Here is a 230,686-nt window from a genome sequence, read left to right as displayed (position 1 = left end):
GGGCGGGTCGCCGATCTCCTCGGCGAACCGGGCGGCGACCTCCGCGAAGCCCGACACCGCCTCGTCCAGCGCGTCGTCTGGCAGTGGGGCGCCGGGGAGTGGGGCGCCGGGGAGTGGGGCGTCGTTCACGGACATCCCAACCCGTTGGTCTTGCGCTGCTCGTATTCCTCGTACTCGGCCAAGCGGTCCTCGCCCATGGGGTTCTGCCGGTTGCCGCGGTAGTTGTTGCCGTCCCGGCCGATGACCGTACCGTACTGCTCCGCCAGTCGCTGTTCCATGAGACTGGACTCGCCGTACGTCCGCGTGCCCGGCGCGACCGAGATCGTGTCGCCGTTGTTGGGGTCGTACCGGTTGTGGTTGGCCGCGTGCCTGGCCTCGACGTCGGCCTGGGTCGCACCCGGTCCGAACTGGCCGGAGTAGTAGACGGTGCCGTTGGAGTCGCTCAGCGTGTAGTTCGACCAGCCGTCCCGGTCCAGGCGCAGGTAGCGGTCGCGGGTGATGAGGCCGACCGGGTCCAGCATGGCCAGCGGGTTGTCCACGTACCCGTGGTGGTTCGGCGCGGCGTCGAGGCCGAGCGGGTCGGGCGTAGTGTAGCTGCCCGTCGCCGGGTCGTAGTAGCGGTGGTAGTTGTAGTTCAGCCCGGTCTCGCGGTCGTGGTACTGACCCGGGAACCGCAGCAGGCACTCGGCGCCGTCCGTGCCGACCGCCTGCCGGTCCTCGCCCCACAGGCTGGTCCGCTGCCGCCACTCGACGCGGCCGTCGGTGGTGACGAGCTCGGTCGGCGTGCCGACCAGGTCGGTGACGATCGCGTGGAACCGGCGGTCGACCACGTCCTGCGGCGCGGACGCGGCCGAGGTGCGGCGCTCCTGGCTGACCGGGGTCCACGTGCCGGGCCGGTGGTCCCACGTGGTGGTGGCGACGAACGGCGTGCCGGCCACGACGTGTTCCTGTTCCGCCAGCACCTGGGCGTCCCAGTGGAACCGGACCTCCTCGACGGCCACGCCGGCGGCGTCGAGCCTGCGCTTGCCGATCCGCCTGCCCAGCGGGTCGTACCGGTAGGTCCACCGCTGCCCGGCCGGGGTGACGGCCTCCACGAGCCGGTTGCGCGGGTCGTACCGGTAGGTCCACTCCTGCCGCGCGCCGGACAACGTGTGCCGCACCGCGCGGACCACGCGGCCCTGCGCGTCGTGGTCGTAGTGCGTCCGGCCCGCGCGGCGCACCAGCGTGCCGGAGGTGGACCGCGGCCCGGCCGACGGCGAGTCGGCGGCACGGCTGTCCGCGGCGAACGCGAGGTTCCCGGACGCGTCGTAGGCGTAGTTCTCGGTCCACGTCGACGCGCGCACGGCGGTGACCCGGCCGCGCGGGTCGAGGTCGAACCGGCGGTGCCCGTCGAAGCTGTCCTGCACCGAGTCGGGCACGCCGTCGGGGCGGTAGGTCCAGCCGCGCCCGTACCGCGACCGGGCCTCGCGGCGGCCGTCCGGGCCTTCGAGGCCGATCAGGTGGCGGGAGGCCAGCCGGCCGGAGCTGTCCCACGAGCTGGCCACCGCGATGTCCGGGCTCAGCCACCGGTACACCTCGCGGCGGGCGGCGTCGTGCGCGAACGCGATCCGGGTGCCGCCGGTGGTCAGCGAGGTGGGCAGGCCGACGGCGTCGTACTCCCAGACCGAGCGGTGGCCGGTCGGGGTGGTGCGGGACGTGCGGCGGCCCAGCGCGTCGTAGGTCGAGGCGAGGGTGCGGCCGTTCACCGTCTCGGTCAGCGGTCGGCCGACGGGGTCGCGGGTGAAGACGACCTCGGCGTCCGCGTTCGTCGCGGTGAGCACCCGGCCGGCCGCGTCGTAGCCGAACGCCGTCACCGCGCCGTCGTCGGTGCGCTGCTCGACCGGGCGGCCGAGCGCGTCACGGGTGATCGCGATCGCCTCGCCCTCGCCGTTGGTCAGCCGGACGAGCCGCTTCGCCGCGTCGTGCTCGTAGGACGTGGCGCGGCCGTCGAAGTCCAGCTCCCGCAACAGGTTGCCGGCCGGGTCGTAGGTGTACTGCCAGGTGAGGGAGTGCGCGTTGGTGACCCCGGTCAGCCGCAGCTCGGTGTCGTGGGCGAAGGCGTGCCGGGTGCCGTCGGGGTCGACGCGCACGGACACCAGGTGGAACGGCCCGACCTCGTACCGGGTGGTCGAGCCGTCCCGGTCGGTCATGGCGATCACGTCGCCGTTGCCGTCGGTGGTCCAGGTCTGGCTCGTGCCGTCCGGGTAGGTGTACCGGGACGGGGTGTCGGCGCCGCCCCACTCGATCGTGGTGACCGCGCCGAGCGGGTCGGTGACCCGGGTCAACCGGCCACGCGCGTCCAGCCGGTAGGTCTCGGAGGCGCCGGACGGATCGGTCACCGCCACCGGCAGGCCGGCCGCGTCGGTGACGATGGTGGTGGTGCCGCCGAGCGCGTCCGTGATCGTGCGGGGTTCGCCCCGCTCGCCGTAGGTGTGCGTGGTGACCGCGCCGGACGGGTCGGTCTGCGTGAGCGTGTTGCCGCGCTCGTCGTAGGTGTACCGCCAGCGCGCGCCGTCCGGTCCGACGACCTCCACCGGCAGCCGCAGTTCGTTGTACTCGGCGGTGACGGCGGTGCCGTCCGGGCGGTCGACGCGCACCGTGTCGCCGTCCCAGCCCAACGTGTACCGGGTGGTGTGGCCGAGCGCGTCGGTGCGGGACAGCAGGCGGTGGAACCGGTCGTACTCGGTCAGTTCCGCGTTGCCGAGCGGGTCGACGACCGCGGTGACGTGGTTGTGCTCGTCGTAGTGGAAGACGGTGGCCTGGCCGAGGCTGTCGGTGACGGTGGTCTTGCGGCCGACCAGGTCGTAGTCGAAGGTCGCGGACAGGAAACCGCCGTCGCCCTCGCCCCGGACCACCCGACCGTCCGGGCCGTAGGTGTAGCGGTAGCGGTAGTTCTCGCGGTCGACCCACGCGGTGACGCGGTCGGCCTCGTCGTACTCGTAGCGGTAGGGCAGGTGGGTGGTGTCGACGATCTCGACCATCCGCCCGCGTTCGTCGTAGCGGTACTGCACGAGCGCGCTGTTGTCCGCGCCGAGCCGGAGGGCGGTGACGCGGGGACCGGCGTCGCCGTGGACGGTGTCCACCGTGACGCGGTAGCCGCCGGAGTGCACGACCTGAGTCGGGAGGCCGTCGCCGTCCCGCTCGTAGCCGACCCGGTTGCCGTTGCGGTCGGTGAGCGCGGTGATCGGGCGGACGCGCGGGTCGGCCGGGTTCGGGCCGAAGTGCCGCACCCAGCCGGTCTTGGGGTCCTCGACCCGGTAGGTGTCGGCCTCGCGGTCCCACGTCAACGCCCAGCGCGCGCCGTCGTTCGGCATGCCGCGCAGGCCGGGGCGCTCGGGGCGTTCGTACCGCAGGAGCTGCGCGTCGTCGCCGAAGTAGCGGACGTGGCGGTCGTCGAGCTCCAGGCGTTGGTCCAGTGTGGACGACCAGCCGGGGCCGTGCAGCCGGCCGCCCTGGTAGCCCGAGGCGTACGCGCGCTGCAGGAGCAGGGGCAGCAGGGCGGGCAGGTCGACGTCGACCGCGTTGGTGATCATCTGGCCGGACACGGTGTCGACCGGGTCGCCGCCCTTGCCGTCGCAGCCGCCGTTGCCGTCCGAGCGCTGGCCGCTGCCGCCGTCGTTGCCGTCGGTGGGCTTGCCGCTGTCGGGTTTGGCCGGGCCGCGGCTGGTCGGTGCGTCGCCGTTGGGCGTCGTGCCGTCCGGTGCGGGGCCATCCGGCTTCGTGGTCGGCGCGTCGGGTGTGCTCGACGGGCTGGTGGTGCCGGACGGGCTCGTGGTGCCCGACGGGGTGGTCGTGCCGGACGGGCTGGTGGTGCCGGACGGAACGGTCGTGCCGGGGCCGTCGGGCGTCCTCGGTGTCGGGCCGGGGCCGTCGGCCTTGCGGCCCAGCTTGCCCAGCGCGGCCATGATCTCGTCCAGCTTGCCCATCACGGACCGGATCCGCGGTGCGACGTTGCCGATCGTCTTGATCAGGTTGCGGATCAGGTCGCCGATCTTCTTGACCACCCGCGAGATCGCGGTGATCGCCTGGCCGACGATGACCGGCGTGGCCAGGCCGAGCGTCGCCACCGCCTCCAGCGCCCACGCGATCAGCCGGCCGATCAGCTCCGCCACGATGTCCCGGACCATCTCGCGGACCGCCGCCACGACCTCGCCCATGATCATCACACCGGCGGAGATGCCGCCCGCCAACGAACCGGCGCCCGCCACCGCGTCGGCCACCCGGGCCGAGTGCGCCCGGTAGGCGTCGGCCGCCGACCCGCTCCAGCCCGCCGTGCCGCTGCGCGACTCGTTGACGAAGTCCTGGGCGATCGCGGCGACCTCGCGCGCCACGTTGCCCCAGGTCTCGCTGAACGACTGGATGACCGGCGGGTTGCCCGCGAGCCAGTCCAGGGCTTCCTTGAGCGGTTGGACGTGCTCGATCAGCCACGAGACGCCGTAGGAGGCGAGCGTGCCGATGGGGTCGACGACCATGCTCAGCACTTCGAGGCCGACGCCCGCGGCGCCGAGCCCACCCGCCACCCAGTCACCGCTCGCGACGCCCTGGGCCAGGCCGTCGGCGGCCTCCAGGATGCCGATGCCGGTGATGGCGTTCGTGGTGTCCCGCGGCGCGGCGACCAGGTCCCCGGTCACCGGCGGTCGACCCCGTCGAACGCGGCCGCCTCGGAGGTCTCCTGGGCGCCGTAGTCACCGGCCGTCGCACGCACCTCGCCGGCCACCTCGGTGATCGTCTCCACCGCTTTGGCCAAGGCGTCGACGCCCTTCTGCTCGAACGGCTGGAGCAGCATCGCGAACGGGCGGCAGATCACGCCGTAGGCCTCGTCGGACATGGTCACCTGCCGGGCCGCGTCCACCGCCGCCTGCAACCGGCGCGCCAGCGCGTCGACCTTCCCGGCGTGCACCTCCAGCTCGCCGACCAGGACCCCGTACCCGCCGGCCATCATCGACCGTCCGTCAGGAACGACTCGCCGCTGAAGTCGCCGTCATCCGGTGGCCGCGGTGGACGGCGCGGCACGTCCTCCTCGGACGGCGGGAAGTTGGCCCGCGCCTGCGCCACCAGGTGCCGGGTGGTCGAGTCGTCGCCGACGGTCTCGGCCATGATCGCCGCCAGTTGCTCCGGGTAGCGCGACTGCGCCTTGGTCATGGCCTCCATCACCGCCGCGGCGATCGCGTCGGGGGCCAGCTTGCGGACGCCGTCGGTCATCGTCACCGCCGTGGGGATGCCGTTGGCGCCCACGGTGACGCCGACCGCGCCGCCCGCCGCCGTCCCGGTGATCGACACCCGCTGCACCTCTTGCGCCATCGCCTGGTAGCGGGCGGCCTTCTGCTCGGCGTCGCGCTCCCACTGGTCGACGGCGCGCTCGGTGGCCGCCAACGGGTCCGTCATGAACCTCTCCCTCCGACCAGGGGATCCGGACCACGATGCTGCTCGCAGTCGGCCGCCGGAAACACCGCCTTCGCCAACCCTCACTCGGTTGGCTCAGCGGAATTCCGCCGTCGACGGGAATAGCGCACGGGGGTTGTTCGCCCGCTGTTCGCCTCACCGCGACCATCGGCGGGTTGACGGGCCCCTGGCTCGGCCGGGAACCTCGGTGCCGGCCGATGATCTCCGCGACACCGGTCGACTCCGCCGCCTCCTGCCACTCGACACCGGATGGAGGGCAAGGTCGTCGTGACCGCCCGGATGACGGACCCGACCCGCACCACCTCCCGCACGAGGCGGACCACCGCGAGGCTGCTGCGCGCGCTGCCGGTCGCCGTGCTGCTGGCCGTGCTCCTGCCCGCGGCGGCGTGGGCGGAGCCACCGCAGGCGCTGCCCGCGAGCTTCGCGCCCGCAGAAGGCAAGTGGCAGCCCGCGTTCGACTACGACACCGACGGCTGCTACCCGACCCCGGCGATCTCCCCGACCGGCGCGGTGGCCACCGGCCTGAAGAACTCCGGCGCGCTCAACGGCCAGTGCCGCGACCGGTCCGACCTGGACAACACCAACTCCTACTCGCGCTCCAAGTGCAGCAACAACTGGTGCGCCTACCTCTACGACCTGTACTTCGAGAAGGACCAGGCCGTGCCCGGCATCGACTGCTGCGGTCACCGGCACGACATCGAGCACGTGATCGTGTGGGTGAGCGACGACCAGGCGCGGTACGTCTCCACCTCCGCGCACGGCAAGTACTCCACCTACCCGCGTGACCAGGTCGCCTGGGAGGGCACGCACCCCAAGATCGTCTACCACAAGGACGGGCTGGGCACGCACTGCTTCCGCCTCGCCGGCGCGACCGAGCAGCCGGAGAACCACTACGGCACCTGGCAGTACCCGGACCTGGTCGGCTGGGACCACTTCCCGGCCGGCATCCGGGACGTCCTGGTGAACGCGAACTTCGGCAGCGCGAGCCTGGCGATCAAGGACGGCGCGTTCGAGCACAACCTCGCCCAGGCCAAGCCGAGCGGCATCGTGTTCTGAACCGCCGCTGCGCCGCGGACGGCGGGGCCGGGTCGCCGGTCGTGGGCCTGCGGCCGTTCGGGTGGGCGTGGCGGGTGCGCCTGTCGGACCGGCTAACGGTGGCGCGTCCTCGGCGGACTGACGGTGTGCCGCACCGCCCGCCGACCGAGGAGGCCCCACCATGAGACCGTCACGACTGATCCGCTGCGCCGCGGCGGCCGCGCTGGTGTGCGCCGCGCTGACCGCCGCACCCGCGCACGCCGCGACCGTGGAGCAGGTCTGCGTCGGCACGGAGGTCACCACCTTCGACCCGCCGCTCACCCTCACCGCGCGGCCGACCACCATCACCGTCAGCGGCGTCTACCCCACCTGCACCCACGCGGACGCGGTGACCGCCACCTACGCCGAGACGTTCGGCCTCACCGCGTCGTGCCTGGTGCTGTTCGACTCCGGGTCGGCGCTGCGCACGTTCACGTGGGGTGGCGCGGTGACGCCCAGCGAGTTCCGGTACAACGTCACGTCGAGCGCCGTGGCGGGCCAGGTCGTGGTCGTCAACACCGGTGTGATCACCGCCGGCGGGTTCGCGCCGGCCGGTGCGGAGCAGGTGATCACCCTGGTGACGCCGAACCTCGTCCAGTGCCTGGCCGGCGGGGTGGCGAGCGTGACGGGTCCGACCACGCTCACCGTCCACCGGTCCTGAGCGCCGCGGCCGCGCCCGACCAGTCCGTCGTCCCGACCAGCCCGTCCTCCCGACCAACCCGTCCTCCCGACCAACCCCTCGTCCCGACCAGCCCGTCGTCCCGGTCAGTCCGGGGTGACGCCGTCGCCGAGCAGCCAGGGCGCGCCGGAGCCCGCCATGCTGCCGTAGAACGGATCGCCCTCGCCGATCTCACCCCGGCCGATCGTCCTCCCGGTGAACGACGACGCGTAGACGGCGGCCACGAACTCCATCGTCACCCTGGTGTCCGCGGTGGAGACCGGTGGTGTCCGACCGGCGTCGAGGGCGTCGAGCACGGCGGTGACCTGGGCGGTGTGGCCGCTCGGCGTGTCCGGCGGGTCGCCCGCCCACGCCGACACCACGTCGGGGGCGCCCGGCGCGGCGGTCAACGACCAGTCGGCGTCGGAGTAGCCGTAGAGGTGCTCCAGGTCGACGGTCGCCCGTTCGAAGTCGAAGCGGAGTTGGCTGGTCTGGCGCGGCGAGACGACGGAGTTGACCACGGTCGCCACCGCGCCGGAGTCGAACCGCACGAGCGCGGCGGACACGTCCTCGGTGTCGGTCGGGCGGGCTTGGCGGGCGGCGACCGCGGTGACGCTGCTCCACTGGCCGAGGATCGACAGCAGCAGGTCGAACTGGTGGATGCCGTGCCCCATCGTCGGCCCGCCGCCCTCCAGCTCCCACTTGCCCCGCCACGGCACCGCGAAGTAGTCGTCGTCGCGGAACCACAGGGTGTTCGCCGACGCCAGCAGCGGCCTGCCCAGCACGCCCTCGGCCACCAGGCGCCGCAACCGGACCGCCCCGGAGCCGAACCGGTGCTGGAACACGGTGGCCACCGGCACGCCCGCCGCGGCCTCGGCGGCCCGCAGGCGGTCGAACTCGGCCAGCGACAGCACCGGCGGCTTCTCGACCACGGGTGACGCGCCCGCCGCCAGGCACTCCAGTGCCAGGGGCAGGTGCGAGCCGGGCGGCGTGCACAGGTGGACCAGGTCGGGCCGCCGGGCGTCGAGCAGGTCGGCCAGGCTCGGGTAGGTGGGCACGTCCCACGTCGCGGCGAAGGCCGACGCCCGGTCGGGGTCGAGGTCGACGGCGCCGACGAGCCGCGCTCGGCCGTGCTGCCGGGTGACCGCCTCGGCGTGGGCGGTGGCGATCGCCCCGGTGCCGACGATCGCGCAGGTGTAGGTGCGACTGGTCACGAAAGGTGCTCCTCCATCAGACTGCGGACCCCGGCAGCCGCACGACCGCGGCGTGCGGCACTGCGTTGCCCACGTCGTGGGGGCGCAGGCGTCCGCACATGCCGAACGCCCGTTCCGAGGCGGGCTCGGGCGATCGGAACACGGTCGCCCGTTCCAGGTGCCAGGCCGCGCCGACGGCCAGGTCGCTCGTCACCGAGAGACCGGCCTCGGCCTGGCTCAGCGGGCCGTCGCGCACGATCGAGGCCCACGTCGCGGCCCGACCGCGGACCAGCGCGGCCGCCGCGGCGTGGAACTCCCGCAGTGGGGTCCGGTCACCGGCGCGGATCGCGTCCCGGATGCGGGTGAAACCCTCCACCGCGAGGTCACGGCGCGCGCGGGCGTCGGCCGCGCGCTCCGCCTCCGTCGCCCGGTGCGGCAGGGTCGCCGCGGCGCGGTAGCGGTCGGGGTCCGCGACGACGTCGGGCGGGAACGTCATGACCGCGTCACCGGCCTCGGGCAGCCCGGCGTTGTCCATCAGCACGACCACCTGGAGACCGCCGTGGTTCACCGCGCGGTGGATCGTGCCGGGCGTGAACCAGACGACCGAACCCGGGCCGAGCGGGATCTCCTGGCAGCCGTCGAGGGTCACCGCGTGCAGTTCGCCCTTCCCACCCACCACCACGTAGCACTCGGTGGAGGCCAGGTGCAGGTGCGGGCTGCCGCCGACGACACCGTCGGGCGCGGCGTCGTCGTAGACGTCGAGGAACGACAGCGAGGTCCCGCCGGGGAACGTGCTCACACTCGCTCCGCACGGCGCAGGACGTCGCGCACGGAGTCGGCCAGCGCCTTCGCGTCTCCCGCGCCGCCGTCGGCCACACCGGTGCCGTAGCGGAACCGCACGGTGTCACCGTCGGGGACGACGAGTTCCTCGCTGAAGAACGGCGCCGGGTTGAGGCAGGCGAACTGCTCGGACCGGGCGAACCAGCGCGGCGGGTGGTTCGGGTTGCCCTCGTGGTCGACCAGGAGGACCAGGGACTCCGCGTCGTCGCCGTCGTGGCGGCCCGCGAAGGCCATCCACTCGCCGCGCCTGCCGCGCAGCTCGTCGCCACCCGTCCCGTCGGGCGTGACGACCTCCCCGCCGGTGAACGAGCGCGGGCCGCGCCAGAACAACCCGCCGTACCCGGCGTTCTCCCGGCCGCGGGTGGTCGGCGAGCCGAACGCGATGGCCTCGCCGGAGGTGTTGGTCATCGCGGTGTCGAAGGTCAACGCCCAGGCCGCGTCCGACAGCAGGACGGCGCCGATCGTGCGACGCTCGGTGATCACCGTCCGCCCGGACTGGGTGATCCAGTCCAGCTCGTGGCTGAACCAGGCGGTCTGCCCGTCGGAGCCGGTGTCGACCACACGCCGGTGCGCCTGGGTGCCGTTGTTGTCCAACTGCACGTAGGACCGCCCGTGGACGTAGGTCGGGCCGCCCCAGAAGTTCTCGTCACCGACGTTGGGCAGCGACCAGGCGATGCCCTTGTGCCAAACGTGGTCGTGCGGCCGGAACAGGCTCACCAGCCGCCCGGTCCGGGTGCGCACCGGGTGCAGGAACGGCTTGGGCGACTCCAGCCTCGGCGTGTCGGGCACGTAGGTGTAGCGGACGAGGTCGACCTCCCCGTCACCGATGGTCAGCGAGGCCCCGACTTCGTGCCGGACCACGAGTGCGCTCAAGGTCAGTCTCCCGGATCGCCGCTGGAAAGCGCTTTCCGTCCAGTATCGGACCCCGACACCGGCTCGTCAACGCGAATCGCCGTGCCGGTGGGGGACTCTGGACCCACCCTGCGACCGAACCGGCCGTCCCGCCCCCGGAGGACCGAGGTGACCGATGAGCCACGACCCCATCCGCAACACCGTGCACGGCGAGGTCGGGACCGCGGTGCAAGTGGGACATGTCGGAGGTGACGTGCATGTCCACCCGTCGCCCGCGTCCGCCGCCGTCGGGGTCCACCAGCTGCCGCCGGACGTCGCCGGCTTCACGGGGCGGGTCGACGACCTCGCGCGGCTCGACTCGTTGCTCGACGTCGACGGCGGATCGACCGCAGTGGTGATCACCGCGATCGCCGGTGCGCCCGGCGTCGGCAAGACCGCGCTGGCCGTGCACTGGGCCCACCGGGTCAGCGACCGCTTCCCGGAGGGGCAGCTGTACGTCAACCTGCGGGGCTACGACCCCGGCCGCCCGATGGCGCCCGAGCAGGTGCTCGACGGGTTCGTCCGGGCGTTGGGACTCCCGGCCGAGCGCGTGCCCCGCGAGGTCGAGGCGTTGTCCGGTTCGTACCGTTCGCTGGTCGCCGGGCGGCGGGTGCTGGTCGTCCTGGACAACGCCGGCAGCTCCAGGCAGGTGCTCCCTCTGCTGCCGGGATCACCCTCCTGCACCGTGGTGATCACCAGTCGGGGCAGGTTGTCCGGCCTGATCGCCCGCACCGGCGGGCGGCGCGTCACGATCGACGTCCTCTCCCCGGCGGAGGCGGTCGAGCTCCTGCGCGACCGACTGGGCGACAAAGCCGTCGAGGCGAGGCCGCAGGCGTTGGCGGAGCTGGCCGAGCTGTGCGGCCGGTTACCGCTGGCGTTGCGCATCGCGGCCGAACGCGTTGCCTCGCAGCCGAGCCTGGGCGTCGCCGACCTGAACGAGGAGCTCGCCGCCGAGCGCGAGCGGTTGGACGTCCTCGACGCGGACGACGACGAAGCGACCGCCGTGCGTTCGGTGTTCTCGTGGTCCTACCGGGCACTCACCCCGGACGCCGCGAGGCTGTTCCGGCTGCTCGGGCTCCACCCCGGACCTGAGTTCGACGTCTCGGCGTCGGCAGCGCTGGCCTACCTCCCCGTCCGCGACGCGCGACGCCTGCTCGACGGGCTGGCGGGCTTGCACCTGCTCGGCCGCGGCGCACGGGGCCGGTACCGGTTCCACGACCTGCTCCGCGTCTACGCGGCCGAGTTGGTCGTCGCCGAGGACCGGCCCGACGTGCGACGAGAAGCTCTGCGACGGGTGCTGGCCTGGTACCTCCACGCCGCGGTGGAGGCGAGCCGAATCGTCTACCCCAACCGGCAGCGCGTGCTGATCGGCGCTTCGGGCCCGGCCGAACCGCTGCCGGACTTCGACGGCCGCGCGGCCGCGTTGAGGTGGTACGAGACGGAGCAGGACAACCTCCTGGCGGCCATGCGCGATGCCGTCGGATCCGGTGAGCGCGCCCTCGCGTGGCAGTTGCCCGCGATGCTCACGGACATGCTGTGGAAGCTGCCCTGGGCCGACGCCATCGAGATCCTGCACGCCGCGCTCGCGGCGGCGGAGTCGCTTCAGGACGTACGGGGACAGCTGTACGTGCTGGACAACTTCGCCGACTTCTCGCTGGACCTCGAACGGTTCGACGAAGCCGCCGCGCACTTCACCCGGATGATGCGGCTGGCAGGCGAGATCGGCGACGACTACTTCCTCGGATCAGCGTTGAACGGACTCGGGAACGCACACCTCGGGCTCGGCGATCTCGACCCTGCGCTGAACCGCTTCCGAGAGGCGCTCAGCACCTTCCGCGGCATCCACAACCGCGGCATCGAGGCGACCGTCCTCGCTAACGTCGCCGAGGTGTTGCGGCGCCAAGGGGACTGGGCGGACGCCGTCGCCCACTGCCGGCTGAGCCTGGCCATCGCCGGTGAGCTGGACGACGTGTGGCGGGTGGCACGGGCGGAGCGAACCCTGGGGCTGATCTACGCCGGATCCGGCGACATGGAGCTCGCTCTCGAACACCTGCGACGCGCGCTGTCGATGCACCGCGAGTTCGACAACAGGTTCGACGTGGCCCGCACCTCGACCGACATCGGCGACGTCCTGCACCGCGTGGGTGAGCACGGGAAAGCGCGGAGCGCGTGGCAGGACGCGGTCACGATCTTCGAAGAACTCGGCGCGCCAGGTGCCGACGCGGTGCGGCGACGCCTCGACGGCTCTGCTGACACCGGTCGGAGCACGTGACCTGCCTGCACCGCGCTCCGACCGGAGTCGACGGAAAACGGTGTGATCGACCACCGGCGCCGGATTACGGTGACGACCACCGCCGACACCGTGAGGAACTCCGTGACATCACCCGTCGCCCGCGCGACCGCGGCGGTCGCCGTGCTGGTGGCGCTGGGCGCGTGCGCCCCGGCGCCGTCGACACCCGCGGTCGGGGCCACCTCGGCCTCCGCGACACCGCGCCCGACCCTGGCCGATCCCGTCGCGGCGGCCGAGGCGTTGGCGCGGGAGCTGCACCCGCCGGGCGCGTCGGCGCTGCCCAGCGGTCGCACCGACTACCGGCGGCCCGGTGACGTCGGCGCGGACCTGGAGCTGCTGGTGTCCCGCAGGCCGGACGTCGTGCGCCCGCTGGTGCTGCCCCACCGCACGCCGCTCGGCGCCCCGGTCACCGGTGTCGAGCTGGGTCGCGCGGACGACTTCGCCCCGGTGTTCGTGCTGCTGGGAGGCCACCACGCGGGTGAGTGGCCGAGCGTGGACGTCGTGGTGGAGTTCGCGGCCGAGCTGGCCCAGCTCCACGGGCGCGACCAGCGCGTGACCGACCTGCTCGACCGGGTGCGGGTGGTCGTGGTGCCGGTGGTCAACCCCGACGGGTACGCGGTGTCGCGCGACCTGGAGGTCGAGGGCAAGCGCCGGAGCTGCCGGGTCGACGACGCCCGCGAGGAGGTCACCCGGGCCGAGTGCGCGGACGCCGCGAACGCCGACTTCGGCGTGGACCTCAACCGCAACTACGGCGTCAACTGGGGCGGTTCGGGCTCCAGCGGCGTGCGCACCCAGGAGGACTACCGGGGCACCGGGCCGTTCTCCGAACCCGAGACGCGCAACGTCCGCGACCTCGTGTCGACGCACCAGGTGACCGGCCTGGTCTCGGTGCACACCTACGCCGCCCTGACGGTGCGCCCGCCGTACCAGCGCGCCACCTCCGCGACCGCCGACGAGCCGCTCTACGCCCGCGTCGGCGAGGTGATGGCGGCCGCCAACGGCTACCCGAGCGTGCCGGGCGGCGACCTGTACGAGGCCGCCGGCACCGCGGTCGAGTGGGCCTACCACACCACCGGCGGCCTCGGCTTCGACGTCGAGCTCGGCGGCGACAGCTCGCACGACCCGTTCCCGACCGCGGTCGTGGGGCCGTACGCCGGTTTCCGCGAGTCGGTGCTGGTCGCCGTGGAGGCCGCGGCCGATCCCGCCAACCACGCCGTGCTCACCGGCACCGCGCCCGAGGGGGCGGTCCTCACCGCGCGCAAGTCCTTCGACCAGACCACCGGACGTGACGGCACCGCGTTCACCAGCGACCTGACCTCGACCGCCACCGCGCACGGCGCCTTCACCTGGCACGTGAACCCCTCCGTGCGCCCGGCCTTCGACGGCGGCACGCACGACGAGGCGTGGACCGTCACCTGTGCCCGCCCGCACGGCGAGGTGCTCCAGGAAACGCGGGTGACGGCGGGCCGGGGCACCACGACCGGGGTGGACCTGGGCGAGTGCGCCGCCGACTGGTGAACCCGTCGCCGCCCGATCGTCGGACGAGCACTGTCGTTACGATCACGACCCCGCACAAGGAGGTCACCGTGTCGTCACCGGTCCGGGACGCGCTCGTCGCCCTGGCCGCCCTGCTGGCCCCCGGCGCACCGGACGTGGCCGACCGGGTGGCCGACGCGCACGACGACCCCGTCGGCTACCTCGAAGCCAACGCCGCCCGGCTCGACGAGCGCGGCATCGACGAACCCCTCCCCGACCTCGCGTGGATCGCCCTGGTCGACGCCCTCACCGACCACCACCTGCTCGCCGAGGTCGACTGGAAGGAAGCCGCGGACGAGATCGTCACCGAACTGCGCGGCCTGAGCTCCAGCCCTGCCGACCCCGCCGCGTGGTCGTGGTTCGAGGACGTCCCCGACGACCTGCCCGCCCACGACTTCCTCGACCGCGCGGGTGCCGGACTGCGGGCCACCGGCACCACCCTCGCCGTCCTCGACATCGACTCCGACTGCTACCCGCTCATCCTGCTCCCGAACGGCGACGCCGACGCCCTGCGGGTCCACGCCACCGCCGCGGGCTTCACCGCGAGCATCCTCGGCGCCACCCGCTAACCCCTCGCCGCGTCCCGCACCCGGCAGCAGAGTTCCTGCGTGCGCAACGCATCGGCGTAGTCGCACACCAGCAGGCCCGGGTCCTGGTCCCGCACGGCGGCCAGGAACCGCTCGTCGGCGATGACCAGCGGGTCGCGGCCGATCGGGACCTCGTGGCTGCCGTCGGCGTCCTCGCGGCGCAGGACCCGGTTCGTCAACGTCACCTTCCGCCCCTCGCAGTGGAACTCGATGCCCGCGTCCACCGTGGCGTGCAGGACGCACGTCGCGGTGAACACCCCCAACGCCCCCGAGTCGAACGCGAGCGTGGCGGCGCTGACCGCGGCGACGTCCAGGTCGGGGTAGCCGGCGAGCGGCACGTCGCGGGCGACGGCGTGGACGACCTCCGCCTCACCGAGCAGGAAGCGGGCCAGGTCGTACAGGTGGGTGGCCTGTTCGACCACCTGTCCCCCGCTCCGCGCCCCGACCCGCCACCACGGCACGGGCGGGACGAGGCCGTGCCAGGCGGCGCGCACGAGGTGCGGCGGGGTCTCGGCGAGCATCCGGCGCAGCTCGGGGATGACCTCCATGCCGCGCCAGTAGTACCCGGCGCAGGCCATCGGGCCGCCGTCGCGCAGCGCGGCACCGATCCCGCGCGGCACGTCCAGGTTCGTGCCGATCGGCTTCTCCACGTAGAACGGGACGCCGCGCTCGATCAGCGCGTGCTCGATCCCGCCGTGCGCGGCGGGCGGCACGCAGATCCACGCCGCGTCCACGTCCTCGCGCGCCAACAGGCCGGCGGTGTCCCGGTACGCCCGGCCGCCCCACCGCGCGGCGGCCTCCTCCACACCCGACCGACCGACGTGACCGACGATCTCCACGCCCAGCCCGGTCAACGCCGCCGCGTGCCGCCCGGCGATGTAACCGGCACCGATCAACGCCACCTTCATCACGCCTCCTCCACCGCCCGCCAGAGCTCGACCCGACTCCGCCAGTCCTCCGCGTGCCGGGGCGCGGGCGGCGGGCCGAACGCCGACGACAGACCCACCGCCATCAGGGCCGCACCGGTCACCACGAGGCCATCGCCCGAACGCCGGTAACGCCGCTCGCCGGCCAACCCCCGCAACCTGATCCGACGCGGCCCCTCACCCACCGCACCCCGCACCTGGTACACGAACACGACCACCTCGCGGCGGTCACGGGACACGTACTGCACCGCGCACGGCTCCCCACCCGACGGCGGCACGAGCCAGTGCTGGTCGCCGTCCTGGATCGTGGGCCGCAACCGCTTGTACTCGGCGATCAGCCCGGCCGCACGGGTCCGCTCCTCCTCGCCCCACCCCAGGATGTCGCCGGAGATGCCCAGCACCCCCTGCATGGCGACGTGGAAGCGGAACTCCAGCGGGCTCACCCGTCCGGTGGTCGGCTCCGGCGCGTCCGCGACCCAGCCGACCATCGCCCTCGGCGCGTAGGCGCGGCTGAACCCGTGCTGGATGCGCAACCGGTCCGACGGGTCGGTGTTGTCGCTGACCTGCGCCACGTCGGCCACGCCCAGCACACCGAGGTCGGCCCTGCCGCCACCTCCCGCGCAGGTCTCGACCATCAGGTCGGGGAACTCGGCGCGCAGCCGCCCGATCACGTCGTACACGCCCCAGACGTGGCGCACCCACACCTCGCGTCGCCGTTCGACCGGCGCCTGGGGCCAGCCGACCTCCGTGTACGGGCGGTTGTGGTCCCACTTGACGAAGTCGATCCGGTGGTCGGTCAGCAGCGTGCGCAGCCGCGCGAGCACGCCCTCCCGCACGTCCTCCCGGGCGAAGTTGAGCACGAGCTGGTTGCGCGACAACGTGGTCTCCCGGTCCGGCAGGTGCAGCACCCAGTCCGGGTTGGCGCGGTGGAGGTCGCTGTCCGGGTTGACCATCTCGGGTTCCAGCCAGATCCCGAACCCCATCCCCAGCCGGTGCACCTCGTCGACCAGCTCACCCAGCCCGTTCGGGAACTTCACCGGGTCCGCCACCCAGTCACCGAGCCCGGCGTGGTCGTCGGTCCGGGCGACGAACCAGCCGTCGTCCACGACGAACAGCTCGACGCCGAGTTCGGCCGCACGGGTGGCGAGCCGGACCTGGTGGCCCACCTCCACGTCGAACGAGGTCGCCAGCCAGGTGTTGTAGTGCACGGGCGGCGGCGTGTCGCGGTGCCGGGCGGGCAGCACGTGGTCGCGCTGGTACCGGTGCAGCAGCCGGGCCGTGCCGTCGAGGCCGTCGTCGGTGTACCCGCACACGAGCGACGGGGTGCGGAAGGTCTCGCCGGGTTCCAGGTGCCAGGCCGAGTCGAACGGGTTGATGCCCGCGACCACGTGCAGCGCGTCGTTGCGCTCGGTCTCGAACACGATCGACCAGTTGCCGCTCCACGCAAGCGCGCCGAACCACACCGGACCGCCCTCGCCCGCCCGCGTGAGCGCGAACCAGGGGTTGGCCTCGTGGCTGGTGAACCCGCGTCGGCTGTCGACCACGACCTTTCCGGGCGCCGGCTCGCGCTTCGTCAGCCGGTACTCGTCGCCCCACCGCCCGTGCAGCGTCCACGACTCGTAGCGCGCCGGGGGCAGGCCGAGCACCGCGCTCGCGATCCGCTCCACCCGCAACGGCTCCGCGCCCCGGTTCGCCACCCGGACGTCCCGCACGACGACGCCGTGCTCGCCGAACACCGCGAACCGGTGCTCGACCACGAGGCCCGACCCCTCGTCCTCGAACACGAGCCGCAGCACGTCGCCGTCGACGTGCTCGTCGCGCCACGACAGCCGGGACACCGACGAACCGTCCCGCCGGACCACCACCAGCCCCGGCTCCTTGAACGCGCGGTCGCCGTACGTCGAGTACGCCAGCGGGACGCCGTCGAGGAAGTGCGCCTGCGACGACCGGTTCCACGGCGTGTGCGGCAGGTACGAGTCACCGTCGAGGCCGTCGCCGAGGCCGCCGCCGTCACCGCCCCAGTGGTCGAGCACCAACGCCCCGCCGTCGGCCACGGACAGCAGCATCGAGTTCCACGCGGTGCGCAGCAACCACGCCGGTCGTCCGGCGCAGGTGGTGCGCGTGATGGCAGGGGTGTGGTCGGGCACCGCTCTCCTCCGGGGGTTTCGCTTGGTCTTGCCGCACGTGCACTGGTCGTCGTCCGGGCACTGGTCGCCGCACGTGCGGTGGTCGCCGTCCAACGCGGGTCGCCGTCCGGACGCGGGTCCCGCGTCCGGCTGTGTCCCGGAGTCCGGCCGCGGAGCCGGCCTCAGAGCTCGGGGACCACGGGTCGGGAGTCGGGCGCGAGCCGGGCGTCGACCGCCTCGGCCGAGAAGACCTGGTCGATCACCATGTGCCGGGCCCCGTGGACACCCGCCCGGTCGCCGAGACGGCTCTCCACCACGGCCAGGCTGCTGGTCAACGCCGACACGGTCCGCTCGTACAACCGCTCCCGCACCCCCACCAGCAGGTGCTCGCGGGTGAGCGCGAGATCGCCGCCGATCACCACCACGGTCGGGTTGAGCAACGCCACCGCCGTCGCCAGCACCTCGCCCAGCACCCGCCCGGCGTCCCGGACCAGCGTGATCGCGTCCGCGTTGCCCTCGGCGACCAACCGGACCACGTCGCGGCTGGTCCGCGCCTCGATACCGCGCTCGGTGAGCTGACGGGCCAGCGCCGCCCCGCTGGCGTGCGCGGCCAGGCAGCCGGTCGCCCCGCAGCGGCACCGCGCGCCGTCGACCGGCCGGGCGATGCGGATGTGGCCGATGTCCCCGCCCTGACCGGTCGCGCCCCGCTCCGGCCAGCCGCCGAGGATCACCCCGGCCCCGATACCGGTGCCGACCTTCACGAACAGCAGGTTGTCCACGCCCGGGTACCGCTCGCGCACCTCGCCGAGCCCGAGGAGGTTGGCGTCGTTGTCCACGAACGCCGGGCAGCCCAGGGCGTCGGACAGCGTCTTGGCCACCGCGATCCCGTGCCAGTCCGGCATGATCGGCGGTTGCACGGGCCGTCCGGTCCGGAAGTCGACGGGCGCGGGCAGCCCCACACCGGCCCCGGCCAGCCGTGCCCGGTCCCGGCCGGCGCTCTTGAGCAGCTCGCGGAACCGCCGGATCACGATCTTCAGCACCACGTCGGGGTCCTGCCCGATCAGCAGGTCCTCGGTGCGTTCGCCCAGCATCCGCCCGCCCGCGTCGGTCAACGCGAACCGCGCGTGCGTGGCACCGAGGTCCGCGGCCAGCACCAGCTTGTCGCTCTCCTCGAACGACAGGACCTCGGCCGGTCGGCCCGCCGTGCCGCGCCGCTGCTCGACCGCGCGGATGTAGCCGGCGGAGATGAGCTGGCTGAGCCGCAGCGCGACCGTGGAGCGGGACAGGCCGGTGAGTTCCTGGAGGTCCCGCCGCGTCTTCACCCGCCCGGACCGCACGAGCGCCAGGATCTCGCCCGGCGACGCCGTGAAGCCGCTGCGCGCCACCAGGGTTTCCTTCCTCGCCAGAGGCGTCGGACCGGCCGCCACCACCGCGCTCAACCCTTCTCCGCACCGCTGGTCAGCCCCTGTGAGAGTAGCCCTTCGGTCAGGAAGAACAGCAGCACCACGGGCAGCGTGATGACGACCGACCCGGCCATGAGCACGGTCGTGGGGACCTCGATGCTGCCCGACAGCTGCGCCAGGCCCAGCGAGACGGTCCAGCTGTCGCGCCGTTCGACCAGGAACAGCAGGGCGAACAGGAACTCGTTCCAGGCGATCATGAACACGAAGATGCCGGTCGCGACGACCGACGGCATCGCCAGCGGCAGGCTGATCCGCCGGATGACGCCGACCCGGCTCAGCCCGTCGACCAGACCCGCCTCCTCGACGCTCACCGGGATCGTCTCGAAGTAGTTCTTGAGCATGTAGATCGCCACGGGCACGGTCTGCGCGATGTACACCAGCACCAGGCCGACCAGCGAGCCGCGCAGCTGCATCCGGGTGAGCAGCACGAACAGCGGGATCGCCAGCACGATGCCGGGGAACAGGTACACCGCCAGGAACAGCGAGCTGACGTGCCGCCTGCCGAAGAACTCGAGCCTGCCGACGGCGTACGCGCCCGGGACGGCGATCACCAACGCCACCAGCACCGACGCGGTCGCCACGACGGCGCTGTTGCCCAGCAGCTCCAGGAACCCCTGACCGCCCTCCGCGACCGGCCGCAGCACGTCGACGTACGTGTCCAGGGTCAGCCGGCCCAGGTCCACGAACAACGAGTCCGGCCGCCGCAACAGGTCCTCGATGGGCCGCAGCGACAGCATCAGCATGTAGTAGAACGGCAGCAGCGTGGCGATCAGGAAGCACACGACCACCACCGGCCGCAGCACGGCGAACACGGCCCGCTCGACCCGGTCCCGGCTCATGTCCGCGTCCCCTCCCTCCGCCGCAGCAACCACAGGTAGGCGCCGACCAGCACGACCAGCACCACGGCGAGCAGCACGGACTGGGCGGCCGCGGCGCCCACGTTCCGCTGCACGGTCAGCAGCTCGTACACCCGCACGCTGACCACCTCCGTGCCCGCCGCTCCGCCGGTCAGCAGGAAGATGTCGTCGAACTCGTTGAACGTCCAGATGGTCCGCAGCACCACGAGCACCGCGATCACCGGCATCAGCTGCGGCAGCACGATGTGCCGGAACCGCTGCGTCGGCGTCGCGCCGTCCACCGTCGCCGCCTCCTCCAGGTCGCCCGGCAACGCCGACAACCGCGCCAGCAGGAACAGGAAGGCGAACGGGAAGTACCGCCAGCCCTCGAACGCGATCACGGTCAGCAGCGCCGTGGGCACCGGGACGTCCAGCCCGAACAGCGTGATCTCGCCGCGTCCCTGGGACAGGAACGCGACCGGGTCGTCCCACCCGAACAGCCGCCTGCCCCAGCTGTTGACGATGCCGAACTCCGGGTTGAGCAGCACGCGCCAGACGAACGTGACCGCGACGACCGGCGCGACGTACGGGATGAGCATCGCGGCGCGCACGAACGCCCGGCCGGGGAACGGTCGCCGCACGGCCAGCGCGGCGACCAGTCCCAGCGCGATGGCGAGGAACGTCGACCCCGCGGTGTAGACGACGGTCGTGCGCAGGCTGTTCCACAGCACGTCGGACGCGAACACGCGGGCGAAGTTGTCCGCCGTCAGCTTCTCGAACAGGCCGGTGCGGCCCACGTCGATCAGCCGCACGCGCTGGAACGCGATGAGCACCGACCACGCCAGCGGCACGAGCACGACCGCGAGCACGATCACCAGCGTCGGGGTGAGCAGCAGCAACCCGGTGCGGGCGTCGTGCTGCCTCAGCGTTCGCGCCACCGCGGGCCCCGCTACTCGCCGAGTTCCCGCGCGATGGTGGCGGCCTGCTCGCTCGCCCCGCGCGCCGCCGCGGCCGCGTCGCCGCCGCCGTTCACGGCCTCGGCCAGCGCCTTGGGCACGACGAGCTGCCCGGCGACCGCGCCCGCCAGCTCACCCTTGCCCTGCCGGAAGCCCCACCGGCTGAAGCTGCGCGGGCTCTCCTGCACGACCCGCAGCGTCTCCGCGTCGAAGAACCGCGACAGCGGCGCCTTGGTGTCCACGCCGACGTCCAGCGCGCGCCACGCCTCCGCGTACTGCTGCGGGTTGTCCTTCGTCCCCGCGCGGACCGGCACCTTGCCCTCCGGCGCGATGGCCAGCCAGTCCCGGTACCCGTCGGTCATCAGGTGCTCGACCAGCTTCTTCGCGTCGTCCGTCGCGGCGTCCTTGAGCACGGCGAACGACGCCGTCTCGCCGAACGTGGTCGGCTCACCGCCGTCGGGCCCGCTCAACGCGGCCACCACGCCGGTGTTCTCGGCCAGGAACGCCGGGTCGGCCTGGCACTGCGGGCACGTCGGCTGCGCGTCGTCGCGCAGGCCCGCCAGCTCGTCCAGCAGGTACGACGACCAGATCACCATCGCCGACCGACCCGCGAAGTACGTGGCCCGCGTGGTGTCGACGTCCTGGTTGCCCGCGGCCGAGTGCCGGGTGACGAGGTCGGTGTAGAACTGGAACGCGCCGACGCACGCCGGGCTGTCCAGCGCCACCTCGCCGTCGTCGCCCACCAGCTCGCAGCCGTTGGCCAGGGCGAGGTGCTCGATCGTCTGGTGCGTGAACACGTCGGCGGGCGTGGTGCCGGCGGCGATGCCGACGACGTCGCCCTGGTCGAGCCGCTCGGCGGCCTGCCGGATCGCGTCGTAGGTGGTCGGCGGCCGCAACCCGGCCTGCGCGAACAAGTCCTTGCGGTAGAACAGGAGTTGCGCCCACCCGTCGCTGGGCACGACGAGCTGCGTGTCGCCCTCGCGGGTCAGCTCCAGCGACTGCGCCGCGAACGTGTCCGCGCCGAGGCGCTCCACGACCTGCTTGGCCGCGTCGGTGTCCAGCAGGTCGTCGGTGCGCAGCTGGCTCATGATCGGCAGCGAGATCGACCCGATCACGTCGGGCAGCTCACCGGACGCGGCGGCGGAGGTGAGCACGGTCGTGAGCTGGTTCTCGGCCACCGCGACCACCGTGGTCTCGATGCCGGTCTTCTCGGTGAACGCGGCCAGCAGGCGTTCCTGGGCGCGCACGCGGTCGGCGGTGTCCTCGATGGTCCAGAAGACGAGCGGGCCGTCCGCGCCACCACCGGAATCACCGCTGCCGCAGGCCGACAGCGCCAGGGCGACAGGCACCGCGGCGGCGAGCAAGCGCAGTCCTCGTCCGGTCATGGTTGCTCCCTTCCGGTGGTCCGCGACCTCTCACGGGCCAGGGCCGGGTGTTCGGTGGCGTCACTGAACACCCGGGTTTGTCCCGTGACAACCACCAATCCGGACGTGACTTCGGGCCCGTATCGGGCCGTGGGCAAGCCGTTCACCGACCGGGCGGCGTCCGGATCGGGATACCGCATTGCTGTTCTGACTGATCACGGGATTAATGTCGGCATGCCGCCGTGGGAGACCGCCCGCCGGGAGGAGCCGCTGCCGGGAGCCTCGATCGAGCCGAGGTGGGAGCTCGCGCCGTCGGAGGCGTTCGAGGCCAGGGCCGGCGTGCTGCGGCAGGCCGCCGGGTGACGGGGTCGGGCACCGGGACGACACCCGGGCCGCGGGCGCCGGACATCGCCGACTTGCGGCGCAAGGCCGCCGCGACGCTGCTGCGGAACTGGCGCGGGTCGGCCACCGTGCCGACGACGACGCTCTACCCGCACCAGTGGAGCTGGGACTCGGCGTTCATCGCCATCGGCCAGGCCCACCTCAGCCCGCGGCGGGCGTTCGCGGAGCTGACCGCGCTGCACGGCGCGCAGTGGGGCGACGGGCGGGTGCCGCAGATCGTCTTCAACCCGACCGTGCCCGAGGACGCCTACTTCCCCGGTCCGGCGTTCTGGCGGCCGCTGCCCCGGCACGGCCCGCCACCGGGGGTGTCGACCACCGGCCTGGTCCAGCCGCCGGTGCACGCCGCCGCCGTGCTCACCATCGCCGAACGCCACCCTGGCGACGCCACCGACGCGGCCGTCCGCCGCCTGTACCCGAAGCTGGCGCGCTGCCACGACTACCTGTTCGAACGGCGACGCGTCGCCTCCGGGCTGATCGGCATCGTGCACCCGTGGGAGTCGGGCCTGGACAACAGCCCGTCGTGGGACGAACCGCTCGACGCCGTCGACCCCGGACTGGCCGACCACATCACGGGCCTGCGGCGCGACCTGCGCCACGCCGAAGCCGGGCACCGGCCCACCGACTCCGACTACGCGCGGTACATGGGCATCGTCGCCGCCTACCGCGACCGCGGTTACGCCGACGACGACCTGCCCGGCCTGCCGTTCTGCGTCGCGGACCCGTTGTTCTGCGCCGTGCTGGCCTGGTCGGAGGACGCGCTGGCCTCGCTCGCCCGGCGCGTCGGCGCGGACCCGGGACGGCACGCCGAACGGGCGCAGGAGCTGGCGCACCAGGTCCACACCCGCCTGTTCGACCCCCGGCTCGGCTGCTACGTGGCGCTGGACGTGCGCACCGGCCGCACCCTGGCCAAGCGCACGGTGTCCGGCCTGGTCCCGCTGCTGCTGCCCGGTGGCCACCGGTCGGCGGTGCTGGCCACCCTCACCGGGCCGTCGTTCGCCGCGCCGGGTGTGCGCGGCGTGCCGAGCTACGACCTGACCGCGCCCGACGCCGACCTGCGCCGGTACTGGCGCGGGCCGACGTGGGTGAACACCACCTGGCTGCTGTGGCGGGCGTTGCTGGCGCAGGGCGAGGCGGCGCACGCCGAGCGGCTCGCCACCGACGTGGTGCGCCTGGTCGCCGACGCCGGATTCCGGGAGTACTTCCACCCGGTGACCGGCGAGGGCCTCGGTTCCGACCACTTCAGCTGGACGGCGGCGCTCCTGCTGGACGTCCTCGCGCGTGAACCGGGGGGACGGCGATGGGAACGGTAGTGCGGCTGGACGGGCCGGGGCGCGTCTCGATCGCCGAGGAACCCGACCCGCCGCTGCCCGCGACCGGCGTCCGGCTGCGCACGCTGTTCTCCGGCATCTCGGCGGGCACCGAGCTGACCCAGTACCGCGGCACCAACGCCCACGTCGTCAAGAGGTGGGACGCCGATACCCGGCTGTTCGTGCCGGGTCGGCCCGCGCTCGCGTACCCGGCGGTGGTCGGGTACGAGGAGGTCGGCGAGGTGGTCGAGGTCGGCGGCGAGGTCACCGCGGTCCGGCCCGGCCAGGTCGTCTGGGGCACGTGGGGGCACCGCGCGACGACCGTGGTCGACCAGGAGTACGCGGCGGCACGGGTGCTCGCCCCCGCGGCGGACCCGGTGCTGGGCATCTTCAGCCACATCGGCGCGGTCGCGCTCAACGTGGTGCTGGACGCGGACGTCCACGTCGGCGAGACCGTCGTGGTGTTCGGCCTGGGCGTGGTCGGGCAGATCGCCGCCCAGCTCGCGCGGCGCAACGGCGCCCGGGTCGTCGTCGTGGACGCCATCGGGGACCGCCTGGAGCTGGCGCGGCGGCTCGGCGCGGACATCGCGCTGGACGCCCGCGAGGGCGGGGTTGCCGAGCGGGTCCGCGCGTTGACCGGGGGCCGTGGCGCCGACGTCGCCCTGGAGGTCAGCGGCAACCCCGAGGCGCTGCACGAGGCCGTCCGCACGGTCGCCTACAACGCGCGTGTCGTCACGGGCGGCTTCTACCAGGGGGAGGCACGAGGCCTGTTCCTCGGTGACGAGTTCCACCACAACCGGGTCGACCTGGTCTGCTCGCAGATCTCCGGCGTCGCGCCACGCCACGCCCACCGCTGGGACCGCGAGCGGCTGAACTCCACCGTCATGGACCTCGCCGTCGCCGAACACCTGCTGCTGCGCCCGCTGGTGTCGCACGTCGTGCCGTTCACGGACGCCGCCCGGGCCTACGACCTGCTCGACACCCACCCCCACCAGGTGGTGCAGGTGGTGCTCGCGTTCGCCGCACCGGACGGGTACGACCACCGGCACGGTGACGCGTAGGGGTTCGACGGCCCGAGGGGTGGCGGCGGTGGGACATCGGCGGTTTCGCCCGTCCCGCGCGTCTTCGCCGGCGGCGGGCGGGCTCGGTGCGCCAGGTTCCGGGGTGCGCCGCCGATCCCCACCAACGCCACCGATGGAGAGACCCATGCGATTGCGCAGTGCGATTCTCAGCGTCCTCGCCCTGGCGGGCGTGCTGACCGCGACGACCTCCGGCACGGTCGGCGCGGCGGCCGAGCCGGTGGCGCCACCCTCGGCCACGGGCGGATCGGGCCCCTACCCGGCCGGCTACGAGACGACCTTCCGGCTGACCGACCACACGATCTACCGGCCCGACACCCTGCCGCCGGGCGTCAAGCTGCCCATCGTCGCCTGGGGCAACGGCGCGTGCCGCGCGGACGGCACGTGGTTCCGCGACGTCCTCACCGAGTGGGCCTCGCACGGCTTCCTGGTCATCGCGAACGGCCGTCCGGGCGGGTCCGGCCCGACCGACTCGGACATGCTCCTGGACTCCATCGACTGGGCGATCGCGGAGAACTCCCGGCGCACCGGCAAGTACTACGGCAGGATCGACACCACCAAGATCGCGGTGATGGGCCAGTCGTGCGGCGGCATCGAGACCTACGAGGTGGCCGCCGACTCCCGGCTGACCACCACCGTGCTGTGGAACAGCGGCATGCTCGACGACTCGCGGAACCACCTGCTGCAACGCCTGCGCGTGCCGATCGCGTACTTCATCGGCGGACCGTCGGACATCGCCTTCGAGAACGCGGTGGACGACTGGCGGCGGCTGCCCGCCGGGCTGCCCGCATTCATGGGCAACCTGGACGTCGGCCACTTCGGCACGTTCGACCAGCCGAACGGCGGTGAGTTCGGCCGGGTCGGCGGGGCACTGGCTGAAGTGGCAGCTCAAGGGCGACCCGGCGAGCAAGGCCCAGTTCGTGGGCGGCGACTGCGGCCTGTGCGGCACGGACTGGGACGTGATGCGGAAGAACCTGGGCTGACGACGAGCGCGGGCCGGTGCCCACCGCGGCGGTCGCGGCGGGCACCGGTCAGGCCGGGACCCGCCGAGCAGGTGTTGCCGGTGCCGGCGCGCCTGCTTGGGCATGTTCCAGCCGAGGACGCCGACGGGCTCGCCGCCGAGCCGGTGGAGCGCGACGAAGCGGCGCGCGGTGACGTCACCGTCCACGACGGACACCTCGGCGCCGGCCGGCAGCACGCCGAAGACCTGGAGCCTGGCGTCGAACTGGTCGGTCCAGAAGTACGGCACGGGGACGTAGGACCGTTCCGCGCCGAGGACGTTGTCGGCCACGACGCCGGCCTGCTCGGTGGCGTTGGTCCGGTTCTCCAGGCGCAGCGACGCACCGAGCCGTTCGTGGTGCCACCGGGCCACGTCGCCGACGGCGTAGATCCCCTCGGCGGCACGGCACCTCGCGTCGCACACCACCCCGTCGTCGATCCGCAACCCGCTGCCCAGCAGCCAGTCGGTGTTGGGGACCGCGCCCAGCGCGACCACGACCACGTCGGCCGGGAGCACGTCCCCGGTGTCCAGCCGCACACCCGTGACCCGTCCGCCCTGCCCGGTCAGGCCGAGCACGGCGGCGCCGAGGCGGAGGCGGACGCCGTGCCCGGTGTGGAGGTCGGCGAGCAGGCCGGACGCGAGCGGACCCAGTTGTGCGGCCAGCGGCGCGGGCTGCGGTCCGGCGAGGGTGACGTCCAGCCCGAGGCCGCGAGCCGTGGCCGCGACCTCCGCGCCGAGCACGCCGTCACCCACCACCACGAGCCGTGCGGCGGTGAGCAGTTCCGCCCGCAACGCCACGGCGTCGCCCACGGTGCGCAGCACGTGCACACCGCCGAGACCGGCCTGGTCGGGCAACGTCCTGGCGCGCACCCCGGTGGCGATCACGACGGCGTCGGCCCGCAGCACGTTCCCGGCGGCGGTGCGGACGCCGCGCCCCGGCACGTCCAGCGACACCGCCGGATCACCCGGCACGAACGTCGCGCCCAACGCGTCGAGCGCGTCCTGGCCGCGCAGTCGGGCGCGTTCGGGTTCCCAGGTGCCGGCCAGGACCTGCTTGGACAGCGGCGGCCGGTCGTAGGGCGGGTGCACCTCGTCGCCCAGCAGGGTGAGCCCGCCGGTGAAACCCTTGCGGCGCAACGCCTCAACCGTGGCGAGACCGGCCGCCGAAGCTCCGACGACGAGCACGTCGGAGGGTGTGGTCACGTCCGCTCCCCCAGCGTGACCGCCAGCGTGATCGCCGCCGCGGGGCACACGTCGGCGGCCTCGCGGACCGCGGCGTGCAGGTGCCCGGCGGGTTCGGGGTCCAGCAGCACGACCACGCCGTCCTCGTCCCGCTGGTCGAACACGTCGGGCGCGGCCAGCACGCACGAGCCCGCACCGCAGCACTTGTCCTCGTCCACGGAGACCTTCATCCGTCGCACTCCTTCGCTCCCTCGGGCCGGACTTCCGTCACCACCGGACGGGCAGTTCCCGCAGCCCGCCCACGACCAGGCCGTCGACGCGCTCCAACTCGGCCGCGGGCACGGCCAGTTCCAGCGTCGGCAGGCGGCGCAGCAGCACGTCGAGCACGGCTTGCAGCTCGGTGCGGGCCAGGGACTGCCCCAGGCACGAGTGCGCGCCCGCGCCGAACGCCAGGTGCGCGTTGGGGGTGCGCGCCAGGTCCATCCCGGCGGCGTCGGCGAAGGCGTCCTCGTCGCGGTTGGCCGCGGCCAGGTTGCACACCACGGTCGTGCCGCGCGGGACCACGGCGCCGCCGACCTCGACGTCCTCGGTGATGTAGCGGGGGATGCCGAACCCGGGGTTGGCGTCCGCGCGCAACGCCTCCTCCACCGCCGTGCGCACGAGGGAGGGGTCGGCGACCAGCGCGTCCCAGCGCGTCCGGTCGGCCAGGAGCATCCCGACCATCTTGCCGATCATGTTCGCGGTCGTCTCGTGCCCGGCCACCAGCAGGCCCTGAGAGGTGGCCAGCAGCGCCTCGTCCGGCATGACGTGCCCGGCGCCCGCCGCGGCCGCGATCAGCTCGCTGATCAGGTCGTCACCGGGCTCCGCCCTGGTCGCGGCGATGTGGGCGCTCATGTAGCCGGCGAACTCGGCCTGCGCGGCGTCGATCTCGGCCTGCGTGTAGCGGGTGAGGCTGAGCAGCGTGTTCGACCAGTACGCGAACCTGTCCCGGTCGCTCTCCGGCACGCCGAGCATGTCGCAGATGACCCACACCGGCAGCGGGAACCCCAGCGCCGCCTTGAGGTCGGCGGGCGCGCCGCTCGCCACCATCCCGTCGACCAACCGCTCGGCCATCGCCTCGATGCCCGGCCGCAGCGCGGTCATCCGCTTGGCGGTGAACCACTTGCCGACCATGCGCCGCCACTGCTGGTGGTGCTCCTCGGGCAGGGCGTTGCCCAGACCGCTGTTGAACACGCCACCGGACTCGTTCGCCGCGATCCGGGCCGCGTCCGGCGCGTCGAGGTTGCGGGTGAACCTCGGGTCCGACAGCACCTGCTTGACGTCGTCGTAGCGGGTCAGCAGCGAGGCGCGGTCGCCGCTGGGCAGGCGCACGTGGGCCACCGGACACCCCTGCCGCAGCTCCGCCCACTGCGCGGGCGGCTCCAGCGCGGCCGGGCTCGGGATCGGGTAGAGCAGCTCGTGGTCGGTGTCGCCGAGTGCCACCGCAACCGCCTCCTCAGGATTCAGTCAATCAACTGACTTAAGACTGCCGGCGATCGGGGTGCGACGCAACGTGATGGGTCGATCGCGCTCCGGGAGGGCTGACTAGCGCCCGATCGTGTACGGGGCCGTCCACAGGCCGGTGATCGCGTCGACCAGGTTGGTCGCGACCTCGTCCCACGTCGACCTCGGCGCGGTGGTGCCCTCGGCCGAGACGCGCTCGCGCTCGGCGCAGACGTGCACGATGAGGTGGCGCACCATGTCGGCGCGGTCCTCGCGCACGTCGGCGGGCAGGTCGGGCAGGAGCTCGACGAGGGTGTCCACCACGTGCCGCAACGAGGGCGCCGCCAGGGCCTCCTCGGCCATGATCGCCCGGAACGCGGGGTCGGTCATGACCTGCGCGCTGAACCGGGCGAACCAGGTCGGGTCGCCCAACGAGGCCAGGTGCCCGGTCGACGGGCGCACCAGGCAGGCCACCCAGTCCCGCACGTCCCGCGACCCGGCGACGGCGGCCACCGCCTCCTGCCTCAGCGACTCGATGTGGGCGGTGTGCCCGCGCACGATCGCCCGGACGAGGTCGGCCTTGGTGCCGAAGTGGTAGCCGACGGCGGTGTTGTTCCCCTGCCCGGCGGCGGCGCTGATCTGCCGGTTGGACACCGCGTACAGACCCCGTTCGGCGAACAACCGCTCGGCCGTGGTGAGGATCTGCTGACGCGTCGCCCCGACCTGCTCCGCCCTCGGCGTCCTGCCGACCTCCGCCACCACGGCCGACACCGTACCGGGACCGTCCTCGCCCGACCGGATCAGCGCGGCCCGGGCGTCGGCGGGTTCGGCGTGGACACGATCCCGCGTCCACGCCGAACCCGACCACCGGCGCTACTCCGCGTACGGCTGGTCCTCGCCCCGGGCGCTGTAGCCGATGCTCCACACGTAGCCGTCCGGGTCGGCGAACGTGCCGCCGTACCCGCCCCACGGCAGGGCGCCCGCGGGCTTGAGGACCGTGCCGCCCGCCTTCCCCGCCTCCGCGAGGACCTCGTCGACCCGCGCCTCGCCGCGGACCACGTAGGTGAGGACCAGCCCGCTGAAACCGCTGCCCTCCGGGTCCGTGCCGACCTGCTCGGCCAGGCCGGCACGCCCGTAGAAGCCCACGAGCGAGCCTCCGTCCGACTCGAAGAAGACCGAGACGCCGTAGTCGTCCTTGATCTTCCAGCCGAGCCCTTCCGCGTAGAACCGCTTGGACCGGTCCATGTCCCCGACGCCGAGGAGGATCGAGCTGACGTGCGCTTTCATGCCGTGTCTCCTGATGGTGTCCGCTGTTGTCCGCCACCGGGAAGCGGTGGGCCGGACACCCGGGCCCGGCTCGGATGTCACATCGGCGCCGCCTCGCCGGTCAATCGGTATGACAGGTCGGGACCGAGGAGTGTGACGAATGGCCGAGCAGGACTGGCTGAGCGAGCGGTTCGCCGAGCACCAGGGCCGCTTGCGGGCGGTCGCCCACCGGATGCTCGGCTCACCGGGCGAAGCGGAGGACGCGGTGCAGGAGGCGTGGCTGCGGGTCAGCCGCGCCGACACCGGCCAAGTGGAGAACCCGGGCGGGTGGCTCACCACGGTCGTCGCCCGGGTCTGCCTGAACGTGCTGGAGGCACGCCGGGCCCGGCGTGAGGAGTCGGTCGGTGCGCTGCCGCCCGAACCCGCCGCGCCGCACCGGGGCGTCCGCCCGACCGACCGGGCCGACCCCGAGCAGGAGGCGCTGCTGGCCGATTCGGTCGGTGTCGCGCTGACGGTCGTGCTGGACGCGCTGGCACCCGCCGAGCGGCTCGCGTTCGTCCTTCACGACGTCTTCGCCGTGCCGTTCGGCGAGATCGGCCCGATCATCGACCGCTCCCCCGCCGCCGCCCGGCAACTCGCCAGCCGGGCCCGGCGCCGGGTGCAGGGCACGGCCGAGACGTCCGAGGCCGCGCGATCGGGGAAGCGGGAGATCGTCGCCGCCTTCCTCGCCGCCTCCCGCAGCGGCGACTTCGCCGCCCTGCTCGACCTGCTCGACCCGGACGCCGTGGCGGTCGGCGACCTCCGCGGCGCCGAGGCGGTGGCGGCGTTCTTCGCCGGACGCGCACAGGCCGCCCGCATCGCGCTGGTCGACGGCGTCCCGGCGGCCGTCTGGTCCCACCTCGGCCGGCCGAGGGCCGTCCTGACGTTCACCATCGGCGACCGGAGGATCACCCGCATCGCCGTCGAGACCGACCCGGACCGGATCCGCGACCTCGACATCGTCCTCCTCGCCCCCGGCCGCGGGGAGGCGCGGTGACCGGCGGGGACCTGAGGCTGTCGTCCTGCGCCCTCGCCGTTCGCGACCTCGACGAGGCGCTCGGCTTCTACCTCGACGTGCTCGGCTTCGTGGTGCGCGACGGCGGCGGGGCCGAGGCGACCCGCCAGGTGGGCGTCGGCCCGCCCGCGCAGCCGGACGTGCGGATCGTCCTGCTCGAATCACCCGCCGCGGACCCGTGCGCCTCTCCGGGCGGTCCGAGCGGGACGATCGGGGATCCGGTCGGCCGTCTCGTGTTCGTGACCGACGACTGCGACGCCACCTTCGAGCACGTCGAGGCGGCGGGCGCCGAGGTGATGCAGGAACCGATCAGCCGGCCCGGCGGTGTCCGCGACTGCGCCTTCCTCGACCCCTCGGGCAACCTGCTGCGGTTCACCCAGCCGTGACCAGCGGTCCCGCCGGCTAGGCTGCGGAGGTGCCGCAGGACCACCCGTTCGTGCGCGACGTCCCCCTGGTGTCGCCCGGCGACCGGCACGAGTCGTGACGTCGACTGTCGAGGAGGACGCGATGGCCCCGGTTTCAGTGGTGACGGGCGCCGGCTCGGGCGTGGGCCGCGTGGTCGCCCGCGCGCTGCTCGACGCCGGTCACCGGGTCGCGCTCGCCGGACGACGCGCGGACCGGCTGGCCGAGACGGCCGACGGCGCGCCCGCGGAAGCGGTCCTGGTCGTGCCGACCGACATCACGGTGGAGGCGTCCGTCGACGCGCTCTTCGACGCGGTGCGCGAGCGGTGGGGGCGGGTCGACGTGCTGTTCAACAACGCCGGGACGAACGTCGCCGCCACGCCGTTGGCGGACTTCACCGTCGAGCAGTGGTCCAAGGTGGTCGACACGAACCTGACCGGCTCGTTCCTGTGCGCCCGCGCCGCGTTCCGGGTGATGCGCGACCAGGACCCGCAGGGCGGTCGGATCATCAACAACGGCTCGATCTCCGCGCACACCCCGCGACCGGACGCCGTCGCCTACAACGCGAGCAAGCACGCCATCACCGGGCTGACCAAGTCGATCTCGCTGGAGGGCCGCCGGCACCGCATCGCCTGCGGCCAGATCGACATCGGCAACGCCGCGACGCCGATGACCGAGCGGATGGCGCACGGCGTCGCGCAGGCCGACGGCTCGACCGCCGCCGAGCCCACCATGGACGTCGCGCACGTCGCCGACGCGGTCCGCTACATGGCGGGCCTGCCCCTGGACGCCAACGTGCAGTTCATGACGGTCATGGCGACGACGATGCCGTTCATCGGGCGGGGCTGACCGGTCAGCCCCGCACCGCGGCGGCCAGTTCCGCGATCGTCCCCGGCCCGACCTGGCAGCAGCCGCCGACGAGCCGCGCGCCGCCCTCGACCCACCCGGCCACGCGCGCGGGCTCGAAGGCGGGGGAACCGGTCCAGCTCCGGGTCGTGGCGTCCCAGATCTCGCCGCTGTTCGGGTAGACCACGACGGGCTTGCCGGTGACCCGCCGCGCGATGGCCACCGCCTCGGCCACGTCGGCCGGGTCGCAGCAGTTGACGCCCACGGCGATCACCTCCGCCACCCCGCGCACGGCCTCGAACGCCTCGGTCAACGGCTGACCGGCGCACGTCCGCGTGCCGCGGGCGCTGTAGGACAGCCACAGCGGGACGCCCGACCCGGCGACCACCCGGAGCACCGCTTCCGCCTCCTCGACGTCCGGGATCGTCTCGACCGCCAGCACGTCGGCACCGGCTTCGGCGAGCACCTCGATCCGGGGTCGGTGGAACGACTCCAGCGCGCCCGGCGCGAGGCCGTACCGGCCGCGGTACTCCGAGCCGTCGGCGAGCATCGCGCCGTACGGGCCGACCGACGCCGCCACCCACCGCCGCCCGTCCACTTCGGACGCGGCGCGGCGGGCGAGGGTCACGCTGTCGCGCCACAGGTCGGCCGTCCTCGCGGCGTCGAGCCCGCGGCGGGCGAAGCCCTCGACCGTCGCCTGGTAGCTGGCCGTGATCGCGACCTCGGCGCCGGCGCGGTAGTAGGCCAGGTGGGCGGCCGTGATCGCGTCCGGGTCGGCCGCCAGCAGGCGGGCCGACCACAGGGAGTCCGACAGGTCGTGCCCGGCGGCCGTGAGCGCGGTCGACAGCCCGCCGTCCAGCACCACCACCCGCCGGGCCAGCGCGTCGGCCAGGGATTCCACCGAGGACTGAGCTGCCACGCCCCGACCGTACCCCCATGGGGGATGCCGCCGGTGATCACCGACGGCGCGTTCCCCCGGGGTACGCCCGCGGTCCCGGCACCGGTGCGCCGCACGCCACCGCGACCCGGCTCCGGAACGCCGACCGGGCCGTCCACCACGACCCGGAGCACCCTCCGGCGATCGTCCTGCCGGTGGCGCCGGGGTCAGGCGGTCGTGGCGCGGGCGGCGGCGACGAACTCCCTCATGAGCCCGTGGTCCTTGACGCCGCGGGTCGCCTCGATGCCGCTCGACACGTCCACGCCCCACGGCCTCGCGCGGGCCACGGCCTCGGCGACGTCGTGCACGCCGAGGCCGCCCGCCAGCAGCCACCGGCCCTCCGGCCGGGCGCCGTCGAGCGCGGCCAGGTCCCACCGGTGCCCGGAACCGGCCCGCGGCGAGTCGAGCAGCAACATCTGCTCGCCGTAGGCGCCGACCCGCACGTCGGTGTCCGGCTCCAGGGAGACCGCCCGGACCAGGGGCACCCCCAGCGCGGCCACCTCGTCGAACGCGGACCGCGGGTAGTCGCCGTGCAGCTGGACGGCCCCGATGCCCGACTCCTCCGCGAGCCGACGCACGTCGGTCGCCGCCACGCCGCTGAACACGCCGATCGCGAGCACGTGCGGCGGCACCTCCCGCACCAGCCGGCGCGCGGTGTCGGGGTCGACCTGCCGGACGCTCGCGCTGAGGACGAAGCCGACCGCGTCGGCTCCCGCGTCCACGGCGGCGGCCACGTCGGCCTCGGTGCGCAGCCCGCACAACTTCACGTACATGCCACCAGACAGTAGCGGTGAACTTTTTCCGCCCGGAACGCGTGATGGACTGTGGGTGTCGCGGTTCACCGCGCGGGGGAGGTGGCACGGGCGTGCAACGGGCCGTTCGGGAACTGGTCGGGCGGGAGCCCGAGGTCGCGGTGGTCGCCGGGGTGCTCGACCGGGCCCGGGAGGCGACCGCGTGCCTGGTCGTGTCCGGCGAGGCGGGCATCGGCAAGACCGCGCTGTGGGAGCACGCGGTGCGGGAAGCGGAGCACCGCGGGCACACCGTGTTGTGCTCCCGGCCCGCGGAACCGGAGGCGCGGCTGTCCTACGGCGGCCTGATCGACCTGCTCGACCGCGTGGACGACGCGGTGCTCGACCGATTACCGGATCCGCAACGCACGGCGCTCGAAGTCGCGTTGCTGCGCCGGCACGCGGACGACGGACCCGGTGATCCGCGAGCGGTGCACGTGGCGGTGCTCAACGTCGTGCGGGCGATGGCCGCGACCGCGCCGGTGCTGCTGGCCGTGGACGACGTGCAGTGGCTGGACGAGTCCAGCGCCGCCGTCCTGGAGTACGTGGTGCGCCGCCTGGTCGAGGAGCACGTCGCGGTCGTGCTGGCGGTCCGCTCCCCCGACGGCGACGTCCCGCTCGGCCTGGCGGACCGCGGGGACCTGACGCACCTGCGGCTGACCGGGTTGAGCATCGGCGCGCTGCACCGGCTGGTCCGCTCGCGCCTCGGCACGCCGTTGCCGCGGCCGACGTTGATCCGCCTGCGGCAGGCCAGCGGCGGCAACCCGTTCTACGCCTTGGAGATCGCCCGCGCGCTGCCCGACCCCGGCGCGGTGGGCGCGGTCGGCCTCCCGCTGCCCACGACGCGCGCGGTCGGGGAACTGCTCGCCGACCGGCTCGCCGCGCTGCCGGACCACAGCCGCGACGCGTTGCTGTGCGCGGCGGCGCTCTCGCAGCCGACCGTGGACCTGGTGTGCCGGGCGCTGGACGACCCCGACCGGGCCGAGGCCGCACTGGCCGACGCCGAGGACCACGGCGTGATCGAGATCGTGTCCGGCGCGATCCGGTTCACCCACCCGTTGCTGAGCTCGACGTTGTTCTCCTCCGCGTCCGGGGCCAGGCGCAGGCGGGTGCACCGCCGGTTGGCGGAGGTCGTCGACGACCTGGAGACCCGTGCGCTGCACCTGGCGTTGAGCACCGACGGGCCGGACGCCGAGGTCGCCGACGCGCTGGGCGCGGCGGCGCGCAACGCGCAGGCGCGCAACGTCCCGAACACCGCCGCCCGGCTGTGGGAGCTGGCCGGTGCGCACGCGCCCGACCCCCGGCACCGGGCGGTCTGGCTGGCCTCGGCCGTGGTGTGCCGGTACCTGGCCGGTGACGCGGCGGGCGCGCGCAAGCTGGTGGAGGCGTTCGACGTCGAGGACGTCCCGGCGGGCCCGGAGCGGGCGGTGGTGCTGCTCGACCTCGCGTTCGTGGCGTTCTTCGAGGACGGTCCGGTCGAGGCGACGGCGTTGACCGACCGGGCGTTGACGCAGGTCGGCGACGACCCGGTGCTGCGCGCCACCGCCTACCTGCGCCGGTCGTTGTTCTGCCAGCACGACACCCGGCTGCGGTGCCGCAACACCGAGCAGGCGCTGGAGGCGATCGAGGGCCACGAGGACGACGCGCCCACCGACCTGGTGGCGTGCATCCTGATCTCCAGCGCGTACTACCGGCTGCTGGCGGGCGTGGGCCTGTTCATGGACGACATCCAGCGGGGCGCGGCCATGGTGTCGTCGACCAACCAGACCCGCGAGGCGCGGATGGCCCGCAGCACGTTGCGGGTGCTGGCGAAGTACCTCGACCCGGTGCGGGGGCGGGAGCGGATCGAGGCGGCCCACCGCGAGGAGGTCGAGCGCGAGGACGAGGCGGTGATCGTGCACGAGCTGGTCCACCTCGCGGAGCTGGACGTCTGGCTCGGCGACTGGGCACGGGCCGGGCAGCGGGCGGCCGAGGCCGTCGAGGGGGCCGAGCAGACCGGGCAGCGGCCGTGGTTCGCCTACGCCCTCTACACCCGGGCGCTGGTGGACGCGCACCGGGGCCGGTGGGAGCAGGCGCGCGACGCGGCGATCCGCGGCCTGGACGTGGCCACCGAGCTGGACGACCCGTGGGTCGCGGCGCACCAGCTGGCCGTGCTCGGGTTCACCGAGCTGTCCCGGCACGAGCCCGCCGCGGCACGCGAGCACCTGGCCGCGGCGGTGGCGTTGTGCGCGGAGGTGGGCATGGCCGACTTCCCGGTCAGCTCGCTGTACGGGGACCTGGTCGAGGCGGTGGTGGAACTGGGCGAGCTGGCCGAGGCGACGCGGCTGCTGGCCGAGCTGGAGCAGCGGCGCGACCGCGCGCCCCGGCCGTGGATCACGGTGGTCGCGGCCCGGTCGCGCGCGCTCGTGCGGATGGCGTGGGGTGACGCGGAGGGCGCGGAGGAGGCGTTGGCGGCCGCGGCGGAGGCGCTGGACCTGCTGCCCATGCCGTTCGAGCAGGCCCGCACGGACCTGGTGCGCGGCCGGGTGCTGCGTCGGCGTCGGATGAAGCTCGCGGCCCGCGAGGCGTTGCTGGCGGCGCGGCGCGGGTTCGACCGGCTGGGCGCGGTGTCGTGGGTCGACGAGGTCGACGCGGAGCTGGCCCGGCTCGGCCTGCGGCGCGGCGACGAGCACGAGCTGACCGCCACGGAGCTGCGCATCGCGCGGTTGGTGGCCGCCGGGCTGAGCAACCGGGAGGTGGCGGGTGCGGCGTACGTGACCGCGAAGACGGTCGAGGCGCACCTGACCCGGATCTACCGCAAGACCGGTGTGCGCACCCGCCGGGAGCTGGCCGCGCTGGACATCCTGCGCCCGCCCGACGAGTAGCAACTGTGGGGTCGCTCCCCGATTCGCCGGTGGGGGTGCGGGGGCCAGGGTTGGCCCATGACCGTCACCGGAGTGGAGCGGCAGCCGACCAGGCTCTTCCTGGCCGAGTGCTACCTGTACGCGGCGAACCCGCGGGAGGTCGCCGCCGCGATGACGGCGGTGCGTGCCGCCGCCGACCTGTGCGCAGTGCCCGTGACCATCAGGTGCTGTCTCGCCGTACCGGGCGACGACAGCTACTTCTGCGTCTTCGCCGCGGACGGTGTCGAGGCGCTGGAGCGGGTGTTCGACCGGGCGGGGGTGTCGTTCGAGCGCATCGTCGAAGCCGCCACGGTCCCCTTGGACCGGGCCACCGGGACGCCCGGGTTGGAGTCGGCACGTCCCTCATGACGGTGCTCCCGGCGGTGGTGGGCACTGGGGGCCCGCGGTCCACCGCCGGTCATGCCGGCGGAAGGTGGGACTGCCCGCCTTTACTTCCGCCGGCTGGGGCCGGTGTCACACCTGGGGGGTGGCACCGGCCCTGCATCACCGGGTCTACGTCGGTCGAGGGGTCGGGATCACCGGGCCGGACCACCGGCCTCTGGACCATCGGATCTAACCGCCCGGCTGAACCACCGGCTGGATCGCCGGGCTGGACCGCCGGACTGCATCGCCCGGCTGGATCGCGGTCCGAGTTCGGGCCTCCGTGCCGCCCGCTCCGCTCGCCGGCGTGCTGTGCCAACGCCACGTGTGACCTCCGCCGCCCGGCTCGCCGACGGGCCGCGCCGCCGGCGATACTGGGCCCGTGACCGCGCGAGAGCCCCGCCTGGAGATCGAGTACTGCACGCAGTGCCGGTGGTTGCTGCGCGCGGGCTGGACCGCGCAGGAGTTGCTGACCACGTTCACCACCGAGCTGGGCGAGGTCGCGCTGGTACCCGGCACGGGCGGCGTGTTCGACGTCCGGCTCGGCGGCGAGACCCTGTGGTCGCGCAAGGACCAGGGCGGTTTCCCCGAGCTGGCCGCGCTCAAGCAGCTCGTGCGCGACCGGATCGCCCCCGACCGCGACCTCGGCCACTCCGACCGCCACCGGAACTCGCCACCGGAGTAGGCCGTCGTCAGGGGCGCGGGAAGTACGCCGCGACCTCGGCCAGGCCCGGCAGCGGCGCACCGGGAACGGGGCCCCGCCGTGGTGCGCGGGACCCCGTCCACCACGTCGGACCGGTCAGCTGGTCGGGAAGTTGTCCGAGGTGCTGATCCGGCTCTTGAGCAGCGAACCCGACTCGGTCAGCACGCCGCTGCTGGAGTAGTCGCCGCCGTTGCACGTGCCCGGACGGAGCGCGGCGCTGCTCTCGTTCGCGTCCGAGTACGTCCAGTTCGCGTAGCCGATCTTGAGCTGGTCCAGCAGGTCCAGCCAGGCGACCGTGCTGGCCCGGTCGAACGTCCCGCCGCCGGTGGCCAGGACCGTGCCGAACTCCGTCACGAACAGGGGCAGCCGCGAGGCGGCCCGACTGACCGCGGCGCGGTAGTTGTCCTTGTGCGAGGCGGCGTAGAAGTGGAACGCGTACATGATGTTGGTCGCGTTCACCGGGTTGTTGATGACCTCGGTTTCGCTGGAGCCCTCGGACACGCCCAGCGACGACCACGCCCGGGTGCCGACGATGACCACGGCGTCCGGGTCGGCGGCGCGGATCACCGGGATGACCTGCTCGGCGTAGTTCTTGATCGACGCCCAGCTCACGCCGTTCGGCTCGTTCGCGATCTCGTAGATCACGTTCTTCTTGGCCGCGTTGCGCTGCGCCACGGCGGCGAAGAACGTCTTCGCCCGCTCCAGGTTGAAGTTCGGGTCACCCGGCGTGAGGATGTGGAAGTCGATCATCGCGTACATCCCGCGCGCCTCGGCCATGTCGACCAGGCTGTTGACGCGGCTGGTGAACCCGCTCGGGTTGGTCTCGTAACCCTGCTCCTGCACGTACATCGCGATGCGGAACAGGTCGGACTTCCAGTCGTTCGCCAGCGCGTTCAACGAGTTGTTGTTGTAGCACTTGTCGAACCACTGGATGCCGTGCGTGCTCATGCCACGCAGCTGGATCGGGCGGTTGTACTGGTTGCACAGGTTCACGCCGCAGACCCGCAGCTGCCCGTTGATCTCGACCGGCGTGCGGCCGACCGGCGGGTTGGTGGTCGTCGTGGTGGTCGTGCTCGTGGTCGACGTCGACGTCGACGTGGTCGATCCCGTGCAGGCCACGCCGTTGAGCGTGAACGACGTGGGCGTCGGGTTGCTGCCCGAGTACGCGCCGACGAACCCGAGGTCCGTCGAGGCGCCCGTGCCCAGCGTCCGGTTCCAGTCCACGTTGGTGGCGGTGGCGGTGGAGCCCGACTGGGTCCACGTGGCGTTCCAGCCCTGGGTGACCCGCTGCGAGCTGTTCGGGAAGGTGACGCCGAGCGACCACCCGGTGACGACGTCACCCAGGTTGGTGACCTTGACGCTGGCCTGGAACCCACCGTTCCACTGACTGGTGACGGCGTAGTCGACCTTGCAACCCTGGGCGGCGGCCACGGCGTTCGGCAGCAACGTCGTCGCCGCGGAACCGAAGGCCACCGCGCAAGCCGCAAGCACTGCGGTGGAGCGCTTCACTGAGCCCCTCCTCGTCTCGTTCGATGTGTCTGGGAGCGCTCCCAGACCCGCCGGGAACGTACACCGGAACATGAGCGGACGTATAGAGCCCGTCTCGCAGAGTGGCACGCTGCGGTAACCGGCTGTAGTCCCCGAGGGGCCGTCGAACGCCCCGTCGAACAGCCAGCGGACGACCCGCGGGCCGCCCTCGACGGGTCAGCCTCGCCCCTCCCCCGCCCGCGCGCACCGACGGCACGCGCGAGCCGATGCGGCGACCACACCGTGCGCCGCGATCGCGAGCACGCCGGCCAGCGCCGTGGACAGCCAGTCGGTCGACAGGGCGGAGACGACCACGAGCGCGACCGCGGCGAGCGCCATGCCCACGGCGGCGGCGGACGCCGTCCACGCGACGGCCGACGGCAGCCGGTGCGGGGTGGGCAGCCGGCGGGTCAGCGGACCGGTGGCCGTCAACGCCGTCGCGGCGAGCAGGCCGGCGGCGGTCGCCACCGCCGCCAGGTGGCCGGCGAGCGCGCCCAGGCGCCAGTCCGGGCCACCGGCGGCGGTGTGCACCAGGAGTTGGCACACCACCAGGACGGGCACGGCGACGGCGGCCACGCGGGCGGTGCTCCGGGTCTGGGCGATGGTCAGCTCGCGCTGGAACGACGGCGCGATCTCGTCCGCCGCGCCGAAGTCCCGCACCGCGACGCGGGCCGCCCGGTCGTGGGGCACGCCCGCACGCGTCTGCGCCTCCACCGCGTCCGCGAGGCCGTCGCGGACCTCGCGCATCATGGCGGCCTTCGCCCGTGCCGGGCCGTGCAGGGACGTGGTCAGCGTCGCCAGGTAGTCCTCGACCGGGTCGACGTGCCGCGCGGTGCTCACCTGACCGGCCTCGCGGACGCGGTCAGGTCGAGGACGGCACCGATCGCGGCGGTGAACTCCTGCCAGGTCGAGCGCGCGGCGGACAGGCTGCGCCGTCCCGCGTCGGTGAGCTCGTAGCAGCGCCGCGGCCGGTCGGACACGGGTTGCCAGCGGCTGCGCAGCAGACCCAGCCGCTCCAGCCGGTTCAGCGCCGGGTAGACGGTGCCGGTGCGCAGTTCCAACGCGCCACCGCTGCGCCGCTGCACCGCCGTGATCACCGCGTAGCCGTGCAGCGGCCCCGGTTCGAGCACCGCCAGCAACATCGCGTCCAGGTGGCCACGCACCGCGTCCGCCTTCATGGGTTGGCAGCCTACACACCAGGTAGGTAGGTGTGGTACCTATTGGCAGCCGACATATGTTGTCTGCCTACGCACCAAGGAGCCCTGGTGACCAAGCTGCTGCTCTCGGTCCACGTCATCGCCGCGATCCTCGCCGTCGGGCCGATCGCCGTGGCCGCCTCGCTGTTCCCCCGCTTCGCGCGCGAGTCGCCGACCGGGACGGCGGTGTTCCTGCACCGGACGTGCCGCACCTACACCGTCGTCGGCGTCGCCGTGCCGGTCTTCGGCGTCGCCACCGGCGCGAGCCTGGGCGTGCTCGGTGACGCGTGGCTGCTGGTGTCGGTGGTGTTGACGGCGGTCGCCGCGGCCCTGCTGGCGCTGGCGATCCTGCCCGCTCAGCGGCGGGTGCTCGACGGCGCGACCGGTGCGGCGAAGCGGCTCGCCATGACGACCGGCGTGTTCAACCTGTTGTGGGCGACCGTGGTGGTGCTGATGATCGTGCGCCCCGGCTCGACGACGGGGGCGTGACGTGCGCGCGTTGCGGGTCGCGGCCGGGGTCGAACTGGTGTCCCTGGCGGTCCTGCTGGTCAACCTGGTGACCGTGCACGCGAAGCCGGTGACGTCGCTGACCGGTCCGGTGCACGGCACCGCCTACCTCGTCGTGGTCGCGCTCACCGCGCTGATCCCGGGCGTGTCCACCGGCGTCCGGTGGCGCTCGGTCGTGCCGGGTGTCGGCGGGCTGCTCGTGCTGCGCCGGATCCGCCGGGCCGGCTGAGCCGGCTGAGCCGGCTGAGCCGACAGCACGGTGCGGGGACCGCGCGGTCCCCGCACCGGGCTGTTCGTCGCTACTCGATCAGCTGGCGGCGCAGGTCGGCGTGATGCCCGACGCCGAACCCGTGCCCTGGAAGCCGAACTCGGTCGACATCCCGGCCGCGACGCGGCCGTTGTAGCTGACGTTGCGCCACTGGACGGCGCCGGTGTTGCCGCTGCGGTCGGCGCTCCACGAGTTGGTGACCGACACGCCGGACGGCAGGTTGGTCGTGACCGTCCACCCGTTGATCGCCGACGAACCGGCGGTGACCTTCACCGTGGCGACGAAGCCACCGGTCCAGGAGTTGAGCGACACCGTGGCGGTGCAGCCACCCGGACCGTTGGTCGTGGTCGTCGTGGTCGTCGTGGAGGTGCTGGTCGACGTGGACGTGGACGTCGTGGTCGTCGTGGACGTGGTGGAGCCGCCCGCGTTGAGGGCGTTCAGGGTCGAGGTGTAGGCGGCCTTCTTGTTGCCCGAGCCGTCGAACAGCAGCGGGGTGCCCGAGGCGCGCCACGAGTCGGTGTCCCGGATGCCCCACACGGTGATGCCGGTGCAGCGGGCGACCGCCAGGCAGGCCTTGACGACGCGCTCGTAGTTCGCCGCCTGCGCGGAGCCCGAGCCCTCGATGTCGAGCTCGGTGATCTGCACGTCCACGCCCAGGGCCGCGAAGCTCGACAGCGTGGTCTGGTAGTTGCCGGGCACCGGGCTCTGGCTGTTGAAGTGGGACTGCAGGCCGACGCAGTCGATCGGCACGCCGCGCTGCTTGAAGTCCTGCACCAACCGGTAGACGGCCTGGGTCTTGGCGTGCGTCCAGTCGTCGGTGTTGTAGTCGTTGTAGCAGAGCTTCGCGTTCGGGTCGGCGGCGCGGGCGGCGCGGAACGCCGCCTCGATCCAGTCGTTGCCCGTGCGCTGGAGGTTCGAGTCACGACGCGCGCCGGAGCTGCCGTCCTGGAACGCCTCGTTCACCACGTCCCACGCGTAGATCTTGCCCCGGTAGTACGTGGCCACCTGCGTCACGTGGTTGATCATCGCGTTGCGCAGCGCGGTGCCCGACATGTTCTGCATCCAGCCCGGCTGCTGCGAGTGCCACGCCAGGGCGTGACCGCGCACCCGCATGCCCTGGGCGCGGGCGTGGTTGACGATCCGGTCGCCGCTGGCGTAGCTGAACTGCCCCTGGCTCGGCTCCGTCGCGTCCATCTTCATTTCGTTCTCGGCCGTGACCATGTTGAACTCGCGGTTCAGGATCCCGACGTACGTGGAGTCGCCCAGCTTGTTGGCGGCGACGGCCGTGCCGAAGTAGCGACCCGACTCGGCCGCCGAGGCGCCGAGCGTGGTCCCGGCGTTGGCCGACGTCGCCAGGAGCACCGCGGCACCCGTGGTGGCGGTCACCAACGTCGACACGAGAGCCGCTCGCAACACTGACCTCGATGTCAGCTTCATGTTTCGCACCTTCTGAGAGCACCTGCGGGTTCGGCAGGTGGTTGGTGGTTGGTTGGTCGGGCGATCCGAACCGCCGGGGCGGGGTGGTCCGGACCCGAACACTGGCCGAGGAGGGCCCGGTGCCACGGGATTCCTCCCCGCCAACGACGGTTGTCAGCCGGTGGGTCGATCTCGGAGAGTGCGCAGCGCAGGGGGAAACCGTCGGGGGCGGCACCCGACCGCGTCCGGCCTGAAACTTTTAGAAGTATTAACCGAAACAGATAGGCGTGGCAAGCACCGAAACTGTCGGGCCCTGAGAACACCGAGCGGCCCACACGTCGTTCGGGAGCCGTGAGATCGGCCCTGAATCGATCGTTCACCAGCGGGCTCGGTATGCCATAAGACCTGTTGAAATGCCTTTCGCACGTCTCTGAACCGATACCAGTAACCTACTCCCGGCGCGAAGAGGGACACCGCACAAGCTTCGAAACTCTTCGAAAGAAGATTCGCAAGTTTCTACGATCCTGTGCTCCGGTTACCGGCAGGCCGATCCGCCATTCGCACCCCTGGGAGTGCATTCAGAACTCGATCGGCCAGCCCGTGTAGGCCTCGGCGAGGTGCGTGGCGGCGGCCGTGCTGGACGTGACCAGTTCCAGCTCGCCGAGCTGCCGCTTGACGTCGAACGGCGTGCCGGCCGGGTCGGTGTGCAGCATCGAGGTCATCCACCACGAGAAGTGCTGCGCCCGCCACACCCGGCGCGACGCGGTCGGGCCGTAGGCGTCCAGCGGCTCGGTGGACCCGGTGGCGAAGTGGACCTCCAGCGCACGGGCCAGCACGGCGACGTCCGCCACGGCGAGGTTGAGCCCCTTCGCGCCGGTGGGCGGCACGACGTGCGCGGCGTCCCCGGCCAGGAAGAGCCGGCCGTGGCGCATCGGCTCGCACACGTAGCTGCGCATCGGGATCACGCCGCGGTCGAAGATGCGGCCCTCGGCCAGGCTGAAGCCGTCGCCCGCGACCCGGGCGTTCAGCTCGGCCCAGATCCGGTCGTCGCTCCAGTCCTCGGCGCGTTCGTCGGGGTCGCACTGGAAGTACATCCGCTGCACCTGCGGCGTCCGCGTGCTGATGAGCGCGAACCCGCGTTCCGAGTGGGCGTAGATCAACTCCTTCGAGGACGGTGGCGCCTCGGCCAGGATGCCGAACCACCCGAACGGGTAAGCCCGGAAGTAGTCGGTGCGGTCGGCGTCGGGGATCGAGCGCCTGCTGACGCCCGAGGAGCCGTCGCAGCCGGCGATCACGTCGCACCGCAGCTCGACGGGGGTGCCGTCGGCATCGGTGAACGAGATGACCGGGTCGTCGGAGGTGAGGCCGTGCAGCGCCACGTCGGTCGCGCCGAACCGGATGTCGGCGCCGTCGGCCAGGCGTGCGGCGATCAGGTCCTTGAGCACTTCGTGCTGCGGGTAGAGCCAGACCGCGCGGCCGGCGAGCCCGGTGAAGTCGATCCGGTGGCCGCGGCCGCCGAACCGCAGTTCGACGCCCTCGTGCCGCGCGCCCTCGCTCAGCGCCCGGGCGCCGACGCCCATGGCGGTCAGCAACTCCACGGTGTTCTGCTCCAGGACACCGGCGCGGATGGTCTGCTCGATCTCCTCGCGGCCGCGCGTCTCGACGACCACCGACTCGATGCCGCGTTCGGCCAGCAGGTGGGACAGCACCAGTCCGGCCGGACCGGCGCCGAGGATCCCGACTCTCGTTCGCATGGGTCAACCCAAGGGTGGCTCGCGCCCGTTCGCCAGGATCGACTTCCACTGGGTGAAAGTGGCGGCGACTTCCGGCCGGCGGTGCGGTTACGTTCGGTGCCCGGCGTGGCGTGACCTGCGCCCGCCGGCGTTCGAGGTTCGATGTTCGGCGTTCGATGTTCGGCGTTCGGCGTTCGGCGTTCGACGTCTAGGAGAACCGGCATGGCGGTCAACGGCGACACACCCAGGCGGTCGATGGCCGGACGGGCGCTGGCGCTGCTCGGCGTGTTCGACGCCGCCAACCCGCGGCTGAGGCTGACCGAACTGGCCCGGCGCGCGGACCTGCCGCTGGCCACCGTCCACCGGTTGACCGCCGAGCTGGTGTCGTGGGGCGCGCTGGAACGCGACGCCACTGGGCACTACACCATCGGCCTGCGGTTGTGGGAGGCCGCGACGCTGGCACCGGTGGCGGGTCGGCTGCGCGAGATCGCCCTGCCGTTCATGCAGGACCTGTACGAGGCGACCCGCGAGAACATCCACCTCGCCGTGCACGACGGCTTCGACGCGCTGTACGTGGAGAAGCTGTCCGGGCACCGGTCGGTGCCCGTCGTCTCGCGGATCGGCGCACGGCTGCCGTTGCACCCGACGGGGGTCGGCAAGGCCTTGCTCGCGCGTGCCGACGCGGAGTTCGTGCGCGGGTACGTGGAGCGGCCCCTGCGTCGCTTCACCCGGTACACGATCACCGAGCGCGCGCGGCTGCTGCGCGAACTGCGTGCGACGGCCGATCGCGGGTACGCGTTGACCAACGAGGAGATGACGCTCGGCTCGTGCTCGGTGGCCGTCGCCATCCCGGCCGAAGGTCACCGCCCCGCGGGCGCGCTGGGCATCGTGGTGCGCTCGGTGCGCCCGGACCTGCACCGGCTGGTCCCGGACCTGCGCGCCGCCGCCGAGGCGATCGCACGACGGCTGGACGACGAGGCGGAACGCACCGTCCGCGCACCTGAGCGTTGAACTCGGGGGTCCTGAACGTAGGACACGCGCGACGCGAACGTAGGACACGCGCGTTCTGAGCGTAGGACACGCGCGTTCTGAAGGTAGGACACGCGGGGGTTGGGGGTCAGGGGGTGGTGAGTTGTTGGAGTTCGCGCTTGTTGGTTTCCTGCAACGCCAGCACGCACACGACGGTCAGCAGGCAGAACGCGGCGATCACGAAGGAGATGAGGGTCAGCCCCTGGCCACCGCTCGCCCGTTGGATCGCGGCGAACAGCACCGGGGCGATGCCCGCGCCCAGCCCGGCCACCTGGTAGCCCAGCGACGCGCCCGTGTAGCGGTTCTCCGTGCGGAACAGCTCGCTGTAGAGAGCCGCGAGCGGCCCGTACATCATCGGGTGGATCACGCCCTGGCCGACTACCAGCGCGACGGTCAGCAGCACCGTGTCCCGGCTGTCCACCATGGGGAACAGGACGAACGAGTACGCCGCCATCGCGATCGCGCCCGCCACCACCACCGGTCGCCTGCCGAACCGGTCCGACGCCGCCGACCACCCGAGGATGCCCACCACGGCGCAGGCGGAGGACAGCGTGAGCGCGTTGAGCACCGTCTGGCGGGCATGACCGGCCGCCACGCCGTGCGCCAGCACGAACGTGGTCAACGTGGACTGCGCGACGAACGCGGCCAGCCCGACACCGATGCCCAGCAGCAGCACGCGCGGGTGGTCGCGCAACACCTCCAGCACCGGCACCCGGCGCTTGTCGCCGACCTCGCGCACCGCGCGGAACGCCGGCGTCTCCTCCACCCGGTGCCGCACGAACAGCCCCACGCCGAGCAGCACGATGCTGATCAGGAACGGGATCCGCCACCCCCAGTCGAGGAACGCCCGTTCGCCCACCAGCGCGGCGGTCCCGGTGAGCGCCAGCGTCGACAGCACCATCCCGCACGGCGCGCCCGCGTTGGTGAACCCGGCCCACAGGCCGCGCCTGCGCGTGGCGTGCTCGGCGGACATCAGCACCGCGCCGCCCCACTCGCCGCCGACCGCGATGCCCTGCACCACGCGCAGGATGACCAGGCCGACCGGCGCGAGCCCGCCCACCTGGGCGTAGGTCGGCAGCAACCCGATGAGGAAGCTGGCCACGCCCATCAACGTCATGGTCAGCACCAGCACCCGCTTGCGCCCCAGCAGGTCGCCGAAGTGCCCGAACAGGACACCGCCCAGGGGCCGGGCCAGGTAGCCGGTGGCGAACGTGCCGAAGCTCGCGATGGTGGCCACCACCGGGTCGAGCGAGGAGAAGAAGACCTTGTTGAACACCACGGCGGACGCGGTGGCGTAGAGCAGGAAGTCGTAGTACTCGATCACGCTGCCGAGGAAGCTCGACGCGACGGCGCGGCGGAGTTGCACGTTCGGTGCGTTCGACGTGGTCGACATGGTGGCCCCCGGTTCACGTGTAGTGCCGGTACACGGCCGGCTCGGCCCGACCGCCGCCGGTGACCTCGGCGACCTCGCCTCGCAAGCTCGTGACGGGGAACATACGGCAGTTTCGTGACGGCCGTCCAGAGTCTGCCCAATATCGTTTCCCGGGCAGCACTGAACCGCCGGGCAGCACTGAACCGCCGTGCCGCGGCGAGGAGGCGCGCGGGAGGTCGGTCAGGCCGGCGGCGCGGAGGTGCTGTCCCGCGGGACCAACCGGGTGGGGACGAGCGTCGTGCCCGGCTCGACGGGTTCGTTGCGCACCTGGCGCAGGACGCGTTCCACGCAGCGCCGGCCGACCTCGGTGAAGTCCTGGTGCACGGTGGTCAGGGGCGGGACGAACGAGCCGGAGTCCGGGATGTCGTCGAAGCCCACCACGCTGACGTCCGCCGGGACCACCTTGCCCTTGTCGTGGAACGCCCGCAGCAACCCCAACGCCATCTGGTCGTTCGCGGCGAACACCGCCGTGCAGTCGGGCTCGTCGGCCAGCAGCAGGCCCGCGCGGTAGCCGGACTCGGCGGACCAGTCGCCGCGCGAGAGCGGGGGCACCGACCGCCCGGCCCGTTCGAGCTCGGTCCGCCACGCCGTCGCGCGCCGTTCGGCCGCGAACGACTCCTCCGGCCCGGCCACGTGCCACACCGTGCGGTGACCGAGGCCGAGCAGGTGGCGCACGGCCTGGCGGGCGCCGTCGACCTGGTCGGTGTCCACCACGCTGTAGCGGTCGTCGGCGTCGGAGTCCACGACCACGACCGGCACACCCGACGGGAGGCTGACGGTCGCCGCGTCGAGCAGGTGGATCTCCATGATCACGATCACCGCGTCGACCGCGAGCTCGCCGAGCCGGGTGAACGCGCCGAGCACGCCGTCCCTGGTGGGCACGGCGACCGGGATCAACGTGATCGCGTAACCCTCTTCGGCGGCGTGGTCGACGATCGCCTCCAGCGTCCGGCTGTTGCCGACGGTCGAGAGCGTGAACAGGATGACGCCGATGGTGCGGAACTGGCCGTACTTCAACGCGCGCGCCGCGCTGTTGGGCCGGTAACCCAACTCCTGCATGGCCGCGAGCACCTGCTCCCGGGTGGACCCGACGACTCCGGGATGGCCGTTGGACACCCGCGAAACGGTCTGCGCCGACACACCGGCACGGCGGGCGACGTCCGCCATGGACACTCGTCGGGCCGGCCGCGCGGGCGGATCCGGTGGCACCCCGGCGGCCGACCTGGTCAGGCTCACGCCAGCAACTCCCTCCCGCGCCGAGCCTTGACGCCACGGCACCGCGCTGTCACTATAGCGCCGAAATGTTTGCGTAAACATGCATTCGCAGGAAATCCGCCCCCGCGCTCCACCCGAGACGCACACCGGCACAGCCTTCGATGTTTGCGCAAACATCGTCACCACGAGCCGTCCGCGACGACGCGGCGGGAAGTGAGGAGCACCGTGGCACCACCTCAACCCGCCACGCTCGTGCCCGACATCGGGACGGCGCCGGCGGGGTCGACCTCACCGGGCTCGACGCGGTCCAGGCCGCCGCGACGGCGTCGCTCGTGGGTCGGCTGGCGGTTCGTCGGCCCGTTCCTGGTGGTGTTCGCGCTGGTGTTCCTCGCGCCGATCGCGTACTCGATCTACCTGAGCCTGTTCCGCAACCGCCTGGTCGGCGGCAACTCGTTCGTCGGGCTGGACAACTACGGGCAGGTGCTGGCGGACCCGCAGTTCTGGGCCGCGGTCGGCCGGGTGTCGCTGTTCCTCGTCGTCCAGGTCCCGCTCATGCTCTCCCTGGCGCTGCTGGTCGCGCTGGCCGTCGACAGTGGACGGCTCTACGGGCGCAACTTCTTCCGGCTCGCGGTGTTCCTGCCGTACGCGGTGCCCGCGGTGGTCGCCACCCTGATGTGGGGCTTCATGTACGGCACGCGGTTCGGCCTGGTCGGCAACATCAACGAGGCGTTCGGCATCGCCCTGCCGGACCCGTTGTCGCCGGAGTGGGTCCTCGCGTCCATCGGCAACATCGTGACGTGGGAGTTCGTCGGCTACAACATGCTGATCCTCTACGCGGCGCTGCAGGTCGTGCCCCGGTCGCTGTACGAGTCGGCCGAGATCGACGGCGCGAGCCAGCTGCGGGTGGTCCTGTCGATCAAGCTGCCCGCGTTGCGGGGCGCCCTGGTGATCGCCACGATCTTCTCGATCATCGGCAGCTTCCAGCTGTTCAACGAGCCGGCCATCCTCCAGAAGCTCGTGCCGAACTCGATCACCACCGACTTCACGCCCAACCTGTACGCCTACTCGCTGTCGTTCTCCGGTCAGCAGTACAACAACTCGGCGACCGTGGCGATCGTCATGGGTGTGATCACGATGGTCGTGGCCTACCTCGTGCAGCTGCGCGGCATGCGGAAGGACGGCTCACGATGACCGCACCCACCCGTACCCGGCCTGCCGGCCACCGGGTCGCGCCGCTGCGCCGGGCCCGGCCGCACACCGCGGGCAGGCCGCGGCGCAGCGTGCCGCTCACCGCCCTGACCGGGCTCGTCGCCCTGTACTCCGTGGTACCGCTGGCGTGGCTGTTCATCAACGCCACCAAGACCCAGTCGGACCTGCTGTCGTCGTTCGGCCTGTGGTTCGGCGACGACTTCGCGTTGTGGGACAACATCACCCGCACGCTCTCGTACGACGACGGCATCTTCGTCCGCTGGCTGTCCAACACCGTCCTGTACGTCGTCGTGGGCGCGGGTGGCGCCACGCTGCTGGCCGCGATCGGCGGTTACGGGCTGGCCAAGTTCGACTTCCCCGGCAAGCGTGCGGTGTTCGCGGTGGTCATCGGCGCGGTGGCGGTGCCGGGGACGGCGCTGGCCGTGCCCACGTTCCTCATGTTCAGCCAGATGGGGCTGACCAACACGCCGTGGGCCGTGATCCTGCCCAGCCTGATCTCCCCGTTCGGCCTCTACCTGATGTGGACGTTCGCCGCCGACGCGATCCCGGACGAGCTGCTGGAAGCGGCGCGCCTGGACGGCGCGGGCGAGTTCCGCATCTTCTTCCGGGTCTGCCTGCCGCTGCTCGCGCCCGGCCTGGTCACCGTGCTGCTGTTCACGTCCGTCGCGACGTGGAACAACTACTTCCTGCCGTTGATCATGCTGAAGAACCCGGACTGGTACCCGCTGACCGTGGGCCTGAACGCGTGGAGCGCCCAGGCCATCACGGCGGGCGGCGACGTCGTGTTCGACCTCGTGATCACCGGCTCGCTGCTGACCATCGTCCCGCTCATCGCGGCCTTCCTGCTGCTCCAGAGGTACTGGCAGTCGGGCCTGGCCGCGGGCGGGGTGAAGGGATGACCCGTCCCGCCACACCGCTCACCCGTCCCGCCACCGGAAAAGGTCCCACCGTGATCAGACAACGCCGTCGTTCCGTGTTCACCGCCCTCGCGGGCGCCCTCGCGCTCGTCCTGGCCGCCTGCGGTTCGGGCGGCGACGACACCGGGTCCTCCGACCGGGTCTCGCCGCAGGACGTGCAGGCCGCGCTGGACGCCGGCGGCACGATCAAGGTGTGGGCCTGGGAACCGACGCTCAAGGAGGTCGTCACCGGCTTCCAGCAGAAGTACCCCAAGGTGAAGGTCGAGCTGGTCAACGCGGGCACCGGCGACAAGCAGTACACCGCGCTGCAGAACGCGATCGCGGCGGGCTCGGGCGTGCCCGACGTCGCCCAGGTCGAGTACTACGCGCTGCCCCAGTTCGCGCTGGCCAAGTCGATGGTCGACCTGAAGTCGTTCGACGCGGGCTCCTTCGAGGGCAAGTTCACCCCCGGCCCGTGGGGGTCGGTGCAGGCGGGCGGGGGCATCTACGGCCTGCCGATGGACTCCGGCCCGATGGCCTTGTTCTACAACAAGGAAGTCTTCGACAAGCACGGCATCCAGGTCCCGACCACGTGGGACGAGTACCTGGCCGCGGCCCGCAAGCTGCACGCGGCGGACCCGAAGGCCTACATCACCAGCGACACCGGTGACGCCGGCTTCACCACCAGCATGATCTGGCAGGCCGGCGGCAAGCCCTACGAGGTCGACGGCACCAACGTCACGGTCGACTTCACCGACGACGGCACCAAGCGGTTCACCTCCCTGTGGCAGCAGCTGGTCAGCGAGAAGCTGGTCGCGCCGGTGAACGGGTGGAGCGACCAGTGGTACCAGGGCCTCGGTGACGGCACCATCGCCACGCTGGTCATCGGCGCGTGGATGCCCGCCAACCTCCAGTCCGGCGTCGCGGCGGGCGCGGGCAAGTGGCGCGTCGCCCCGATGCCGCAGTGGCAGGCGGGTGGCAAGGCCGTCTCGGAGAACGGCGGCAGCGGGCTGTCGATCCCGGCCGCCGGTGCGAACAAGGCCCTGGCCTACGCGTTCGTCAAGTACGCCACCACCGAGGAGGGCGTCAAGACCCGCGTCGACGGCGGCGCGTTCCCGGCGACCACGGCCGAGCTCACCTCACCCGGCTTCCTCGACGCCGAGTTCCCCTACTTCGGCGGCCAGAAGGCCAACGAAGTGCTCTCCCAGGCCGCGCAGAACGTCGTCACCGGCTGGTCGTACCTGCCCTTCCAGGTCTACGCCAACAGCGTCTTCAACGACACCGTCGGCAAGGCCTACGTGTCGGGCACGACGCTGGACGACGGGCTGAAGGCCTGGCAGGAGTCGACGGTCAAGTACGGCAAGGAACAGGGCTTCACCGTCGGGTCCTGAACCGACCCGGTCCCGACCCGGCGCGGTCTTGAACCGGCGCGGTCTTGAACCGGCGCGGTCCTGAACCGGCGCAGGCCCGACCCGACGCAGCCCGACCCGGCCGGCGCAGTCCCCACCCGGCCGGGTCGTGGCGCGCCGGTCCCCACCACTACGACGAAAAGGACGCACATGGGCGTGCTGGGCATCGCCGATGACGGATTCACCCTCGACGGCGCCCCGTTCCGGCTGATCTCCGGCGCGTTGCACTACTTCCGCGTGCACCCGCGGCTGTGGGCGGACCGGATGCGCAAGGCGAAGTGGATGGGCCTGAACACCATCGACACCTACATCCCGTGGAACCTGCACGAGCCGCAGCGGGGCGTGGTCGGTGCCGAGGCGGGGCTCGACCTGCCCGCGTTCATCGACCTGGCGCAGGAGCACGACCTGCACGTGCTCCTGCGCCCGGGGCCGTACATCTGCGCGGAGTGGGACGGTGGCGGCCTGCCGCCGTGGCTGCTCACCGAGCCCGACATCCGCTACCGCAGCACCGATCCCCGGTTCCTGGACGCGGTCGAGTCCTACTTCGCGGCGCTCTGGCCGATGCTGGTGGACAAGCTCGCCACGCGGGGCGGTCCGGTGCTGGCGGTGCAGGTGGAGAACGAGTACGGCGCGTTCGGCGACGACACCGACTACCTGCGCCGGCTGGCGGAGCTGTTGCGGCGCAACGGTGTCGACGTGCCGCTGTTCACCTGCGACCAGCCCGCCGACCTGGCCCGCGGCGCGCTGCCCGGTGTGCTGCGCACGGTCACGTTCGGCAGCCGGGTCGCGGAGTCGCTGGCCGCGTTGCGCGCGCAGCAGCCCACCGGGCCGCTGATGTGCTCGGAGTTCTGGAACGGCTGGTTCGACGACTGGGGCGGGCACCACGTCACCCGGTCCGCGGCGGACGCCGCCGCCACGCTGGACGAGATGCTCACCGCCGGGGCGTCGGTCAACCTCTACATGTTCCACGGCGGCACCAACTTCGGCTTCACCAGCGGCGCCAACGACAAGGGCGTCTACCGGCCGATCACCACCTCCTACGACTACGACAGCCCGCTGAGCGAGGCGGGCGACCCGACGCCCAAGTACTTCGCGTTCCGGGACGTGATCGCCAAGCACGCGCCGGTGCCGTCGGGGCCGCCACCGCAGGCCGGCCCGAAGCTGGCCGTGCCGGAGGTGGCGCTGACCGACAGCGCGCGGCTGCTGGACAGCGCCGGAGCGCTCGGTGCGGCCAAGCAGGACGCGCTGCCGTCGAGCATGGAGCAGCTGGGCCAGGCGTCCGGTTTCGTGCTGTACGAGACCTCGATCGGGCGGGCGGGCCCCGCCCTGCTGGACGTCACCGCGTTCGGCGACCGGGTGCAGGTGTTCGTGGCCGGCCAACCGGTGGGCGTGCTGGAGCGGGAGCGGCACGAGCACGTGCTGGCGCTGACCGTGCCGCACGCCGGTGCGACGCTCGCGCTGCTCGTGGAGAACCAGGGCCGCGTCGACTACGGCCAGGCCATCCACGACCGCAAGGGCGTCACCGGCCCCGTGCTGCTGGACGGGGCCGTGGTCGAGGACTGGACCAGTCGGGCCCTGCCGCTGGACGACCTCACCGGCCTGCGGTTCGCCCCGACCACCGCGCCGCCGGTCGGCCCGACGTTCCACCGGGGCGTGGCGCACGTCGACACCCCGGCCGACACGTTCCTGTCGCTGGCCGGCTGGACCAAGGGCAACGCGTGGGTCAACGGCTTCCACCTCGGCCGCTACTGGTCGCGCGGCCCGCAGCAGACGCTCTACGTGCCCGCTCCCGTGCTGCGGCCGGGCGCGAACGAGATCACCGTGCTCGAACTGCACGCCACGCGCCGTGCCGCGGTCGCCCTGGTGGCGCAACCCGATCTCGGTCCGACCGATCGCTGAACCCCTGACCGATCGCCGAACCCCTGCCGAGACCGATCGCTGAACCCCTGCCAAGGAGGAGATCGACCATGAGCACTTCCCCTGCCGGCCGACGCGCGTTGTCGCGCTGGGTCGCCGTGATCGCCTGTGCCGCGGGCGTGGCCGGTCTGCTGACCGCCGTCGCGCCCGCCGCCGGTGCGACCACCAAGCAGTTCAAGGGCGTCAACTGGGCGGACCCGCGCGACAACTACGCCGCCGACGAGGTCGTGCCGTCCGGCCTGTCCAAGACCGACGGCTACGCCACGACCTACGCCAAGGCGAGCGCGGTGATCGGCGAGTTCGCGGCCGAGCTCGGCGCGAACACGGTCCGGCTGCCGATCAACCCGGCCACGGTGAACGGCGCGTTCTGGCACTCCTACACCGGCGCGATTGACGCGGCCACGGCCAAGGGGTTCAAGGTGATCCTGGCCTACTGGGAGTCGCCGGTGCCGGCCAAGGACGGCCGGATCGACGACGCCGACGCGTTCCACCGGATGTGGAGCCGCGTCACCTCGCGGTACGCCCGCCACGGTTCGGTGTACTTCGAGCCGATGAACGAGCCGTTCGGCTACAGCAGCCAGGAGTGGCGCGACGTGGCCGCCGACTGGCTGGCGACCTTCCCCCGGGTGCGGCGCGACCGGGTGTTCATCGGCGGGGTGAAGTACAGCGAGGACGTCAAGCCGGTGTGCGCGGACCGCCGCCTCGACGGCACGTACCTGGCGCTGCACCAGTACGGGTTCTGGCACCAGGACTGGACCCGGCCCGAGCAGTGGGCCGCGGACCTGAGGGACCGCATCGGCACCTGCGCGTCCCGGACCGTCCTGGACGAGTTCGGCGCGTCCATGACCACCGGCCTGGACTACAACGGCCCGGTCGACGGGTCCAACGAGATCGCGTACATCCAGGCGGTGACCGACACCCTGCGCGAGCTGGGCATGGGCTCGGTCTACTGGCCGGGGTTGCGCACCGGTGACACCTACTCGCTCACCACCCTCCACGGCACCGGCGCGGACCTGTCCCTGACCGTGACCAACCGCAGCGGCCTGGACCGCCTGCGGTGGGGCTGGGGTCGGGGCCGCTGATCGCCCGACGGCCCCGCGCGGGCGGGTTCCCGGTCGTGGTGGACCGGGAACCCGCCCGTCACGACGTCAGAGCGCCCGCTCCAGGTGCTCGGACATCAGCCGGACGAAGCGGGCCGGGTCGGGCAGGTCGCCGCCCTCGGCCAGCAGCGCCATGCCGTGCAGCAGCTCGGCGGACCCGGCCAGGGAGCCGTGGTCCTCGCGATCGGCGAAGGCCTTGTGCAGGCCGGCGACCAGCGCGTGGTCGGGGTTGAGTTCGAGGATCCGCTTGACCGGCGGCAACTCCTGGCCCATCGCCCGGTACATCTTCTCCAGGGTCGGGGTCAGGTCGTGGGCGTCGCCGACCACGCAGGCGGGCGAGGAGGTGAGGCGGGAGGACAGGCGCACCTCCTTGACCTGGTCGGCCAGGGTGGTCGTCATCCACTCCAGGAAGTCGGCGAACTCCTTGCGCCGCTCCTGCGCCTGCGCCTTCTCCTCGTCGGTCTCCAGGTCGACCTGGCCCTTGGCGACCGACTGGAACGTCCTGCCCTCGAAGCCGGGCACGGCGTCGACCCACATCTCGTCGATCGGGTCGGTGAGGATCAGCACCTCGAAGCCCTTGGCCCGCAGCGCTTCCAGGTGCGGCGAGTTCTCCACGGTGGCCCGCGAGTCGCCGGTCATGTAGTAGATGTGCTGCTGGTCTTCCTTCATCCGCTCGACGTACCGGGCGAGCGTGGTCGGCTCCTCGGCGTCGGCCGTGGAGGCGAACGAGGCGATGCCGAGGATGGCGTCGCGGTTCTCGGGGTCGCTGAGCAGGCCTTCCTTGACCGCGCCGCCGAACTCGCGCCAGAACGTCGCGTACGACTCGGGCTTGCCGGCCATCATGCCCTTGACGGTCGAGAGCACCTTCTTCACCAGCCGCCGCCGCACCAGCTGGATCTGGCGGTCGTGCTGGAGCAGCTCGCGGGACACGTTGAGCGACAGGTCCTGGGCGTCCACCACGCCCTTGACGAACCGGAGGTACTCCGGCATCAGCTCTTCGCAGTCGTCCATGATGAAGACGCGCTTGACGTAGAGCTGCACGCCGCGCTTGCGCTCGCGCATGAACAGGTCCAGCGGCGCCTGGGACGGGATGAACAGCAGCGCCTGGTACTCGAACACGCCCTCGCCGTGCATCCGGATGGTTTCGAGCGGCTTGTTCCAGTCGTGGCTGACGTGCCGGTAGAACTCGGCGTACTCGTCCTCGGTGACGTCGGAGGCGGACCGCGCCCACAGGGCCTTGCGCGAGTTGATCGTGGTCGGCTCGGCGCCGTCCTCCGTCGCCATCCTGATCGGCCAGGTGATGAAGTCGGCGTAGCGCTTGACGATCTCGGTGATCTTGGCGGTCGACGTGAAGTCCGCGAGGTGGTCCTCGGGGTCGGCCGGCTTGAGGTGGAGGGTGACCGCCGTGCCCTGCGGCGCGTCGGCGACGTCCTCGATCGTGTAGGTGCCCTCGCCGGTGGACTCCCACCGGACGCCCTCGGCGCGCGGGTGCCTGGTCACGAGGGTGACCTTGTCGGCGACCATGAACGAGGAGTAGAAGCCGATGCCGAACTGCCCGATCAGGTCCTGCGAGGCGGCGTCCTGCGACTCCTTCAGCTTCTGCAGGAACTCGGCGGTGCCGGACTTCGCGATGGTGCCGATGAGCCCGATCACGTCGTCGCGGGTCATGCCGATGCCGTTGTCGCGGACCGTGAGCGTGCGCGCCTCCCGGTCGACCTCCAGGGCGATGTGGAGGTCCGACGTGTCCGCGACCAGGTCCTTGTCGCGGAACGTCTCCAGCCTGAGCTTGTCCAACGCGTCCGAGGCGTTGGACACGAGCTCGCGCAGGAACGTGTCCTTGTTCGAGTAGACCGAGTGGATCATCAGCCGCAGGAGCTGACGCGCCTCCGACTGGAACTCGAGCGTTTCCACGTTCGTCCTTTCTCTCCGACCTCCGTACGACCCCTCATCGTATCCAGTCGTCGGACCCGGCGCGGTCCACCTCCGGCCGGCGGGGTCAGGCGACCTCGGCGCCGTACACGTGGTCGATCGCGATCGTCAGGAGCACCCGCCGGTCGGACACCATGACCGCCCGGTAGTCGTCCCAGTCGGGGTGCTCGCCCGCGGCGGCGCGGTAGTACTCCACCAGCGCGTCTACCTCCGGTCCGTGCGGGTCGGTGCCCGGCCCGGTCATGGTCACCGTGCCCTCGACCGTGGCCCACGCCGTGCCGCCCTCCCCGGTGACCTCCAGCGCGACCCGCGGGTCGCGGCGCAGGTTGGCGACCTTGGCGGTCCGGGCGGTCGTCGACACCCGGACGACGCCGGCGTCCGGGTCGTAGGACGGCAGGACGGGGGAGAGCTGCGGGCGGCCGTCGGCCTTGATCGTCGCCAGCACGGCGAGCTCGCTGCGCGCGAGCAGCGCGAGCGGGTCGAACCCTGTGTCGGTCATGCCGGCAGGAAACCACGATCACCGACCGGGTATTCCTCCCCACCGTCACACTTTCGGGCCGACTAGGATCGACCGGGAACGAGCCGGCCACAGTCGATCACCACGAGGTGCGCGTGCAGGAACCCCGGACGATCGCGGACCTGCCGTTCGCCTCCTACCTCGAAGCGCACGACGGGGCCGAGCTGGAGCCCGGCGGTGACTACAACGTCGTGCACATCGCCGACCGCGAGTTCACCGAGCCGGCGGCGGGCAACGCGCGGTTCAGCGAATCGGCCCTCTCCACGATCAGGTTCACCGACGGGGCGATGCGCCGGTCGCGGTTCAACGACGTGTGGCTGCACGGCGTCCAGGTCATCGGCACCGACCTGGCCGAGACCGGGTGGCTCGACGCGGAGGTCGTGAACAGCGCGTTCGCCGGGGTGGCGATGTTCGAGGCCGCGTTGAGCCGGGTGACGTTCTTCGGCTGCAAGCTGATCTCGGTCAACCTGCGTGGCGCCGCGCTGCGCGACGTCGCGTTCGTGAACTGCGTGCTGCGCGACGTCGACTTCACCGAAGCCGAGCTCACCGGTGTCACGTTCCCGGGCTCGACGTTGGAGGACATCCGGTTCGAGCAGGTCAAGCTGAAGAAGGTCGACTTCCGCGACGCCGCCGAGCTGGGCATCCGCAACGGGTGCGACTCGCTGCGGGGCGCCACGATCACCTTCACCCAGGCGCTGGACCTGGCCCCGGTGTTCGCCCACACGCTCGGCATCACCGTCAAGGACAGCTGAGTCCAGGTCGGCCGAGTCGGGACGGCCGAGTCGAGGACGGCTCAGTCGAGGACGGCCGCGTCAGGCGTCGCGCTTCCGCGCCGCCCGCATGCTGAAGTGCAGGTAGGGCGAACCGTCCGGCAGCCGGTAGAACACCACCGGCGCCCACGGCTCGTGTTCGTTGCGCCGCGCGGCGAACAGGCCTTCCTCCACCGGCACGAGGTCCACCTCGGTCACCGCGTTGATCCCGGCGAGCTCACCGGTGGTCACGCCGCGCAGGCGCAGCACGCCGTCCCGCTCGGTCACCGTCACGTCGTAGCCCTCGCGCGGGTAGGAGCCGACGTACTGGCCGACCGGGACCACGGGTGGCTCGGCGGGCGGCTCGAACAGCGGCGGCGCGACGCCGGCGTGCTCGGTCAGCAGTTCGGCGAACAGCCGCTGGTAGACCTCGGCGGGCACACCGCCGTTGGTGAGCAGCACGACCGCCACCCCGGCCTCGGGCACGGCGCGCAGGTACGCCTTCTGCCCGACCGTCGCGCCGTCGTGGCCGATGACCCGACCGCCGGGCCAGTCGTAGGCGATCCAGCCGAGACCCCACCGCATGCCGGTCGCCTCGCCGGCCGGCGGCTCCACCACCGGTCGGTGCATCGCGGCCACCTGGTCGGCGGCCAGCACCACCGTGCCGTCCGGCGTGCGGCCGCCGTCGAGGTGCAGGCGGGCGAAGCGGAGCACGTCGGCGGCGGTCGCGTTGATCGTCCCTGCCGGTCCGGCCGAACGGGGCAACCCCCACACGGGTGCGGGCACGGGCACCTCGCCCGGTTCGCCCAGGTGCCCCATGGCCGAGCGGAACCTCAGCACGTCCTCGGGCAGGGTCATCGTGCTGCGCGCGCCGAGCGGGTCGAGCAAACGTTCGCGCAGGGCGACGTCCCAGACCTGGCCGGTCAGCACCTCGATGATCCGGCCCAGCACGGTGAACCCGCTGTTGCCGTAGGACATCGTGGCGCCCGGCGGGTGGTTCTGGCCGAGCCGGGCGCACGCCGCCACGTAGGCGGCCAGGCAGTCGTCGCCGCGCCCGGTGTCGTGGAAGAAGTCGCCGTCGATGCCGCTGGTGTGGGTCAGCAGCTGTCGGCTGGTGACGGTCCTGGTCGCCACCGGGTCGGCCACGGCGAACCCGGGCAGCACGGAGGCCACCGGCGCGTCCAGGTCGAGCTTGCCCTCGGCGACGAGCTGCATGATCAGGGTGGCGGTGTAGAGCTTGGTGATCGAGCCGATCTGGAACACCGAGTCCGCCGTGACGGGGACGCCGGTGCCGCAGTGCAGCACGCCCGTCGCGCACTCGTGGATCTCGCCGTCGACCAGGACGGCCAGTGACGCGCCGGGCACCCGGTGCGCGACGCACAGCTCCCCCAGACGCCTCTGCCAGTGGTTGATGTCCATCGTCCGCTCCCCCCGGATAGCGCGGAAATCGCGAAAACACCTCGCAATCAGACCACCGTACCGATTTTCGGGTCCTACGGGAGCGGTTCGTCCTCGGACCACTCGAAGTCAGGAGTCCGGTAGTCGCCGCAGCGGGCCAAGAGGCGGTCGAAGTCCTGGTCCACCAGCAACATGTCCCGGTACGGCGGTTTGAGGAACCCCTCCTCGACCATGTGGTCGATCATCTCGACCAGGTGCGTGAAGTAGCCGTCGACGTCCAGCAGGCCGACCGGTTTGGTGTGCAGGCCCAGTTGCGCCCACGTCCACACCTCGAACAGCTCCTCCAACGTGCCCGCGCCGCCGGGCAGGGTCACGAACGCGTCGGACAGCTCCGCCATCAACGCCTTGCGCTCGTGCATCGACTCCACGACGTGCAGCCGGGTGAGCCCCACGTGGGCGACCTCCCAGTCGACCAGGTCGCGCGGTATCACGCCGATCACCGATCCGCCCGCCGCCAGCGCGCCCTCGGCGAGCGCGCCCATCGTGCCGACGCGGCCGCCGCCGTACACCACCTCGATGCCCTGCTCGGCCAGCGTGCGACCGACCTCCCGGGCCACCTCGACGTGCCGCACCCGCCCGCTGGAGGACCCGCAGAACACGCACACCCGCATCCCGCCACGGTAGTGGCCGGGGCGGTCAGCGGCCCAGGCCGGCGCCCCCGTTGACGCCGATGACCTGACCGGTGACGTGGCCCGCCTCCGGCGAGGTCAGGAACGCGACCGCGGCGGCCACGTCGGCGGGCGTGCCGGCGCGGCCGTTGGCGGGGTTGCCGACCAGCTTCTCGCGCCGCTCCGGCGACAGCGTGCCGCCGAAGAACTCGGTCTCCTCGGTGACGCCCGGCGAGACGACGTTGACCGTGATGCCGCGACCGCCCAGCGCGAACGCCAGGTCCGCGGTCCACGCCTCGACCGCCGCTTTCGCCGCGCCGTAGCTGCCCGACCCGCGCCGGGCCGCGATGGAGCCGATCGTGACCACCCTGGCGTCGTCGGCCAGCCGCGGTTGCAGCGCCGTCGTCACCAGCACGGCGCTGAGCACGTTCGACTCGAAGTTCGCCAGCCACAGCTCGCGCACGTCCGCCAGCCCCTCGGGCGCGGGACGGCGGCGGGCCGCGTTGCCGCCCGCGTTGTTCACCAGCACGTCGACCCGCTCGGGCAGCTCGTCCGCCGCGGCCGTCACCTGAGCGGGATCGGCGGCGTCGAACACGACCGCCCGCGCCCCGATCTCCGCCGCGGCGGCGGTCAGCACGTCCTCCCGCCGGCCGGTGACCACGACGTCCAGACCCCGCTTGACCAACTCGGCCGCCACCGCCTTGCCGATACCGGTCCCACCGCCGGTCACGACCGCTGTTCTCGTCATGCCTGTTTCTTATCAGCTCCGATTCGACCGGGTCGATCCGCTCCTCGGCCCAACAATTCCCGGAATTGTTCACACTCGTGAAGTGACATCACACGTCCACTGCGTAAAATTCAGCCGAAAGTGCAGTTGACCAGCCATTTCGGCCCAGGCGGTCCCATGGGCGCCGACCAGGTGCGCGACGCGGCATCGACCGCGTGGGCGGCCGTGGAAATGCGCACGAAGCGGCCGCCCGTGTCGGCACCACGCCCTGGTTGTCAGGCTCCGGTTCCTCATCGGCGGTGCTCCGTCCCACATTTCGCGGCCGACGGCGCCACCCGGATCGGCGAAGGCTATGCGCACCGCGCGGTGTTACGAGCACAAGACCACCCCCACGGGCTTCGAGGACACCACCGTGTCGATCACCGGCGCACCGGGGGCGCAGGCCGCGGCTCGCGGCGACGGCAGGGCGACGCGATCAGCGATCGCGGACTTCCCGGATTTCGACGACCGGACCGTCGAACGCATTCGACGGATTCGTCGAACGGCGCCCGGCGTCCCGTCGAACCAATTCGACCGCGGACCCGGGTTCCGCATTGTCCGGCGGCGTCGCGGAGTCGATTACCGTCGAAACTCTTGTGTCACCCATCCGTTACCGTCAACATCATGGCGAGGCAGCGCCGGAACACGCCGCCGCGCCCGGACCCGCGGTCGTGGCGCGCGGGTGCGCCGAGCGGCGACCGGCGCGGTTGGATTCCCACTGCGGCCGGTCCCACCGCTTGCGCGCCTTCGGTTCCCACCCCTCCCGCTGCCGCATGCGATTACGAGGAGCGTCATGGCCGATATGCGCGGCAAGCTGAGAAGAATCCGTTGGCGGGTTGGCCTGCTGGCGACCGGAATGGTGTCGTTGCTCGCCGGCATGGGTGTGGTCGCGGTGACCGACGCCCAGGCGGCCGCGGGTTGCCGGGTCGCGTATTCGGTGCCCAGCCAGTGGCAGGGCGGTTTCACCGGCAACGTCGCCATCACCAACCTGGGCGACCCGATCAGCGGGTGGCGCCTCACGTGGGCGTTCCCGGCCGGTCAGACCGTCAGCCAGGCGTGGAACGCCACCGTGACGTCGTCGGGCGGCCAGGTCACCGCGACCAACGTGAGCTACAACGCGGGCCTGCCCACCAACGGCACGGTGTCGTTCGGCTTCAACGGCTCGTGGACGGGCTCCAACCCGGCTCCGACGTCCTTCGCGCTCAACGGCGTCACCTGCACCGGTGACACGACGACCACGACGTCCACGTCCACGACGACGACCACCAGCACCACGACGTCCACGACCACCACCACGACGACGACGAACCCGCCGGGCGACGCCATGGCGAGGGTCGCGGACATGCAGCCGGGCTGGAACCTCGGCAACTCGCTGGACGCCACCGGCAGCGACGAGACGTCGTGGGGCAACCCGCGCATCACCGAGGCGCTGCTGGACAACGTCCGGGCGCAGGGCTTCAAGAGCATCCGCATCCCGGTCACGTGGAGCGCGCACCAGGGTGGGGCGCCGGGCTACACCATCGAGGCGGCGTACCTGGCGCGGGTGAAGGAGGTGGTGGACTGGGCGTTGGCGGACGGCTTCTACGTCATGATCAACATCCACCACGACTCGTGGCAGTGGATCAACGCCATGCCGACCGACCGGGCCAACGTGCTGGCCCGCTACAACGCGGCGTGGACGCAGATCGCCACCGCGTTCCGCGACTCGTCGGCCAAGCTGATGCTGGAGAGCGTCAACGAGCCGCAGTTCGCCAACAGCTCCGGTGACGCGCAGAACGCGCAGCTGCTGCACGAGCTCAACACCTCGTTCCACCGGATCGTGCGCGGCTCGGGCGGCAACAACGCCACCCGCCTGCTCGTCCTGCCCACCCTGCACACCTCGTCCGAGCAGGCCCGGGTGGACGAGCTGGTGGCCACGTTCAACGCGCTCAACGACCCGAACCTCATCGCCACGTTCCACTTCTACGGCTACTGGCCGTTCAGCGTGAACGTCGCGGGCGGCACGAAGTTCGACGCCGCCGTGCAGAAGGACCTGACCGACTCGTTCGACCGCGTGGCCAACGCGTTCGTGGCGCGCGGCATCCCGGTCATCCTGGGTGAGTACGGGCTGCTGGGCTTCGACCGGCACACCGGCACCATCCAGCAGGGCGAGAAGCTGAAGTTCTTCGAGTTCCTCGGCCACTACGCGCGCACCAAGAAGATCACCACGATGCTCTGGGACAACGGCCAGCACTTCGGCCGCACCTCGTTCCAGTGGAGCGACCCGGAGCTGATCGCGCAGATCAAGTCGAGCTGGACGACCCGGTCCGGCACGGCCTCGGCGGACCAGGTGTTCAGCGCCAAGGCGTCGGCGGTCACCGACAAGGTGTTGACGCTCAACCTGAACGGCACGTCGTTCGTCGGGCTGCGCCACGGCACCACCGACCTGGTGCGCGGCACGGACTACACCGTCAGCGGCGACCAGCTGACCATCAAGGCGTCCTTGATCACCCGGTTGAGCGGGTCGCGGGCGTACGGCACGAACGCGACGCTGTCGGCCCGGTTCTCGGCGGGCGTGCCGTGGCGGATCAACCTGGTCACCCACGACACGCCGGTGCTGCAGAACGCGACCGGGACGACGAGCGCGTTCGCCGTCCCGACCCAGTTCCGCGGCGACCAGCTGGCCACCATGGAGGCCAAGTACGCGGACGGCAGCAACGCCGGGCCGCACAACTGGACCTCGTTCAAGGAGTTCGACGTCACCTTCGCGCCGAACTACACCGCCAACACGACCACGCTGAAGCCCGAGTTCTTCGCCGAGGTCACCGACGGCTCGCGGGTCACGCTGACGTTCCACTACTGGAGCGGCGCCAAGCTGACCTACTACGTCACCAAGTCCGGCACGTCGGTCACCGGCACCACCGCCTGACCGCACCCGGTACGAACCGCAGGCCCGGAGCACCCCGCTCCGGGCCTGCCGTTCGCGCGGCTCGGGTGCGTAGTCGTACGCATGCGCGGCCGCCGGGCGGTCGGGGAGACTGGCCCGGTGACCGACGTGGAGCAGCGCAAGCGGCCGGGAGTGGCGTTCGCGGGCTTCCTGGTGCCGTTCACGCTGCTGTCGGTGGTGGCGCTGGCCTTCCGATCGGAGTACTTCGCCGACATCGGCTGGCGCGGCGGCGAGTACGCGTACGCGTTCATCGGTGTCGCGGTCGGCGCGGTCGTGCTGGGCCTGGTGCTCAAGCTCCTGCGGCCACCGTGGGGTTCCGTCGGCACCGGCATGGTGCTCGGCGGCACGCTCGGCGTCGTGACCGTCGTCGCGCTCCTCGTCCTCGTCCTCGCCGCCTGGTCGCGGTACGGCCCGACCTAGCCCCGCGCCCCTCCCGACCCGGTCGTCAGAAGTCGAACCGGTCACCGGGCCGTGGCCGCGTAGCGGTGTCCGGCGCGGGCGGTGAAGGTGATGGAGTCGCCGTCCGCGCGGGCGGGCACCTGCTTCCCGGTCCGCAGGTCGACCAGCCGGAAGCCGTCGCGGAACAGGGTGCTGCGGGCCGTGACCGGGCCGTCCCGGCCGGTCGCCAGGGTGATCTCCCGGGCCGCGCCGTCGGACCACCGCACGTCGACCGTGACGTCACCACGCGCCCGCAGGCCCGCGTACGATCCGTCGCGCCACTCGCCGGGCAGCGCGGGGAGCACGTCGACCACGCCGTCCTGGCTCTGCAGCAGCATTTCCGCCACCCCGGCGGTCGCGCCGAAGTTGCCGTCGATCTGGAACGGCGGGTGGGTGTCCCAGAGGTTCGGCAACGTGCTGCCGATCAGCTGCTCCGCCAGCATCCTGTGCGCGTGGTCGCCGTCCAGCAGCCGCGCCCAGAAGTTGATCTTCCACGCCTTGCTCCAGCCGGTGCCGCCGTCGCCGCGCGCGGTCAACGAGGTCTCGGCGGCGGCCGCGAGGTCCGGGGTCCTGCGCGGGCTGATCCCGTTGCCGGGGAACAGGGCGAACAGGTGCGAGACGTGCCGGTGGGTGTTCGCCGGGTCGTCCCAGTCCTGCTTCCACTCCTGCAACTGGCCCCACGACCCGATCCTCGTGCCGGGGTCGAGCCGGTCGAGCGCCTTGCGCACCTCGCCGCCGAACGCGGTGTCGCCCACGACGTCGGCGGCGGACACGACGTTGGCGAACAGCTGCCTGACGATCTGCTGCGACATGGCGGCACCGGCGGAGAAGTCGCCGTGCTCGGGCGAGTAGCTCGGCGTGACGACGAGCCTGCCGTCGCGCGGGTCCACCCGCAGCCCGTCGAGCCAGAACCGGGCGAGTTCCTTGAGCACCGGGTACGCCCGCTCGCGCAGGAACCGGCGGTCACCGGTGAACAGGTAGTGCTCGTAGTGGTGCTGCGCGAGCCACGCGCCCGCTTCGGGGAACCAGAAAGCGGTCGCCCAGTCGTGCACACCGGTGAAGCCGAACGGGTTGGTCTCGTTGTTGACGACCCACCCGCGGCTGCCGTGCATCTCCCGTGCGGTGACGGCGCCCGGCTCGCGCAGTCCGTCCACGAAGTCGAACAGGGGCCCGGTGGTCTCGGCGAGGTTCGTCGTCTCGGCGGGCCAGTAGTTCATCTGCAGGTTGATGTTCACGTGGTAGTCCGCGCTCCACGGCGGCGACACCGAGTTGTTCCACACCCCTTGCAGGTTCGCGGGCAGCGACCCGGACCGCGAGGAGGAGATCAGCAGGTAGCGGCCGTACTGGAAGTACAGGGCCTCCAACGCGCGCCGGGTGGTCGCGGGCGCGGTGGCGTAACCGCGCAGGAGTTCGTCGGTCGGCACGTCCACCCGCTGCTGCCCGATGTCCAGCCGCACCCGGTCGAACAGCGCGCGGTAGTCGCGCTCGTGGGCGGCGAGCAGCCGGTGCCAGCCCTTCGCCGACGCCGCGTCGACGAGCGCCCGGACGCGGTCGTGGGGGTCCGGTCCGCGGTAGGTCGGGTAGTCGTCGGCGTAGTCGGTGCCGGCCGCGAACACCAGCACCGCGCTGTCGGCGGCCGCCACGGTGACTGTGCCGTCGGCGTTGTCGGTGCGCGTGCCGCCCCGGTTGAGCACCTGGAGCTGCGATTCGAACCGCATGCCGTTGTCGTGCAACGCGCCGGTGAAGGTGGACCGGCCGCCATCGGCCGCGGTGTGCGCGGAACGGTTGTCCGGCGCGGTGATCGAGGTGGTGAAGCCGATCCGGCCGGGCCGGTCGGCGGACAGCCGGGCGACCAGCACGCCGTCGGCGGCGGTGGCGAAGTACTCCCGCGTGTACCGCACGCCGTCCGCCGCGTAGGTCACCGAGGCGACCGCGCGGGACAGGTCGAGGGCACGCCGGTAGTCGGTGACCTCGGCGGGCGGGTCGGTGAGCGTCAGGACGAGTTCGCCGAACGGCTGGTAGGCGCCGAAACCGCGGCGCGGTTGGCCCAAGGCCGCCGCGACGGTGTCCGGCGCGACCCGGTGCTCGCGCTCGACCAACTCCTGGACGGTGCGGACGGCGTCCGGTCGCGGGCTGGTCCAGTTGCCGAAGTCGTAGCCCTGCGCCGAGCCGTGGCCACCGGTCCACAGCGTCTTCTCGTTGAGCTGGACGCGTTCGCGCGCCACGGTGCCGAACACGCCGCCGCCGAGGGCGCCGTTGCCGATGGGCAGCGACTCGCGCTCCCAGTCGGCGGCGGGCTCGTCGTACCAGAGCGTCAGCGTTCCCCGATCCACCGCGGCCACCGCTCGATCCTCCTCGGGCACGGCGACGCCGAGGGTGAGACCCGCGACGACGACCGCTGCCACACTGCTGCGCACACGTCTCATGTCTCCGTGACGGTAACAATACATCCGAAGTGTCGGAAGCCCTCCCCCGCTCGCACGCCCGAATGACGCACGAATCGCGGCGATACATCGGAGGGGTGAACCGTTCGGTGGATCGTCGATTGGCCCACGAGCGCGCGGGAAGCCACAGGGGAACGCCGAGCCGGGCCGTGGAGGGTGGGATCGAGCTGCGCGTGGACGGGCGGCGCCGACGGCTGCGCGTGGACACCAGGACGACCACGACGTTCGCGCCGGCACGGGACGGCGCGCGGTGATCCCGTTCGACTACCGGCGTCCGCCGGACGTGGGCAGCGCGGTGGCCGCCGCGACCGGGTCGGCCGGTGTGGCGTTCCTCGCGGGCGGCACGAACCTGATGGACCACATGCGGCGCGGTGTCGCCGCGCCCGAGGTGCTGGTCGACATCGGGCGGTTGCCGCTGGACTCGGTGGACGAGCTGCCCGACGGGGGCCTGCGGGTCGGCGCGACCGTGCGCAACGTCGACCTCGCGGCGCACCCGGTGGTCCGGCGGGACTACCCGGTGCTGGCCCGCGCGCTGTTGTCCGACGCGTCCGGGCAGATCCGCAACCTCGCCACGACCGCAGGGAACCTGCTGCAACGCACCCGGTGCGTGTACTTCCAGGACGTCACGGCGCCGTGCAACAAGCGTGAGCCGGGCACGGGGTGTTCGGCGATCGGCGGCTCCACGCGGCACCACGCGATCCTGGGCGCGTCGGCGCACTGCGTGGCCACGCACCCGTCGGACATGGCGGTGGCGATGGCGGCGCTCGACGCGCAGGTGGCGGTGCTGGGCACGTCCGGGCCGCGGGTGGTCCCGCTGGTGGAGCTGCACCGGTTGCCCGGCGACGAGCCGCACCGCGACGCCGTGCCGGCCCCGTCGGACCTGATCACGTCGGTGGACCTGCCGCCGTTGCCGCCGGGCGCCCGTTCGCTGTACCGGAAGGTGCGCGACCGGGCGTCGTTCGCGTTCGCGCTGGTGTCCGTGGCCGCCGTGCTGCGGGTGGAGGGCGGTGTGGTGCGCGACGTGCGGATCGTGCTGGGCGGTGTGGCGCACAAGCCGTGGCGGGCGCGGCGGGCGGAGGACCTGGTGCTCGGCTCGCCCGCCGACGAGGAGGTGTTCCGCCGGGCGGTCGACGCGGAGCTCGCGGGCGCGGCGCCGTTGGCGGGCAACGGTTTCAAGGTGGTCCTGGCCCGCAACGCGGTGGTGTCCGCGCTGCGCGAGCTGAGCCGGGAGCAGCGATGACGGACCTGCCGCGGCCACGCGTGCTCGCCGGTCGCCGCCCCATGGGCACCAAGGGCGTCGGTGAGATCGGCATCGTGGGCACCGCCGCCGGTGACGCCATCGTCGACGCGGCGCACCGCGTCACCGGCGTCCGCGACCCGCCGGTGACGCTCGACCACTTCCTGCGCTGACGTGGTTCCGGTCTAGGGCAGCAGCACGTCCAGGAACGGGTTGCTGAACACCCGGTGCGGGTCGAAGGCGTTGAGGGTGGCCAGGGCGGCGTCCCAGCTCGGGTCCGGGCCCTGCCGGTAGCTGTCGGGCACGGTGGAGGTGAGCACCGTGTGGTCGGCCCAGGCCGCCTGGTCCGTGTACGCCCAGCCCTTGGACCACTCGGCCCGGGTCGTCGCGTACGCGCCAGCGTACCGGGTGAAGAAGAACTGCTCCAGCTCGCGGTAGAACGCCGCCGCGCCGGGCGCGGTCGGGAAGGTCAGCACGTCGAACCACACCGCGACGTCCCACTCGGGGTGGTCGGCGCGGGGCCGCGCGGCGGACAGCGCGGGCGTCTGCGCGCCGGGCACGCCGACGTGCGACGGGTCGTCCAGGCCGCCGGCGCGGATCTCCACCTGGCCGGTCACCGGGAACAGCCCGCGGTTCTTGTAGGACAGCAGGAGCTCCTGGTAGAACGCGGCGAAGTCGCTGACCACGCGCTGGACCTCCGCGCGGCTGGTCAGCACCGCGTACCCGTTCGCGGTCTCGCGCAGGGTGGTCGGCTTGACGTAGAGCAGGAGGTTCTTCGACGCGCCCCACAGGTCGGTGGTGAGCGTGGCGGTCAGCCCGGTGGCCGCGGTCGTGTACTGCAGCTGCCCGAACGTCGGGGTGAGCGCCCACGCGCCGGTGATCAGCAGGTCGGCGAGGTCGGAGACGGGCTTGGGCACGTTGTCGGAGAACACGTAGTTGTACGGCGCGACGACGTGGCGGGAGGTCGGCGGCTTGGTCGGCGCGACGCTCCACGTCTTGAGCCACGGGCGGTCGGTGAAGACGAACCAGATCGCCTCGACCCGTCCGGCCTGGTCCAGGAAGCTCGCGAACGTGCGGGTCGCGCCGCTGCCCGGCGGTGCGAACAACTCGCTCGTCGGGATGTCGACCCGGCTCACGCAGCGCAGGTTCTGGTTCGCGCCGACGCGGAGGGTGACCTCGGTCAGGAACGCGCGTCCCACGTGGGTCAGCAGCGCGGCGCACTCGGGCTCGTCGCGCTGGAAGGTGCGCAACCGGTACTCGCCGCCGTCCCACACCACGGCGGTCAGCGAGATGATCAGGTTGCTCAGGGTGCCGTAGGTGTGGCCCGGCACGCGGGTCTCGCCGACCGCGGGGACCGACGTGCCGTGGCCGTTGATCGCCAGCACACCGCCCACGGTGAGGTCGCCCGGCGCGGGCGTGTTGGTCACGCCGAGGCCCGCGTCCTCCAGCAACGCCAGCAGGTCGTCCATCGACGCGCCGGTCTGCGCCCGCACCGCGCCCGGCAGCACGGTCACGGCCTTGAGGTAGCGGGTGGTGTCGACCAGCACGACGCGGTCCGCGCCGGTGGTGTCGGCGGTGACGGTGAGCGGCGACCACCCGTGCCGGAAACCCCTCGGCCGCAACGTGAACCCCTGGCCGTGCGCCCAGTTGGCGAGGAGCACCACGTCGGCGGGGGTGCGCGGGGCGCACGTCCACAGGTCGTCGGTCCGGATCTCCCCCGCCCAGTTCCGGTAGGCCTGGCGGTACAGGTCGACGCCCGGCGGGAACGCGGGTGGCGGGTCGGCCGCGACCTCGCCCGCCGACAGCGCGCCGACCGGCAACCAGGCCAGGGCCGAGGCTCCGAGGAAACTGCGCCGGGACAGGGAATCGCCGAGCTGGCTCATGATCCCGACCCTAAGTCCACCCGGGGTGGCTTGCGCGGCGCCGACCAGAGGTTGCGCCGAACAGCGCAGCGCGGTCGTCTCGGTTGGCGCGCCCCGCGGCCAGCTGGGCAACAATCCGGTCGCCGGGCCCGGGCCGGTGGCGCTACCTTCCGCCGATGGCGGAGATCCACGGCACGTGCGACGAGCGGTTCGGTGCGGTGCGCGACACCTTGGCGGCGTCACTGGACAGCGAGGACGTCGGCGCGTCGGTCGCGGTGTACCTGGACGGCGAGCCGGTGGTCGACCTCTGGGGTGGTCACGCCGACGCGGCGCGCACCACGCCGTGGGAACGGGACACCATCGTCAACGTCTGGTCCACCACCAAGACCATGGCGGCGCTGTGCGCGTTGATCCTCGCCGACCGGGGTGTGCTCGACCTGGACGCGCCGGTCGCCGAGTACTGGCCGGAGTTCGCCGCCGCGGGCAAGGGCGGCGTGCTGGTGCGGCACGTGCTGGGCCACACCGCGGGCCTGCCCACCTGGCAGGAGCCGATCACCGTGCCCGACCTGTTCGACTGGGAGGACGCGACGGCGCGGCTGGCGGCGCAGCCCGCCCGGTGGGAGCCGGGCGCGGTCGGGTGCTACCACCCGTTGACGCAGGGGTTCCTGGTGGGCGAGGTGGTCCGCCGGGTGACCGGGCGCGGCCTGGGCGCGTTCTTCGCCGAGGAGGTCGCCGGGCCGCTGGGCGCCGACTTCCACATCGGCCTGCCCGTCGAGCACGACCACCGGGTCGCGCGGGTGATCCCGCCGCCGCGATCCGCGGGCGACGCGGCTCCCGGGTTGGACGGGGAGGACCCGAACCCCGCCATCGTGGCGGAGGACGCGAACGCGCCGGCGTGGCGGCGCGCGGAGATCCCGTCCGCCGGAGGGCACGGCAACGCGCGTTCGGTGGCGTTGGTGCAGTCCGCGTTGGCGTGCGGCGGAGCGGTCGGCGGCGTGCGGCTGCTGTCGGAGGCCGGGTGCCGACGCGTGCTGGAGGAGCAGTTCCGGGGCGTGGACCACTACCTGGGCGTGCCGCTGCGCTACGGCATGGGTTTCCGGGTGGAGGGGCGGACGTGTTCGTGGGGCGGGTGGGGCGGTTCGGTCGTGGTGGTCGACCTGGACACCCGCATGACGGTCGCGTACGTGATGAACCAGATGCTGGAGCAGGGCACGATGGGCGACAACCGCGGCCTCGGGATCGTGCTGGCCGCCTACGACGGGCTCGCCACCGCGGCCTGAGCGCGGCCGGTCCCGAGCACGACCGGCAGGGTGCGGTGGCCGTTGGAGATGAACGACGGCAGGGGTTGCAGCTCGTCGGCGGGCACGGCGAGGGCGAGGTCGGGGAAGCGGTCGAACAGGGTCCGCAGCGCCACTTCGGCCTCGATGCGGGCCAGCGGCGCGCCGAGGCAGTAGTGGACGCCGTGTCCGAAGGACAGGTGCGTCTTGTCCACGCGGGCGATGTCGTAGCGGTCGGCACCGGTCCCGTGGTGGGCCGGGTCGCGCCCGGCGGCGGCGTAGGCGGCGAGGATCGCCTCGCCCCGGCGGATCGTGACGCCGTCCACCGCGATGTCCTCGACGGCGTAGCGCAGCGGCAGGTTCGCCACCGGGGCCTGCCACCTCAGCGTCTCCTCGATCACCTCGCCCCAGCCGCGTTCGCCGGACCGGACCAGGCGGCGTTGGTCGGGGTGGGTGAGCAGCGCGGTGACGGCGTGGTCGAGGAGGTTGACCGTGGTCTCGTGGCCCGCCGAGATCACCAGGAGGAGGGTGTCGAGCAGTTCGGCCTCGGTGAGCCGGGTGCCGTCCTCGTCGCTCGCCGCGATCAGGCCGCTGGTCAGGTCGTCACCGGGGTCGGCCCGCTTGGCGGCGACCAGGCCGCCCAGGATCTCGTAGAGCAGGCGCTGGTTGGTCACCGCCTCCTCCGGGGTCGTCGTGGTGTCGAAGAGGCTGTCCACGGTCCCGCGCAGGCCCGGTCGGGCGTCGTCGGGGATGCCCAGCAGTCCGCAGATCACCTCGATCGGCAGCGGGTAGGCGAACCCGGCGCGCAGGTCGACCTCGTCCGGTCCGGCGGCGAGCCGGTCGACCAGCTCCGCCGCGATCCGCTCCACCTGCGGGCGCAGCGCCTCGGTCCGGCGGGCGGTGAACGCCTTGGAGATCAACGAGCGCAGCCTGCGGTGGTCGGCGCCGTATGCGGTGAACATGTTCCGCGCGGCGACCCACAGGTACAGCGGCCAGTCCTCCCGGACCTCCCCGTCGATCAGGGCGGGCCAGTGGCGGCGCGCGTCCTTGGAGACGCGCGGGTCGGCGAGCAGCCGGCGGAGCAGGTCGAGGTCGCCGACCGACCAGGCCGTGACGCCGCCCGGCAGTCGCACCCGCGCCACCGGCCCCACCGCGCGCAGGGCCGCGGCTTCGGCGTGGATGTCGCGACCGGTCGGGTCGAGCGTGTGCGAGCCCGGAGTCATGCACCCATCGTTACCGCACGATCACCGTCCGCACAAGGCTGCCGAGGTCCCGCCGATCGGCCTGCCGACCCCCCGGTTCCCCGGCTACGACGTGCCGTGCCGGACGCGTGAGCGGGACGGGCGTTCGCGGGTCGAAGGGCCGAAGTCGGGTGCCACGACGGAACCGCGCAGGTGGTCCCGGCGCAGCACCGCCAGGCCCGCCATCAGGGCCGCCAGCAGCGCGAACACCGACGCGACGGTCAGCGCCCCGAGTGGGCCGGCCGCGCCGACGACCACGCCCGCGACCAGGATGCCGACCACGCCCGTACACGCGGTCAGCGCGCCGACCGTGGCGAACACGCGTCCCCGGACCGCCTCCGGCGTCCTGGCCTCGACCAAGCCGTTCAGCGTCACGTTCTGCACCGCACCGCAGGCACCGGCGACCAGCCACGCGACCGCGTTGACCAGCAGGTGCGGCAGCTGCGCCGGTGCGGCGAGCGCCAACGCCAGGACCACGTTGCCGGTGGCGAAGGCCGCGACCAGCGCGCGCGCCGTGGTGAAGCGCCTGCCCAGGTCCGCGCCGAGCAGCAGGCCCGCCGTCCAGCACGCGAGCATCGCGCTGTAGGTGAACTCGTTGCCGCCGATCGGGCCGAAGACCAGGAACACCTCGTTGGCCAGCGCGATCGCCACGGCGACGCCGACCACGGCCTGCGCGACGACGCGTCCCAGCAGCAACCGGTCGCTGCGCAGCAGCACCCAGCCGCTCCACTGACCGTCCGACGCGGTGGCCACGTCGTCCCGCCCGGGGTCGCGGTCCACCCGCAGCCACAGCACCACGAGCGCGAGGTGCGCGCACACCGACACCGCGTCGAGCATGACGGCCCACTCGACGCCCGGCCCGACCGCGATCACGCCGCCCAGCACGATGCCCGCCACGGACCCGGTGTTCTGCGCCGACGACCACGACGCGTGCCCACCGGCCGCGCCCTCCTCGCCGGTGGCGAACGGGATCAGCGCGGACGCGCAGGCCCGCACCACACCGCCGCACACGCCGAGCAGCGCGACCACCCCGTACAGCACGGGCAGCCGGGCGTGCCCGAACAGCAGTCCGACCAGCAGCAGCACCTGCGCGAACACCGCCACGGTGAGCAGCAGGCGGTTGGGGAACCGGTCGACCGCCCACCCGCCGAGCGGCGCGCCGACCACCGCGCCGAACGCGACCGCGACGAACAGCCCGGCCACGGCGAACGCCCCGCCGGCGGCCAGTTCGGTGGTGAACCCGATCAGCGTGAGCTGCGCGCCGAGGCAGGCCACCCCGGACCCGCCCACCAGCACCGCCAGGTCCCGGTTCCCCCGCAGACCGCCGAGCACTGCGACCATTCCGCTCCCCCGCCGCGTCGCCGGTACGGACCGAGGCGTTCGCCTCGGGGTGCCGATCATGCCCGAAGATCACGTCGGATGGCGGGACCGGTGAGGGGTGCGGGCGGGTCACTCGCCCGACGCGTGCGGTCGGACGACCGGCGAGGGGCACGCGATGAGCGTCGTCTCCCGCACCGACGCCTCCCGCACCGACGCCTCCTCGAACGCTCGCCGCCTCCACCGCAGGCGAGCCGTCCACGACCAGGCCACTCGGCACGGGTACCGCCGGCCGACCTCGGCGACGCTCCACATCATTCGACGCCCCACACCCTCCAACGCCCCACCCTCCGACGCCCCACCCTCCGACGCCCCACCCTCCGACGCCCCACCCTCCGACGCCCCACACCCTCCGACGAGGGGCAGCCGGCCGCACGTCGACAGCCTTGCGGGGCACCGCACCACCGCGTTCGGAGGAGTCCTCGCGGCGTCGTGCCGGGCGGATACGATCCTGCGCGTGGACCCCGCCGACGACCTGCTCGCCTGGGCGCCCCCGCCGGGTGCGGGCGGTGCGGCGCAGGCCGTCGCGCTGCCCGGCTACAGCGACTTCCGGCTCGTCGCGCACGGCGGCGAGGGCACCGTGTACCGGGCCACCCAGGACGGGCTGGGGCGTGACGTCGCGGTGAAGGTGCTGGACGTGACCGACCCGGAGACGGTCAGCCGGTTCCGCCGCGAGCTGGAGATCACCGTCCGGCTCGGCCGCCAGCACCCGCACGTCGTGACCGTGCTGGACACCGGTGTGATCGCCGGTCGGCCGTGCATCGTGATGGAGTACTACGACCTCGGGTCGCTGCACGACCGGTTGCAGCAGCGCGGACCGCTGCCCGTGCACGAGGTGGTCGCGGCCGGGATCGCGGTGGCCGACGCGCTGTCCTTCGCGCACGGTCAGGGGATCCTGCACCGGGACGTGAAGCCGCAGAACATCCTGGTGCTGCCCACGTCGTACGTGCTCGCCGACTTCGGCATCGCGCGGGGCGCGGACGCGGCGCACACGGCGTCGTTGCACATGGTGAGCTACCGGCACGCCGCGCCGCAGATGGTGGACGGGCAGCCGCCCGCCGCGACCGACGACCTGTGGTCGCTGGGGTCGACGCTGTTCACGCTGCTGGACGGACAACCGCCGTTCGCGTCGGCCAACCCGGGCGAGGACACCATGCTCGCCTACCTCGGGCGGGTGCGGGAGGCGCAGCCGAGGTCGCTGCTGCGGCGGGACGTGCCGGTCGAGCTGATGGCGATCCTCCTGCGCTGCCTGCGCAAGGCGCGCGAGGAGCGGTTCCCCGACGCGGCGTCGTTGCGGGCGGCGCTGGCCGCGGTGCCGACGTGGACACCGCAGTCCACAGTGGACCCGGAGCACACGGCGGCGGTGCGGCGGCAGGTGCCGGAGCGCTACCCGGACGGTCCGACGGAGCTGCCCGACTTCGGCCCGCGGCAGGTGGCGGAGGCGGCGCCGGAACCCGTCGCCGTCGCGGCCGAGCCGGTGCGGACGTGGACCGAGGACCTGGCCGACCTGACCGTCCGCCACCACACCGAGCGCCGTCCGCCCGTGCCGCCGCCCGCGCCGCCGGTGGTGTCGCTGCCGGAGCCGCCACCGGCACCACGGCGGTCGCGCCGGTCGTGGACGTTGGCGGCGGTGAGCGCGGTGTTCGTGGGCGTGGTCGTGGGGGTGGCGTTGAGCCTGCCGGGAGGGCAGGAGGAGGCGGCGGCGCCGTCGTCGTCGTCGGTGTCCACGACCACCAGCACGGTTGCCGCGACCACGACGACCGCCACGACGGCGAGCCTGCCGGAGGGCGGCGACCCGGAGTTCACGCCGGTGCTCAAGCGGCTGGAGGACGACGGCAACCGGATCGAGCTGTTCTGGACCGACCCGAGCGACGGCAACGCCCAGTTCGTGCTGGTGGACGTGACGGGCCCGTCGGCGAAGCCGCTGGTGACGGTGGCGGCCGGTGCGACGTCACACGTGCTGGAGGGCCTGGAGCCGAAGGCGCCGCAGTACTGCTTCCAGGTGCTGGCGATCGGGCTGGCCGACCCGTCGACGCAACGCGGCGCGTCCGCCCGCACCTGCGCCGTGCGCAACGGCTAACGCCGCCACAAGGGCCGCGGGTCGACCGCCCAGAACAGCCTGCGGTACCAGGGGACCCCGCGCCGGAGCCCACCCCTCACCTGCCGCGCCAACCACCAAGCCGACGGCAGCGCACTCCCCGTGCCACCGGCCGCGGGCCGACCCGACGACGGCCGGTGATCACCTCTCGCCGGCGGCGCGTACCCCACTCCCCCGCGTCCGGTCATCGGCTGACCACCCACGCCCGTGCCCGACGGCCCGGAGCCGGCTCCCGACGGCACGGACACCGGGTGACCACCCACCCCAGCCTTCCGCGACACGGAGCCCGCTCCCGACGGGTCGAACACCGGGTGACCGGACGCGCCACCGGTCGGCGGCACGGGACCGGATCCCCGGGGCCTCGACATCGGATGGCCCGGCGCCCCCGTCGTTTGCGGCGGCGCGTAGCCCACTCCCCCGTGTCCCGTCGCCGCCCGGCCGCCCACCTCACCGGTCCGCGGCGCGGTGGTGTTGCCCGGCGGTCGGAGGCCCGAGGCGACCGGGTGGTCCGAGCGCGCCGGGGCGAAAGCGGCGTAGTCCGCCAACCGGGCCAGTTCCACCGCCGGCGCCGACGCCAGGTCCGTCGCGATGTCCGGCGCGGTCCGGTCGCGCGGCGGTGTCCGGCCGGCCAGCAGCAAGCCGTCCAGCACGTAGGCCCACGCGCCGGTCGCACCCGCGGCACGCAGGCGTCTGCGCCGCACCAGCCGGGCCAACCCGAGCACCAGCAGCACCAGCACCGGCACCCCGCCCAGCACCGCGTACCCGATCCACCGCCGCGACTCGGCCGGCGTCCCCTGCGCCGCCACGGGGCTCGACGGCGTCACCAGCGGCGGCGGCGCGGACAGCGGGGTGCTGGTCGGCGTGGCGGTGACCGACGCCAACCGGTCCAGCACCTCGCGCTTCTGCGCCGCGCTCGAACCACCCGACGACACACCGGCCACCGGGTCGAACGGCACCCAGCCCCACCCGGCGAAGTACACCTCGGGCCACGCGGTCGCGTCGCTGCCGCGCACCGCCCGCTCCTCACCGGCCGCGGGCTGGAAGCCGACGACGACCCGGGTCGGCAGACCCACCGCCCGTGCCAGCACCGCGAACGCCGACGCGAACTGCTCGGCCGTCCCCGCGTTCGCCCCCGGCTCACCGGGCCCGCCGAACAGGAACCGCTCCAACCGCGCGTAGGACGACCCGACCGGCGCCTGGGCATCCGGCGTCCGCCCCTGCTTCACCACCTGCTCGATGGCCACGGCCCGCTCGTACGGCGTCCGCGCGTGCTGCGCGATCTGCCGCGCGTACTCCGCCAACGAGTACGGCAACCCCGGCAACGCCAGGTACCGGCCCGCGTCGGCGGGCACGGTGGCGCCGAGCAGGTCCGTGTCGTCGGGCACGTCGAGCACACCGCGCACCCGGTACGACAGGCCCGGCCTGAGCTCGTCCAGCAGCACCAGCGACCCCGAGTCCGGGTCGACCATCGCGCCGTCCAACGTCACCCCGGTCGGCCGCCCCACCGTGGGCAGCCAACGGCCGCCCAGCTCACCGATGGTGATCTCCACCTCGGTCTCGTCCACCCGCGCGCCCGACGGGAGGTCCGGCTCGGCCACCGCGCCGATCGGCCCGTACAGCGACGCCGCACGCCACCCCGCGCCGGAGTAGTCGGACAACGCCACCAGCCGCACCGCGCGCTCCGGCCCGCGCACCCGGAACAGCTCGGTGTTGCCCAGGTTCGCCCAGGACGCCAACTGCGGCAGCGGGCTCGCCACGCCCAGGTCGCTGACCGGCGGTTCCACCAGCTCGCGCGGCTCGAACGCGTCACCGGACGGCAGCACGACGGCGAGCGCCGCCACCACCGCCACCGGCACGGCGGGTAGCCCGAGCAGCACCCGGCCACCGGCCTCCAGCCGGTCCACCAGCAGCCAACCGGCCGCGACCAGCGCGACCAGCACCACCGCGACCACGCCGTACCGGTCCGCCCGACCGGCCGTCAGCAACGCCGTGCAGGTGTACAGCACCGCCGCACCGACCACCGGCGCGAGCAGCGACCGCCCACGCCGCGCCAACGCCAATACCACGACCAGCGACACGCCGAACACCAGCAACGCGCCCGGCACCAACAGCTCGGGCGTCGCGGGCGCGGGCCGCGCGGCGGTCAGCAGGCGCGGCACCAGGTCCAGCAGCACCGGCAGCGGGTCGGTCGAGTCGATCGCCGTGTCCCGCGCCACCCAGTAGCCGCCGACGAGCGCCAGCGCCACCAACGAGAACACCACCAGCCCGGTCGGCATCCGCCGCCACCGCACCAACGGCAGGCAGCCGAACCCGACCACCGCCGCGCCCGCGAACACCAGCGACGCGGTGTACCCCTGCCACCCCGAGCCCAGGTGCAACGCCGCGACCACCACCAGCAACGCCGACCAGCTCACCCGCGCCGTCACCGCGACACCGCCGTGTTCCAGGCGTCCAACAGCCCTTCGGCCTTCGCGGCGCGCAGCACCAGCACCGAACCGACCGCCGAGACCGGGTGCGTCGGCGCGGGGTCGACCGCCAGCACCACGCCCACCGACGCCCGCCCCGCCTCCAGCATCAACGCGGACATGTCGGCCTCCGCACCGCACACGACCGCCACCACGTCCAGGTCCCGGATCGGCAGCGGACGTGCCGCGGCGGGCCGGTCGGCGGCCTTCAGGTCGGCCAACGCCGCCAGCACCACCGACGCGTCGGCGTCCACCGCGCCCGCGGGCAGCTCCACGTCCACCGCGCCCGCCGACGACACCAGCCGCACCGGGTGCCCCTCGGCGATCGCCACCGCCACCAGCGACGCCGCCACCTCCACCGCGTCCTCGAAGTCCTCGGCCCCGGCGTAGGAACCGGCGTGGTCGTCCAGCACCACCGCCAGGTGGGGGCGCGCCGGGTCCGCGTCCTCGCGGATCATCAACGTGCCCGTGCGCGCGGACGTCGCCCAGTGCAGCCGGCGCAGGTCGTCACCGGGCACGTACTCCCGCAACCCCACCAGGTCCGTGCCGCCGCGCTCCACCCGCTCGTCGGCGCCGACGTGCCCGCGCCGCACCCCGCCGGGCAGACCGCGCACCGGCAGCACGCGCGGCACCACGCGCACCTCCACCACCTCGCCGACGACCGTGCGGGCGTGCGCGAGACCCGCCAGACCGCGGCGGCTCAACGTCAGCGGACCCACCCGCAGCAGACCACGCACGTGCGTCGGGATCGGGTACTCCACCTTCACCTTCTGCCCCGGCGCGAGCAGCGGGATGTCCACCGCCACGGCGTCACCGGCCACCTCGTCGGTCGCGTCGAACACCACCGGGAACCTCCTGCTGGTGCCGGTCAGCTCGACCACGCCCGTGCACGCGCCCAACCGCTGCACGGTCCGCGGCCGCACGGTCCGCTTCGGCGCGACCTGCGCCCGCGACAGCACCGACAGCACACCGGCGAGCGCGAGCACCAGCAGCGCGATGCCCAACCCCGCCACACCCGGATAGCGCCACCACAGCCCGCACGCCACCAACGGCACGCCCAGCAGCACCGCGCCGGAACCCCGCGCGGTCAGCCGCACCCTGGTCATCGCGCGGCCGGTCGCGGCACCGCCACGCCCGCCAGGACGTCGGCCAGGACCTCCTCGGTCGTGGTGCCCGCCAACTGCGCCTCACGGGTCAGCACCAACCGGTGCGCCAGCACCGGCACGGCCAGCGCCTGCACGTCACCCGGCACCACGAAGTGCCTGCCCTGCGCCGCCGCGTACACCTGCACGCACCGCACCAGCGCGCGCAGCCCACGCGTGCTCGCGCCCAACCGCAACCGGCTGTCGCCCCGCGAGGCGACCCCGATGTCGCTGATGTAGTGCAACAACGGGTCCGCCACGTGCAGCGTCGCCAACCGACGCCCCTGCTCGGCGATCACGTGCGGGTTGCTCACCGTCGGCACCGCCCCGACCTGGCCCGCGCCGCTGCCGGGCCGCAGCACGTCGATCTCGTGCTGCACCGACGGGTAGCCGATGGACGTGCGCAGCATGAACCGGTCCAGCTGCGCCTCGGGCAGCCGGTACGTGCCGTCCAGGTCGATCGGGTTCTGCGTGGCCACCACCAGGAACGGCGCGGGCACCGCGTGCGCCACGCCGTCGACCGTGACCGTCCGCTCCTCCATGACCTCCAGCAGCGCCGACTGCGTCTTGGCCGCGGCGCGGTTGATCTCGTCGGCCAGCACGATGTTCGCGAACACCGGGCCCGGCCGGAACCGCACCTGACCGGTCTGCGGGTCGTACACCGACGTGCCCGTGACGTCCGACGGCAGCAGGTCGGGCGTGAACTGCACCCGCCGCGACACCCCGCCCAACGCGCCCGCCACCGCACGCGCCAGCGTCGTCTTGCCCGTGCCCGGCACGTCCTCCAGCAGCACGTGCCCACCGGCGAACATCGCCACCAGCACGAGGTCCACCACGTCCCGCTTGCCCCGCACCGCCGACTCGACCGCGTCACCGAGCCGCGCGTGCAGGGCGCGGAACGCCGCGATCTCGTCCTCGCCGATCGCCGGCACCGCCGTAGTCGTCACTTCTCGCCCCTCGTCACTCAACCCACATCGCCGCAAGCCCGCCGTGCGCAACACCCGCGGGGGCATTCGGGGCGCGAACGCCTGCGGTTCACGACCGGACAGCCGTCACCCGACCGCCGTCACCTGACTGCCGTCGCCCGACCGCCGTCACTCCGACTCGTCGCGCCGCATCCGCCGGTTGCGCAACGTCAACAGCCACGCCGTCGCCAGCAACCCGATGCCGCCGCCGACCAGCTGGTTGCTCTCCTCCGACGCGGGCGAGCTCAACGGCTGGCAGATCCGGCCGCCACCGCAGTTCTGGGGCGGCTCGCGCACGGGCACGCTCTTCGCCGCCGATTTCACCGAACCGGAGCCGGACGCGGCGTAGGCCACCACCCGGAACGTGTTCGTGCCGAGGTCGACCGCGAGCGTCACCGTGCCGCCGGAACACGGGATCGTCGCGCTGTCACCGTAGGTTTCGTTGACGACCTCGCACCGGCCGTTGTGGCTCGCCCAGTCGGCCGGAGGCGCGGTGGTCACCTTCTTCTCGTACTGGTGGGAGCCCGCACCGACGAGGCTGATCACGGTCGCGCCGTCTTCGGGCAGCGACGGAGGTGGCGGAGCCACGGTGGTGGTCGTCGTGGGAGGCGGAGGCGGGGGTGCCTGCGTGGTCGTCGTGGTCGTCGTGACCACGGGCGCCTGGGTGGTGGTGGTAGTGGTCGGCTGCCCGGCCGCCGGGCGGATCGTCCACGACGCCGTGCCCGCCTCACCCGCGCCGAACCGGTTGTACGCCGCCACCGCGACGTCCAACTTGCCGCTCGCGCAGAACGTGGAACCCGCGCACGGCAACACCAACTCGGCCGACGTGCCCGCAACCTGCGTCTGCTGGGTGCCGCCCGAGAACCCGCCGGTGCCCGTCACCGCGTAGCCCGAGATCGGCTCACCGCCGTCCGGCACCGCGCTCCAGCTCACCGCCACGACCACCGACGTGCCGTTGTTGCTGCGCTGCGAGACCGTCACACCAGCCGGACGCCCCGGCGCCGCACCCGGCGCACCGGCACTCGTCGTCGCCGGCGCCGCGGTCGTCGTCCGGTCGCCGCCCGACTGCGTGTTCTGACCGTTGCCGCGGTTGTCGCGCGTCGGCGGCTCGGGGCGCGGCGGAGGCGGGCTCGGCACGCTCGGGATCGGCGACCGCTCCGGGTCGAGCACCGGCAGCTCGGGGCTGCGGATCACCACGTCGCGGGTGCGGCCGTCGGCGTCCACGATCACGCCCTGGTCCGCGCCCGGCGCGTTGATGAACAACTTGCCGTCGTCGAACACCAGCGTCGGATCACCCGAACCGCCCGTGAGCACGTCAGCCGCGCCAGGCCGACCCGACCGGTCCAGCACCACGACCTTGCCCGAACCGCGGCACGGCACGTAGACCCGCTCGCGGAACACCACCGGGCGGCCCGGCTTGGGACAATCGAACGGCTGCTGCACCATGTCGACCCGCACCACCTGGTCACCGATCACCAGCACGACGACGGACGCGTCCGGCACCGACGCGGGCACCAGGCCCGTCGGGCTCATCTGCGCGGCCAGCACCTCGCCCGTGAACGACGAGGTGCTCACGGTGAGGTCGCGGCCGGTGCCGTCACGCACCACCACGCCGCCCTCCAACCCGAGCAGCGTCACGCCGCGCTCGTGCGGCACCAACGCGGTCCGCGGACCCGCGCCCGCCACCGCCCTGTTGGACCGCTCCACGAACTCCTGGTCGTCCTCCGACCACTCCAACGCGTACAGGTTGCCGCCGTGGTCCACCGCCCAGACCACGTCGTGGTCGTCGACCACCACGTCCGCCAGGGGCTGGCCCGCCGACCACGGCGAGCCGATGTCGGCCAACGTCACCGGGTCGGCGTTGTGCACCGACCCCGCCGCGCGGTCGACCACGAACACGCGGTCACCCGCGATGAGCACCTTCGCCGACGGTCCGGGAGGCGTCTGCCTGCGACCGGACGAGAGCAACGTGGCCAGGTCGATCACGGTGATCTGCCCGGTGCGGCGGTCGAGCACGATCAGCTTGTCGTCGGACTGCGCGATCTCCAACTGCGCGTCCGCACCGCTGACCTGCAACCGCGTCTGGGGTTTGCCGGAGCTGGGGTTGACCTGGACGACCTCGCCGCGCTGGTCGTCGCCCAGCCAGGTCAAGCCGTCGGAGACCTCGACGGCGGTGCGCGAAATGCCGTCGCCCAGTGCGGCGCCGACCAGCAACAGCAAACCTAACGCGGCGGCGCCGACACTGGCCGACTCGCGTCGCCCCACGCCGATGGCCCGACGCGCGACCCTGCCCAGCTTCGCTCCCACGAGCCGGATGCTAACGGGCTCCTATGACAATTCTGAGACGACCCGCGAACCTGCTCCGCTCGGCCCACGCGCCACTGCGCCGGATGCGTCCACATCGGACCGGACATCCTCCGCACGTGGGATCGCCCGACCTCCGCGAGCCCGACGGGACGCGCCCACGAGGCCGGCGAGCGGCCCGTGGGACCAGGCGAGGCGGCAGCGAGGCAGGCGGGTCGGGCAGTGAGACGGGCGGGTCGGCCCGTGGGACCAGCCGGATCGGCAGTGAGGCAGGCGAGCCGGCGGGCCGGGCCTCAGAGGTCGGCGTACTCCTCGCGCACCTTGGCGCACTCCGACGTCAACCCCGCGTCCACGGCCCGGCTGATCTCCGCCAGCGACCGCAGCTGCTCCGGGGTCAGCACGTCGAACAGGTGCTCGCGCACGGCCGTCACGTGACCCGCCGCCGCCTGCTCCAGCACGGCGAACCCGGCGTCGGTGAGCGCCGCGATCGAGCCACGCCGGTCCGACGGGCACGCCCGCCGCACGACCCAGTCCTCCTTCTCCAACCGGGCCACCGCGTGCGAGAGCCGCGACCGCGACGAGTGGCACACCGCCGCCAGCTCGCTCATCCGCAACTCACGCCCAGGCGCCTCGGACAGCGCGACCAGGATCTCGTAGTACGCCATGGGCATCCCGGAGTCGCGCTGCAACTGCCGGTCCAGGTGTTCGGTGAACTTGGTCACGGCGGTCATGAAGCCACGCCACACCTGCTGCTCTTCGGCGCTCAGCCACCGCACGTCACTCATGCCTCCCATCATACGGGCGTTGTTGAACCCTCAACCAGGATGCGCTATATTCTGTTGAGAGTTCAACCAGACCAACCCAGAAGGACCATCAATGACCACGCAGACTGTGCAGATCCCCGGCTACCTCGCGGGCACGTGGGCGATCGACCCGGTGCACTCGGACGTCTCCTTCGTGGTCCGCCACCTCGGCGTGTCCAAGGTCCGCGGCCACTTCGGCACCTTCGAGGGCACCATCGTGACCGCCGAGAACCCGCTGGAGTCCACGGTCACCGCCAAGATCGACGCCACCTCCGTCGACACCCGCAACGACCAGCGCGACGCGCACGTCAAGGGCGAGGACTTCCTGGACGTCGAGAAGTTCCCCGAGCTCGCCTTCACCTCCACCGGCGTGCGCGCCCACGGCGAGGGCTTCCTCGTCGACGGTGAGCTGTCGCTGCACGGTGTGACCAAGCCCGTGACGCTGGAGCTGGAGATCAACGGCTTCGGCGACGGCTTCGAGGGCGCGAAGGTCGCGGGCTTCTCCGCCTCCACCGAGATCAACCGCCGCGAGTTCGGCGTGACCGGCGGCCCCGCCGGCGCCGTCGTCGGCGACAAGATCACCATCCTCCTGGAGATCGAGGCCGTCAAGCAGGCCTGACCCCCTCACGAACCCCTCGAAGGGCCCGCCGGAACATCGGCGGGCCCTTCGACGATGTTGAGGGCACCGTCGCCTACGCTGCGTAGGCAAGCCGCACGTCCGGGCGCGCCTCCGCCGTGATTCCCTTTCGACTCGCATTTCGGTAGCTTTCGGTCCGCCGCCGCAACCCGTGTGAACCGTGCACCGTCTTCACCCGTAGTAGGTCGTGGAACCAGGGTTCTCTTTCGGTCAACACTGAAGCTGTAGAACTCGATGCGGACACGTTCCGCTCACGGTCGTAGACCACGTGGGTGACATCGGACGTGTTCATGGCACCATCTGGCGCAGCACGCGCCGGACGCAGGCGAGGAGGATCGGTGTGAACGCCCAGACCGAACAGGTCGACGACCTTCGACTCGTCGCGCTGCCCACCGCGGTGAACGTCGCGGACATGTTCGTCCGCTTCTCGCTCGGCGAATGGCGCCTGCGGGCCATGCAGGACGAGGCCGCGCAGACCATCCGGCGGCTGGTCGGTGCCGCGGTCGACGTGGCCGACCGGCGCGCGCCCGGCTTCCTGCTGGTGCGCCTGCGACTGACCGGCACCTACCTGGTGGTCGAGGTCGAGGGCAACCGCGTCGCGCTGCCGCCGGAACTGGCGGGCTCCCGCGCGGGCCTGGTCGACCTCACCGCGGGCGGCCACCTGGCGTGGTGCGAACTCGCCCTGCCGTCGGGCATGAACGCCTCGGCCGTGCCGCTGCCGCGCCGCGAGCCCCGCCGCTCCCCCGCCGCCGAGAAGCTGGGCGACGAACCGGACGTGGACCCGGAAGTGATCCAGCGCATCCTCTACGGCCTGGGCGGCGGAGCGCACCGCACCGACTAGCGGGCCGCCACCGGCCGGTTCCCTCCTCCGAACGGGCAATACCACCGTTCGATCGACTGCACCGGCGGCCGAATGGCGGTATTCCTGAGGTTCCCCGCTCCGCGAGGGGCGCGCCTCAGGAAGGGATCCGTTGATGATGATTCTCCGACGTGCCGTCAGGGGGGCGGTCGCGTGGGCCGTAGCGGTGCTGGCGTTGGCCACCGCGCCCGCGGCCGTGGCGTCGCCCGCCCGCGTGGTCCCCGACGGGGTCTACCGCATCGCCCTCGGCGGCGACGGGAACGCCCTCCTCACCCACATCTCGAACCAGCAGGGCTCGCCGACCGTCCTGCTGCCGACGTTCGGCGACCCGGGGCCCCAGGAGTGGGAGTTCGTCCGGGACAGCCGGACGAGCCAGCTCATCCGGAACCTGCGCACGGGCCTGTACCTGGGGCTGGGCGGGCGTGAGCCGCAGGACCGCCGGCCGGTCGTCGCGAGCCCGTACCCGTTCTCCTGGTCCGTCCGGGTCGTCGGCTCGGCGCCCGAGCGCGTGCACATCTACCCGGTGCTGGGCGGCGCGTTGCGGCTCGACCGGTCACCGCGGCCGGTCCACCCGCCGCGGGTCGACATCCAGGCCGTCCGTGACGACGGCACCCAGGAGTGGGTGCTGGTCCCGCGCGGGTGACCCGCCGGGGTCGGCGCCCCGCGTTCGGGCGCCGACCCCGTCCGGTCACCTGCGGGCGAGCGCGACCAGGGCGAGCCCCAGCAAGCCCATGCCGCACCACGACACGAGCGGCAGGCGCTCGTGCAGCACGACCACGCCCAGCACCGCCGCCACGGCGGGCTCGGCGAGGGTCAACGTGGTCGCGGCGGCCGCGTCGACGTGCCGGAGCCCGAGCCCGAACAGCAGGTAGGCCGCGAACGTGGTGAACACCGCCAGGTGCGCGGTCACCGCCAACCCCGAGGGGCTCGCCACCCACCCGACGCCGAGCACGAGCAACACCGGCAGCGTCAGCACCGACGCGCCGCCGAACACCGTGCCCACCACCGCCCGGGACGGGTGCCCGAGGCCCACCAGGTAGGCGCAGATCACCGAGTACACCGCGTACGACAAGCCCGCGACCAGCGCCAACGCCACGCCGACCAGGTCGACGTGCGCGTCACCGCCGCCCAGGACGAGCACCGTGCAGCCGAGCACGGCGGTCGACGTGACCACCGGTCGGGAGCGCAGCCCGAGCACGATCGGCGCGGTGGCCAACGCCACGGTGGTGGCCACCGCCACGCCGGTGCGCGCGACGGCCGGGTAGAACGCGAGCGCGTAGCCCGCCACGGTCACCGCGCCGAGCAGCAGCAACCGCCGGTCGGCGGTCCGCAGCACGGCACGCGTGCCGCGGGCGGTGAGGAAGAGCAGCAAGCCGCCCACCACGAGGCCCGCCGCGCCGACGGCCGCGGCCGGTGCGGAGGCAGGCGCCAGCGAACTGGCCGTGCCGGTGGTGCCCCACAGGACGCACGCGGCCAGGATCGGCAGCGGTCCGCGGGTGACGGAAGGACGTGCTTGTACGAGGATGGTCGACACGAGGTCTCCGTTCGCGAGACGAGAAGAGGACGCGAACGGGCGCACTGCGCGATCAGGCAGGCGTGAAGGGGTGTGTCAGCGAGTGCGCCCGGTCAGGCGCACGGCGGCGGAAGGACCACGTGCCAGTGGGTGTTCACGACCGGCATCCTAGCCGAACCCGGTCCCGGTATCGTGGGATCATGGAGATCGGCGTCGCGGACGACCTGCTGCGGCGGTCCCTCGTGGTGTACAAGTTCGCGGTCGACGAGCTCATGACGAAACTGCGGATCCTGAGCGAGGAGTTCGACCTCGTCCACCGGCACGACCCCATCGAGCACGTCACGCACCGGGTGAAGCGGCCCGACGCGATCCTCGACAAGCTCAGGCGCAAGGGGCTGCCGGCGGACCTGGCGCTGGCCGCCGAGCACCTCGACGACGTCGCGGGCGTCCGGGTGGTGTGCCCGTTCGTGTCCGATGTGTACCGGGTGCGGGACATGCTGGCCCGGCAGAACGACGTGGAGATCCTCCGGACCAAGGACTACATCGCCGCGCCGAAGCCCAACGGGTACCGCAGCCTGCACCTGATCGTGCGCATCCCGGTGTTCCTGTCCGACCGGGTCGAGCACGTGAAGGTCGAGGTGCAGCTGCGGACCATCGCGATGGACTTCTGGGCCACTTTGGAGCACAAGCTCTACTACAAGTACGACGACCAGGTGCCCGCGGGTTTCGTCGAGGAGCTGACCGCCACCGCCGCCATCGCCGCCGAACTGGACGCCCGGATGCAGGCCCTGCACCACGAAGTCCAACGCGACTGACCCCTCCCCCCGCACCCCCAACCCCCGCGCAACCCCACCTCCAACCCCCGCGAGTCCTACGTTCAGAACGCGCGAGTCCTACCTCCAGAACGTGCGTGTCCTACGTTCGCGTACCCCGAGTTCAACGCTCAGGACGACGCGCGGTCAGGCGAGCGGGAGGTCGGCGGGGCCGGGCAGGCGGCGGTCGGTGGCCGCGATGGGCACGTCGTTGATGCTCGCCTCACGGCGGCGCATCAGCCCGTCCGACGCGAACTCCCAGTTCTCGTTGCCGTAGCTGCGCCACCACCGGCCCTCGTCGTCGTGCCACTCGTACTGGAAGCGGACCGCGATGCGGTCGCCGGTGAACGCCCACAGCGACTTGCGCAGCACGTAGTCGTGCTCGCGCCGCCACTTCCGGGTCAGGAACGCGACGATCTCGTCGTGCCCCCGCACGAACTCGGACCGGTTGCGCCACACCGAGTCCGATGTGTACGCGGCGACGACGCGACCGGGGTCGCGGGTGTTCCACACGTCCTCGGCCGCCTGGACCTTGGCGCGGGCGGAGTCCTCTGTGAACGGAGGGACCAGCAGCACGGGCAACCCCTTCTAACGTTTGATCAGCCATCCAAACGTTAGATCGCCCGACTAACGGATGCAAGCCCGTGTTAGCGTTAGAGGCGTGCCGGAACCACGCACACCGGACGAGCGGCCCGACGAGCCGCGGCCGATCCGCCTGACAAACACCCTCCGCGCGGACCGCTCCGGCGTGCACGACCACCTCACGACGACCGCCGAGCTGAGTGCGTGGCTGGACGGCCCACCGGCCACCGAGGCCGACCTGGCGGCGTTCCGCACCCTCCGCCGGGCGCTGCGCGACCTGGCCGCCCTGCTCACCGGCGACACCCGCCCCATCGCGGCGGACCGCGACGCCGGGCGCGCCGTGGCCGACCTGAACCGGGCGGCCACCGCGGCGACCACCTGGCCCCAGCTCGAACTGCACGACGGCGCACCGCGCCTGCGCACCACGTCCGACGCGCCCGCGGCGACCGCCGCACTGGCCGGCACGGCCGCCGAGGCGATCGCGATGTTCACCGGTCCCGACCACGCACGGTTGCGCGCCTGTTACGCACCGGGGTGCGTGCTCTACTTCACAAAAGACCATCCGAGGCGCGAGTGGTGCTCGCCGGCGTGCGGTAATCGGGCCCGCGCCGCGCGGCACTACCGGCGCACCACCTCGGCTACGCCCGAGTAACGTCAAACGACGTTCTTCGAGAAAGGTTACGGCCTTCTCGGAACATCCTCTAAAATCCGTCTGAACGGACCACCAAGAACATTTTCATGCCCACCTGATGGACAGCCTAGGGGGCTGCGCAAGCCGTTGACACGTGACTGCGAATAACCCTCGCGTACTGCACGTATATACGAGACGGGCCGGTCCAAACCAGGCCGTTCGAGTGAACCCGGGAAGTGGCGCTTCTAACATTGGGTTACAGTTCCCTCAAAATAGGGAATCTCCATTCGGTGAATGCTCCGTTCGGCGGTCGCGACGATCTCGTGCCGACGGCCAACGTTGCCCCAAGCCCCGGTAACTCATTGACGCTGTGGCACATTTCAGAGGATCACGCATGGACACCGACCGGATCGCCACCCGATTAACGGCGCTCGCCCGGGAGCACCTCGTGCCCGGAGTGCAGCTCGCCGTGCACCACGCCGGAAGCACCTGGACGCACGAGGTGGGCCTGGCCGCGGACGCGGCCGTGCCCATCGGCTCGATCACCAAGACGTTCACCGCGACCGTGGCCATGGCCCTGGTCTCCGACGGGGACCTGGACCTGGACGCGCCGCTGTCGGACCACCTGCCCGGGGTGGCCGACGAGCTCACGTTGCGCCACTTGCTCAGCCACACCGGCGGCCTGCCGTCGGACCCCGAGGACGTGCGCACCACGTCCCTGCGCAACCACGTGCGGCAGGCACTGCGCGAGCTGCACCCCCTGCACGAGCCCGGCGCCGGCTTCTCCTACTCCAACATCGGCTACTGCCTGGTCGGCCACCTGATCGAGGTGACGACCGGTATGTCCTGGTCGGAGGCGGTGGAGGCGGTCCTGCTGCGCCCGCTGGGCGTGCGCGCCAGGTTCACCACCCCCGTGGACGCCGACGTGGTCACCGGCCACGCGGTCAACGCCACCACGGGCCGGGTGGTCCCGGTGGCCCAGTCGCTGGCGCCGGTCGACGCGCCCGCCGGCGCCCTGGCGGCCAGCGCCACCGACCTGGTCGCGTTCGGCCGGATGCTCGGTGGGTCCGCGCCACACCTGATCGACCCGGCCGACCTCGCGCTGATGCGCACACCGGTCCGGCACGCCGAGCCGTTCGGCATGGCCGACGGCTGGGGCCTCGGCCTGGCGCTGTTCCAGCGCGACGGCGTGCGCTGGGTCGGCCACGACGGCACCGCCGACGGCACGTCGTGCCACCTGCGGATCAACCCGGCCGACGGCACCGCGGTCGCCCTGACCACCAACGGGAGCAGCGGCTTCGCGATGTGGCGGGACCTCGTGCCGGAATTGGTCGCCGCGGGCCTGCCGGTGGCCGATTACGACGGAATGAGCGGCCTGCACCGCCGCATCGCCCCTCCCCCGGACTGCGCCGGGAGCTTCCGCAACGGGGACGTCGAATACGCGGTGCGCGCCGTGGACCGCGAGCGCCTGGCGCTCACGGTGGACGGCGAGCCGTTCGCGGACCTGTCGTTGTTCGACGGCCTGGTGTTCGCGATGCGTGATTCCGACACCGGCGACACCAACCAGACCGGGCGTTTCCTGCGGGACCCGGACGGCGGCGGGATCAGGTGGATCCAGATCGGCGGCCGGCTCGCCCGCAGGCAAGTCGCGAAAATGCACTGAACTTCACGTTTGAACCCCCGCGGAATGGGTAAGCCGCGCCCTCGGTCAGAAAGGCACCTCTCGCGATGACGCACGCCCGCACACTGCCGGAATTGATTGCCGCGCAGGCGCTGCGCACCCCCGACGCACCGGCCGTCATATCCGCCGACGAGGTGGTGGACTACCGGGAGCTCGACGAACGCGCGAACCGGCTCGCGCACCTGCTGGTCGCCAAGGGGGCAGGGCGGGAACGCGTCGTCGGGGTGGCCATGCCGCGGTCGGTGGACAACGTGGTGGCGCGGCTCGCGGTGCTGAAGACCGGTGCCGCGTACCTGCCGATCGACCCGGACTACCCGGCCGACCGCATCGCGTTCATGGTCGAGGACGCCGAGCCGCTGCTGGTGCTCGACGGCACGCCGGAGCTCGCCGGCGGACCCACGACGGCACCCGACGTGGAGATCCGGCCGGAGGACCCCGCGTACGTGATCTACACGTCCGGCTCGACCGGCCGCCCCAAGGGCGTGGTGGTGCCGCACCGGGGCTTACCGGCGTTCTCCGCCGCCGAGATCGACCACTTCGACGTGCGCCCGGGCGACCGGGTGCTCCAGTTCTCCTCCCCCAGCTTCGACGCCTCGGTGCTGGAGCTGTGCATGGCGCTGCCCGCCGGCGCGGCGCTCGTGGTGCCGCCGCCCGGCCCGCTGCTGGGCGACCAGCTCGCGCAGGTGATCGCCGGGTTCGGCGTCACGCACGCGCTGATCCCGCCGGTGGCGCTGGCGACCGTGCCGGACGTGCCGCTGCCCTCCTTCCGCACGCTGGTCGTCGGCGGTGACGCCTGCCCGCCGGACCTGGTGGCGAAGTGGGCGCCCGGCCGGCGCATGATCAACGCCTACGGGCCGACCGAGTCCACCGTGGTCACGTCGTGGAGCGAGCCGCTGGAGCCCGGCGGCACGCCACCCATCGGCCGTCCCATCCCCGGCACCGAGGTCAGGTTGCTGGACGACGACCTGCGCCCGTCCGCCGAGGGCGAGCTGTACGTCACCGGCGTCGGCCTGGCGCGGGGCTACCTGGGCCGGCCGGGGCTGACCGCGCAGCGGTTCGTGGCCGACCCGTTCGGCCCGCCCGGCGCCCGCATGTACCGCACCGGTGACGTGGTCCGCACCCGCGCCGACGGCCAGTTGGAGTTCGTCGGCCGCGCCGACCACCAGGTGAAGATCCGGGGTTTCCGGGTCGAGCCCGGCGAGATCGAGGCGCTGCTGCGCGGGCAGCCCGGTGTCGAGCACGCCGTCGTCGTCGCGCGCGGCGAGCCGAAGCGGCTGGTCGCGTACGTGGTCGGCGAGACGGGGTCGGACGAGCACCTGGCGGGGTTGCGCCGCAGCCTCGCCGCGAAGCTGCCGGACTACCTGGTCCCGTCCGCGTTCGTCGCGCTGGAGGCGTTCCCGTTGACGCCCAACGGGAAGCTGGACCGCGACGCGCTGCCCGAGCCGGTCGTCGGCGACGTCCCGGAGGGTCACGTCGAGCCGCGCACCGCGGCCGAGCGCCGGGTCGCCGAGGTGTGGTCGGACGTGCTCGGCGTGCCGCGAGTGGGCGCGCACGACGACTTCTTCGCCCTGGGCGGCGACTCGATCCTGGCCGTGCGGGCGCTGTCCCGGCTCGGCGGGCTGCCGGTGCGGGCGATGTTCGACCACCGCACGGTCGCCGCGCTCGCCGAGGCCCTGCCCGAACAGGACGGCACGCCGATCCCGCGCGTGCCCCGGGTCACGCCGCTGCCGCTGTCGTCGGCCCAGCGCCGGCTGTTCTCCCTGGACGGCACCGCCGAGCAGAACACCGCGGTCGGGATCCGGCTGACCGGGCCGCTGGACGTGCCCCGGCTGGCCCGGGCGCTGGACGCGGTCGCCTGCCGGCACGACGCGCTGCGCACCACGTTCGACCTGATGGGCGACGAGCCGGTGCAGGTCGTGGCGCCGGACGGCACGGTACCGCTGCGCGTGCTGCCCGACCGCGCCACGACCGCCGACCTCGGCCTGGACGAGCCGTTCGACCTGCGGCGCGGTCCGTTGACCCGCGCCGTGCTCAGCCCGCTCGGCACCGACGAGCACCTGCTGGTCCTGGTGCAGCACCACATCGTCACCGACGGCTGGTCGGTGCAGGTGCTGCTGGAGGAGCTGGCCGAGCTGTACGCGGGCGGGCAGCCCGCCGAGCCGGCCGTGCAGTACCCCGACTTCACCGTGTGGGACATGGCCAGGCCCGCGGGCGACCCGGCGTACTGGCGCGACCGGCTCGACGGCATCGAGGCGCTGGACCTGCCCACCGACCGACCGCGACCGCCGCTGCGCACCACGTCCGGCGCGGTGCTGCGCCGCCCGCTGCCCGCCGGGCTGGTGCGGCGGCTCACGGCCGTCGGCCGCGCGCACGACGCCACCCTGTTCATGGCGCTCACCGCCGCCGTGCAGGTGCTGCTGTCGTCGCGCAGCAGACAGCGGGACATCGCCGTGGGCACGGTCAGCTCCGGCCGTGACCGCGCCGACCTGGAACGCGCCGTCGGCTTCTTCGTGCGCACGCTCGTGCTGCGCTCGTGGGTGGACCCGGACCTGCCGTTCAGCGCGTTCCTCGACCAGGTGCGGGACACCGCGCTGGAGGCGTTCGCGCACGACGACGTGCCGTTCGACCGGGTGGTGGAGGCGGTGCGGCCCGACCCCGACCCCAGCCGCACGCCGCTCGTGCAGGCCGTCGTGGCGCTGCACCAGCCGCTGCTGCGCGACGCCGCGTTCGGCGGGCTGACCGCGGTCGAGCACGACCTGCCCCGGCCGGTGGCCCGGTTCGACCTCGTGGTGGAGTTCTGGCCGCGCGGCGACGACCTGGCGCTGACCGTCGAGTACAACACCGACCTGTTCGACGCCGCCACCGTCGAGTCGCTCGGCGACGACCTGGAAGCGCTGCTGCACCTGGTGGTGGACGACCCGGACCGCCCGCTGCGCGGCCTGGTCGACCTCGACCCGGGGTCGGACGACGGCACGCCGGACCGGACGGTCCGCATCCGGGGCGTCCGGGTCGACCTGGCCGAGGTCGAGCAGGCGATCCGGCGGCACGACGAGGTCACCGACGCGGCCGTGGTCGTCGCCGACCGGCGGCTGGTCGCGTACGTGACGCCCCCGGTCAACGCGGCCGCGTTGGAGGGGTTCCTCGGTCAGGTGCTGCCCGCGCACGCCGTGCCCACGACGTTCGTCGGGCTCGACCACCTCGACCGCGACGCGCTGCCCGCACCGCCGGACCAACGCGCCGAAGTCCGTTACGTGGCACCGCGCACGCCGGTCGAGGAGGTGCTGGCCGACGTGTTCGCCGACGTGCTCGGCGCGGCCCGGGTCGGCGTGCGGGACAACTTCTTCGCCCTGGGCGGCGACTCCATCCTGGGCATCCAGGTGGTCACCCGCGCCCGCCGCGCCGGCCTGGTGCTGACCTCGCGGGACATCTTCGCGCACCAGACCATCGCCGCCATCGCGCCGCACGTCACCCGCGACCTGCCGCCGGACACCGACCAGGGCCCGGTCACCGGCGACGCGCCGCTCACCCCGATCCAACGCTGGTTCCTCGACCGCCACGCCGTGCGACCCGAGCACTTCGACCAGTCCGTCGTCGTGGACCTCGACGCCGACCTCGACGTCCCGGCGCTGCGCACCGCCCTGGCCGCGCTGGTCGAGCACCACGACGCGCTGCGCACCCGGTTCGAGGGCGACCGGCAGGTGGTCGAGCCCGTCACGCACGCCGACCCGTTGGCGCTGGAGCACTTCGACCTCACCTGCGGTCCCTTGCTGCGGGCCGAGGTCCTCGACGCGCGGTCGGTACGGCTGACCGCGCACCACCTCGTGGTCGACGGCGTCTCGTGGCGGGTGCTGGTCGAGGACCTCACCACGGCCTACCGCCAGGCCCACGCGGGCGAGACCGTCCACATCGGACGCAAGACGACGTCGTTCCGCGACTGGGCGAACCGGCTCGCCGAGCACGCCGGACGCGGCTTCGACGCCGAGCTCGACCACTGGACCGGCGTGGCCGCCACCCCGACCGACATCCCGGTGGACCGGATCGGCCCGAACACGGTCGGCTCGCAGCGGGAGGTCACCGTGCGGCTCACCGCCGAGGAGACCCGCGCCGTGCTGCGCGACGTGCCCGGTGTGTACCGCACGCAGGTCAACGACGTGCTGCTGACCGCCCTGGGCCGGGTCCTGGCCGACTGGACCGGCCGGTCGCGGGTGCTCGTCGACCTGGAGGGCCACGGTCGCGAGGAGCTGTTCGCCGACGTCGACCTGTCCCGCACGGTCGGCTGGTTCACCACCGTCTTCCCGGTCGCGCTCGACCTGCCCGACGGCGACGGGACGCGCGGGACCGACTGGGGCGGGACGCTGAAGTCGGTGAAGGAACAGCTCAGGGCCGTGCCCGGACGCGGCATCGGGTACGGCGCGCTGCGTCACCTGGCCCGCACCGCGCCCGCCTGCGACCCCCGGATCTCGTTCAACTACCTGGGCCGGTTCGACGCCGACCAGCGCGACCTGGAGCTGTCCGCCGACCCGCGCGCACCGCGGCCCCACCTGCTCGACGTCGTCGGCCAGGTGCGCGGCGACCGGTTGGAGTTCACCTTCCACTACAGCGAGCACAACCACGACCAGGACACGATCTCCCGGCTCGCCGACGGGTTCGCCGCGGCGCTGCGCGGCATCGTGGCGCACTGCGCCGAGCCGGGCGCGGGCGGCCGCACGCCGTCGGACTTCCCGCTGGCCGACCTCACCCAGGCCGAGGTGGACCGGATCACCGGCGAGGACGCCTACCCGCTCACCCCCATGCAGGCGGGCATGGTCTTCCACGGCCTGGGCGACAAGGGCGTGTACTTCCAGCAGACCACGTTCGTGGTCGACGGGGTCACCGACCCGGCCGAGTTCGCCGCCGCCTGGCAGCGGGTGGTGGACCGGACCCCCGTGCTGCGCAGCAGCGTGCTGTGGGAGGGCGTGCGGCAGCCGTTGCAGGTCGTGCACGAGCACGTCCGCGTGCCGTTCACGTTCCTGGACTGGAGCGACCTCGACGACGACGCCCGCGCCGACCGGCTGCGCGAGCTGCTGGCGGAGGACCGGGCCGAGGGCATCGACCTGGCCGCGCCGCCGCTGATGCGGGTCGCGATCGCACGCCTGTCCCCCACCAGCGTGCAGGTGCTGTGGACGTTCCACCACGTGCTGCTCGACGGTTGGAGCATCTTCCACGTGCTGTCCGACGTGCTCGGCGAACCGGCGCAGCGGCGGCCGTTCCGCGACTACGTCGCCTGGACGGCCGAGCAGGACGAGGCCGAGGCGCGGGCCCACTGGCGTCGGGTGCTGGCCGGGTTCGACTCGCCGACCCCGTTGCCCGCCGACCGCCCGGCCGAGCACGGCACGTCGTCGCAGCGCCTCGAGGTCGAGCTGACCGGCGAGGAGTCCGCGGGGCTGTACGAGTTCGCGCGCCGGCACCGCCTCACGCCCAGCGCCATCGTGCAGGGCGCGTGGGCGCTGCTGCTGGCGCGCTCCAGCGGCAGGCGTGACGTCTGCTTCGGCGCGACGGTCTCCGGTCGGCCCGCGGAGCTGCCCGGCGTGGACGCGATCACCGGCATCTTCATCAACACGCTGCCGGTCCGGGTGCAGGTCGACGGGGCGGCGCCGGTCGCGGACTGGCTGCGCGCGTTGCAGGACGCGCAGGTCGAGTCGCGGCGCTTCGAGCACGTGCCGTTGACCGACATCCAGTCGTGGAGCGAGGTCGAGCGCGGCACGAACCTGTTCGACAGCGTCGTGGTGTTCGAGAACTACCCGGTCGAACTCGCCGAGGGCATGGGCCTGCGCGAGCTGTCCGCGGTCGAGACCACGAGCTTCCCGCTCAGCGCCACCGTCTACCCGGCCGAACGGCTGGGCGTGCTGCTGGGCTACGAGCCCGCGATGTTCGAGCGGGCCGGGGTCGAACGGCTCGGCGAGCGGCTGCGCAGGTTGCTCGTCGGTCTAGTCGCCGACCCGGACCGGCCGGTGGCCGCCGTGCCGTGGCTGTCCGACGACGAGGTCCGCCAGGTGCTGGTCGACTGGAACGGCACCGCGGTCGACGAGCCGACCACCACGATCCCCGAGCTGTTCGCCGCCCAGGCCGCGCGCACGCCGGACGCGGTCGCGGTGACGTGCGAGGGCGCGCACCTGACCTACCGCGAGCTGGACGAGCGCACGAACCAGCTGGCGCACCACCTGATCGCCCTCGGCGCCGCGCCGGAGCGGATCGTCGCGCTGCGGTTCCCCCGCTCGCTGGACCAGGTCGTCGCGGTGCTGGCGGTGCTCAAGTCGGGCGCGGCCTACCTGCCGCTGGACCCGGCCTACCCGGCCGACCGGATCGCGGCCACGATCGCCGACGCGCGACCGGTGGCCGTGCTGTCGGAGGTCCCGGAGCTGGCCGGCCTGCCCACGACGGCGCCGACGCCGGCGCTGCGCCCGGACCACTCGGCGTACGTCATCTACACCTCCGGTTCCACCGGACGGCCCAAGGGCGTGGTCATCCCGCACGGCAACGTGGTGCGGCTGTTCTCCGCCACCGACCACTGGTTCGGCTTCGGGCCGGACGACGTGTGGACCCTGTTCCACAGCTACTCGTTCGACTTCTCCGTCTGGGAGCTGTGGGGACCGCTGCTGCACGGCGGCCGACTCGTCGTCGTGCCGCACGACGTGGCGCGGTCGCCGCGCGAGTTCGCCCGCCTGATCACCGACGAAGGCGTGACCGTGCTCAACCAGACGCCGTCGGCGTTCTACCAGCTGCTGGAGCACGCGCCCGACCTCGGCGTCCGCCACGTGATCTTCGGTGGCGAAGCCCTCGACACGCGCAAGCTGTCCGCGTGGCGCGGGACCGGCGCGTTGATCAACATGTACGGGATCACCGAGACGACCGTGCACGTCACGTGGACGCACGCCGACGGCTCCATCGGCGTGCCCATCCCGGACCTGCGGGTCTACGTGCTGGACGAGGACTTCAACCCGGTTCCGCCGCGCGTGCCGGGCGAGATGTACGTGGCCGGGCCGGGCCTGGCCCGCGGCTACCTCGACCGGCCGGGGCTGACCGCGTCCCGGTTCGTCGCGGACCCGTTCGGCCCACCCGGTACCCGCATGTACCGCAGCGGCGACCTCGCCCGGTGGGAGGACGGCGTGCTGCACTACCTGGGCCGCGCCGACCAGCAGGTGAAGATCCGCGGGTTCCGGATCGAACTCGGTGAGGTGGAATCGGTGCTCGCCGCGCATCCTGCCGTCGCCCAGGTCGTTGTAGTGGCGAACGAACAACGCTTGGTGGCGTACTTCGTGCCGGACAAGCCGACTACGGCGGCGGAGTTGCGCGACCACACGGCCAAGGTCCTGCCCGACCACATGGTGCCCGCGGCGTTCGTCGCACTGGAAAGCCTGCCGTTGACCGTGAACGGCAAGCTCGACCGCGTCGCGCTCCCCGCGCCCGAGCGCGACGCGGTCACATCCGTCGAGTACGTGGCCCCCCGGACCGAGACCGAAGAGGCGATCGCCGCCATCTGGGCGGACGTGCTCGGGGTCGGCCGGGTCGGCGTGGAGGACAGCTTCTTCACCCTGGGCGGCGACTCGATCCGCAGCCTGCACATCACGTCCCGGACCAAGGCGGCGTTCGGCGTCGACCTCTCACCGCGCGACGTCCTCACCGCGCGCACCGTCGCCACCCTGGCCGACCTGGTCGAGGACCTGGTGCTCGCGGACCTCGAAGCCCTCGCTGCCGACACGGAGGCGTGACCCGTCATGACCGCGTCCAAGAACGACCGCATCTCCGCGTTGCCGGAGCACCTGAGGGACAAGCTGCGCGCGCGGCTCGCCGGGCGCGCCGCGCCGCAGGTCGACGTGATCCCGCCCGCGCCGCGCGACGAGCCGCTACCGCTGTCGGCGGGCCAGCAGCGGCTGTGGTTCCTGGCCCAGTTCCAGCCCGGGAGCACCGAGTACACCAGCGCGATCGCGCTGCGCCTGACCGGTCCGCTCGACGAGCGCCGGCTCACCGAGGCCGTGCGCGGCCTGGTGCGCAGGCACGAGTCGCTGCGCACGACGTTCGACCAGGTCGACGGCCGCCCGGTGCAGGTGGTGCACGATGACGTCGAGGTCGACCTCATCGCCGCCGACGACCTGCGCGAGGTGCTGGACGAGCCGTTCGACCTGCGCCGCGGCCCGCTGTTCCGCGCCGGACTACTTCGGCCTGCCCAGCTGACGGAGTCCGACGACGCGCACGTGCTGCTGCTGACCTCGCACCACATCGTGGTCGACGGCTGGTCGCTCGGCGTGCTGGCGGACGAGTTGGGCGCGCTGTACCGGGGCGAAGCCCTGCCCGAACCCCGGTTGCAGTACGCCGACTACGCCGTCTGGCAGCGCGGGCGGCCGGTGGACACCGGGTTCTGGGTCGACCGCCTGGCCGGGGTGGCGCCGCTGGACCTGCCGACCGACCGGCCGCGACCGGCGGAGCGCACGTCGGCGGGCGCGACGCACGAGTTCACCGTGCCCGCGCGGTTGGCGGGCGACCTGGCCGAGCTGGCCAGGGTGCACGAGACCACGCTGTTCACCACGCTGCTGGCCGCGTGCCAACTGCTGCTGGCCCGCTACACCGGCCAGGACGACATCGCGGTCGGCACCGTCACCAGCGGCCGCAACCGGCCGGAGCTGGCCGGGCTGGTCGGCTTCCTCGTCGGCACCGTGGTGCTGCGGTCCACAGTGGACTCCTCGCGGTCGTTCACCGAGTTCCTGGCCGAGGCGAACCGGGGCGCGTTGGACGCGTTCGCGCACGACGACGTGCCGTTCGACCGGGTGGTGGAGGCGGTCGGCGCGTCACGCGACCCGAGCCGCACGCCGCTGTTCGACGTGATGGTCGTGCTGCAGAACGCCGGGCGGACCCTGCCCGAGCTGCCGGGCCTGCGCGTCGAGGAGCACCCGCTCAGCCGCGAGTGGTCGAACTTCGACCTCACCTTCGAGTTCACCGAGACCCCCGAGGGCCTGCTCGGGTCGGTCGAGTACAGCACCGACCTGTACGACGCCGACACGGTCGACCGGATGGCGCGGCACCTGCTCGCGCTGATGAGCGCGATCACCGCCGACCCGTACCGGCCGATGGCCGAGCTGCCGATGCTGCTCGGCGACGAGCCGGACGGCCGCGGGCCGGCGCTGACCGTGCCCGACACCACGTTCCCGGCGTTGTTCGAGGCGCAGGCACGCCGCACGCCCGGGGCCACGGCGCTGGTGTGCGACGGCGACGCGCTCACGTTCGCCGAGGTGGACGCCCGCGCCAACCGGCTCGCGCACCACCTGCTCGCCGAGGGCGTCGAGCCCGAGCAGATCGTCGCCCTCTCCCTGTCGCGCGGTGTCGACTGGGTGGTCGCGGTCCTGGGCATCCTCAAGGCCGGTGCGGTGTACCTGCCCGTCGACCCGGGCCTGCCCGACGCGCGCCGGGAGTACCTGCTGGCCGACTCCGGCGCGGTGCGGGTGATCGACGCTCCGGTCGACACCTCCGGTCTACCCGGGACCGCGCCGGACGTGCGGCCGCGGCCCGACCACGCCGCGTACGTGATCTACACCTCCGGCTCCACCGGTCTGCCCAAGGGCGTGGTGGTCGAGCACCGGCACCTGGCGAACCTGCTGCACAACCACCGCGAGACGTTCGCCGGCGAACGGATGCGGGTGGCGCTCAGCGCCGTGTTCTCGTTCGACACGTCGTGGGAGGGCATGTTGCTCATGGCCGACGGCCACGAGCTGCACGTGCTCACCGACGACGTGCGGCTCGACGCCACCACGTTGATCGGCTACGCCCGCGAGCACCGGATCGACCTGCTCGACCTGCCGCCGTCCTACGTCCGCCAACTGCTGGCCGACGGCCTGCTGACGGCGGAGACCGGCCCGAAGGTGCTGCTGCTCGGCGGCGAGGCACTGGGCACCGCGCTGTGGCGCGACCTGGTGGCCGCCGGTCTGCGCGCGCACAACTACTACGGCCCCACCGAGGCCACGGTCGACGCCGTGTCGTGCCGCATCACCGGCGACCGGCCGGTCATCGGCACGCCGCTGGGCAACGTGACCGCGCACGTGCTGGACGACGACCTGCGGCCGGTGCCGGTGGGCGTGCCGGGCGAGCTGTTCATCGCGGGCGCCCAGGTGGCCCGCGGCTACCTGGACCGGCCCGGGTTGACCGCGCAGCGGTTCCTGGCCGACCCGTTCGGCGGGCCGGGCGAGCGCATGTACCGCACCGGTGACCGGGTGCGCTGGTTGGCCGATGGGACGTTGGAGTACCTGGGGCGGACCGACGACCAGGTGAAGATCCGCGGGTACCGGGTCGAGCCCGGCGAGGTGGAGGCCGCCGTCTCCACCCACCCGAACGTCACCGAGGCCGCCGTCGTGGCCCGCGAGGACGACGGGCACACCCGCCTGGTCGCGTACGTCGTCACCACCGGCCCGGCCGACCTGCGGGCGCACCTGCGCGAGTCGTTGCCCGACTACGCGGTGCCGTCGGCGTTCGTGGAGCTGGACCGGCTGCCGCTGACGCCCAACGGCAAGCTGGACCGGGCCGCGCTGCCCGCGCCCCAGGCGGTCGCCGACGGCGAGTTCGTCGCGCCCCGCACGCCCGTCGAGGCCGAGCTGGCGCGGATCTGGGCCGAGGTGCTGCGCGCGGAGCGGATCGGCGTCGAGGACAACTTCTTCGCGGTGGGCGGCGACTCGATCCTGTCCATCCAGCTGGTGTCCCGCGCCCGGCAGGCCGGGCTGCACCTGACCTCGCGGGACGTGTTCCGGCACCAGACCGTGGCCGAGTTGGCGCTGGTGGTGTCCGAGGCCGCCGAGACCGCGCCCGAGCCGGAGTTCACCGGCCCGGCGCCGCTCACCCCGATCCAGCGGTGGTTCTTCACCGAGTACGGCGGGCTGCGGCACTTCACCATGTCGTTGCTGGTCGAGCTGGAACCGGAGGTGGACGCCGAGGCGTTGCGCGCGGCCGTGCGGACCGTGGTCGGGCACCACGACGCGCTGCGGCTGCGGTTCCGCGAGGTCGACGGGCGGTGGGCGCAGGAGGTCGCGGACGCCGAGGTCGACGTGTTCCGGGTCGAGGCGGACGCGGACGTGGAAACCGCGGCACGGGAGGCGCAGCGCAGCCTCAACCTGGGCGCGGGACCGCTGCTGCGCGCGGTGTTCTTCCCGGGCGCGCGGCCGGAGCTGCTGCTGACCGTGCACCACCTGGCGATGGACGGCGTCTCCTGGCGGATCCTGCTCGGCGACCTGGAGCAGGCCTACCGGGGTGTGCCGCTGGAGCCGGTCGGCACCTCGTTCACGCAGTGGGCGCACCGGCTGGACGAGCACGTGCGGTCCGGCGCGCTGGACGGCGCGCGGGAGCACTGGGGCTCGCTGCCCGAGCCCGAAGCGCTGCCGGTCGACCGCGACGGCGCCAACACCGCCGGTTCGGCGCGCGTGGTGTCGGTGCGGCTGGACCGGGCGACCACGGAGGCGTTGCTGACCGCCGTGCCGCCGGTGTACCGGACGCAGGTCAACGACGTGCTGCTCAGCGCGCTCGGCCGCGCGTTGGCGCAGTGGACCGGACGGGACGCGGTCACCGTGCTGCTGGAGGGCCACGGCCGCGAGGAGCTGTTGCCGGGCGTGGACCTCAACCGCACGATCGGCTGGTTCACCACGCAGTTCCCGGTGGTGCTGCCCGCGTTCGAGGAGTGGGACCGGACGCTGAAGTCGGTCAAGGAGTCGCTGCGCGCGGCGCCGCACCGGGGGCTGAGCTTCGAAGCACTCGATTTCGGACGTCTGGGCGGCGGGTCGCTGCCGCAGGTCTCGTTCAACTACCACGGCCGGTTCGACGTGGCCGACGGCGGTTTCTTCCGGGCCCGGCGGGACGCGGTCGGTGAGGACCTGGCGGCCGACGGGCACCGCACCCAGCTGCTGGACGTGACGGGGCTGGTCGAGGGCGGCGAGCTGGAGCTGAGCTGGCAGTACTCCGAGCACGTGCACGACGAGGAGACCGTGCGGCGGCTGGCCGAGCGGACCCTGGACGGGCTGCGGGAGATCGTGGCGCACTGCGCCCGGCCCGGTGCCGGCGGCCGCACGCCGTCGGACTTCCCGCTGGCCCGCCTCACCCAGGAGCAGGTCGACGCGCTCGCCGGGCCGGACGTGGAGGACATCTACCCCCTCACGCCGCTCCAGGCGGGCATGGTGTTCCACAGCCTGGTCGAGCCCGGCACGTACGTGGACCGGATGCGGCTGGTGCTCGAAGGCGTGCGCGACCCGGCCGCGTTGCGGCAGGCCTGGCAACGGGTCGTGGACCGCACGCCGGTGCTGCGGTCGAGCGTGGTGTGGGACGGGGTGGCCGAGCCGGTGCAGGTCGTGCACCGGCACGTGGAGCTGCCCGGCGGACCGGTCGACGCGCCGTTCGACCTGGGTGTCGCGCCGCTGCTGCGGGTCTCCGTCACGCCGCTGGGCGAGGACCGGGTCGAGCTGGTCTGGTCGTCGCACCACGTGATCCTGGACGGCTGGAGCACCGCGCAGGTGTTCGGCGAGGTGCTGGAGCAGTACCGGGCGATCACCACCGGCACGCCCGCCCGGCTGCCCGCGCGGCGCTCGTTCCGGGACTACCTGCACTGGCTGGCCGAGCAGGACCGGGCCGCGGCCGAGGCGCACTGGCGGACCGTGCTGTCCGATGTGGACGGACCGACGCCGCTGCCGTTCGACCGCCAGCCCACGCGGGCGCACCGCGCCGAGGCGTCGGAGTCGGTGCGGTTCTCGCTGGAGCTGGACGACGCCGTGCAGCGCGCCGGGCTGACCGTGAACACGGTCGTGCAGGGCGCGTGGGCGTTGCTGCTGGCCCGCGCCTGCGGTGAGGCCGACGTGGTGTTCGGCAGCACGGTGTCCGGCCGCCCGGCGGAGCTCGCCGGGGTCGAGTCGATGGTCGGCATGCTGATCAACACCGTGCCGACCAGGGCGGTCGTGGACGGCACGGCCGAGGTGGGCGCGTGGCTGCGCGAGCTCCAGGCGGCGCAGAGCGAGTCGCGGCGGTTCGAGCACACGTCGCTGGCCGAGATCCAGTCGTGGGTCGGGACGAGGTTGTTCGACTCCGTCGTGGTGTTCGAGAACTACCCGTTCGAACGGGACGGCGACGGGCCGCGCGTGGCCGAGGTCGACGCGGTCGACAACGCCACGCTGCCGTTGACGTTGAGCGCGTCCCTGACCGACCGGCTCAACCTGGACCTGGCCTACGACCCCGAGCTGTTCGACGCCGCCACCGCCGAACGGCTGGCCGGGTGGCTGCGCGAGCTGGTCCGGGCCATCGCAGCCGACCCGACGACGCCGATCGCCGACCTGCCGTGGCTGACCGACGCCGAGCGGCACCAGGTGCTGGTGGAGTGGAACCGGACCGCGCGGGACACGCCCTGGGGGCTGTACCCGGAGGTGTTCGCCGAGCAGGCCCGCCGCACGCCGGACGCGACCGCGCTGGTCTGCCACGACCGCACGGGGTCGCGCACGGCGTTGACCTTCGCCGAGCTGGACGCACGCACGAACCGGCTGGCGCACCACCTGCTCGCGCACGGCGCGGGCCCGGAGCGCACGGTCGCGGTCGTGCTGCCGCGCTCGGCCGACCTGGTGGTGGCCGTGCTCGCGGTGCTCAAGGCGGGCGCGGTGTACCTGCCGATCGACCCGGGGCTGCCCGCCGAGCGCATCGACTTCCTGCTGCGTGACGCGAGACCGGCCCTGGTGCTGGATTCCGTGCCGGACCTGACCGGCCTGCCGGACGCGCCGCCGCCGGTGGTGTCGCGCCCCGAGCACGCCGCCTACCTGATCTACACGTCCGGCTCGACCGGCACGCCGAAGGGCGTCGTGGTCGAGCACCGGCAGCTGGCGAACCTGTTCCACGCCAACAGCGCGGCCCTGATGCGGGAGCGGACGCGGTTCGCGGTCACCGCGACGTTCTCGTTCGACACGTCGTGGGAGGGCCTGCTGTTCCTGGCGGCGGGCAGCGAGCTGCACGTCATCGACGAGGAGCTGCGGCTCGACCCGCCCGCGCTGGTGCGGTACATCACCGAGCACGGCATCGGCACGGTCGACCTGACCCCGTCCTACGCGCGGCAGCTGGTGCAGGCCGGGCTGCTGGAGTCGGGGTTGCGCCGGATCATGCTGGGCGGCGAGGCGGTGGACGGGCCGCTGTGGCGGGAGATCGCCGAGTCGCCGGTGGAGGGCTTCAACTACTACGGCCCCACCGAGGTCACGGTCGACTCGGTGGCGACGCGGGTCGTCGGCGAGCAGCCGGTGATCGGGCGCCCGCTGGACAACCTCACCGCGTACGTGCTGGACGCCGACCTGCGGCCGGTGCCGCCGGGCGTGCCCGGTGAGCTGTTCGTGGGTGGCGTGCAGGTGGCCCGCGGTTACCTCGGCCGGCCCGGGCTCACCGCGCAGCGGTTCATCGCCGACCCGTTCGCCGCTGTGTCGGACCCCTCGGCGGGCGCGCGCATGTACCGCACGGGCGACCGGGTCCGCTGGTCGACCGTCGGCGGAGCCGACGATCAGACTGCGCCGGGGGTCCTGGAGTACCTGGGCCGGGCCGACGACCAGGTCAAGATCCGCGGCTTCCGGATCGAGCCCGGCGAGGTCGAGGCGGCGCTGCTGGACGTGCCCGGTGTGCGGGAGTCCGCCGTGGTGGTCCGGCACGACCGGCTGATCGGGTACGTGACGGGCACGCCGGAGACCGACCCGCGTGACGTGCTGGCGCGGGCGCTGCCCGACTACCTGGTGCCGGCCGCGGTCGTGGTGCTCGACGAGCTGCCCCTGTCGCCCAGCGGCAAGCTGGACCGGCGGGCGCTGCCCGAGGCCGACCTGGCCGGCGACTTCGTCGCGCCGCGCACCGACGCCGAACGGGTCGTCGCCGACGTGCTGGCCGACGTGCTCGGCCTGGAGCGGGTCGGCGCGCTGGACGACTTCTTCCGCCTCGGCGGCGACTCGATCCTCAGCATCCGCGTGACCTCGCGGTTGCGCGCGGCGTTCGGCGTGCAGCTGTCGCCGCGCGCGGTGTTCGAACACCCCACGGTGTCCGGGCTCGCCTCCGCCATCAGCACCGGGGCGGGGTCCGGCAAGGATGAGGTGGACGCCATCCCGGTGATCCCGCGCGATGGCGTCCACCCTCCGCTCGTGCACCCGCAGTCGCCCGCGCAGCGGCGGTTGTGGTTCCTGGACCAGTTCGAACCCGGCGGCACGGAGTACGTCACGCCCACCGCGCTGCGCCTGCGCGGACCGCTCGACCTGGACGCGCTGCGGCGTGCCCTCGACGGTCTGGTGGCACGGCACGAGTCCCTGCGCACCACGTTCGACGACGACGTGCAGGTCGTGCACGAGCCGTACGAGGTGGCGCTCGCGGTCGAGGACGCAGCCTGGGACGCGGTGCTGCTCGACGAGGTGGGCACGCCGTTCGACCTGCGCCAGGGCCCGTTGTTCCGGACCCGGCTGGTGCGGGTGGCGCCCGAGGAGCACGTGCTGGTGCTGACCCTGCACCACATCGTCACCGACGGCTGGTCCACCGGTGTGCTCGCCCGTGACCTCGGCGCGCTGTACGCGGGCGAGGAGTTGCCCCCGCTCACCGTGCAGTACGTGGACTACACCGCCTGGCTGCCGGAACCCCCGGTCGACTACTGGGCGACGCACCTGACCGGTGTGCCGCCGCTGGAGCTGCCGACCGACCGGCCGCGCGCCGCGGTGCGCGGCACGGCGGGCGCGATGCACGAGTTCACCGTGCCCGCCCCGGTCGCGAAGGCGGTGCGGGCGTTGGCCGCCGAGCACGGCGACACGCTGTTCACCGCGCTGGTGGCGGCCACCAAGGTGCTGCTGGCCCGCTACACCGGCCAGGACGACATCGCGGTCGGCACGGCGGTGTCCGGTCGCGGGCGCGCCGAGCTGGACGACGTGGTCGGCCTGTTCGTCAACACCGTCGTGCTGCGGTCCTCGGTGGACCTGCGGCGGTCGTTCACCGGGTTGCTGGCCGACGTGCGGACCACCGTGCGGGACGGTTTCGCGCACCAGGACGTGCCGTTCGAACGGGTGGTGGACGCCGTCCGGCCGGACCGCGACCCGAGCCGCAACGCGTTGTTCGACGTCATGGTGCTGATGCAGAACTTCGGCGCCGACGTGCCCGAGCTGCCCGGCCTGCGGGTGGAGGACGTCGGGCTGCCGCTGCTGACCTCGACGTGCGACGTCACGTTCGAGTTCGGCGAGGTCGACGGCGCGCTGCTGGGCGCGGTCGAGTACAGCACCGACCTGTTCGACGCGGACACGATCGACCGGATGGCGCGGCACCTGGTGACGCTGCTGGAGGGCGTCACCGCGGCGCCGGACCGGCCGCTGGCCGAGGTGCCGATGCTGCTCGGCGACGAGCCGGACGGGCACGGCGAGCGCTGGGACGTGCCCGACACCACGTTCGCCGAGGTGTTCGGGGAGCAGGCCCGCCGCACGCCCGACGCGGGCGCGCTGGTGTGCGGCGACACCCGGCTCACCTTCGCCGAGGTCGACGCGCGGGCCAACCGGCTCGCGCACCACCTGCTGGCGCGGGGCGCGGGCCCGGAGCGGACGGTCGCGGTGTCGCTGCCGCGCTCGGCGGACTCCGTGGTGGCGATCCTGGCCGTGCACCGGGCGGGCGCGGTGTACCTGCCGGTCGACCGCGACCTGCCGCGCGAGCGGATCGACTTCCTGCTCCGCGACGCACGCCCGGCGCTGGTGCTGGACGTGGTTCCGGACCTCACCGGCTACCCGGACACCCGGCCGGAGGTGTCGGTGCGGCCGGACCAGGCCGCGTACGTGATCTACACGTCCGGCTCGACCGGCGTGCCCAAGGGCGTGGTGGTCGAGCACCGGCAGCTGACGAACCTGCTGCACAACCACCACCGGGCGCTCGCCGGTGAGCGCACCCGGATCGCGCTGACCGCCGTGTTCTCGTTCGACACGTCGTGGGAGGGCCCGTTGCTCATGGCGGCCGGCCACGAGCTGCACGTGATCACCGACGACGTCCGGCTCGAACCGGCCGCCCTGGTCGGGTACGTGCGGGAGCACCGGATCGACTTCCTCGACCTGACCCCGTCCTACGTGCAGCAGCTCATCCCGGCCGGGCTCCTCGACGGCGATCACGTGCCGGCGAACGTGATGCTCGGCGGCGAGGCGCTGCCCGAGGCGCTGTGGCGCACGCTGGCCGCGTCCCGCACGACCGCGCACAACTACTACGGCCCCACCGAGGTGGCGGTGGACTCGGTGTCCACCGTCGTCACGGGTGACCGCGCGGTGATCGGCCGCCCGCTGTCCAACCTCGTCGCGCACGTCCTGGACGAGGACCTCCGGCCCGTGCCCGTGGGCGTGCCCGGTGAGCTGTTCCTCGGCGGCGCGCAGGTGGCCCGCGGCTACCACGACCGGCCGGGGCTGACCGCGCAGCGGTTCCTGCCCGACCCGTTCGGCGCCGCGTCCGGTTCCCCGGCGGGCGCGCGGATGTACCGCACCGGCGACAAGGTGCGCTGGGTCGGCGACCGGTTGGAGTACCTGGGACGCACCGACGACCAGGTGAAGGTCCGCGGCTTCCGGGTCGAACCGGGCGAGGTCGAGACGGCGCTCCTGCACCACCCCGACGTGACGCAGGCCGCCGTGGTGGCCCGCGAGCACAACGGCCACCAGCGGCTCGTCGCCTACACCGCGGGCACGGCCACCGACCTGGCCGGCTGGCTCAAGCAGCGGCTGCCGGACTACCTGGTGCCGTCGGCGTTCGTGACGCTGGAGTCGTTGCCGATGACCCCGGCGGGCAAGGTGGACCGGCGGGCGCTGCCCGCGCCGACGTTCACCGACGCCGGCTACGTCGCGCCCGAGCCGGGTGTCGCGGCCACGCTCGCCGACATCTGGGCCGAGGTGCTCGGCGTCGACCGGGTCGGCGCGCGGGACAACTTCTTCGCCCTGGGCGGCGACTCGATCCTGAGCATGCAGGTCGTGTCCCGGGCGCGGCAGGCCGGGCTGAAGCTGACGTCCAAGGACGTCTTCCTCCGCCAGACCGTGGCCGACCTGGCGCTCGCCGTCACCGACGACACCGGGACGACCCACGAGACGGTGGCCGGACCGGCGCCGCTCACCCCGGTCCAGCGCTGGTTCTTCACCGAGCAGGACCCTTCGGCGCACTTCACCATGTCCGTCGTGGTGGAACTCGGCGACGTCGAGCCGGCCGCGGTGCGCGACGCGGTGCGGGCCGTGCTCGCCCACCACGACGCCCTGCGGCTGCGGTTCACGCAGGTCGACGGCGCGTGGCGGCAGGAGGTGGCGGAGGTGGAGTCCGCCGAGGTGTTCCGCGTCGCCTCCGGCGACCTCACCGACGAAGCCCGGCTGGCCCGGACGAGCCTCGACCTGCGCCACGGCCCGCTGCTGCGCGCCGTGCTGTTCGACGACGGCAGGCTGTTCGTCACCGCCCACCACCTGGTGGTCGACGCGGTGTCGTGGCGGATCGTGCTGGACGACCTGCAGACCGCGCTCGCGGGCCGCGACCTGGGCCCGAAGAGCACGGCGTTCACCGCCTGGGCGCACCGGCTGGACCGGCACGTGCGCGAGGGCCGGTTCGACCACGCCCTGCCGCACTGGGCGGACGTGCCGGTCGAGGAGCCGGTGCCGACGACGGCGGGCAGCGCGCGCAGCGTGTCGGTGCGGCTGGGCAAGGCCGAGACGGACGCGCTGCTGCACGCCGTGCCCGACGCCTACCGCACGCAGGTCAACGACGTCCTGCTCGCCGCGCTGGCCTCGGCGTTCGCCGGGCGGGTGCTGGTGGCGCTGGAGGGTCACGGCCGGGAGGAGCTCTTCGACGGCGTGGACCTGTCCCGCACGGTCGGCTGGTTCACCGCCCAGTTCCCGGTGGCGCTGGAGCTGCCGGACGCGGACTGGGGGGCGGCGCTGAAGTCGGTGAAGGAGCAGTTGCGCGCCGTGCCGGACAAGGGGTTGGGCTACGAGGCCCTGAAGTACTGGGACCGGGGCGTCACCGGCGCGCTGCCGCGCGTGTGCTTCAACTACCTCGGCCAGTACGACGACGAGGGCTCCGACGTCGACCACGGCCGTGAGGTGCCCGACGACGCCGTCCGCCCGCACCTGCTCGACATCACCGCCGCCGTGTCCTCGGGCGAGCTGGTGCTGGAGTGGGAGTACTCCACCGAGGCGCACGACGAGGCCGCGGTGCGGGCGCTGGCCGACCGGATGGCCGACGCGCTGCGCGGGATCGTCGCGTTCTGCGCCCGGCCCGACGCCTGGGGCCGCACGCCCTCGGACTTCCCGCTGGCGAAGCTGACCGCCGAGCAGGTGGACCGGATCGCCGACCGGGACGTGGAGGACGTCTACCCGCTCACGCCGTTGCAGGCGGGCATGTTGTTCCACAGCCTGATGGACGACGGCACGGCCTACGTGAACCAACTGCGCGTGCGACTGTCCGACGTGGACGACCCGGAGCGCTTCGCCGAGGCGTGGCAACGCGTGGTCGACCGCACACCCATCCTGCGCACCGACGTGGTGTGGGAGGGCCTGGACGAGCCGGTGCAGGTCGTGCGGCGGGGCGTCACCGTGCCGGTGACCTACGCCGACGTCACCGACGACCTGGTCGCGGCCGACGCGGCGGCGGGCATCGACCTGACCACCGCGCCGCTGATGCGGCTGGCGATCGGTCGGGTGTCCGACACCGAGGTCGACCTGCTGTGGACCTCGCACCACGTGCTGCTCGACGGCTGGAGCACCGCGCAGGTGTTCGGCGAGGTGCTCACCGAGTACGCGGGCGGCACGGCGCCGGCGCGGCGGCCGTTCCGCGACTACCTGGCCTGGCTGGCCGAGGTCGACCAGTCGGCCGTGGAGTCGTACTGGCGCGGTGTGCTGGCCGGGTTCGACACGCCCACCCCCCTGCCGTTCGACCGCACGCCCGCCGAGGCGCACCGCGCCGAGTCTTCCGCGCAGATCGTGCTGGACCTGCCGGCCGACCGGCTGGACGCGGTCGCCCGTGCGCACGGCCTGACGGTGAACACGCTGGTCCAAGGCGCGTGGGCGGTGCTGCTGTCCCGCACCTCGGGTCAGCGGGACGTGGTGTTCGGCAGCACGGTGTCCGGTCGCCCGGCGGAGCTGCCCGGCGTCGAGTCGATCGTCGGCATGTTCATCAACACCGTGCCCACCAGGGTGTCGGTGGAGTCCGACGCCGAGGTGGTCGACTGGCTGCGCCGGTTGCAGGACGCGCAGACCGAGTCGAGGCAGTTCGAGCACGTGTCGCTGGCGCAGGTGCAGGGCTTCGCCGAGGTCGGGTCGGGCACGGGCACGCGCCTGTTCGACAGCCTCCTCGCGTTCGAGAACTACCCGGTCGAGAAGGACTCGCCGGACGGGGCGCCGGGCATCGGCGAGGTCGACAGCCTGGACACCACCTCGTTCCCGCTCACGGTTCGCGCGCACGTGGACGACGCGCTGCACGTGGAGCTGACCTACGACCCGCGGCTGTTCGACGCCGGCACGATCGGCGCGCTCGGCGACCGGCTGGCCCGGCTCCTCGACGCCATCGGCGCGGACCCGCGCCGGCGGGTGTTCGAGCTGCCGTGGCTGTCCGACGAGGAACGCGACCAGGTGCTGGTGTCGTGGAACGGCACGTCGTCCGGCGCGGTGGTGGCGGACACCATCCCGTCGCTGTTCGCCGCCCAGGCGGCCCGCACGCCCGACGCGGTCGCCGTGACGTGCGAAGGTGCGAGCCTGACCTACCGCGAGCTGGACGAGCAATCCAACCGGTTGGCCCACCACCTGATCGCGGCGGGCGCCGGGCCGGAATCGCTGGTGGCCCTCAGGTTCCCGCGATCGCTGGACCTCGTGGTGGCGGTGCTGGGCGTGCTGAAGTCGGGCGCGGCCTACCTGCCGCTGGACGTCTCCTACCCGGCCGACCGCGTCGCCTACATGATCGGGGACGCACGGCCGGCGGTGACCCTGGATGCCCTGCCGGACCTGACCGGGATGCCGGTGGACGCGCCGGACGTGCCCCTGCGACCGGAGAACACCGCCTACGTGATCTACACGTCCGGTTCGACCGGCAGGCCCAAGGGCGTCGTGGTGCCGCACTCGAACGTGGTGCGGCTGTTCGCCGGGACCGACCACTGGTTCGGCTTCGGACCCGACGACGTGTGGACCCTGTTCCACAGCTACGCCTTCGACTTCTCGGTGTGGGAGCTGTGGGGCCCGCTGCTGCACGGCGGCCGGCTCGTCGTGGTGCCGTACGAGGTGTCGCGGTCGCCGCGCGAGTTCGCCCGGCTCGTGGCCGACGAAGGCGTGACCGTGCTCAACCAGACGCCGTCGGCGTTCTACCAGCTGCTGGAGGAGGCGCCCGACCTGGACGTGCGGTACGTGATCTTCGGCGGTGAGGCGCTGGACATGCGCAAGCTGTCCGCGTGGCGCGGTTCCGGCGCTCTGGTCAACATGTACGGCATCACCGAGACCACGGTCCACGTCACCTGGACGCCCGCCGACGGCTCGATCGGCGTGCCCATCCCCGACCTGCGCGTCTACGTGCTGGACGACGAGCTGCAGCCGGTCGCGCCCGGCGTGGTGGGCGAGATGTACGTGGCCGGGCCGGGTGTGGCGCGCGGCTACCTCGACCGGCCGGGCCTGACCGCCCAGCGGTTCCCGGCCGACCCGTTCGGCACCGGGTCCGGTTCTTCGGCGGGCCGGCGCATGTACCGCACCGGCGACCTGGCCCGGTGGGTGGACGGGCGGCTGGAGTACTTCGGCCGCGCCGACCAGCAGGTGAAGATCCGCGGCTTCCGGATCGAGCTCGGCGAGGTCGAGGCGGTGCTGGCCGCGCACGACGCCGTGGCGCAGGTCGCGGTGATCGTGCGGGAGGACCGGCTGGTCGCCTACTACGTGCCCGCCGGCACGGCGGACGCGGGCGGGTTGCGCGAGCACGTCGGGCGGTCGCTGCCCGACTACATGGTGCCGACCGCGTACGTGGCGCTGGAGCGGTTGCCGCTCAACGCCAACGGCAAGCTGGACCGGGCCGCGCTGCCCGCGCCGGAACGGGAGGCGTCGGCGGCGGGCGGGTTCGTCGCGCCGCGCACCGACGCCGAACGGCTGGTCGCCGAGGTGTGGGCCGACGTGCTCGGCCTGTCCGAGGTGGGCGTCGAGGACAACTTCTTCACCCTCGGCGGCGACTCCATCTCCAGCATCCGGGTGGTCTCACGGCTGCGGTCGCGGTTCGACGCCTCGCCGCGCGACCTGTTCGACCACCCGACCGTGGCGGCGCTGGCGGCCCGGTTGTCCGGGTCCGCGCCATGGGAGTCGGGCTCGGCCGGCGCGGTGATCCCCCGGCTCGACGGGGACGCGCCGCTGTCGTTCGCGCAGCAGCGGTTGTGGTTCCTGGACCAGTTCCAGCCCGGTGGCACGGAGTACGTGACGCCGCTGGCCGTGCGGCTGCGCGGTGAGCTGGACGTGCCGCGGCTGGAGCGGGCGCTGACCGCGCTGGTCGAGCGGCACGACTCGCTGCGGACCACGTTCCCGGCGGTGGACGGGCTGCCGGTGGCGGTGGTGCGGCCGGCGACGGCGGTGACGCTGCCGCTGGTGGACGCCCTGCCCGCGCCGGAGCCGTTCGACCTGGCCGAGGGGCCGCTGTTCCGGCCGGCGCTGGTGCGCCGCGGCCCGGACGACCACGTGCTGGCGCTGACGATGCACCACATCGTCACCGACGGCTGGTCCGGCGGTGTGCTGATGTCCGACCTGGCCGCGCTGTACGGCGGCGAGGAGCTGTCGCCGCTGCCCATCCGGTACGGCGACTTCGCGGCCTGGCAGCGGGAGCAGCCGCTGGACGCGCAGCTGGACCACTGGCGGGAGGCGTTGGCCGACGTGCCCGCGCTGGAGCTGCCCACGGACCGGCCGCGGCCACCCGTGCAGACCACGGCGGGCGCGCAGACCGAGTTCGCCGTGCCCGCGCCGGTCGTGCGACGGCTGCGGGAGCTGGCGCGTGCCGTGGACGGCACGTTGTTCATGGCGTTGGTGGCGGCGTGCGAGGTGTTGTTCCACCGCTGGTCCGGGCAGGACGACTTCGCGGTCGGCACGGTGGCGTCCGGGCGGGACCGGCCGGAGACGCAGGACCTGGTCGGGTTCTTCGTCAACACGGTCGCGTTGCGGGCCCGGATCGAGCCGTCGGCGACGTTCCCGCAGTTCCTGGCCCGCACCCGGGAGACCGTGCTGGACGCGTTCGCCCACCAGGACGTGCCGTTCGAGCGGGTGGTGGACGCGGTGCAACCCGACCGCGACACCAGTCGCACGCCCCTGTTCCAGGCCGTGGTGGCGTTGCAGAACGCGCCGCAGGCGCCGGGCTTCCCGGGGCTGGACGCGGAGGACGTCACGCAGCCCACGGTGAGCACCGGGTTCGACGTCACGGTGGAGTTCGGCGAGGCCGACGACGGCGGGCTGCACGGTTCGGTCGAGTACAACACCGACCTGTTCGACGCGGGCACGGTCGAGCGGCTGGTCGAGCACCTGGGCGTGCTGCTGGCCGGCATCGCGGCCGACGCCGACCGTCCACTGTGGTCGCTGCCGGTGCTGCCCGAGGCCGAGCAGGACCTGCTGGCGGAGTGGGGCGCGGGCGGCCCGGCCGTCGACGGTCCCGGTCTCGTGGAGCTGATCGAGGCGCAAGTGGCCCGCACGCCGGACGCGGTGGCGTTGACCGGCGCGGCGGAGGTGACCTACGCCGAGCTGAACGCCCGCGCGAACCGGTTGGCGCACCACCTGATCGGGCTGGGCGCGGGTCCGGAGCGGATCGTCGCGCTGCGGCTGCCGCGATCGGTGGACCTGCTGGTGGCGGAGCTGGCGGTGCTCAAGGCGGGCGCCGCGTTCCTGCCCGTCGACCCGGACTACCCGGCCGAGCGGATCGCGTTCATGGTCGACGACGCCCGGCCGCTGGTCGTGCTGGACGGTCCGGTCGACGTGACCGGGCAGCCCGACTCGAACCCCGGCGTGGCGGTGCGGCCGGAGCACCCGGCGTACGTGATCTACACGTCCGGGTCGACCGGGCGACCCAAGGGCGTGGTGGTGTCGCACGCCGGCCTGGCCACGTTCTCGGCGGCCGAGATCGCGCACCTCGACGTGCGACCGGGCGACCGGGTGCTGGAGTTCTCCTCGCCCAGCTTCGACGCCTCGGTGCTGGAGCTGTGCATGGCGTGGCCCGCCGGCGCGGCGCTGGTCGTGCCGCCGCCGGGGCCGCTGCTGGGCGACCAGCTGGCCGAGGTGGTCGACGCCTGCGGCGTGACGCACGCGTTGATCCCGCCGGTCGCGCTGGCCACCGTGCCGGACGTGGAGCTGCCGACGTTGCGCACCCTCGTGGTCGGTGGTGACGCGTGCTCGGCCGACCTGGTGCGCCGGTGGGCACCCGGTCGGCGGATGATCAACGCCTACGGTCCGACCGAGTCCACCGTGGTCACGTCGTGGAGCGAGCCGCTGCGACCCGGCGGGGTGCCGCCGATCGGCGGGCCGATCCCCGGTACGCGGGTGCACGTGCTGGACGCCGAGTTGCGGCCCGTGCCGGTCGGGGTGCCCGGTGAGCTGTACGTCTCCGGTGTCGGGCTGGCCCGCGGGTACCTGGACCGGCCCGGGTTGACCGCGTCGCGGTTCCTGGCGAACCCGTTCGGCGGCGGGTCCGGCGGCGCGGCGGGGTCGCGCATGTACCGCACCGGTGACGTGGTGCGGTGGAGCGCCTCCCCCGGCGGAGCCGGAGATCGGACCACCGGCGTGCTGGAGTTCGTCGGCCGGGCGGACGAGCAGGTGAAGATCCGCGGGTTCCGGATCGAGCTCGGCGAGATCGAGACGGCCCTGCTGCGCCACCCCGACGTGCGGGAGGCGGTCGTCGTGGCCAAGGCGGACGCGCGGGGCCACAAGCGGCTCGTCGCCTACGTCGTGGCCACCCGGTTCGAGGTCGAGGAGGTCCGGGAGTTCCTGGGCGGGTCGTTGCCCGACTACCTGGTGCCGTCGGTGTTCGCGCCGGTGGACGCGCTGCCGATCAGCCCCAACGGCAAGGTGGACCGGGCCAGGCTGCCCGAGCCGGACTTCGGTGCGCTCGTCGGCGCGGCGTACGTCGCGCCGTCCGGGCCGGTGGAGGAGGCACTCGCGGCGGTGTGGGCGGACGTGCTCTCCGTGCCGCGGGTCGGGGCGCAGGACAACTTCTTCGCGCTGGGCGGCGACTCGATCCTGAGCATGCAGGTGGTGGCGCGGGCGCGGCAGGCCGGGTACCGGTTCACCACCCGCGACCTGTTCGTGCACCAGACCCCCGCGTCGCTCGCGCCGCACGTCACGGTGGAGGTCGTGTCGTCGGCCGATCGGGCGCCGGTGGTCGGCGACGTGCCGCTGACGCCGATCCAGCACTGGTTCCTGACCTCGGGGCGGCGCAACCCGCACCACTTCAACCAGTCGCACCTGGTGGAGCTGGACCCGGCGGTGGACGAGGCGGCGCTGCGGCGGGCGTTGGGCGCGCTGCTCGCGCACCACGACGCGCTGCGGCTGCGGTTCACGTCGGCCGACGGGGTGTGGCGCCAGGCCAACGACCCCGTGTCGGAGGTCGACGTGCTGACCGTCGTGGACGGCGTGGACGAGTTGGAGAAGGTCGCCGACGACGTGCACGCGTCGTTCGACCTGGCCTCCGGGCCGCTGTTCCGGGCCGTGCTGTTCCGCACCGGGTCACCCGGCGCCGAGCCGCCGCTGCTGTTGCTGGTGGCGCACCACCTCGTGGTCGACGGTGTGTCGTGGCGGATCCTGCTCGACGACCTGGAGACCGCCTACCGGGGCGGTGACCTGGGCGCCAAGACCACCTCGTACCAGGAGTGGTCGCGGCGGCTGGAGGCCCACGTGCTCGGCGGCGGGCTGGCGGACGAGGTCGAGTACTGGACCCGGTCGTTCCCGTCGTTCCCCGCGCCGTCCGGCGCGCCCGGATCGGTGACGGTCGAGCTGTCGGAGGAGGACACCGACGCGTTGCTGCGCGGCGCCCCCACCGCCTACCGGACGCAGATCAACGACGTGCTGCTGGCCGCGTTGGCGTACGCGCTGTCGCGGTGGACAGGCTCGTCGCGGGTCGCGGTGGACCTGGAGGGCCACGGGCGCGAGGACGTGCTGGACGTCGACCTCTCCCGGACCGTCGGCTGGTTCACCACCGTGTTCCCGGTGGAGCTGGAGCTGCCCGAGGGCACCTGGCGGGACCGGGTGAAGGCGGTGCGCCGCCAGCTGCGGGCCGTGCCGGGCAACGGGTTCGGGTACGGGGCGCTGCGGCAGCACGGCATGGTGCCCGACGGCGGGCGGCCCCCGGTGTCGTTCAACTACCTGGGCCAGTTCGGCTCGGGCGGGTCCTCCGGGGGAACCGCGGAGCCCACCGGGCTGTACCGGGCGGTGCTGCCCTCGGTCGGCGCGGAGCACGACCCGACCGACGTCGGCGACCACCTGCTCGACGTGGTCGGCGAGGCCGGCAGGACGTTGGGCTTCACCTGGTACTTCCACCAGTCGGCGCACCCGGCCGCGGAGGTCGAGGCGGTGGCCGCCGACTTCGCCGCCGCGTTGCGGGCGATCGCCGCGGACTGCCGGGGTGCGCTGTGACCACGTCGTTGGCGCGCAACCGCAACTACACGCTGCTGTGGGGCGGTCAGGCGCTGGCCGAGGTGGGGTTCAGCGCCTCGATGCTCGCGCTGCCGCTGCTCGTGCTGGTGCTGACCGGGTCGCCGCTGCTGTCGGGTCTGGTGCTCACCGTCGACGCCACCGCGCAGCTCGTGGTCGGGCTGCCCGCCGGCGCGCTGGTGGACCGGTGCGACCGGCGCCGGATCATGCTGTGCTGCGAGGCCGCCCAGGTGTTCACCCTGGGCGGGCTCGTGGTCGCGGTGTGGTTCGACGCGGTCACGATCCCGCACGTCCTGGCCGTCGCCGCGGTGCTCGGCGTGTGCCGGGCGCTGTTCGAACCCGCGGAGGACGCGTCCCTGCCCCGGCTGGTGCCGGAGTCGCAGCTGGCCACCGCCGTGGCGATGAACAGCGCCCGGTCGTCGTTGGGGCAGATGTCGGGCACGGCGCTGGGAGGTGTGCTGTTCGCGGTCACGCGGTGGCTGCCGTTCCTGGTGGACATGGTCACGCACGCGGTGGCGTTCGTGGCGCTGCTGTTCCTGCGGGTGCCGCCGTCCGCGCCGGTCGAGTCCCACCCGCCCCTGCTGAGGTCGATCGGCGAAGGTCTGCGGTGGGTGTGGAGCCGGCCGGAGATCCGGGTGACCGCGTGGTGCGCGGTGGTGCTGAACCTGTTCTTCACCGCGTTCTACCTGGTCATAATCGTGCTCGTGGAGGGCCGCGGCGCGTCCGGCGCGGAGATCGGTGTGATGGCGGCGATGCTCGGCGTGGGCGGTGTGCTCGGCGCCCTGGCCGCGCCGTGGCTGCACCGCGTGCTCGGGCCGCACCGGTCGATCGCCTCGGTGTTCTGGGTGCTGACGGTGCTGGTGCCGTGCGCCTTGCTGGTCGAGTCGGCTTACCTGATCGGGGCGTTGTTCGCCCTGATGAGCTTCTTCGCGCCGACCGCCAACACCACCATCAACACCCACCAGCTGCTCCTCACCCCGGACGAGCTGCGCGGACGGCTCAGCGGGGTGATGGGCGTCGTGGTCGGCGCCGCCGGGGCCGTCGGACCCCTGGTCGGCGGCGTGCTGACCGAGTCGCTGTCGGCGCGCACCGCGGTGCTGGTGTGCGCCGCGGGCATCGCCCTGATCACGGTTTTCGTCACAGTCAGCCCGACTCTGCGCGGGTACGCGAAGGAACAAGAGGAGAAGAGCTCATGAGGGACGACATCACCTACCAGGTCCTGGTCAACGACGAGGGCCAGTACTCGTTGTGGCCCGCCCACCACGACGTGCCCGCCGGGTGGCGGTTCGAGGGCACCAAGGGCACCAAGGACGAGTGCTCGGCGCACGTCGACACGGTGTGGACCGACATGCGCCCGGCGTCCCTGCGCGCGGCGATGGACTGAGCGGCCCCGGTCGTGGCCCGCCCACCCGCGGGCCACGACCTCCCGCAACGCCGGTTCCACCGGCCGATAGCGTCTCGGCCGTGACCGCACACGACTGGCTGACCGACACCAGGGTTTCCTACGACACCGTGGCCGAGAGCTACACCGACTTCACCCGTGTGGCGTTGGCGAAGGCCCCGCTGTTGCGCGGTGTCCTGGCGCTGTTCGCCGAGGCGGCACGCGAGGTGGGCGGGCCGGTGGCCGACGTCGGGTGCGGACCCGGCTTGATCGCGGCCCACCTCGCCGGCCTCGGGGTGGACGCCTTCGGCATCGACCTCTCGCCCCGGATGGTCGAGATCGCCCGCCGCGACCACCCCGGGCTGCGGTTCGAGGTCGGCTCGATGACCGACCTCGACCTGGCCGACGGCTCGGTCGGCGGCGTGCTGGCGTTCTACTCCGTCATCCACGTCCCGGACGCGGAGGTCCCGACGGTGTTCGCGCAGTTCCACCGCGTGCTGCGCCCCGGTGGCGTGGTCATGGTCGGTTTCCACGTCGGCGACCGCGACCACCTCAAGACCGAGGGGTACGGCGGCCACCCGATGTCGCTGCACGTGCACCGGCGCCCGGTGGAGCGGGTGGCGACCTGGCTGCGTGCCGCGGGCTTCACCGTCGAGGCGCAGGTGCTCGTCGAACCGGACGCGGACGTGCCCGGCGGGATGCTGCTGTGCCGGCGCTGATCACGTCCACCACGCGCCCGGGGAACGCCTGGTAGCGGGCTCAGTCGAGGCAGAACTCGTTGCCCTCGACGTCCTGCATCACGATGCACGACTCGTCGTGGTCGTCGGCGGGCAGCAGCCGCACGCGGACCGCGCCGAGCGCGACCAGTCGTGCGCACTCGGCCTCCAGCGCGGCGAGGCGCTCCTCGCCCACGAGCCCGGTGCCGACTCGCACGTCCAGGTGCACCCGGTTCTTGACGACCTTGCCCTCGGGAACGCGCTGGAAGAACAGGCGGGGGCCCACGCCGTCGGGATCCACGCAGGCGAAGTCCGCGCCCTGGCGCTCGGGCGGCAGTGAGCGGTCGTAGTCGTCCCAGGTGGCGAACCCGTCCGGTGGCGGCGGTACGACGTATCCGAGCACCTGGCACCAGAAACGGGCGACGCGCTCGGGTTCCGCGCAGTCGAAGGTGACCTGTACCTGCCTGACCGACGCCATGGGTCCACCATAGTGGCGCGTGATCTTCACCGCGGGCCGGCGGCCGGCACGCCTCAGGTGACCGGCACGATCCGGGCGGTCACGAGTTCGCCGTCCGCGATGTCGAGCAGGCCGACGGTGCCGTGCGGTTGGCGGCGGCGGTCGGTGGGCGAGCCCGGGTTGAACACCCGCACGCCGTCGCCGGTCACGTCCATCGGGATGTGGGAGTGGCCGAACACCACCAGGTCGGCCTCGGGGAACCGGCGGCGCATCCGCGCGGTGCGGCCGGTGGCCTGGCCGCTGTCGTGGATAATCGCCACCCGCAGTCCGGCCAGGTCGAGCTCGACGGTCTCCGGCGCGCCCCACCCGACCACGTCCGGCCCGTCGTTGTTGCCGCACACCGCGGTCACCGGCGCGTACTGGGCCAGTTCGTCCAGCACGGCCGCCACGCAGACGTCACCGGCGTGCAGGATGACGTCCGCGTGGCGCAGGTGTTCCGCCACCGCCGGGGGACACGACTTCCACCGCCGGGGCGCGTGGGTGTCGGACAGCACGACTACCCGCATGGCGCGGAACCACCGCCCGGCCGGCTCAACCGACGGCCGGGCCCGCGTCGCCGCTGAGGGACAGCTCCTTGAGGAACTCGTGGCACTGCTTGGCGCGCGCGGAGTCCTCCTCCATCACGCGGCGGAAGAAGTCGGCGATCTCCTGCTTGCCCGCGTTCTCCGCGTCCCGGACGTACTGGCCGTAGTCGTGGCCGGCCTTGAGCGCGTGGTACTGCACGGAGATCAGGTCGTAGCTGACGTCGTCGAAGCCGGTTTCCCCGGTGGCCATGGTCCCTCCTCGGTCGTCGAGCGTGGTCGCCCTGTGCCATACCCGGCAGCCGCCCGGTCAACCACACCCTTCCGTCATGCGCTCCGGTGGCACCGGTCGTAGGTTGCTTGTACGGTGCCAACTTGGGTTGAGACGACAGCCTTGGTCGGACGTGACGCGGTCGAATCCGCATCCGCGGCTGGAGGAAAACCCATGAAGATCGCGCTGATCTCGGCGCACGCGAGCCCGTTGCCCGTGCTCGGGGACGCCGAGGAGGGCGGGCAGGACGTCCACGTCGCCGACTTGGCGGCGGCCCTCGTCGCCACCGGTCACGACGTCGTCGTGCACACCCGTCGTGACTCCCCTCGATCCCCCGACGTGGTGCGCGCCCGGCTCGGTTACGACGTGGTGCACGTGACGGCCGGACCGCCCAGCCCGGTTCACCCGGACGAGCTCCTGCCTCACCTGGACGAGTTCACCCGGTTCCTGCGCGCGCAGTGGCGGGCCGACCCGCCGGACGTCGTGCACGCCCACTACTGGACGTCCGGCGTGGCGTCGGTGCTGGCCGCCAACGGCCTTGACGTGCCGGTGGTGCAGACGTTCCACTCGTTGGGCGTGGTGGTGCGGCGCTCGGGCGACGAGGCCGTGCCGGAGGTGCGGCTGTCCACCGAGAGGTTGATCGGGCGCGAGGCGACCCGGGTGGTGGCCCGCTGCACGGACGAGAAGGACCAGCTGGTGCGCATGGGCGTGCCGCGGGCCCGGATCGCCCTGGTGCCGCAGGCCGTGGACGTCGAGCAGTTCAAGCCGGAGGGACCGCGGCTCAACCGGCCGCTGGCGCACCGGCTGGTCTGCCCCGCCGCCGGCGCCGGTGGCGTGATCACCGCGTTGCGGTCGGTGTGGGACACCGAACTGGTGGTCGTCGGCGGCCGGGCGGAGGAGGTGCGCCGGTTGCGCGAGCACGCCGGCGCGTCAGGGGTCGGTGACCGGGTGCGGCTGGTCGGCCGGGTGCCCAGGGCGGCGATGCCCGCGCTGATGAGGTCCGCCGACGTGGTCGTGTGCGGCGCGCCGGACGCGCCCGGCGTCACACCGCTGGAGGCCATGGCGTGCGGCGTGCCGGTGGTGGCCGCCACCGTCGGCTCGGCGATGGACACGGTCGTGGACAGCGTCACGGGCCTGCTCGTGCCGCCCGACGACCCGCGTGCGCTGGCCCGGGCGCTGCGCCCCCTGCTGGCCGACGAAGCCCGCCGCGAGGCCTACGGCATCGCGGGCGCCGACCGCGTCGAGGCCCGGTACAGCACGGTCCGGATCGCCGCCGAGACGGTCCGCGTCTACCGCGAGGCGGCGGGCCGGCCGGAGACGGTGGAGGCGTCGGTGCACGACGGCTGACCGCGGCGCGGTCGCGGCGCCGGGGCGGTGTGCCCGCCGGCGGCACGGCTCGCGGGACGGCTCGTCGGCGGAACGCTCGTCGGCGGGCCGGCTCGTCGGCGGGCCGGGGTCACGAGGGACGGGACCGGGTCACGAGGGGTAGGCGCGGAGGCGGTCCACGAGGTCGTCGGGGGTGCCGTACGCGCGCAACCGGATCGGCCTCGGGTCGCCGGGGTGCCGGTCGTACCTCAGCGCGGCCACGAACGCGACCACCTCGGCCGCACCCGGCAGCACGTCACCACCCAGGTAGGTGATGACGACCGGTGGCTCGTCGTGACCGGCGCGGACGGCGGCGGCCCAGCCGTACTCCTCGTCCCACAGCAGGGCGAAGTCCCGGTCGGGGAACGACGGCAGGGTCGCGTCCACGGCGAGCCCGGCCGTCGCGGGCGGGCCCGGGTCGACGTGCCAGCACTGGCCCGCCAAGCCGAGGCCCGCCGCGACGGCCCGCACGTAACGCCGCAGGCCGCGGGTCGGCGTGTCGCCGAGGTCCGGGTCGAAGTCCGGGTCCACGCCGCTCGCCGCCGTTCTCCGGTCAGGTCGCCCGGGGCACGCCGCCGGCCCGGACCGAACGGCCCAGCGCGAAGCCCAGCGCGATCATGCCGAGGCCCAGCACCAGGTGCAGCCAGTTGTCGGCGGTGTTCACCGGCACGAAGTTCGCCGCGCTGTCGTGGTCGATGATGAGGCCGTACAGCCACAGCACGAGGTACACCACACCGCCGGCGACGAGGTACAGGAACGCGTTGCGCGCCGTCCGGGCCATCGCCAGGCCGATGGCGCCGAACGCCAGGTGCACGATGTTGTGCAGGATCGAGACGGCGAACACGCCGAGCAGCATGGCCTGGGAATCGTGACCCGCGAACTGCAGCGTGTCGTAGTTGGTGGTCAGTCCCGGGATGAACCCGGCGATGCCGACCACGAGGAACACCGCGCCCACGACCGTGGCGGCCAGCTGGACCGGTGTGCGTGACATCGTTGTGTCGGGTCTTGACATGTCGACTCCCGTCGCATCGCGGAACCCACTTCCGATGCCGTCCGACTACCCGGAGCCGGGTGGGGCAAACGACCCGACCCCGCGCCACCCCACCGAGCCCGGTGCGGGCGCCCAACCGGGTCAGTGCACGACCAGCGGGACCTGGTCGAACGCCACGGCCAGGTCTGCCTCGATCCGGTCCGCGGCGGCGCGCAGCCCGGGCAGCAACCGCCGCACGGCCTCCTCCGGTGTGGTGCGGCCGACGTGCAGGGCCACGTTGACCGCCGCGACCACCGCGCCGGACCCGTCGCGCACGCCGACCGCGAGCGAGCGCAGACCCTCGTGCAGCTCCTCGTCCACCATCGCCCAGCCGTCCCGCGCGACCGCCCGCACGGCGGCTTCCAGCGCGTCGGGGTCGACGAGCGTGCGGCCGGTCAGCGGGCGCAGGTCGGCGGCGCGGATCAGGTCGGCCCGTTCGGCGGCGGGGAGGCCGGCCAGCAGCACGCGGCCCATCGACGTGGCGTACGCCGGCAGGCGGGTGCCGATCGCGATGTCGACCCGCACGACCCGGCCGGCCGCGACCCGCGCCACGTACCGGACCCGGTCGCCGTCGAGCACGGCCATCGACGCCGACTCCCCCACGCCGGCGGCCAGGTCGGCGAGGTGCGGTTGGGCGATGTCGGACAACGTGAGCGGCGCGAGGCGGGCGTAACCCAGGTCGAGCACCTTCGGCAGCAGCACGAACCGCCTGCCGTCGGTCTCCGCGTAGCCCGCGTCGCACAGCACGTGCAGCGCCCGACGCGCCGTGGCGCGGGCGAGGCCGCACGCCGCGGCGGCGGTCGCGATCGTGTGCCCGTCCGGCGCTTCGCGGAACGCCGTGAGCACGGCCAGGCCCCTGGCGAGGCCTTCCAGGAAGCTCATGCCGAGCTCCGCCTTCGCCGACCGCGGGTCGTCGGCGGGGGGCACGGTCCGCCGCGGAGGGGTCCGCTCGGCGACCCGGCGGGTCTCGCGCAGCGCCGCCTCCATGTCCGCCACCGCGGCGCGCAGCCGTGGCAGCACGGTGTCCGGGAACGTGTCGGCGGTGTGCCTGCTGGTGTGGCTCAACACGCTCACCGCGGCCACCGGCCGGCCGGCCGCGTCGTGCACGGGCGCGGAGACGGCCAGCAGCCCCGGCTCGACCCACTGGTCGTCCAGCGACCAGCCCCGCGCACGGGCCGCCTCGACGCGGGCCCGGAACACGGCCTCGCGGTCCGGTGGCGGGTCGGTCAGCGTCGGCACGGCGGGGAACCCGGCGTCGAGCGGGTCGGCGGTGCGGCGGTGCCGCCACGTCTCGAACCGCTCCTCACCCCAGGTCGCGGCCAGCACCACACCCGCGGCGGTGCGGTCGTCCGGCAGCACGGCGCCGACGTGGAACGCCAGGTAGACGGCACGCCGCCGGGTCGACTGGGCGATCAGCCGGGCGCCGTCGTCGTCGGGCACGGCGAGCGTCACCGACTCGTCCAGCTCGTCGGCGAGCCGGGTGAGCAGCGGCGCGAGCGGGCCGACCAGCCCGCACGACGCGAGGTAGGCGTTGCCCAGCCCCATGGCGGGCAGCGCGAGCCGCAGGTCCTGACCCTCGGCGCGCAGGTGGCCGAGGTGCAGCAGGGTCGCCGTGACGCGGTCGACGGTGGAGCGCGGCAGGCCGCTCGCCTTGGCCAGGTCGCCTCGGCGGAGCCTCGGCTCGGGGTGCGTGGCGACGGCGTGCAGCACGGCGAGCCCGCGTTCGAACGTGCCCGCGGCCTCGGTGGTGGTGGCGGCGAACTGCACGTCGGTTCCAGTCTGGTCGGTCGCGGTGTCCGGGGGGACATCGTAGGCGGACCTTGACGCGGACGGGCGGTCGAACAACACTCTCTGCACCTCCAGCGAACTGGTTTTCGCTGAGCGAACGGAGCCCTGATGACCCTGACCCGCGGACTCCTCATCGGCGGCCGGGATGTGCCCGCCGCGGACCGGCGCACCACCGCCGACCTGAACCCGCACACCGGCGAGGTGTATGCGACCGTCGCCGCCGGTGGTGTCGTCGACGTGCGGCGGGCGGTGGAGGCGGCCGACACCGCGTTCGGGTCGTGGTCGGCGCTGCCGCCGTCCGCGCGGCGGGCGATCGTGCTGCGGGCGGCCGACGTGCTGGAGGCGCGGGCCGCCGAGGCGGTCGCGCTGATGGCCGCCGAGGTGGGCGCGGTGGCCGGGTGGGCGCACTTCAACGTGGGGTTCGCGGCGAGCGTCCTGCGCGAGGCCGCCGCGGCGGTCACCCAGCCCGTCGGCGACGTGCTGGCCACCGAGGCCGAGGGCCGGTTGTCGCTGGCGGTGCGCGAGCCGGTGGGCGTGGTGGCGGCGTTCGCGCCCTGGAACGCGCCGCTGATCCTGGGCGCGCGGGCGATCGCGACACCGCTCGCCGTCGGCAACACCGCGGTGCTCAAGCCGAGCGAGGACGCGCCGATCGCGAGCGGCCTCTTCCTCGCCGACGTGCTGCGCGAGGCGGGCCTGCCCGACGGCGTGCTCAACGTCGTCACCAACGACCGGGCGGACGCGGCGGTCGTGGCCGAGGCGCTGATCGGCGACGACCGGGTGCGCGTGGTGAACTTCACCGGCTCCACCCGGGTCGGTCGGGTGGTCGGCGAGTCGGCCGCGCGCCGCCTCAAGCCCGCCGTGCTCGAACTGGGCGGCAAGAACGCCGTGCTGGTGCTGGACGACGCCGACCCGGGGCACGCGGTGGACGCGGTGGCCTTCGGCGCGTTCGCCAACGCGGGCCAGGTGTGCATGTCGGCCGACCGCGTCCTGGTCCACGAGTCGATCGCGGAGGAGTTCACCGCACGGCTGGCGATGAAGGTGGCCGGGCTGCCGCACGGTGACCCGACCGACCCCGCGACGGTGGTCGGCCCGCTGATCGACGCCACGTCGGCGCGGCGCGTGGCCGACCTGGTGGCCGACGCGGTCGGGCGCGGCGCGCGGGTGCGCGCGGGCGGTGGCCCACCGGAGGGCGCCCGGTACCCGGCGACCGTGCTGGACCGCGTCACGCCGGACATGCGGATCCACCACGAGGAGGTCTTCGGCCCGGTCGTGACCGTGCTCGCGGTGGCCGACGACGAGGAGGCGATCGCGCTCGCCAACGACACCGAGTACGGCCTCACCGCCGGTGTCCTGACCGAGGACACCCGCCGGGGCCTCGCCGTCGCGCGTCGGCTGCGCACCGGGATCGTGCACGTCGGCAACCAGACCGTGGACGACGAGCCGCAGGCGCCGTTCGGCGGCGTGAGGGCCAGCGGCTACGGCCGCTTCGGCGGGCGCTGGGGCGTGGAGGCCTTCACGACCACCCGTTGGCTCACCGTCGCCACCACCCCGTCCCGCTACCCGTTCTGACCCCGCGTACCGGCGCCCGTTTAGGGCAACCCGATCGGACCAACGGCAAGCACACGATCCGGGACTGTCCGTGCCCGTGGTGACCGGCCGACAATCGGGTCATGTCCGCAAGCGCCGACGCCGACGGCCCGCCCAGCGTCCTGGTCGTGGGCGCCGGCATGGCCGGCCTGGCCGCGGCGCGGGCACTGCGCGACCTCGGCCACCCGGTCACCGTCCTGGAGGCACGTGACCGCGTCGGCGGGCGGATCCACACCGACGAGCACGGCGTCGACCTCGGCGCGCACTGGATCCACGGCACCGACGGCAACCCGATCACCGAACTGGTCGAGGACCTGGGCATTCCGTACAGCTACGTGGGCGGCGACAGCGCCTACACCGGTGGCTTCGACAGCCTGGACCTGTTCGGCGCGGACCACCGCCTGGCGAACCACCGCCGCAAGAGCCGCACCCTGGAACTGGCCGACGACGTGCTGCACGAGCTCGAACGGCGGGCCGCGATCGCGCGCAAGGGGCGGCACCCGGACATGCCGCTCGGCGAGGCCCTCCGCAGGGTGCTCGCCGAGCGCGGGTTGTCGCCCGAGGACGAGCAGGCGGTCCGCTACCACCTCAACGTGATCCTGCGCGAGGACGTTGCCGAGGACGTCGACAAGCTGTCGTTCCAGTACTGGGAGGACGGCTACCTGGTCTACGGCTACGGCGACAGCGTCCTGCACCAGGGTTACCAGTCCGTGGTCGACGCCCTGGCCGAAGGGCTGGACGTGCGGCTGCGGCACGTGGTCACGCGGGTCGACACCGGCGGCGGGCGGGTGCGGGTCACGACCGACCGCGGCGGGTTCGAGGCCGACAAGGTGCTGGTGACCGTGCCGCTGGGCGTGCTCAAGGCCGGGGTGGTGGACTTCGAGCCCCCGCTGCCCGAGGCCAAGCGGTCGGCGATCGCCCGGCTCGGCTTCGGCACCCTCAACAAGATCGCCCTGCACTACCGCGAGCCCTTCTGGCCGCGGGACCAGTACGTGTTCGGCTACCTGTGCCGCGACACCGACCGCTACCCCACGGTCGTCATCAGCATGTGGAAGTCCCACGGCAAGCCGGTGCTGGTGATGCTGCTCGGCGCCTCGCTCGGCCGGGAGGTGGAGACCTGGTCCGACGAGGAGGTCGCCGGCTACGCCACCACCGTCGTGCACGACCTCTTCGGCGCCGGGGCGCCCGCGCCCGAGCACGTCTCGCGCACCGCGTGGTCCGGCGACCCGTTCGCCCGGGGCACGTACACCTGCATCGGCGTCGACTCCTCGTCGAAGGACATCGGCACGCTCGCCGAACCGGTCGGCGACCGGCTGTTCTTCGCCGGCGAGGGCACCAACCCCTACCACTGGGGCTGCGTGCACAGCGCCTACGAGTCCGGCCTGCGCGAAGCCGCGCGGATCAGCGGGGACTCCGCCCTCTACACCCCGCCGAGCGCCGGCACCTCACGTCGCCAGTCGCGCAACACCGACCGGATGCTGCGCTTCGCGCGGATGCGGATGACCCACATCACCGACCGCGAGCTCACCGAGCGGGTGGCGTGCCTGCGCGAGTGCGTCGACCCCCACGGGGTGCGGCTGTTCGCCTCGCTGGTCGACTCCGAGTTGGAGACGCTCGCCTCGATGTTCGACGAGATCCCGTTCACCGCGGGCGACCAGATCTGCCGGGAGGACGAGGCCGCGCACGGGGTGTTCCTCGTCGCGCGCGGCGAGGTCGAGGTCGACTTCGGCGGCATCTACCAGCGCGCGGTGCTGGGCCGGGGCACCGTGCTCGGCCACCACGACCTGTTCTTCAACGCCCGCACCACCTCGGTCACCGCGCTCGGCGACGACGTCGTGGTGCTCTACCTGGACCACTACCGGTACCAGAGCTTCCTCCACGCCTTCCCCGACGTGCTGATGCTGATGATGTCGGACCTGGTCACCCGCTGGGAGCAACTGGAGAACGCCCTGGGCTCCGCCACCCTCCCCACCGCCACCCGCCGAACCGGCGCCGCCTGACCCCGCGAGTCCTACCTTCGCGTCCCGCGTGTCCTACCTCCAGAACGCGCGTGTCCTACGTTCGCGTCCCGCGAGTCCTACGTTCAGGACCCCCGAGTTCAACGCTCGGAACGCGCCACCAGGGACCACAGGTAGCTCAGCGGTTCACCGTCGGGCTCGTCGCGCCCGGCGAACTCGGTGACCAGTTCCAGCAGCCGGGTGTTGAGCTCGGCCTGGGACGCCGCGCCGAGGCGCAGCACCCCCCTGGCGGTCTCCCGGTTCGCGTCCGGCCCGGCTTCCAGCACCTCGGCGCGGTGCGCGGCGAGCATCGCCAGGTCCACCCGCTGGGCCAGGCCCTCCCCCGCCACGTCGACGAGCCCGAGCCGCCACGTCCGGCCGGTCGCCCGGTAGGGCCGCTCCAACGCGCCGCGCGCACCGCTGCGCACCGGGTCGGCGGCCAGGAACCCGGCCTTAACCAACGCCCGCACGTGCCGCAGCACGGTCGCCGGCGCGACGTCGAGCCGGTCCGACAGCTCCTTGTTGGTCAACGCCCGGTCCCAGCACAACCGCAGGACCCGCCAGCGCAACGGGTGCGCGAGCGCCTTCAGCTCCTCGACCGTGGCGTCGCGGGCGGGGTGATCGGGCAGGACCGGCACGCCGAAGAGGCTAACCCACCCGCTCTTGCCGCGACGGTCACCGATTTGGTTCACTGCTACCGATTGCACAAAGTGAAATCACTCGGGGGTGCCGGTGGGCAGCACGGTGGCGGACGAGGTGGAGCCGGGCAGGACGGCGGGTCACGCGGGCGACCGGCGGCGGGATCGCGGAGGTGGGACGGTGAGCTGGACCGACTTCGAGTGGCTGTACGGCGCCGACCCCAGCCCCGACGGCAAGGGCGTGGCGTACGTGAGCGACGCCTCCGGCCGGCCGCAGCCCTGGGTGCTGCCGCTGGACGGCGAAGCCCGGCACATCGAGGTCGCCGGGTCCGTCAACCGGTGCGCGTGGCGACCGGACGGCGCGCGGCTGCTGGTGCTGACCGACCCCGACGGCGGCGAGGACCACCGGCTCGCCGAGGTGGACCCGGTGACCGGTGACGTCGAGTGGCTGGTCGCCCAGGACGGCGTGCGGTGCGAGATCGGCGTGCCCTTCGGCAGCACCGGGCGCCCCTACAACGCCGACGGCACCCTGCTCGCCTACGCCTCCAACGCACGCGACCCCGAGGTGTTCGACGTGCTGGTGCGCGACCTGCGCACCGGTGACGAGCGGATCGTGCTGCACGGCGACGACCGGTACCTGCCGATGGGCTTCTCGCCCGACTCGCGGCTGCTGCTCGTGCTGCGGCTGCACCAGCAGACCGAGCAGGACCTGTTCGCGTGCGACCTGACCGACGGCGCGGTCCGGCTGCTCACCCCGCACGACGGTCCGGCGAAGTACCACCCGGTCGCGTGGCTGCCCGACTCCACCGGCGTCTACCTGTGCACATCCCAGGACCGTGACTTCCTCGGCCTCGCGGTGTTGTCCCTCGACGGCGGGCTGAGCTGGATCGACACGCCGGAGTCCGATGTGGAGGGCGCCGCGCTCGCACCGGACGGCACGCGGCTGGCGTGGGGCGTCAACGAGGACGGGTACACCCGGCTGCGGTGGGCGGACGTGGGCGGTCCGGCCGCCGACGTCGTCGGGCTGCCGCGCGGTGTCGCGGTCACCGAATTCGGCCTCGACGGGTTCGCCCCGCGCTTCACGCCGTCCGGCGAGCTCCTGGTGCAGCTCGGCCGGCCGGACGCGGCGACCGACCTGTTCCTGGTCGACCTGCCGCGCGGGGTGGCCCGGCAGCTGACCGACTGCGGTGCGGGTCTGCCGTCGCCGATCGTGCCGCCGACGGTGGTCCGCGCGGTCGGCGCGGACGGGCTCACCGTGCCGTGCCTGCTCTACCGGCCGCCGTCGGCGAGCGCGGAGCACCCGGCGCCGGTCGTGGTGACCGTCCACGGTGGACCGGAGGTGCAGTCGCTGCCGCTGTTCCAGCCGGTGGTGCAGGCGTTGTTGCACCGCGGGATCGGTGTGCTCGCGCCGAACTTCCGCGGGTCGTCCGGCTACGGGATGCGCTACCAGCGGTTGATCTACCGCGACTGGGGCGGCGGTGACCTGATCGACCTGGAGGCGTCGGTCCGGCTGCTGGACGACGTGCCGTGGGCCGACGCGACGCGGGTCGGCGTGCACGGCGCGTCCTACGGCGGGTTCGCCGCGCTGGCGTGCCTGACCCTGCTGCCGCACCTGTGGCGGGCGGGTGTGAGCGAGTGCGGGCCGTCGGACCTGCTCAGCGACATCCGGTCGTTCCCGCCGACCTGGCGCAAGCGGGCGGTGGACTGGATCGGCGACCCCGACGACCCCGCCGACGTGGCCCGCCTCACCGAGCGCAGCCCGCTGGAGAACGCCGAGCGGCTCCGCGCGCCGGTGCTGATCATGCACGGGGAGAACGACAAGAACGTGAACCCGCAGGAGTCCGAGCAGATGTACCGCAGGCTGCGTGAGCTGGACAAACCGGCACGGCTGGTGCTGCACCCCGGGGTGGGGCACGGCATCGACCGGGCCGGGCTCGCCGACACGGTCGACCTGATCGTCTCGTGGTTCGCCGAGCACTTGGCGCTGACTACCGCATAGCAACTCCACAGGCGGCCCACAGGAACCGGCGTCATGGTGGACGGCATGACGCCGATCCACGACCGCGGCCTCGCCTTCGACCTGGCCACCTTGACCCGCAGGCGGGCCCTCACGCTGCTGGGCGGCGTGGGGCTCGCCTCGCTGACCGCGTGCGCCACCGGCGGCGACCCGACCGGCACCACTGCGTCCACCACTGCGTCCACCACTGCGTCCACCACCGCGTCCACCACCGCCGCCGACTGCGGCGACGTGATCCCCCGGGAAACCGCCGGACCGTACCCCGGCGACGGGTCCAACGGCCCGAACGTGCTCACCCGGTCGGGCATCGTGCGCGGCGACATCCGCACCAGCTCTGGCACCGGTTCGCGCACCGCCGAGGGCGTGCCGCTGCGCATCGAGCTCACCGTGCTGGACAACAGGTCCGGGTGCGCGCCGTACGCGGGCGCGGCGGTGTACCTGTGGCACTGCGACATCGACGGCAAGTACTCGCTGTACTCCTCCGGCGTGACGGAGGAGGACTACCTGCGCGGCGTGCAGGAGGCGGACTCGTCCGGCGGGCTCGCGTTCACCAGCGTGTTCCCCGCCGCCTACGCGGGCCGGTGGCCGCACATCCACTTCGAGGTCTACCCGAGCCTGGCCGAGGCGACCAAGGCGGGCACGAAGATCACCACGACCCAGCTGGCGCTGCCCGAGCAGGTGTGCAAGGCCGTCTACGGCACCACCGGGTACGTGCAGAGCGTGCGCAACATGGCGCGGACCTCCCTCGCGGACGACAACGTGTTCCGCGACGGGCACGACGAGCAGCTGGCCGACGTCACCGGTGACGTCGACTCCGGCTACACGGCCTCGCTCACGGTCAGGGTGTGAGGGTCAGCAGCAGGTGCAGCCCGACCAGCAGGCCGCACGTGACGGTGTGCACGACCGGGTTGTGGGCGAGCAGCGCGGCGAACTCCCGCAGGAACGCGCTGGGCAGGAAGTACCACGCCGTGGGCGCGCCGATGATCTGCATGCGCAACCGCAGCCGGCGGGCCAGCACGGCGGCGCGGAAGACGTGGAAGTTGTTGGTCACCGCGACCGCCCGACCGGTCCAGCCCCGCTCGACGAGCAGCTCGGCGCTGTACTTCAGGTTCTCCTCGGTCGTGGTCGCCCGGTCCTCCGGCACGATCAGCTCGTCCGGCACGTCGCGCCGCAGCAGGTAGTCCCGCATCGCCGCCGCCTCGGACACCACCTCGCCCGGCCCCTGCCCGCCGGAGACGACGAGCAACGGCGTGCGGCCGGCGGCGACCTCCCGCCGGTACAGGTGGAGGCCGCGATCCAGCCGCGCGGCCAGCAGCGGCGGCACGCGGTCGCCGATCAGGCCCGCGCCGAGCACGACCACGGCGTCGAAGCCCGTGCGTCGGCCGACGCTGCCGTACACGATCGAGTACAGCAGGAGGCTGACGAACAGGAACGCGACGTAGGCCGCGACGATCAGCAGCGACCCGATCACGGCGTCCACCACGGGTCCGGTGTGCGCGGTGGCGAACCCGAACGCGACGACGACGCCGAAGATCGCGAGCCCGGCGAGCAACGAGAGCAGGTTCGCCAGGCCGAAACCCTCCCGGCGCACCATCAGCACGCCGTTGGCGATCAGCGCGCCCGGCAGCACGAACCCCAACCCCAGCAGCACGACCACGACCGCGTACCCGACGACGACGGCGGACCACCCGCCGTTCACCGAGGCCCGGAACACCAGCCACAGCACGAGGAACACCAGCGTCACGCCGAGCCACACCGCGTTGCCCAGTCGCCGCCGGTCGCGCAGCACGCCGACCACGAGGAACAGGGCGGTCACGAGCGCCGCGATCCCGAAGATCATGCCGGCCAATGTAGACGGCCCGCGGTCACGCCAGGTCCGCGTCCTCCAAGTGCCCGCCCTCCGGGCCCTCGTCCGCCGGGTCCTCCTCCGGATCCCCGTCCGCCGGGTCCCCCTCCCGCTCCGCCGCCTCCCGGTCCGGCAGCACGGTGGCGAGGTAGGAGCGCAACGCGGCGGTGGTGCCGACGTCGCGGCCCGCGTTCTCGGACAGGAACCAGCGGTGCACCAGCACCTCGTGGAACAGCTCCGCCGGCGCGAGCACGCCGAGCAGATCGGGTGGGACGGCGGCGACGACCGGGTCGTAGACCTCGTTGCGCCACAGGTGCCCGGCGGTGGTCTCGGGCACCGGGGCGCCGTCGCGCTGCTCCAGGTACGCGCGGAACGAGCGCAGGTCGTTGAGCAGGCGGCGGGCCTGGCCCTCCTGCGCCTCCAGGCCGGTGAGCTTGAACAGCTCGCGCCGGCTCTGGCCGATCTCGGCGACCCGGATGTCCACCCGCAGCCGCGCGCCGCTGTCAGAAGTGACGAGCTCGACCTCGCCGACGTCGAAGCCGAGGTCGTTGAGCCGGCGCAGGCGCTCGGCGACCCGGTAGCGCTGTTCGTCCAGGCGGAAGAACTCCTCGCGGGTCACCTCGTCCCACAACGCGGCGTAGCGCTCGGGCACGCTGTCGGCCACCACGACCGGGTCGATGTCGGCCGGCAGCAGACCACCCGCTTCGAGGTCCATCAGCTCCCCGCCGATGCGCTCGCGGGCGAGGTCCACGTCGTAGGTGCGCTGGCCGTCCGACAGCTGCGGGTGGCGCTCGACGGTCTCGGCGTCGACCAGGTACGCGGCCAGGTTGCCCGCGTCGAGCCGGAACAGCGTGTTCGACAGCGAGCAGTCGCCCCAGAACGTGCCGGACAGGTGCAACCGCACCAGCAGTTCGACCAGCACGTCCACCAGGCGCTCGGCCGAGTGGTCGCCGCGCGGGCTGGAGAACAGGTAGCGGTAGGACATGGAGTGGTCGAGGTAGCGGGTGACCAGGATGGCCTGCTGGTCGTCGGGGCGGTCGACGCACAGCCCGAGCACCGACACCGAGGGCATCCCCTCCCCCTCCAGCTCACCGAGCACGGCGTACTCGTGGCGGGCCAGCGCCTCGGAGATCTCCTTGAGCGCGTACACGCGCCCTTCGCTGGCCACGAACCGCACGACGTGCCGCGAGATGCCCCGCTGCGGGACGGTCAGCAGCAGCTTCTCGTCCCACTCCTCCAGGGGCTGGGCCCACGGCAGGGCGAGCAGTCCACCGGCCTCGGTGGCGGGTGGGCGGAAGAGGAATCGCATGTGCTCCCCGTGGCTGGTGCGCGGACGACGCCGAAGCTACCTCGTCACGACGCCGTCCAGCCACGCGATGTGTCCTGGTCATCACGATCCAGAACGGTCCGCGGCCGACCCCCCGGTGCGACTGCGGACCGCACGGCCCGGTCAGGCGCTCTCCAGTCGCTCGATCCGCTCGACGAGCGGCTGGAGCTCCCGACGGACCACCGCGGTGATCGCGGCGGTCTGGTCGGGCCGCGCCGCCGTGGCGGCCTGGAGGTGCGCGAGACCGCTCAACGCCGCCACCACGGCCTGGCGGGCGCCGCGCGGGTCGACGCCCAGGCCGCGCAGCACCCGGCCCGCCGAGCCGTCGGGTTCGGCGACGAGGCCGATCAGCAGGTGTTCGCAGCCGACGTAGTCGTGGCCCAGGGTGAGCGCCTCGGTGACGGCCAGTTCCAGCGCGGCGGCGGCCGTGGTGCCGTACGCGGTGGGTGCGGCGTCGCCGGACCGCTCGGGCAGGCGGACCCGCTCCGGGTCGACGTCCATCGCCCGCAGCACGCGCAACGCCAGGTTCGCCCCCTCCTCCAGCACGCCGCCGAGCAGGTGCCCGGTGCCCACGGTCGCCGAACCGTCCGCCCGGGCGCGGTCGGCGGCCAGCCGCAGCACGGTGCGCAGCCGATCGGTGAACCTCGACTGCCGGGCCGCCGCGTCCTGCGTCGCCGGCTCGTCCAGCCTGATCGCCCTGATCGTGCCGATCCGCCGCACGGCCTGTTCCAGCGCGCGCTGGCACACCGCCGACACGGGCACGCCCGCCTCTTTCACCTGCTCGGACAGGTCGTCGGGCAGGTAGACGTTGATCTTCGGCACGGTGCCCGACCCCCTCGGATTTCTATAACCCCATTCATACCCCCTAGCAGGGTTATACACAAGCTGTGCCGCAGGTCACACCCATGTGGTTCAACGTGGCGCGTCCTCTCAAGGGTTTCCCGAACGCAACGCGAAACCGACAGCGGCAGAAGGGGGCGACGTGCCGGACGACGACTACGACCAGTTCGTCACCGAACGTCTTGATCGACTCTTGCGCTACGCCACGGCCTTGACGTGCGACAAGCACCTCGCCCAGGACATCGTCCAGGACGTGCTGCTGCGCGCCCGGCAGCGGTGGGCGCGGATCGGGGCGGTGGACGTGCCCTACCTCTACGTCAAGCGGATGGTGACCAACGAGTACTTGTCGTGGCGGCGGCGTCGGGCGGCCAGGGACGTCTCCTCCACCCACGTCTCGCTGGACGACCTGGCGCCCGCGGTCGCCGACCCCGCGATCCGGCACGCCGAGCGGGACGCGATGCGCGCCCGGATCGCCGTGCTGCCGCGCAAGCAGCGGGCCGCGCTGGTGCTGCGCTACTACGAGGACAGCACCGACGCGGAGATCGCCGAAGTCCTGGGCTGCACGGAAGGCACCGTGCGCAGCCACATCTCCCGCGCGCTGCACAAGCTCCGGGTCAACGAGAAAACGCCGTCGGAGGTGCTGCGATGACCGACCACGAAGCTCTCATCCGGGAGGCCATCGCGGCCGAGGCCGACCAGGCCGTCGACCACCGCGCCGTCCTCGCCGAACTGCGGCGCAAGCGGTCCCGGCGGCGGCCGATCGCGCTGTTCGCCGCGGCCACCCTGACCGTCGCCGCGGCGGCCGTCGCGGTCATCGTGCCGCTGGCGGTCGACCGGACGGCCTCGGCACCGCCGGCCAAGCAGGTGGCGCCCGCCTCGAACGCGCGGACCGTGCTGCTGATCGGCACGGACGGCGGCGGGAACACCGACTCGATCGTGCTGGTGCGGATCGCCGCGGACACCCCGGTCAGCGCGGTGTGGCTGCCCCGGGACGCGTTGGTCGACCTGCCCGGCGTCGGCGTGGACAGGCTGAACTCCGCCTACGCCCGCGGCCGTGAGGTCGGGGGCGGTCAGGCGGGCGCGGAGGCGTTGGCGCGGGCGGTCGAGTCGCTGACCGGCGTGGCGGTCGACCACCACGCCGAGATCGACGTGGCGGGTGTCGCCGCGCTGTCCGACGTGGTGGGCGGGGTGGACGTCTGCCTGCGCAAGCCGGCCCGCGACCACCTCTCCGGCGTCGACCTGCCCGCCGGGCGCATCCTGCTGGGGGGACAGCAGGCGCTGGCGTTCCTGCGGCAGCGCAACGGGCTGCCCAACGGCGACCTGGACCGGGTCATGCGGCAGCAGGTGTTCCTGCGCGCCTTGGCGGCGAAGGTGGTCGGCGCGCAGGACCCGGCGCTGGTGGCGCGGGTGGTCGAGGCGGCGCGGTCCACCGTGCGCACCGACCCGGGCCTTGAGCTGCTGGAGTTCGCCCAGCGGATCACCCCGACCATGCGGACCGCGATCATCCCGCTGGGCGCTGAGGTCGACGTGGAGAACGGCACGGGCCCGGTCCGGGGCCATGCGGTCGACCCGGCGGCGGTCCGGGCGTTCGCGGCGGGTTTCTTCGCCGACGGCGCCGCCGACACGCCCACCGGCGGGTTCACCGAGCCGCCGGCCGCCACGCAGACCCAGTCACCCGGCGAGCAGGAGTCGGAGCGCGGCTGCGTGAGCTAGCTACAGCGGTACTGGCTACAGCGGTAACGGCTCGGTGATCTGCAGGCCGGCGTCCACGCTCGCCACCAGGAGTTCCGCCTGGTGCGGTGAGTGGACGCCGGCCCAGCCGCGCAGCGGGCCGAGGAAGTCGACCAGGTCGCGCTGGGCGGCGCGCAGCATCGCCGGCAGGGCGCGCCTGGGCAGGTCGACGTGCGGCACGTCGAGCCCTTCGTCCACCCACACGCGGACGACGTCCTCGCCCACGTACTCGACCCGCGGCGCGGGCGGGTGACCGAGGTCGACCGGCGCGCGGTGCAGCGCGCCGAGCCACGTGCGCCACTCGAACAGGTCGGTGCCGCCGGGTTCGGCGCGCACGCCGTCGTCGCCGTCGAGCAGCAGGCCGCCGCGCGCGAACAGGCTGTCGAAGCCGATCAGCTCGTGCACGGCCGCGTCCGCGTTCCGCGCGCCCCGGCCGCCGCTGTGCAGGTACAGCGTGCAGAGCACGGCGCCGACCTCGTCGTGGTCCACCGTCCCGTCGAGGTGCAGCCACGGGCCGTTGCCACCGGCCACCGGCCACAGGTCGAAGTTCTCCGGCACGTACCTGGCGATGACTGGCGAGAACCGGGCCACGTTCCCGAGGCTAGTGGCGAACCGCCCCGGCGACAGGGGCCGCCGGGGCGATCGTGGTTCTCCAACTGCCGGTAGGGCCAGCCCTACCCCTGGTCGGCCCGCCAGACCTGGTACTCGCGCATCCCGTAGAGCAACGGCAGGTGGCCTTGTTCCTGCGCGACTTGGAATGCCTCGCCGAACACCACCGTGTGGTCGCCGACCGCCTCGGTCCGGCTGACCTTGCAGTCGGCCACCGCGTGCGCGTCCTCGACCAGGTGCGGGCCGCCGGCGCTGGGTGGCAGGTGCCACGGGATGAGGTCGAACCGGTCCGGTGCGCCGGAGGCGAACAACTCCGCCACGGCCTTGGCGTTGCCGTGCAGGAAGTTCACCGCGAACGCGCCGCGGGCGAGCACGGCGTCCAGGGTGGGGCTGCCGTTGCGCAGGCAGACCAGCAGCGTCGGCGGCGACAACGTCACGCTGCACACCGACGAGACGGTCATGCCGCGCGGCGAGTCGTCCTCGGCGGTGGTGGTGATGATGGCGACGCCGGTCGGGAAGTGCGACATCAGGGTGCGGAACTCGGCGATCTCGATCGCGGGCAGCGACTGGGTCATGACCTGCTCCCGGGCAGCTCGGGGACCGGCACGCGCTTCGGGGCGCGGGTGCGTTCGATGAGGGAGAGCAGTGGACCGGTCATGCCGGTCGTCACCAGCGCCATCACCACGAGGGCCAGGAACAGCTGCACGGAGAGCAGACCGGCGCTGTACCCGGCTTGCAGCACGACGATCTCGGTCAGGCCGCGGGTGTTCACCAGCACGCCGACCGTGATCGAGGTGCGCCGGTCCTGACCGGCCAACCGCCCGCCGAGGTAGCCGCCGCCGACCTTGCCGACGACGGCGAGCGTGATGGCGATCACGATGGCGGCCCACGGCACCGAGCCGCGCGGCGCGTTCGCCACGCCCATGCCCGCCACCACGAAGAACACCGGCACCAGCAACCGGCCCAACCCCATGACTGGCCGCACGACCTTCGCCCACGCGCCGCCGGGGATCGCGAGGCCGACCACGAACGCGCCGAACACGGCGGTCAGGCCCCAGTGCTCGAACTGGAACGCGACCAGCAGCGCCAGCGCGGCGACGGCGGCGCCGGTGGCGCGGGGGAAGCGCTCGGCGGTCGACATGGGCACCCGGCCGCGCAGCAGGATCCGGCCCACCACGGTCACCGTGACGCCGAGGGCGACCAGGACCAGGGACACCACGACGCCGCCGGAGATGCCGACGGCCACCACCAGCAGCACCCACGCCGCCGAGTCGGTGACCACGGCCGCGGCCATGGAGAGCTTGCCCGCCGGGCTGTCGACCATCCCGCGGTCCTCCAGCACCCGGGCCAGCACGGGCACGGCGGTGACGCTCAACGCGACCGCGACCATCAGCACGAGCGCCGGTGTGGGGGCGTCGCCGCGCAGGTCCGGGGCGGCCGCCCAGATCACCCACGCGGCCATCGCCAGGCCGGTCAGCAGGGCGGGCACGAACGAGCCGGCGGTCACCCAGCCGACCGCGCGTGCGCCGGGCACGGAGCCGCCGTGCCGCAACTCGTGCGCCACGCCGACGAGGAACAGCACCAGGCCGATCTGGCCGATCACCTTCAGCGGGCCCACCACGTCGGTGGGCAGCACCGCCGCCAGGGTCGGCGCGCCGCCGACCGCGAGCACCGCGGGCACCACCAGGATGCCCGCCAGGATCTCGCCGATGACCTCGGGTTGCCGCGACGCGCGTGCCGCGAGCCGGCCCAGGTACGCCGCGACCAGCACGACCGCCAGGACGGCGACCACGTGCCCCGCGCGCAACAGGATGTCGCTCATGGTCGCGCCCCCGGTGATCCGAAGACGTCATGCCTGGTCATCGACAGCGCGCGGCTGCCCGCGAAGTTGGGGATGCGCATGTGCACGGCCAAATCCCTTCTCACCGGTCGGTGGTGCCTTCTGCGGTCGTGTCGATCAGCTCGGCGACAGGTGGAGCCCTGTGCGGTCGTGTCGATCGGCTCCGCGACGGGTGGTGCCGTCGGCGGTGGGTGTCGAGCGGCTCTGCGGTGGGTGCCGCTCAGCCCTGGGGTTGGTGCCCGACGAGGTTGAAGAACACGTCGTCGAGGGTCGGGCGGCGCAGCGCGAAGTCGGCGACGTCCACCCCCGCGTCCCTGAGGGCGACGGCGGCGGCGGCGATGCCGTCCATGCCGTCGCGCAGTTGCAGCTTCACCAGGCCCTTGGCCGGGTCGGTGGTCGGCTCGTCCACGGCCAGCGGCGCGAGCACGCCCACCGCCGCGGGCAACCGGTCGGGCAGCGCGACGGCCACCTCCAGCCACTCCTGGCCGACCTTGCGCTTGAGCTCGTCCGGCGTGCCGTCGGCGATCACCTGGCCGGCGGCGATGACCACGATCTGGTCGGCCAGGTAGTCGGCCTCTTCGAGGTACTGGGTGGTCAGCAGCACGGTCATGCCCTCGGCCACCAAGCCGCGCACCGTGTTCCACAGCGACTGCCTGCTGGCCGGGTCCAGGCCGGTGGTCGGCTCGTCCAGGAACAGCACCTGCGGGTGGCCCACCAGGCAGCTGGCCAGGTCTAGCCGGCGGCGCATCCCGCCGGAGTAGGTGCCCACCGGGCGGTCGCCCGCGGCCACGAGGTCGAACCGCTCCAGCAGCTCCTGCGCGCGCCGGCGCGCGCCCGCACCGCCCAGGTGCAGCAGCCTGCCCAGCAGCACCAGGTTCTCCCGGCCGGTCAGCAGCTCGTCCACGGCCGCGTTCTGCCCGGCCAGCCCGATCCGGCGGCGCACCTCGCGCGGCTCCCGCACCACGTCGAACCCGGCGACCTTGGCCTGCCCGCCGTCCGGCACGAGCAACGTGGCCAGCGCCCGCACGGCGGTGGTCTTGCCCGCGCCGTTGGGACCGAGCAGCCCGAGCACCGAACCCGTGCGCACGGACAGGTCGATGCCGCGCAGGGCCTCGGTCTTGTCGTAGGTCTTGCGGAGTCCGGTGACTTCGATGGCGAGGTCCATCAGCTCGCCCTGCTCTCGCCGGCGCCCGCCTCGCGCAGGCTGCGGGGGCGCATGTCGGTCCAGTTGTCCTCCACGTAGGACAACGCGGCCTCACGGGTGGACTCGGCGAGCGCGACGGTCCACCCGGCGGGGACCTCGGCGAACGCGGGCCAGAGGCAGTGCTGGCCCTCGTCGTTCACCAACACGAGGAACCTGCCGTCCTGATCGTCGAAGGGGTTCGTCATTCGGTTCTCCGTACCCTCGGGCGGATGGGGGACCCCAGTTGGTCAATGCTTTCGGCCCGCGCTGACCGGGCGCTGACAGATGGGTGATGCGGTGGAACGGCGGTCGTGCTCAGGACCGCGGCGACAGCCGCACGGGCAGGCTGCTGTAGCCGTAGACGAAGTTGGAGTACAGGCGGGTGGGCGGTCCTTCGACGTGGATCTCCGAGACCAGGTCGCGCAGGCCTTCCAGCACCGACGACACGTGCGCGCGGCCCAGGTAGGCGCCGACGCAGAAGTGCGGCCCGAAGCCGAACGCGATGTGCCGGTTGGGCGTGCGGCCCAGGTCGAACCGCGCCGGGTCCTCGAACACGTCCTCGTCGAAGTTCGCCGAGCTGTTCCACATGGTGACCACGTCGCCCTCGCGGATGGTCCGACCACCGAGCTCGACGTCGGTCACCGCGCGCCGGCCGAAGTGCATCGCGGGCGTGGTCCAGCGCAGGACTTCCTCGGTGGCGGTGGAGAGGGAGACGTCGCCGTTCTTCAGCGCCCGCCACTGCTCGGGGTGTTCGGCGAGGGCGAGGATCGCGCCGATCGACGACATCCGGCTCGACTCGTCCGCGCCCAGGATCAGGCTGTAGGAGTTGAACACCACCTCGTCCTCGGCCAGCGGCTCGCCGTCGATGAGGCCGTTGGCCAACGCGCTGAGCACGTCGTCGCCGGGGTTGCGGCGGCGCTGGTCGGCCAGGTCGCTGAAGTAGAGCAGGATCTCGTTGCGGGCCAGCCACTCGTCCATCTGGCTGTCCTCGGAGCTGATCCGGCTCAACGTGCGGTTGTTCCAGTCGACGAGCTTCGCCCGGTCCCCGGCGGGCACGTCCATCAGGTCGCCGATGGTGTTGATCGGGATGTGGTCGGCCACGTCGGTGGCGAAGTCGCACGACCCGCGCTCGATCACCTCCGACAGCAACGCCCTGGTGCGCTTGCGGACCTGCTCGGCCACGGACTCCAGGAACCGCGGCGAGAACGACTTGAGCATCAGGTTGCGCACCGAGCGGTGCCGCTCCCCGTCGGTGACGGCGAGCATCTTGCCCGACGCGGAGTCGTTGCCCTGCAACAACGTGGTGAGCACGTTGCCGCGCTCGGACGTGAGCCGCTTGTTGTCCTTGTAGGCGGCGACGCAGTCGGCGTGGCGGGTCACCGCCCAGAAACCGGGGTTGTCGCCGCGCGGTTCGTTCCAGTGCACCGGGCTCTCCGCGCGCAGGCGGCGCCACAGCTCGGGCAGGTCCACGTCCAGGAACGTCTGCGGGTCGGCGAGGTCGAGGGTGGCCGGATCGGCGATCATTGCGCGGTGCCGTCCCTTCAGGCGTTGCGGTAGCGGCGGACGCTCAGCACGGACGTGACCAGGAACAGCAGCCCGAGCGACACGAGGATCACCAGGCTGGGGTTCTCGGCCGGGAACCCGGTGCCGGTCGGCGAGGCGTTGCCCCACAGGTCCCGGCAGGCGCTGATCACCGAGCTGACCGGGTTCCACTGGGCGATCGGCTGGATCCAGCCGGGCAGCTTGTCCACCGACAGGAACCCGGTGGACAGGAACGAGAACACCACCGCCACCAGGCCGCCGACCGACTCGATGGTCTCCAGGTTGCTCATCGCCATGCCCAGCAGCACACCGACCCACAGCACGGTGAAGATGAACACCGCGACCAACCCGAACCCGGCCAGCGTCGGCAGGATCCCGTTGTGCGGTCGCCAGCCGAACAGCAGGCCGAACGCGACCACGACCACCAGCCCGATCAGGCTGATCAGCAGGTCGGCGATGACGTGCCCGATGAGCACGGCCGACCGGGAGATCGGCAGCGACCGGAACCGGTCTACCAGGCCGCCCTGCACGTCCAGCGCCACCGCGATCGCGGTCGGGCCGACGGCGGCCAGGGCGCCCTGCATCACCACACCGGCGAAGATGAACTCGATGTAGTTGGTGCTGCCCGGGATCTGGATGGCGCTGGAGAACAGGTACCCCAGCGCGACCATGGTGATCAGCGGGTTGAGCGTGATGCCGACGAGCCGGCCGGGGTTGCGGCGCAGCCGCCGCAACCGCCGGCCCGCGATGGCCAGCACCTCGGTCACGGACGCCAGCGGCGGTGCCGCCGACGGCGGGATGTCCAACGTGGTCACGGTCGTGCCTCCCCGGAGTGGTTGCCCTGCACCCGGCGGAGCTCGTCCGCGATCGCCGCGCCGATCAGCGCCTGCGGTTCGGGGTGCATCATGTACTCGTGCCCGCACGGGATGCGGTGCACGCGGACCTGTCCGTCCACGTGGGACTGCCAGGCACCGGCCAGTTCGGTGATCTCGGCCTCGGGCCGGTCGGCGGTGGCGGAGAACAGCACCAGGTCGCCGTGCAGGGTCGAGGGCGTGAAGCGCTCCATGATCCGGCCGTGGTTGCGCACCACGGCGAGCATGGCGAGCAGCCGCTGCTCGCCCAGCTCGGCCAGCGGGTGCCGGTCGCGGCGCAACACCTCGACCACGTCACCCGGCTTCAGCTCGCGGCCGGCGAACTCGCGCCGGTCGTGCCCGATCTGCTCCATGACGCGCAGCAGCAGCTCGTCGTCGACCTCCGTCGGATTCCCGGCTCCCGCCGGGGCCTCGTCCACTGTGCTCGCCTCTCCGGCCACGGGCCGGTGCGGGTAGCCGTCGAGGTTGGCCACCAGCGCCACCTCGTCCCCCTGTGCCTGCAGCCGCACGGCCAGCTCGTGCGCGAGCACACCGCCGAACGACCAGCCGAGCAGGTGGTAGGGCCCCTCGGGCTGGACGGACTTCAGGTGGCCGATGTACTCCGCCGCCACGGCCTCGATCGACTCGGGCAGCGGCGCGAGGTGGCCGACGCTGGGCGACTGGATGCCGTAGATCGGCACCTCCGGGTCGAGCGACCGGGCCAGGCCGACGTAGGGCAGGCTCGACCCCAGCCCGCTGTGCAGCACGAACAGCGGCGGCCTGGACCCGGTCGGCCGGATCGGCAGCACGATCGCGAACGGGTCGAGCGTGTCGTCGCCGCGGTCCAGGGCGCGCACCTCGTCGAACACCCGGGCCACCGCCGAGGCGCCCGCGGAGGGCGCGTCCTGCTCCTCGGCGATCGCCGCGAGCCCGGCCGCGGTCTTGTGCACGAAGACGTCCGCGATGGTGAACCGCAGCCCGGCCTTGCGCGCCCGGCTGACCACGCCGGTGGCCAGCAGCGAGTGGCCGCCCAGCTCGAAGAAGTCGTCCTCCACCCGCACCGACGGCACGCCGAGCACGTCGGCGAACACGTCGCACAGCAGCTTCTCCGCCGCCGTGGCCGGCTCGCGCGACGGGGTGCGGTCGGCGAAGTCCGGCGCCGGCAGGGCCGCCCGGTCCACCTTCCCGTTGGTGTTCAGCGGGAACCGCTCCAGCGTGACGAGCGCGGACGGGATCATGTAGTCCGGTAGCGACTCGCCGATCCGCCGCCGCACCGCGGCCGGCTCCGGCACCTCGGCGCCCGCGACCGGCACCACGTACGCGACCAGCCTGCCGTTCGCGGCCACCACGACCGCGTCCGCGACCTGCGGCACGGCCCGCAGCGCCGCCTCCACCTCGCCGAGCTCGATCCGGAACCCGCGCACCTTGACCTGGTGGTCGCGGCGGCCCAGGAACTCGATCTCGCCCTCGGCGTCCCACCGGACCACGTCGCCGGTGCGGTACATCCGCTCCCCCGGACCGGCGAACGGGTCGGCCAGGAACCGGTCCGCGGTCAGCGCGGTGCGCCCGAGGTAGCCGCGCGCCAGGCCCTCGCCGCCGATGTACAGCTCACCCGGCACGCCGACCGGCACCGGCCGCAGCGCGTGGTCGAGCACGTACACCTTGGTGTTGGCGATGGGCTTGCCGATGGTCGGCTTGCCGCCGTCCACCTCGGCCACCGTGGACCAGATCGTGGTCTCGGTCGGCCCGTACATGTTGCGCACGTCGTGCGCGTGCTCGCGCAGCGCCCTGGCCAGCGACTCGCTCAGCGCCTCGCCGCCGGTGAGCACCACGCGCAGCCGGCGCAGCGCCGACGGGTCGGCCTCGACCAACGCCTGCCACAGGCTCGGCGTGGCCTGCATGACGGTCGTGCGGGTGTCGACCACGGTCGCGCCGAGCGCGAGCGGGTCGCGCACCACCTCGCGGTCGGCGACGATCAGCGTCGCGCCGGAGACCAGCGGCACGAAGACCTCCAGGATGGAGATGTCGAAGCCGAACGTGGTCACGGCGAGCAGCCGGTCGTCCCGGCTCATCGCCAGGCGCAGCCGCATGTCCGCGATCAGGTTGCGCAGCGCCCGGTGCGGCACCACCACGCCCTTCGGCTTGCCGGTGGAGCCGGACGTGTAGATCACGTAGGCGGGGTGCTCGGGCCGCAGCGGCGCGAGGCGGTCCCGGTCGGTCAGCTCCGCCGCGCCGCCGCGGCCGCGCAGCAGCCTGCCCACCTCGGGCGCGTCGAGGTCCAGCCTCGGCGTGCCGTCGTCGGGCAGGTCCGTGCCCGAGGTCGTGACGACCAGGGTCGGCGAGGCGTCGGCCAGGGTGAGCCGGATGCGGTCGGCCGGGTGGTCCGGGTCGACCGGCAGGAACGCGGCGCCGGACTTGAGCACCGCCAGCGCCGCCACCACCAGGTCGCTCGACCGGGGCACGGCGATGGCGACGATCTTCTCCGGGCCTGCGCCGCGCCGGATCAGCTCGCGCGCCAGCCGGTTGGACCGCGCGCCCAGCTGCCGGTAGGTCAGCTCGCCGTCCGCGGCGACCATCGCGGTGACGCCGGGGATCTGCCTGGTCCGGTTGGCGACCACGTCCGGCACCAGCGCGCGGTCCAGCTTGCGCGCGGTGTCGTTCCACTCGACCAGGATCTTGTGCCGCTCGGCCGGGCTGAGCACGTCCACGTCGCTCAGCGGTCGGTCGGGGTCGGTCACCACGGCGGTGAGCACGCGGATCAACCGCTGCGCGATGGCGTCCACGGTGGTGCGGCGGAACAGGTCCGTGCGGTAGGCGAGCACGCCGTCCATGCCCGCGGGCACGCCGTCGAGCTGCCGCTCCACCAGGTCGAAGGTCAGGTCGAACTTGGACCGCTCGGCCTTCATCGGCTCCACGGCCGCGTGCACGCCGGGCAGCGCCTCGGTGGCGTCGTCGTCGTTCTGGAACGCCAGCATCACCTGGAACAGCGGGTGGCGGGCCAGCGACCGGGTCGGGTTCAGCGCCTCCACCAGGTACTCGAACGGCAGGTCCTGGTGGGCGTAGGCGGCCAGGTCGGTCTCCCGGACCCGGCGCACCAGCTCGCGGAACGTCGGGTCGCCGCTGGTGTCGGTGCGCAGCACCAGCGTGTTGACGAAGAAGCCGACCATGTCGTGCAGCGCCTCGTCGGTGCGGCCCGCGATGGGGCTGCCCAGCGGGATGTCGGTGCCCGCGCCCAGCTTGGTCAGCAGCACCGACACCGCGGCCTGCATGAGCATGAACACGCTCGCACCGGTCTCGCGGGACAGCGCCAGCAGCCCCGCGTGCAGCTCGGGCGACACGGCGAACTGGCGCACGTCGCCCTCGTGGTCGCTGACCGCCGGCCGGGGGAAGTCCGTCGGCAGGTCGAGCTCCTCGGGCAGGTCGGCCAACGCCCGCGTCCAGTAGGCCAGCTGCTCGGCCAGCACGCTCTTCGGGTCGTGCTCGTCGCCGAGCCACTCCCGCTGCCACACCGCGTAGTCCGCGTACTGCGCGGGCAGCGGCTGCCAGGACGGTGCCTTGCCCGTGCGGCGGGCCGCGTAGGCGGTGGCGAGGTCGCGGGCCAGCGGCGCGGTCGACCAGCCGTCGAACGCGATGTGGTGGAACACCAGCAGCAGCACGTGCTCCTGCTCACCCACCTCGTAGAGCCGGGCGCGCAGGGCGGGTTCCACGCCGAGGTCGAAGCCGCGGTCCACCTCTTCGGCGAGGGTGGCCGCGATGTCGTCCGCGCGGCCGGTCAGCAGCGCGCCGGGCCGGGCGGGCAGCACCCGCTGGTACGGCACGCCGTCCACGTCGGGGAAGACGGTCCGCAGGATCTCGTTGCGCGCCACCACGTCGTCCACGGCCTCGGCCAGCGCGGCCACGTCCAGGGCGCCGGTCAGCCGCACCGCGAGCGGGATGTTGTACGTGCCGGTGGAGCCCTCCTCCAGCTGGTTGAGGAACCACAGCCGGCGTTGCGCGAACGACAGCGGCAGGCCTTCGTCGCCGGAGCGCTCGACCGGGCGCAGCGCGGGCCGGGCCCGGTCCGCGCCGACGACCAGCCTGGCCAGACCGGCGACCGTGCGCGCCTCGAACAGCGCCCGCACCGGCAGCTCCACGTCCAGCACGGTGCGGACCCGGCTGACGACCCTGGTGGCGAGCAGCGAGTGGCCGCCCAGTTCGAAGAAGTCGTCCTCGACACCGACCTCGGTGGTGCCGAGCACCTCGCCGAACACGCCGCACAGGATCTCCTCGACCGGTGTGCGCGGCCCGCGGCCCCTGGCGCTCGCGGCCGGGTCCGGTTCGGGCAGCGCCTTGCGGTCCACCTTCCCGTTGGGCGTCAGCGGCAGCGCGTCGAGCACCACCATCGCGGCCGGGACCATGTAGTCGGGCAGCGAACCGGACAACGCCTCCCGCACCGCCGCCACGTCCAGCACCGACCCGGGCGCGGCCACCACGTACCCGATGAGCCGCTTGTGGCCGCCCTGGTCGCCGCCGACCGCCACGGCCGCGTCACCGACCTCGGGCACCGCGCGCAACGCCGCCTCGACCTCGCCCAGCTCGATGCGGTGGCCGCGGATCTTGACCTGGTGGTCGCGGCGCTCCAGGAACTCCAGCTGGCCGTCCGGCCGCAGCACCACCCGGTCGCCCGTGCGGTACATGCGGGTCCCGGGCTCCCCGTACGGGTCGCCGAGGAACGTCACCGCGGTCTTGGCGCGGTCGCCGAGGTAGCCGCGGCCGACACCGATGCCGCCCACGTACAGCTCACCGGCCACACCGGCGGGCACCGGGCGCAGGTCGTCACCCAGCACGTACAGCCGCGTGTTGCGGACCGGGCGGCCGATCGGCACGCGCGCGCCGGCCAGCGGGTCGCCGTGCCGGATGACCGCGTGCGTGACGTCGTCGGAGCACTCGGTCGGGCCGTAGGCGTTGACCAGCGGGATGTCCGGGTAGCGGGCGAACCAGCGGTGGCACAGGTCCGGCGGCAGCGCCTCGCCCGTGACCACCAGCCACCGCAGGCCGGGCAGCGCGGGCGTCTCCTCGGTGATGTCCCAGGCGTCCAGGGCCGCGCGCAGCAGCGACGGGACGACTTCGAGGATGGTCACGCCCTCGTCCGGGACGGTGGCGAACAACGCGTTGGGGTCGACGGCGGTGTCACGGCCGGTGACCCGCACCTGCCCGCCCACCACCAGCGCGGTCAGCATCTGCCACACCGAGATGTCGAACGTGACCGGCGCGTTGTGCACGATCTTGTCCGAAGAGGACACTCCGAGGTCGTCCACCTTGCACCACAGGTGGTTCACCATGCCCCGGCGGTGCACCATCGCGCCCTTGGGCTTGCCCGTCGAGCCGGACGTGAAGATCACGTACGCGAGGTCGTCGGGTTCGCCTCGGGCAGGGGCCGGCTCCGCGTCCACCGCGCCGTCGAGCACGACGATCTCCACGTCGCCGGCGACTTCCCGGGCCAAGCCCAGGTGCTCCTCGTCCACCGCGAGCCGCCGGGCGCCGCTGTCGGCCAGCAGCGCGGCGATGCGGGCCACCGGTGCCTGGACGTCCAGCGGCACGTACCCGCCGCCCGCGCCGAGCACGCCGAGCACCGCGGTGACGAACCCGACGCCGGGCGACGCCAGCACGGCGGTCAGCCCGTCGCCGACCCGCCGGGACAGCGCACTGGCCAGCCCGACCAGCTCGGCGTAGGTGGCGCTGCCGTGGTCGTCCACGACCGCCACCGCGTCGGGCCGCTCCAGCGCCAACGCGCGGACCCGTTCGACCACGCCCTCGTACGGCTGGGGTCGGACCGGACCGGTGCCGGCGGCCAGCACGTGCGCCCGCTCGGTCTCGTCGAGCACGTCGAACCGGCTCAGCGGCGCGGCCGGGTCGGTCACGACCGTGCGCAGGAACGCGACCAGGCGTTCGGCCAGCCTGCGCGCCGAGGCCTCGGTGAACAGCTCGGTGCTGTACTCCAGCACGCCGTGCATCCCGGTCGGGACGCCCTCGGCGTAGCGCTCCTCCAGCAGCACGGTGAAGTCGAACTTCGCCCGCTGCGACCGCACCGGCTCCACCCGCCCGGACAGGCCCGGCAGGTGCAGCGGGATGTCGTCGCTGGTCTGCAGCGCGAGCATGACCTGGAACAGCGGCTGCTTGTTCAGCGACCGCTCCGGGTTGAGCTTGTCCACCAGGTGCTCGAACGGCACGTCCTGGTGCTGGTAGGCGGCCAGGTTCGTGTCGCGGACCCGGTGCAGCAGCTCGGCGAACGTGGGGTCGCCGCCGGTGTCGGTGCGCAGCACCAGCGTGTTGACGAAGAAGCCGATCAGCTCGCCGAGCTCGTCGTCCGTGCGGCCGGCGGTGGGCGTGCCCAGCGGGATGTCGGTGCCCGCGCCGAGCTTGGTCAGCAACGCCGACAGCGCGGCCTGGAACACCATGAACACGCTCGCGCCCGCCTCACGGGCCAGCGCGACCACCCGGTGGTACAGCTCGGCGTCCACCTCGAACCGCAGCTCGTCGCCGTCGTAGTTGCTCACGGCGGGCCGGGCGAAGTCGGTGGGCAGCTCCAGTTCCTCCGGCACGCCCGCCAGCGCCCGGGTCCAGTAGGCGAGCTGGCGCGACAGCAGGCTCTCGGTGTCGTGCTCGTCGCCGAGCAGTTCCCGTTGCCACAGCGCGTAGTCCGCGTACTGCACGGTCAGCGGCGACCAGTCGGGCCGGGTGCCCGCCACCCGTGCGCGGTAGGCCGTGGCCAGGTCCTGGACCAGCGGCGCGATCGACCAGCCGTCGAACGCGATGTGGTGGAACACCAGCAGCAGCACGTGCTCCGACGGGGCGACGCCGAACAGCCGTGCCCGCATCACGGGCTCGGTGGCCAGGTCGAAGCCGCGGTCGGCCTCGGCGGTGAGCACGTCGGACAGCTCCGCCTCGGGCAGCCGGGTCAGCGGCAGCTCGGGGTAGTCGGCGGGCACGTCGACCACGCGCTGGTAGGGCGTGCCCTCGACGTCGGGGAACACCGAGCGCAGGATCTCGTGCCGCTGCACGAGGTCGCGCAGCGCGCCGCGCAACGCGGGCACGTCGAGGTCGCCGGACAGCCGCACGGCCATCGGCACGTTGTAGGTGCCGGTCGTGCCGTCCTCGAACCTGTCCAGGAACCACAGCCGGCGCTGCGCGAACGACAGCGGGATCCGCTCGTCGCGGGCGAAGGGGCGCAGCGGCGGGCGGGCGTCGGACGCGCCGCCGACCTGCTCGGCCACGCCCGCGACCGTGCGGGCCTCGAACAACGCCCGGATCGGCAGCTCGACGCCCAGGGCGGCGCGGGCCCGGCTGATCACCTTCGTGGCCAGCAGGGAGTGACCGCCCAGGGCGAAGAAGTCGTCGTCGATGCCGACCTGCGGCAGTTGCAGCACGTCCGCGAAGACCCCGCACAGGATCTCCTCGACCGGGTTGCGCGGCCCACGCCCCCGCGCCTGACCGGCGAAGTCGGGCGCGGGCAGCGCCTTGCGGTCCAGCTTGCCCTGCGTGGTCAGCGGCAGCTCGTCCAGCACCACGATCGCCGACGGCACCATGTACTCGGGCAGCGCCTCGACCAGTCGCTCGTGCAAGCCCGCCGGGACCGTCTTGCCCTCGTCGGTGACGATGTACGCAACGAGCTTCCGATCGCCCTCGTCGTCTTCCCGGACCACCGCGACCGCGAGGTTCACGTCGTCGTGCGCCAGGAGCGCCGACTCGACCTCGCCCAGCTCGATCCGGAACCCGCGCAGCTGCACCTGGTCGTCGGCGCGGCCCAGGTAGTCCAGCTGGCCGTCCGGGTGCCACCTCACCAGGTCGCCGGTGCGGTACATGCGGTCGCCCGGACCGCCGAACGGGTCGGCGACGAACCGCTCCGCGGTCAGGCCGGGCCGGTTGAGGTAGCCGCGGGCCAGGCCGCCGCTGACGTACAGCTCGCCCGTGACGCCCACCGGCACGGGCTGGAGCAGCGGGTCCAGCACGTACACGCGGTGCGCGGCGGTGGGCCTGCCGATCGGCGGTCGCCCGCCCGGCGAGAGCGGTCCACCGACGGTCGCGGCCAGCACCGACTCGGTCGGCCCGTACCCGTTGAACATGCGGTGGGTGACCGACCAGCGGGCCACCACCTCCGGTGGGCACGCCTCGCCCGCCACGACCATGGTCAGGTCGGCGGGCAGCACCGTGCCCTCGGGCATGCCGCCCGCCACCACCGGCGGCAGCGCGGCCAGGTTCACCCCGTTGTCGTTGATCAGGTCGATCAGCGCCTGGCCGGGTCCGCGCGCGTCGTCGCCCGCGACCACGACCGTGCCGCCGCCGCACAGCGCCAGGCCCATCTCCCACACCGTGGCGTCGAAGCTGTACGAGGCGAACTGCAGCACCCGCGTGTCCGGCGTGACCTGGAACTTGTCGATCAGGCTCAGCACCATCGCGACGAACCCCGCGTGGTCGACCACCACGCCCTTGGGCTTGCCGGTGGAGCCGGAGGTGTGGATGACGTAGGCCGGGTGGTGCGGACGCAACGGCGCGACCCGGTCGTCGTCGGTGAGGTCCACCGCGGAGAACGCGTCGAGGTCGACCGCGTCGATGGCGACCACCTCGACGTCCACGTCCAGCGTGGCGGCGACGGCCGCGGTGGACAGCAGCACGCCCGGCGCGGCGTCGGTGATCAGGTAGTCGACCCGGTCGGCCGGGTACTTGGCGTCGATGGGCAGGTAGGCCGCGCCCGCCTTGAGCACGCCCAGCACGGCGACCAGCATCTCCAGCGAGCGCGGCATGGCCAGCGCGACCACGCCCTCCGGTCCGACGCCCCGTGCGACGAGCATCCGGGCGAGCCGGTTCGCGCGGGCGTTCAGCTCGGCGTAGGTCAGGCGTGCGCCGTGGAAGACGGCCGCGGTCGAGTCGGGTGCGGCGCCGGCGCGTGCCTCGAACAGGTCGGTGACCACGGCGTCCGGGACGGGCGCGATCGTGCCGCCCCACTCGTGCAGGATGCGGGCGCGTTCGTCGGCGGACAGCAGGTCGACCTGCCCGACGCGGGTGTCGGGTTGCTCGACCAGGGTGTGCAGCAGGCGCGTGAAGCGGTCGACCACCGACCGGATGTGGTCCTCGCCGAAGATGTCCGCGCGGTACTGGGCGAGCAGCCGCACTTGCCCCCCGGCGGAGCCGGAAGTCGGGCGGAAGTTCGGGTAGACCGAGAGCGCGAACGGGTACTCGGCGACGAGTCGGCCCTCGGCGCCGGTCAGCCGGACGCCGGGGACGATCCCGGACAGGCCGTCGGTGTCCATCGGGTAGTTGTGGAAGCTGACCACCGTGTCGAACAGCTCGCCGACGCCGGTCACCTGCTGCACCTCGGCCAGGCCGAGGAAGTGGTGCGGCGCCAGGTCGAACTGCTCGTCCTGCACGCGGGCCAGCAGGTCGGACACCGACGCGGCCGGGTCGAGCCGCACCCGCACCGGCAGGGTGTTGAGGAACAGGCCGACCATGGACTCCATGCCGGGCAGGTCGACCGGGCGACCCGAGTGGACCGCGCCGAACACCACGTCGTGCCGCCCGGTGAGGCGGCCGAGCAGGATCGCCCACGCGCCCTGCATGACGGTGTTCAGGGTCAGGCCGCGGGCCCGTGCCCAGCTCGACAGCTTGCGGGTGAAGTCCTCCGGCAGGTCCACCACCAGCGACGCGGGCGGGTCGGTGACGCGCGCCCGGTCGGCGGGGCCGATCCGGGTCGCCTCGTCGACGCCCGCCAGCGCGGTCCGCCACGCCTCGCGGGCGGCCTCCTCGTCCTGGCGGGCCAGCCACTCCAGGTAGCCGCGCGAGGGCGCGACCGGCGGCAGCGCGGACAGGTCCGCGCCGTTGGCGGTGAGGGTGAACAGCTCGCGGGCGAAGATCGGCATCGACCAGCCGTCCACCAGGATGTGGTGCACGGCCCAGATTAGCCGGAACCTCCCGTCGCCCAGCCGGACCGCGGTGAACCGCAGCAGCGGCGGGTCGGCCATGTCGAAGCGGCGCACCCAGTCGGCGTCGGTCAGCCGCGCCAGCTCGCGCGCCGCGTCGTCGGGGTCCATGCCGGTGAGGTCGACCTCCTCCCACGGCAGGGCGGCGGCCACCGGGATGACCTGCACCGCGTCGCCGGACGGGCGGGAGTGGAACGAGGCGCGCAGGTTCGGGTGCCTGCGCAGCAGCGCCTCGGCCGCGGCGCGGAACGCCTCGACGTCCAGCGCGCCCTCGACGTCCACGACGACCTGGAGGGTGTAGACGTCCGCGCCGTCGCGGTCGAACTCGGCCTGGAACAGCAGGCCCTTCTGCAACGGTGACAGCGGCAGCACGTCCAGCACCGAGCCGGTCTCGCGCTCGATGTCGGCGATCTCCCGCTCGGTCAGGTCGACCAGGTCGAAGTCGGACGGGCTGTGCCCGCCCGCGCCGGGCAGCGCGGCGTGCTCGACGAGCGTCTCCAGCGCGCGGAACCACGTGCGGGCGATGTCCTCGACGTCGGCCTCGGTCAGCAGGTCGTCGGCCCACAGCCAGTCGGCGACCAGGTTCGGCCCGTGCGGGCCGTCCTCGGTCACGGGCGTGACCGCGAGGACGTGCCGCAGCGGCATGTCCGGGTTGACGCCGGTGCCGATGGCCGTGCCCGCGTCCAGCGACCACTCGCCGTGCTCGCCCGTCGTCTGGTTCCCGGCTCCGCCGGGGGTGGCGAAGCGACCGAGGTAGTTGAACCCGATCTGCGGCGTGGCGAACCGGGCCAGCGCGCCGACGGTCTGCGGGTTGAGGTAGCGCAGCAGGCCGAAGCCGATGCCGTGGTCGGGCAGCGCGCGCAGCTGCTCCTTGACCCGCTTGATGGCCGTGCCCGCGCTGGGGCCGCCGGCCCACAGGTCGGCGCGGTCCAGCTCGCCCGGGTCGAGGCGCAGCGGGAAGACGCTGGTGAACCAGCCCGCCGTGCGGGACAGGTCGAGCTCGTCGGCGACTTGCTCGCGGCCGTGGCCCTCGACCTCGACCAGCACCGCCGAGTCGGCCGTGCCGAGCCGCTTGCGCCGCCAGTCGGCGACCGCGACCGCGAGACCGGCCAGCAGCACGTCGTTGATCTCGGCGTGGAACACCGCGGGCACCGCGGTCAGCAGGGCCGCCGTCTGCTCGGTGGGCAGCACGAGCCGCATCGACCGCGCGGTGCCGTAGGTGTCGCGGGACGGGTCGAGCGGGCGGCCGCCCAGCGGGACGTCGCCGCGTTGGAGCTGGCCCAGCCACAGCGGCAGCTCGGTGACCCGGGCGGCGGCGCGGGCGTGCTCGGCGAGCACCTTCGACCATCGCCGGTAGGAGGTGCCGACGGGCTGCAACGGCGTGCCGGCCATCGCGTCGACCAGGTCGGGCACCACGATCCGCCACGTGACGCCGTCCACCACGAGGTGGTGGACCACGAGCACCAGCCGTGCCCCGACACCGGAGTCGACCAGCACGGCCTGGACCACGCGCCCCTCTTCGGGTGCGAGCGCGGCACGGGCGCGGGCGACCTCCTCGGCCACGGCCGCGTCCAGGTCGTCGGACTCGGCGACCTGCGCGCGGCGGACGAGCTTGGTGGCCCGGATCGCGCCGACCGGCAGCACTTCCATCGACCACAGGCCGGGCAGGGGCACGGAGAGCTTGGCGCGCAGCGCGTCGTGGTGGTCGATCACGGTCTGCACCGCGCCGGCCAGCTTCACCGCGTCCAGGCCGGTCGGCACGTGCAGCACGACGTACTGGCTGTACTGGCGGGTGACGTCGTCGAGCTGGGAGAGGTCCTCCCGCAGCTGGTGCGCGATGGGCGTCAGCTCGATCTCGCCGACGCCGTCGTCCGCGGCGACCGCCGGGCCGCCTCCGTCGGAGGCCATCGCGGCGATCGCGGCGGGCGTGCGGTGCTTGAGCACGTCACGCGAGGTGAACACGACCCCGGCCCGGCGCGCCCGGCTGACCACCTGGATGGAGCTGATGCTGTCGCCGCCCAGGGTGAAGAAGTCGTCGTCCACGCCGACGTCGCGCAGGCCCAGCACCTCGCCGACGACCTCGCACAGCACCCGTTCCCGCGGGGTGCGCGGGGCGCGGGAGGTGCCGGCGGTCAGGTCGGAAGCGTGCCCGGGAGGGATCACCAGAGCCTTGCGGTCCACCTTGCCGTGCGCGGTCAGCGGCATCCTCGGCAGCTCCACGAACGCCGACGGCACCAGGTACTCCGGCAGCACCTCGCCGAGCCGGGCCCGCAGGTCGCCGAGCGTGCGGCCGTCGGCGGCGACCACGTACCCGACGAGCCGCTTGCCGCCGGACGCGTCCGGGACCACCTGCACGGCGGCGTCGGCGATCCCGGACAGGCCGCGCAGGGTGGTCTCGATCTCGCCGAGCTCGATCCGGTGGCCGCGCACCTTCACCTGGTGGTCGCGGCGCTCCAGGAACTCCAGCTGACCGTCCTCGCGGCGCACCACCCGGTCGCCCGTGCGGTACATCCGACCACCGGAGAAGGGGTCGGCCATGAAGGTCGCGGCGGTGCGCCGCGGGTCGCCGAGGTAACCGCGGCCGACGCCGACACCGCCGACGTACAGCTCGCCGGGCACGCCGGTGGGCACCGGGCTCAGGTCGTCACCCAGCACGTACAGGTTGGTGTTGCGGACCGCACGGCCGATCGGCACGCGGGTGGTGCCCGCCGCGTCCTCGACCGTGACGAACGCGTGCGTGACGTCGTCCGAGCACTCGGTCGGCCCGTAGGCGTTGACCACCGGCACGGTCGGGAAGCGGGCGAACCAGCGCAGGCACAGGTCCGGCGGCAACGCCTCGCCGGTCACCACCAGGTGCCGCAGCGACGGCAGCTTGGGCCGCGCCTCGACCACGTCCCACGCGTCCAGCGCGGCCCGCAGCAGCGACGGCACGAGCTCCAGCACGCTGATCCGCTCGTCGGCGACCAAGCCGAACAGCTGGTCCGGGTCGGCCGCGGTCTCCCGGCCCACCACCCGCACCCGGCCGCCCGCGACCAGCGGGGCGAGCATCTGCCACACCGAGATGTCGAACGTCAGCGGCGCGTTCTGCACCACGCTGTCGCGGTCGGTCAGGCCCAGGTCCTCGACCTTGGCCAGCAGGTGGTTCACCATGCCGCGCCGGTGCACCATCGCGCCCTTGGGCTTGCCGGTCGAGCCGGAGGTGAAGATCACGTACGCCAGGTCGTCGGGTCCGCCGAGCACCGGCGCGAGGTCGGTGTCCTCCGCGCCGTCCAGCACGACGGTGTCGACGCCGATCTCGCGCGCCAACGCGCGGTGCGCAGGGTCGACCACGAGCAGCTCGATCCCGTTGTCGCGCACCAGTTCCGCCGTGCGCACGGCGGGGGCGCGCGTGTCCAGCGGGACGTAGGCGGCGCCGGCGCCCAACGCGCCGAGCACCGCCGAGACGAACCCGGCGCCGGGCGCGGCGAGCACGCCGACCAGGTCGGCCCCGATCAGCTTGCGGGACAACGCGCTCGCCCGTGCGACCAGCGACGCGTAGGTGACGTCGAAGTCGTCCTCGACCACCGCGACGGCGTGCGGGCGCTGCTCGGCGAACGCGCGCACCTGCTCGACCACGTCGGTGAACGGGTCGCGCCGGGTCGCGCCGGTCGTCGCGCCGAGCCACGCCGAGCGCTCCGCCGGGTCCAGCACGTCCAGGCGTGCCAACGGCTCGTCGTCGTCGGCGCGGGCGAACCGGTCCAGGAACGCGGTGAAGCGGGCCAGGTGCTCCCGCGCCTCCTCGTCGGTGTACAGCTCGGGGTTGCCGTTGAGGTGGACCTCCAGCCCGCCGTCGGGCGCGTCCACCACGGTGAGCATCAGGTCTTCGATGAGGCCGGTCGACAGGTTGTTGACCTCGACCTCGCAGTCGCCCAGCGCGAACGTCGTCTGCTGCGGCAGGATGTTCACGAACGGGCCGAACGGCCGCCGGTCGTCACCGGCCAGCCCCATGCCGCGGCGGATCCGGCTCACCCGGTACCGCTGGTGCTTGAGCGCCTTGGCCAGCGCGCGCGACGTGCGCCGCAGCAGGTCCGACCGGGTCTCGCGGGGGCGGACCGGCACCCGCAGCGGCAGGTAGTTCGCCACCATCCCGGGCACCGCGCGCATCGTCGCGCCCATCCGGGCGGTCGCGGGCAGGGTGAGCAGCACGTCGCCGACACCGGTCAGCCGCTGGGTGTAGACGGCGACCGCGGACAGCACGACCGCGGGCCACGTGGACGCCGACCGGCTCGCCAGCTCGCGCAACGCCTCCGCGGTGTCCTTCGACAGCACGTCGGTGCGGCGCAGGAAACCCCGCACCTCGGGACCGGACACCGTGCGGGTGGACAGGCTCACCAGGTCCGGCGCCTCGTCGAACGCGCCGGCCCAGAAGTCCTTGTCCTTCACCGCCGCCGCGGACTGCTCGTACGCCCGCTCGCCGTCCAGCAGCGCGCTCAACGGCGGGATCGGCGTGCCCTCCACTCCGGCGTACAGCTCGGCCAGCCGACGCCAGAACACCACCTGGCTGTACCCGTCGCACAGCAGGTGGTGGATGCGCATGTAGAAGAAGTGCCGGTCCTCGGCCACCTTGATCACGGCGAGCCGGAACAGCGGGAACTCGTCCAGCGAGAACGGCGTGGCCAGGTCGGCGCGCATCCAGTCGGCCGCCTCGTCGGCGGTCAGCGCCAGCTCGGTCAGCGGCAGCTCCGGCAGCGGCGTCACGACCTGCCGCGGCTCGCCTTCCGCCTCCGTCGGATTGCCGTCTCCGTCGACCTCTGTCGGATTGCCGTCTGCGTCGACCTCTGTCGGATTGCCGTCTGCGTCGACGGTGACGTACCGGGTGCGGGTGCACTCGGCCTCGTCGACCATCCCCCGTGCGGCGGCGATCAGGGCGGGCACGTCGAGCGGGCCCCGGATGTCGAGGTAGCCCGCCGAGTTGTAAGCGACGCCCCGCCCGTTGAGCTTCTCGTCGAACCAGATCTCGGCCTGTCCGGCGGAGAGGGGCAGGTTCACCGCTTCGGTCATGGCATTCTCCTCGCAAGCGTCGCGGGATCGGCCGCGGCGACCTGGTCGCCGAGCAGGTCCGCGCCGTAGATGTCCGCGATCCACTGGTCGTGGTAGACGGTGTCCAGGTAGCGGTCACCGAGGTCGGGCGCGATCGCGACCGCGGTCACGTCGCCGCCGGGTCGGTTGCGCGTGAGCCAGTCGGTCGCGCCGGACAGCACCGTGCCGGTCGAGCCGCCGAACAGGAACCCGTGCCGCAGCAGGGTTCGGCAGGCCCGGACCGTGTCCCGCTCGGCCACGTGCAGGACCTCGTCCACGAAGGACTCGTCCAGCAGCGGCGGGCGGACGCTGGTGCCCAGGCCCGGCAGCATCCGCGGCTGGGCGGGCGTGCCGAAGGTGACCGAGCCGACCGAGTCGACGGCGACGATCCGCACCGACGGCTTGTTCTCCTTGAAGTACCGCGCACAGCCCATCAACGTGCCGGTGCTGCCCGCGCCGATGAACACCACGTCGACCTCGGGGAAGCTCTTGAGGATCTCCGGGCCGGTGCTCTGGTAGTGCGCCATCCAGTTCGCCGGGTTGGCGTACTGGTTGAGCCACACGTGGTTCTCGTTCTCGCACAGCTGCTGCACGTGGCGGATGCGGGCGCCGAGGTACCCGGTCTCCGGGTCGGGCTCGGTGATGATGTGCACCTGCGCGCCCAAGGCCTCCATCAGCTGTCTGGTGGCGAGGTTGCAGCGCGCGTCGGTGACGCACAGGAACCGGTAGCCGCGGCTCGCCGCCACCAGGGCCAGCGCCACCCCGAGGTTGCCCGACGAGCTCTCCACCAGCGTGGCGCCCTCGCGCAGGGTGCCGGCGCGCACGGCGGCGGACACCATCTCGTTGGCGGCCTTGAGCTTGATGGACCCGGCGAAGTTGAAGCCTTCGCACTTGAGGTACAGCGGGTGGCCCGAGAGCCGCCGGAGGTCCACGTAGAGGTCGTCCACGTTGAACTCCTGGGGCGTCGATATCACTGGCATGCGCCGACTCCTAGGCGAGGTGCACGGTCAGGCGGCTCAGCGCTTGCCGTAGCGGTCGAGGTCGAAGAAGAAGTCCGGGACCACGGCCAGCTCGCCCGCCCGCGACACCTCGTCGTAGACGTGCTTGCCGACCGCCAGGTCCAGCACGCCGAGGCCGAACGGGGAGAACACCAGCGGCCGGTCCGCCGGTGGCGTCACCGCGCCGGTCATGACGTCGTACAAGGTGCCGGACAGGAACTCGCGGTTGCCGGTGAGCTGTTCGGCCAGGTGCGGCGAGGTGTTGGCCTTCAGGCAGTGCTCGACGTCGTCCACCAGGTTGGTGGAGGCGAGGATCACCTCGGGTGACAGGTCGCGCAACGACACGTGCAGCACCAGCGGGTTGTGGGCGAACCACGTCGGGTCGGTGACGTGGGGCGTGCCCGCGACGGTCGCGAACACGACCAGGTCGCTGTCCCGGATCAGGCTCTCCGCGCTGTCGTGGACCCGCACCGGGCCGTCACCGGATGCCTCGGCGTACTCGCGGAAGCCGTTCGCGGAGTCGGCGCTCAGGTCGTGCACGCCGACCTCGTCGAAGCTCCACCCGGTGGCGGTCAGGTAGGTGTGGATGTAGCGGGCGATCAGGCCGGTGCCGACGAACCCGACCCTGGTCGGCCGGGTGCGGTCGCGGCTGAGCCAGTCGGCGGCCAGGGCGGCCGACGCGGCGGTGCGCACCGCGCTGACGATGGAGCTCTCCAGGCAGGCGATCGGGTAGCCGGTCTCGCGGTCGTTGAGGATCAGCACGGCGGACGCGCGCGGCAGGCCCGCGGCCACGTTCGCGGGGAAGCTGGAGATCCACTTCATCCCGTGCACGCCGATGTCGCCGCCGATGGACGCGGGCAACGCGATGATCCGCGACGAGGGGTCTTCGGGGAACCGCAGGAAATAGGACGGCGGATTGACCGTGTCACCTTCACCGTGCCATCGGTAGGCGGCCTCGATGAGTTCGAGAACGTGCTTCTCGCGCCCTCGCAATACCTGGTTCACCTGAGCGCCGGAAATCACCGCGAAGGCAGGTGCCACGTTACCGCCCCTTTCTCGTTCAGGCCTGAGGACCAGCGCCGACCCAGCCGGGCAGCGGTCACCACCACATGTTGGCGAACACGGCTGACAAGCCGCTGACACGACACTGACGGCAGCCGATATAGAACTTCCATAGCTATTTGGGTTCAGGTTGTCCCGACACGAGAATCTCGGGCACTCGCCCTTCGAACACCGGCAGCACTGCGACGAACGTCGGTTCCGACGGCTTTTGTCGTGATCATGACGGGAGGACAAACCTCGATGGAAGATCGTAGGATCAAGAAGGTCGTGGTGCTCGGTGGCGGCACCGCGGGCTGGATGGCCGCGTCGTACCTCGGCAAGGCGCTCGGGCCGGCCGTGACCATCACCGTGCTGGAAGCGCCCGCCATCCCCAAGATCGGCGTCGGCGAGGCCACCGTGCCGAACCTGCACAAGACGTTCTTCGACTTCCTCGGCATCGCCGAGGAGGACTGGATGCGGGAGTGCAACGCCAGCTTCAAGATGGGCATCAAGTTCACCAACTGGCGCACGCCGGGTGTCGGTGAGGCGAACGGCCGCCCGTACCAGGGCACGACCGACCACTACTACCACCTGTTCGGCCTGCTGCCCAACCACGAGAACCAGCCGCTGTCGCACTACTGGGCGCACAAGAAGCTCACCGGCCAGACCGACGAGCCGTTCGACTACGCCTGCTACCGCGAGCCCCCGATCATGGACCAGAACCTGTCGCCGCGGTTCATGGACGGCACCAAGTGGACCAACTACGCGTGGCACTTCGACGCGAACCTGGTCGCCGACTTCCTGCGCCGCTTCGCGACCACCAAGCAGGGCGCGATCCACGTGCAGGACAAGATGGTCGAGGCGGTCATCGACCAGCGCGGCCACGTGTCGGCGCTGAAGACCGAGACCGGGCGCGTCCTGGAGGGCGACCTCTTCATCGACTGCTCCGGCTTCCGCGGCCTGCTCATCAACCAGGCCATGAAGGAGCCGTTCCTGGACATGAGCGACCACCTGCTCAACGACAGCGCGGTCGCCGCCCAGGTCCCCCACGACGACGCGGTCGACGGCGTCGAGCCCTACACCGGCGCGATCGCCATGTCCTCGGGCTGGACGTGGAAGATCCCGATGCTGGGCCGCTTCGGCAGCGGTTACGTCTTCTCCAGCCGGTTCCAGTCGCGCGACGACGCCACGCTGGAGTTCTGCAACATGTGGGGCCTGGACCCGGAGAACACCCCGCTGAACCAGGTGAAGTTCCGCGTCGGCCGCAACCGCCGGGCGTGGGTCAAGAACGTGGTCTCGATCGGCCTGGCGTCGTGCTTCCTGGAGCCGCTGGAGTCGACCGGCATCTACTTCATCTACGCGGCGCTGTTCCAGCTGGCGAAGCACTTCCCGGACAAGAACTTCGACTCGATCCTGCAGGACCGCTTCAACGCGGAGATCGAGACGATGTTCGACGACTCCCGCGACTTCGTGCAGGGGCACTTCAGCTTCGCGCCCCGCAACGACACGCCGTTCTGGCAGGCGTGCAAGGAGCTGGAGCTGGCGGACGACTTCAAGGAGAAGGTCCGCATGTACAAGGCCGGTCTCGCGGTCAACATGCCGATCACCGACGAGTCGACCTACTACGCGAACTTCGAGGCGGAGTTCCGCAACTTCTGGAACAACTCCAACTACTACTGCATCTTCGCCGGGCTGGAGTACCTGCCCGACCACACGCTGCCGGCGCTGGCCGCGCGGCCCGAGGTGCTCGACTCGGCCGAGGCGGTGTTCGCGCAGATCAAGCAGACGCAGAAGGAACTGATGAGCACGCTGCCCACCACGTACGAGTACCTCAAGCAGCTGCACGGCAAGTAGGACTTCCCTCCCCGGGAAAGACGAGCCCACCGGTCCCCGACCCGGTGGGCTCGTCGCCGTGCACGGGCGGGTCCGTGCGCGGGCGGCCCGGCGGCCACCGCCTCGTGGGAAAGCGGTGGCCGCCGGGTCGGGGGAGCTGGTAGATCTGCGAGGTCCGGTCCGGATCCGCAGGAGGCCTCCGCATGACCCCACGCCGCATCGTCGTCCTCGGGGTGAGCGGGGCGGGCAAGTCGACCTTGGCGCGGCAACTGGCCCGCGTGGTCGACGGCCCGCACGTCGAGCTGGACGCCATCCAGCACGGACCGGACTGGACCACGCCGCCGGACGACGAGTTCCGGGCGCGGCTCGCGGCGGCCACCGAAGGGCCCGCGTGGGTGGTCGACGGCAACCTCGCCGCCCTGACCGCGGACGTGCTGTGGCACCGGGCCGACCTGATCGTGTGGCTGGACCTGCCGCTGTGGGTGGCCCTGCCGCGGCTGGTGCGCCGCAGCACGACCCGGATCGTGCGCCGGACCGTGCTGTGGAACGGCAACCGGGAACGGCTGGACTTCCTGGTCGGCCGGGACTCGGTGGTGGCGTGGGCGGTGCGGGCCCGGCGCCGCCACCTCGCCGAGTACCCGGACCGCCTGGCGCGCGCCGGGGTGCCGTGGGTGCGACTGCGGTCCGCCGCCGGGGTGGGGCGGTGGCTCGCGGGGTTCAGCGCGGTGAGCCGACGCCCACCCGGAACGGGTCGTCCCGGTCCAGCTTCCCGGTGAACAGGCCCTGGAACAGGTTCAGCTTCTGCATGTTCGACGTGCCCTCGATGAACTCCAGGCCGCGTGCGTCGCGCACCAGCTTGTCCAGCTGCGGGTGGTCGAAGCGGGCGCCGACACCGAAGAACCCGCAGGCCGCGCGGGTGGCGTCGAGGGCGAGCCGGGACGCGCGCGCCTTGGCGGCGGACGCCAGGTAGCCGTCGGACGTGCGGGCGTCGACCGCCCGGGCGGCCAGGTGCACGAGGGCGCGTGCCGCGGTGATCCGCCTGCCCAGCTCGTCCAGCCGGTCGCGTTCGTCGCGCCGCAACGTGGTGCGGTGCTCGACCACGTACTCGTGGGCCGCCCGTGCGATGCCCAGCGCGATCGCCGCGACACCCGGCCGGAGCAGGTTGAACGTCTGCACGAACGCCCACATGCCCCGCCGTGACGGCGAGAGGTGCCGTCCGACGAACCGGGACGCGGGCACGTGCACGTCGTCCAGCGTGATCGCGCTGATCCGCGCGCCGCGCAGGCCGAGGCTCGGCAGCGCGGTCGCCGAGAACCCCGGCGCGGGGGTCTCCACCAGCACCGCGTTGATGCCCAGCGGTCCGGAGCCGACGCGCGCGAACACGACCCCGAGCTGCGCCCGGCACGCGTTGCCGACGTACCGCTTCTCGCCCGCCAGCACCGCGCCGCCGTCGACCGGGGTCAACGTCGAGGTCAGGCCGCCCGCGTCCGACCCGCGGTCGGGCTCGGTCAGCGCGAAGAACGTCCACAGCGGCTCGGCCAGCATCCGCCCGTAGAACCACTCCTTCTGCTCGTGGTCGGCGAGCAGGTCGACCAGGACCCCGGCCAGCAGCGGGCCGGGCGAGGCGACCAGCATGCCGACGTCGGCGCAGGCCAGCTCCTCCATGATGATCGCGCGTTCGAGGGCCAGCGTGCCGTAGAACCGGTTGCCCCCGATGGGGATGGGCACGTTGCCGTACTCCGGCGGGATGCCCATCGTCGACAGGTACCGCACCGCGGGCAGGTCGAAGTGCGCGCGGATCAGCTCGGGGTCGCGGTCCAGGGCGAGGCCGAGGCGGCGGAAGTCCGCGCCCCACTCGCGCACCTGGTCGCGCAGCGCGACCAGCCGCCCCTCCAGCCCGCTCACGGCTCGACGCCCTCGGGCCGCGCGTCGACGGCGTCGGCGCCCTGGGCCGTCACGTACGCCTCGGCCACCAGCTCCGACACGTGCGCCACCTGTCCCGGCCCGCCGACCAGGTAGCCGCTCGCGCCGAGCAGGTTCACTAGCCACCGGTCGGCCGCGGTGATCCGGGCGTGCAGGTGGGCCAGGAGCACGCCCGGCAGCCCACCGGCGTCCACGCCGGTCAGCACCGCGCGCACCTCCAGGTGCTCGATCAGCCCGTCGGCCACGGTCGCCTTCACCATCTGCTGCTGGAGCAGGGTGGTGGAGCCGGTGCGCCGGCCGTTCAGGTAGCGCATGCACGTCTCGCGCAGCGCCTCCGACAGCCCGAGCCGCAGCCACACCAGGCCCAGGGCCCAGGCGGAGCGCTGGTCGGACGTGCCGGGGCTGGTTTCGGCGTCCGATTCTCTCAACCGAGGTACGGGAACGGTGTTTCCGTACATTTCCCGGCCGACTTCACCCGATCGTGTACCCAACCCCCGCAGCAGCACGACCGCGCCACCGGGCAGCTCGATCGTATCCACAGTGGACTCGTCGAGCAACGACCGGTCCACCACGACACCGTCCAGCCACACCCGGTTCGCCGACGCCGCGACCTCCTGCGGCACGACCGCGTGCCCACCCGGGCCGCTCGGCAGCACGCCGGGCAGCACGAGCGAGCCCAGCACCGTCAACGCGGGCGCGAGCCCCTCCTCCCGCGCCGCCAGGTGGCAGCGCGACAGCTGGTCCGCACCCAACCGCACCGACGTGGTCACCGGGCCTCCCCCACCACAGCGATCCCCAGGTCACCGGTCGCCGCGTCGTGCTCCACGAGCACCACCCGGCCCAGCGACTCGGCCAGCCCCTCCCACAGCGCGGTGCACGGGTACCCGGCCGGCGCGGACCGCACGGTGCCGCCGTGCCGCACCAGCTCCGGGTCGATCCCGGCGCCCGCGACCACCGCCACCCGCTCGTCCTCGCCGACCAGCGACGCCAGCCCGGCGGTGATCGCACCGGGCAGGTCGGCGGTCGACACACCGGGCGTGTGCACCACCGACACCGGCGCGCCGCCCGGCTCCAGCAGCAACGCCACCCCGGCGTCGCCGGCCGGCCGGTCGTCCACCTCGTACGGCAGCGTGGCCTGGTCGGCGATCACCACCAGCGCACGCGAGTAGCCGTGCCGCACCGCGTAGTCGGACGCGATCCGCAACGCCGCGAACGGCGCGCACCGGCCGACGTCGGACAGCGAGAACGACAGCGGCCGGCCGGGCACGGCCTCGGCCAGGTACGTCGCCGCGGCCAGCCGGCAGTCCAGGTCGGGCGTCGCGTGGGCCACGATCGCCAGCTCCACCGGCCCCAGTGGCTCCAGCGCGTGGTGCAGCGACCGCGTCAGCGCGGTGAACGTGGTGCCCGGCGAGGCGAGCAGGTCCGGCCGCACCGCGACGCCGAACCCGGAGGTGAGGTCGGCGAAGTGGCGCGACGAGAACTCGTCGTCGAGCGCGCGGTCGGGGGTGGCCCGGGTCCGCACGACCCGCGCCACGCCCAACGTCCGCGCGTCCGGCCGGGACGACGTGCCCCCGGCCGAGGTCTGCCCCGACAGGGTCGGCGCCGTGGTCCGGTACACGGCTAGCGGTCCATTTCCGCGGCGACGAAGTCGGCCAGCGAGCGGACCGTCTCGAAGTGCGCCATCTCCAGGTTGTCGGTGTCGAACTCGACCTCCAGCGCCTCCTCCAGCTGCATCAGCAGCTCGAAGACGCCGGTCGAGTCCAGGCCGAGCTCGTCGAACAGCCGCGACTGCTCGGTCAGCTCCGGCAGCTCGTAGTCCAGCACCTGGGCCAGGACGGCGGTGATGGCGCCGACGATCCGCTCGCGCGGGGCGACGGTGGTGGATTCGCTCATGATGCGGTTCCTTCGGTGAGTGCCTTGGCGGCGGCGCGGTCGGGGAGGTGTTGGTGGCGCAGCAGGTCCTCGGTCTCGTCGCGGGAGCGCACCAGGTGCGCGCGGCCGCCGTGGACGAGCACTTCCGCCGGGTAGCCGTGGCTGAGGAACAGCACCGGCGAGGCGGTCGGGCCGTACGCGCCGGAGCGCAGCACACCGACGAGGTCGCCGGGCCGCACGGGCGGCAGGTCGACCTTCTTGCCGAGGGTGTCGTTGGGCGTGCACAGCGGGCCGGTGACGTGCCAGCTCTCGGTGGCGGGCTCGTCCACGCGGTTGAGCACCCGCATGGGGAAGTTCCGCTTGACGAACGAGCCGATGCCCACCGCCGCCATGTGGTGGTTGGTGCCGCCGTCGGCCACCGCGAACCGCTCCCCCATCGACTCCTTCACGTACCGCACCCGCACGACGTACGTGCCGGACGTGGCGGTGAGGTAGCGGCCGAGCTCCATCACCAGCCGCGTGCCGGGGTGCCGGTCGGCGAACTCCTCGATGATCGGGTTCACCCTGGCCGCGAGCAGGCCGAGGTCGAGGTCGCGCTCGCCGTCGAAGTAGGCCACGCCGAGGCCGCCGCCGATGTCGACCAGGTCCAGCGGGATGCCGAGGTGGTCGGCCAGCCGGTCGGCCAGCTCGAAGATCCGCTCGGTGTTCTCGGCGACCGCCTCCTCGGACAGGATGCGGGTGCCCATGTAGACCTGCACGCCCATGAACCGGACGTTCGGGTGCCGTGCCACCAGGTCCTCGGACGCGAACAGCTGGGACTCGTCGATGCCGAACTGGCGCGGCTTGCCGCCCATGGTGAGGCCGGAGCCCTTCACCGAGAAGCTCGGGTTGACCCGCAGCGCGACCGGGGCGCGCAGCCCGCGCAGCCCGGCGAACTCGTCGATCAGCGCCAGCTCGCCGAACGACTCGCACACGATCGCGTAGACGCCCTCGTCCAGGCAGGCGGCCAGCTCGTCGGCGCTCTTGCCCGGACCGAGGAAGATGATGTCGGCCGGGTCGACGCCCGCTCGGCGCGCGGTGACCAGCTCGACCATGGACGAGACCTCGGCGCGGGCGCCGCGTGCGTGCAGCACGGACAGCACGCCGATGTTGGGGTTCGACTTGAGGGAGAAGAAGAACTCCAGCCGCGGGTGCATCAGCTCCTTGAGCCCGTCCACCCGGGACTCCAGCTCGTCGCCGTCGTAGAGGTACAGCGGGGTGCCGTACCGCTCGGCGATCTCGGTGATCCCGATGCCCTGGACCTCGAACTCAGCGCTCACGGTCGCGTCTCCAATCGGGCGGTGATGTCGTCGTCCACGTCGCGCAGCCGTTCCTCCGACGACGCGACGAGCAGGCCGTAGAGCCGCCCGTCGAACGCCGAGTCGGTGCGGTGGCCCGCGTTGACCGTGGCGAAGTTGTTGACCAGCAGGCCGGTGCCGCCGGCCCGGTCGAGCAGCAGGCCGCGCAGCAGGTCGCGGACCTCGGCGAACGGCAACCGGTGGTGCAGCCGCACGGGGTAGTGCCGCGCCAGCGCGATCTGCCCGGCGCCGACGAACCGCTCCTGCACGCGGGCCTGGTAGGTGGACATGTTGTTGCGGGCGTTGATCTCGATGACCGGGTAGAGCCCGTCGTCGGGGTCGACCATCGCGTCCACGCCGACCACGCCGAAGTAGCCGTCCGCGGCGAGCTTCTTGCCCAGGCGGTGCGCGGTCTCGGTGAGCTCGGCGACCTGGCCGGTGGAGAGCCGGGCGGGCATCCGGTGTCCCTTGTGGACGCCGCCCTCGGTGTGCAGCTCCTTGACGAAGTCGAACCGCACGTCGCCGTCACGTGCCACGGTGAACTGGTAGTTGAGGTCGGCGCGCTTGGCGACCCACTCCTCGACCGCGAACGCGACCCGGGGCTGCCCGGACTTCTCCACCTGCTTGGCGACCATGCCGAGCAGCCGGTCCATCCGGCGTTCGCTCTCCAGCACGGCGATGCCCTTGCCGGAGACGCCCAACGCCTCCTTCACCACGACCTTGCGGCCCTCCGCGACCAGCGGACGTGCCCGGTCGAACGCCTCGCGCAGCTCGTCCACCGTCTCGCAGGCCCACCCGGTGGGTTGGCGCAGGCCCAGCTCGTCGGCCGCGCGCCTGCTGTAGACCTTGCTGTTGACCGCTTTGCACGTCGCGGCGTCCGGTGCGGCCAGCGCCATGCCGGTGCGCTCGGCGAGCTCGACCTCCAGGTCGGACACGCCGTGCGCGGTCAGCCGCACGCCGCGTTCCGCGAGCCCGGCCAACGCGGCGAGGGTGGCCGGGTCGGCGAGGGCGTCGGCGGTGACCGTGCGGCGGGGGTCGGAGTCGGCCACCACGTGCACGGTCGGCAGGTCGATGCCCAGGTCGGTGAGGTAGGCCAGGTAGACCGGGTCGGGCGCGGCCTTGAGCACGACGTGGTCGTCGCCGCCCGCCAGCAGCAGCGCGAACTCGTCCATGTGGTTGACCACGGCCGCGCCGCTCTCGGCCGACAGCCGGGGCAGGGTGTGCTCGCCCAGCGCCCAGCGCTCCTCCACCTCGAAGTTGCCGAGGAACGCGAGGGAGGCGTCCGGTGTGCCGAGCAGCGCCGTCTTGAGCCTGCGGGTGAAGTCGGGTTCGTCCATGTCTGCGCTCCGGGACATCTCAGTGCTCCAGGACCATCGCGGCGAACGTCTGACCCAGGCCCACGGCCGTCATCAGGTACTTGTCGCCCGGCTTGAGCAAGCCGAGCTCGGTCACCGTCTGGTAGTTGATGAACGGGTCGGCGCAGAAGCAGTGGCCGGTCCGGCCCACGTTGTCCAGGAAGAACCGGTCGTTGGGCAGGCCCAGGTTCTTCGCCGCGACCGTCCACGACACGCGGTTGACGTTGTGCGGCAGCACCAGGTCGAGGTCGGTGACACCGATGCCCGCCTCCTCGGTGGCCGCGCCGATGATCTCGGCCAGGGTGTCCTGGTAGATGCGGCGCGCGTCCTTGGCGATCTCCGGGGTCATGTCGATCACGCCGTCGTCGCGGCCGTGGATGTGGCTGGCGTAGCCGCGCACCAGGTCGCGGTCGCCGTCGGCGGCCACCAGGATCGCGGCCATGCCCTCGCCCATGATCGACGTGTCGCGCACCCACTGGTTGAACGGGGTGAACGTCTTGTCACCGGCCAGGATCAGCGCCAGCGCGTCCGGGTCGCCGTCGGCGGCCAGCAGCGTGCCGGCCACGTCCATGGCGAGCAGGCCGGTGGCGCAGCCGTGGTCGGCGACCGCGAGCGTCGTGGCGTGCCGGAGGTTCAGCGCCTCGCGGATCTCGTGCAGCGGGCTGATCGGGTAGGGCGCGGTGGTGCGCATGCCCTTGGCGCGGATGAGGTAGCGGACCCGCTCCTCCTGGCCGCGCAGCCCGTCCAGCTTCTCCGCCGCCGCGATCAGCAGCTCCGCCTCGGACAGGTCGGTCTTGCAGATCCGGTCCAGGCCGTAGAGCCGGGTGAACCGGCGCACCTGCTGCTCGTCGAGGCCCAAGGACTCCTGCAGGTCCGCGACGGCCACCGTCTCCGGCAGGTGACTCGAGACCGCCACCAACGCCGTCATGTGTCCTCCTCGCTCGCCCTGGTCCGTTGCCGGATCAAGGTTCGCAAGCGCCGCTGACACCGTGCTGACACTCGGCTGACCGCCAACCCCGCGGGAAGGCAAAGGCCACCTCGACCGTGGTCGAGGTGGCCCTCCATCCCCAGTGGACCGCTCAGGTGGCGGCGGTGCGCGAGCTCGCCCCCGGTTGCTGGTCCCCGGCCGAGTCGCGCGGCCACCACCGGCTCGGCCGGGGCAGGAACGCGGCCAGCTCCGGGAAGTCCGTGGGACGCTCGGTCATCCAGTTCCAGTAGCGCGGGATCGTGCGGGCGTACTCGCAGTAGTACCGGCGCAACGCGTCGATCAGCTGCCGCAGGGTGTTCGGGTGGATCGATCCCGGCCGCCACACCAGCAGCAGCCGGCTGCGCAACGGCTCGGTCATCGCCACCAGGCTCACGTCCGACGTGGACCCGGTGGGCGTGGCCAACGCCGCCGCGCCCGCGTCACGCACCCAGCTCATCGCCTCGGCGTGCCCGCCCGCGTAGTGCAGGACCTCCGGCGTGGGGTGGTCGAGCTTGCGGAACAGGTGCTCCTCGACGGTGTGGAACCAGTGCCCCGGCACGTGGTGCACCCAGCTCAGGGACATCATGTGCCTTCGGCTCACCGTAGTCCTGCGCGCGAGAGCGTGATCACGGGGCAGCGCCAGCCAGATCGGCTCGCGCACGATGATCTCCTTGGCCAGCCCCGGGTCCAGCTCCCGCACGCCGTCCACCGCCTCCGGGCTGGGCACGAGCGCCGCGGTGAGCTCGCCGCGGCTGACCGCGTCGACCCCCAGGTCGGGGTTGAGCGTCACCGTCTGCACCTCGACCGAGGGCAATGACGACTGCAGCGCCCGCCGCAGCGTCACCGGGGTCCATTCGGCGTTGCCGATGCGGAGAATTCCCGACGACAGCGAGGACGCCTCCGCGACCACCGCGTCCGCCCGGGTGGCGAGATCGGCCAGCATCGGGATTAATCGTTCTCCGAGGGGTGTCGGAGTAATCCCGAAGGCCGAACGCACGAACAGGTCGCCGCCAACCGCCTTCTCGATCCGTCTCAATTGGGCGGTGAGGCTCGGTTGGGGCAGGGACAACTTCGCCGCGGCCTTCGAGATGCTGCCGGCCTCGGCAAGGGTGGTGACCACTCTGGCATGACGTATCTCCAGGTGCATGCATCCAACCCCTTCGCGTCGTTACTCGGGGTCCACTCACTACGGCGGAGTTCGGGGATTTCCCGGCCCCACCTCGTTCGTGCCGGGCGGCCGTTCCAACCTACCCCACCGGAGAACGCGAGAGGAGAAGTTCATACGACCGCCAACTATTCGTTGACTTCTCAACAGAAATTATGGAAACGGTGGCTACGATCGCCGGCACGTACCTACTCGAAAGTCGGTTGCACGCGGGCCCGCACCAGTGCGGACGCCGACCGCCACCGGCAGACCCGACCGTCGATGCGGGGGGCAGCACCAGTGCCGCCCGCTTGATCACATCCGTATGGTCTGCGGCGCGTGCACACACCGATAGGTCCCACGTGGGGAGCAAGAACGTGAATCTATCTCCGATTCAAGGCACGGATGACGTCGTCCGACTGCATTCCGTCCGCAAGGTTTACGGCAGCGAGCGGAACGGCGTAGTGGCCCTTGATGGAGTCACGCTCGGCATCGCGCGTGGCACCTTCACCGCGGTGATGGGCCCTTCCGGGTCGGGCAAGAGCACCGCGCTGCACTGCGCCGCCGGCCTCGACCGGCCGACCTCGGGTTCCGTGCTGCTCGACGGCCAGGAGATCACCGGCCTGAGCGAGCGCGAGCTGACCAGGTTGCGCCGGGAGCGCATCGGCTTCGTCTTCCAGTCCTTCAACCTGCTGCCGGCGCTGACCGTGGTGGAGAACGTCCAGTTGCCGCTGCGCCTGGCGGGCCGCCGGCCCAAGCGGTCCCAAGTGGACGACGTGATCGCCCGCGTCGGGCTCGCCGACCGCCGCAGGCACCGCCCCGGCGAGCTGTCCGGCGGCCAGCAGCAGCGGGTGGCCATCGCCCGCGCGCTCATCACCGAGCCGGCGGTGATCTTCGGCGACGAGCCGACCGGCGCGCTCGACACCCGCACCGCGCTGGAAGTCCTGGCCCTGCTGCGCCAGGCCGTGCGGGACGTCGGCCAGACCGTGGTGATCGTGACCCACGACCCGGTGGCCGCCGCGCACGCCGACCGCGTCGTCTTCCTCGCCGACGGCCAGATCGCGGGCGAGCTCACGTCCCCGACCGCGCACGCGGTCAGCGAGCGGATGACCCAGCTCGGCGCCTGGGCCGACGTGCCCGCGGGCGACCTGGCCGGCGGGGTGCGCTGATGCTGCGCCTCGCCCTGCGCACCCTGCGCTACCGGATCGGCGGCTTCACCGCCTCGTTCATCGCGCTGTTCCTGGGCGCGGCGATCGTGATGGCGTGCGGCGGCCTGATGGAGACCGGCATCCGCGAGGCCGTTCCGCCGCAACGGCTCGCGGCCGCGCCCCTGGTCGTCACCGGCGACCCGTCCTACCTGGAACGCGCGCCGATCGACGCCTCGCTGGCCGCCAAGGCCGCCGACGTCGACGGCGTCGCCGAGGTCGTGTCGGACGTGGCGTTCCCGGTGACCCTGCCCGACGGCGCGGAGGCGACCGGCCACACGTGGTCCGGCGCGCGCCTCGCGCCCTACACCGTGGACCAGGGCCGTGCGCCGCAGGGTCCGGGCGAGGTCGTGGTGGTCGCCGGGGCCAGCGCGCCCCTGGGTGGCACGGTCGCGCTGCGCATCGGCTCGACCGAGGTCGACTACCGGGTGGTCGGCATCGCCAAGGCCCCGGTCGACGCGGCGGCGGTGTTCTTCGCCGACGACGAGGCGCGCCGGCTGTACGCCAAGCCCGGCAAGGTCGACCTGATCGGCGTGCTGCTCGACCCGGGCGCGACCGCGGACGGCGTGCGCGAGGGCCTCACGGCCGCGGTCGCCGACCGCCACGTGACCGTGCTCGCGGGCGACGAACGCGGTCTCGCGGAGTTCCCCGACGCCGGGGGTGGCGGCGAGGCGATCATCACGCTGTCCGCCGTCTTCGGCGGTCTGGCGATCATGGTCGCGATGTTCGTCGTGGCGGGCACGCTCGGGCTGTCGGTGCAGCAGCGGTACCGGGAAATGGCGCTGTTGCGGGCGATCGGCACCACGCCGGGCCAGCTGCGCAGGCTGGTGCTGGGCGAGACGACGGTCGTCGCGGTGCTCGCGACCCTGCTGGGCTGGCCGGTGAGCGGGTACCTCGGCGAGTGGCTGCTGACCCAGTTGTCCGGCGCGGGCGTGGCGCCCGCGGCGATGGTCTACCGGCAGGGCTGGGTGCCGGTGCTGGCCGGTGTCGGCATCTCGTTGCTCAGCGCGCTGATCGCGGCGTTCGTCGCGGGCCGCGGCGCGGCGGTGACCAGGCCGACCGAGGCGTTGATGGCGGCCAGCCTGCAGAACCGCTGGTTCAGCGTGCCGCGACTGGTGTTCGCGCTGCTGTGCCTGGGCGGCGGCACGGCGTTGAGCATCATCACCGCCCTGGTCATGGACGGCCCGGTGGCGGCGAGCACGGCCGGTCCCACGGCGATGCTGTGGGCGTCGGGCATCGCGCTGCTCTCCCCCGCCGCCGCACGGGTGCTGATCGCGATCCTGCGCTGGCCGGTGCGCGCCGTGTCCGGGCTGGCCGGTTACCTGGCGGTGCTCAACACCGGGGCGCGGCGGGTGCGGGTGGCCGGCGCCATCACGCCGGTCATGCTCGCCACGGGCCTGGCCACCGCGCTGATCTACCTGCAGACCACGCAGGCGGACGCGGCGTCGGGGGCGTTCGCGGAGAGCCTGCGGGCCGACGCCGTGATCACCAGCTCGACCGGCGGGATGCCGCTGGAGCTGGTGGACGAGGTGCGCGCACTGCCCGGCGTGGAAGCGGCGTCGGCCGTGGTCGACACCGAGGCCTACTTCCCCGACCACGAGGACGGCGACGAGGAGATCACCGTGCTCGGCGTGACGCCCAGCGGTGTCACGCGAACCATGGGCGTGGACGTCACCGCCGGGTCGTTGGACGACCTGCGCGGCGACGCGGTCGCGTTGCCGACCGGCTGGGCGGAGTCGTTGAACGCCGCCGTCGGCGACTCGGTGAGGATGAAGCTCGGTGACGGCTCGGTGGTGGACCTGGAGGTCGCCGCCCTGCACGCGGGCGCGTTCGACGCGGCGCTGATGCCCGCGGAGCTGGTCGTCGCGCACACCACCGGCGGTCAGGCGGCGCAGATCCTGGTGAAGGGCCCGGAATCGGCGCTGGCGCCGCTGACCGAGCGGAACCCGGACCTGGAGGTCGCCGACCGCGAGCGGGCCCTGGCCGCGGGCGGTGGCGGGGAGCAGACCGGCGCGTGGGTCAACTACCTGCTGGTCGGCATGATCCTGGCGTACACGGTGATCTCGCTGGTGAACACGCTGGTGATCGCGACCGGTGAACGGCGGCGCGAGTTCGCGCTGCAACGGCTGATCGGCGCCACGCACGGGCAGATCCTGCGCATGGTCGGCGTCGAGTCGGTGGTGATCTCGTTGGGCGGCATCATCCTGGGCGCGATCGTGTCCGCGGTGACGCTCATCCCGTTCGCCATCGCGTTGAACGGCACGTACTGGCCGCAGGGCCCGATCGGGATCTACCTGGTCGTGGTGGGCTCGGCGACCGGCCTGACGCTGCTGTCGACCCTGTTGTCCACGGCGTACGTGCTGCGCACTCCGCCGGTGGAAGCGGCGGCGGCGCTGGACTGAGGTGTGGCACCGAGGTGTGTCACGGCCGGCGTCGGAGGTCCACTTCGGCGCCGGTCGCGGCCGACCGCACCAACGCCTCGCCCACCCGGGCCGTGCGCGCCGAGTGGGCGGGCGACACCAGCGGCGTGACCTTCTCCCGCACGGCTTCGGCGAACGCGGCCGCCTGGTGCTCGTAGGCGTCGGACGCGGGTACGACCTCGTCCCGCACGCCGTCGAGCGTGACGACGGTGATCAGCCCTTCCTCGTCGGGACGGGTCCACGCGTTGCGCACGGCGATCGAGCCGCGCGTGCCCTGGAACTCGTAGGCGGCGCGCGGCCCGTAGTCGAGGCCGTAGTCGAGCACCGCCCAGCGGCCGTCGCCGAAGTCGAGCGTGGCGACGGCGCTCAGGTCGACCTCCCGCGCGTGCCGGTGGAACCGCGCCCGCACCGAGCGCGGTTCCGCGTCGAACGCCCACAGCGGCACGTCGAACGCGTAGCAGCCGACGTCCCACGTCGCGCCGCCGCCCAGGGCCGCGTCGAACCGGATGTTGCCCTCCACCGCGGTCGGGTACGCGAACGCCGACCGCACCACCCGCAGCTCGCCGATCTCACCGGACGCGAGCAGCTCGGCGGCCCGCACCTGCTGGGGGTGGAAGCGGTACATGTACGCCTCCATGACCACGAGGTCGGCGGCGGCGCGTTCGACCCGCACGCAGTCCTCTTCGGACAGCGCCATGGGCTTCTCCACCAGCACGTGCTTGCCCGCGTCGAGCGAGCGCAACGTCCACGGCACGTGCAGGCTGTTCGGCAGCGCGATGTACACCGCGTCGACGTCCGGGTCGGCCAACAGCTCGTCGTACCCGTCGTGCACGCGCGCACCGAACGGTCGCGCCACCTCCTCGGCGGCGGCACGCCTCCCCTGACGACCTGCCACCGCCACCACCGCGTTGCCCGGCGTGCGGTGGATGGCGGGCACGACCCGGCCCGCGATGTGGGCGGTGGCCCCGAGCACACCCCAGCGCAGCGGCTTCACAGCCGGAGCTTAATCGCTTAACCCGTCGGGTCCGCACCCCGGAGCCGGTCGGTCCGCCGCGCCGCGAGGACACGTCCCGGTTGTCTCCGCGGTATCGGGTAGCTCCTCCTCGTCGGTGAGCCGACCATCGGAGGTGGACGACGGGGGTGGGAGTGGCGGACCGGACCGAGTACGACGCGTTCATCAGCTACAGCCACGCGCGTGACGGACGGTCGGGCCCCGCGCTGCGCACCGGGCTCCAGCGCCTGGCCAAGCCGTGGTACCGGCCGCGGGCGATGCGGGTGTTCCTGGACGACGCGAGCCTGCCGGCCGACCCGGACCGGTGGGGCCCGATCGAGCGGGCGCTGGCCTCTTCGCGGTGGCTGGTGCTGATGGCCTCGGTCGAGGCCGCCCGGTCGGCGTGGGTGGCCCGCGAGGTCGAGTGGTGGCTGGTCCACCGGTCCGCGGACCGCATCCTGGTGGTGCTGACCGACGGCGAACCGGACCCCGACCACGAGGCCACCGCGCTGCCGCCCCCGCTGCGGGCCGCGATGACCACCGAGCCGCGCTGGGTGGACCTGCGGTGGCTGCGCGACGTCGAGCGCGTCGACCAGGCCGATGCCCGCTTCCGCGACTGCGTCGCCGACGTCGCCGCGACCGTGCGCGGCGTGCCGAAGGACGACCTGCTCGGCGAGGACGTCCGCCGCCACCGCACGACCCGGCGCCTGGCACGCGGCACCGCGGTGGTGTCGGCGCTGCTCGCGGTGCTGGCCGTGGTCGGCGCGGTGGTGGCGGTCGTGCAGCGGGACGACGCGCGCACCGAGGCGCGGATCGCGACCGCGCGCGGCCTGGCGTCCGCCGCCCTGGCCAACGTCGACACCCGGCTCGACCTGGCGCACCTGCTCGCGGTGGAGGCCTACCGGACCGATCCGCGGCCGGTGACCAGGTCGGTGCTGTTCCAGGTGCTGACCGCGAGCCCGCACCTGGAGCGCTACCTGCACGTGGGTTCCCGCGTCACGTCGGTCGCGGCGTCACGTGACGGCCGCGTCGCCGTCGCGGGCACCGCGACCGGCCGCGTGGTGCGGTGGGACCTCGTCGGCGGTACCAGGACCGAACTCGCGCTGGACCACCCGGTGGTCGACGTCGCGGTCGACGCCGACGGCAACGCGGCAGCCGTGCTCGCCGAGGGTCGCGCGGTGCGCTGGGACGGTCGGGACGCGGTCACCGAGGTCGGGGTGCCGGCGGGCCACAACCGCGGCAGCGCGGCGATCTCCCCGTCCGGCGAGGTCGTCGCCTTCCTCTCGCACCGCCTCGAACCGGGCGGCACCCGCGACCCCGCGGGCCGGGTGGTCGTGCACGACCGGCGCACCGGGCGGTCGGCCGAGTCCTCGGCGCGGAACTGGCCGGAGAAGGTGGCGCTGAGGTCCGATGACGAACTCGCGGTGCTCGCCCCCACCGAGTGGCAGCTGCGCTCGGTGGACGACCTGGCCGTGCGCCGGTCCACACCGGTGTCCGTGCTGCCCGCGGACGGCGGGCACGCCGCGGGGTATTCCCCCGACGGCGCCCACTTCGCCTGGACGCGGGACGGCGAGACCTGGCAGTGGCGCACCGACGGGGTCGCGACGGCGCACTACGACACGGCGGACGTCCGGTTGCCGGTCGGCGAACCCGATCCCGAGTCGCTCGCCGTGAGCCCGGACGGGACCCGGATCGCCGCCGGCCACACCGGTGTCCTGCAAGTGCTGGAGACCTCCGGCGCGGACCAGGGCCGGCGGTGGCGGCTGCCGGGCAACGACAGCCGGGCCGACGCGCTCGCGTTCGCGGGCGACTCCGACCACCTGCTGTCCGGCACCGACGACGCCCTCGTGCTGTGGGACCTGACCCGCAACACCCGCGTCGGCGAGCCGTTGCGCGGCGACGTACCCGACACCTGCCGGGCCTGCCGCGCGCCGTGGCTGGTGACGTCACGGGACCGGATCGCCGTCGTCGCGCGGCAGAGCGTCCTGGTGGAGACCGAAGACGGCGTCTCCACCGGGTTCGAGGACCCGAGGGTGGACGACCACCACGCGGCACCGGTGTGGAGCGCGGACGGCAACCGCCTGCTGGTGCTGTCGCTGCCGAGCGCGACCGTGGACGTCTACGACCGCGATGGCGCCGAGCTGCTGGACCAGTGGCCCGCCGTGCCCGGGGTGGAGGACCTCATGGCCGCCCGCGCGTCGGCCGACGGCGCCCGGCTGGTGCTGGTCGACCAGGACGGTCGGGTGCACGTGCTCGACAGCTCCACCGGCGCGGTGCTGGACGTGGTCGAGACCGGCGTGGACACCTCGCTGCTCGCCCGACCCGTGCAAGCCGACCGCGCCTCGGTCAGCGCCGACGGCGGGAGGGTCGCGGTGTCGGGGGCGGCCGGTGTGGTGCTGGTCGACGTCACCGCGGGCACGACGCGGGAGTTGTCCGGCGGACCCGCCACCTCGGTGCACCACACCGAGGCGCACCTGCTGGTGGAGCGGGCGACCGCGGTCGAGGTGTGGGACCGCGACGGCACGACGTTGCTCCGCTCGGTCCCGTCCACCGGGCGGTGGGTCCCCGGCCTGGCCGCCACCCCCGACGGTCGCGTGGCCGCCCGCGTCCGCGCCGACCACGTGCTGGTGCTGACCGACCTGGGCTCCGGCGAGACCCTGGGCACGATCCCGCCGGCACGCCCCTCCCAAGGGGTGTCGCGGCTGACCGCCGTGGCGCCGGGCACCGACGGGAGCCACCTGCTCACCGTCGAGCCGGGCGGCGAGCTGACCCGCTGGCACCTCGCCGAACGGGAGTGGACGCGCGCCGCGTGCGCCGCGGCCGGGCGCGACCTGACCACCGACGAGTGGCGGCGCCACGTGGGCACCCGGCCACCCGACGTGCTCACGTGCGCGCGCTGACCGCGTCCGGTGTCAGCCGCACCCGCCCGCGTGACCCTCGTCCGTCGACCGCCCCAACCCCACCGCGCTGGACGAGGCCGGCATCGCCGCGGCCGGCACGAGCTTCGACCGCACGTGCGCGACGAAGTCCGGCAACCGGTCCACCCCCCAGAACCGGGTGAACCGGTGCACGAAGAACGGCACACCGAACGCGCCGTCCTTGCAGACGTCCATCAGCAGCTCGACACCTCGCGCCCGCAGCTCCGGGTCCTCGCTCGCACCCGACACCTCGCCCGGGTCGAGCCCCAGTTCCACCGCGATCCCGGCGACGGTCTCGCGGGAGCAGATGTCACGCCCCTGCTCCCACCGCGCCCGGTACGCCGCAGCGATGTACTCGCGCCCGACCCCCTCGCGCAGCGCCACCACGTAACCCAGGTGCGGTACCTCCCACACCGGCTCGCGGTCCACCGGCCACGTGAGCGCCAACCCGCGCGCCGCCGCCAACCGGGCCACGTCCTGCAGGATGTAGAAGTGCTTCGCCCGGGACATCGCGGTGTACGGGAACTGCTCACCGCGTTCGCCCAGCGCCCGCTCGTTGCGCTCGTCGGGCTCCCAGAACGGCGCCCACTCGACCGCCTCCGCCACGTCCGGGTACTCGCGCAGCAGGTCGTGGTAGGCCAGCCAGGAGTACGGGCTGCGCAGCGAGAAGTAGAACCGCGGGGTGCGCGCCACCTCAGATCACCAGCCCGCCGTCGACCCCGAACACCTGGCCCGTCACGTAGGACGCCTGGTCCGACACCAGGAACGACACCAGGTCGGCCACCTCCTCGGGCCGGCCGAACCGCCCCAGCGGTATCTGCGCCGCCATCCGGTCGGCGAACTCCTCGCCCAGCCCCGCGACCATGTCGGTCTCGATGAACCCCGGCGCCACCGCGTTGACCCGGATGCCGTACTTGCCGACCTCCTTGGCCAACGCCTTGCTGAACCCGATGATCCCCGCCTTGGACGCGGAGTAGTTCGTCTGCGTCGCGTTGCCGTACACGCCGGCCACCGACGACAGCGTCACCACCGAGCCCGCCTTGCGCTTCATCATCGCGAACACCGCCGCCTTCGCCAGGTGGAACGTGCCGTCGAGGTTGACCCGCAGCACCCGCTGCCAGTCCTCCTCCTTCATCAGCACCAACGGGTTATCGCGCACGATCCCCGCGCACGACACCACCGCGTGCAACGGCCCCAGCGCGCGCTCGGCGTCCTTGACGAACCGGTCCACCTCGCGCTTCTCGGCCACGTCCACCTGCGCGGTGAACACGGCCGCGCCCGCCGCGGCGGCCTCCTTCTCCACCACCTCGGCGGCGTCGCGGTTCGACTGGTAGCAGAACGCCACGTCGAACCCGTCCCGCGCGAGCCGGGCCACCACCTGGTGCCCGATGCCCCGCGACCCGCCGGTCACCAGCGCCACGCGCCTCATGCCAGTTCCTCCGCCCTGCGCCGTGCCATCGTGAACGAGCCGACCTCCAGCACCTTGCGCCCGGCGACCAGGCTGTGGCCCGCGAGGATCGCCGCGTCGGCCACCTCCCGGACCAGCCGGACGTGGTGCTCCACCACGTCGCCGGGCACCACGTCGCCGTGCACGACGACGTCGCGGATACCGCTGATCAACTCGACCTTGTCGGCCAGGACGTCCGGGTTCGGGTTGCCCCAGCGGGTCAGCAGCACCGCGGACTGCGCCCACGACTCCATCAGCAGCCCCAACGGGTAGGCGTCCTCGACGTCGGTCCCCGCGTAGCACGGTTCGCGGCCGCTGACCGCCTTCAGCGTCACGATGCTGCCGCCCGGGTCCACTTCGGACACCCGGTCCACCAGCAGCACCGGGAACCGGTGCGGGATGATCCGGCGGATGCCGGCCAACCCGGTCACGACGTCACCAGCCGCAGCTTGAACTCCGCCACCGGACCCGCGCCCGTGGACACCGTCGCCGCGCACCGCACCTGGTCCTCCTCCGCCGTCAGCACCGTCTCGACGGTCAACGTGTCGCCGGGGAACACCGGCCGCAGGAACTTCGCCCGGTCCAGCGCGGCCACCCGGTGGCCGGGCAGCGCCGCCCGCACGTGGTCGAGCACGAACAGCCCCGGCATGATCGGGAAGCCCGGGTAGTGCCCGGCGAACACCGGGTCCGCCGGGTCCACGTACACGGTGCTCACGGCAGGTCCAGCACGACGCAGCCGACCGTGCCGTCGCGTTCGACGCCGGTCACCAGCACGGTGCCCGACCGGCCGGACGCGACCGCCGCCGCGAGCTGGAAGCTCGCCACCGCCGCCGACGTGTCGCCCACCAGGGGCACGCACCGCAGCCACTCGGGCGTGCGGCCCAACGCCGCCACCACGGCCGCCTCCTCGGCGCCGTCGGTGGAGACGAGCACGACGTCCGCCGGGTCCACGGCGGCCTCCGCCAACGCGGTCCGCACGCACTCGCGCAACGCCTCCGCCGCGCCGCCGGGCTCGAAGAACCCGCGGAACCGGGTCGTCACCACGCGGGCCAGCACCGGCCGTCCCGCCCGGGTCGACTCGCGCTCCAGCAGCACCACCGCGCCGCCCTCGCCGAGCGGCCCGGCCGTACCCTCGCTGCCGCGCCACTCCAGCCACGCGCGCTGCTCGGAGTACTCCTCGGCCGCACCGACCAGCACCCGGTCCGCGTGCCCGCCGCGCAGCAGCCGTGCCGCGTAGTTCAACGCCAGCAGCCCGGTCAGCGCGCCGCCCGCGATGGTCGTGTTGGGGCCCTTGATCTTGTGCCAGATCGCGCTCTGCCCGGCGGCGCGGTTCATCACCGTGTTCGGGAACAACGCCGGGTCGACGTGGTAGGGCTTGTCGCCGGTGAGCCCGTCGCGGGTGAAGTCCATGATGGACTGCACGCTGCCGGACCCGGTGCCCAGCACCACGCCCACCCGCTCGGGCTGCTCCAGCAACTCCGGCCCGCACTCCTCCAGCAACCGGCCGACCGTGCTGACGGCCAACGCCGTGACGCGGTCCATGGTGCGCGTGCCCTTCTTGCCCAACGCGCCCGCCGCGCTGAAGTCCGGCACCAGCGCCGCCCGCTCGAACGGGCCGCCGGGCGCCGGGGCGAGCGCCGGGACGCCCGCCCGCACACCGCCGGCGAACGCCTCCGAACCCATCCCGAACGGCGACACCGCCGACCACGCCGAGATGACCAGCGCGTCCGCCGCGGTCGCCGCTGCCGGTGAAGCCGTCACGACGCACCACGCCCGCTCAGCGACCCGGCCTTGCCGGTGATGGCGCCGATGAGGCGGTCGTCGAAGTCGACCAGGCTCCAGTCCTTGCGGTTCTCGATGACCGCCCAGCCGTGCGTGATGCGACCGGTCGCGGTCGGCACCAGCTCGCCGTCGCGCAGCACGTAGCAGTCCATCCGGGCGGTGAAGGTGTACCGCTTGAAGACCTCCTCCACGGTGAACACCGTGTAGAGCGTCTCCTCCATGTTCGCCTCGCCGAGGAACGTGATCCGCGACTTCGGCACCACCGGGATCCAGTTCTGCTCGTCCAGCAGCGTCTTGATCGACGCGCCGCGGTCCTCGACGAAAAGGTCGAGGATCTCCTCCATCTGGCGGAGGTAGCCCGACATCTGCACGCGCTCGGTGAAGTGGCAGTAGAAGTAGGGGATCCGCCACGCCCAGGCGAAGGCGTTCTTGCCTGCCGTGAGCAGGTCCAACGGGTCCGCGTCACCGACCGCGAGCGGCTCTAGGGCGCCGACCTTGTCCAGCACCGCCTGCTCGGGCGCGCCGATCGCGTCCACCACGTGCGGCAGCAGCTCGGCGGGCGCCGGCTCGGCGTCGAAGCCGTGCGGGTCGAGCCGGAACGACACCGCGACCTTCGACTTCACCGCCTTCACCGCCTTGCCGTCGCGCTCCACGGTGAGTTCCACGACGAGGTTGAGCGGCCCGTTCCCCTCGACCCGCCGCACCGTGGCCTGCGCGAGGTCGTCGATGTGGAACGCGGTGAGGATCTTGGTGTCGAGGTCGGTGATGTCGGTGCACAACCCGAACCGCTCGTAGAGCGCACCCGCCGGGAACCCGCTCTGCCGCAGGTGGTCGAGCACCGCTTCCTCGACCATGTAGTTGACGTGCTTGAAGCCGATCCAGGTGCAGATGTTCGAGCCCTCGTAGCGGGGCCGCAGCGAGACGGTCGTGGTGGTCACCTGTACTCCAATCTGGTACCAGGAGCCGGGTCGGGCCCCGAGTTGCGGTCGAACTGATGTTCGCTAGGGTCTGCCGCGTGAAGCAGACGGTGCAGGTGAGAGTGGTGCCGACAGCGTCGGAGGCGTCGGCCCTGCTGAGCACGCTGCGGGTCTGCAATCAAGCCGCGACCTGGCTGTCCGAGCAGGTCCACAGGGACGCGGCGATTCGGAAGTTCGACACCCAAAAGCGGTTCTACCTCGAACTCAAGAGCAGGTTCGACCTCGGCGCACAGCCCGCGATCCCGGTGATCGGCAAGGTCGTCGACGCCTACACGTCCTTGCGCTCCAACAACCAGGTCAGGTCGGGGCGTCGCGGCAGGGCGGACACCGCACCGGTCGTCTTCCGTCCCACCGCCGCGCAACCTTTCGATCGGCGTTGCCTTTCCTGGCAGCTCGACTCGGCCGACAGGACAGGTACAGTCTCGATCTGGACCGTCGCTGGTCGCCTCAAAGGTGTGCGGATCGCGGGAAGCCCCGAGCACATGACGTTGTTGCGCACGAGGCCGATCGGCGAGACCGACTTGATCCACCGCGACGGCAAGTGGTTCCTGCATGCCGTGGTCGAGAGTCCTGCGGCTTCGGAACGCCCGCCGGTGAACGGGTTCCTCGGCGTGGACCTCGGTATCGTCAACATCGCCACCACCAGCGATGGTGAGCGCATGTCCGGATCGCGCCTCAACCGCTACCGCAAGCGGCAACTGGGCATCCGGAAACGTCTGCAAGCCAGGAAGACCACCTCTGCGCGCCGGTTGCTGAAGAGACGGCGAAGGAAGGAGGCGCGCTTCGCGGCGGACACCAACCACCGGATCAGCAAGCGCATCGTGGCCGAGGCTGAACGCACCGGGCGGGGCATCGCCGTCGAACAGTTGACGGGAATCCGCGCGCGGGTACGGCTTCGCAAGCCCCAACGGGCCACGTTGCACTCGTGGGCGTTCGCCCAACTCGGTCGCTTCTTGGCGTACAAGGCGGCGCGAGCCGGGTTGGCGTTCGTCCGAGTCGACCCCGCCTACACGTCCCAGACGTGCGGGGACTGCGGATACGTCGACAAGAGAAACCGACGCTCTCAGGCGTCCTTCATCTGTGGCCGGTGCGGCTTCGTTGGGCATGCCGACCACAACGCAGCGGGCAACATCGCCGATCGCGGTGCTGCCTGCTGGGGCGAAGCCATGCGTCCGCACGCAGCGCCGACCCTCGCAGCCAGCTAGGGCGGCAGCAGCAACTCTACCGAGGCCCCGGCGATCCAGAGGGCGAAGGCCCTCGACGCGCCGGGTCATGGCGTCAGCTCCAAGTGTTCGTCGAAGAAGTCGCGGACCAGGGCCGCGAGGCGGTCGGGCTGTTCGATCATCGGGAAGTGGCCGCAGCCGTCCAGCAGCTCGAACCGGCCGCGGGGCAGGGCTTTGGCCAGGGCGCGGCCGTCGTCGGGGCGGGCGGCGATGTCGTCCACGCCGCTCACCACGAGCACCGGCGCGTCGACCCGGGACAGGTCCAGGAACGGGGTGCGCAGGTAGGTCTGGAACCACCGGGTCCAGCCGTACGGGCCGACCTGGTCGCGCAACGCCCTGGCCAGCCACTCGCGCTTGGCCTCGGGGAAGCGGACCGTCTCGCCGACGCGCAGCGCCTCGGTGAACGTGCGGTGGAAGTCGTTGAGGTAGTAGGAGATCGTGGCCCAGTCGAAGTCGGCGGGCTCCGGCCGGTAGAACGGGCACACCAGCACCGTCGGGCGCGGCGGCACGCGGCCGTCGGCGTAGCACTCCAGCAGCAGGTTCGCGCCCAGCGAGTGCGCCACCACGACGTCGTGGGAGGCCGAGACGACGTCCACCACGAACCGGCCGGGGTCGGGCGCGTGGCCCCACGCCGGGTCGGCCATCCCGTGCCACGGCAGTTCCGGCTTGACGGCGGCGAAGCGGGGCGGCAGGGCCAGGGCGTCCCACACCGCCGCCTTGCCCGCCAGACCGTGCAGGAACAGCGCTCGAACCTGCCGGACCACTTCCCGCCGGTCCCCCACCTGTCGGGCGTCGACCATCACACGGTGTCCCGGTACCGGCCCAGGATCAGCACCGAGTTGTTGCCCGCGAACGCCAGCGCGTTGTTCTGCACCACGTTCAGCGTGGCCGGCCGCGCCTGGTTGGGCACGCAGTCCAGCCCGACCTCGGGGTCGGTCTCGGTGTGGTTGATGGTGGGCGGGATGAAGCCCTCGGTGATCGCCAGCGCGCACGCCGCCGAGGCCAGCGCCGACGCCGCGCCCATCGAGTGGCCGAGCATCGACTTGATCGACACGGTGGGCGGCGGCGCGTCGAACACCTGCCGGATCGCGCCGGACTCGGTGACGTCGTTGGCCTTGGTGCCGGTGCCGTGCGCGGAGATGAAGTCGATGTCCTCGGGCTTGACGCCCGCGTTGCTGTGCGCCAGCTCGATGCACCGGGCCAGGCTGTCCCGGTCGGGCGCCACGGGGTGGTTGGCGTCGCAGTTGAGGCCGTAGCCCAGCACCTCGGCGTAGATCCGGGCGCCGCGGGCCAGCGCGGACTCCAGCGACTCCAGCACCAGGATGCCGCCGCCCTCGCCGGTGAGGATGCCCTTGCGGTCCTTGTCGAACGGCGCGCACACCTCCGGCGCGATGGTGCCCAGCCGGTAGAAGCCGGTGAACGTCTTGCGGCACACCGCGTCCGCGCCGCCGACCAGCGCGACGTCGACCTCGCCCTCGCGGATGGCGTCGAAGCCGTTGCCGATGGCGTAGTTGCCGGCGGCGCACGCGGTGGGGATGGTCACCGCCTCCACGTCGGTCAGCGCCAGCTCGCGCACGATGCTGGACGACAGCCGCCCGGCCGTGGACCGGCGCGCGACCACCGGGTTCCACGACTCGGGGCCGTGCTCGATCTGCTGCGCGACGAGGTTGTCCAGGTCGCGGGACTCCGCGTCGGTCGTGCCCACGGACACCAGCGCCCGCTTGCCGCGCAGCTCGTCCAGGGTCATGCCCGCGTCGCCGACGGCCATCCGCGCGGCGGCGGCGGAGAACTGCCCGGCCCGGCCGAGCTCGTCGGGGTCCACCCGCTCCAGCCACGCGGCCGGGTCGAAGTCGGTGACCTCGGCGCCGTTGGCGTGGCTGAAGCCGGTGGTGTCGAACGAGGTGATGGGTTTGATCCCGCTGCGGCCCTCGCGCAGGCCGGCCAGGAACTCGCTGACGCCGATGCCGATGCTGGTGACCACCCCGAGACCCGTGATCACCACCCGGCGCGGCTGCCGCCCTCCGTCGTGCATCGTGTCCTCCAAGTCCGGTGCCGGACCGCTCGACGGTGCGGGGCTACTTGGCGGCCTGGGCTTCGGCGACGACCGCGATGACGCCTTCCAGGTTGACCATCCGGGTCAGCTCGGCCTGGTCGATCTCCACGCCGAAGGTGCGCTCCAACGCGGACAGGATCTCGATGGCGCCGAGCGAGTCCGCGTCGTGGTCCTCCTTGAAAAGGCTCGTGTCGGTCATCTCCTCCGGGTCGATCTCGAGGATTTCCGACACGATCTCCTTGATCTTCGCCTTGCCGTCCGCGTCGATCTGCACCGAACTGGTCACCGAGCACCTCCGAGAACACGGGTTTCTGCGCTACCGGTGCCCAGAATGCTTTTCGCGGCTATATCCGGCCTATGCGGCGGGCTATACGGCCGCCTGGCCGCGCTACACCGCCACGCGGCGCGGCGAGGCCAGCACGGGGTCGGCGGTGAGGATGGCCAGGTGCACCTCGCGCAGCAGCGAGCCGGGGTCGATGCCCAGTTCGTCGGCGAGCATGCGGCGGCCCTCCTCGTACAGCACGAGCGCGTCGGCCTGCCGGTCGCAGCGGTAGAACGTGGTCATGAGCTGGGCGCGGAACCGCTCCTGCAACGGGTACTGGTGCACGAGCTTGGTCAGCTCGGGCAGCAGCTGGGCGTGCCGGCCCAACGCCAGGTCGGCCTCGATGCGGCTCTCCAGCGCGGCGATGCGCGCCTCCTCCAGCCGCGGTGCCTCGGCGTCGGCCAGGTGCTCCGACACCCCGGTCAACGCGGGACCGTGCCACAGCCGCAACGCCGAGCGCAGCAGCCGTGCCGCGTCCTCGTACCGACCGGCGGCGAGCGCGGACTGGCCCTGCGCCGCCTGCTCCTCGAATTCCCGGAGGTCGAACGCGCATTCGGTGAGCCGCAATTCGTAGCCGCGGGACCGGCGGGTGATGCCGACCTCGCCGCGCAGCGTTTTGCGCAACCGGGAGACGTAGGTGTAGATCTGCGCGTTGAACGTGGCGGGTGGGTGGTCGCCCCACAGGAAATCGCTCATCTGGGTGTCGGAGACAGCGCCGTTGTCGGCGAGCAGCAGCGCCGTGAGGACGGTGCGCGGTTTCGACCCGTCCAGCGGCACCTCCTGCCCGTCGTGGTGCACCTCGACCGGCCCCAAGACCCGGAACTCCAGCACTTCGCCTCCTACAGCAGTACCTGGTCGTGGACGAGGATCGCCTGGTAGAGCCGTCGCATCGCGCGGCCGGGCTCCAACCCGAGCTCGCTCGCCAGGCGCCTGCGCGTGTGGTGGAAGACGTCGAGCGCCTCCGTCTGCCTGCCGTTGCGGTACAGCGCGACCATCAGCTGCTCGCTGAACCGCTCCCGCTCCGGGTACTCGGCCGCGAGCTGCTTGAGCTCGGACACGACGCCGCGGTCCTCGCCGTTGGCGAGCTTGGCGGCGATGAGGTCCTCCCGGGCGCTGAGCCTGCGCTCGTCGAGCCGGGCGGCCTCGATCCGGAACCGCAGGCCGTCGCTGACGTCGAACAGGGCCGGCCCGTGCCACAGCCGCAGCGCGCGCTCCAGCAGGTCGATCGCTTCGTCGGGGCGTTGCAGCACGAGCGCGGAACCGCGGTCGGCCAGGTCGCGGAACAGGTGCGCGTCGACCGCCTCGGCGGGCAGGTCGAGCACGTACCCGCTGCTCACCGTGCGGACCAGGCAGTCGCCCGGCACGTCGGCGAACTGCTCCAGCAGTTTGCGCAGCCGCACCACATTCGCCTGGAGCGCGTTGCGGGCGTTTCCCATCTGTTTACCCGCCCACAATTCCTCGACCAACTGGTCGAACGGAACGGGGGTGCCCGGTGAAAGCGCCAGCAGCGCGAGCAGGGTGCGCACCTGACGAGCGGCGACACCCATCCGACGATCCTCACGTGCGAGGGCGACAGCACCGAGAATCTGCACCTGCATGGTCACGACCCCCAGTCTCTAGACGACGCAGAGCGCGCTCCAACCGGCCGGTGAACCCAAAACGTCCAGCTAAAGCGGTTGACATGTTGCCCAGCCCGGATCGTTGGGGGGAAATATCATTTGGACCACCGGGAAGGTGCCGCCGAGGTATGCCGCCGATCGGGCCACCGCGTGACTCCGGCTGCTGTTGCCGTGATCGACGAACTTGGACCTGACGGCGGTCACGGCTACAGCGCGTCACGACCGCCTAGCCGCTTCGGGTGATCCGGGGCGTCCCGGGGGCCGGAACCGGGCCGGCGGTCGGGGTGCGCACGTCCGTAGGCCTCCAGCACGATCGCGGAGATCCGGCCGCGGTCGCAGACGCGGTACCCGTGCCGGCGCGCCCAGTGCCGCACGGTCGGCGCCTCTTGGGCATCGACGCTGCGTACCGGTGCGGGCGTGGTGCCGGGAAGGCGGCGCGCGGCGCGCACGAACCGGTCGAGCGCGGCGCGCAGCCGGGCCGCGTTGGCGGCGCCGAGGCGGATCTCGAACCACACGCCGTCGAGGCCGAACGAGACCGGCCGGACGTCGTGCCCGGTGTGCCCGTCCAGGTCGTCCACCGCCACGCCCACCACCCCCGGGTCGAACACTCACGCTCGGTATTGACCCGCGGCACGCTACCGGTGAGTTGACCATGAAGGGGATGCCGATCGCGAAATATAGGAGAGGTATAGCGGGCGGCTCCAGTGTTGCCTTCGGGTGAATCCCCGGTTCCGCGGACCGGCGACCGGTGCACCGGTGTTCGTCCGACCGGCCGACGCGCACCTTCGGGTTCACCCCCTCGAAATGACTTCACGTCGCCGTCGCGGGGTGATTCCCGATTCGTTCACCGACTCGTCCGGCGTCGCCGCACCCACCGTTAACCGTCAATTCGCACGAATTCCGGCGGTCAACTGTTGACGTGGCACGTGACGGACCGGATGTGCGCACCACGTCTTCGCGCGCAAGCCGGCCGCGCGGTTCCCACGAGTGGATCTTGATCGGTCCGCGCGTGCCGCCGGGTGGCGGTACGCGCCAGGCGACCCCCCTCACCGAGCGGTTCGAGGGCGATCAGCGAGACTTGAGGGTATGAACGACGAGCCCGACGACCGGACCAGCTTCGCCGACCTCGGGTTGCGCCCCGAACTCCTCCGGGCGCTGACCGGCCTCGGCTACGAGGAGCCCACCCCCATCCAGCGCGAGGCGATCCCGCCGTTGACCGGAGGCCGTGACCTGCTCGGGCAGGCCGCGACCGGCACCGGCAAGACGGCCGCGTTCGCGCTGCCCGTGCTGGAGCGCCTGGCGGCGAGCGAGCGCAACCAGAGGGCGCCGTTCGCGCTCGTGCTGGTGCCCACGCGCGAGTTGGCGGTGCAGGTTTCCGAAGCGGTGCACCGGTACGGCCGGGAGCTGGGCGCGCGGGTGCTGCCGATCTACGGCGGCCAGCCCATCGGGCGGCAGCTGCGGGTGCTGGAGCAGGGCGTGGACGTCGTGGTGGCCACGCCGGGCCGTGCGGTCGACCACCTCAGCCGGGGCACGTTGAAGCTGGAGCACCTGGAAGTCGTCGTGCTCGACGAGGCCGACGAGATGCTCGACATGGGCTTCGCCGAGGACCTGGACACGATCCTGGCCGAGACGCCGGCGGGGCGGCAGACCGTGCTGTTCTCCGCGACCATGCCCGGCCGCATCGACCGGCTGGCCCGCCAGCACCTGTCCGACCCGGTGCGCATCACCATCGGCCGGGAGCAGGCCGAGCCGGGCGAGGCGCCGAAGGTGCGGCAGAGCGCGTACGTCGTGCCGCGCGCGCACAAGCCCGCCGCGCTGGGCCGGGTGCTGGACGTCGAGGCGCCGACCGCGGCGATCGTGTTCTGCCGCACCCGTGACGAGGTCGACCAGCTCACCGAGACGCTGAACGGGCGCGGCTACCGGGCCGAGTCGCTGCACGGCGGCATCAGCCAGGAGCAGCGCGACCGCGTGATGGCGCGGCTGCGCAACGGAACGGCCGACCTGCTGGTGGCCACCGACGTCGCCGCCCGCGGCCTGGACATCGAGCAGCTGACGCACGTCGTCAACTACAACGTGCCGTCCGCGCCGGAGTCCTACGTGCACCGCATCGGCCGGATCGGGCGGGCGGGCCGCGAGGGCGTGGCGATCACCCTGGCCGAGCCGCGCGAGCACGGCATGCTCAAGACCATCGAGCGCGTCACCAAGCAGCGCATCCACATGGAGAAGGTCCCCACGATCGCGGACCTGCGCGCGCGCAAGCTGGAGCTGACCCGCGCCGCGCTGCACGAGAGCCTGCTGGAGGACGACCTGGAGAGCTTCCGGGTCGTGGTGGAGACGCTGACCGACCAGTTCGACGTCATGGAGGTGGCGCTCGCGGCGGTGAAGCTCGCGCACGAGGCCACCGGCGCGGCGGCGGACGAGGAGGAGATCCCGGAGTACGTGCCGAGGTCCGGGCCGTCCGGTGAGCGCCGCGGTCGCGAGGGCGGCGGCGAACGCCGCGAACCGCGCAAGCCGCGCCGCCCGTCCGCGGGCATGACCAGGCTGTTCGTCGGTGCGGGACGCAGCTCGGGCATCCGGCCGCAGGACCTGGTCGGCGCGATCGCGGGCGAGGCGCGGCTCAACGGCCGCGACATCGGCGCCATCGAGATCGCCGACCGGTTCTCACTGGTGGAGGTGCCGGACTCGGCGGCGCAGCAGGTCATCGCGTCGCTGCGGGGCGCGACCATCAAGGGCCGCAAGGTCACCGTGCGGCGGGAGCGCGACGACCCGCGTTGACGGTGCCGCGTCGGCGGTGCCGGCGCGCTGACGGGTGCGGGCGCGATCGCGGTGCCGCGCGTTGCCGGGTGCCGGCGCGATGGCGATGCCGCGCGCTGCCGGTGCCGCGTCGGCGGTGCCGGGGTCAGCCGTCGAGCATGCCGAGCCGGTAGGCCGCGGCCACGGCGGACGCGCGGTCGGGCACCTCCAGCTTGGCGTAGATGTGCAGCAGGTGCGTCTTCACCGTCGCCTCGCTGAGGTAGAGCCGGGCGGCGGCCTCGCGGTTGCTCCGGCCCTCGGCGACGAGCGCGAGGACCTCGCGTTCCCGCGCGCTCAGCCTCGCCCGGGTCAGCGGTCGCGGGCGGATGCGGGTGAGCAGCAGGGCCGCGACCGACGGGGCCAGGACCGTCTCGCCGCGCGCCGCCGCGCGCACCGCCCGGAACAGCTCCTCGCGGGGTGCGTCCTTGAGCAGGTAGTCGATGGCGCCCGCCTCGATGGCGGGCAGCACGTCGGAGTCGGTGTCGTGGGTGGTCAGCACCAGGACCCGGGTGGTCGGCACGCGGTCCAGCAGCAGGCGGATCAGGACGCCGCCGCTCGGGTCGGGCATCCGCAGGTCGGTCAGCACCACGTCCGGGCGGGCCGCGGCCACCACGGTCAGGGCCTCGGTCCCGGAGGCCGCCTCGCCGACGACGGTGAGGTCCGGCTGCGTGCCGAGCATGCCGCGCAGCCCGTCCCGCACCACCGGGTGGTCGTCCACGACGACCAGGCGCAGCGGCGTCACCGGTCCACCCCGATCACCGGGACGGTGACGCTGACCGCGGTCCCGGCCCCGGGCGCGGACTCGATGTCGACGTCACCGGCCAACGCGCGCACCCGCTCCCGCAGCGCGGTGAGCCCGAACCCGCCGGCCCGCCCCGGCGTGAACCCGGTCCCGTCGTCGCGCACGTCCAAGACCACCACGTCCTCCATGTAGGACAGCGTGACGTCCACGCGTCGCGCCCCGGCGTGCCTGCCCACGTTGGACAGGCTCTCCTGGGCGGCGCGCAGGACGGTCACCTCGACCTCCGAGTGCAACGGCTGCGGCGTGCCGGTCACGGTGAACGTGGCGGGCACGCCGTACTGCTCCCGCCACGTCGCCACGGCCTGCCGCACCGCGTCACCCAACCGCGCGTCCTGCAACGGTCCGGGCCGCAACGCCTCGATCGAGCGGCGGACCTCCGCCAGGCTGGTGCGCGCCAGGCCGCCCGCGATGTCGATCCGGGTGCGCGCCGGACCGGGTGGGAGGGCGCGCTCGTCGAGCGCCTCCAGTTGCGTGACGATCCCGGTCAGCCCCTGGGCGACGGTGTCGTGGATCTCCCGGGCCAGCCGCGCGCGTTCGCCGGCGATCCCGGCGGCCCTGGCCTGGTCGACCAGCAGACCGTGCAGCCGGGCGTTCTCCGCGGCCACGGCGACCAGTTCGGCGTTGGTCTCCCGCCGCCGGACCGCCTCCCGCTCCATCGCCCTGATCATGGCGCCGACCAGCACGGCCAGCGCCGTGCTCAGGCCGAGGTTGAGCAGCAGCCGCCGCGGGTCCGGGCCGGGGATCATCAGCCACGGGATGTTCGCCGCCACCACACCGACGTACGCGCGCCACCCCGGCAGCGCGACGAACGCGAGCACGTAGCACATGGGGACGAACAGCTGGAACACCTCGCCGTGCAGCACCAGGACGGAGGTGAACACGAGCAGCCCGACGAAGTACCAGACCATCGGCCACACGAACCGGTCCCACCACTGCGGGTGCGCCACCACGAACCACCAGTGCCACACGGCGAGACCGGCGGCGATGCCCAGGGTGACGGCGTGGTGGGACCACCCGCCGGGATCGGTGGCCACCGACGCCGCACCGGCCACGAGCAGCAGGCCGAACGGGGCGAACGCCCATGCCTGGTTCCACCGCCGTTCCCGCAGCAGGCCCGACCGCTCGTCCACCGTCGTCACACCGCCATCTTCGCCGCCGCACGGCGATAAGTCAGCCGACGCAACACCGCCTCCGCCGGGCCACGCCTGCCCGTCCGCCGCAGCAGGGCGGCGAGGAGCACCGAGACCAGCCACGTGCCGAGGGCCACGACCGCCACCTCGGCGGTACCGAGCCACGCACCCCACCCCAGGCCCCAGGGCGTCAGCAACGCCACGAACACCGCGGACTGGAACAGGTAGCAGCTCAGGGAGCACTGCCCACCGGCGACGAGCAGCCGCACCACCGGTCCCCGGTGTTCGCCGACGCGGACCGCGACCAACCCGATGAGGGCCGCGTACCCGAGACCACCGGCGACCCCGGTCACCGCGTGCGACGCCGAGATGCCCCACAGCGCGAGCGGCGACGTCGGCGCCCAGACGCCGCCGACCGCGAGCGCGACCGGCAACCCGCCCGCCACCGCCGCCGTGAGCCCGATCGCGGCGGTGCGGACCAGCAGGGCGCGGTGCGCGGCCGGGTCGGTGAGCACCCCGCGCCGGCCGGCCCACGTGCCGACCAGGACGGCGCTGCCCACGCCGATGACGCCGAACGGCGTCAGCAGCCACTCCGCCGGTCGCAGGGCGAGCGCCCCCACCGCGTCCGACTGCTCGAAGGAGAGGAAGAAGGACCGTCCGCCGTCCGAGGGCACCATGTGGGCGGCTCCCTGCACCACCGCCACGACGACCAGCCACAGCGCGGCGGCGGTGAGCAGCTTGTGGTCCGACACCCGCCGCCACGCCACCACCAGGAACCCCAGGATCCCGTAGGTCACCAGGATGTCGCCGGGGAACAGCAGCACCACGTGCGCCGCACCGAACACGATCAGCCAGCGGCTCCGCCGGCGCAGCAGCCGCACGGCCTCCCGGTCGTCCACGTCGGACTCCCGCTGCCGCCGGTACGTGTGCACGACGCCGTAGGCGAACAGGGCCGCGAACATCGGGTACGCGCGCCCGTCGACCAGGGCCACGTCGAGCACACCGACGATCCGGTCGAGCACGCCGTCCTCGACTATGTGCTGGCGCACGCCGTACGGGCGGCCGTAGAGGTAGACGACGGAGTTGGCCAGGGCGATCAGGGCGAGCATCAGGCCGCGCGCCAGGTCCGGCGCGAGCGACCGTTCCCCGCCGGTGACCGGCCCCGGCGGGATTCGTGTGTGCGTCATGGCCCCAGCCTGGTGCGGCGCGAGGCGTGCGGGATCAACGATCCGGTCGACGGCGCGGGTCCACCGCGGACCCACGCCCGTCAACCGATCGGTCGATGCGCCGCGGCGCTGGAGGTGACGGGCTCGACGGGGTGGTCGACGGGCGCGAAGACGTCCACGCCCCGCCACGGCTCGCGCCGGGCCTCCACTTCGTCACCCCGGTGCCCGTCACCCCAGTGCCGCACACCGGTCCACCCCGGGTCACCGGTGGTGCAGAAGTCCACCCAGGCGCTGAGCATCCGACGGGACAGCGCGCGCTCGTCGTCGCCGGCCGGGCCGCCGATCAGGAAGTCGCCACCGTCCAGGTTGCCGAACGAGAACGGGACGTCCGCCGTGTGCCAGGCGGGTGGCCGGGTGAACCGCGCCAGGAACGCCCGCCCGTGCGCCTCGGCCAGCCTGGTGGTGGGTTCGGCGAACACGAGGTCACCGGCGAGCCGCACGTGCGCGTCCTCGAAGTGCTCGTATGCCGCCACCACGTGGTCCGGGACGCCCCAACCGCGGCCGAACGCGCGCAGGTCGGCCGGCGGTCGGAACGTGCCCACCGCCTCGAACAGGGCGTACTCGACGTCGGTGTGGCACAGCAGGGCGTCGACCGCCGGGGCCGGCGCGGGCAGCGCGTCGGCGACCGGCCCGAACAGCACCGGGTCCCAGCTCAGCGGTCCCCGGCGCTGCGCGGCCACGAGCGCGTCCGCCGAGGCCACCGCGGACTCCGGCGTCGCGGTGTCGATCCACTCCGCGACCCGCCGCGCGAACCCCCGCGTGTAACAGCGGCCCGGCACGCTGTGCGCGATGACCCGCCGCACCGGCTCCCACGCCGCCAGGAACAACGCCGATGCCGCGCCCGCCGACTGCCCGCCGACGGTGATGGTGCCGGGGTCGCCCCCGAACACCGCGATGTTCTCCCGCACCCACCGCAGCGCGGCCCGCTGGTCGAGCAGCCCGCGGTTGTCCGGCCGCCCGTCCACGTGCCCGAACCCCTCGAACCCGAGGCGGTAGTTGCACGTCACCACGACCAGCCCGGCCCGCGCCAGCGCGGTGCCGTCGTAGTCGGGCTGAGCCGACGACCCGAACGTGTAGGCGCCGCCGTGCACGTAGAACAGCACCGGCCACGGCCCGTCCGATGTGGACGGGGTCCACACGTTGAGCGTCAACACGTCCTCGTCACCCGGCCGCCACACCGGCGCGCCGGGCAACCGCGCGGACTGCGGCGCGATCGGCCCGAACTCCAGGCAGTCCCCGGAGGGGTCGGCGGGCACGGGCGCGGCGAACCGACGCGCACCGAACGGCGGTTCCGCGTACCGGATCCCCAGGAACGCGTCCACCCCGGCGTCGACCGCCCGGCCCCTGAACTGTCCACGTCGCGTCATCACGGCATACCCTGCCACGATGGGTGATCCGCTGAACGCCAGAGAGGACGCCGCCGAGGCGTTGGGGATGGTCGCGCGTGCCGCCGGGCCGTACCTCGACGCGCTGCCGCACCTGCCGGTGCGCGACGCCACGCACGCCCACCTGGTCGACGAGCTGGACGGTCCGCTGCCGGAGTCCGGTGACGGCACCATCGCCGCGATCGCGGACCTGTTGCGGATCGGCACGCGGGCCGCCACGCACTCGTCCGGGCCGCGGTTCTTCCACTTCGTGGTCGGCGGCGCGACACCGGCCGCGCAGGCCGCGGACTGGGTGACCTCGCTGCTGGACCAGGCCGCCGGGCTGTGGTTGACCTCGCCGTTGGCCGCGCGCGCCGAGACGGTGGTGCTGCGGTGGCTGAAGGAGGCGTTCGGGCTGCCCGCGTCGCACGGCGGCGTGCTCACGCCGAGCGCGACGTTCGCGAACCTGACCGGGTTGGCGTGCGCGCGCCACTGGTGGGCGCGGCAGCACGGGGTGGACGTGACCGCGGACGGCCTGGTCGGGTTGCCGCGGCTGCCGGTGTTCTCCAGCGGGTACGTGCACCCGAGCAGTCGCAAGGCGCTGCAGCTGCTCGGGCTGGGCCGCGACTCGGTGCGGACGCTGAGCCGTGACGACGCGGGCAGGCTCGACGTGGACGCCCTGGACCGCGAGCTGGCCTCGTCCGGGCCCGCGGTGCTGATCGGCAACGCGGGCGAGGTCAACGGCGGCGACTTCGACCCGATCGACGAGCTGGCGGACCTGGCCGAGCGGCACGGGGCGTGGCTGCACGTGGACGGCGCGTTCGGGCTGTTCGCCGCCCTGTCCCCGCGCACCGCCGGCCTCGTGCGGGGTGTGGAGCGCGCCGACTCGGTGGCCGCGGACTGCCACAAGTGGTTGAACGTGCCGTATGAGAGCGGTGTCGCGTTCGTGCGGGACCGGACGGCCCTGAGACGCGCCTTCGGCGGCTGGAACGCCGCGTACCTGCCGACCCCGGACGAGGAGTTCGTCGACCACAACAACCTGGGCCCCGAGTCCTCGCGCCGGGCACGCGCCTTCCCGATCTGGGCGACGCTGCGCGCCTACGGCCGCGACGGTCACCGGGCGATGGTCGAACGCCACCAGGACCTGGCGCTGCGCCTGGGCCGCCGCATCGAGGAAGCACCGGACCTGGAGCTGCTCGCCCCGATCACCGTGTTCATCGTCTGCTTCCGCTACCGCCCGCCGGGCGTGCCGGCCGAGGACCTCGACGCCCTCAACCGCGAGCTGGGCGAGGCCCTGATCGAGGACGGCCGGGTCTACGCGGGCACCACCGTCTACCGCGGCATGGTGGCGCTGCGACCCGCGATCGTGAACTGGCGGACCACCGCGGACGACATCGACCTCCTGGCGTCGGTGGTCCGCGAGATCGGTGGTCGCCTGCTCGCGTCCGGTGACCGGCGCGCCCGTCGCCCGGAGCCGCCGCGGCCGGCCGACAAGTAGCATCGGCGGCGTGCGGAACGCGATCACCGATGTGCCGGGCGTGCTGGTCGGGCACGCCACGCGGATCGGTGGCGGCGCGTTGACCGGCACCACGGCCGTGCTGTTCCCGCCCGGCACGCTGTCCACTGTGGATGTTCGTGGTGGCGCGCCCGCGACCAGGGACACCGTCGCGCTCGACCCCCGCCACGGCGGCCGGGAGGTGCGGGGTGTCGTGTTGACCGGCGGCAGCGCGTACGGGCTGGCCGCGGCCGACGGTGCGGCGCGGGAGCTGGGTTCGTTCGTGCCCGCCGCCGCGCTGTTCGACCTGGGCCGCGGCGGTGACTTCCACGCCCGCCCCGGGGCGGAGGAGGGTGCGGAGGCGGTGCGCGACGCGGGCGTCGAGGTCGCGCAGGGCAACGTCGGCGCGGGCACGGGCGCGCTCAACGCCACTCTGAAGGGCGGGTTGGGCACCGCGAGCGCCGAGTTGCCCGGTGGTGTGGTCGTCGGCGCGATCGCCGTGCTCAACGCGGTCGGCCCGTCGGTCGACCTCGACACCGGCCTGCCGTTCGCCGCGCACCTGGGCCTGCCCGACGAGTTCCCCGCCTACCAGGGCGACGACCTCGACGCGGCCCGGATCGCGGGTCACGCGCAGCCGTTCAACACGGTCATCGGCGTGATCGCCACCAACGCCCGCCTGCCGCACCCGTTCGCCCTGGCCAACGCCGCGCAGGACGGCCTGGCGACCGCCGTCCGCCCGGCCCACGGCCTCACCGACGGCGACACCGCGTTCGCCGCCTCGACCGGCACCCACGACGCCGACCCCGGCCGGGTCCTCGCCGCGGCCAGGGCGGTCTTCGCCCGGGCCCTGGTGCACGGCCTGCTCCGGGCGGAGTCCGTCACCACGCCCTGGGGCCACCTCGCGGCCTACCGCGAGCTCTACCCGCGCACCGCAGCCACGTACCGGGGGACCTGACATGCACGCGATGCACTACGAGATCACCCTGCCCGCTGACTACGACATGGACGTCATCCGCACCCGCGTCGCCACCCGCGGCTCGGCGTTGGACGCGTTCCCCGGCCTGGGGCTCAAGGCCTACTGCATGAGGGCACGGGGTGTCGACGGCTCGCCGGTCAACCAGTACGCCCCGTTCTACCTGTGGCGCACCGCCGAGGGCATGAACGCCTTCCTGTGGGGACCGGGCTTCCGCGGCATCGTCAACGACTTCGGCCGCCCCGCCGTGCAGCACTGGGCCGGCCTCGCGTTCCACCGGGGTGCCGCCGGGAACGCCACCGCGGCCACCAAGCGCACCTGGCGCCTGCCCGCCGACGCCGACCCGGCCGAGGCGATCGGCCAGGCCCTCGACGACCTGGAGCGGCTCAGGCACGACCCCGAGCTGCACTCGACCTCGTTGGCGATCGACCCCCGGAACTGGGAGCTGGTGCGCTTCAGCCTCTGGCGCACGGCGCCCGACACCGACGACGCGGTGCTCTTCCAGGTGCTGCACCTGTCACGGCCCGAGCTGGAGGACCTCAGCGAGGGTCGGCACTGGTAGGCCGCGACCGGCTCACGCCGGGGTCGCGGGCGCGTTCGGCGTAGGGCACGGACAGGTAGCCGACCAGGTCGATCACCCCGCCGCTGGTGCGGTCCAGCTCGCGGGCGAACGCCAGGATGCCCGCGTCGGCGCGGTCCATCAACCACGCCAGCAGCACGACCACCACGTCGGCGAGCAGACCCACCTGGAACGGCATGTCCTCGCGCCTGCCCGCGGTCACCGCGCTGGCGAAGTCGGTCATCCCGCGCTCGGTCAGCGGCAGCGGCCCGGTCTCGATCGCCCGCTTCATCGTGTCCACCACCAGCGGCACGAGCGACGCCCACACCTCGCGCGGGGCGACCTCGCAGATCAGGCCGCCGGACAGGGCCGCGGTCCACAGCGCCTCCGGGTCACCCGCCCGGACCGCGCCGACCGCCAGGTGCGGCAGCAGTTCCGCGCCGCGCTCCCACGCGCCGGTCGCGACCAGCTTCTCCACCGCGTGCCGGTAGTGCCCCAACGCCTTGCCGTGCTCGCCGCGCGCGGTCAGCACGCCGCCCAGGTCGTCGTGGAACGACGCCACCTCGGCCGCCGCGCCCACCTGCTCGGCGCGCGCCAAGCCCACGGCGGCGTAGTGCTGCGCGGTCTCCAGGTCGCCCCGGTCGCGGTGGCACGCGCCGAGCCGGCGCAACGCGGCCAACTCCTGCCGGTCATCGCCCAGGTCGCGGAACAGCTCCACGGCCCGCGACCCGGCCTCGATCGCCGCGGCGAGGTCGCCGCGGTCGCGGTGGCGGTCGCACTCGGCGAGCTTGAACGCGGCCTGCCTGGCCCGGTCGCCCAGCTCCTCGGCCAGGTCGTGGCCCTCGACGGCGTAGCGGAGGGCGGTGTCGGCGTCGGCGTCGCCGAGGTCGTCCAGCACGGTGATCGACTCCAGCTGCCCCGGTCCGTCCCCGCGCACGAGGTGCTCCTCGTACGCCAACCGCGCCGCCTGTCCGGCTTCGTCGGTTCTGCCTTCGCGCATCAGCAGCCTCGCCATCCGCAGCAGGACGTCCGCCCGGTCGCGGCACGCGTCGCCCAAGCCCACACACCGTTCGAAGTCCGCGAGCGCGGCCCCGTATTCCCCGCGCCGCTCGGACCGGGCGCCGGTGAGCTCGAACCTGGTCGCCCAGAGGGCTTCGAGCTCGTCGTCGGGCAGGTCCAGCTCTGCCAGCAGCACGTCGACCCGCTCCACCAGGGCCGCGGCCCGCTCGTCGTCGTCCTCCAGCTTCAGCTCGGCCAGCAGCACGTCGGCGTAGGACGCGGTGTCGGTCAGCCCGCCCGCCTCGGCCACCTCGCGCAGCGCGGTGATCTCCCGGTGCAGCACCGGCGACAGGGTGTCCGAGCCGTCGCGTGCGGCGGCGGCCAGCAGCTCGCACCCGGTCAGCGCCGCCTCCGCGTCGGTGGTGGACCGGTCGCGCCACTCGTCCAGCCTGCCGTTGACCGTGCCGACGTACAGGTAGGACCGCTCGATGCCGCCCGGTGTGCCGGTGTTGACGATGGCACGCGCGGCGGGCGTCTCCTCGGCGGTGAGCCGCCGCACGACGGTGCGGGCGAACCCGGCGGCCAGGTTCGGCGGGATGGTCCACAGCGTGCCGATGTAGCCGCGGGCGCCGGCGCGGACGAACTCGCGGCCCAGCCGCGTCCAGGACCGGCACGAGTTGTTGAACACGATCGGCCGGTGCCGCAGCGTCACCGGGATGTCGTCGTCGGGCAGGGTGTGGCCGTCGAGCACGATCGCGCCGTCGGTGTCGTGGCAGTTGAAGAACACCAGCTCGACCGGCAGGTCGACGACGAGGTCGCGCAGCACGTCCGGTGAGGCGTCCTGCTCGGACAGCACGACGGGGTGGGTGTGGTGCCTGAGCTGCCCAAGGGACGTCTCGGGCACTGTTGTCTGATTCTCGGCTCCGCCGAGGGCGAACGCCCCGGAGTCGAACACCAGGCTGAACGCGCCGGGCTCGCGCGCCACGCCCGCCCGGTGCAACTCGGTCAGCACGACCAGCGCCGGGTCGGCCACCACGTGCCCGATCGGCTTGCGCGCCCAGTTCACGTCCTCGGTGTGCACGAACGAGTACGGCAGGCCGGTGGTGAACGCGGTCAGCCGCCGGTCGCCGACCTCCGCGACCGCCTCGGCGGGCACCTGCCCGGTGACCACGGCCTCGACCGCCGCGTACGGGTCGTGCCCGCCGGTGGACAGGTACCGCCACAGCGCCTCGACGAACCCGATGCCCTTGACCGCGTCGCCGATCGCGCCGGCCGCCGCGGTGACCCGCTCCTGCTCCTCGGCCACCACCCGGCCCACCTCGACCAGGTCCGGCTTCGGCGTGATCACCAGCCGGGCGCCGCGGTGGTGGGCGTAGCCGGCGGCGGCCAGGTCGTCCACCTCGCCGGTGCGCTCGACCAGCACGGCCTCGTCGACGTCGTCCGGGTTGCACCCGGCGAGCGGCACGGGCGGGGCGCCCTCGTCGACGCGCAGCGCCGCGCCGGTGCGCAGGGCGGTGAACAGGGCGGCGACGAAGTCGGCGTCCGGCGCCACGTCGAGGGTGCGGTCGGGCTCACCACCGCGCAGCAGCTCCCACGCCTTGGCGGTGAGCCCCACCGGGTCCTCGCACGGCAGGTGCAGTCGTTCGGGCAGGTCGCCGAACAGCTCCTCGTCCGGTTCGGCGAGGAACACCACCCGCCGCACGCCCACGGCGTCGAGCAGGTGGGCGACCAGCCGGTCGTGCCGGTGCGACGAGGCGTCCGCCGGTCTCAGCGCGACGACGGGCGTGACGCGGTCCGGTGGCAGGCACGACACCACCACGGCGGCCTCGCGCACCTGGTCCGGGCGGCACACCACGACCGTGTCGCCGACCTCGAACACCGGCTCGCTGATCACCGTGACGCTCAGCTCCGACTCGCCCGCCGGCAGCTGCACGGACACGCCGCCGTCCTCGACCGCGCACGGCGACGAGCCGGACACCAGCAGCGACACCGCGTCGGGCAGGGCGAACGACACCCCGTCCGCGGTCTCGGTGGCGGGCGCGTCGACGGCGAGCCGCCAGCGGGCGGGCGCGGGCAGGTCGAAGCGGTGCCGCAGCACCGCGCGCACGTGCCCGTCCCGGGTCTCGTCGACCAGCAGGTCTCGGGCGCCCGCCTCGGCGGTCAGCTCCTCGACCGCGTCCACGGGCGGTTTGCGGTGCACGTCGAGCAGGACGGCACGCAGCAGCCCCGCTTCGAAGCGGAAGCGGATTCCGTGCGGGGCACCGAGGTCCACTGGCTCACGACCCTTGCAAGCGAGGAGAGGAGACCACCGTGTCGGAGGTGGCGGGCAGAAACTACGCCACCCACGCCCCGACCTGTAGGAGATCCGGCAGGTAGTCGCGCTCGTTACACGCCGGGCCGCTCGGAGCGGGCCGCGGGCGTCCACCGGGCGCGGCGGTGCCTGCCCGCCGCCTGCACCTGGTCGCGACCGAGCCGCTTCGCGTCGTACAGGGCCGCGTCCGCCGCCGCGAGCAGCCCTTCCACGGTGTCCTCGGCGACCTCGGGCCACACCGCGATGCCGATGCTGACCGTGAGGCCCGCCACCGTGCCGCCGTCGCCGTCGTCCACGAGCACCCGGTGGACCTCCGAGCGCATCCGCTCGGCGATCGCCACCGCCTCCTCGTGCTCCACGCCGGGCAGCAGCACGGCGAACTCCTCACCGCCGAAGCGGCCCACCGCGTCACCGCGCCGGACCGCGCTCTCCAGCGCCGCCGCGATGCGCCGCAGCACCAGGTCGCCGGTCTGGTGGCCGTGGGTGTCGTTGATGTCCTTGAAGTGGTCGACGTCGATCATGAACAGGCCGACGCGCGCGCCCGGCGGCTGCTGCCGGGTGCGTCGCAACTCCAGCGTGGCCTGCAGGTGCCAGGCCTCGGCGTTGAGCAGGCCGGTCTTGGTGTCGGTGCGGGCGGCCAGCTCCAGCTGGTGGATGAGCACGGTGCGGTGCAGGGCGACGGCCGCGACGACCATCGGCAGCGCGAACCCGGGCCACCACGCCACGGCGAGGGCGACGAACCCGCCCATCGCGAGCTGACCGGCTTCGAGCAGGTTGTCCGGGCCGCTGCCGATCGAGTCGCGCACCGAGCGCGGCCGGACGGTCAGCAGGATCACCGCGGCCACCAGCACGGTGTTGACCAGCCACTGGGCGGCGCCCGCGCCGACCACGCCGACGAGGTCGAGCGCGCCGCCGGGTCGCCCGGCCTGGAGGTGCCCGCGCAGGCCGGTGAGACCGGACACGGCGCTCGCGGCGAGCGTGGCCAGCACCATCATCGCCGTGGTGAACACGCACCGGTGCGGTGGGCGTGAGGCGTCCCAGCGGCCGACGACCCACCAGCGGTGCGCGTACACCAGCACGACGAGGGCGACCGCGAGCGACGGGGGCAGCACGAGCGCGCCGGCCAGGATCCAGATGCTGCACAGGTCGACGTGCGGCAGGTGGCTGTGGTCGCGTCGGATGCGCTCGATCCAGCGCGAGCAGTGCAGGTGCAGCGCGGCGCAGCCGGCCAGGACCGCGAACGTGGTCCACGAGCCGGCGGGCACGGGCCACGCGGTGGTCGCGGCGATTCCGACGACCGCGAGCAGATCCACCGACAGCACGTACACCAGGGCCTGCCTCGGCAGGGACCATAGTGACCAGCGTCGATCGCCCGACGACGTCGAACGCGCTCTGCCCATGGTTCCTCACGACTGTCTATCCCGGACTGTCATGGCGTCCGGACGGAGGGTCACAGTAATGGTGACCTGTGTCGATGTCAGCCGCTACCGGGGTGACCCGACCCACTGGAGGTGAGCGCGGTGCGCGACAAGATCTGGTGACACCGCCGGCCGGGACCAATCGAGACAGGACGGAGGTGTCGTCGTGCGCGACAAGATTTGGTGAACCCCCGATATCGCGATCCGCGCCGGCAACCACGTCGAGGGAGGTGCGCCGCCATGCGCGACAAGATCTGGTGAAGACCGGAGCCGGGAACCACCGTGAACGGCAAGACCCGAGGTCAGGCGCGGGCCGCGGCGAGCGCTCCCCACTCCCGCGGCCGGCGTGCGGTCAGCCGACCCGTGCCCGGACCAGCCACAGGCACGCCGTCGCGGCGCCCAGGCCGCTGAGCACGAGCGTCGCCCGCGGGCCGACCAGGTCGCCGAGCAGCCCGCCCGCCAGGGCGCCGGCGGGCGCGGTGCCCCAGACCGCGGTGCGGATGGTCGCGTTGACGCGCCCGTGCAGCTCGGCCGGCGTGACCTCGTAACGCACGGGCACCTGGTGGACGTTGTAGACCTGGAGGGCGAACCACATCACCGCCACCGCGACGACCACCAGCTGGTCCACCGCGACCAGCGCCTGCCCTCCCCCGGTGGCCAGGACGGCGGCGACCATCGTCCGGCGGCGCCCCCACCGCTCGCCCAGCCGCGCCGCGACCAGTGCGCCGAGCAGCCCGCCGACCGCTCCGGCGGACAGCGTCAACCCCACTCGCACCGCCGACAGCCCCAACGCCGTCACCAGGTGCAGCACGACCACGACGGTGAAGGCGTTGAACCAGAAGACGTGCGTCGCGGTGCACAGCGTGACCCGCCGCAACCCCTGGTGGCCGAAGACGGCCCGCACCCCGGCCCACATCCCCGCGCCCGCCTGCGGCCGTTCCACCACCCGCACCCACACCAACGTGACCGCCGCGACGAGGAAGCTCACCGCGTCCGCCGCCAGCGCGCCCGCCGCGGTGAACGCGCCCACCAGCCACCCGCCCAGCGCGGGCCCGGCGACCTGCGCCGTGGCCTGGCCCACCTCCACGACCCCCTGCGCCCGCGTCAACAGCTCCCGCGGCACCACCATCGGCACCAACGCCAGGCCCGCGATGTCCCCGAACACGGCGAACGTCCCGGCCACCGCCGCCACCACGGCCAACAACCCCACCGACAACACCCCGAGCCCCGCCGCGACCGGCACCACCGCCAGGCTCGCCGCCTGCCCGAGCGCGCACACCCCGGCCACCACCCGCCGCGGCAACCGGTCCACCCACACCCCGGCCGGCAACCCGAACACCAGGTACGGCAGCCGCGCGCACGCCGCCACCACCCCGATCCCCCACGGTCCCGCACCCAACGTCAGCGCGGCCACCAGCGGCACCGCGACCACCGTCACCTGCGACCCGACCAGTGACACCGACTGGCCCGCCCACAACAGCAGGAACGACCGGTTTCGCCTGAGCACGGCATCATGATCCCGGGGACCGCTGCGGAGGGGACGCGATGGAGCACGAACCCGATTTAGCCCGCCAGGACGTGACGACGGCCAACTCGCTGTCCGGCGCGGTGACCGGGACGGCGGTGCAGGCGGGCAGCATCGGCGAGGTGCACCTGCACGGGCCGGGCGCCCGCTCGTCGGACACCTGGGTCGTCACCGGGATCTCGACGGCGGTGCCGAGCGAACCCGGTCCGCCGGTGGCGCACGGCCGCGACGTGGTCGTGACCGATCTGCTCGACCGGGTGGTGAGCCCGCGCCCCGGCGGTCCGCGGTTGCTGTTCGGCGCGGGCGGCATGGGCAAGTCGACCGTGGCGCGGATCGTCGCGCGGCGGGCGGAGCAGGAGCACGGGCGGCGGGTCTGGTGGCTCAACGCGGTCACCGAGGAGCACCTGTCGGGCGGGTTGGTCGGGCTGGCCCGCGACCTCGGGCTCGGCGCGGCGCACCAGGAGGCGATCCGCACGCACCGGGTCGCGGGCCTCGGCGACGTCGCCGACCTCGTCTGGCGCCGGTTGGCGGGCGTCGAGCCGGGGTGGCTGCTCGTCGTCGACAACGCCGACGTGCCGGAGCTGCTCGGCCCGCCCGAGGGCACCGGGTGGATCCGCGAGTCGGCGACGGGGCTGGTGCTGGTGACGACCCGCCGGCACGACCGGTCGAGCTGGCCGGGGCACGTGGAGGCGACCTCGATCGGTCCGCTGGACCGGGCCGCGGGCGCCCGCGTGCTGCTGGACCTCGCGCCGCGCGCGGGTGACGAGCGGTCGGCGGGCGCGCTGGCCGACCGGCTCGGCGGCCTGCCGCTGGCCCTGCGGCTGGCGGGGCTGTACCTGGGCGGCGACTTCGTGTCGTGGCCGACGTTCGACCGGTACCGGCACGCGCTCGACGTCGACGGCGTGGCGGGCGTCTTCGACGTCTCCCTGGACCGGGACCGCCGCGACCTGGTCGGCCGGACCTGGGAGCTGTCGCTGGACGCCCTGGAGGGCAACGGCCTGCCGCACGCCAGGCGGCTGCTGTGGCTGCTGGCCTGCTACGCGCCCGGCGCGCCCGTGCCGGAGGAGCTGATCACGGCGTTGGCGCCGGAGGAACCGGGACGGCGGCTGCTCACCCGCCTGCTGGACCTCGGGCCGTCCCCGGCGGGCGACCTGGAGACGATCTTCCGGTGCCTTCGCGGCCTGGCGTCGGTCGGCTTGGCGCAACGCCCCAAGGCCGGGGGCGACATCCCGGCGGTGGAGGTGCACCCGTTCATCGCCGAGGTCACCGGCGCGGTGATGGACGCGCTGCCGCCCGGTGACCCCAGGCCCGCGCGGACGCGTCGGGCGGCGGTCGCCGCGATCGGCGCCGCGGTCGACGCGCTGCGGGTCGGCGCCGCGGCGGACTGGCCACGGTTCCACCTGCTCACCCCGCACGTGCACCACCTGCTCACGCAGGTCGGCCCCCGGCTCGACCACCGGGAGCGGGTGCGGCTGCTCGACTGCGTGGCCACCTGCGCGACCGCCTACCTGTGGAGTCGCGCCGAGCGGCGGGCCGAGGACCTCGTCGTGCGGGCCATGGCCGTCGCCCGCGAGCTGGGTTGCGACGCGGACCCGGCCTACCTGCGGCTGCGGCACGTCCAGGGGTGGGCGCTGCGCGAGCAGGGCGGTTTCGCCGAGGCCGAGGAGGTCCTGCGGGACGTGCTGGCGGCGCAGACCGCGTTGCCCGGCGGTCCGGACCGCCCCGACACCCTGAGCACCCGCCACGATCTCGCGTGGACCACGGGGCGGCGGGGTGACTGGGCCCGCGCCGAACGCGAGCTGCGCGAGGTCCGCGACCGGCGCCGCGCCCGGTCCGGCCTGCACCACGACGACATCGACGTCCTGCACACCCGGTGCATGCTGTGCTGGAGCGTGGGCATGCAGGGCCGCTGGACCGAGGCGGAACACGGCTACCGCCGGGTGCTGGCCGAGCGGACGGTGCTGATCGGCGCGGACCACCCCGACACCCTGGACACGCGGGAGAGCCTGGGCAAGGCGCTGGCGTGGCAGGGCAGGTGGGTCGAGGCGGCGGCGGAGTTCGAGGAGCTCGCCGCCGAACGCGCGCGGCACCTGGGGCGCCGCCACCCCGACGCCCTGCTGGCCCGGCAACTGCACGCCTACGCCGTGGGTCGCCTGGCCCTGGCACGGCAGGAGGCCGTCCGACCCCGGTGGGCGGTCCGCACGCTGCGCCGCACGAGGACGCTGCTGCGGGACGTGCGCGGTCCCGACCACCCGGCCACGGTGCACGCCGGTTCGTTCTTGGCGGCGCTGGCCGGCCGCTACTCGCCCGCGCTGCCGTGGCCCGGCGACGTCCCCCGACCCGGGTGAGGGTCAGGCGACCGCGGTGGGTGCCACCCGGGACCACGCGGTCGTGACGGTGACGGCCAGGACGGTGCCCGCGATGCCCGCCACGGCGATGGCGGTGGTCGGGGAGCCCGTCGCGGAGGCCAGCAGGCCGCCCGCGGCCACGCCGACGCCCTGCGCGGCGACCAGGCCGCTGCGGGCGAAGCCCAACGCCTGGCCCCGCTGCTCGTCCGGGACCAGGCGGACGAACGTGGCGCCCGCCGTCACCTGGTAGGCGCTGAACACCCCGCTCAACGCGAGCAGCGCCACCGCACCGACCAGGTTCGGCGCGAACAGGTAACCGACCAGGGGCAACGCGGTGGCCACGGCCAGCAGCCCGAGCAGCCGCACCCGCAACGACGCGGGCAGGAACCGCAGCAACACCGTGCCCAGCACCATCCCGGCCGGGTCGGCGGCCAGCAGCAGGCCGACACCGGCCGCACCCGCGCCGACCTCCGCCGAGAACGGCGCGGCCAGCCCCTCCGGCACCACGGTGAACAGCGCCAGCCACCCCAGCGCCACCAGCAGCCGCAGCCGCCGGTCCCGCCACACCAGCGCCGCACCGGCCCGGATCCGCACGTGCGCGGCGGGCACGGACGCGGGCGCCGGCCGCGCGCGCAGGCCGAAGCGCAGCAGCAACGCCGACAACGCGAACGTCACCGCGTCGGCCAGCAGCGCACCGGACGTGCCCAGCCACGCCACCACCAGGCCGCCGCCGACGAACCCGAGCAGCAGACCGGCCTGGTGGGTGATCAGGTGCACCGACTGCCCGGCCTCGTACCGCTCGCCCAGCACGGACGGCAGCAGCGCGCCCTGCGCGGCGGCGAACGGCGGCTCGGCCAGCTGCGCGACCACCAACAACGCCGCCACCAGCGGCAGCGGCACGCCCGGCACCGCCATCACGGCCAGCAGCACGGCCCGCACCACGTCGGCGACCACCATCACGGTCCGCCGCGGGTACCGGTCGGCCAGGCCCGTCAGCAGCACCCCGGACACCAGCGCGGGCAGCATCGTCAACGCGTAGGTCAACGCCGTCCACGCCGCCGACCCGGTGCGCTGGAACACCAGCACCGACAACGCCACCCGGGCCAGCTGGTCGCCGACCGTCGACAGCACCGCCGCCGACCACAGCACCCGGAACTCCGGCACCGCGAACACCGCGCGGAACCCCGTGCCCCCGACCACCCGCTCCCCCGATCCGACGCGACCGGTCCCCGAGCGACCGATGAGTTCTCCGGGCCCGCCGGGTCACATGTTGTGCGACGTGCGACCGGCACGTCACCGTACAAGCCCGGAGGGTGACCATGAGCGAGGTTGCGCAGATGACGGTGGACTTCACGCGGGAAGCGGAGCGGTACCGGCACGAGCTGCGGGTGCACTGCTACCGGCTGCTCGGCTCGTTCGACGAGGCGGAGGACCTGGTGCAGGAGACGTTCCTCAAGGCGTGGCGCTCCCGGGACACCTTCGAGGGGCGGTCGTCGTTCCGCGCCTGGCTGTACCGCATCGCCACCAACGCGTGCTTCGACGTGATCAACCGCCGGCCCGCGCAGACCACCACCGAGGACATGCCCGCGGCCGACGTGCCGTGGCTGCAGCCGTTCCCGGACGCGCTGCTGGACGCCGAGCCGGACGAGGAGGTGGTGGCGCGGGAGACGATCGAGCTGGCGTTCCTGGCCGCGGTGCAGCACCTGCCCGCCAAGCAGCGGGCGGTGCTGGTGCTGCGGGACGTGCTCGGCTGGCCCGCGAACGAGACGGCGGCGTTGCTGGAGGACACGGTGCCCGCGGTGAACAGCGCGTTGCAGCGCGCCCGCGTGACCATGCGCAAGCACCTGCCGCAACGGCGTGCCGACTGGTCCGGCGACTCGAACCCGCGGGAGAAGGCGGTCGTCCGCAGGCTCGTGGAGGCCACCGAGCGCTGCGACGTGGAGCTGATGGCCTCCACGTTGCGCGAGGACATCACCTGGACGATGCCGCCGCAGCCCGAGTGGTACGTCGGCCGCGACGCCGTGATGGAGCTCTGGACGCCCGTGATGGTGGGTCCGGAGGCGTTCGGCGAGTGGAAGACGCTGGAGACCAGGGCGAACCGGCAGCCCGCCATCGCCGCCTACGCCCGCAAGCCCGGCGAGGAGCACTTCCGGCCGGTGGCGCTGGACGTGCTGCGGATCGAGGACGGCGAGATCGCGGAGATCATCACGTTCCCGTCCGACCGGTTCCCGCTCTTCGGCCTCCCCGCGACGCTGTGAACTTCGACGTCCGGCTGGTGACCGTGGCGGGCACCGGCCCGTACGACCCGCGGGAGTGGCGGGACGCGCTGGTGATCGTGCTCAGCGGCACGCTCGACCTGGACGGCGAGCTGTTCGAGGAGGGGTCGGTGCTCGCGTTGGCCGGGTTGCCGCTCCAAGTGCTGCGCCAGCACGGCGGGCAGCCCGCCGTGCTGGCCGCGGTCACCCGGTCAGCCGGCCGCGAACAGGCCGCGGGCGAAGGCGACGAGTTCGGCGGGCGCCCGCTCGGGCGACCCGGTCCGGTAGGGCGGGTCGGGGTCGTACTCGATCACCAGCTGGGTGAACCGGGCCCGCTCGTCACCCCAGATCCGGCCGACGAGGGTGAGCGCCATGTCGATCCCGGCGGACACCCCGGCGCCGGTGGCCACGGACCCGTCGACCACCACCCGCTCGGTGCTGACCACCGCGCCGAGGGCGGCCAACTCGTCGCGCAACGCCCAGTGCGTGGTCGCCGGACGGCCGTCGAGGATGCCCGCCTGCGCCAGCAACGTCGACCCGCTGCACACCGACGTGGTCCAGGTCGCGGTCGGGTGCACCTCGCGCAGCCACGCGGCGACCACCCCCTCCGCCAACACCTCCGCCCAGCCGGCGCCGCCCGGCACGACGACCACGTCGGCGCGGTCCAGCGCGTCGAACGTGGTCGTCGGCACGATCGTCAACCCCGCGTCGGTGCGCACCGGCTCGGGTGACGCGGCCACGAAGTGCGCCGTCACCTCCGGCTGGTGCCCCAGCACCTCGTACGGCCCGACCAGGTCCAACGCGGTCATCCGCGGGTAGAGCACGAAAGCGACGTCCATCCGATCCCCCTGCTGCATCCGTTCCTCCTCAGTCATCCGTTCCCCCTGCATCCGATCCCGCTGCCATCCGATCTCCCGCACCGAATCCCTTGCACCAAGTCCCTCTGGTCTCATGCCATGCCGGTGGTGCGGAACCGGTCGCGGTAGCCGCCCGGCGGCACGCCGAGCACCCGCAGGAACGCCCGGCGCAGCGTCTCCGCCGACCCGAAACCACAACGCCTGGCCACGACCTCCAGTCCTTCGTCGCCGGACTCCAACACCCCCGCCGCCGCCTCGACCCGGACCCGTTCCACGTACCGGGCGGGCGACACGCCGACCCGACGCGGGAACACCCGGGCGAAGTGCCGCGGGCTCATCGCGGCGCGACGGGCCATCCGCTCGACCGTCCACGCCGCCGCCGGGTCGTCGACGATCGCGTCGAGCAGGGCCCGCAACCCCGGCTCGCGCACCGGCGGCACGCTCGACCTCACGCTGAACTGCGACTGCCCGCCCGGCCGTTGCAGGAACACCACCATCCACCGGGCGATCAGCCTGGCCAGCGCGGCGTCGTGGTCGCTCTCGACCAGCGCCAGCGCCAGGTCGATGCCCGCGGTGACGCCGGCGGACGTGACCAGCCGCCGGTCCTGCACGTAGATCGCGTCCGGCACCACGTCCACCGACGGGTGCTCGGCGGCGAGCCGGTCACAGTACGCCCAGTGCGTCGTGGCCCTGGCGCCGTCCAACAGGCCTGCCGCGGCCAGCACGAACGCCCCCGTGCACACACTGCCCACCCGCCGCGCGCCGTCCGCGACCCGCCGCAGGTGGTGCCGCAGCTCGGCGTCACGGGCCGCCCGGGCGAAGGTGAACCCGCCGACGACCAGGACCGTGTCCACCCCGCCGGACACCTCCCGCAGGTCCTCGGCCTCCACCCGCAGCCCGCCGGTGACCCCGAACCCGCCGCCGACGGCCGCCAGCCGCACCCGGTAGCCGCCGCGCACCCGGTTGGCCCCGTCGAAGACGTCCGCCGGGCCCGCGATGTCGGTCAGCGCCGCACCCTCGTACCCGACCACCAGGACCTCGCGTTCCACACCGTCCACCCTCTCCGCCGCCCGGGACGGCGGCAACGACCGGTGACCCTCGATTCCCGCCACGCTACGGTCCTGATCCGTGTTGAGGATCGAGATCGACGGCGCACCGCCGACCACCGAGGCGCTGGCCACCGGCCTGCTGGCCAACTACGGGCACTTCACCGCGATGCAGGTGCGCGACCGCCGGGTGAAGGGGCTCGACCTGCACCTGCGCCGCCTCGACCGGCAGAACCGGGAGCTGTACGGCGACGGCCTGGACGCGGACCACGTCCGCGCCCTGATCTCCCACGCGCTGGGCGACGACGTGCGCGACGCGGCCGTGCGGGTCGTCGTGTTCGGCGTCGGCGCGCCGTCGGTGATGGTCGCCGTGCGCCCGCCGACCTCCACCCCGGCCACACCGCGGAGCCTGATGTCGACGACCTACACGCGGCCGCTGCCGCACGTGAAGCACATCGGCGGGTTCGGCCAGATCCACCACGGCAACCGCGCCCGGCAGGCGGGCTACGACGACGCCCTGCTCACCGCCGACGGCCTGGTGGTCGAGGGCGCGATCGCCAACATCGCGTTCTTCGACGACGACGGCGCGGTCGTGTGGCCCCGGGCCGACTGGCTGCACGGCGTCACCATGCAGCTGCTGGAGCGTGCGCTGCCGGCACGCCGGGAGGTGGTGCGGACGGCCGACGTCGGTCGGTACCGGGGCGCGTTCCTGACCAACTCCGTCGGCGTGGTCGGGGTGTCGCGGATCGACGACGTCACGTTCGACGTGCACCCGGCGCTGGCCCGCGTCCAGGCCGCCTACGACGCGATCCCCGCCGACCCGGTTGAGTAGATCCACCGATGTCGGCCGCCGCCGGCGCACGGGATCGTGTGCTGGTGATCGACTTACGGGTGCCCGTGCAGCTCGCCGCGGTGTGGCTGGTCGGCGCGCTGTCGGCCGCGGCCGTCGGCTGGTTGGTGATCATCGGGTTCTACCTGGGCAGCGCCGTCCTGGTGGCGGTCGGCATGATCGCCCCGTTCGCGCTGTTCTTACTCGTCGCCACCTTCACCTCCCGCGCCAGCCCGCTGACGGCCACGGCGGGGCGTCGGGTCGGCTGGACGACGTCGGTGACGGTGCTCGGGTTGGTCGGCGCGGTGCTCTACACGTCGGTGCTGGAGGCGAGCGGCCCGGCGCAACCGCCGCCGTGGCTGGGCATCGCGGGCGTCGGCGTGCCGTTCGCGCTGGTCGCGGCGATGCTGGCGGACGGCTTGGCGGTGCGGCTGGTGGCCGTCGGCGTGACCGGCGCGGCGGTGGCGTTCGGGATCTGGCTGCCGACCACCATGCCGGGTGACGACGCGGCGTCCCGGATCGCCCACGCCGAGGCGCCCGGCGGCGTGCTGCTGATCGCCACGCCCGGGGGCTACGACTTCCCGCGGCTGACCATCACCGACGGCCGGGCCGTCCTGGACTACACGCGATCCGGCCCGACCGGCGAGCTGCGGGAGTCCCCGCGGCTGGTGGTGCGGCCCGCGACCGTCGAGACCACCGGGCTGGTGCACCAACCCGACACCACCGACCACGTGGTCGTGCGGCGGATGGGCGACGTGGAGGCGGTGGCCGTGGTGTCCGACGCGGCGGACGTCTCGGCGGCACGCGAGTTCGTGCTGTCGGTGCGGCCCGCGACCGACGACGAGGTCGAGCGCCTCCTGCCGCGGGCACCCGACCGGCCCGACCGCGACGTGCTCGCCCGGTTCACCCGCGTGTGGCGCGGCCTGTTCTGAGCGCTCAGACCGCGGGCGGCCGGTCCTCGTACGGCGTGGACAGCACCACCGTGGTGCGGGTCGACACGTTCGCCACCTCACGGATCTGCCGGAGCAGCTCCTCCAACGCGTGCGGCGACGCCACCCGCACCCGCAGCACGTACGAGGCGTCGCCCGCGACGGAGTAGCACGCCTCGATCTGCGGCAGGTGCTCCAGCCGTTTCGGGTAGTCGTCCGGGGCCGCCGGGTCGATCGGGGTCAGCGAGATGAACGCGGTCAGCGGCAGGCCGACCTCGTCGCCGTCCAGCCGCGCCGCGTAGCCGCGGACCACGCCGCGCTGCTCCAGCCGCCGCACCCGCTGGTGCACGGCCGACACGCTCAACCCCACCCGTTCGGCGAGGTCGGTGAAGCTGCACCGGCCGTCGGCGGCCAGCTCGCGCAGGATCGCCCGGTCTATCGGTTCCAGGTTCGTCACGCGGGCAACACCACCAGCTCGTGCGGTCGGTTGTTGAGGCTCTCCACGCCGTCGGCGGTGACGACGACGATGTCCTCGATCCGCGCGCCCCACCGCCCGGGCAGGTAGATGCCGGGTTCGACGCTGAACGCCATGCCCGGCTCCAGCCGCAGGTCGTTGCCGGTGACGATGTAGGGGTCCTCGTGCACGTCCAGCCCGATGCCGTGGCCGGTGCGGTGCACGAAGTGCTCGCCGAAGCCCGCGTCGGCGATGACGTCGCGCGCGGCCGCGTCGACCTCCTCGCACGTGACGCCCGGCCGGACCGCCTCGACGGCCGCCCGCTGCGCGGCCTGGAGCACCGCGTAGGTCTCCCACACGTCGGCGTCACGCGGCTCGCCCAGCACGTAGGTGCGGGTGGAGTCGGAGTTGTAGCCCTCGGCCACCGGGCCGCCGATGTCGACCAGGACCACGTCACCGGCCTCGATCACCCGGTCGGACACGTCGTGGTGCGGCGAGGCGCTGTTGGGGCCGGAGCCGACGATGACGAACTCGGCCAGCGAGTGACCCTCGGCGACGATCGCCGCGGCGATGTCGGCGCCCACCTCGGCCTCCGTGCGGCCGGGGCGAACCCACTCGGCCATCCGCGCGTGGACCCGGTCGATCGCCGCGCCGGCCGTGCGCAACGCGGCCACCTCGGCGGCGTCCTTGCGCATCCGCAGCTCCCGTAGCACCGGACCGGCCAGCACCTGCTCGCCGCCGACGACATCGCGCAACCGCAGCGTGTGCAGCGCGGGCATCATGTCGGAGACCGCCGTCCGGTCACCCTTCAACGCCCGCTTCACCAGGGCGTACGGGTCCTCGCCGTCGACCCAGGTGGCCACCTCGACGCCCAGTGCGTCCGTGGGCACGTCGGCGTAGCCCGGCTGTTCCAGCTTGGGCACCACCAACACCGGTGTCCCACCGACTGGCAGCACGAGGCAGGTCAACCGCTCGAACGACTCCCCGCCGGCGCCGATGAGGTAGCGCAAGTCCGAGCCGGGCGAGACGAGCAACCCGTCCACGCCCGCTAGGGAAGCCGCAGCAGTTGCCCGGTCGAGGCGCGCGCGCAGGGCGTCGACGTCGACGGGCCCAACTTGGGTCGACATGGGAGGGAGCCTAGTGGTGCGCGGCCGCGCGCACGCCAACAAGCCACTCGCGCCACCCCGACCCGCCAAGCGTGGAACCGCCCTCCCCGGCTCCACTACCGGGTGAACATCGCGGGTTCGACAAAAAACCGTGCGCCGAAACGCCGTTATCGCCAACCTCGAACGTCGGTTGGAACAACGAGGCCGCGCCAACCACCTCCCGACCGCAAACCCGCCCCTCCCACTCCCCCGCCCCACCTACTCCTCTTGCCCCTCTCCCACCCACCCGCCTCTCCTCTCTCCCACTCACCACCTGTCTCCCACTCACACACCCACCCACCACCTACCGGCAGCCTCACACCACGGATGCACCACGGATGGGAGTTATCGCTCGCACCACGGATGGGAGTTATCCCTCACGCCATGGATGGGGAGTTATCCACAGGGACGAGCGGGTCGATCAACGATGTCGGTGGTCTCTGGCAAGCTGTCCCGGGTGAGCAACCCGCTGGTCCTGATGGACGCCGCCAGCCTGTACTTCCGGGCGTTCTACGCGCTGCCCGAGTCGATGACCGCACCGGACGGCACACCGGTCAACGCGGTGCGCGGGTTCGTCGACACGATCGCCAAGGTCATCACCGAGCGGAAGGCGAGCCGCCTGGTGGCCTGCCTGGACGCCGACTGGCGGCCGGAGTTCCGCGTCGCCGCGCTCCCGTCGTACAAGGCCCACCGCGTCGCCGAGAGCGCCGTCGACGGCGAGGAGGAGGTGCCCGACACCCTCACCCCGCAGGTGCCGATCATCCTCGACGTGCTGGACGCGGTCGGCATCGCGACCGCCGAGGCCGCCGGCTACGAGGCCGACGACGTGATCGGCACCCTGGCCGCGCGCGAGACCACCGACCCGGTCGAGGTGATCACCGGCGACCGCGACCTGTTCCAGGTCGTGCGCGACGAACCGACCCCCGTGCGAGTCCTCTACCTCGGCCGCGGGTGGGCGAAGGCGGAGCTGCTCGGGCCGGAGGAGCTGGCCGCCAAGTACGCGCTGCCGGTGCACGACGCCGGGCGCGCGTACGCCGGCATGGCCGTGCTGCGCGGTGACCCGTCGGACGGCCTGCCCGGCGTCGCGGGCATCGGCGAGAAGACGGCGGCCAAGCTGATCAGCGAGTTCGGCTCGCTGCAAGCCGTGCTCGACGCCGTGCACGACGGCCGCGACCGCAAGCTCACCACCCGCGCCCGCACCGCGTTGCTCAACGCCCAGGACTACCTCGCCGTCGCACCGACCGTCGTCAACGTGGCGACCGACGCGGAGATCGTGATGGACCGCCCGGACCCCGTACCCGCCGCGCCGGTCGACCCGGACCGCGTCGCCGAGCTGACCCGCCGCTGGGGCCTGGGCAGCTCCCTTCCCCGGCTCCTGTCCGCCCTCGAACGCCGCTAGTTCAGCTCAGCGGAAGCCACAGCCGACGGACCCGGGACCCGGTAGACGCCGCAGCCGACGAGCCCGCAGGTGGCGTCGCCGCCGCGCCGAGCCGGGCACTCCCGCTGGCCGAGCCGGGCGCTCCTAGGGGCCGAGTCGGGCCTTCCCGCGGGCCGAGCCCGGCGTCGCCGCCGTGTCCAGCCGGGCGCTCCCAGGGGCGAGCCCGGCTCCGTCGCCGCGTCGAGCAGGGCTCGACGGAAGCGTCGAGGAGGGCTTGGCCGGCGTGGCGGGTCGGAAGTCGCCGGCGCGGCGGGCCGGGCCTGGCTGTCAACGGCGGGCCGGGCGTCGCCGACCGACCAGGCTGGAGCGGAGTCGACGGGCCAGGCTGGGGCGGGGTCGACGGGCCAGGCTGGGGCGGAGTCGACGGGTCGGGTTCGGCGGGGAGTGGGGTTGCGGCACCGAGTTGTAGCGTGCGCCGCATGTGTGTCTCCACGGACGACGCCGAGTTCCGCGGCACGATCCTCTACGCGGGTCGGTGTGGGCATCGGTTGCACGGGCGCATCGAGGTGCTCGGGTACCAGAACAGCGTGGTGAACCTGGCCGACGGGCCGAACTCGATGATCTTGCACGTGCCGGCGGTCGGCGTCACGCGCGAGAACTTCCTGTCCGCGGGACGCGACGGCGCTGTGCTCACCCGGATGGTGGACGCCGTCGGCGCGTACGCCACGGGGTTCGACGGGGCCGCGACGATGGACTGGACGGGCGGTGACGTGGAGGTGTTCGAGCACGACGTCTACACCGTCGTGCTGGCGTCGGACCCGACGCGCATCCCGCAGGCGCTCGAACAGGTGCCGCCGCACAAGCGACCCCGGCTGCGGCCGGAGTTGTTCCAGTTCTACGCCGATGTCTTCCCTGGTCACACGATCGTGCTGTGCTGCTTCGACAACGCCGAGGCGCGGTGGGCCAAGCCGCTGCTGCTCTGGTACCGCCCGACCGACCCGGACCGCCTGGTGCTGCCGGCGTTGGACAGCCACACCGGTGCGGTTCCGGATCTCGATGCGTGGGTTCGTCCGGATCACTGGTTGCTCTACGGCACCGACGGCACCGACGGCGTCGGCGGGACGGGCGGGGTGGACCCGGATTGGGGTCGCCCGGTCGATCACGGCAGCACGATGCGTCACAAGCTGCGCGAGTTCCTGCCCGACCGGGTGATCGGGATGCGGGTCGCGCACGACCCGGCGCCCAACGGTGACTTCGTCCTGGCCCGCGACGACCTCCTGCGCGGCGACCTGTCGAAGGTGCAGCGGCTTCGCCCGACCAGGTAGAGAGGCGGATCAGGCGACGAGGTGGAGACCCGGTGCGGTCAGAAGTACGAGCCGCACCAAGGAACCTCGGACGTCGCGAACAGCGCGTCGGCACGCGCGAGGGCACCCGGCTCGACAACGTCCAGCCGGCGCGTCGCCGCAAGGGTCGAGAACGACACGTCACCCAGGTAGGTGGAGGCAAGCGCGTCCACGTCCAGCACCAGCTCGGGTTCGTCGTCGACCCGGGTCACGCCGTCCGCCGCTACCCGGTACGACCCCGAGTTCTCCGGCAGGTACGTGTCGCGCACGCCGATCACCACCGGTTCGCCCGAACCGTAGGTCCGCGCCGACAGGGCGGCTTGGACGTCGAGCAGGCGCAGCCACGTCTCGTCCTCCTCGTCCACCACCCGGCACGCGCGCCGGTCGCCCAGCAACCACTGCACGGGCTCGTCCACCGGCCTGCCGAACGCCGTCACCTCGGCGACGAGGTCGACGCCGAGCACGAACAACCACAGGTCGGCCCACGCCTCCGCGTTCCGCGCCCACAGGTCCAGGACGGTGAGCGTGGTCGGCTTCTCGTCGCCTGAGCCGTGCCCGCCGGGCACCACCTTGAACACCACGTAGCCGTCGTCACCGGGGCCACCGGGGCCACCGGAACCACCGGGACCGCCGGAGCCGCCGGACCGGACCGCGATCTTGATGTTCTCCTCGGCCGCCACGCGCCGGACGTTCAGCCCCCACCACGCGGGCCACCGGGAGATCGTGCCCGCACGCCCCGGCGACAGCTCCTCGAACAACCCGTGCGCGATCCGCTCCCCCGCCTCACCCTCGACCAACCGCACCCGACCGACCGGGCGGGTGCGTGGCGCGGCCCGCCGCCGGTCGATCCGCAGGACCCGGTACCGGGTCGCCACGCCGTAGCCGTACCGGCCGTAGATCGCGGTCTCGGACGCTCGCAGCGACGCGACGACGTCACCTTCCGCCCGCATCGTCCGCAGCTGCGCCCGCTGCAACGCGCTCAGCACACCCCGGCGCGTCCAGTCCGCCCGCACGCCGACCCGGCTGACCGCCGCGTGCGGCAGCACGGCACCGCCCGGCACGGCGAGACGCGACGGGAACGACTGGACCGTGCCGATCATCTCCCCGTCGGCGAACGCGCCGAGCGCGCGGCCCGACTGGTACGACTCCTGCGCGAACTTCCACTGGTCGTCCGGCGCGGGCGTGTGGTGCAGCGTGCCGCGGAACAGGGAGTGCGCGGTTCGGTACTCGGAGTCGTCCAGCACGCGGACGTCGTGGTCGGTCACCACCGCATGGTGCCGGCGGAGTCGCTCGCACCGCTAACGACTTTCACCGTGGGGTCGGCCACAAGCACCGGGGCCACTCCCGCGACGAACGCGGAAGTGGCCCCGGGCGCGAACAGCGAAGCGTGATCAGCCGGCGGGCTGGCCGACCTCGTACTCCCCGTCCTCGGTCTTGACCGTGATCTTGACCGTCTTGTCCTTGCCGCCGACCTTGACCTTGCACTCGAAGGTCGTGTTCGGCTTGACCTCCTGCTCGGCGGGGCAGGTCGCGCCCTCCACGTCGGAGATCTTGTAGTCGTCCTTCAGCACGCCCACGACGCCGTTCTGCACGGCCGCCTGGTCGAAGACCTTGGTGTTGAAGAAGCCCGGCGTCACGAAACCGGTGATGCCGACGGCCGCGACCACCAGCACGACCAGCGCCACCACGACCCACAGCACCGCGCTGGACTTCTTCGGCGGCTGCTGGCCGGGCTGCCCGTACTGGCCCGGCTGACCGTACTGACCCGGCTGCTGCCCGAACTGGCCGGGCTGACCCGGCTGGCCGTACTGGCCGGGCTGCCCGTACTGACCCTGCTGCGGCTGCCCGTACGGGTTCGACTGCGGGTTGTTCGGGTCGTACCCGGCGGGGTACTGCTGGGTGTACGGCTGCTGGGGCTGCTGCGGCTGGCCCCACTGCTGCTGCTGGGACGGGTCCGGCTGCCCGTACGGGTTCGGCTGCTGCGACGGGTCTGGCTGCCCGTAGGGGTTGGGCTGCTGCGACGGGTCCGGCTGCCCGTAGGGGTTGGGCTGCTGAGCGGGGAAACCACCCGACGGCGTGCCGGGGTACCCACCACCGTAGGGCTGTTGTTGCTGGCCCCACTGCGGCTGCGGGTCGTTCCCTCCGGACGGTCCGTACGGACTGGTCATGCTCGGCCTCCGACGGTAGGTCTGGAACGGTGGTGGTGAAGCTGTTCAAGGCTTGCGGGCGCGATCAAACCACAGCTGTGCGGAGGGTACCCACCCACCCCGCAAAGCTTTGTCAAACGGTGGCCATCGCCACCACTCCGCGGCGCAACGCGTCGACCGCCTTTCGGGCGGCCGCTCCCACCGGGTCGCCGCCGCCGACGACATCGCGGATCTGGTCCAGGAAGTCGATCACCTGGCGGCACCACCGGACGAAGTCGCCCGCGCCGAGTTCGGCGCCGTTCTCCTCGGCCGCCGAGAGCACCTTCTCCAGCGACTCGCCGCGCGCCCACCGGTACACCGCCCACGCGAACCCGGGGTCGGGCTGGCGGGTGCGGTCGAGCCGGTGCCTGCGCTCGTCGTCCTCCAACTCGGCCCACAGCCGGGCGGTGGCGGTCAACGCGTCGGAGACCTTGCCCGGTGGCAGTCGCGCTTCCAACGGGCCGTCCCGGCGGGCCTCGTACACCAGTGCCGAGACGACCGCGGCCAGTTCCGCGGGGTCGAGGTCGCGCCACACGCCGTGCCGGAGGCATTCCGCGGCCAGCAGGTCGGATTCGCTGTAGAGCCTGGTCAACCGCTTGCCGTGCTCGGTGACCTCCTCGCCGGGCCCGTTCTCCTCGGCGTGCAGGTAACCGCGTTCGCGCAGCAGGCCGCGGATCCGGTCGAACTCGCGGGCCAACGAGTGCGTGGTCGCGGCGACCTTGCGTTCGACCTGGTCGGTCTCGGCCAGCAGCCGGTGGTAGCGCTCGCCCCAGCGGGCGTGCTCCTCGCGCTTCTCGCAGCCGTGGCAGGGGTGCGCGCGCAACGCCCGCCGCAAGGTGGCCAGTTCCGCGTCGTCGTCGGCGTTGGACCGGCGCTTGCGCATCGCGGGCGCGACGATCCCGGTGGCGCGCAACGACGCCGCCAGGTCGCGCCGGGACTTCGGCGAGCGGGTGTCGACCTGCTTGGGCAGCCGCATCTTGCCCAGCACCTCGACCGGCATGGGGAAGTCCGCGGACGACAGCCGACCGGCCCACCGGTCTTCGGTGACCACGAACGGACGTGCCTCGCCGAGCGGTTCCAGGCCGGGGTCGATCACCACGGCCAGCCCGGACCTGCGCCCGGACGGCACCGCGATCACGTCGCCCTTGCGCAGCCGTTCCAACGACTGCGCCGCCTCGGCCCGCTTCGCCGAGGTGTTCTGCCGCGCCAACGCCTTCTCCCGCTCGGCGACCCGGCGGCGCAGCGAGGCGTACTCCGTGAAGTCACCGAGGTGGCAGGTCATCGCCTCGGCGTAGCCGCCCAGTGCCTCGCGGTTGCGCTCGATGCGCCGGGCCAGTCCGACGACCGACCGGTCGGCCTGGAACTGGGCGAACGACTGCTCCAGGATCTCCCGTGCGGCCGCCGCGCCCAGCTGGTTGACCAGGTTGACGGCCATGTTGTAGCCGGGCCGGAACGAGGACCGCAGCGGGTAGGTGCGGGTGGACGCCAGGCCGCCGACGGCCTTCGGGTCGACGCCGGGTTGCCACACCACCACGGCGTGGCCCTCGACGTCGATGCCGCGCCGGCCGGCGCGTCCGGTGAGCTGCGTGTACTCGCCGGGGGTGAGGTCGACGTGCGCCTCGCCGTTGTACTTGACCAGTTTCTCCAGCACGACGGTGCGCGCGGGCATGTTGATGCCCAGCGCCAGCGTCTCGGTGGCGAAGACGACCTTCACCAGGCCGCGGACGAACAGCTCCTCCACGGTCTCCTTGAACGCGGGCAGCAGACCGGCGTGGTGGCTGGCGATGCCGCGCTCCAGCGCCTCGCGCCACTCCCAGTAGCCCAGCACCATCAGGTCACCCTGCGGCAGGTCCTTGGTCTTGGCCTCGATGACCTCGCGGATCTGCTCGACCTCGTCGTGGGAGTTGAGCCGCAGCCCGGCCCGCACGCACTGGAGCACGGCCGCGTCGCAGCCGGCGCGGCTGAACACGAAGTCGATGGCGGGCAGCAGGCCCGCGCCGTCGAGCCGTTGGACGATGTCCACCCGTGACGGCGGTTTGAACCCGGACGCCCGCGGTGGCCTGCCCCGCTGGTCCTTGTTGTTGCGGTTGCGGCTCCACGGCACGTGGAAGCGGGCCAGGTCGTCGGTGTGCCGCAGGAGTTGCGGGTTGATCCGGGCGTGCCCGTCGGGGCCGTCGCCCGCGAAGAGGTCGAGCATCCGGCCGCCCGCCATCATGTGCTGCCACAGCGGCACCGGTCGGTGCTCGTCCACCACGACGGTGGTGTCGCCGCGCACCTCGACCAGCCACTCGCCGAACTCCTCGGCGTTGCTGACGGTGGCGGACAGGCCGACCAGCCGCACGGATTCGGGCAGGTGGAGGATCACTTCCTCCCACACCGGGCCGCGGAACCGGTCGGCCAGGTAGTGGATCTCGTCCATGACCACGTAGGCCAGGCTGTTCAGCGTCGAGGAGCCCGCGTACAGCATGTTGCGCAGCACTTCGGTGGTCATCACGACGATGGGCGCGTCGCCGTTGACCGACGTGTCGCCGGTGAGCAGGCCGACCTTGCGGGCGCCGTAGCGGGCGACGAGGTCGGCGTACTTCTGGTTCGACAGGGCCTTGATCGGCGTGGTGTAGAAGCACTTGCGGCCCTCGGACAGGGCCAGGTGCACGGCGAACTCGCCGACGACGGTCTTGCCGGCACCGGTGGGGGCGCAGACCAGCACGCCGTGCCCGTCCTCCAGGGCCTCGCAGGCGCGTTCCTGGAACGGGTCGAGTTCGAACGAGATGACCCCCAGGAAGTCGGCGAGCTTGGGCCGGGAGGAGCGGCGGCGGAAGTCCGCGTAGGAGTCGGCCGGGGACCGCGAAGTGCTTGACACCTGTCCAGGCTGTCACACGAGACCGACAAAATCGCTTCAGATCCGCAGCGGACCCCGGAACACCGCATTTAATCAACACTGAAGATATAAAGACCACAAACGGTGGCCCGTGCGGCACACTCGTGTGCCGTGGAGGCGATTCCGTTGGTGGAGGGGGACCTCCGGTGGGTGTTCCCGGACCTGGTCGACGTGGACCCGGTGCTCGACGTGCTGCGGCTGGCCGCGGCGCGGGTCGAGCGGCTGGCCGGTCACCTGGGCGGACCGGGCACCGGCCTGGTGTTCGACCACCTGCCCGGCGCTCCCTACGCGGGGCTCTCCGCCCTCACCGAGGTCGAGGAGGTCTCGTTCAGGGTGCACGTGTCGCTGCCGCGCGATCCGCACCGCCACGTGCTCACGCCGCCACCGCCGTGGCAGGTGGAGGGCGAGATCTCGGTCCGCTGCGACGCGATCCGGGACTGCGGCAGGCACGAGATCGAGACCGTCGAGTCGGCGCACGACACCCCGTTGGACGCCGCCAACGGGGTGCTGTCGTTCACCGGGTGGCTGTGGGAGCGGGGCACGACCGAGCCGCACGGCTCGTGGCGCAGGCGCGACGTGCTCAGCCGCCACCGGTGACGGCCGCACCGGTGGCCGCGGCACCGTTGACCGCGGCTCCGGTGACGGCGGTGAGGGCGCCGGGCACGCAGGTCGTCGTCAACGGCACCTCGCTCAGCCGCTCACCGTCGGCGTAGGCCACCCAGGAGGGGCCGGACAGCCTCGCGGAACGCGCCCGCAACGTGCGCACCGCCGGGTGGTCGACGTGCCGCCCGGTGCGCAGCGTGGGCAGCATCCGCAGCAGGGTCCGCCGCGGCGCGGCCCGCACCACGGTCAGGTCGAACAGGCCGTCGGTCGGCGAGGCGTCCGGGCACACCGGGATGCCGCCGCCGTAGCTGGTCGTGTTGCCGACCGCGACCAGCAGCGCGTCCAGCTCCAGCACGTCGTCCTCGGTCTCCACGACCAGCCGACGCGGTCGCAGCACGGCCAGTTCGGCCAGGATCGCCAGGTCGTAGCGCCGGGGTCCGGCGGGCCAGCGCATGGCGTTGGCGCGTTCGTTGACCGCGGAGTCGAAGCCGGCGCACAGCACGGTGGCGAACCACGGGCCGTGCTCCACGCGCCCGAGGTCGTACCGGGCGCGGGTGCCCTCGCACAACGCGGTGACCACGTCGTCCACCGAGGTGGTGCCCAGCGCGGTGGCCAGGTCGTTGCCGGTGCCGGCGGGCACCACGGCGAGCGCGGTCCCGGACTCGGCGCACGCCTGCACGGCCAAGTGGGCGCCGCCGTCGCCGCCGAGGACCACGAGCACGTCCACGCCCGCGTCGACCGCCCGGCGCGCGGCTTCGGCCGTGCCCTCGGCGGTGGGCGCCACGTGCAGGTCGAGGTGGTCGACGACGGCGCGCAGCCGTTCGGCCACGGTGCCCGCCATGCGCGCGGCCCTGCCCTTGCCCGAGGCGGGGCACACCAGCAGGGCCGCCCGCGTTGACGTCGACATGGTCGGCAAGCCTACAAAGATTCCACCCGATCGAGTGATCTCGCTCAGGTCACGTCGTCGTAGCGGACCCGTCCGGGCGAGTCGGGTGTCGGCGTCGGGTCCGGTGTGGGCACCGGGTCGGGCGACGGTTGCTCGACCGGCGTCGGCGTGTACTCGAACGGCGCGGCGACGTCGTCCGGGATGTCGTCCATGCCCTCGGCCTTGCGCTTGCGCTCGACGCGCCGGTCGTGCACCCGGGCGAGCTGGATGGCCACCTCGAACAGCAGCACGAGCGCCACGGCCAGCGCGACCATGGAGATCGGGTCGGTGCCCGGTGTCGCGACCGCGGCGAAGATGAACAGGGCGAACACGATGCCGCGCCGCCACTTGTGCAGCTTCTCGTAGCTGACCACGCCCACCTGGTTGAGCATCACCACGATGAGCGGCAGCTCGAAGCTCACGCCGAAGATCAGCAGCAACGCCATGACGAAGCTGACGTACTCGCCGGCGGTCAGCGCGGTGATGAACTGCTCGTCACCGAAGCCCACCAGCACGGCCAGGCCCTGCGGCACGACGTAGAACGCCAGGGTGGCGCCTGCGGCGAACAGCACCGACGCGCACGCCACGAAGACGATGGCGAAGCGCCGCTCCTTGGCGTACAGGCCGGGCGAGATGAACCGCCACACCTGGTAGAGCCACAGCGGCGCGGTCAACGCCATGCCCGCGCCGGTGCCGACCTTCAGCCGGATCATGAAGACCTCGAACGGCTTGGTCTGCAACAGCTGGCAGCCCTGCCCCTGCTGGGTGAGCCGCTGGGTCTCCGGGATGCCGCAGTAGGGGGCGACGACGATGTCACCCAGGCTGGGCAGGCCGAAGATGCGCCAACCCCACCAGATGAAGCCGAAGACCGCGCCGACCGCGATGAACAGCAGCGCCAACCCCAGCCGGTGCCGGAGGTCGTAGAGGTGGTCCTTCAACGACATGGTGCCGTCGGGGTTGCCCCGACGACTCGTGACCTTGCGGCGCTCCCGGCGCTGGGACCACCACCGGACCGGACTTGCCCCCACCGTGCGGACCGTCCTTCGGCTCTCGTTGACGCGGCTCTAGTTGGTGTTCTGCTTGTTCTGCAGGTTCTGCGCGGACTGCTCGATGGGCGGCGCGACCTGCGGCTGCACCGGCTGCGGCGGCGCGACGGGCTGGGCCACGGGCTGCACGACCTGGGGCGGCTGGACCACCTGCGGCTGGGCGGGCGGCAGCTGCTGCGGCGCGGGCACCTGCTGGGCGGTGGTGCCCGGCTGGGCCTGCTGCTGCGGGTCGTCCTCGCTGCGCAGCCCCTTGGTCTCCGCCTTGAGGATCTTCGCGGAGCGGCCGATGGAACGGGCCATGTCGGGCAGCTTCTTCGCTCCGAAGAGCAGGATGATCACCACGGCGATGATGATCAGCTCGGTTGGTCCGAGGTTAGGCACCGTTGTCCTCCTGTCTCCCCCGGTCCACCGATGGTACGCGGGGCTTGCCCTCACGGGCGTGATCCGGACGCCGTTCGGCCACGGCCACCGCCAGCGCGGCGTACCGCGCCCGCAGCAGACCGACGCCATCGCCGACCCTGTCACCCACCAGAGTGCTTGCGGCGCGGAAGCGGCGCAAGGGTCCGATGACTCGGAACGCGGTCACGACGAGCACGACCACCCCGAGGACGATCAGCGCCAGGATCGGCAAGTACGGCACGCCACCACCGTACTTGCCCTAGGTGGACGGGAGGTGATCCGCCCGGCGCAACGCCGCCTCCGCCTGCCGGGCGACCGCGGACACCAGGTCGGACGGTTGCTCGACGTGCACTTCACCGCCCAACCCGAGCAGCAGCCGCACCATCCACGCGGTGTCGGCGTACCTCATGAGCACCCTCGCCCGACCCTCGCCCAGCTCCACCAGGCCCTCGGTCGGGTAGTACTCGGCCACCCAGCGGGCGTCCGGTTCGAGCACCAGCACGGCCGTGCGCTGCGACGGATCGGGCTGGAACAACCCCTCCGATGTGTCGGTGGGGGTGGCGTGCGGCGGCGGGGCGGCGGGTTCGGCCAGCACGTCGACGGCGTCGATCCGGTCGAGCCGGAACAGCCGCACGCCGTCCGCCGCGCGGCACCACGCCTCCAGGTAGCCGCGGCCCTCCACGAGCAGCATCCGCATCGGGTCGACGACCCGTTCGGTGATCTCGTCCCGTGACGGGGTGTAGTAGCGCAGGTTCAGCGCGCGCCCGCGCAGCACGCCGTCGGACACCGCGTCACGCACGCGTGCGGTCTCCGGGGCCTCGCGCAGGGCCAGGCCGACGGCCACGCCCGCGGGTTGGGCCTGACCGACCGCGGCCTCGATCTTGGCGACGGCGCGCTGCACCGCGTCCTGGTCGACCACGCCAGGTGTCTCGGCCAGCGCGCGCAGCGCCACCAGCAGCGACGTCGCCTCCGCCGCGGTCAGCCGCAGCGGGCGGCTCATGCCCGCGTCGAACGTGACGGTGACCGTGTCGCCCTCGAACGACAGGTCGATCAGGTCGCCCGGGCCGTAGCCGGGCAGGCCGCACATCCACAGCAGTTCCAGGTCCTTGCGCACCTGCTTGGGCGTGACCTCGAAGTCCTCGGCGACCTCGTCGATCGGGATGCCGGGGCGGGCCAGCAGGTAGGGCACAAGGGCGAGCAGCCGGGGCAGCCGGTCGGTGGCGGCGTTCACGCGCGCACCCCCGCGCCGCGCAGCGCGCCCAGCAGCTTCTCCCGCACGGTCTTGGCCAGCAGCTCCGGCTCTAGCACCGCCACGTCCGGGCCGAAACCGGCGATCCACGCCGCGGCCGAGTCGGGGAACCGCAACTCGATCTCCAGCACGTCGCCCGGCTCGCCGTCGAAGTCCTGCGCGCCGACGACCCTCGCCCGCCTGCGCACGCCCTGCGCCCGGCCCCGGGCGACCCACAGCCTGGCCGTGGCCGGCACCTGGTCGGCGTCGGGTTGGGTGCGGGCCACGAACGACAGCAGGTCGACCTGGTCGGGCCGCTGCACCGCGCCGGGCTTGCCGAGCACGCGGACGTCGCCGACGATCCGCGACAGCCGGAAGCAGCGCGGCGCGTCGCGGTCCCGGTCGTGCCCGACGAGGTACCACCGGCCGCGCCAGGCGACCACGCCCCACGGCTCCACGGTGCGGGTGCGCACCTCGACCGGCACCGGGCGGCGGTAGTCGAACTCGACCACGCGTCCCTCCTGCACGGCGCCGAGCAGCGGCGGGAACGCGGGTTCGCTGGTGCGGACCTTGGGCTCGACCGGCACGTGCACGTCCTGGTCGACGTCGACGCCCGCGGCGCGGAGCTTGATCAGGGCTCCGTGCGCGGCGCCGGTGAACTGCGGCGAGTCCCACAGCCGGGCGGCCAGCGCCACTGCGGCGGCCTCGTCCGGCTCCAGGTCGATGTCGCCGAGCTCGTAGTCCCGGCGGGCGATGCGGTACCCGTCGATCGCGTCGAAGCCCGCGCTGCGGCCGGTCTCCAGCGGCACGCCGAGGTCGCGCAGCTCCGTCTTGTCGCGTTCGAACATGCGGAAGAACGCCTCGTCCGTGGGTGCGTCGGCATAGCCGGGGACGATGGCGCGGATGCGCTCGGCGGTCAGGTACTGCCGGGTCGACAGCAGGCACAGCACCAGGTTGACGAGCCGTTCGGCACGTGCGATGGCCACACCGGAACCCTAACCCCGGACGAACACCCCATGACGCCATCCCCGCCCCCAACGCGGATGAATGGTCCATTCAGCCGATTGTCGAGCCGATCGGCCCCGTCCGGCGGGCGCGTCCCGCGCCGGCCGCCGGTGGTGCGCCTCAGCCGTCGGTGAGCATGCCCTCGGGCAGTCCGGGCACGTCGGGCTGCAGCCAGATCGGCCGCCAGTCGGGCAGCTCGTGGAACCGGCGCAGCTCCGCCACGCCCGACAGCCAGCCCGCCCACGCGCCGTACGGCGGCTGTCCGGTGTCGAACCCGCTCTGCACGAACGTCAGCCGGGTGCCGCCGTCGGACTCGGCCAGCTCCCAGGTCGAGACCATGCCGCCCCAGTCGACGCCCATCCGCCTGCCGGGCTCGAAGTCGACCACCTTCGCGGGTTGCGGGTTCAGGTCGAAGCCGCCCATGGCGACCCGGCCGCCCTCCCACGCCTCGATGTCGATCTTCGCGCCGAACCACCGCGAGTACTGCTCGGCGTCGACCAGCGAGTGCGCCACCGCATCCACGGGTGCGTCGATGTGGACCTCGCCGCGCATCTCGGTGGTGCCGAAGTCCACCTTCGGTGTCAGCGGGCGCCCTTCGACGTGGTCGACCAGGTTGGCCAGCGACAGGCCCCAGTAGGTGGCCAGGTAGCCGAGCACGCTGGTCGACACGACGGCCACGTCCCCCCAGCCCGGGAAGTGGCTCTGCGACAGCGTGACGACGGTGTCGCCGTCCTCGGCGGCCCAGGTGATCTCGACGGTGGTGTCCTCGCCGCCGACCTTCCAGCCGAACCGCAGGGAGTGGTCGTCGACGTGCCGCACGGTCTGGCGAGGCACGTCGCCCTCGGGCGTGAACCGGCCCCAGAACTCGAACCGGCCGGGCAGCTCGACCGCCGCGTGCTCGGCCAACCACGTGCTCAGCTCGGTCGCGTCGGTGAGCGCCCGGCGCACCCGCTCGACGGGCGCGGTGGTGCGGGCGCGTAGGACCACGGTCTCACTCATCGGTCTCCTCCTTCGGGTAGCACGCCACGGCCAGGCGGAAGGCGTCGCCCTCCGCGCCGCCGTAGCGGGCGAACAGGTCCTGCAAGGTCGTCTTCAGGTCGTCGAAGAACTGCTGCCGCTGGTCGGGCCGGACGCGGATCTCGCCGGACACGCCCAGCGACGGCAGCTCGGGCCGGGTCCGGTCCAGGCCCGCGATGTCCGCCTGGACCCGTTCCACGAGGTCCAGCAGGTACCCCAGGCTCAGCTCGTCCTGGGCGCGGCGCAGCCCGAGCCGGCCGACCAGCCCCGGCGACAGCCAGTACGAGCGCGCGCTGGCCTGGTACAGGCCCTCGTTGATGCCACGCACCCGCCGTTCGTTCACCTGGGTCACCAGACCGGCTTCGACCAGGCGTTTCACGTGGTAGTAGACCCGCTGCGGGGTCTGGTCGAGCGCGGCGGCCACCTCGGTGCACGACCGCGGCTCGGCCAGTTGCCGCAGCACCTCGATGCGCTGCGGCTTGAGCAGTGCCTCGGCCTGCTCGATCTGCTCCAGGTACAGGACGTCTCTCATCGCAAAAATCATCTTGTACGTAAAAATCTGTTTTGTCAATCAGGCGAGAGGAAGGCCCCGGGCCACCCGACCCGGGGCCTTCGAGGTGCGCTCGACCGCTAGAGGGAGGAGATCAGCCGCTCCACGCGCTCGTCCACCGCGCGGAACGGGTCCTTGCACAGCACGGTGCGCTGCGCCTGGTCGTTGAGCTTGAGGTGCACCCAGTCGACGGTGAAGTCGCGGCCCGCGGCCTGCGCGGCGGCGATGAAGTCACCGCGCAGCTTGGCCCGCGTGGTCTGCGGCGGGGTGTCCTTGGCGGCCTCGATCTCGCCGTCGTCGGTGACCCGTTCCACCTGGTCCTTGCGCTGGAGCAGGTCGAAGATGCCGCGGCCGCGCCGGATGTCGTGGTAGGCGAGGTCGAGCTGGGCGATGCGCGGGTTGGACAGGTCCATGTCGTGCTTGGCCTGGTAGCGCTCCATCAGCCGGTACTTGATGGCCCAGTCGATCTCGCGGTCGATCTTGGACAGGTCCTCGGCCTCGATCGCGTCCAGCGTGCGACCCCACAGCTCCAGCACCCGCTCCGCCATCGGGTCGGGCGCGCGCTTGGCCACGTGCTCGACCGCGCGCTCGTAGTACTCGCGCTGGATGTCCAGCGCCGAGGCCTCCTTGCCGCCCGCCAGCCGCACGGTGCGCCTGCCGGTCAGGTCGTGGCTGATCTCGCGGATGGCGCGGATCGGGTTGTCCAGGCTGAAGTCGCGGAACTGGACGCCCTGCTCGATCATCTCCAGCACGAGGTTGGCGCTGCCCACCTTGAGCAGCGTGGTCACCTCGGACATGTTCGAGTCGCCGACGATGACGTGGAGCCTGCGGTAGCGCTCGGCGTCGGCGTGCGGCTCGTCGCGGGTGTTGATGATCGGGCGCGACCGGGTGGTGGCGCTGGACACGCCCTCCCAGATGTGCTCGGCCCGCTGCGACAGGCAGTAGACCGCTCCGCGCGGCGTCTGGAGCACCTTGCCCGCGCCGCAGATGAGCTGCCGGGTCACCAGGAACGGCAGCAGGACGTCGGCGATGCGGGAGAACTCCCCCGCCCGCGCGACCAGGTAGTTCTCGTGGCAACCGTAGGAGTTGCCCGCGGAGTCGGTGTTGTTCTTGAACAGGAAGATGTCTCCCCCGATGCCCTCGTCGGCGAGCCTGCGCTCGGCGTCGACGAGCAGGTCTTCGAGGATCCGCTCACCAGCCTTGTCGTGCGTCACCAGCTGGACGAGGTCGTCGCACTCCGCGGTCGCGTACTCCGGGTGCGAGCCCACGTCCAGGTAGAGCCGAGAGCCGTTGCGCAGGAAGACGTTCGACGAGCGTCCCCACGAGACGACCCGGCGGAACAGATAACGCGCGACCTCATCCGGGGACAGCCTGCGCTGCCCGTGGAAGGTGCAGGTCACCCCGAACTCAGTCTCAATGCCGAAGATCCGCCGCTGCATCCCTCAACAGTAGGCGCATTCGGAGCTTTCCTCAGTGATCCAATCGGGCGTCGCACCGATTTCGCGGATAACGTTCGAGTGTGCTCCGACGAGTGAACCGCCTGGACCTGGCCATCATGAGGCATTCCGGGGCGTTGCGCGCCTCGCCCGTGGACGCCGGTATGAAGAGATTGTCACGCTTGGCCAACCACAGCGTGTTGTGGCTCGTGGTGGCGGGTGTCCTGGCCGCGCGCAAAGGGGTGACGCGGCGGGCGGCGTTGCGCGGGGTGGCGGCGATCGGGGGCGCGAGCTTCAGCGCGAGCCTGGTCGCGAAGCGCCTGTTCCCGCGCCGCAGACCCGCGGCCGAACTGCTGCTCACGCCCCGGCGGCTGACCAGGCGTCCCACGTCGTCGTCGTTCCCGTCCGGGCACGCGGCGTCGGCGGCGGCGTTCACCACGGCGTTGGCGATGGAGTCGCCCGCGCTGGCCGCGGCGGTCGCGCCGGTCGCGGTCGCGGTGGCGTACTCGCGGGTGCACACGGGCGTGCACTGGCCGTCCGACGTGGCCGCGGGCGCCGCCATCGGGGCCGGCGCGGCCCTCCTGACCAGGCGTTGGTGGCCGCTGGGGCGGACCGAGCCCGCGTCGGCGCGGGAGCACCGGACGTTGGACGCCCTGGTCGACGGCGAGGGCATGGTCGTGGTGGTCAACCCGAGTGCCGGGCTGGGCGGCGACGACCCCACCGAGCGGATCCTGGAGGAATGGCCCAAGGCCACGATCGCGGGAATCGAGGATCTCGACACGGTGATCGCCGATCACGCCCCGCACGCGCTGGGGGTGGCGGGCGGTGACGGGTCGGTGGCGGCGGTCGCGGCCCTGGCGGCGGCGCACCGGCTGCCGCTGGTGCTCGTGCCCGCCGGGACGTTGAACCACTTCGCGCGGGACGTGGGCGTGCAGGGGCTGGACGACGCCGCGCGGGCGGTCGCGGAGGGTGACGGCGTGCTGGTGGACCTGGCGGCCGTGTCCGTGGACGGCGCCGGGCCGCGCTGGTTCGTCAACACCGCGAGCCTCGGCGGCTACCCCGACATGGTGCGGCTGCGCGACCAGTTGCAGGACAAGTGGGGCAAGTGGCCCGCGGCGGCCATCGCGCTGGCCCGGGTGCTGCGCACGTCCCGGCCGATGCGGGTCGAGCTGAACGGCGAGCCGCGGCTGGTGTGGATGCTGTTCGTCGGCAACGGCCCCTACCGGCCGAAGGGCTTCGCGCCGACCATGCGCCCCGCCCTCGACGCGGGCCTGATGGACGTCCGGTACATCCGCGCCGACACCCGGTTCTCGCGGGCGCGGTTCTTCCTCGGCGCCCTGCTCGGCTCCCTGCACCGCAGCCGGACCTACGGGCACCTGGAGACGCGCTGGCTGGACGTGCGACTGCTGGACGGTTCGGTGGCGATCGCGACGGACGGCGAGGTCGGCCCCACCGGGTCGACGTTCCAGTTCCGCTCCCGACCGGCGGCCTTGGCCGTCTACCGACCGCAGAGCTA

Annotated in this window: 174 protein-coding genes (2 of these 174 running past the window's edge); 65 read left to right on the top strand and 109 right to left on the bottom strand. The window is 72.9% G+C overall.

Annotated elements, in window-relative coordinates; all coding sequences use genetic code 11:
• The 4 genes in view from AB0K14_RS06250 to AB0K14_RS06235 are tightly spaced (each overlapping or abutting the next) and all read right to left on the bottom strand, a layout consistent with a single transcriptional unit that may run on beyond the window.
• Positions 1 to 129, bottom strand: partial view of a hypothetical protein gene (locus tag AB0K14_RS06250; protein WP_360448095.1) — the 5' end (the start) only. 810 nt of this gene lie to the left of the window's left edge; the window shows 129 of its 939 coding nt (coding positions 1–129); the start codon lies at positions 127 to 129; its stop codon lies beyond the left edge, outside the window.
• On the bottom strand, positions 126 to 4,670 hold the full coding sequence (locus tag AB0K14_RS06245) for an RHS repeat-associated core domain-containing protein (protein ID WP_360448092.1): 4,545 nt from the start codon (positions 4,668 to 4,670) through the stop codon (positions 126 to 128). The genes AB0K14_RS06250 and AB0K14_RS06245 overlap by 4 nt, the downstream gene beginning before the upstream one ends.
• On the bottom strand, positions 4,667 to 4,981 hold the full coding sequence (locus tag AB0K14_RS06240) for a type VII secretion target (RefSeq protein WP_360448090.1): 315 nt from the start codon (positions 4,979 to 4,981) through the stop codon (positions 4,667 to 4,669). The genes AB0K14_RS06245 and AB0K14_RS06240 overlap by 4 nt, the downstream gene beginning before the upstream one ends.
• A complete protein-coding gene (locus AB0K14_RS06235; protein WP_360448087.1) occupies positions 4,978 to 5,424 on the bottom strand; it encodes a YbaB/EbfC family nucleoid-associated protein in 447 nt (148 codons plus the stop codon). Before AB0K14_RS06235 ends, AB0K14_RS06240 begins: the two co-directional genes overlap by 4 nt.
• A 297-nt stretch (positions 5,425 to 5,721) precedes the next feature.
• Between AB0K14_RS06235 and AB0K14_RS06230 the strand changes: the two genes are divergently transcribed.
• On the top strand, positions 5,722 to 6,498 hold the full coding sequence (locus AB0K14_RS06230) for an NPP1 family protein (protein WP_360448242.1): 777 nt from the start codon (positions 5,722 to 5,724) through the stop codon (positions 6,496 to 6,498).
• Between the two features lie 160 nt (positions 6,499 to 6,658).
• Positions 6,659 to 7,177, top strand: a complete 519-nt coding sequence (locus AB0K14_RS06225; protein WP_360448084.1) for a hypothetical protein — start codon at positions 6,659 to 6,661, stop codon at positions 7,175 to 7,177.
• 104 nt (positions 7,178 to 7,281) lie between these two features.
• Here AB0K14_RS06225 and AB0K14_RS06220 read toward each other — a convergent pair whose 3' ends face one another.
• Genes AB0K14_RS06220 through AB0K14_RS06210 form a run of 3 tightly spaced genes read right to left on the bottom strand, consistent with a single transcriptional unit; the run spans position 7,282 to position 10,080 of the window.
• Positions 7,282 to 8,388 (bottom strand): Gfo/Idh/MocA family oxidoreductase, encoded by a 1,107-nt coding sequence (locus AB0K14_RS06220; RefSeq protein WP_360448082.1) that lies wholly within the window; start codon positions 8,386 to 8,388, stop codon positions 7,282 to 7,284.
• A 16-nt stretch (positions 8,389 to 8,404) separates the two neighbouring features.
• Entirely contained in the window at positions 8,405 to 9,166 is a 762-nt protein-coding gene (locus AB0K14_RS06215; protein ID WP_360448079.1) for a cupin domain-containing protein, read from the bottom strand.
• Positions 9,163 to 10,080 carry a PmoA family protein gene (locus AB0K14_RS06210; RefSeq protein WP_360448076.1) on the bottom strand — a complete coding sequence of 306 codons (918 nt, stop codon included), beginning with the start codon at positions 10,078 to 10,080 and terminating at the stop codon, positions 9,163 to 9,165. Before AB0K14_RS06210 ends, AB0K14_RS06215 begins: the two co-directional genes overlap by 4 nt.
• A gap of 154 nt (positions 10,081 to 10,234) precedes the next feature.
• Here AB0K14_RS06210 and AB0K14_RS06205 point away from each other — a divergent pair, with 154 nt between their 5' ends.
• From AB0K14_RS06205 to AB0K14_RS06195, 3 genes are all read left to right on the top strand, one after another.
• Positions 10,235 to 12,370, top strand: a complete 2,136-nt coding sequence (locus tag AB0K14_RS06205) for a tetratricopeptide repeat protein (protein WP_360448073.1) — start codon at positions 10,235 to 10,237, stop codon at positions 12,368 to 12,370.
• A 102-nt stretch (positions 12,371 to 12,472) separates the two neighbouring features.
• The gene (locus AB0K14_RS06200) at positions 12,473 to 13,906 is read left to right on the top strand and encodes a M14 family zinc carboxypeptidase (RefSeq protein ID WP_360448070.1); all 1,434 of its coding nucleotides are present in this window, start codon (positions 12,473 to 12,475) and stop codon (positions 13,904 to 13,906) included.
• A 68-nt stretch (positions 13,907 to 13,974) separates the two neighbouring features.
• Positions 13,975 to 14,493 (top strand): DUF6630 family protein, encoded by a 519-nt coding sequence (locus AB0K14_RS06195; RefSeq protein WP_360448066.1) that lies wholly within the window; start codon positions 13,975 to 13,977, stop codon positions 14,491 to 14,493.
• Here AB0K14_RS06195 and AB0K14_RS06190 read toward each other — a convergent pair.
• From AB0K14_RS06190 to AB0K14_RS06165, 6 genes are all read right to left on the bottom strand, one after another.
• Positions 14,490 to 15,419 (bottom strand): Gfo/Idh/MocA family oxidoreductase, encoded by a 930-nt coding sequence (locus AB0K14_RS06190; RefSeq protein WP_360448064.1) that lies wholly within the window; start codon positions 15,417 to 15,419, stop codon positions 14,490 to 14,492. The two genes, AB0K14_RS06195 and AB0K14_RS06190, sit on opposite strands and share 4 nt — an antisense overlap.
• Complete coding sequence (locus AB0K14_RS06185; protein WP_360448062.1) at positions 15,419 to 17,584, bottom strand: alpha-galactosidase; 2,166 nt, start codon at positions 17,582 to 17,584, stop codon at positions 15,419 to 15,421. The genes AB0K14_RS06190 and AB0K14_RS06185 overlap by 1 nt, the downstream gene beginning before the upstream one ends.
• A 161-nt stretch (positions 17,585 to 17,745) precedes the next feature.
• Positions 17,746 to 18,948 (bottom strand): ROK family transcriptional regulator, encoded by a 1,203-nt coding sequence (locus tag AB0K14_RS06180; RefSeq protein ID WP_360448060.1) that lies wholly within the window; start codon positions 18,946 to 18,948, stop codon positions 17,746 to 17,748.
• 50 nt (positions 18,949 to 18,998) lie between these two features.
• Positions 18,999 to 19,865 carry a carbohydrate ABC transporter permease gene (locus AB0K14_RS06175; RefSeq protein WP_360448058.1) on the bottom strand — a complete coding sequence of 289 codons (867 nt, stop codon included), beginning with the start codon at positions 19,863 to 19,865 and terminating at the stop codon, positions 18,999 to 19,001.
• The gene (locus AB0K14_RS06170) at positions 19,862 to 20,800 is read right to left on the bottom strand and encodes a sugar ABC transporter permease (protein ID WP_360448056.1); all 939 of its coding nucleotides are present in this window, start codon (positions 20,798 to 20,800) and stop codon (positions 19,862 to 19,864) included. Before AB0K14_RS06170 ends, AB0K14_RS06175 begins: the two co-directional genes overlap by 4 nt.
• A gap of 11 nt (positions 20,801 to 20,811) precedes the next feature.
• A complete protein-coding gene (locus tag AB0K14_RS06165; protein WP_360448054.1) occupies positions 20,812 to 22,203 on the bottom strand; it encodes an extracellular solute-binding protein in 1,392 nt (463 codons plus the stop codon).
• 213 nt (positions 22,204 to 22,416) lie between these two features.
• Here AB0K14_RS06165 and AB0K14_RS06160 point away from each other — a divergent pair, with 213 nt between their 5' ends.
• The 3 genes from AB0K14_RS06160 to AB0K14_RS06150 are packed head-to-tail and all read left to right on the top strand — an operon-like array spanning position 22,417 to position 24,952.
• Positions 22,417 to 22,545: a hypothetical protein gene (locus tag AB0K14_RS06160; RefSeq protein WP_360448051.1), complete on the top strand. Its 129-nt coding sequence runs from the start codon at positions 22,417 to 22,419 to the stop codon at positions 22,543 to 22,545.
• Positions 22,542 to 23,894, top strand: a complete 1,353-nt coding sequence (locus tag AB0K14_RS06155) for a hypothetical protein (protein ID WP_360448049.1) — start codon at positions 22,542 to 22,544, stop codon at positions 23,892 to 23,894. The genes AB0K14_RS06160 and AB0K14_RS06155 overlap by 4 nt, the downstream gene beginning before the upstream one ends.
• Positions 23,882 to 24,952 carry a zinc-binding alcohol dehydrogenase gene (locus AB0K14_RS06150; RefSeq protein ID WP_360448046.1) on the top strand — a complete coding sequence of 357 codons (1,071 nt, stop codon included), beginning with the start codon at positions 23,882 to 23,884 and terminating at the stop codon, positions 24,950 to 24,952. Before AB0K14_RS06155 ends, AB0K14_RS06150 begins: the two co-directional genes overlap by 13 nt.
• On the opposite strand, the gene AB0K14_RS06145 is transcribed toward AB0K14_RS06150, so the two are convergent.
• The 5 genes from AB0K14_RS06145 to AB0K14_RS06125 all read right to left on the bottom strand — a co-directional run bounded on the left by AB0K14_RS06145 (position 24,837) and on the right by AB0K14_RS06125 (position 29,921).
• Entirely contained in the window at positions 24,837 to 27,173 is a 2,337-nt protein-coding gene (locus AB0K14_RS06145) for an FAD-dependent oxidoreductase (protein ID WP_360448044.1), read from the bottom strand. The two genes, AB0K14_RS06150 and AB0K14_RS06145, sit on opposite strands and share 116 nt — an antisense overlap.
• Positions 27,170 to 27,382 carry a ferredoxin gene (locus AB0K14_RS06140; RefSeq protein WP_360448041.1) on the bottom strand — a complete coding sequence of 71 codons (213 nt, stop codon included), beginning with the start codon at positions 27,380 to 27,382 and terminating at the stop codon, positions 27,170 to 27,172. The genes AB0K14_RS06145 and AB0K14_RS06140 overlap by 4 nt, the downstream gene beginning before the upstream one ends.
• Positions 27,383 to 27,419: 37 nt before the next feature.
• Positions 27,420 to 28,634: a cytochrome P450 gene (locus AB0K14_RS06135; protein ID WP_360448038.1), complete on the bottom strand. Its 1,215-nt coding sequence runs from the start codon at positions 28,632 to 28,634 to the stop codon at positions 27,420 to 27,422.
• A 102-nt stretch (positions 28,635 to 28,736) separates the two neighbouring features.
• Positions 28,737 to 29,396, bottom strand: coding sequence for a TetR family transcriptional regulator (locus AB0K14_RS06130; RefSeq protein WP_360448035.1), 660 nt, complete (start codon positions 29,394 to 29,396; stop codon positions 28,737 to 28,739).
• A 111-nt stretch (positions 29,397 to 29,507) separates the two neighbouring features.
• A complete protein-coding gene (locus AB0K14_RS06125; RefSeq protein WP_360448032.1) occupies positions 29,508 to 29,921 on the bottom strand; it encodes a VOC family protein in 414 nt (137 codons plus the stop codon).
• 139 nt (positions 29,922 to 30,060) lie between these two features.
• Between AB0K14_RS06125 and AB0K14_RS06120 the strand changes: the two genes are divergently transcribed.
• The 3 genes from AB0K14_RS06120 (at position 30,061) to AB0K14_RS06110 (ending at position 32,205) form a co-directional block, all read left to right on the top strand.
• Complete coding sequence (locus AB0K14_RS06120) at positions 30,061 to 30,936, top strand: sigma-70 family RNA polymerase sigma factor (RefSeq protein ID WP_360448029.1); 876 nt, start codon at positions 30,061 to 30,063, stop codon at positions 30,934 to 30,936.
• Positions 30,933 to 31,340 carry a VOC family protein gene (locus AB0K14_RS06115; RefSeq protein WP_360448027.1) on the top strand — a complete coding sequence of 136 codons (408 nt, stop codon included), beginning with the start codon at positions 30,933 to 30,935 and terminating at the stop codon, positions 31,338 to 31,340. Before AB0K14_RS06120 ends, AB0K14_RS06115 begins: the two co-directional genes overlap by 4 nt.
• 121 nt (positions 31,341 to 31,461) lie before the next feature.
• Positions 31,462 to 32,205, top strand: a complete 744-nt coding sequence (locus AB0K14_RS06110) for an SDR family oxidoreductase (RefSeq protein WP_360448024.1) — start codon at positions 31,462 to 31,464, stop codon at positions 32,203 to 32,205.
• Positions 32,206 to 32,209: 4 nt separating this feature from the next.
• Here AB0K14_RS06110 and mmuM read toward each other — a convergent pair whose 3' ends face one another.
• Positions 32,210 to 33,121 carry a homocysteine S-methyltransferase gene (gene mmuM, locus AB0K14_RS06105; protein WP_360448022.1) on the bottom strand — a complete coding sequence of 304 codons (912 nt, stop codon included), beginning with the start codon at positions 33,119 to 33,121 and terminating at the stop codon, positions 32,210 to 32,212.
• Between the two features lie 185 nt (positions 33,122 to 33,306).
• Positions 33,307 to 33,912, bottom strand: coding sequence for a phosphoribosylanthranilate isomerase (locus tag AB0K14_RS06100; RefSeq protein ID WP_360448020.1), 606 nt, complete (start codon positions 33,910 to 33,912; stop codon positions 33,307 to 33,309).
• Positions 33,913 to 34,004: 92 nt separating this feature from the next.
• On the opposite strand from AB0K14_RS06100, the gene AB0K14_RS06095 reads away from it, so the two are divergent.
• The 3 genes from AB0K14_RS06095 to AB0K14_RS06085 all read left to right on the top strand — a co-directional run bounded on the left by AB0K14_RS06095 (position 34,005) and on the right by AB0K14_RS06085 (position 37,875).
• Positions 34,005 to 36,791: an AAA family ATPase gene (locus AB0K14_RS06095; RefSeq protein WP_360448018.1), complete on the top strand. Its 2,787-nt coding sequence runs from the start codon at positions 34,005 to 34,007 to the stop codon at positions 36,789 to 36,791.
• Positions 36,792 to 36,848: 57 nt separating this feature from the next.
• Positions 36,849 to 37,178, top strand: a complete 330-nt coding sequence (locus AB0K14_RS06090; protein WP_360448016.1) for a hypothetical protein — start codon at positions 36,849 to 36,851, stop codon at positions 37,176 to 37,178.
• A 394-nt stretch (positions 37,179 to 37,572) separates the two neighbouring features.
• Positions 37,573 to 37,875: a SelT/SelW/SelH family protein gene (locus AB0K14_RS06085; RefSeq protein ID WP_360448014.1), complete on the top strand. Its 303-nt coding sequence runs from the start codon at positions 37,573 to 37,575 to the stop codon at positions 37,873 to 37,875.
• A 114-nt stretch (positions 37,876 to 37,989) separates the two neighbouring features.
• On the opposite strand, the gene AB0K14_RS06080 is transcribed toward AB0K14_RS06085, so the two are convergent.
• The 3 genes from AB0K14_RS06080 to AB0K14_RS06070 form a co-directional block, all read right to left on the bottom strand.
• Complete coding sequence (locus tag AB0K14_RS06080; protein ID WP_360448011.1) at positions 37,990 to 39,402, bottom strand: cellulase family glycosylhydrolase; 1,413 nt, start codon at positions 39,400 to 39,402, stop codon at positions 37,990 to 37,992.
• Positions 39,403 to 39,597: 195 nt separating this feature from the next.
• Entirely contained in the window at positions 39,598 to 40,260 is a 663-nt protein-coding gene (locus AB0K14_RS06075; RefSeq protein WP_360448009.1) for a permease prefix domain 1-containing protein, read from the bottom strand.
• On the bottom strand, positions 40,257 to 40,598 hold the full coding sequence (locus AB0K14_RS06070) for a helix-turn-helix transcriptional regulator (RefSeq protein ID WP_360448007.1): 342 nt from the start codon (positions 40,596 to 40,598) through the stop codon (positions 40,257 to 40,259). The genes AB0K14_RS06075 and AB0K14_RS06070 overlap by 4 nt, the downstream gene beginning before the upstream one ends.
• A gap of 87 nt (positions 40,599 to 40,685) precedes the next feature.
• Here AB0K14_RS06070 and AB0K14_RS06065 point away from each other — a divergent pair, with 87 nt between their 5' ends.
• On the top strand, positions 40,686 to 41,105 hold the full coding sequence (locus tag AB0K14_RS06065; protein WP_360448005.1) for a hypothetical protein: 420 nt from the start codon (positions 40,686 to 40,688) through the stop codon (positions 41,103 to 41,105).
• Position 41,106: 1 nt separating this feature from the next.
• A complete protein-coding gene (locus AB0K14_RS06060; protein ID WP_360448003.1) occupies positions 41,107 to 41,352 on the top strand; it encodes a hypothetical protein in 246 nt (81 codons plus the stop codon).
• 78 nt (positions 41,353 to 41,430) lie between these two features.
• Here AB0K14_RS06060 and AB0K14_RS06055 read toward each other — a convergent pair whose 3' ends face one another.
• Positions 41,431 to 42,828 carry an endo-1,4-beta-xylanase gene (locus tag AB0K14_RS06055; RefSeq protein WP_360448001.1) on the bottom strand — a complete coding sequence of 466 codons (1,398 nt, stop codon included), beginning with the start codon at positions 42,826 to 42,828 and terminating at the stop codon, positions 41,431 to 41,433.
• Positions 42,829 to 43,385: 557 nt separating this feature from the next.
• The gene (locus AB0K14_RS06050) at positions 43,386 to 44,561 is read right to left on the bottom strand and encodes a 4-hydroxybenzoate 3-monooxygenase (protein WP_360447998.1); all 1,176 of its coding nucleotides are present in this window, start codon (positions 44,559 to 44,561) and stop codon (positions 43,386 to 43,388) included.
• Between the two features lie 201 nt (positions 44,562 to 44,762).
• Between AB0K14_RS06050 and AB0K14_RS06045 the strand changes: the two genes are divergently transcribed.
• On the top strand, positions 44,763 to 45,551 hold the full coding sequence (locus AB0K14_RS06045; RefSeq protein ID WP_360447995.1) for an IclR family transcriptional regulator: 789 nt from the start codon (positions 44,763 to 44,765) through the stop codon (positions 45,549 to 45,551).
• Between the two features lie 106 nt (positions 45,552 to 45,657).
• Here AB0K14_RS06045 and AB0K14_RS06040 read toward each other — a convergent pair whose 3' ends face one another.
• A complete protein-coding gene (locus AB0K14_RS06040; protein ID WP_360447992.1) occupies positions 45,658 to 46,962 on the bottom strand; it encodes an MFS transporter in 1,305 nt (434 codons plus the stop codon).
• A 219-nt stretch (positions 46,963 to 47,181) separates the two neighbouring features.
• On the bottom strand, positions 47,182 to 48,168 hold the full coding sequence (locus AB0K14_RS06035; protein ID WP_360447989.1) for a LacI family DNA-binding transcriptional regulator: 987 nt from the start codon (positions 48,166 to 48,168) through the stop codon (positions 47,182 to 47,184).
• Between the two features lie 273 nt (positions 48,169 to 48,441).
• On the opposite strand from AB0K14_RS06035, the gene AB0K14_RS06030 reads away from it, so the two are divergent.
• The 5 genes from AB0K14_RS06030 (at position 48,442) to AB0K14_RS06010 (ending at position 54,729) form a co-directional block, all read left to right on the top strand.
• Positions 48,442 to 49,407 carry a sugar ABC transporter permease gene (locus AB0K14_RS06030; protein WP_360447987.1) on the top strand — a complete coding sequence of 322 codons (966 nt, stop codon included), beginning with the start codon at positions 48,442 to 48,444 and terminating at the stop codon, positions 49,405 to 49,407.
• Positions 49,404 to 50,324: a carbohydrate ABC transporter permease gene (locus tag AB0K14_RS06025; protein ID WP_360447984.1), complete on the top strand. Its 921-nt coding sequence runs from the start codon at positions 49,404 to 49,406 to the stop codon at positions 50,322 to 50,324. The genes AB0K14_RS06030 and AB0K14_RS06025 overlap by 4 nt, the downstream gene beginning before the upstream one ends.
• A 50-nt stretch (positions 50,325 to 50,374) precedes the next feature.
• Positions 50,375 to 51,712: a sugar ABC transporter substrate-binding protein gene (locus AB0K14_RS06020; RefSeq protein WP_360447982.1), complete on the top strand. Its 1,338-nt coding sequence runs from the start codon at positions 50,375 to 50,377 to the stop codon at positions 51,710 to 51,712.
• A 168-nt stretch (positions 51,713 to 51,880) separates the two neighbouring features.
• Positions 51,881 to 53,629, top strand: coding sequence for a beta-galactosidase family protein (locus AB0K14_RS06015; RefSeq protein ID WP_360447980.1), 1,749 nt, complete (start codon positions 51,881 to 51,883; stop codon positions 53,627 to 53,629).
• A 68-nt stretch (positions 53,630 to 53,697) separates the two neighbouring features.
• Positions 53,698 to 54,729 carry a cellulase family glycosylhydrolase gene (locus tag AB0K14_RS06010; protein ID WP_360447978.1) on the top strand — a complete coding sequence of 344 codons (1,032 nt, stop codon included), beginning with the start codon at positions 53,698 to 53,700 and terminating at the stop codon, positions 54,727 to 54,729.
• 66 nt (positions 54,730 to 54,795) lie between these two features.
• On the opposite strand, the gene htpG is transcribed toward AB0K14_RS06010, so the two are convergent.
• Together htpG and AB0K14_RS06000 are read right to left on the bottom strand one after the other, a co-directional pair.
• The gene (htpG, locus tag AB0K14_RS06005) at positions 54,796 to 56,658 is read right to left on the bottom strand and encodes a molecular chaperone HtpG (protein ID WP_360447976.1); all 1,863 of its coding nucleotides are present in this window, start codon (positions 56,656 to 56,658) and stop codon (positions 54,796 to 54,798) included.
• A gap of 85 nt (positions 56,659 to 56,743) precedes the next feature.
• Complete coding sequence (locus AB0K14_RS06000; protein ID WP_360447973.1) at positions 56,744 to 57,175, bottom strand: PPOX class F420-dependent oxidoreductase; 432 nt, start codon at positions 57,173 to 57,175, stop codon at positions 56,744 to 56,746.
• Positions 57,176 to 57,288: 113 nt separating this feature from the next.
• Between AB0K14_RS06000 and AB0K14_RS05995 the strand changes: the two genes are divergently transcribed.
• Entirely contained in the window at positions 57,289 to 57,945 is a 657-nt protein-coding gene (locus AB0K14_RS05995; RefSeq protein ID WP_360447971.1) for a pentapeptide repeat-containing protein, read from the top strand.
• A gap of 60 nt (positions 57,946 to 58,005) precedes the next feature.
• Here AB0K14_RS05995 and AB0K14_RS05990 read toward each other — a convergent pair whose 3' ends face one another.
• The 3 genes from AB0K14_RS05990 to AB0K14_RS05980 all read right to left on the bottom strand — a co-directional run bounded on the left by AB0K14_RS05990 (position 58,006) and on the right by AB0K14_RS05980 (position 60,756).
• A complete protein-coding gene (locus AB0K14_RS05990) occupies positions 58,006 to 59,361 on the bottom strand; it encodes a serine hydrolase domain-containing protein (protein ID WP_360447969.1) in 1,356 nt (451 codons plus the stop codon).
• 74 nt (positions 59,362 to 59,435) lie between these two features.
• Positions 59,436 to 60,011: a TIGR00730 family Rossman fold protein gene (locus tag AB0K14_RS05985; protein ID WP_360447966.1), complete on the bottom strand. Its 576-nt coding sequence runs from the start codon at positions 60,009 to 60,011 to the stop codon at positions 59,436 to 59,438.
• A gap of 25 nt (positions 60,012 to 60,036) precedes the next feature.
• Complete coding sequence (locus tag AB0K14_RS05980; protein WP_360447963.1) at positions 60,037 to 60,756, bottom strand: SDR family oxidoreductase; 720 nt, start codon at positions 60,754 to 60,756, stop codon at positions 60,037 to 60,039.
• A gap of 874 nt (positions 60,757 to 61,630) precedes the next feature.
• Here AB0K14_RS05980 and AB0K14_RS05975 point away from each other — a divergent pair.
• Together AB0K14_RS05975 and AB0K14_RS05970 are read left to right on the top strand one after the other, a co-directional pair.
• Positions 61,631 to 63,682, top strand: a complete 2,052-nt coding sequence (locus AB0K14_RS05975) for a cellulase family glycosylhydrolase (RefSeq protein ID WP_360447960.1) — start codon at positions 61,631 to 61,633, stop codon at positions 63,680 to 63,682.
• A gap of 117 nt (positions 63,683 to 63,799) precedes the next feature.
• Positions 63,800 to 64,120, top strand: coding sequence for a hypothetical protein (locus tag AB0K14_RS05970; RefSeq protein WP_360447957.1), 321 nt, complete (start codon positions 63,800 to 63,802; stop codon positions 64,118 to 64,120).
• Positions 64,121 to 64,161: 41 nt separating this feature from the next.
• Here the strand turns inward: AB0K14_RS05970 and AB0K14_RS05965 are convergent, their stop codons facing one another.
• Positions 64,162 to 66,564 carry a glycoside hydrolase N-terminal domain-containing protein gene (locus AB0K14_RS05965; RefSeq protein WP_360447955.1) on the bottom strand — a complete coding sequence of 801 codons (2,403 nt, stop codon included), beginning with the start codon at positions 66,562 to 66,564 and terminating at the stop codon, positions 64,162 to 64,164.
• Between the two features lie 268 nt (positions 66,565 to 66,832).
• Between AB0K14_RS05965 and AB0K14_RS05960 the strand changes: the two genes are divergently transcribed.
• Both AB0K14_RS05960 and AB0K14_RS05955 read left to right on the top strand, forming a co-directional pair.
• The gene (locus AB0K14_RS05960) at positions 66,833 to 67,822 is read left to right on the top strand and encodes a xanthine dehydrogenase family protein subunit M (RefSeq protein ID WP_360447952.1); all 990 of its coding nucleotides are present in this window, start codon (positions 66,833 to 66,835) and stop codon (positions 67,820 to 67,822) included.
• The gene (locus tag AB0K14_RS05955) at positions 67,819 to 67,992 is read left to right on the top strand and encodes a hypothetical protein (protein ID WP_360447949.1); all 174 of its coding nucleotides are present in this window, start codon (positions 67,819 to 67,821) and stop codon (positions 67,990 to 67,992) included. Before AB0K14_RS05960 ends, AB0K14_RS05955 begins: the two co-directional genes overlap by 4 nt.
• A 12-nt stretch (positions 67,993 to 68,004) precedes the next feature.
• On the opposite strand, the gene AB0K14_RS05950 is transcribed toward AB0K14_RS05955, so the two are convergent.
• Entirely contained in the window at positions 68,005 to 69,702 is a 1,698-nt protein-coding gene (locus AB0K14_RS05950; RefSeq protein ID WP_360447946.1) for a cholesterol oxidase substrate-binding domain-containing protein, read from the bottom strand.
• Positions 69,703 to 69,857: 155 nt separating this feature from the next.
• On the opposite strand from AB0K14_RS05950, the gene AB0K14_RS05945 reads away from it, so the two are divergent.
• Positions 69,858 to 70,961, top strand: coding sequence for a serine hydrolase domain-containing protein (locus AB0K14_RS05945; protein WP_360447944.1), 1,104 nt, complete (start codon positions 69,858 to 69,860; stop codon positions 70,959 to 70,961).
• Here the strand turns inward: AB0K14_RS05945 and AB0K14_RS05940 are convergent.
• The 3 genes from AB0K14_RS05940 to AB0K14_RS05930 form a co-directional block, all read right to left on the bottom strand.
• A complete protein-coding gene (locus tag AB0K14_RS05940) occupies positions 70,934 to 72,181 on the bottom strand; it encodes a cytochrome P450 (protein ID WP_360447942.1) in 1,248 nt (415 codons plus the stop codon). The two genes, AB0K14_RS05945 and AB0K14_RS05940, sit on opposite strands and share 28 nt — an antisense overlap.
• An 84-nt stretch (positions 72,182 to 72,265) precedes the next feature.
• Positions 72,266 to 73,540, bottom strand: coding sequence for an MFS transporter (locus AB0K14_RS05935; RefSeq protein ID WP_360447939.1), 1,275 nt, complete (start codon positions 73,538 to 73,540; stop codon positions 72,266 to 72,268).
• 108 nt (positions 73,541 to 73,648) lie between these two features.
• Positions 73,649 to 73,834, bottom strand: coding sequence for a hypothetical protein (locus AB0K14_RS05930; RefSeq protein ID WP_360447937.1), 186 nt, complete (start codon positions 73,832 to 73,834; stop codon positions 73,649 to 73,651).
• Positions 73,835 to 74,033: 199 nt separating this feature from the next.
• On the opposite strand from AB0K14_RS05930, the gene AB0K14_RS05925 reads away from it, so the two are divergent.
• Positions 74,034 to 75,656, top strand: a complete 1,623-nt coding sequence (locus tag AB0K14_RS05925) for a serine/threonine-protein kinase (RefSeq protein ID WP_360447934.1) — start codon at positions 74,034 to 74,036, stop codon at positions 75,654 to 75,656.
• On the opposite strand, the gene AB0K14_RS05920 is transcribed toward AB0K14_RS05925, so the two are convergent.
• From AB0K14_RS05920 to AB0K14_RS05900, 5 genes are all read right to left on the bottom strand, one after another.
• Complete coding sequence (locus AB0K14_RS05920) at positions 75,653 to 78,100, bottom strand: transglutaminaseTgpA domain-containing protein (protein ID WP_360447931.1); 2,448 nt, start codon at positions 78,098 to 78,100, stop codon at positions 75,653 to 75,655. The two genes, AB0K14_RS05925 and AB0K14_RS05920, sit on opposite strands and share 4 nt — an antisense overlap.
• Positions 78,097 to 79,245, bottom strand: coding sequence for a DUF58 domain-containing protein (locus AB0K14_RS05915; protein ID WP_360447929.1), 1,149 nt, complete (start codon positions 79,243 to 79,245; stop codon positions 78,097 to 78,099). The genes AB0K14_RS05920 and AB0K14_RS05915 overlap by 4 nt, the downstream gene beginning before the upstream one ends.
• Complete coding sequence (locus tag AB0K14_RS05910; protein ID WP_360447927.1) at positions 79,242 to 80,228, bottom strand: MoxR family ATPase; 987 nt, start codon at positions 80,226 to 80,228, stop codon at positions 79,242 to 79,244. The genes AB0K14_RS05915 and AB0K14_RS05910 overlap by 4 nt, the downstream gene beginning before the upstream one ends.
• 147 nt (positions 80,229 to 80,375) lie before the next feature.
• Positions 80,376 to 82,553 (bottom strand): hypothetical protein, encoded by a 2,178-nt coding sequence (locus AB0K14_RS05905; protein WP_360447925.1) that lies wholly within the window; start codon positions 82,551 to 82,553, stop codon positions 80,376 to 80,378.
• Between the two features lie 290 nt (positions 82,554 to 82,843).
• Entirely contained in the window at positions 82,844 to 83,335 is a 492-nt protein-coding gene (locus AB0K14_RS05900; protein ID WP_360447923.1) for a MarR family transcriptional regulator, read from the bottom strand.
• Positions 83,336 to 83,426: 91 nt separating this feature from the next.
• Here AB0K14_RS05900 and AB0K14_RS05895 point away from each other — a divergent pair, with 91 nt between their 5' ends.
• The 3 genes from AB0K14_RS05895 to AB0K14_RS05885 all read left to right on the top strand — a co-directional run bounded on the left by AB0K14_RS05895 (position 83,427) and on the right by AB0K14_RS05885 (position 85,492).
• Positions 83,427 to 83,972 (top strand): YceI family protein, encoded by a 546-nt coding sequence (locus tag AB0K14_RS05895; protein ID WP_360447921.1) that lies wholly within the window; start codon positions 83,427 to 83,429, stop codon positions 83,970 to 83,972.
• A gap of 358 nt (positions 83,973 to 84,330) precedes the next feature.
• Positions 84,331 to 84,831, top strand: coding sequence for an ATP-binding protein (locus AB0K14_RS05890; protein WP_360447919.1), 501 nt, complete (start codon positions 84,331 to 84,333; stop codon positions 84,829 to 84,831).
• Positions 84,832 to 84,964: 133 nt separating this feature from the next.
• The gene (locus tag AB0K14_RS05885) at positions 84,965 to 85,492 is read left to right on the top strand and encodes a hypothetical protein (protein WP_360447917.1); all 528 of its coding nucleotides are present in this window, start codon (positions 84,965 to 84,967) and stop codon (positions 85,490 to 85,492) included.
• Positions 85,493 to 85,537: 45 nt separating this feature from the next.
• Here the strand turns inward: AB0K14_RS05885 and AB0K14_RS05880 are convergent, their stop codons facing one another.
• Entirely contained in the window at positions 85,538 to 86,383 is an 846-nt protein-coding gene (locus tag AB0K14_RS05880; protein ID WP_360447915.1) for an EamA family transporter, read from the bottom strand.
• A 179-nt stretch (positions 86,384 to 86,562) separates the two neighbouring features.
• On the opposite strand from AB0K14_RS05880, the gene AB0K14_RS05875 reads away from it, so the two are divergent.
• A complete protein-coding gene (locus AB0K14_RS05875; protein WP_360447912.1) occupies positions 86,563 to 87,177 on the top strand; it encodes a GTP pyrophosphokinase family protein in 615 nt (204 codons plus the stop codon).
• Between the two features lie 144 nt (positions 87,178 to 87,321).
• On the opposite strand, the gene AB0K14_RS05870 is transcribed toward AB0K14_RS05875, so the two are convergent.
• Entirely contained in the window at positions 87,322 to 87,750 is a 429-nt protein-coding gene (locus tag AB0K14_RS05870; RefSeq protein WP_360447910.1) for a nuclear transport factor 2 family protein, read from the bottom strand.
• 85 nt (positions 87,751 to 87,835) lie between these two features.
• On the opposite strand from AB0K14_RS05870, the gene AB0K14_RS05865 reads away from it, so the two are divergent.
• The 7 genes from AB0K14_RS05865 (at position 87,836) to AB0K14_RS05835 (ending at position 118,783) form a co-directional block, all read left to right on the top strand.
• On the top strand, positions 87,836 to 88,408 hold the full coding sequence (locus AB0K14_RS05865; protein WP_360447908.1) for a CGNR zinc finger domain-containing protein: 573 nt from the start codon (positions 87,836 to 87,838) through the stop codon (positions 88,406 to 88,408).
• A 373-nt stretch (positions 88,409 to 88,781) separates the two neighbouring features.
• Positions 88,782 to 90,050: a serine hydrolase domain-containing protein gene (locus AB0K14_RS05860; protein ID WP_360447906.1), complete on the top strand. Its 1,269-nt coding sequence runs from the start codon at positions 88,782 to 88,784 to the stop codon at positions 90,048 to 90,050.
• A gap of 92 nt (positions 90,051 to 90,142) precedes the next feature.
• A complete protein-coding gene (locus AB0K14_RS05855) occupies positions 90,143 to 97,816 on the top strand; it encodes an amino acid adenylation domain-containing protein (protein WP_360447904.1) in 7,674 nt (2,557 codons plus the stop codon).
• A 6-nt stretch (positions 97,817 to 97,822) separates the two neighbouring features.
• Positions 97,823 to 116,665, top strand: a complete 18,843-nt coding sequence (locus tag AB0K14_RS05850; RefSeq protein ID WP_360447903.1) for a non-ribosomal peptide synthase/polyketide synthase — start codon at positions 97,823 to 97,825, stop codon at positions 116,663 to 116,665.
• Positions 116,662 to 117,879, top strand: coding sequence for an MFS transporter (locus AB0K14_RS05845; protein WP_360447901.1), 1,218 nt, complete (start codon positions 116,662 to 116,664; stop codon positions 117,877 to 117,879). The genes AB0K14_RS05850 and AB0K14_RS05845 overlap by 4 nt, the downstream gene beginning before the upstream one ends.
• Positions 117,876 to 118,067: an MbtH family NRPS accessory protein gene (locus tag AB0K14_RS05840; RefSeq protein ID WP_360447899.1), complete on the top strand. Its 192-nt coding sequence runs from the start codon at positions 117,876 to 117,878 to the stop codon at positions 118,065 to 118,067. Before AB0K14_RS05845 ends, AB0K14_RS05840 begins: the two co-directional genes overlap by 4 nt.
• 80 nt (positions 118,068 to 118,147) lie before the next feature.
• Positions 118,148 to 118,783, top strand: a complete 636-nt coding sequence (locus AB0K14_RS05835) for a class I SAM-dependent methyltransferase (protein ID WP_360447897.1) — start codon at positions 118,148 to 118,150, stop codon at positions 118,781 to 118,783.
• A 40-nt stretch (positions 118,784 to 118,823) separates the two neighbouring features.
• Here the strand turns inward: AB0K14_RS05835 and AB0K14_RS05830 are convergent, their stop codons facing one another.
• The 3 genes from AB0K14_RS05830 to AB0K14_RS05820 are packed head-to-tail and all read right to left on the bottom strand — an operon-like array spanning position 118,824 to position 120,071.
• A complete protein-coding gene (locus AB0K14_RS05830) occupies positions 118,824 to 119,258 on the bottom strand; it encodes a VOC family protein (RefSeq protein ID WP_360447895.1) in 435 nt (144 codons plus the stop codon).
• Positions 119,259 to 119,311: 53 nt separating this feature from the next.
• A complete protein-coding gene (locus AB0K14_RS05825; protein WP_360447893.1) occupies positions 119,312 to 119,803 on the bottom strand; it encodes a metallophosphoesterase family protein in 492 nt (163 codons plus the stop codon).
• A 25-nt stretch (positions 119,804 to 119,828) separates the two neighbouring features.
• On the bottom strand, positions 119,829 to 120,071 hold the full coding sequence (locus AB0K14_RS05820) for an acyl carrier protein (protein ID WP_360447891.1): 243 nt from the start codon (positions 120,069 to 120,071) through the stop codon (positions 119,829 to 119,831).
• A 192-nt stretch (positions 120,072 to 120,263) separates the two neighbouring features.
• On the opposite strand from AB0K14_RS05820, the gene AB0K14_RS05815 reads away from it, so the two are divergent.
• A complete protein-coding gene (locus AB0K14_RS05815; RefSeq protein WP_360447889.1) occupies positions 120,264 to 121,436 on the top strand; it encodes a glycosyltransferase in 1,173 nt (390 codons plus the stop codon).
• Between the two features lie 129 nt (positions 121,437 to 121,565).
• On the opposite strand, the gene AB0K14_RS05810 is transcribed toward AB0K14_RS05815, so the two are convergent.
• The 3 genes from AB0K14_RS05810 to AB0K14_RS05800 all read right to left on the bottom strand — a co-directional run bounded on the left by AB0K14_RS05810 (position 121,566) and on the right by AB0K14_RS05800 (position 124,251).
• The gene (locus AB0K14_RS05810; RefSeq protein ID WP_360447886.1) at positions 121,566 to 121,985 is read right to left on the bottom strand and encodes a DUF6292 family protein; all 420 of its coding nucleotides are present in this window, start codon (positions 121,983 to 121,985) and stop codon (positions 121,566 to 121,568) included.
• A gap of 22 nt (positions 121,986 to 122,007) precedes the next feature.
• Positions 122,008 to 122,445, bottom strand: coding sequence for a DUF4383 domain-containing protein (locus AB0K14_RS05805; protein ID WP_360447884.1), 438 nt, complete (start codon positions 122,443 to 122,445; stop codon positions 122,008 to 122,010).
• A gap of 141 nt (positions 122,446 to 122,586) precedes the next feature.
• Complete coding sequence (locus AB0K14_RS05800; protein ID WP_360447882.1) at positions 122,587 to 124,251, bottom strand: IclR family transcriptional regulator C-terminal domain-containing protein; 1,665 nt, start codon at positions 124,249 to 124,251, stop codon at positions 122,587 to 122,589.
• Positions 124,252 to 124,380: 129 nt separating this feature from the next.
• On the opposite strand from AB0K14_RS05800, the gene AB0K14_RS05795 reads away from it, so the two are divergent.
• Both AB0K14_RS05795 and AB0K14_RS05790 read left to right on the top strand, forming a co-directional pair.
• Positions 124,381 to 125,841: an aldehyde dehydrogenase family protein gene (locus AB0K14_RS05795; RefSeq protein ID WP_360447880.1), complete on the top strand. Its 1,461-nt coding sequence runs from the start codon at positions 124,381 to 124,383 to the stop codon at positions 125,839 to 125,841.
• A 101-nt stretch (positions 125,842 to 125,942) separates the two neighbouring features.
• A complete protein-coding gene (locus tag AB0K14_RS05790; protein WP_360447878.1) occupies positions 125,943 to 127,859 on the top strand; it encodes an FAD-dependent oxidoreductase in 1,917 nt (638 codons plus the stop codon).
• Between the two features lie 98 nt (positions 127,860 to 127,957).
• Here the strand turns inward: AB0K14_RS05790 and AB0K14_RS05785 are convergent, their stop codons facing one another.
• A complete protein-coding gene (locus AB0K14_RS05785; protein WP_360447876.1) occupies positions 127,958 to 128,494 on the bottom strand; it encodes a winged helix-turn-helix domain-containing protein in 537 nt (178 codons plus the stop codon).
• Between the two features lie 181 nt (positions 128,495 to 128,675).
• Here AB0K14_RS05785 and AB0K14_RS05780 point away from each other — a divergent pair, with 181 nt between their 5' ends.
• Together AB0K14_RS05780 and AB0K14_RS05775 are read left to right on the top strand one after the other, a co-directional pair.
• Positions 128,676 to 130,493 carry a prolyl oligopeptidase family serine peptidase gene (locus tag AB0K14_RS05780; RefSeq protein ID WP_360447874.1) on the top strand — a complete coding sequence of 606 codons (1,818 nt, stop codon included), beginning with the start codon at positions 128,676 to 128,678 and terminating at the stop codon, positions 130,491 to 130,493.
• 45 nt (positions 130,494 to 130,538) lie between these two features.
• Positions 130,539 to 131,360, top strand: a complete 822-nt coding sequence (locus AB0K14_RS05775; RefSeq protein ID WP_360447872.1) for an intradiol ring-cleavage dioxygenase — start codon at positions 130,539 to 130,541, stop codon at positions 131,358 to 131,360.
• Here AB0K14_RS05775 and AB0K14_RS05770 read toward each other — a convergent pair.
• The 3 genes from AB0K14_RS05770 to AB0K14_RS05760 all read right to left on the bottom strand — a co-directional run bounded on the left by AB0K14_RS05770 (position 131,350) and on the right by AB0K14_RS05760 (position 134,506).
• Positions 131,350 to 132,351, bottom strand: a complete 1,002-nt coding sequence (locus AB0K14_RS05770; RefSeq protein ID WP_360447870.1) for a YdcF family protein — start codon at positions 132,349 to 132,351, stop codon at positions 131,350 to 131,352. The two genes, AB0K14_RS05775 and AB0K14_RS05770, sit on opposite strands and share 11 nt — an antisense overlap.
• A gap of 25 nt (positions 132,352 to 132,376) precedes the next feature.
• A complete protein-coding gene (locus AB0K14_RS05765) occupies positions 132,377 to 133,666 on the bottom strand; it encodes a DUF4032 domain-containing protein (RefSeq protein WP_360447868.1) in 1,290 nt (429 codons plus the stop codon).
• Positions 133,667 to 133,807: 141 nt separating this feature from the next.
• Entirely contained in the window at positions 133,808 to 134,506 is a 699-nt protein-coding gene (locus tag AB0K14_RS05760; protein ID WP_360447866.1) for a Clp protease N-terminal domain-containing protein, read from the bottom strand.
• A gap of 160 nt (positions 134,507 to 134,666) precedes the next feature.
• On the opposite strand from AB0K14_RS05760, the gene AB0K14_RS05755 reads away from it, so the two are divergent.
• Both AB0K14_RS05755 and AB0K14_RS05750 read left to right on the top strand, forming a co-directional pair.
• Entirely contained in the window at positions 134,667 to 135,173 is a 507-nt protein-coding gene (locus tag AB0K14_RS05755) for a SigE family RNA polymerase sigma factor (protein ID WP_360447864.1), read from the top strand.
• Positions 135,170 to 136,237 carry an LCP family protein gene (locus AB0K14_RS05750; protein ID WP_360447862.1) on the top strand — a complete coding sequence of 356 codons (1,068 nt, stop codon included), beginning with the start codon at positions 135,170 to 135,172 and terminating at the stop codon, positions 136,235 to 136,237. The genes AB0K14_RS05755 and AB0K14_RS05750 overlap by 4 nt, the downstream gene beginning before the upstream one ends.
• Positions 136,238 to 136,252: 15 nt before the next feature.
• Here the strand turns inward: AB0K14_RS05750 and AB0K14_RS05745 are convergent, their stop codons facing one another.
• From AB0K14_RS05745 to sbnB, 10 genes are all read right to left on the bottom strand, one after another.
• The gene (locus AB0K14_RS05745) at positions 136,253 to 136,846 is read right to left on the bottom strand and encodes a hypothetical protein (protein WP_360447860.1); all 594 of its coding nucleotides are present in this window, start codon (positions 136,844 to 136,846) and stop codon (positions 136,253 to 136,255) included.
• Between the two features lie 83 nt (positions 136,847 to 136,929).
• The gene (locus tag AB0K14_RS05740) at positions 136,930 to 137,439 is read right to left on the bottom strand and encodes a flavin reductase family protein (protein WP_360447858.1); all 510 of its coding nucleotides are present in this window, start codon (positions 137,437 to 137,439) and stop codon (positions 136,930 to 136,932) included.
• Positions 137,436 to 138,686 (bottom strand): cation:proton antiporter, encoded by a 1,251-nt coding sequence (locus AB0K14_RS05735; protein ID WP_360447856.1) that lies wholly within the window; start codon positions 138,684 to 138,686, stop codon positions 137,436 to 137,438. Before AB0K14_RS05735 ends, AB0K14_RS05740 begins: the two co-directional genes overlap by 4 nt.
• 238 nt (positions 138,687 to 138,924) lie before the next feature.
• On the bottom strand, positions 138,925 to 139,869 hold the full coding sequence (locus tag AB0K14_RS05730; RefSeq protein ID WP_360447854.1) for an ATP-binding cassette domain-containing protein: 945 nt from the start codon (positions 139,867 to 139,869) through the stop codon (positions 138,925 to 138,927).
• Complete coding sequence (locus AB0K14_RS05725) at positions 139,869 to 140,093, bottom strand: MbtH family protein (RefSeq protein ID WP_360447852.1); 225 nt, start codon at positions 140,091 to 140,093, stop codon at positions 139,869 to 139,871. Before AB0K14_RS05725 ends, AB0K14_RS05730 begins: the two co-directional genes overlap by 1 nt.
• A gap of 109 nt (positions 140,094 to 140,202) precedes the next feature.
• Complete coding sequence (locus AB0K14_RS05720) at positions 140,203 to 141,411, bottom strand: cytochrome P450 (protein WP_360447850.1); 1,209 nt, start codon at positions 141,409 to 141,411, stop codon at positions 140,203 to 140,205.
• Between the two features lie 17 nt (positions 141,412 to 141,428).
• Positions 141,429 to 142,244, bottom strand: a complete 816-nt coding sequence (locus AB0K14_RS05715; RefSeq protein ID WP_360447848.1) for an ABC transporter permease — start codon at positions 142,242 to 142,244, stop codon at positions 141,429 to 141,431.
• Positions 142,241 to 157,273: an amino acid adenylation domain-containing protein gene (locus AB0K14_RS05710; RefSeq protein ID WP_360447846.1), complete on the bottom strand. Its 15,033-nt coding sequence runs from the start codon at positions 157,271 to 157,273 to the stop codon at positions 142,241 to 142,243. The genes AB0K14_RS05715 and AB0K14_RS05710 overlap by 4 nt, the downstream gene beginning before the upstream one ends.
• Positions 157,270 to 158,271, bottom strand: coding sequence for a 2,3-diaminopropionate biosynthesis protein SbnA (gene sbnA, locus AB0K14_RS05705; protein WP_360447844.1), 1,002 nt, complete (start codon positions 158,269 to 158,271; stop codon positions 157,270 to 157,272). Before sbnA ends, AB0K14_RS05710 begins: the two co-directional genes overlap by 4 nt.
• 36 nt (positions 158,272 to 158,307) lie before the next feature.
• The gene (gene sbnB, locus AB0K14_RS05700; protein ID WP_360447842.1) at positions 158,308 to 159,330 is read right to left on the bottom strand and encodes a 2,3-diaminopropionate biosynthesis protein SbnB; all 1,023 of its coding nucleotides are present in this window, start codon (positions 159,328 to 159,330) and stop codon (positions 158,308 to 158,310) included.
• 261 nt (positions 159,331 to 159,591) lie between these two features.
• On the opposite strand from sbnB, the gene AB0K14_RS05695 reads away from it, so the two are divergent.
• Together AB0K14_RS05695 and AB0K14_RS05690 are read left to right on the top strand one after the other, a co-directional pair.
• Entirely contained in the window at positions 159,592 to 161,184 is a 1,593-nt protein-coding gene (locus AB0K14_RS05695; protein ID WP_360447840.1) for a tryptophan halogenase family protein, read from the top strand.
• Between the two features lie 182 nt (positions 161,185 to 161,366).
• The gene (locus AB0K14_RS05690) at positions 161,367 to 161,939 is read left to right on the top strand and encodes an adenylate kinase (protein ID WP_360447838.1); all 573 of its coding nucleotides are present in this window, start codon (positions 161,367 to 161,369) and stop codon (positions 161,937 to 161,939) included.
• Here AB0K14_RS05690 and AB0K14_RS05685 read toward each other — a convergent pair.
• From AB0K14_RS05685 to AB0K14_RS05650, 8 genes are all read right to left on the bottom strand, one after another.
• Positions 161,881 to 163,068 carry an acyl-CoA dehydrogenase family protein gene (locus AB0K14_RS05685; RefSeq protein ID WP_360447836.1) on the bottom strand — a complete coding sequence of 396 codons (1,188 nt, stop codon included), beginning with the start codon at positions 163,066 to 163,068 and terminating at the stop codon, positions 161,881 to 161,883. The genes AB0K14_RS05690 and AB0K14_RS05685 overlap by 59 nt on opposite strands.
• On the bottom strand, positions 163,065 to 163,856 hold the full coding sequence (locus AB0K14_RS05680) for a DUF2786 domain-containing protein (protein ID WP_360447834.1): 792 nt from the start codon (positions 163,854 to 163,856) through the stop codon (positions 163,065 to 163,067). Before AB0K14_RS05680 ends, AB0K14_RS05685 begins: the two co-directional genes overlap by 4 nt.
• Positions 163,853 to 164,704, bottom strand: coding sequence for a hypothetical protein (locus AB0K14_RS05675; RefSeq protein ID WP_360447832.1), 852 nt, complete (start codon positions 164,702 to 164,704; stop codon positions 163,853 to 163,855). Before AB0K14_RS05675 ends, AB0K14_RS05680 begins: the two co-directional genes overlap by 4 nt.
• A 2-nt stretch (positions 164,705 to 164,706) precedes the next feature.
• Positions 164,707 to 164,979, bottom strand: a complete 273-nt coding sequence (locus AB0K14_RS05670) for an acyl carrier protein (RefSeq protein ID WP_360447830.1) — start codon at positions 164,977 to 164,979, stop codon at positions 164,707 to 164,709.
• Positions 164,976 to 166,277 carry a type III PLP-dependent enzyme gene (locus tag AB0K14_RS05665; RefSeq protein WP_360447828.1) on the bottom strand — a complete coding sequence of 434 codons (1,302 nt, stop codon included), beginning with the start codon at positions 166,275 to 166,277 and terminating at the stop codon, positions 164,976 to 164,978. Before AB0K14_RS05665 ends, AB0K14_RS05670 begins: the two co-directional genes overlap by 4 nt.
• Complete coding sequence (locus AB0K14_RS05660) at positions 166,274 to 167,650, bottom strand: ATP-grasp domain-containing protein (RefSeq protein WP_360447826.1); 1,377 nt, start codon at positions 167,648 to 167,650, stop codon at positions 166,274 to 166,276. The genes AB0K14_RS05665 and AB0K14_RS05660 overlap by 4 nt, the downstream gene beginning before the upstream one ends.
• Before the next feature lies 1 nt (position 167,651).
• A complete protein-coding gene (locus AB0K14_RS05655; RefSeq protein WP_360447824.1) occupies positions 167,652 to 168,578 on the bottom strand; it encodes a 3-oxoacyl-[acyl-carrier-protein] synthase III C-terminal domain-containing protein in 927 nt (308 codons plus the stop codon).
• 151 nt (positions 168,579 to 168,729) lie between these two features.
• Positions 168,730 to 169,764, bottom strand: coding sequence for a LysR family transcriptional regulator (locus AB0K14_RS05650; protein ID WP_360447822.1), 1,035 nt, complete (start codon positions 169,762 to 169,764; stop codon positions 168,730 to 168,732).
• A gap of 374 nt (positions 169,765 to 170,138) precedes the next feature.
• Between AB0K14_RS05650 and AB0K14_RS05645 the strand changes: the two genes are divergently transcribed.
• Positions 170,139 to 170,930: an ABC transporter ATP-binding protein gene (locus AB0K14_RS05645; protein WP_360447820.1), complete on the top strand. Its 792-nt coding sequence runs from the start codon at positions 170,139 to 170,141 to the stop codon at positions 170,928 to 170,930.
• Positions 170,930 to 173,368 carry an FtsX-like permease family protein gene (locus tag AB0K14_RS05640; protein WP_360447818.1) on the top strand — a complete coding sequence of 813 codons (2,439 nt, stop codon included), beginning with the start codon at positions 170,930 to 170,932 and terminating at the stop codon, positions 173,366 to 173,368. The genes AB0K14_RS05645 and AB0K14_RS05640 overlap by 1 nt, the downstream gene beginning before the upstream one ends.
• Before the next feature lie 19 nt (positions 173,369 to 173,387).
• Here AB0K14_RS05640 and AB0K14_RS05635 read toward each other — a convergent pair whose 3' ends face one another.
• On the bottom strand, positions 173,388 to 174,380 hold the full coding sequence (locus tag AB0K14_RS05635) for a Gfo/Idh/MocA family oxidoreductase (protein WP_360447816.1): 993 nt from the start codon (positions 174,378 to 174,380) through the stop codon (positions 173,388 to 173,390).
• Positions 174,381 to 174,526: 146 nt separating this feature from the next.
• On the opposite strand from AB0K14_RS05635, the gene AB0K14_RS05630 reads away from it, so the two are divergent.
• Entirely contained in the window at positions 174,527 to 177,277 is a 2,751-nt protein-coding gene (locus tag AB0K14_RS05630) for a hypothetical protein (RefSeq protein WP_360447814.1), read from the top strand.
• A 12-nt stretch (positions 177,278 to 177,289) separates the two neighbouring features.
• Here AB0K14_RS05630 and AB0K14_RS05625 read toward each other — a convergent pair whose 3' ends face one another.
• Genes AB0K14_RS05625 through AB0K14_RS05600 form a run of 6 tightly spaced genes read right to left on the bottom strand, consistent with a single transcriptional unit; the run spans position 177,290 to position 181,462 of the window.
• Positions 177,290 to 177,988, bottom strand: coding sequence for a DsbA family protein (locus tag AB0K14_RS05625; RefSeq protein ID WP_360447812.1), 699 nt, complete (start codon positions 177,986 to 177,988; stop codon positions 177,290 to 177,292).
• Position 177,989: 1 nt separating this feature from the next.
• Positions 177,990 to 178,724 carry a 3-oxoacyl-[acyl-carrier-protein] reductase gene (gene fabG, locus AB0K14_RS05620; RefSeq protein ID WP_360447810.1) on the bottom strand — a complete coding sequence of 245 codons (735 nt, stop codon included), beginning with the start codon at positions 178,722 to 178,724 and terminating at the stop codon, positions 177,990 to 177,992.
• The gene (locus AB0K14_RS05615; protein ID WP_360447808.1) at positions 178,721 to 179,173 is read right to left on the bottom strand and encodes a 3-hydroxyacyl-ACP dehydratase; all 453 of its coding nucleotides are present in this window, start codon (positions 179,171 to 179,173) and stop codon (positions 178,721 to 178,723) included. Before AB0K14_RS05615 ends, fabG begins: the two co-directional genes overlap by 4 nt.
• The gene (locus tag AB0K14_RS05610) at positions 179,170 to 179,457 is read right to left on the bottom strand and encodes a hypothetical protein (protein WP_360447806.1); all 288 of its coding nucleotides are present in this window, start codon (positions 179,455 to 179,457) and stop codon (positions 179,170 to 179,172) included. Before AB0K14_RS05610 ends, AB0K14_RS05615 begins: the two co-directional genes overlap by 4 nt.
• Entirely contained in the window at positions 179,454 to 180,503 is a 1,050-nt protein-coding gene (locus tag AB0K14_RS05605) for a beta-ketoacyl synthase N-terminal-like domain-containing protein (RefSeq protein WP_360447804.1), read from the bottom strand. Before AB0K14_RS05605 ends, AB0K14_RS05610 begins: the two co-directional genes overlap by 4 nt.
• On the bottom strand, positions 180,500 to 181,462 hold the full coding sequence (locus tag AB0K14_RS05600) for a thioesterase family protein (RefSeq protein ID WP_360447802.1): 963 nt from the start codon (positions 181,460 to 181,462) through the stop codon (positions 180,500 to 180,502). The genes AB0K14_RS05605 and AB0K14_RS05600 overlap by 4 nt, the downstream gene beginning before the upstream one ends.
• Positions 181,463 to 181,539: 77 nt before the next feature.
• Here AB0K14_RS05600 and AB0K14_RS05595 point away from each other — a divergent pair, with 77 nt between their 5' ends.
• Positions 181,540 to 182,706 (top strand): transposase, encoded by a 1,167-nt coding sequence (locus AB0K14_RS05595; protein ID WP_360447800.1) that lies wholly within the window; start codon positions 181,540 to 181,542, stop codon positions 182,704 to 182,706.
• Between the two features lie 65 nt (positions 182,707 to 182,771).
• On the opposite strand, the gene AB0K14_RS05590 is transcribed toward AB0K14_RS05595, so the two are convergent.
• From AB0K14_RS05590 to AB0K14_RS05565, 6 genes are all read right to left on the bottom strand, one after another.
• On the bottom strand, positions 182,772 to 183,524 hold the full coding sequence (locus AB0K14_RS05590; protein ID WP_360447798.1) for an alpha/beta hydrolase: 753 nt from the start codon (positions 183,522 to 183,524) through the stop codon (positions 182,772 to 182,774).
• On the bottom strand, positions 183,524 to 184,756 hold the full coding sequence (locus AB0K14_RS05585; RefSeq protein WP_360447796.1) for a beta-ketoacyl-[acyl-carrier-protein] synthase family protein: 1,233 nt from the start codon (positions 184,754 to 184,756) through the stop codon (positions 183,524 to 183,526). Before AB0K14_RS05585 ends, AB0K14_RS05590 begins: the two co-directional genes overlap by 1 nt.
• Before the next feature lie 43 nt (positions 184,757 to 184,799).
• Positions 184,800 to 185,063 carry an acyl carrier protein gene (locus AB0K14_RS05580; protein WP_360447794.1) on the bottom strand — a complete coding sequence of 88 codons (264 nt, stop codon included), beginning with the start codon at positions 185,061 to 185,063 and terminating at the stop codon, positions 184,800 to 184,802.
• Positions 185,064 to 185,165: 102 nt separating this feature from the next.
• On the bottom strand, positions 185,166 to 185,930 hold the full coding sequence (locus AB0K14_RS05575) for an AfsR/SARP family transcriptional regulator (protein ID WP_360447792.1): 765 nt from the start codon (positions 185,928 to 185,930) through the stop codon (positions 185,166 to 185,168).
• An 8-nt stretch (positions 185,931 to 185,938) separates the two neighbouring features.
• Positions 185,939 to 186,646: an AfsR/SARP family transcriptional regulator gene (locus AB0K14_RS05570; protein WP_360447790.1), complete on the bottom strand. Its 708-nt coding sequence runs from the start codon at positions 186,644 to 186,646 to the stop codon at positions 185,939 to 185,941.
• Positions 186,647 to 186,924: 278 nt separating this feature from the next.
• Entirely contained in the window at positions 186,925 to 187,326 is a 402-nt protein-coding gene (locus AB0K14_RS05565) for a histone-like nucleoid-structuring protein Lsr2 (RefSeq protein ID WP_360447788.1), read from the bottom strand.
• A 478-nt stretch (positions 187,327 to 187,804) separates the two neighbouring features.
• Between AB0K14_RS05565 and AB0K14_RS05560 the strand changes: the two genes are divergently transcribed.
• Positions 187,805 to 189,493: a DEAD/DEAH box helicase gene (locus tag AB0K14_RS05560; protein ID WP_360447786.1), complete on the top strand. Its 1,689-nt coding sequence runs from the start codon at positions 187,805 to 187,807 to the stop codon at positions 189,491 to 189,493.
• A gap of 124 nt (positions 189,494 to 189,617) precedes the next feature.
• On the opposite strand, the gene AB0K14_RS05555 is transcribed toward AB0K14_RS05560, so the two are convergent.
• From AB0K14_RS05555 to AB0K14_RS05540, 4 genes are all read right to left on the bottom strand, one after another.
• The gene (locus tag AB0K14_RS05555) at positions 189,618 to 190,253 is read right to left on the bottom strand and encodes a response regulator transcription factor (protein WP_360447784.1); all 636 of its coding nucleotides are present in this window, start codon (positions 190,251 to 190,253) and stop codon (positions 189,618 to 189,620) included.
• Complete coding sequence (locus tag AB0K14_RS05550) at positions 190,250 to 191,452, bottom strand: sensor histidine kinase (RefSeq protein ID WP_360447782.1); 1,203 nt, start codon at positions 191,450 to 191,452, stop codon at positions 190,250 to 190,252. Before AB0K14_RS05550 ends, AB0K14_RS05555 begins: the two co-directional genes overlap by 4 nt.
• Positions 191,449 to 192,630, bottom strand: a complete 1,182-nt coding sequence (locus tag AB0K14_RS05545) for a DUF418 domain-containing protein (protein WP_360447780.1) — start codon at positions 192,628 to 192,630, stop codon at positions 191,449 to 191,451. The genes AB0K14_RS05550 and AB0K14_RS05545 overlap by 4 nt, the downstream gene beginning before the upstream one ends.
• A gap of 80 nt (positions 192,631 to 192,710) precedes the next feature.
• Entirely contained in the window at positions 192,711 to 194,036 is a 1,326-nt protein-coding gene (locus AB0K14_RS05540; protein ID WP_360447778.1) for a carboxylesterase family protein, read from the bottom strand.
• Between the two features lie 19 nt (positions 194,037 to 194,055).
• On the opposite strand from AB0K14_RS05540, the gene AB0K14_RS05535 reads away from it, so the two are divergent.
• From AB0K14_RS05535 to AB0K14_RS05525, 3 genes are read left to right on the top strand one after another with little or no spacing between them, the layout of a single operon-like run.
• On the top strand, positions 194,056 to 195,531 hold the full coding sequence (locus AB0K14_RS05535; RefSeq protein WP_360447776.1) for an aminotransferase class I/II-fold pyridoxal phosphate-dependent enzyme: 1,476 nt from the start codon (positions 194,056 to 194,058) through the stop codon (positions 195,529 to 195,531).
• Positions 195,532 to 195,541: 10 nt separating this feature from the next.
• The gene (locus AB0K14_RS05530) at positions 195,542 to 196,483 is read left to right on the top strand and encodes a P1 family peptidase (protein ID WP_360447774.1); all 942 of its coding nucleotides are present in this window, start codon (positions 195,542 to 195,544) and stop codon (positions 196,481 to 196,483) included.
• Between the two features lies 1 nt (position 196,484).
• A complete protein-coding gene (locus AB0K14_RS05525) occupies positions 196,485 to 197,063 on the top strand; it encodes a DUF4865 family protein (protein WP_360447772.1) in 579 nt (192 codons plus the stop codon).
• Here AB0K14_RS05525 and AB0K14_RS05520 read toward each other — a convergent pair.
• The 3 genes from AB0K14_RS05520 to AB0K14_RS05510 form a co-directional block, all read right to left on the bottom strand.
• Positions 197,041 to 200,331 (bottom strand): tetratricopeptide repeat protein, encoded by a 3,291-nt coding sequence (locus AB0K14_RS05520; protein ID WP_360447770.1) that lies wholly within the window; start codon positions 200,329 to 200,331, stop codon positions 197,041 to 197,043. The genes AB0K14_RS05525 and AB0K14_RS05520 overlap by 23 nt on opposite strands.
• Before the next feature lie 113 nt (positions 200,332 to 200,444).
• Complete coding sequence (locus AB0K14_RS05515; protein ID WP_360447768.1) at positions 200,445 to 201,770, bottom strand: GGDEF domain-containing protein; 1,326 nt, start codon at positions 201,768 to 201,770, stop codon at positions 200,445 to 200,447.
• Between the two features lie 370 nt (positions 201,771 to 202,140).
• The gene (locus AB0K14_RS05510; RefSeq protein ID WP_360447766.1) at positions 202,141 to 203,295 is read right to left on the bottom strand and encodes an MFS transporter; all 1,155 of its coding nucleotides are present in this window, start codon (positions 203,293 to 203,295) and stop codon (positions 202,141 to 202,143) included.
• A 38-nt stretch (positions 203,296 to 203,333) separates the two neighbouring features.
• Between AB0K14_RS05510 and AB0K14_RS05505 the strand changes: the two genes are divergently transcribed.
• Positions 203,334 to 205,661: a tetratricopeptide repeat protein gene (locus tag AB0K14_RS05505; protein WP_360447764.1), complete on the top strand. Its 2,328-nt coding sequence runs from the start codon at positions 203,334 to 203,336 to the stop codon at positions 205,659 to 205,661.
• A gap of 3 nt (positions 205,662 to 205,664) precedes the next feature.
• Here AB0K14_RS05505 and AB0K14_RS05500 read toward each other — a convergent pair whose 3' ends face one another.
• Entirely contained in the window at positions 205,665 to 206,861 is a 1,197-nt protein-coding gene (locus AB0K14_RS05500; protein WP_360447762.1) for an MFS transporter, read from the bottom strand.
• A 113-nt stretch (positions 206,862 to 206,974) separates the two neighbouring features.
• Between AB0K14_RS05500 and AB0K14_RS05495 the strand changes: the two genes are divergently transcribed.
• On the top strand, positions 206,975 to 207,919 hold the full coding sequence (locus AB0K14_RS05495; RefSeq protein WP_360447760.1) for an RNA polymerase subunit sigma-70: 945 nt from the start codon (positions 206,975 to 206,977) through the stop codon (positions 207,917 to 207,919).
• Positions 207,920 to 208,128: 209 nt separating this feature from the next.
• Here the strand turns inward: AB0K14_RS05495 and AB0K14_RS05490 are convergent, their stop codons facing one another.
• Positions 208,129 to 208,791, bottom strand: a complete 663-nt coding sequence (locus AB0K14_RS05490) for a DJ-1/PfpI family protein (RefSeq protein ID WP_360447758.1) — start codon at positions 208,789 to 208,791, stop codon at positions 208,129 to 208,131.
• 74 nt (positions 208,792 to 208,865) lie between these two features.
• Complete coding sequence (locus tag AB0K14_RS05485) at positions 208,866 to 209,885, bottom strand: DJ-1/PfpI family protein (protein WP_360447756.1); 1,020 nt, start codon at positions 209,883 to 209,885, stop codon at positions 208,866 to 208,868.
• Positions 209,886 to 209,901: 16 nt separating this feature from the next.
• Between AB0K14_RS05485 and AB0K14_RS05480 the strand changes: the two genes are divergently transcribed.
• Both AB0K14_RS05480 and AB0K14_RS05475 read left to right on the top strand, forming a co-directional pair.
• Complete coding sequence (locus AB0K14_RS05480; RefSeq protein WP_360447754.1) at positions 209,902 to 210,651, top strand: aminotransferase class IV; 750 nt, start codon at positions 209,902 to 209,904, stop codon at positions 210,649 to 210,651.
• A 44-nt stretch (positions 210,652 to 210,695) separates the two neighbouring features.
• Positions 210,696 to 211,580 carry a hypothetical protein gene (locus tag AB0K14_RS05475; RefSeq protein WP_360447752.1) on the top strand — a complete coding sequence of 295 codons (885 nt, stop codon included), beginning with the start codon at positions 210,696 to 210,698 and terminating at the stop codon, positions 211,578 to 211,580.
• 4 nt (positions 211,581 to 211,584) lie between these two features.
• On the opposite strand, the gene AB0K14_RS05470 is transcribed toward AB0K14_RS05475, so the two are convergent.
• Positions 211,585 to 212,034: an Lrp/AsnC family transcriptional regulator gene (locus AB0K14_RS05470; RefSeq protein ID WP_197289421.1), complete on the bottom strand. Its 450-nt coding sequence runs from the start codon at positions 212,032 to 212,034 to the stop codon at positions 211,585 to 211,587.
• Complete coding sequence (locus tag AB0K14_RS05465) at positions 212,031 to 213,158, bottom strand: Xaa-Pro peptidase family protein (protein WP_360447749.1); 1,128 nt, start codon at positions 213,156 to 213,158, stop codon at positions 212,031 to 212,033. The genes AB0K14_RS05470 and AB0K14_RS05465 overlap by 4 nt, the downstream gene beginning before the upstream one ends.
• Before the next feature lie 475 nt (positions 213,159 to 213,633).
• Here AB0K14_RS05465 and AB0K14_RS05460 point away from each other — a divergent pair, with 475 nt between their 5' ends.
• Together AB0K14_RS05460 and AB0K14_RS05455 are read left to right on the top strand one after the other, a co-directional pair.
• Complete coding sequence (locus tag AB0K14_RS05460) at positions 213,634 to 214,575, top strand: 5'-3' exonuclease (protein ID WP_360448239.1); 942 nt, start codon at positions 213,634 to 213,636, stop codon at positions 214,573 to 214,575.
• A 458-nt stretch (positions 214,576 to 215,033) separates the two neighbouring features.
• Complete coding sequence (locus AB0K14_RS05455) at positions 215,034 to 215,879, top strand: hypothetical protein (protein ID WP_360447747.1); 846 nt, start codon at positions 215,034 to 215,036, stop codon at positions 215,877 to 215,879.
• Positions 215,880 to 215,917: 38 nt separating this feature from the next.
• Here AB0K14_RS05455 and AB0K14_RS05450 read toward each other — a convergent pair whose 3' ends face one another.
• From AB0K14_RS05450 to AB0K14_RS05440, 3 genes are all read right to left on the bottom strand, one after another.
• Positions 215,918 to 217,162 (bottom strand): GNAT family N-acetyltransferase, encoded by a 1,245-nt coding sequence (locus AB0K14_RS05450; protein WP_360447745.1) that lies wholly within the window; start codon positions 217,160 to 217,162, stop codon positions 215,918 to 215,920.
• A 126-nt stretch (positions 217,163 to 217,288) separates the two neighbouring features.
• The gene (locus AB0K14_RS05445) at positions 217,289 to 218,065 is read right to left on the bottom strand and encodes a DUF4333 domain-containing protein (RefSeq protein WP_360447743.1); all 777 of its coding nucleotides are present in this window, start codon (positions 218,063 to 218,065) and stop codon (positions 217,289 to 217,291) included.
• Positions 218,066 to 218,177: 112 nt separating this feature from the next.
• On the bottom strand, positions 218,178 to 220,943 hold the full coding sequence (locus AB0K14_RS05440) for a DEAD/DEAH box helicase (protein ID WP_360447741.1): 2,766 nt from the start codon (positions 220,941 to 220,943) through the stop codon (positions 218,178 to 218,180).
• A 129-nt stretch (positions 220,944 to 221,072) separates the two neighbouring features.
• Here AB0K14_RS05440 and AB0K14_RS05435 point away from each other — a divergent pair, with 129 nt between their 5' ends.
• Positions 221,073 to 221,558, top strand: a complete 486-nt coding sequence (locus AB0K14_RS05435; RefSeq protein ID WP_360447739.1) for a hypothetical protein — start codon at positions 221,073 to 221,075, stop codon at positions 221,556 to 221,558.
• On the opposite strand, the gene AB0K14_RS05430 is transcribed toward AB0K14_RS05435, so the two are convergent.
• The 9 genes from AB0K14_RS05430 to pafA all read right to left on the bottom strand — a co-directional run bounded on the left by AB0K14_RS05430 (position 221,542) and on the right by pafA (position 229,173).
• Positions 221,542 to 222,471, bottom strand: a complete 930-nt coding sequence (locus AB0K14_RS05430) for a diacylglycerol kinase family protein (protein ID WP_360447737.1) — start codon at positions 222,469 to 222,471, stop codon at positions 221,542 to 221,544. The two genes, AB0K14_RS05435 and AB0K14_RS05430, sit on opposite strands and share 17 nt — an antisense overlap.
• 44 nt (positions 222,472 to 222,515) lie before the next feature.
• Positions 222,516 to 223,517, bottom strand: coding sequence for a twin-arginine translocase subunit TatC (gene tatC / locus AB0K14_RS05425; protein WP_360447735.1), 1,002 nt, complete (start codon positions 223,515 to 223,517; stop codon positions 222,516 to 222,518).
• Between the two features lie 36 nt (positions 223,518 to 223,553).
• Positions 223,554 to 223,916, bottom strand: a complete 363-nt coding sequence (tatA, locus tag AB0K14_RS05420; RefSeq protein WP_360447733.1) for a Sec-independent protein translocase subunit TatA — start codon at positions 223,914 to 223,916, stop codon at positions 223,554 to 223,556.
• Complete coding sequence (locus tag AB0K14_RS05415; protein WP_360447731.1) at positions 223,909 to 224,175, bottom strand: bacteriophage holin; 267 nt, start codon at positions 224,173 to 224,175, stop codon at positions 223,909 to 223,911. The genes tatA and AB0K14_RS05415 overlap by 8 nt, the downstream gene beginning before the upstream one ends.
• Before the next feature lie 18 nt (positions 224,176 to 224,193).
• A complete protein-coding gene (locus tag AB0K14_RS05410; protein WP_360447729.1) occupies positions 224,194 to 225,165 on the bottom strand; it encodes a WYL domain-containing protein in 972 nt (323 codons plus the stop codon).
• Positions 225,162 to 226,148: a WYL domain-containing protein gene (locus AB0K14_RS05405; RefSeq protein WP_360447727.1), complete on the bottom strand. Its 987-nt coding sequence runs from the start codon at positions 226,146 to 226,148 to the stop codon at positions 225,162 to 225,164. The genes AB0K14_RS05410 and AB0K14_RS05405 overlap by 4 nt, the downstream gene beginning before the upstream one ends.
• A gap of 139 nt (positions 226,149 to 226,287) precedes the next feature.
• Positions 226,288 to 227,166 (bottom strand): SRPBCC domain-containing protein, encoded by an 879-nt coding sequence (locus AB0K14_RS05400; RefSeq protein WP_360447725.1) that lies wholly within the window; start codon positions 227,164 to 227,166, stop codon positions 226,288 to 226,290.
• The gene (locus tag AB0K14_RS05395; RefSeq protein WP_360447723.1) at positions 227,159 to 227,716 is read right to left on the bottom strand and encodes a helix-turn-helix domain-containing protein; all 558 of its coding nucleotides are present in this window, start codon (positions 227,714 to 227,716) and stop codon (positions 227,159 to 227,161) included. The genes AB0K14_RS05400 and AB0K14_RS05395 overlap by 8 nt, the downstream gene beginning before the upstream one ends.
• A gap of 98 nt (positions 227,717 to 227,814) precedes the next feature.
• A complete protein-coding gene (gene pafA / locus AB0K14_RS05390; protein ID WP_360447721.1) occupies positions 227,815 to 229,173 on the bottom strand; it encodes a Pup--protein ligase in 1,359 nt (452 codons plus the stop codon).
• Between the two features lie 116 nt (positions 229,174 to 229,289).
• Between pafA and AB0K14_RS05385 the strand changes: the two genes are divergently transcribed.
• Positions 229,290 to 230,686, top strand: the 5' portion of a protein-coding gene (locus AB0K14_RS05385; protein WP_360448236.1) for a phosphatase PAP2 family protein. The gene runs 1 nt beyond the window's last position; only the first 1,397 of its 1,398 coding nucleotides appear in the window; the start codon lies at positions 229,290 to 229,292; only part of the stop codon is in view: it crosses the right edge, with 2 bases visible at positions 230,685 to 230,686.

This window comes from Actinosynnema sp. NPDC050801 (assembly GCF_040673975.1).
GTDB lineage: Bacteria > Actinomycetota > Actinomycetes > Mycobacteriales > Pseudonocardiaceae > Actinosynnema.
This window is presented reverse-complemented; position numbering and strand designations above follow the sequence as displayed.

Bases quoted from the DNA above. Each gene is read 5' to 3' on its own strand.
- AB0K14_RS05690 (WP_360447838.1), top strand. From the start codon at position 161,367: ATGACCCCACGCCGCATCGTCGTCCTCGGGGTGAGCGGGGCGGGCAAG.
- AB0K14_RS05490 (WP_360447758.1), bottom strand. From the start codon at position 208,791: ATGACTGAGGAGGAACGGATGCAGCAGGGGGATCGGATGGACGTCGCT.
- AB0K14_RS05985 (WP_360447966.1), bottom strand. From the start codon at position 60,011: ATGCGGGTGTGCGTGTTCTGCGGGTCCTCCAGCGGGCGGGTGCGGCAC.
- AB0K14_RS05750 (WP_360447862.1), top strand. From the start codon at position 135,170: ATGACCGACCACGAAGCTCTCATCCGGGAGGCCATCGCGGCCGAGGCC.
- AB0K14_RS06240 (WP_360448090.1), bottom strand. From the start codon at position 4,981: ATGATGGCCGGCGGGTACGGGGTCCTGGTCGGCGAGCTGGAGGTGCAC.
- AB0K14_RS06055 (WP_360448001.1), bottom strand. From the start codon at position 42,828: ATGAAGCTGACATCGAGGTCAGTGTTGCGAGCGGCTCTCGTGTCGACG.
- AB0K14_RS05455 (WP_360447747.1), top strand. From the start codon at position 215,034: ATGTGTGTCTCCACGGACGACGCCGAGTTCCGCGGCACGATCCTCTAC.
- AB0K14_RS05930 (WP_360447937.1), bottom strand. From the start codon at position 73,834: ATGATGTGGAGCGTCGCCGAGGTCGGCCGGCGGTACCCGTGCCGAGTG.
- AB0K14_RS05980 (WP_360447963.1), bottom strand. From the start codon at position 60,756: ATGACGAGAACAGCGGTCGTGACCGGCGGTGGGACCGGTATCGGCAAG.
- AB0K14_RS05885 (WP_360447917.1), top strand. From the start codon at position 84,965: ATGATGATTCTCCGACGTGCCGTCAGGGGGGCGGTCGCGTGGGCCGTA.
- AB0K14_RS05640 (WP_360447818.1), top strand. From the start codon at position 170,930: ATGCTGCGCCTCGCCCTGCGCACCCTGCGCTACCGGATCGGCGGCTTC.
- AB0K14_RS05815 (WP_360447889.1), top strand. From the start codon at position 120,264: ATGAAGATCGCGCTGATCTCGGCGCACGCGAGCCCGTTGCCCGTGCTC.
- AB0K14_RS06040 (WP_360447992.1), bottom strand. From the start codon at position 46,962: ATGTCGACCACGTCGAACGCACCGAACGTGCAACTCCGCCGCGCCGTC.
- AB0K14_RS05535 (WP_360447776.1), top strand. From the start codon at position 194,056: ATGGGTGATCCGCTGAACGCCAGAGAGGACGCCGCCGAGGCGTTGGGG.
- AB0K14_RS06050 (WP_360447998.1), bottom strand. From the start codon at position 44,561: ATGCGAACGAGAGTCGGGATCCTCGGCGCCGGTCCGGCCGGACTGGTG.
- AB0K14_RS05895 (WP_360447921.1), top strand. From the start codon at position 83,427: ATGACCACGCAGACTGTGCAGATCCCCGGCTACCTCGCGGGCACGTGG.
- AB0K14_RS05900 (WP_360447923.1), bottom strand. From the start codon at position 83,335: ATGAGTGACGTGCGGTGGCTGAGCGCCGAAGAGCAGCAGGTGTGGCGT.
- AB0K14_RS05695 (WP_360447840.1), top strand. From the start codon at position 159,592: ATGGAAGATCGTAGGATCAAGAAGGTCGTGGTGCTCGGTGGCGGCACC.
- AB0K14_RS05540 (WP_360447778.1), bottom strand. From the start codon at position 194,036: ATGACGCGACGTGGACAGTTCAGGGGCCGGGCGGTCGACGCCGGGGTG.
- AB0K14_RS06000 (WP_360447973.1), bottom strand. From the start codon at position 57,175: ATGACCGACACAGGGTTCGACCCGCTCGCGCTGCTCGCGCGCAGCGAG.
- sbnA (WP_360447844.1), bottom strand. From the start codon at position 158,271: ATGCCAGTGATATCGACGCCCCAGGAGTTCAACGTGGACGACCTCTAC.
- AB0K14_RS05730 (WP_360447854.1), bottom strand. From the start codon at position 139,869: ATGGACCTCGCCATCGAAGTCACCGGACTCCGCAAGACCTACGACAAG.
- AB0K14_RS06045 (WP_360447995.1), top strand. From the start codon at position 44,763: ATGGCGGTCAACGGCGACACACCCAGGCGGTCGATGGCCGGACGGGCG.
- AB0K14_RS06140 (WP_360448041.1), bottom strand. From the start codon at position 27,382: ATGAAGGTCTCCGTGGACGAGGACAAGTGCTGCGGTGCGGGCTCGTGC.
- AB0K14_RS05505 (WP_360447764.1), top strand. From the start codon at position 203,334: ATGGAGCACGAACCCGATTTAGCCCGCCAGGACGTGACGACGGCCAAC.
- AB0K14_RS06150 (WP_360448046.1), top strand. From the start codon at position 23,882: ATGGGAACGGTAGTGCGGCTGGACGGGCCGGGGCGCGTCTCGATCGCC.
- AB0K14_RS05940 (WP_360447942.1), bottom strand. From the start codon at position 72,181: ATGACTCCGGGCTCGCACACGCTCGACCCGACCGGTCGCGACATCCAC.
- AB0K14_RS05740 (WP_360447858.1), bottom strand. From the start codon at position 137,439: ATGACCCAGTCGCTGCCCGCGATCGAGATCGCCGAGTTCCGCACCCTG.
- AB0K14_RS05590 (WP_360447798.1), bottom strand. From the start codon at position 183,524: ATGGTCGACGCCCGACAGGTGGGGGACCGGCGGGAAGTGGTCCGGCAG.
- AB0K14_RS06165 (WP_360448054.1), bottom strand. From the start codon at position 22,203: ATGACCGGACGAGGACTGCGCTTGCTCGCCGCCGCGGTGCCTGTCGCC.
- AB0K14_RS06230 (WP_360448242.1), top strand. From the start codon at position 5,722: ATGACGGACCCGACCCGCACCACCTCCCGCACGAGGCGGACCACCGCG.
- AB0K14_RS05655 (WP_360447824.1), bottom strand. From the start codon at position 168,578: ATGACGGCGTTGGTGGCGGTCTCGAGTCACCTGCCGGAGACGGTGGCC.
- AB0K14_RS05465 (WP_360447749.1), bottom strand. From the start codon at position 213,158: ATGTCGACCCAAGTTGGGCCCGTCGACGTCGACGCCCTGCGCGCGCGC.
- AB0K14_RS05525 (WP_360447772.1), top strand. From the start codon at position 196,485: ATGCACGCGATGCACTACGAGATCACCCTGCCCGCTGACTACGACATG.
- AB0K14_RS05945 (WP_360447944.1), top strand. From the start codon at position 69,858: ATGGCGGAGATCCACGGCACGTGCGACGAGCGGTTCGGTGCGGTGCGC.
- AB0K14_RS06090 (WP_360448016.1), top strand. From the start codon at position 36,849: ATGACCGTCACCGGAGTGGAGCGGCAGCCGACCAGGCTCTTCCTGGCC.
- AB0K14_RS05965 (WP_360447955.1), bottom strand. From the start codon at position 66,564: ATGAGACGTGTGCGCAGCAGTGTGGCAGCGGTCGTCGTCGCGGGTCTC.
- pafA (WP_360447721.1), bottom strand. From the start codon at position 229,173: ATGCAGCGGCGGATCTTCGGCATTGAGACTGAGTTCGGGGTGACCTGC.
- AB0K14_RS06100 (WP_360448020.1), bottom strand. From the start codon at position 33,912: ATGTACGTGAAGTTGTGCGGGCTGCGCACCGAGGCCGACGTGGCCGCC.
- AB0K14_RS06035 (WP_360447989.1), bottom strand. From the start codon at position 48,168: ATGGCGGACGTCGCCCGCCGTGCCGGTGTGTCGGCGCAGACCGTTTCG.
- AB0K14_RS05710 (WP_360447846.1), bottom strand. From the start codon at position 157,273: ATGACCGAAGCGGTGAACCTGCCCCTCTCCGCCGGACAGGCCGAGATC.
- AB0K14_RS06010 (WP_360447978.1), top strand. From the start codon at position 53,698: ATGAGCACTTCCCCTGCCGGCCGACGCGCGTTGTCGCGCTGGGTCGCC.
- AB0K14_RS06070 (WP_360448007.1), bottom strand. From the start codon at position 40,598: ATGAAGGCGGACGCGGTGCGTGGCCACCTGGACGCGATGTTGCTGGCG.
- AB0K14_RS05875 (WP_360447912.1), top strand. From the start codon at position 86,563: ATGGAGATCGGCGTCGCGGACGACCTGCTGCGGCGGTCCCTCGTGGTG.
- AB0K14_RS05765 (WP_360447868.1), bottom strand. From the start codon at position 133,666: ATGCGATTCCTCTTCCGCCCACCCGCCACCGAGGCCGGTGGACTGCTC.
- AB0K14_RS05650 (WP_360447822.1), bottom strand. From the start codon at position 169,764: ATGCACCTGGAGATACGTCATGCCAGAGTGGTCACCACCCTTGCCGAG.
- AB0K14_RS05860 (WP_360447906.1), top strand. From the start codon at position 88,782: ATGGACACCGACCGGATCGCCACCCGATTAACGGCGCTCGCCCGGGAG.
- AB0K14_RS05725 (WP_360447852.1), bottom strand. From the start codon at position 140,093: ATGACGAACCCCTTCGACGATCAGGACGGCAGGTTCCTCGTGTTGGTG.
- AB0K14_RS05775 (WP_360447872.1), top strand. From the start codon at position 130,539: ATGACGCCGATCCACGACCGCGGCCTCGCCTTCGACCTGGCCACCTTG.
- AB0K14_RS05805 (WP_360447884.1), bottom strand. From the start codon at position 122,445: ATGTCACGCACACCGGTCCAGCTGGCCGCCACGGTCGTGGGCGCGGTG.
- AB0K14_RS06190 (WP_360448064.1), bottom strand. From the start codon at position 15,419: ATGAAGGTGGCGTTGATCGGTGCCGGTTACATCGCCGGGCGGCACGCG.
- AB0K14_RS06015 (WP_360447980.1), top strand. From the start codon at position 51,881: ATGGGCGTGCTGGGCATCGCCGATGACGGATTCACCCTCGACGGCGCC.
- AB0K14_RS05585 (WP_360447796.1), bottom strand. From the start codon at position 184,756: ATGCACGACGGAGGGCGGCAGCCGCGCCGGGTGGTGATCACGGGTCTC.
- AB0K14_RS06125 (WP_360448032.1), bottom strand. From the start codon at position 29,921: ATGAAAGCGCACGTCAGCTCGATCCTCCTCGGCGTCGGGGACATGGAC.
- AB0K14_RS05660 (WP_360447826.1), bottom strand. From the start codon at position 167,650: ATGTCCCGGAGCGCAGACATGGACGAACCCGACTTCACCCGCAGGCTC.
- AB0K14_RS05935 (WP_360447939.1), bottom strand. From the start codon at position 73,540: ATGGTCGCAGTGCTCGGCGGTCTGCGGGGGAACCGGGACCTGGCGGTG.
- AB0K14_RS05445 (WP_360447743.1), bottom strand. From the start codon at position 218,065: ATGACCAGTCCGTACGGACCGTCCGGAGGGAACGACCCGCAGCCGCAG.
- AB0K14_RS05955 (WP_360447949.1), top strand. From the start codon at position 67,819: ATGACGGACCTGCCGCGGCCACGCGTGCTCGCCGGTCGCCGCCCCATG.
- AB0K14_RS05915 (WP_360447929.1), bottom strand. From the start codon at position 79,245: ATGACCAGGGTGCGGCTGACCGCGCGGGGTTCCGGCGCGGTGCTGCTG.
- AB0K14_RS05735 (WP_360447856.1), bottom strand. From the start codon at position 138,686: ATGAGCGACATCCTGTTGCGCGCGGGGCACGTGGTCGCCGTCCTGGCG.
- AB0K14_RS05795 (WP_360447880.1), top strand. From the start codon at position 124,381: ATGACCCTGACCCGCGGACTCCTCATCGGCGGCCGGGATGTGCCCGCC.
- AB0K14_RS05840 (WP_360447899.1), top strand. From the start codon at position 117,876: ATGAGGGACGACATCACCTACCAGGTCCTGGTCAACGACGAGGGCCAG.
- AB0K14_RS05825 (WP_360447893.1), bottom strand. From the start codon at position 119,803: ATGCGGGTAGTCGTGCTGTCCGACACCCACGCGCCCCGGCGGTGGAAG.
- AB0K14_RS06205 (WP_360448073.1), top strand. From the start codon at position 10,235: ATGAGCCACGACCCCATCCGCAACACCGTGCACGGCGAGGTCGGGACC.
- AB0K14_RS05820 (WP_360447891.1), bottom strand. From the start codon at position 120,071: ATGGCCACCGGGGAAACCGGCTTCGACGACGTCAGCTACGACCTGATC.
- AB0K14_RS06235 (WP_360448087.1), bottom strand. From the start codon at position 5,424: ATGACGGACCCGTTGGCGGCCACCGAGCGCGCCGTCGACCAGTGGGAG.
- AB0K14_RS05430 (WP_360447737.1), bottom strand. From the start codon at position 222,471: ATGTCGACGTCAACGCGGGCGGCCCTGCTGGTGTGCCCCGCCTCGGGC.
- AB0K14_RS05770 (WP_360447870.1), bottom strand. From the start codon at position 132,351: ATGATCTTCGGGATCGCGGCGCTCGTGACCGCCCTGTTCCTCGTGGTC.
- AB0K14_RS05545 (WP_360447780.1), bottom strand. From the start codon at position 192,630: ATGACGCACACACGAATCCCGCCGGGGCCGGTCACCGGCGGGGAACGG.
- AB0K14_RS06025 (WP_360447984.1), top strand. From the start codon at position 49,404: ATGACCGCACCCACCCGTACCCGGCCTGCCGGCCACCGGGTCGCGCCG.
- AB0K14_RS05790 (WP_360447878.1), top strand. From the start codon at position 125,943: ATGTCCGCAAGCGCCGACGCCGACGGCCCGCCCAGCGTCCTGGTCGTG.
- AB0K14_RS05400 (WP_360447725.1), bottom strand. From the start codon at position 227,166: ATGAGTGAGACCGTGGTCCTACGCGCCCGCACCACCGCGCCCGTCGAG.
- AB0K14_RS05560 (WP_360447786.1), top strand. From the start codon at position 187,805: ATGAACGACGAGCCCGACGACCGGACCAGCTTCGCCGACCTCGGGTTG.
- AB0K14_RS05720 (WP_360447850.1), bottom strand. From the start codon at position 141,411: ATGATCGCCGATCCGGCCACCCTCGACCTCGCCGACCCGCAGACGTTC.
- AB0K14_RS05670 (WP_360447830.1), bottom strand. From the start codon at position 164,979: ATGAGCGAATCCACCACCGTCGCCCCGCGCGAGCGGATCGTCGGCGCC.
- AB0K14_RS05950 (WP_360447946.1), bottom strand. From the start codon at position 69,702: ATGAGCCAGCTCGGCGATTCCCTGTCCCGGCGCAGTTTCCTCGGAGCC.
- AB0K14_RS06110 (WP_360448024.1), top strand. From the start codon at position 31,462: ATGGCCCCGGTTTCAGTGGTGACGGGCGCCGGCTCGGGCGTGGGCCGC.
- AB0K14_RS06160 (WP_360448051.1), top strand. From the start codon at position 22,417: ATGCCGCCGTGGGAGACCGCCCGCCGGGAGGAGCCGCTGCCGGGAGCC.
- AB0K14_RS05830 (WP_360447895.1), bottom strand. From the start codon at position 119,258: ATGGCGTCGGTCAGGCAGGTACAGGTCACCTTCGACTGCGCGGAACCC.
- AB0K14_RS06120 (WP_360448029.1), top strand. From the start codon at position 30,061: ATGGCCGAGCAGGACTGGCTGAGCGAGCGGTTCGCCGAGCACCAGGGC.
- AB0K14_RS05395 (WP_360447723.1), bottom strand. From the start codon at position 227,716: ATGAGAGACGTCCTGTACCTGGAGCAGATCGAGCAGGCCGAGGCACTG.
- AB0K14_RS05515 (WP_360447768.1), bottom strand. From the start codon at position 201,770: ATGGGCAGAGCGCGTTCGACGTCGTCGGGCGATCGACGCTGGTCACTA.
- AB0K14_RS06175 (WP_360448058.1), bottom strand. From the start codon at position 19,865: ATGAGCCGGGACCGGGTCGAGCGGGCCGTGTTCGCCGTGCTGCGGCCG.
- AB0K14_RS05990 (WP_360447969.1), bottom strand. From the start codon at position 59,361: ATGGACATCAACCACTGGCAGAGGCGTCTGGGGGAGCTGTGCGTCGCG.
- AB0K14_RS06225 (WP_360448084.1), top strand. From the start codon at position 6,659: ATGAGACCGTCACGACTGATCCGCTGCGCCGCGGCGGCCGCGCTGGTG.
- AB0K14_RS05975 (WP_360447960.1), top strand. From the start codon at position 61,631: ATGGTGTCGTTGCTCGCCGGCATGGGTGTGGTCGCGGTGACCGACGCC.
- fabG (WP_360447810.1), bottom strand. From the start codon at position 178,724: ATGAGGCGCGTGGCGCTGGTGACCGGCGGGTCGCGGGGCATCGGGCAC.
- AB0K14_RS05850 (WP_360447903.1), top strand. From the start codon at position 97,823: ATGACCGCGTCCAAGAACGACCGCATCTCCGCGTTGCCGGAGCACCTG.
- AB0K14_RS05570 (WP_360447790.1), bottom strand. From the start codon at position 186,646: ATGGGTGTCGCCGCTCGTCAGGTGCGCACCCTGCTCGCGCTGCTGGCG.